Here is a 230,686-nt window from a genome sequence, read left to right as displayed (position 1 = left end):
ACCTCCGTAGCACGCGCCCGACATGGGGCGGCTCACACGCCGCTCGCCCCATGACCCCATGACCCCATGACCCCAGGCTTCTGGCTTCTGGCTTCTGGCTTCTGGCTTCTGGCTTCTGGCTAAATTATACCGCTACGCGGTGCCTTCGTCGGTATCTGGCTTTACGGACCGCTTGCGACATGCTCCCAGCATGGCGCAAGCTTTCGCCGCATCCCTGCGGCTCATCCTAAGCCGACTATCTCCTCAGCATAATTTTTTACGCCGGATAACAGCAAAATCCACGATATCTCTTATTTTATCGCTCGTCACGGCGGCCAGGCACTGCGCTCCAGAAACGACGAACATGCACGGTGATTTCTTCACGGTCATGGTACAAATGCTTAGCATGCACTTCAGCATTAATCCCATTTTCGCTCAGGCGTTCACGCAGCACGGCCAGATTCTGTGACACCTCTTCATAGCGTTTCTTCATCGGCAATTTCAGGTTGAAAATGGCCTCGCGACACCAGCCCTTAACCAGCCAATCACTCATCAGGCTGGTGACTTTCGCTGGCTTTTCCACCATATCGCACACCAACCAGTACACGTTATTACGCGGTGGCTCAAAGCGGAAGCCGTCCGCCTGATGGTGCATCACCTGCCCGGTTTCCATCAGGCTTGGCGCCATGGGTCCATTGTCTACCGCATAAACCATCATGCTGCGTTTAACCAGTTGGTAAGTCCAACCGCCGGGGCACGCGCCTAAATCCACCGCGTACATGCCGCTCCCCAAGCGCTCATCCCACTCATCCGCAGGAATAAAAACGTGAAACGCCTCTTCCAGTTTCAGTGTCGAACGGCTTGGCGCATCAGAAGGGAACTTAAGCCGTGGGATACCCATATAAAACGGTGAATGGTTATTGCTATAGGAGTAACCGACATAGCAGCAGCCTGGCGCAATAAACAGCACATGCAGTACTGGCCGATCGGCTTTTTCATAGCCCAACAGAATTTTATGTTCGCGCAATGCCGCCCGCAGCGGCACGGTGAATTTACGGCAAAACTTCATCAGCTCTTTGCTTTCGTTGGTGTCAGGAACTTCAACGCGCAGTTCTCCTGCCCGTTCAATGGCTCCCGATAACATGCCGACAATTGGCGTGATACGATCTTCCGGCGGCAAATCACGCAGCAGTTCACCACTCACGAACATCTGACGGGCAAAAATCAGCTCATGAAACGGCAGCGTTTTCACCAGACGTTCAGCATCTTCATGCTGATAGCATTCAAATACCACGTAACCGCTGTTTTCTTTTACTCGCGCAAAGCCGAAGGCATTATGCTGGGTGGCTTTTTCCGTTATTTCTGCCGCACACTCTTTCTCGAACCCAGGGCGGCAATACAAAATGACTTTATTCATGGCGTTCAGCCTTTCTCTTCAGACGCAATGCGCCAATCAATATTAATATCCATCCCACCAGAAAACAGATTCCACCAATGGGCGTCACATAAACCCATAGCTTCAGGTGAGAAAGCGCCAGACAGTATAAACTTCCGCTGAAGAGTACCGTTCCCAACGCCAGAAAAACGCTGCTCCAGTAAAACCACAGGTTGGTTCGGTGTTGCATAGCAATAACCAGCACCAAAATCGCCAGCGTGTGAAATGCCTGATATTCAAGGCCGGTGCGCAGCCAGCCAAGTTCCGCAGCGCCCAGCGTTTTGCTGAGGACATGGGAACTAAATGCGCCCAGCGCGACAAAAGTAAAGCCGCTGATAGCAGCAAATACCGGCATGAAACGACTATTCATCGTATTTACCTATACGTTATTACCTATAAACGAGGTTGCTGACAAAGGCCGCCGTTTTCATTCTGCAAATAGATCTGTCATCAGCCTGAAACGTAGTTATCTACGTGAGTTATTCGGTCAACCAATCTTCACCAGCAAGCGACATGGGCTCAGCGCGTGTCGTTGTCATAGCGAAAACGAAACTTTTCCTGCTCGCTGGCTGCCCGCGCCAGAATCCAGTGGCGAAAGGCGGCTATTTTACCCAGTTCTGCCTGACTGTCATGACATACCAGATAAAAAGCATTCCGGCTGACCAGCACATCGTTAAATGGACATACCAATCGCCCAGCTTCTAGCTCCGTTTGCGCCATCACATTATTCGCCAATGCCACACCCTGCCCGTGGATTGCCGCCTGCAACACCATCGCGCTGTGGCTGAAAATCGGCCCTTGCTGTACATTAATCTGCACACCAAGCTGGCGCGTATAGGACAGCCAGTCACGGCGTGATGCATCATGCAGCAACGTGTGTGCCACCAGATCGTCCGGCGTCTTCAACGGGTGATTCCCCGTCAACAATACCGGTGAGCAAACAGGCAAGAGATACTCGGCATAGAGTTTCTCCACCCGCAACCCCGGCCAGTTTCCCCGACCATAGAAAATCGCGACATCCACGTCATCAGCCAGACGACCTTCATCACGATCCACCGCCTGAATACGCACATCAATCCCCGGATAGTCGGAGTTGAAGCTCGACAAACGTGGTACCAACCAATGGATAGCAAAGCTGGGTAGCAGGCTAACCGTTAACGCGCCTTTGGCGCTGCGGGATTGCAGCTTACGGGTTGCGTCATTCAAAGATGAGAAGATCTCTTTGATATCAAGATAGTAACTTTGCCCCTCTTCCGTCAGTAGCAGGGAGCGATTACGACGGCGGAATAATTTAAGCCCCAGAAAATCCTCCAATGATTTAATCTGGTGGCTGACAGCAGCCTGCGTAACAAACAGCTCTTCTGCCGCTTTGGTAAAGCTTAAATGGCGAGCCGCCGCATCAAAAACGCGTAATGCGTTGAGCGGAGGGAGACGTTTTGACATGAATGAAATCTTTTGGTTTACGCTAAATCAGCGGTTTATCGGGCACATTTATACCCATAAAATCTTAAGATGCAGAAAGGCAACAAAGGGAAAGATCGCCTGCCAATTAGCTGACTAAGCGATTAATACCAGTGGCAATAGCCGGATTCTCTACAACGAAAAGATGACGGGTACATCAATACCCTAAATAATTCGAGTTGCAAGAAGGCGGCAACCGCACGAGTCCCCAGGAGCTTACATGAGTAAGTGACTGGGGTGAGTAAGGGAAGCCAACGCACATGCAGCTTGAAGTATGACGGGTATATTAGTTTTTGTAATCCGAGACATTATAATTTGTCCGTTGAGGATGTACCAGCAAATACCTATATTAGCGCAACTTCCTGGGCCGGAACGAAAAGTGCGGAGGGGTAACCTGAGGTGCTTTTGGCTTGTGGTTGTGATGTTGTGTTTGCTATTTGTTTATCTGCCTTTTGCAGATGTGGTAGCGAGTCTACCCTATTCACTTCCTGTACATTTACCCTGTCTGTCCAAAGTGATTTTTTGTGTAGCACCGCAAATTGCGGTGCTTTTTTTTGCTTACGTTTCACACCTGAAATGCCATGGCACACCTATCTCAGTCTGACACGGCTTAACGGGCAACGTGTAATGGTAGGCAAGCAGCACTACTTCCCTTGCACCATTTCTTTCACATTATCACGATTAATTTGCTGTTGCTGACCGTAGGCATCGGTATAGCTGATCATACCCGTCTCATCGTCAACCTTCGGTTTCCCCTCTGCGACGATGGTACGACCGTCATTAGTATGCATGACGTAATTACTGGAACAGGCTGCCAGAGAAAACGCCATCACGATAGCGGCAAAAATAGAAATTTTATTCTTCATAGTTAACCCTCAATGAATTTAAATGTTTTCTAGTTAACCTTATTCATCAGGAAATCCTGAAAATTAACACTTTAAAGCGTAGCAACAGTTGCTTTTTTTTCCATAAAATCGCATTAGGCATAGTCCTAAACTTGTCTCTCTCGACAAAATGGGACAGGATCGGCCCTCCAAAAGAGGATGCTCATGACACCGTTTAACCCCGCCACCTTTCGCCAACAGTTCCCCGCCCTTCAGCATTCGACGGTGTATCTTGATAGCGCCGCGACCGCGCTGAAACCACAGGCTGTCATTGATGCGGTTCAAGCGTTCTATTGCAGTGAGAGTGGTACGGTACACCGTAGCCAGCATCGCGGTGCGCAGGCGTTGACCCAGCGCTTTGAAGGCGCTCGAGAGCAGGTCGCTACGTTACTCCGCGCGGACGATCCACGTTCGATTGTCTGGACCAGAGGCACAACGGAAGCAATCAATCTGGTTGCGCAGAGCTATGCCCGTCCTCGCCTTCAACCGGGCGATGAAATCGTGGTGAGTGAGGCGGAACATCACGCTAACCTCATTCCGTGGCTAATGGTGGCGCAGCAAACCGGCGCAAAGGTGGTGAAGTTACCGATAGGCGCGGACTTCTTACCGGATGTTGAGCAGCTAGCCACACGGCTCACCCCCAAAACCCGGCTGCTGGCATTGGGGCAAATGTCAAACGTGACGGGCGGACAGCCCGACCTAGCGCGCGCGATTGCGCTGGCCCACCGCTATGGTGCGGTAGTGATGGTTGATGGCGCGCAGGGCATTGTTCACTGTCCGCCGGATGTACAGGCGTTGGATATTGATTTCTATGCGTTTTCCGGACACAAGCTGTATGCCCCAACCGGGATTGGTGTGCTGTACGGCAAAACCGCCTTGCTGGAAAGCATGATACCGTGGCAAGGCGGCGGAAAAATGATGACGCAGGTGTCCTTTGACGGCTTCAAGCCTCGGGCGATTCCACAGCGGTTTGAGGCAGGAACGCCACACATTGCCGGCGTGCTTGGCCTGTCTGCGGCGTTAGACTGGCTAAGCGAGCAGGAGTGGCACGCCGCGGAACAGCACAGCCAGCGCCTGGCGCAGCTTGCCGAAACACATCTGGCGCAGTTCCCCGGCTTTCGTAGCTTCCGTAGCCCGCAGTCCAGCGTACTGTCCTTTGATATTGCCGATGTGCACCACAGCGATTTAGTGACGCTGTTAGCCGAAAGCGGCATTGCGCTGCGTGCCGGGCATCACTGCGCAATGCCGTTGATGGACGCGCTCGGTGTCAGCGGCACACTCCGTGCCTCATTCGCCCCATACAATAACCAACAAGATGTTGCTGCGCTGACAGCCGCAGTGGGCAACGCCCTTGAATTACTGATCGACTAAACCATGACCGAAACCACCGACACGATGCATCCTTTTGACCACACGCATCCTTTTGGCCACGCCATCACCGTCGCCGATCTGCTGGCGCGCTTCGATACCTGCCACGCATGGGAAGATCGCTATCGGCAGCTCATTTTATTGGCGAAGGCGTTACCCGCACTGCCTGAAGTGCTGAAGACAGACGAGATTTCATTATCCGGCTGTGAAAATCGCGTCTGGCTGGGTTATCAACGTCAGGAAAATGGCAGGTTGCATTTTTACGGTGACAGCGACGGACGCATCGTGCGGGGATTACTGGCGGTATTGCTCACCGCCGTTGAGGGAAAAGCGCCAGAAACGCTATTACAGCACGATCCGCTGGCGCTGTTCGATATGTTGGGGCTGCGCGCACAGCTCAGCGCTTCGCGTTCAAGCGGACTGGCGGCGCTGGCCGCCAGAATCAGGGACATAGCAGAACAAGAAGTCGCGGGAAAATAGCGAAATTCACGCGACTTCTGCACCACAGGCTTTATTTTGTCACAAACACCTGTTACGTCGCAGACGCCCTTTCCCTTTTCGCCATCATCTTCTTCAGCGCATGGGATACCGCAACAAACCCGAAGGTTGCGGTGACCATCGTCGCAGCCCCAAAGCCTGATGCGCAATCCATACGCATGACGCCGTCTGCCGTGCTGCGCGATGCACAAACGGAACCGTCAGGCTGCGGATAAACCAGCGGCTCGCTGGAGAATACGCAGTCGATCCCCAGCTTCCCTTTACTGTTCTTCACCACGTTAAAATCGTGCTTTAACCGCTCGCGCAGCTTGGCAGCCAGCGGATCCTGAATCGTTTTCGCCAGATCGACCACTTCAATCCGAGTCGGATCGATCTGTCCGCCGGCACCGCCCGTTGTCACCACCGGGATTTTATAGCGGCGACAGTAGGAGAGCAGCGCCGCCTTCGGGCGCACGCTGTCGATGGCGTCAATCACATAGCTGAAGTTTTTATCGAGCAGCTCGGCCACGTTTTCCGCACTGATGAAATCATCCACGCAGGTGACGCGACATTCTGGGTTGATCGCCAGAATACGTTCCGCCATCACTTCCGTCTTCGACTGTCCAGTGTGCTGACGCAGCGCGTGGATCTGCCGGTTGGTGTTACTGACGCACACATCATCCATATCGATCAGCGTGATCGCGCCGATGCCGGTACGCGCCAGCGCCTCAGCCGCCCAGGAACCGACGCCACCAATGCCAATCACACAAACGTGAGCCTGAGAAAACAGCGCCAGCGCCTGTTGACCATATAACCGCGCGGTGCCGCCAAAGCGTTGCAAATAGGCTTCGGATAATTGCGTACTCATTCAACCAACCTTACGAAAACAAAATCACAGAAGAATAAAACCGCGAGAAAAAGCGGCTCAGGATAGCGCTAAACCCGCACGACATCCACCAGACAGCTCATGGCATTCGGCCCCTGCGTGAGCGGCGACGTACCGATATCCAGCGTCAGTACATTCGCATTGCCAGACTGTTCAACCGGATGCCACGTTTTCTGACCAAATCCAGGCTCAAACCAGGCACCGGTGGACATGATCACCACGCCCGGCGTGACGCCGTCAGTAATCTGCACACCTGCCAGAATACGACCACGCGCATTTCTGACTTCCACCTGTGAACGGTCGGCGATATCCCGCGCAGCAGCATCCTGCGGGTGCATGTAAAGCGTCTCTTTTCCTGCGGTTTTATTCGCGGCAACCAGCGGCGTCGCGGCAAGTTGGCTATGCAAACGGTCGGACGGCTGAATGGAAATAAAGTGCAGCGGCCATTCTTCCGTGCTTTTGGCTCCCAACCATTCAACGGGAGGTTGCCACTCCGGGTGTGGTGCAAAATCGGCATAGCCATAGCTGGCAATCGCGGAGCTGAACAGTTCTATTTTTCCGCTGGGCGTACTGAGCGCATGTTGCTGCGGGTCGCGGCGAAAATCCTCAAAGAACACAAACGGCTTTTCATCCATCGGGATTTCTACATGTCCCTGCTGCCAGAAATCCTCAAATGACGGCCAACTGTCGGCAACGCCTCGCTGCCTTGAACGGCACTCGTCATAAAGGTGTTCCAGCCACTGCCGCTCACTGCGATTTTGCGTGAACACATCGCCATAACCCAAACGCTCCGCCAGCTCGCTGAAGATATCCACGTCATTACGCGCCTGATGCTGCGGCGCAATCGCCTGATGCATGGCAAAAATAAAGCGATCGCGGGACGACCCGCCGATGTCATTACGCTCCAGCGTGGTCGTAACAGGCAGCACGATATCCGCCATTTGCGCCGCTGGCGTCCAGACGATATCCTGCACAATCACCGTATCCGGCTTACGCCAGCCGTCTACCAGACGGTTCAACTGCTGATGGTGATGGAACGGATTACCGCCCGCCCAATGAATCAGATGAATATCGGGATAAGTATGGGTTTCTCCCTGAAAGGTATAAGGCGTACCGGGATGCAAGAGCATATCGGCGATGCGCGCCACGGGGATTGCTCGTCCCGCATTCGGGCTGGAAGGTGAAGCTGGCGCAGGCGTTGAAATACGCTCGTTGCCCACGCTATTCATCGAGCCGTGCCCGAAGGAGAAGCCGCCACCCGGTAACCCCACCTGTCCCAGCATTGAGGACAGCGCAATCATCATCCAGTACGGCTGCTCACCGCGGTGCGCGCGTTGCACAGAGTAAGAACAGGTAATAAAGCTGCGCACGCCAATCAGCTGTTGCGCCAGACGCCGGATACGCTCGGCGGGAATGCCCGTGATATCGCTGGCCCATTCGGGCGTTTTCACCACGCCATCGCCGCGGCCATGCAAATAGTCGCTCAGTTGCTCATAGCCAACACAGTAGCGTTGCAGGAAATCCTTATCGTCAGCGCCCAAGCGCTGAATCTCATAGCCCAGCGCCAGCATCAGAGCGACATCGGTATTCGGTCGGATAGGAATCCACTCGGCGTTCACAAACTCGGGGCAGTCATCGCGCATCGGGCTGATGTTAATGACCGGAATGCCTTTCGCCACCAGCGCTTCCAGCGCAGGCTTCAACGTGTGGTGTCCGGCACCGCCGGAGGCCACCTGCGCGTTTTTCAGCGCCAGACCGCCAAACGCAAGGAAAATATCACAGTGCTCAGCGACACTGCGCCATTCCGTCACCTTGCCCGTCAGCGGATGGAAGGTGCCAATCACATACGGCAGGAAGAACTGCGCTGCGCCCCAGCTGTAATTCCCCTGCTGATCGACCGCGCCGCCGCCAGAGAAATAGAAGCGTCGTACCTGAGAACGCGCATGGTGATAGCGCCCGGCAGATGACCAGCCGTAGGAACCGGCAAACAAGCCGTCCGCACCGTAACGATCGCGAATACGACGATTCTCCTGCGCAACCAGATCGAGCGCCACATCCCAATCCACTTCAGCAAAGTCTTCCCGGCCACGCAGCGTTCTGTCGCTATTTTCGCGTTTCTGGAGCCAGGAACGCCGCACCGAAGGCCGACGGATACGCCGGTCGGAATACACCAGCGGCACGATGGAATCGAGCATGTCAGAAGGTGCCGGATCGTCAGCAAACGGCTCGCATCGAATCAACCTGCCGTCTTCAACTACAGCGGTAAACGCGCCCCAATGCGCAAGATGTGGATAACGTTTAATCGCCATGACAACCTCAGAGAAGCATCAGTTTTGTTGATAATTAACCAGCAGTGAAGAACCTGAACCGTTCGCCGTACTGCTTTGTGCGTTCTTCAACACCCAAACCCGTCCATAGTGGTTATAGAAGCCAGCCGAGTGGCCTGCATCCGGCCCAATACCCTGATACATATCGAAGTGCTGGCCTTTAATCGCCCCGCCGACATCCAGCGCAATCATCAGGCGCATTTCATACTTGCCAGTGAATTTACCTACGTTATCCAGCAGCGGCACTTCCATTAACAGAGCGGTACCAGCCGGAATCAGCGAACGGTCAGATGCCACAGAGGCTTTCGCCACCAGCGGCACGGCGCTGGCCCCTTTGACAGGGGCGGACATCATGGGTTTAAAGAACACGAAAGAGGGATTCTGCTCAAACAATTCACGTACTTCATATTCGGTGTGCTGCTCCGCCCACTTGCGGATGGCCTGCATAGACATCTCTTCACGCGGGACTTCACCCCGATCGATCAACACTTTACCAATACTGCGGTAGGCATGGCCGTTTTTACCCGCATAGCCGAAGAACGTCAGCGGACGTCCATCGCCAAAATCAATATAGGCGCTGCCCTGCACTTCCATCATGAAGTTATCGACCAGCGAGTTAGTCCAGGCGAGAACCAGCCTGTCATCCAGCGCTCCAGCATAAATGCCAGCACGATCCGGCAGCCGACTGTTCTTTCTGCCCTTCGACGGCATGGCATATAAAGGATGGCGGAATTCCCCCTGGCGGGTATGGCGCGCCTGCAACACCGGCGTGTAATAACCGGTAAACTGCACGTTACCAAAATTATCAACGCCTTCCATCTGCCAGGCGTTCAGACCAAACTTGCTCAGTTCACGGGTATCAGCCCCGGACATCATCCAGTTTTCAATCGCCTGAAAAGTCGTATTATTGCGCGTATAGAGATTCGGTGACGCCGAGCGGATTTCAGAAACCTGAGTCATGAAATCCCGTGCGTTGACGGGTTTACCCTTGGCATTCGGCTCATTCACCAATTCCAGAGGCTGGTTGAGGTGACCATCTTTATATTGCTGCCCGCGATCGGTTGGCCGGGATTGACACCCAGCCAGAATGGCAATGACCACTGCGGTCAGCACATATTTTCCCCACCGTCCCTTCATCTTTGCACTCGCTTTTTACATCAAAAAATTTACCGTCGAACGATAACAAACGGCTATCGAGAAAGGAATGGGACAGCATATAAATCCACGGATCGCGCGTATGCCATTCGGCACGCGGCACAGTAAAAGGTGGGGTTTCCTCCCATCGCCACATTACGGTCACAAAACAACCTATAAGGCGGTAAATCAATCACCTGACAGCCAAATACCGCGCTTTTTAGAGAAATAGGTTGCATCAATACTCATGGAGAGTATAGTGCGCATCCACGGACGCGGGGTGGAGCAGCCTGGTAGCTCGTCGGGCTCATAACCCGAAGGTCGTCGGTTCAAATCCGGCCCCCGCAACCAATTGATGTGAGTCGTCCATCAAGAAAAGTGAAAGTAGTAAAAGATAGTCAATAGTAAAAAGTTAGTACGGACGCGGGGTGGAGCAGCCTGGTAGCTCGTCGGGCTCATAACCCGAAGGTCGTCGGTTCGAATCCGGCCCCCGCAACCAATTGATGTGAGTCGTCCATCAAGGGAAGTAAAAGTAGTAAAGAAAGTCATACGGACGCGGGGTGGAGCAGCCTGGTAGCTCGTCGGGCTCATAACCCGAAGGTCGTCGGTTCGAATCCGGCCCCCGCAACCAATTAAGACTATTTTCAATTACGTTCTGTTCGATTAAGAACGCAGCGATAAAGCACCTTAACGGGTGCTTTTTTGTTTTCTGCGCGACCTCTTTCCTCTGAACCGCGCCGGTTAGGCGCAGCCATCGTGCGACATCAGCAACATCAACTACTGCTGAGCCTGACTGGCAAAGTAGGCTTTAATGCCTGCAAAAATGGATTCGGCAATCTGCTGTTGAAACTGGCTGGTACGCAGCTTGCGCTCTTCCTCCAGATTACTGATAAATGCCGTCTCAACCAGAACAGACGGAATATCCGGCGCTTTCAGTACCGCAAACCCAGCCTGATCGACGCTGTTTTTATGCAGGCGATTCACTTTACCCAACCGACTCAGGATCTCTTGACCAAACTTCAGGCTGTCGCTGATAGTGACGGTCTGCACCAGATCGAACATGGTGTGATCCAGATAGCGATCGCCGCTCATGCTCACGCCGCCAATCAAATCCGATTCGTTCTGAGTTTCTGCCAGAAATCTGGCGGCGGTACTGGTTGCCCCTTTCTTCGAGAGGGCAAAAACCGACGATCCTCTTGCCGAACGATTGGTAAACGCATCCGCATGAATCGAAATGAACAGATCGGCACGCTGCTTGCGCGCTTTCGCCACCCGCACGCGCAGCGGAATGAACACATCTTCATTGCGCGTCATATGCGCTTTCATGTTGGATTCATTATCGATCAGCTTGCGCAGGCGGCGGGCGATTTGCAGCACGATGTCTTTCTCGCGCGTTTTATTCTTGCCAATCGCACCGGGATCTTCACCGCCATGACCAGGGTCGAGCATAATAATCAGCGGACGATCCCGCCCGGCCTTCCCGGCTTTCGGCGCTTCTGCTGGCAGCGTGCGCTCCAGATCGCCTTTGTTGTAATCCTCCAACAGCGCCAGCAGCGGATCTTCTTCGTTGTCATAGCGCCCTGCCGCAGGGTACAAATCCAGCACCAGCCGATGCTTGAATTCGGCCACCGGCCCCAGCGTAAAGACTTTGGTCGTCACCTGCTGTTTGAGTTCCAGCACCAAACGCACCGTGCTTTTATCAAACTGGCCGATGCGCGCTTCTTTAATCAGCGGATCGTTATCCTGCTGAAACTGGCTGGCTATTTCCTTCAATACGCTGTTCAGGTGAACATTTTCGATATCCACCACAATGCGTTCAGGATTACTGAGACTAAACTGTTTATATTTCAGCGGGTGATTAGATTCCAGCGTGACGCGGGTATAGGCAGAAGACGGCCAGACGCGCACGGCAACAACCTGTGTTGTCGCCGCCATCCCTACACCACTTACGCTTAACAGCCAGGTTGCTGCTGCGCTTTGTAATAGACGCCGTCGAGTCAGATGATGATTCGAATGAGACATGCCGCTCCGATCTGATTGCTGTGCGTTATCCTGAATTTTTGTTTGCTACTGCATGGGATAAGCGATCAAAAAATGAATAAAGGTAAAAATTGTCAAAAACTTTAACGAATCTGCTCTGCCCTGTCATGCAAAAATCATCTGCAGGCCTTATAACAGGCGGATATCATAAATTTGAAGCATTAACCTCGCTTTTATGGTGAATACTTCCTCTTGCCTTTTACGCCATAAAGAATAAAAATACATAAATTACGAATAAAAATGCAAAGAGGGCTCGCAGTGAAGGAACGTAGTACAGAACTGGTTCAGGGCTTCCGCCATTCAGTTCCCTATATCAATGCCCACCGTGGCAAAACGTTTGTCATCATGTTAGGTGGCGAAGCCATTGAGCATGCCAACTTCTCTAGCATCGTAAATGATATCGGGCTGCTGCACAGTCTGGGGATTAAGCTGGTCGTCGTTTATGGCGCTCGCCCCCAGATCGATGCCAACCTGACAACGCATCACTACGAGCCTCACTACCATAAAAACACCCGCATCACCGACAGCGCCACGCTGGAGCTGGTTAAGCAGGCGGCGGGGATGCTGCAGTTGGACATCACGGCCCGACTGTCGATGAGCCTGAACAACACGCCGCTGCAAGGTGCCCATATTAATGTCGTCAGCGGTAATTTTATTATCGCGCAACCGCTTGGCGTTGATGACGGCGTGGACTACTGCCACAGCGGCCGCATTCGCCGCATTGATGAAGAAGCCGTTCATCGCCAGCTGAATAGCGGCGCGATTGTCCTGCTCGGACCGGTTGCGGTTTCTGTCACGGGTGAAAGTTTCAATTTAACCTCGGAAGAGGTCGCGACCCAGCTCGCCATTAAGCTGAAAGCGGAAAAGATGATCGGTTTCTGCTCCTCACAGGGCGTGACCAATGAAGAAGGCAACATCATTTCCGAGCTGTTCCCTGACGATGCACAGAAGCGTATTGATGCACTGGAACAGGCTGGCGATTACCATTCGGGTACGGTTCGATTCCTGCGCGGCGCGGTTAAAGCCTGCCGTAGCGGTGTGCGCCGCAGCCACCTGATCAGCTATCAGGATGACGGTGCGCTGCTGCAGGAGCTGTTCTCACGTGACGGCATCGGTACGCAGATCGTGATGGAAAGCGCCGAGCAGGTTCGCCGTGCAACCATCAATGACATCGGCGGCATTCTGGAACTGATTCGCCCGCTGGAAGAGCAAGGTATTCTGGTCAGACGCTCGCGCGAACAGTTAGAAATGGAGATCGACAAATTCACCGTCGTGGTACGCGATAACCTGACTATCGCCTGCGCGGCACTTTATCCGTTCCCGGAAGAAAGCATCGGCGAAATGGCCTGCGTTGCGGTTCATCCGGATTACCGCAGTTCATCGCGCGGCGATATGCTATTGCTACGTATTGCCGCCCAGGCGCGTCAGCAGGGTCTGCAAAAGCTGTTTGTGCTGACGACGCACAGCATCCACTGGTTCCAGGAGCGCGGCTTTTTACCCGCCGAAGTGGAAATGCTGCCGAAGAAAAAACAGGCGCTGTACAACTACCAGCGTCGCTCGAAGATTCTGGTGTTGGACCTCTGAGCGATTCCACTCAATAACGCCGCTCGTGGCCGACCGTAAAATCGGCCACAAGCGTTTGTCCATTTATGGCTGCTTGCCAAACTCACCGCTCAGCGTCGTCCATTTCCTTGCCTGTTCACTCAGCGTGAACCCGAGTCCCAAACGATCGGATCCCCACATGCGCTCATCGTAGATATTGGTTTTTCACTGATTGAGCGCGAATCGGCCTGACGTTAATATCTAATAAAACAGTTCACTATAAGCAGCATGCTCTCAAGAACGTGCCATTAACGCGCTAATTCGCTCTTCCAAACCGCTATAGCGCTGCGTTGGCGTCTTCACCGCACGACAGAGGATCCTGATGTCGGTATAGAGAGACAAACGCTGGCGTGCACGGGTGATGGCGGTATACACCAACTCCCTCGTCAGCACCGGCAAATAGTGGTTAGGCAACACCAGCGCGGTATGATCAAACTCCGACCCTTGCGATTTATGCACCGTCATCGCATAGGCCGTTTCGTGCGGCGGCAGACGGCTTGGCGTGACATCTTTGGTTTCGCCATTCGGCAGGGGGAAAAACACGCGTAGCTCCCCGCTCTCTCCCATCATGGCAATACCAATATCGCCGTTGAATAGGCCCAAAGCAGCATCGTTACGTTCAATCATGACTGGGCGGCCGGGATACCAGCGGTTAAGCGGATGACGACTACGCTGAATCAACCCAGCCTGATGCAAAGCCTGCTCGATGCGCTGATTCAGCCCTGCGACGCCAAACGGCCCTTCACGCAACGCGCACAGTTGGCGATAACGCTGGAAGGCAAGCAGCACGGCATCCGGCGAGGATCCCGCAGTAATAAGCTGTAGATAATCACCATATCCGTCGACACACTGTGCCAACATGGCCTGATATTCTTCAGCATCGGCTAACGGACTACAGGTAATGTCGGTAAACTCGCCATTCAGCACCTCACGCACGCGAACATCATCGCCGCCGTTCACCGCCTGCGCCAATTGTCCAATACCGGAATACGGATCAAAGCGATAACTCCGGCGTAACAGGCAGATACTGTCACTGACCGTCGTCTGTCCTTCAGGGCCGCTTTCATCCAGACTACAGCCCGTCAGCCGCTGCAATTGCTGCGCCCGCGCGCGGCTATAGCCAGCCTCGGCAAAACGACAAATATCGCCCAATACCGCCCCCGCCTCAACGGACGCTAACTGATCGCGATCGCCCAGAAAGATAATTCTGGCGTGTGGCGGAAGCGCAGCAATCACATTCGCCATCATCGGCAGATCGACCATTGACGCCTCATCCACAATCAGCACATCCAGATGCAGCGGGTTGTCCTGATTATGGCGCAGGCGCTGGCTATCCGTCACCGCACCCAAGAGCCGGTGCAGCGTTGTCGCTTCCTGCGGAAACGCATCCCGCTGCTGAGGTTCCACCGCCAGACGATGCAGAGCCTGACCCAGCGACTCCGTGAGCCGCGCTGCCGCTTTCCCAGTCGGTGCGGCTAATTGAATACGTAACGCTTCCCCCGTATTCAGTTCAATCAATGCGGCCAGCAGTCTGGCGACCGTCGTGGTTTTCCCCGTCCCCGGCCCGCCAGAAATAATCGCAATACGGCGCGTCAATGCGACAGCGGCGGCGACTTTCTGCCAGTCAACCTCTTCGCCCGTGTCAGGAAATAACCGATCCAACGCGGCCCGGATCGCAGGTTCATCAACGGGTAGCGTATCGCGTTCGCTGGCGATAAAGCGCGCCACGCGCCCCTCACTCTGCCAGCTGCGCTGTAAATAAAGCTTTTCTCCCTGCAACACCAGCGGCGTCGATGAACTGCCGTCGCTGACAGCGTCAGATGCCAGCAAACGCTGCTGCCATGCGGCGACCGTGTTGAGCCCTGCCTCCGTAAGCAGCTGTTGTGCCAGATCAGGATCGCGACCATCAAACAGCGTCTGTGCCTGCAAATTCTCCAGCGGTAAGCACACATGCCCCGCGCCCGAGTGCGCGCTCAGGCAGGCGGCGGCCAGCAGCAGAGCGGGCTGCGTCTCATCCGCCAGCATTCTGGCAAACTGCATATCCAGCGGGCGCAGCAGTCGCCGCGCCAGTGCCATTTCAAGCAAGGCAATCATGAGGGAATTCCTGTATCAGCATCGTCAGGCATCTTTCCCTTGAAGAGCGTATCAAGCCCAAAAACAAAGTCAGCAGAGGGGCGGCAAGCAAAGATGCCATTGCCGGGGTGAGATTCCTCAACGCCGCGTAAAAACAGATAAAACACGCCGCCAAAGTGGCGCTCATAGACATAATCCGCAATGCGGTGACGGAGATAGCGATGCAAAGCCAGCGTATAGAGCTGGTATTGCAGGTCATAGCGGTGTTCGGCCATCGACTGCATCATGGCCGTTTGGGTGTACGCACTGGCATCAGGGCCGAGCCAATTGGATTTGTAGTCCAGCAGGTAATAGCGCCCTTCCCAGCGGAACACCAGATCGATAAATCCTTTCAGCATGCCTTTCACCTGCTGAAAAGAGAGCGCCGGACACCGCGCGGATAGCGGATCGTGATGCTTTGCCAACCGGTCGAGCTGCGCCGCATGTATTGGAGCATCAATTGGTATATAGAACTGTAATTCAGCCTGCTTATCTGTGTTATCCAGCGCCGACAGTGTCATCCCTTGATTGTTAAGCGGCGTATGCAAAAGCGTATCCATCCACACCTTCAACACCGGATGCCAGTGCGCTTCAAATCCCTGTAGCTGCAACTGCTCGGCTAGCCAGCCATCATCAACAGGCTGGGTGAAATCCAGCGTTTCAAACAGGCTATGCAAAAACGTCCCCGGACTTGCGCCGCGCGGGAACGTATGCGGTGTCAGTTGGGCTTCATCCGTTTCCTGACGCTCGCCTATCGCTTCGATATCCAGACGCGGCACCAGATCCTGCGCACTTGTGGTGCCATGCTGCTGAAGTCCCGAATAACTGGTGACTCGCCAGCCGTCGCGCAATTGGCGCTCAATATGACGAGCCTGTAGCTCTGCCAACTCTGGTCTATCCGGCTGCCAGCGCTGCGTTTCCGTCGCCTGTAGCGGTGTCAATGCAACACCGTCCCCGACCATGCCCTCCAGCTCGCTGACTAACGTGGCAGCCTCAGCTTCTTTACCGCGCTGGAGTAAATAGCCCAGCGCGCTCTGGTGCATATCACTGCTGCCGTCTTTCTTACGTGACCGCTGAACAGGCGCAACGCCTACGCTACAGTAGTAAATAGAGCGGGTTAGCGCGACATACAGCAAACGTAAATCTTCCGCCAGCCGCTCTTCTTCCGCCAACGTCTGACTTTCCTCATGATTTTGCAGATCCAATACGGCCTGATAGCTCTCGCGATCGTGATAAATGCCCTGATCCTGCACGCGGAAATTACTGATGAAAGGCAGCCACACTAGCGGGTATTCCAATCCTTTCGATTTATGGATCGTGACGATCTGCACCAAATGACGGTCACTTTCCAGACGTAGCTGCTGATTCTCGGCCTGCGGATTCGGCTGGACAATCTGTTGCGATAGCCAGCGCACCAGCGCATGTTCGCTATCGAGCGTTGCCGAGGCATCCTGCAATAACTCACCGATATGCAGGATATCGGTAATGCGGCGCTCCCCGTCCGCGCTCGCCAGCAGGTTTTCCGCCAATTGATGTTGGCTCATTAGCGCACGCAGCATCGGCAGTACGCCTTTCTGACGCCACAGCGTGCGATAACCGGCAAACTCATCCACCAGCGCATCCCATGTTGCTTCGCTTTGCCCTAACGCATCAACCTGTTCGGCATCTAGCCCCATCAGCGCCGTCGCCATTGCACTGCGTAACGTGCGCTCCTGCTCCGGTGCCAGCACCGCCTGCAACAGCCACAACATATCGCTGGCTTCTGGCGTGCTAAACACGCTGTCGCGATTGGACAGATACACCGAGGGAATCGACAAACGGCTCAGTGCATCACGAATCAGCGAGGCTTCACGCCGGCTGCGCACCAGCACACTCATGTCGGAGGCTTTGACCAAACGCCGTGAATCATCGCTGACCAACCAGGCTTCATGACGCTGGCTGGCCGCCAGCCAGTCACGAATCTGCGCCGCACACTGGCGCGCCATCTGCTGCTGATAATCCCCTATGCCGATCGGTTCTGAGCCCGTTAGCCAGAATTGCAACGCAGGCTGAGGCTGCCCGGCAACCTCAAACACCAGGCCGCGTTTAGAGTCGGCAGGCTTGACCGGCAGGAAAGGGATATTGTGGAAAATAAAAGGATGGTCGAGGCGCTCAAACAAACGATTAACGCCACGCACCATCTGATGCGACGAACGCCAGTTCGTGCCCAGCGTATAATGTGCAGCCACTTCTCCGCGCGCGTGCATATAGGTAAAAATATCCGCGCCGCGAAATGCATAAATAGCCTGTTTAGGATCACCGATCAACAGCAGACCACACTGCGGCTGCCTGACGTACAACGTTCGGAAAATACGGTACTGCTGGGGGTCGGTATCCTGAAACTCATCAATCATTGCTACCGGATAGCGCTCGCGAATGGCGCTGGCAAGCTGCTCTCCCCCCGGCTGCTGCAACGCAATATCCAGACGACTCAGCAGATCGTCAAATCCCAGCTCCGCACGCTGTCGTTTCTCCTCACGCACCGACTCCCGGATCGCTGACAGCGCACGCACAATCACCAAATCACGCAGCGATAGCGGCGTTTCAAGCAGCCGCTCAGTCTCCTCAAACAGGGCATGAACAGGTGGTTCACCTTTCTTCGTCTTCTCGATTAGCGTTTGCTGGGCAAATCTCACCAGATCTTTCGGCAGTTGATAATCCAGCGTCGGCTGCTCTGCCCACAGCGTGACTTTCTGTAACCAGTTGGGAAGATGCTTGCTGCTGTAGCTGCGCTTATCGACGCCAGAAGCGCTAATCAACGCTTCCAGCTCCGCTGCTGACGCCAGCCAGCGTTGTTTGTACGCATCGATCGTCGCCACGATTTTCTCATGTCGACTCAGCAACGTTTCGTCTTCTTCTGGCGGCAAGCGAAACGCAGGCGCTTCACCGTGCAGATAAGGAGCCAGATCGGCCAGCAGGTTTTCTGGCCCTTTCCACTCCAGACCGACAATACGGGCGACCTCTACCGGCAGCGGATAGCAATAACGACGCCAAAAATCGGCGCAGGCCTGACGGCGCAACGGCTGCTCATCTTCTATCAGCACTTGTTCAAAAAGCACGCCGGATTCAAACGCATTGGTACTGAGCATACGCTGGCAGAAACCGTGGATCGTGTAGATCGCCGCCTCATCCATTTGCCGTTCAGCCGCCAGCAATACATCAGCCGCATCGCGATGGTCCGAAATCTCCGCCAGCAGTTGCGCGAGCGAAGCATCTTTATGCTTTTCCGCCTCCTTCCCCTGCGCGCTTTTACGCAGGCAGGCGATACGCAAGGCGTGAATTCTGGCACGAATACGCTCCCGCAGCTCTTCGGTCGCGGCCTCCGTAAAGGTCACAACCAGAATTTCCTCGACCAGTAGCGGACGTGGATACGCGGCTTGCTTACCCAGCCCCAGCAACAGGCGCAGATACAGCGTAGCCAGCGTATAGGTTTTCCCTGTTCCGGCCGACGCCTCAATCAGCCGCTCCCCCAGGAGCGGTAACGTCATGACGTCTAATGATTGCGGCGCGGCACTTGTCATTGTGCTGCAACCTTACCGACAGCGTCCGATGCCGCAGTATCCGCTGCGGGCTGTGCGGCTGGCGCAGGGATCATCGCAGGCGCTTTCTCACGCGGTAACGTTTTCTGCAATGAAGAGGCGTCCGCGTAGGTATGCCATCCTTTCGGTGCGGCATAGTCAGCTTTACCATGATGGCTGCCGGAAACCTGCGACAATACGGCCAGCCCCTCAGGCTTCAGCGCCTGCTGGAAGAAATCGGCCAGTTGCGCCACTGTCAGCGGTTTGATTTGTTCGAGCAGTTTCTCCCGCGAGTCAAAAGCAAAGTTTTCCCGATCCACATCCTTACGCAGTCGGCTGGCTTCTTCACCCAATGTCTGCGGACGTTGATTCAGTTCATTCATCACACCTTGTTTATACTGTGCGAACTCTTCTTCACTCATTTCACGCAGTCGTTTTTGCGCTTTCAGGTAAAAATCTTCATAGCGCTGATACAGATAAGCAGGCTGTTTGCTGTTGCTTTGTAGCAGGAAGCCGATGCCCATCTGTCGGCCAAGCGACATCGGGAAAGCAAACACCGCATAGCCCAACTGCTCTTCCGTTCTCAGTTGGCTATAGAACCAAGGCTGAACGATCTGCCCCAGCACCGAGCTATACGCCATGCTTTGCGTTTCCGCGTAACCCGTTGGCACATACACTGCCGCTAGCGCAGAATCCGTGCTGCTGCCTGGGCGCTGTAGATTAGCGAGCTGTGGCTTGCTGACTTTGACATCATCGCTGCGTGACAGATTTTCACCCTTCGCCTTCAGATGCGCTTTCAGCGTCGTCGCTAACTCGGTCACGCTCTCCGGTGTCAGATTACCGACGACCAGCATTTCCGGCGTGGCTTTTTGCAGCAGATCGTTGCGATAATTAATCACATCCTGTAAGTGAATATCTTTCAGCAACTTACGTCGTTCGCCGCGTTCGAAGTAAGGCAGTTGCGATACCGCCTGAATCGGCTGTATGGCTTGTTCAAAGGCTTTTGATTTTTCGACTGCATCCAACTGCTGCAAGTACCAGGACTTTGCCTGCTCCAATTGCGCTTCCGTCGACGTAAAGGAGGCATAGCCATCCGCCAGTGTCAGTAGCAATCGTGGCAAATGCTGGGTATAGCCATCGGCGCTAATTACCAGACCATCATTACTGCGAGTGGAGAAGCTAATGCCACCAACTGAGGCCTGATAGCTGAGTTCATCCAACGCCAGCCCCGCCAGATAGTCATTTAACGCGAACAACACCTGATTCCGTGCGGTACTGCGCGCTTCCTGATTACGCAGGAACAGGGTGATTTCTGCTTTCGGCTCATCGGCGAAATAGTGGCTTGGCATATACAGCACGCGCAGCCCCGGCTGATTCAGCAGAAGCGTCGGCTTGGTTATCGATTTATCCGCTTTGATCAGAGAAAAATCATCCGGGATATAAGGGTTGATCGTTGGCAACGACAGCGACATTTTTTGCCCCAGCGTTTTCCATTTTGCGAATGTTGCTGACGGAATTTTATCCATCTCGTACGGCGCATCGACAAAGTAGGCCACTTTATTATGCGGTTCATTCGGGCTGATAACCCAAACGCGCGCGTTCTGCGGCGTCATCTCGTCTAAACGTGCAGCAATGGCCTTCGGATCGTAGCGATCCGCAACATACTGCGCATCCAGCGTGTGTTCGACTGGCACGCGCAGCATGGTATCCACCAGCCATTCGATGTAGTCCATGTCCCGGCTGATGGACGGATAGCGGAAATCCAGATCCAGGACGCGTGCGATCTCATCAAAATAACGTTGCTGAATCCCCTCGGTGCGGATTTCTTGCAGGTAACGGAAGATGGCCGCAATCACCTCGTCACGCTGTGCCAAACCTTTATCGGTCAGCGAGGCTGAAATAGCGAACATGCCGCCGTTACGGTCGATAATCGGTGAAGAACCCGCACCGATAGACTCAACCAGCCCTTCCTTTTGCAACCAATCAGAAAGCGTATTCTGGCTGCGGTTGCCGATCAGATAGCTAATGTAGGTATCCGTCTTGCTGCGAAATTCCTGGCTACTATCGCTGACGCGAAATTCAATACGCAGCTGTTTTCTCGGTTGCGCAGGGACATAGTGAATCATCACGCCACGCTGCTTCTCCGTCGTGACAGGAACGGTAACCGCAGGAACGCTGGCGTTGTGATTGGCAATGCGCCCGAAGGTATCGGCCGCCAGTTTTGCCAGTTCAGGGAGAGGTTGATTGCTGTAAATCACCCCTTTCATCAGGTTGGCCGAGTAGTATTTCTGGTAGAACTTCACCAGTTCATCATGCAGTTTGCTGCCAGGCTTATCGCTCAGGGTTTCAAGATTCCCCCCCGAAAAACGCGCGCTCGGGTGTGCTGGGTTCAGCGTCTCTGCGCCTACCTGCGCGATGCGATGACCGTCACGCGAACGCGCCATCGTTAATTCCGCATTGACCGCGTTACGCTCACGATCGGCATTCACCGGATCGAGTAGCGGCTCCGCAATCGCATCGGCCATCCGATCTACAGCGGGCCGCAACGCATCATTTTCGACTTCCAGATAAAACGCCGTGCGGTAAGACGCCGTGCTGGCGTTGTGGCTGCCACCATGCTTTTTCAAAAACTCAGACAGCGCTTCTGGCTCAGGGTAACGTTTTGATCCCATCAGCACCATGTGTTCAAGGTAGTGCGCTAACCCCAGTTGGTTATCAGGATCGTCCAGCGAACCAATAGGCAGCGCCAGTGATGCCAACGATTTGGGTGCCTGCGGATCGGAAACCAGCAGAACGGTCATGCCGTTATCCAGTTTGATCGCCTGATATTGCCGCGGATCTTTTTCGCTTTTTCGAATGGTCTGAGCCAGCGGCTGCCAGCCCGTCTCTGCCCAACTCGCCGGAAGCCAGAATGTGAATAAAAGAAACCACCCGGTAATCCAGACCCACTGTTTACGCATGCAATTCTCCAACCTCATATCCATCACTTTTCACGTTGCAGTGCATTATCTTCTCGCACCTCAAAATCGACTCGGGCATTACTCATCACGCCAGATTAAAGCGGAACGGTGGCAGTAGCCAGATTTGCGCCGCCTCAATCACCTCATTCATTCGTTTTTCATCCAACTCACGAATAATACGTTGCAGGTAATAATCCTCGCCTTCCCCCCGCATTCCCATATTGCCCTGCCAGGCTTGCAATAAACGGGCGCGCGCTTTGTTCTGCGCCTCTTCATCTGACCGCAGACTATCGCTTTCACGATCATAACATTCAGCCAGCCAGGCGCTCCCCGATTTATTGAGCAGTAACAGCGGCCTGCTCATTCCCTGACGATATCCATCCAGCATGACAGACAGATGTTCTCTGGCCTGCGCTTCCGACAAGGCAGCAAAGCGCCACGCGGTATCCTCCCGTCCATACAATCGGCTTTCGCCTTGCCCCCCCGTCACACAGTAGGCCAAGTGTTCCAGCCACAGCGTCATGCCATCCTTCATGGAAAGCGTGCCGGGACGCCAGCGTAGCAAACCATCCGGCTGCACCTGATTCAGCCAGCCGCTGATGCGCACACCGTTAAGGAGGATATCCACTTCCCGGCTCACCAACAGCGAGGGCATTAACTCATCACGCACGCGCGCTGCCAACTGCGCCATATCCTGCTGTTGTTCCTGCCAGTAAATTTCACCGAACGCGCCATAGGGAAGCTCACCCGCCGCTCTGGCACGGCGATACAGTTTTTCCGTATCACCATCATTAATCAACGTGTTAAGCAACTCGCTGTTCAATTGATAGCGGTTAAGGCTATCAACGACAAAGGGCTCTTCATCCAGCAGTTCATCGCTGTGCAGCATGAAACTCACACCAAGCCGCAGTTGAAAAAAGGCTCGCACCGGGTGACGATAAAACCGTTTCAGATCGTCCAGGCTGACATCTCTATCCGTTGTTCTTTCGGACAACGCTTCACGATCGAAATCAGGCTGGGCTTCCCCTTTTCGGTTCGCCGCCGCCAGCCACTCTGTCGCAAAGCTCAATGGCTGCGGTGCCGACAGGAAGTTATCCGCATCGAAAGGCATACGGCTATGTTCACGGCAGAGGTGCTTCACCACCCGCTCAGCGCTGCTATCAATATCCAGCGCCTCATCGCCCGGCAGAACGTAACTTTGGGCGATATACTCCGTCAGTTCGCTCACCAATACGGAAGGATAGCGACGCGTATTATCCTGAATCGAGCGCCCGATATGGCTGATATAAAGTTTGTGCTGCGCCGACAGAAGCGCCTCCAGAAACAGATAGCGGTCATCGTCACGTCGGCTACGATCGCCGCGCTTGATCTTCCGCCCCATTAGATCGAACCCGAGCGGCGGCAGCGTTCGGGGATAGACACCATCGTTCATTCCCAGCAAACATACGACCTTAAAGGGAATGGAGCGCATTGGCATCAGCGTGCAAAAGTTGATCGCACCGGCCAGAAAACGCTGGCTGAGCCGTTCCTGATCGAGGCGCCGCGACAGTTCATCACGTAACCGGGAGATCGGCACTTGTTGTGGATAATGCGCCATCGCCCCCATGCCAATCACGTACTGCCACTGTTTTTCAACCAATGCCAACGCCGCTTCAGTCTCACTATCCGCGTCAAAGAAGATTTCAATCAGCTCTCGGCATAGCGGTAACCAGTCAACCAGCACGCGCGGCTGAGACAGGCGCTGACGCCATTGGTGGATCTGCATCAGCAGTTCGGCCAATTGACCGGCCAATTCCGCAATCAATCCGCTGGATTCATCGTAAGGCAGCACGCCCTGCCAGTCGCCAACCTGGCTGTCCATCGCATAGCCCAGCAGCATTCTCGTCAGGCCAAAACGCCACGTATGTTGGCCCGTCGGCGGCAGCATGAGATCGCGCACATTGTCGTCATCCAATCCCCAGCGTACACCAGACTCTACCACCCACAGGCGCAGACGCCGTAATCCTTCTTCCTGAATACCGAAACGGGCAGCCAACGCGGGCACTTCAAGCAATGCCAAAACCTGTTCCGCCGTAAAACGACTTGTCGGTAAATCCAGCAGGCTGATTACCGCCTGCAAGGCGGGGTGCGCATGCCGCGCACGCTGATCGGAGATGGCAAAAGGCAGATAGCGGTTATCCGGCGCATTGCCAAATACCGCCTGAATAAATGGCGTATAGCTGTCAATATCCGCCATCATCACAATGATGTCACGCGGCATCAGCTCAGGATCGTCTGCCATCATGGACAGCAGTCGATCGTGAAGCACTTCCACCTCACGCTGCGGACTATGACAGGCGTGAAAATCGACCGAACGATCGTCGAGTGCCAGCAGGCGTTTTTGCGTGCTCGAGTTCTGTGTTTCGTGGCTGACAGCCACTACAGCGTGGTCTTCCAGCTCAAGAATATCACGCTGTAAGGTTTGCAGCAGATTTTCGCCATCAGACTCAACAAAGGCGTCGATCTCCTGCACGTTATCCAGCTCAGCCAGCAGATAAAGGTTATCGCGCCCCAGCTTTCCCCACGATGCCAGCAACGGATTATTAATCGACTGTTTACCATCATCGTTGAACAGCGTTTCTGCCTGTGAGGGATCGCGAAAGAGCGGGCGAGTTTCATCAGCAGAGTCGCCGTCAAATCGATGTAAGCGACGGCTGCGGGCTTTTAGCTTCGCCAGAAACTTATAGTCCTGAATGTCACTCCAGTAATGGCGACAAGGGTTGGTAAAGAGCAGGTGCACGTCAATATGTCGCGCCAGCGCGTTCAACGCCTGTAAATAGATCGGGGGTAACGCCGAAATGCCGCAGATAAAAACGCGCGGCGGCAGGTCATGCGGGCACGTTTTTGCCTGCTCTAACGCAGTAATAAAACGTTGATACAGAATCGCATGATGCCATTCGGGCTGCGCCAGCCCACGCGTGTAATCCACCAGCGCACGCCACAGCGCCGATTGCCACAACTGGTTACCGCCGAGATCGTCAACCTGTTTTCCCTCTTGCCAGGCTTTGATCCACTCAGGGCGATAAATCAGGTATTGATCGAAAAGATCCGCCACGCGCCCGGCAAGCTGATGCAGTTTTCGCTGGTTATCATCATCTTGCAGATAGTGATTCAGCACCGCAAAATCAGGCTGTGATAATAAATCGGGCAACAAGTGCATGAGTTTCCACGTCATTGCATCCTTGCTGAAGGCGCTTTCTTTTGGAATATCCGGCAGCACGTGGCGACACATATTCCATAAAAAAACACCGGGCAGCGGGAATTGAATATTGGCAGCAATACCGAAGTGCCCAGCCAGTTCAATTTGCAACCACTGCGCCATCCCCGGACTTTGCACCAAAATCACTTCCTGCTGGAAGGGATCGGCAAGCGGCTGACGTTTTATCAACTCAACCATCAGTCTTTTCAGGATATCCAACTGATTGGAGTGATAGATTCTAAACATTCTGGCTCCTGCTACCGCGGCTTACGATTGATAACTCAAAGTTTACTTAAACAGGCCTATTGAACAAGCGATGACCGACAAAACCAACGGTTTAGTGTAGCCTGATAGCGGCGTGGCGTCATGACTCTTGCCGTTACCTGACGGCATTCTGGACTCTGTAACTGCTCCGACACACTAAACTGCCAGTGTTTACTCGACAGGGATGCCGCATTATCAAGAGCAAACGGATGATACGGTACGCCTGCTTCATAGGCTTCCAACTGCTGTATCGCAAACCGCCAGGCCTGACGCTGCTGCCACTGATGCTGAAATGATTGCTGTAATATCTGGTGATATTGCAATAATCCCATCAGCGACACGGCAAACAGCAGCGCCGCCACCAACGTCTCCGGCAGGCTAAAACCCGATTGATGATTCACATATCCCTTGTTCACTACGCTATTCCCTTGCATCACAGCGTGTCACATCCTTATCAGGGCAAAAATCCAGCCAGCCGTTACCCACTGGTTGAATAGCGTTCTGCCCCGATGACAGCGCCAAAAATGACACCCGCTGGTACAGCGTCAACGATCGCACCGAACCGGGGAGCGTGCCTTCACCACGCAGTAACCCCTGCCTCCCATCCGAAGCCGCACGCAGGCACACCACAAGCTGTTCCGCCGACAATTTCTGACACTGCCAGCTTTCCGTTAGCGCATTCCAACGCTGCCCCTTTCCCCAGTTCAACGAGGACAATGCTTGATTGAAAGCGCGCAGATAATGCCGCTCATCGTTTCCCACCTGAATGGCAGTCTCAAGCTGACGTTGCAAACCTGACATCAACAGCAGGCCAACAACGGCGATCAGCAGTACCATAGGCAGTGTTCCACTTCCCGTTTGCCATCCTTTCTTCATGGGTTACGCCCCAGTATCAGGCGGGAAATATGTTGCTTAACGGCAGGGCGTTTGGCCCAGTATCCCGCCAGTTGCAATTCATACAGCGCCACATCATTTTGCGCAGTCAAACGCTGTAACCGGAACAGCGTAAGTACGACCTCCTGCGGATCAAACAGTTTCTCCCATCGGTCACCCTGACAATTGTGCGCCCCACTTTGAATTTCCAACGATCGACCGCGTAGACGATAGCCAAAAGACTCGGCATCCTGTTGCTCTCCGCCATCCCAAATGCCATTCCGGTTCAGATCGTAAGAGACATTCAGGCAGCTATTTTCCGCCTCTCCCGGATAGTTTCCGATACTGATCGCCTTTCCCTGGCAGGTTCCAGCACAAAAGCCCGCCCGTCGGATGTCTTTCTCAATCCCCATCGCGACCTGACTAAACAGTTGCTCCAGCCGGAAAAGCTGTGCACTGTCCTGACTTTGACCACGCAACAAAGGGTATAGTTGCGCCGCCGACAGCATAATCAGGCTGCCTAAACTCAGCGCTAACAGGATCTCCGACAGAGTGAAACCACGCTGTTTACACCTCCGATTCACCTGCATCAATACCGTGTCCCTCAATACGATCTGTTTCAGCATAGGGGAATCGCCAGAACAGCTTGCGATTCGCTGCACAGTCGCATGCGTCCCCTCACCGAGATGATGAGACGCAACTGCCCCGCAGCGTTCGACAGCGAGATGTGTCCAGCCTGAGCGGCGTTACGCAAGCCAAAAAACGTAAATACGTTGCTGGTGGACTTTGCCAACACGATATCCTGCGTACGACGTACGAACTGTCCCGAATGGTTCTCACGGCATATCTCCTCTGCCTGTTTTTCATTCTGGCCCGCCATCATGCACCATAACTCCCCCTGCGATATGAGCCTCACCGTCCGGGTTTCGTTATGCCAGTAGGCATTCGCCTGAGCCCGACTCAAAAAGTCCAGCAGTTGCTGCGCACTCTGCTCCAGACGAATGGCCTGCTGATACTGAATCCAGCCATGCAGGCCGCCGCCCGCCATCAGCGCTACGAGCGTCAGCACCACCAATAATTCAAGCAAGGTAAACCCCCGAGGTTGTCGATTCCCTGTTTTCATGACGTCAGGATAGTGAGTCTTATCAGCAAAAACAGCGTGTTAACGGCGTTATACGCGGCGGCTCTCAATGTTTTACTGCAACGATGTAACAACAGAAAAAACGTGCGGGGAGGTGGGGAAAGTACAATGAAAAAACGGCGCCTGCCTGTATCGAAGACGCCGTCTGGTAGGGTAGGTCGTTAAATCAGTGATCGATACGCATCCAGTTCTTTTACCGTCATTGGTAGCCCCTGACGCAGGAGACAATCCAGATATTCGTCTACATCAAACGGAGGCTTTCTGAAGGCAGTGCGCGAAGTGCGAACCGCTTTAAGCACCAGAGCAGAATTGAGATCAAATAAATCGGCAATGAATTCGTCTGGATGCATGGCTTCCACTCCAAATTCCAAAAGTGCCGTTGCAGGAAAGTCTTTCAGATTCGCAGTGACGATGACTTCTGCATTAGCGCGTATCGCCGCTGCCAATACATGTCGATCATCCGCATCAGGTAAAACCAGAGCAGGGATAAGTTGCTCGAATCCAGTCACATTGGCATCGGGTAATGCCTTATTCATCAAATGCTCAATGTTCCTGAGCTTATCCATCGTTACGTCCGCATTATTTAGCAACAAATTTCGCTGCCACTCTTCCTGAATTAGTGCCGTCCATTTTGGCTGATATAGCCCTGTTAAACCAAGATGCATGAGCAAATCCCGTAGCAGAGATGGATAAATGACACACGCATCAAGTACCACGGGATAGGGGGAGTGATTCATTAGTAAAACCCGAGTTCCTGACTTCGGTCTGTCAACTCCTGCATGGCTTGCATACTTTCATTTTCACGCTGTTCTTTGTATTGCATCAAATCAGCAAAAAGCACGCGGCGATGACGACCTGTTTTATGGAAAGGAAGATGGCCTCCCTCCAAAAGCTTCACCATATGTGGCCGTGAAACATTCAGAATATTTGCCGCTTCTTGTGTCGTTAACTCAGCCTGCACGGGGACAATCTGGACAGCATTACCCGCCGCCAGTTCGCCAAGGATGCTCATCAAAAGCGTAAGTGCCGAGGTAGGCAGCTCGATCTTCTGGGCAATGTCTTGTGCATCCTGAATCGATATTTCCTGTGTTTCCAGCTTCGTAGACAGGTAGGTTGCAAGCTGCCTTTGTCCACGAATAGCGGCCTCCATTTCTTTTGGAGCCGGAAGGCTCAAACTATTTAGAGGAGTATTTTTCATCAAGTATTCCAGCGTTCTTCGTTTCGTAAGTTCGTAAGTTCGTAAATTTCAGAGTAGCGATATCAGATCCAAGAGCTAACATCGTTAAAATCAACATTAATCGAAATAAACGAAAATCGCAATATTCGAAACGATTAATTTTCACACACAGTAGGTTCAGGAAGCGGTAGGTCCGTTGCACGAAGAGAAACAAAAAAGGCCGCATGACGCGGCCCTGAAAAATGTGGGGAAGTTTTAGATCGCAACCGGTGCTTTGATGGCGGGATGCGGGTCGTATCCCTCGATGTCAAAGTCCTCGAAGCGGTAGTCGAACAGCGTATCCGGACGACGCTTGATCACCAGTTTAGGCAGCGCGCGCGGTTCACGGCCCAACTGTAAGTGCGTCTGTTCCAGATGGTTGTTGTACAAATGCGTATCGCCGCCAGTCCAGACAAAATCGCCGACGTCCAAATCACACTGTTGCGCCACCATATGTACCAGCAGCGCGTAGCTGGCGATATTGAACGGCAGACCGAGGAAGATATCGCACGAGCGCTGATAAAGCTGGCAAGAGAGTTTGCCATCCGCCACGTAGAACTGGAAAAACGCGTGGCACGGTGCCAGCGCCATTTTGTCCAGTTCACCCACGTTCCAGGCAGACACGATAATACGGCGGGAATCGGGATCCTGTCTCAACTGGGTCAGGACATTCTTCAACTGGTCGATCTGACGGCCGTCTGCGGCTCCCCACGAACGCCACTGCCTACCGTAAACCGGCCCCAAATCGCCGTTTTCATCTGCCCATTCATCCCAAATACTGACTTTGTTTTCATGCAGATAGGCAACATTGGTATCGCCGTTCAGGAACCAGAGCAGTTCATGAATAATCGAACGCAGGTGGCATTTTTTAGTGGTAACCAGCGGGAAGCCGTCCTGCAAGTTGAAACGCATCTGATGGCCGAAAATAGAACGCGTGCCCGTGCCGGTACGGTCGGCTTTCGGCGTGCCCTCTTCAAGCACTTTTTTCATCAGATCCAGATACTGTTTCATACTACCTCACCACAAAATTAAAAAAGGACGGCGGATTATTGCTGCGCAGGCTGACGGCGATAGGCCCAGACCATCATCAGAATACCGGCGATCACCATTGGCAGCGACAGGATTTGCCCCATGCTGAACAGATCGCCGAACAGCCCCAACTGCGCATCTGGCTGGCGGAAGAATTCGGTAATAATTCGGAACGAACCGTAACCGATCAGGAAAAGCCCTGAGACGCTGCCCATCGGCCGAGATTTACGAATAAAGAGATTCAGGATGATAAATAGCGCCACACCTTCCAGCATCATTTGATAAAGTTGGGAAGGATGACGCGGCAGCATGCCATACTGATTAAAAATCGTCTGCCACTGCGGGTTGCTGACGGCCAGCATCATATCTTCGCTGCGCGAGCCTGGAAACAGCATGGCCCACGGCGTATCCGTCGTCACGCGTCCCCACAGTTCACCGTTAATGAAGTTGCCCAAACGGCCAGCCCCCAGCCCAAAAGGAATCAGGGGAGCAATAAAATCAGCGACCTGGAAGAAATGGCGTTTGGTTCGATGCGCGAACCATAGCATGACGCAAATCACGCCCATTAAGCCACCGTGGAACGACATACCGCCATCCCAGACTTTGAAAAGATAGAGCGGATTTTCAAGAAATGACGGGAAGGCATAAAACAGAACATAGCCCAGACGCCCGCCGACGAAAACCCCAAGGAACCCCATATACAGCAGGTTTTCGACTTCATCCTTGGTCCAACCGCTACCCGGTTTATTCGCCCGACGCACCGCTAACCACATGGCAAATACAAAACCCACCAGATACATCAGCCCATACCAGTGCAGCGCCAACGGGCCAATAGAGAAAATCACTGGGTCAAACTGAGGAAACACCAGATAGCTTGTCGTCATCATTCACCACATATTTTATTGTGTTATCCCTGCTTTCGGGATCGTCATTGATAGGCAAAAGGCAGGAGAATGAATCCGTTCCTGCGAACCGCGGTGGCGAATCATAGCATATGCGCCCACGCTCGTTGCTTGCGTCGGGGAAAAGTTCTGTAAAACATTGAGTCGCTACTAAACATTTACTCGCAATTAACTGTCGATGTACTCGTCAATATCGCACCGCCGCTACAAATTAGCGCCCGCCGCGAATCAAGCCGCCCAGCCCGCGCTCTTCCATGAAAATTGCCGCCCACTGCCGGACTTCCGTCGCGCTTTGCGCGCCCAGCAATTGCTGTACTAACGCCTGCGACTCAGCCAGCGTAATCTGGCGCAGCAGATATTTAATTCGCGCAACGCTGCGCCCGTTCATACTGAGCGAGCGATAACCCAGCCCTGTTAACAGCAGTGCACCGAGCGCTTCTCCCGCCATTTCACCGCACACGGAAAGCGGAATGTTATACCGCTCGCATTCGACAGCGATCATGTTCAACGCCTGCAACATGGAAGGGTGCAAACTGTCATAAAGCGATGCCACGTGGGCGTTATTACGATCGACCGCCAGCAGGTACTGCGTCAGATCGTTGGTGCCAACTGAAACAAAATCGATGCGGGAAGCCAGATGAGGAAGCAGGAACAGCATCGATGGGACTTCGATCATGATGCCGATCCGCGGTTTTGGCTGCGGGAAGCCCAGTAATTCTTCGACCTCGCCCGCCGCCTGATCGATCAGGCGACGCGCTTCACTGATTTCATCCAGACTGCTGATCATCGGCAACAGAATGCTGAGATTGCCACTGTGCGCGTTAGCCCGCAGCATGGCGCGCACCTGAATCAGAAAGATTTCAGGCTGATCGAGCGTAATCCGAATACCGCGCCAGCCAAGGCACGGGTTCTCTTCGCTAATGGGAAGGTAAGGCAGCGGCTTATCGGCGCCGATATCCAGCGTGCGCAGCATCACCGTCCGCGTAGGATAAAGCTGCAACATGCTTTGGTATTGCGTCATCTGTTCATCTTCAGACGGAAAACCGCTTTGCAGCATAAAAGGGATTTCCGTACGGTACAGACCCACGCCATCAACCTGATTGATGAAACGCTTTTCGTGTTCGGCGCTTAACCCGGCATTCAGCATGACCTGAATGCGTTCACCGCTTTTCAGCACGGCAGGCTGTTCCATTTCGCCTTCGGCCAGACGGGTCAGCTCGTTTTCTTCCGTCAACAGGCGCTGGTATTCCTGTACCAGCACGGGTTCAGGATCGACCAACAGCTCACCGCGATAGCCGTCGATAATCAGCAAGCGCTGATGCAGCAGATCGGGCTGAATATCCGCGCCAACTAGCGTCGGAATGCCCATCGCACGAACCAAAATCGCCGCATGCGAATTGGCCGCACCGTCGTACACCACAACGCCCGCCAACCGCTCCGGCGGCAGTTCCGCCAACAGCGTAGCCGTTAATTCGTCCGCCACAAGGATAAAGCGCTCAGGCCATTGCCCCATGATTTGCGCGTTATCGTCGAGGTGAAACAGCAGTCGTTGCCCCAACGCGCGCAGATCGCCAGCGCGTTCGCGTAAATACGTATCCTGCAAATTGGTGAACTGCGCGGCAAAACGTTCGATCACCAGTTTTACGGCCCACTCGGCGGCATTGCCCGCATCCACTTCCTGAAAGAGTTCACGCTTGAGTCGCGCATCATTCAGCAAGTGCGAGTACAAATCGAAAATCGCCGCGCTCTCTTTTTGCGCGCTGGCGCTAAACCGCTTGCTGAAACGACGGAATTCCGCCGTTGCTTCTTCCAACGCCTGCGTTAAACGGGATCGCTCACGCTCGCTGTCCAGACTCGACGCGGGGAACACCTGCTCCAGAGAAGGCTGAGTACAATCCTGCCAGCCAGGGGCGATCGCCACGCCCGGAGCGGCCACCAGCGCCTTAACGCGCGTCTGACGATATTGACCGAAGAGCGTTTTGATCTGCGAAAGAGAGAGAATAGCGGCCATCTGGGTGGCCAGCGTCACCATGAACGATTCTTCGTTTTTATCAAACTGACGATGTTCGCGCTGTTGCACCACCAGTACACCCAGCAGGTGGCGACGGTGGATAATGGGAACGCCAAGAAAAGAGCGAAAATGCTGCTCTTTCACCGCGGGGATATATTTGAAACTGGGATGGGCGCGAGCATCAGCCAGATTAATAGGCTCGGCACGTTGCCCAACCAACCCGACAATACCTTGCCCAAACGCCAGCGTAACCGTGCGCCCGCGCGGCTTTTTCAACCCGCGCGTTGCCATCAGGTAATAGCATTGGCGATCGTGATCGGCCAGATAAATGGAACAGACTTCCGTGTCCATAGCCTGACAGGTCTCATTGACCAGAATGTCCAGCGCATCACTAAGGCGGGCCGTTGCCGCAACGTTTTCGACAATTTCTCGCAAGCGCGTGAGCATAATGTGCCTGAATTACCCTCTTTTTCGCCGAGGACCGGATGGCGTTGTCATCCGAGCCGCAGCACTCTCCTGAAGCAATATCACCGGGTTGATAAATTCCTTCATCACGCGACGATACACATCTCGCTTAAAAGAGACGACCTGACGTACCGGATACCAGTAACTCACCCAGCGCCAGCCATCAAATTCCGGCGTGCCGCTGCTCTGCATATTGATATCCGACTCATTACACATCAACTGTAGCAAAAACCATTTCTGCTTCTGGCCGATACAGACCGGTTTTGTATCCCAACGCACCAAACGCTTTGGTAATTTATAGCGTAACCAGTTACGGGTAGATGCCAACACGCGCACATCCTTTTTTCTTAACCCGACTTCTTCAAACAGTTCGCGGTACATCGCCTGCTCAGCACTTTCACCGGGGTTAATCCCCCCCTGCGGAAACTGCCAGGAGTGCTGACCATAGCGCCGGGCCCACATCACCTGCCCCTGCCGATTACAAATTACAATACCAACGTTTGGGCGGTAGCCATCATCATCGATCACCGGACTACCTCGATAAACATCAATGCAAAGATGACCTGATTGTTTCACACTCCCGTCAGGCGGTAAACCACTGCTTAGAAAGCATGTGGTACTAATAAAATTAAGATAACCCACAGATAAGATCAAAGTTATAAACATGTGAAGACCGGAATTCGCAGTTTATTCACTTTTTCTGTGGACATCTTTGTGCAGAACCCATGAAGAAGTGAGTAAAACTCATTTTTCACGCGGAAAAAATATTACGGGAAATTAAAAAATAGTGCTTTTTATTCATAAAATTACAAACCGTTTTACTGGCAATGGCGAACCCTTTATTCCTGCTCAAATGGCATACAATGCAAGATTGGCGAAAGATCGCACTATGCCGATTTTATCCACAGGGAATACCCCGAAGTCAGGCAATAAATAGGCAAAAACAGCAAAAAGGCCGCGAGTCAAGGCTGTAAATCGAACCAGTAATTCATGTTTATGTGGGTTATCCAAGAAATCTGTGGATAACCTAGTGTAAGATCCTGTTTATTGTCGGTGGCTATACGTGCACAGTTTGCAAAGCGATGCACAGCGATCGCCATCACACTAAAAAAAATCGCTATGAATCATGCTATTATTGTTTTTCTCCACCGTCTTGCAGGCTGTGCATGGGTATTCTCTACCTATTGTATTTTTTTTGAGCGGAAAAATATCGAGCTATACGCTATGAATTCACCCACAGTTCACACGACTGCGCCGCCACATGAGCAAGCCTTGCTGGAACGCGCGCAATCCCTTGCGGGTTATAATCTCGCGGAGTTAGCGGACATCGCTCGCCTGCCCCTTCCGGCCAACCTGAAACGCGATAAAGGCTGGATTGGCATCTTGCTGGAACGTTTTCTGGGGGCAAGCGCAGGCAGCAAACCCGAGCAGGATTTCCCCGACATCGGCGTTGAGCTGAAAACCATTCCGATTGATGAACAGGGTAAACCGCTGGAAACCACCTTCGTCTGCGTCGCACCGTTAACAGGCAACAGTGGCGTTACGTGGGAAAGCAGCCACGTACGACACAAGCTCGCACGGGTACTGTGGATTCCGGTAGAAGGATCGCGACACATTCCACTAGGGGAACGCCGTATTGGTACACCGCTCATCTGGAGTCCCAATAAGGAAGAAGAGGAACAATTGCGCTGTGATTGGGAAGAGTTGATGGATCTGATCGTGCTTGGTCAGGTAGAAAGCATCACCGCCCGACACGGAGAAGTCCTGCAATTACGCCCCAAAGCGGCAAATAGTCGAGCTCTCACAGAGGCCATTGGCGAGTTTGGTCAGCCGATTCTGACCTTACCGCGCGGGTTCTACCTGAAAAAGACCTTTACCGCACCGCTGCTGGCCCGTCACTTCATGCAGCTCAGCAACTGAGTTTCGTTAGCGCCCTGCTTCATCAGGACGCTACTTCGTCGTACACTAACCTTATACGCCGCACTATATACGCCGCCGTCGTGCGACAAGGGAATATGACCTGGGAAAAGCCTGACGCCGACCCAGAGTAAAAAACCAGAGTAAAAGGGATGCCAGCACAGGGGCCGCAATGCGAGGTATGACGAGTATATTTCTACGACCTCACACTTTCGCTTGCCTACGCACCAAGCAGGCAGAGTATAATATCGTTTACGTTTCGTTTAAGGTGTATTGATATAATGTTTGATTGGATTGTTGATCCGAACGCATGGTTGGCATTGGGAACGCTGACTATTCTGGAAATCGTTCTTGGGATCGATAACATTATTTTCCTGTCTCTGGTTGTCGCCAAACTGCCTAAAGCTCAACAAAACAAAGCGCGCCGCATCGGGCTGATGGGGGCAATGTTGATGCGTTTGGGACTGCTCGCTTCTATTGCCTGGGTCATGCGTTTGACTGACCCGCTGTTTACCGTGCTCGACAATGAAATTTCCACGCGCGACCTGATTCTGTTCTTCGGGGGGCTCTTCCTGATCTGGAAGTCGAGCAAGGAAATTCACGAAACCGTCGAAGGCGGTTCAGAAGACCATACTTCCAAGGTGCACTCTTTCTTTGGCGCGATTGTGCAGATCATGCTGCTGGATATTATCTTCAGCCTGGACTCGGTGATCACCGCCGTTGGTCTGTCTGACCATCTGTTCATTATGATGGCAGCGGTCATTATCGCCGTTGGTGTGATGATGTTCTCCGCGCGTCCTATCGGCGAGTTTGTCGAACGCCATCCATCCGTCAAAATGCTGGCCTTGTCGTTCCTGATCCTGGTCGGGTTCACCCTGATTCTGGAAAGCTTCGACGTTCACGTACCGAAAGGCTACATCTACTTCGCCATGTTCTTCTCGATGTCCGTCGAAGCACTGAACCTGCTGCGCAGTAAAAAAGAGAAAACGGCACACTGATCGCCGCATAGCGAGCGCTCAAAACGCCAAACGACCTAATCAGGCGGCAACCAACCGCCTGATTACACAAAATTAACGCCCTCAACACGCATTTTTTCCATTATTCCTACGTTATCCCTCGTAACCCTTTGCTAGACTCACTGAAGTTTTTGCATTTATTAATGGGCTAATACGATGAAAGTACGGATGAAAATGGCAGTCACACTGGCGTTATTATTTACCCTTACGGGCTGTTCCAGTGATTACGTGATGGCGACAAAAGAAGGGCAAATGCTCCTGACCCAGGGAAAACCCGTGCTGGATAAAGATACCGGACTGCTCAGCTATATCGATGAACAAGGTAATCAGAAACAGATCAACAGCGACCAAATCTCCCAGATCGTGCAACGCTAAGATCGTTGCCAGCCTGAAACGTTCCCCGCATCGGGCCGCATTATCCCTATGTGAATAGTATTCAGGTTGAAGTATCCAGAATAATCCGAAAAGGATAACAGAAGAGACTTCCCCACTCGCCACGGCTTCGTTATAGTCGAATTCAGGTGTGTTCTCCCAAACTCATTGGAATCGCAAAAGATCATGCGGAAATGAGGAGAAATACGCCTGCTATTTTCAGACATAAGGAAGCTGGCAATGCAATATCACCGTATTCCCCATAGTTCTTTAGAAGTGAGCGTGCTGGGTCTTGGTACGATGACCTTTGGCGAACAGAACAGCGAAGCAGACGCTCATGCCCAGTTAGATCACGCCATTGCCGCAGGTGTTAACCTGATTGACACAGCAGAAATGTACGCCGTTCCTCCACGCCCGGAAACACAGGGGTTAACCGAGAGCTATATCGGTTCCTGGCTGAAATCCCGTGGCGGCCGTGAAAAACTGATTGTGGCGAGCAAAGTCTCCGGCCCTGTGCGCGGAAACGATCACAGCATTCGACCACAGCAGGCGCTGGACAGAAAAAATATCCGTGCGGCGCTGGATGCCAGCCTGCAACGCCTAAACACCGACTATATCGATCTCTATCAGTTGCATTGGCCACAGCGCCAGACCAACTGCTTTGGCAAGCTGAACTATCAATATACTGATAACAAATCGCAATATACTGACGACAAACCGGTCGTTACGCTGCTGGAAACGCTGGAAGCGTTGAATGAACAGGTGCGTGCCGGTAAGATTCGCTACATCGGCGTCTCCAACGAAACCCCGTGGGGCGTGATGCGCTATCTGCATCTGGCGGAAAAACACGATCTGCCGCGCATCGTGTCGATTCAGAACCCCTACAGTCTGCTAAACCGCAGTTTTGAAGTCGGCTTAGCGGAAATCAGCCAGCATGAAGGCGTAGAACTTTTCGCCTATTCCTCACTGGCGTTTGGTACGCTGACGGGTAAATACCTGAATGGCGCAAAACCCGCTAACGCACGCAACACGTTGTTTAGCCGCTTCACACGCTATACCGGCCCGCAGGCTCAGGCAGCCGTTGCCGAGTACGTGGCGCTGGCGCAAAAGCACGGTCTGAATCCGGCGCAAATGGCATTGGCGTTTGTGCGTCAGCAGCCGTTCGTCGCCAGCACGCTGCTAGGCGCGACCACGCTGGAGCAGTTGCAAATCAACCTCGACAGCCAGAACCTGACGCTGGACGGCGAACTCCTTGATGAACTGGAAGCGATCCACCGTCGGTTCACGTTCCCGGCACCGTAAGCGCCAAATTCGGGGCCACAGGGTTCATCGGCATTTTGCCGTAATCCGGCGTAAAAAATTATGCTGAGGAGATAGCTGGCTTCAGATGAGCCGCAGGACGCGGCGAAAGCTTGCGCCATGCAGGGAGCATGTCGCAAGCGGTCCGTTAAGCCGGATATCGACGAAGGCATCGCGTAGCGACATAATTTAGCCGAAAGCCAGGGGGCACGGGGCGAGCGGCGTGTGAGCCGTCCCGTGTCGGGCGCGTGCTACGGGGTAGCATGAAAATGACGGTATTGTGGCGCACGAAATTGTCTCTCAGTCTGCATAAAAATATGACTAAGAAACGCTTAATTATGGGCGTCGCTATCTTTTGGCTGAAACAGCGGAACGTCTTTGCCGGTTATATAGCGCTTACGCAACCAGGACGATATCCCATCCATCACCATCACTATCGAGACTAAAATCAGGGTGATGAACATCACCACATCCCAGTTCCATAAGCGCATGTTCTCTGCATAGACCAGCCCGATGCCCCCCGCGCCGACAAAGCCTAGCACGGCGGCAGAGCGGGCATTCGATTCAATCTGGTAGAGGCTGAGCGCCAGAATAACGGGGAACGACTGGGTGAAGATGCCAAAGCGGTGTTTTTGCAGCGCATTGGTGCCTAACGCGCTCAGGCCTCGTCCGGGCGAACGTTCGACGGCTTCGTGCCCTTCGGCGTAGAGCTTGCCGAGCAGGCCAATATCCTGCATGGCAATAGCCAACAGTCCTGCCAGCGGCCCCAGCCCAACGGCTCGCACAAATATCAGCCCCCAAATCGCCATATCAATACCGCGCATTGTGTCCAACAAACAGCGCACCAGCAACGCAATCGGCCTTAATCCGCGGCGCTGCATGATGTTGCGCGCCGCAAAGAAGGAAAGTAACAGCGCGATACAGCTCGCCGTTACCGTCCCCGCAAACACAATCGACAGCGTGATAGCAATTTGCGACAGATAGTAACCAAAGGGCCAGTTGGCAAAGTCATGCCAGACAAACATGCGTAAAAAATAGCGCCCCAACTGCGCAGAGCCATTGTTCCACTGCGGCCAACTAATGCCAAAGGTCTGGAAAAAGAACAGGTAATACAGCGTGACCACCAGTGCCAGCAGTGTGATGCGGCGTAGATAGCGTGACTGTATGCGAAACAGTTCGGGATGCTGCTTTTTCAACTTTTCGACATCAAGTGCCGTCACCGTTCTCATATCACTTTCCTTCTACCACGCGACGGCGTAAATAGCCGGAGATGCCATCCAATAGCGAAACCACAGCAAGAATCAGCAGCAAGGTCATGCTCACCTGATCGTAGCGATCGAGCTTAATGTTGGTCATCAGTTCCTGGCCAATGCCGCCCGCACCAACCAAACCAAGAATGGTGGAAGAGCGAAAATTAATCTCCATACGCATAAAGCCGTAGGAGAGAAAAATCGGTTTTACCTGTGGCCAGAAGGCGAAGCGCATAATCTGGAGCTTGCTGGCACCGCAGCTTGCCAGACTGCGTACCGGCCGATCGGACGCACTTTCCAGAGACTCATAAAACAGTTTGGTTAAGCTGCCTACGGTGTGCAGCGCCAGCGCAATAAAGCCGGGCATCGCGCCGATACCAAAAGCCATAACAAACATGACCGCCCACCCCAGCTCCGGCATAGTGCGTAAAAAAGCCACCAGCGCGCGAATAGCCACACGCAGCAGCATCGAAGGTTGCGTATTCGCAGCGGCAAAAAATGCCAGTATCGTGGCCATCGCCACCGCAATGAGCGTAGACGCCAGCGCCATTTGCAACGTTTCCCAGATTAGCGGCAGTTGTATGGGTAGCCGATATCCCCAATAAGCCAGAGAGCCTTCGGTGTGAACGTTCGCCAGCAGCTGCTGCCAGTGCAATACAGGCAGCGTATCGCGCAAATAGCTGAAAAAATTCGGCAGGGCATACCAGATGGTTACGGGACTGAATTCAGCAACCTTGCCTGCTCCCAGAAACAGGCAGGCCAGCAGTAGAGACCACAGCAGTGCCTCGCGCTTTTGCCGCCCTTTAATCTGTTGATAATAGTGCTCAAAGTCATTATTCAAAGCAGAGTCCTGTTTACCGGGCGATACGTCCTACCCTGACGTTGATTAGCGGACTGAAAATGTACCGCCCGTTCGATGTCGCGTCCGAACGGGCGTTGAGGGAATGGCGACGCGCCAGTTCTCGATCAGCGGTTGCCTTTCGTCAGTTCGCGTTTCATGTCGATGATGTGTTTGTAGTCATTCAGGCTTGCCGGACCGATATGCTGAGTACCGCCCATCGCTTTAGCAAAGCATTCATGCTGTTTTTTATCCAACTTCATTACCGCGGTAATGACCTTCTGCTTGAAATCCGCGGGTAGCTTGTTGCTGATCAGAATCGGGCCGTTCGGGATGATTGGGGATTGCCAGATAATACGAATTTGCTGCATCAGATTCGGATGATCCATGCGGATCAGGCGAGTAAAAGCCCCGGCGGTGTAGCCCGTGTTGTAATCGCCTACCATCGATGTCCAGGCGACGGCACCGTCAAATTGGCCATTCAGTACGCCCAGAATATCCTGCTCATGACCGCCAGAAAACGTCACGCTGGAAAAGAAATTGTTGTATTTGCTATCGTTATTCCCGCCAAATTTCTGTTTGAATATCTGGTTGGGCACCAGGAAGCCCGAGGTTGAATCAGGATCGGCAAAGCCAAAGGATTTCCCTTTCAGGTCTTCCAGCTTTTTGTACGGACTGTCGGCTTTGACCACAACCACAGAGTAATAGCCGCGTGACTGGTCTTTATCGTCAACGGCAATCCCGACAATATCGACCGCGTCAGGATCTTTCAGATAGACGGAAGCGAAAGATGATGGCGACATGCTTAGAACCAGATCGACTTTCCCTCCCAGTAAACCCTGAATGACGCCGGAGTAATCAGCAGCATTACGCAACTGGGTCTCAACCCCCAGTTCTTTATCAAGGAACTGTTTGACACACTGATTATCACCGATCTGCTGTGTCGCATTTTGCCCGCCTAAAATACCCAGATTCAGCTCTTTCGGCATCCCCGCCGCCGTGACGCTGAAGACGGTCAGTGAGATAGTTAACATCATCGCCAAACCAAAGATCTTTCTCATTGCTATCACCTGTTCTCGTATCAAAGGCCATCGTGTTAAACGCACGAGAGCTAAATGCCTATCGCGCATTAATGTGCGTTCAGTTCATCGCCATACAGCGTATGAAGCAGCGGCTCATCCAATCGCGTTGGGTGGCCGTCAAAAACAATGCGCCCCTGAGCGATCCCGATGACACGCGTGCAGTAACGCTTCACCAGATCCACCGAGTGCAGGTTAACCATCACGCTAATCCCCTGCTGACTCACTTCTCGCAAGACATCCATAATACGGCAGGTATTTTTGGGATCGAGCGATGCGACCGGTTCATCGGCCAGCAAAATTCCAGGCTGCTGCATGAGAGCCCGACAGATGGCGACGCGCTGCATCTGGCCACCAGAGAGATTTTCCGCACGCTGTAACGCCTGCGGCAGCATGTTTACCCATTGCAGCAGTTCGATGGCGCGAGCGCGGTCCTCGTCGGAAAACACGCGAAATAGTGATTTGAGCGTGGAGGTTTGGCTAAGGCGGCCTAACAAAACGTTGGTGAGTACATCCAGCCGCGGAACCAGACAGAAATCCTGGAAGATCATGCCACAATAGGCACGCCACCGGCGTATCTGGCGCGGGCAGAGCTTGATAATATCCTGTGGCTGCTCACCGCTGTGGCTGATAATTTCACCGCCGGAGGCGGCAATCGTGCCGTTTAACAGATGCAGCAGCGTCGATTTTCCCGCCCCGGAGCAGCCAATGACGGCAACCAATTCTCCCGTGTGCAGATCGAAGTTAATGTTGTCTAGCACCCGATGTTGTGGAGACCACGCTTTCCTAACGCTTCGAACGGACAGCACCTTTTGTGGCCGAACGGGCTGCAACTGCGTGTTGAATTCAAAGCCGGATTTCAATCGTACCTGTGCCATCTTGGTATCCTCATGCGGTGAGGTAGCCCACTCATTAAGAACAGACGGCGTGATGATTTCATGAATAATGAGTGATTAAAAAATGACCAATTGCAACGATTTGCAAACCTCTCTTTATCCCCCACTACTCCCACAACTAAGCACATCAACCGATTAGTACACCTTCTCCCCTTTTGTCCACACATGACGAATATGCACATGGCCGTGAAGCGTATGTGCCAGAACCAGATCGGCACGTTTCCCTTCGGCAATCACACCGCGATCGTGTAACCCAATAGCGCGGGCAGGATTGCGTGTCAGCAAGGTCATGGCGCGCGGTAGGTCATAAGGATTGCTCTCATCCTGTGCCAGACGAAATGCAGCATCAAGCAGGCTGGCGGGGTAGTAATCGGAAGAGAGAATATCCAATAGCCCCTGCTGCGCCAACTGGCTAGCCGACACGTTGCCCGAATGCGAGCCACCGCGTACCACGTTGGGGGCCCCCATCAACACCAGCAATCCGCGTTCGTGTGAGCACCTCGCCGCCGCTTCGGTGGTGGGAAATTCAGCAATCACGCTGCCCACCTGAAGGGATTCATTAACGTGTTCTGGCGTGGCGTCGTCATGGCTGGCTAATGCGATCCCTTTTTTACGGCAGAGTGCCGCAATTGCCAGCCGATTGGGTTGAGACCAGCGAGCGGCCAGCGCCATCTGTTCTTCCTCAAACGCTGCCATCTGCGGGTTGCTGAGATGATATTTTCCCTGAAAATACTCACGGTATTTCTGCAACGATGTGTACTGACGCTGGCCGGGCGAGTGATCCATCAATGACACCAGCAGGAGGCCGGGCGTATTCATCAGTTGTTCAAACAGTGGAACCGTGGCGTCATGCGGCAGCTCACAGCGCAGATGCAATCGGTGTTCGGCACGGTTGAGCCCTTTTTCCTGCCCCTGACAGATCGCCTCGATCATATTATTGAGATTATCGAAGCGGTGGCCACCGTCCCGCACATCCCCCACAGCGATCGCGTCCAGTACGGTGGTGATACCATTCGCCACCATCAACGCATCGTGGCTGCTCATTGCCGAGTAGGCTGGCCAATCCACTTTTGGCCGCGGGGTAAAAAATTTATCGAGATTATCGGTATGCAGTTCTACCAACCCCGGCAGCAGAAACCCACCTTCACCATCAACAGCCTCGGGCTGCTGACAGCATGCGCTGCTGATGTGAACAATGATGCCGTTCTGCACGTCTAGCGACCCGTAAACCACCTCATTTTCCAACACCAAATGGACATTATTGATAATCATGTTGCGGTATCCAGGGATAAGGTTGCATAGCGTGTAAATGCGTGGCGAGCCGATTACGTACCGCACTGTCATGAAAAATACCGACAATCGCAGCCCCGCGCTCACGGGCTTCTTCAATCAGTTGAACCACCACATGACTATTGCCGCTATCCAGCGACGCGGTAGGTTCATCCAGCAGGAGAATCGGATAATCGGCGATAAATCCCCGGGCGATGTTCACCCGCTGCTGTTCACCACCGGAGAAAGTCGATGGCGGCAGCGACCAGAGCCGTTCTGGTACGTTGAGTCGGGCGAGCAGTTGTCTGGCACGCGTTTCACACTCGGTACGCGCAATACCGCGCTCCAGCAGAGGCTGCATAACGACATCCAGTGTAGAGACGCGGGGAATTACCCGTAAAAACTGGCTAACCCAGCCAATGGTGTCGCGACGAATGGCAAGAATGTGCCGCGACGAGGCATTCACCAGATCGACCCAGTTATGGTGATGCTTTACCCAGATGTGACCACGGTTAGGCTGATAATTGGCATACAGCGAACGTAACAGCGTGGATTTACCACTGCCGGAATGACCATCCAGCACCACACATTCCCCTGATTTGACCTCAAGATTGGCATCATGCAGCACGGGCAGCGATGCACCGTGCTGGTTGTGTAACACGAAGACTTTATAAACGTGCTCAACGCGCAGTTGTGTGTTCATGACGTGTTCCGATTGATTACAACCTGATTCACCCGCGATGACGCGGGATTAACGGGATTTTCGTCAGTTCAAGACTGACGAAACCAGCAGTTGGGTATAAGGATGTCTGGGATCGTCCAACACGCGGTCAATCAGGCCGCTTTCGACAACCCGCCCTTGTTTCATCACGATCAGGTGGTGTGCCAACATCCGCACAACGCCCAAATCATGCGTCACGATCACCACCGCCAGATTCAGTTCACGCACCAGGGTACGTAAGAGATCCAGTAGGCGAGCCTGCACGGAAACATCAAGGCCGCCGGTCGGTTCATCCATGAAGACTAATTTGGGTCGCGTCACCAGACTACGGGCAATTTGCAGACGCTGCTGCATACCGCCAGAAAAGGTGGTCGGCAGATCGTCAATACGCGCCACCGGGATCTCAACGTCCTGTAACCACTGGCTTGCCTGCTGGCGAATCTCGCCGTAATGCCGCTGCCCGGCGGCCATCAGCCGTTCACCAATATTACCGCCGGCCGAAACCTGCGGGCGCAGGCCATCAAGCGGATACTGATGCACCACGCCCCATTCGGTGCGCAGTAGACGTCGCCGCTCACTTTCGCTCAGGCGATATAAATCGTGCCCCTGATAGTCAATCGTTCCCTGCTGTGGCGTTAAACGTGCCGAAATAGCCTGTAATAAGGTCGTTTTCCCCGATCCCGACTCCCCGACGATCCCCAGCACGTCCCCCGGAAAAAGTTCAAACGAGACGTCTTCAAAGCCTTTTTCCGGCGCATAAAGGTGCGTCAGGTTATTGACCGCCAACAGCGGCTTTTCACCACGGTTCATGGCTGTTTTTCTCCTGCTGCTGACGGCAGTAGTCGGTATCGGAGCAGACAAACAGACGCGAGCCTTCATCATCTATCACGATTTCATCAAGGTAGCTGTCGTGCGAACCGCACAGCGCACAGGGTTGTTCCCAGCGTTGAACGCGGAACGGGTGATCGTCAAAATCCAGGCTTTTCACGTCACAGTAGGGAGGCAAGGCGTAAATGCGCTTTTCTCTACCTGCGCCAAACAATTGCAGCGCTGGCATCCTGTGCATTTTGGGGTTATCAAATTTTGGAATGGGCGACGGATCCATCACATAGCGTTCATTCACCTTCACCGGATACGCATAGGTTGTCGCAATATGACCATAGCGGGCGATATCTTCGTACAGCTTCACCTGCATGATGCCGTACTCTTCCAGCGCATGCATTTTTCGCGTCTCGACCTCGCGCGGCTCAATAAAACGCAGAGGCTCAGGGATAGGGACCTGGTAGATCAGGATCTGACCTTCTTGCAGCGGCGTTTCAGGAATGCGGTGGCGCGTCTGAATCAACGTGGCCTCGACGGTACGTTCGGTGGTCACCGCCCCGCTCACACGCTGGAAAAAACGCCGGATGGATACGGCATTGGTCGTATCGTCAGCGCCCTGATCAATCACTTTCAGTACATCGTTTTCACCAATCAGACTCGCGGTGAGCTGAATGCCGCCGGTTCCCCAACCATAGGGCATCGGCATTTCCCGTCCGCCAAACGGTACCTGATAGCCGGGGATCGCTACCGCCTTCAATATGGCACGTCGGATAGTCCGTTTGGTTTGCTCATCAAGATAGCCAGGGTTATAGCCGCTTAACTCATACATCGTTGCCCTCCTGATACGCCTGACGCAGACGTTTCAGGAGTTCTAACTCAGCCTGAAAATCGACGTAATGAGGCAGTTTGAGATGAGAGACAAACCCCGCGGCCTCGACGTTATCCGCATGCGACAGCACAAACTCCTCGTCCTGCGCCGGGCTGGTCACCCGTTCGTGATGCTCTGCGGTTTGCAGGGCGCGATCCACCAGAGCCATCGACATGGCTTTACGCTCTGCCCGACCAAACACCAATCCGTAGCCTCGGGTAAAGTGCGGCGCTTCCTCATCCCTGTCGGTAAACCCATTGACCATTTCACACTCGGTCAGCAGAATTTCACCGATTTCCAGCGCAAACTCCAGTTCTTCCGGCACAATCTCTACCGTGACAAAGCCTGTGCGGATCTCTCCGGCAAAGGGATGGGTGCGGCCATAGCCGCGCTGTGTCGAGTAACTCAACGCCAGCAGGAATCCTTCATCCCCCCGCACCAGCTGTTGTAGACGCACCGAACGCGGAGCGGGATAACTCGGGGGATCGCGGGTGATATCACACGGTTCGCTACCGTCATCCTCTTCCCTGACGGCAAACCCTTCACGAGTCATCAGATCAAATATCAGCGGGCACGCGGCTTCCAGCGGCATGTCTGCACCCGACGGCGCAGGTGTGTCACCGTTGGCAAGCAGCGTGAAATCCAGCAAGCGGTGAGTGTAATCGCAGGTTGGGCCAAGTACCTGACCGCCCGGAACATCTTTGTAGACTGCCGAAATACGCCGCTCAATCCGCATGTTCGCCGTCGTTAACGGCTGGCTGTCGGCCAGCCGCGGCAATGTCGTGCAATACGCACGCAGCAGAAAAATAGCTTCCACCACATCGCCACTGGCCTGTTTGATCGCCAGTGCCGCCAATTCACGATCGTAGATACCACCTTCGGTCATCACACGATCGACCGCCAGCCCAAGCTGTTGTTCAACCTGCTGGCAGTCAATTTCCGGGATGTCACGATCCCCACGGCGCAGATCATCCTGTAAGCGATGGGCATTTTCGATCGCTTTCTCTCCCCCTTTCACGGCGACGTACATCAGCAGACCTCCACATGGGTGGTGCGCGGCAATGCCATCATGGCATCGGCACAGGTGAACATCAGATCGATTCCTTGCGGAAAAGGATCGGGACGGTGGCAGAGATAACGCACAATGTCCGGCGGCAACGGTGGGTCAACGATGCGTGAAGTTTCCAGCCCCGGCCCGCTCAGGCGCAGCGGCGTGCCCCCGCTCAGAGAAGTAACGTCGATAATGACCGTGGTACTCTTTTCCGGCGACATGTCATCACCGGCAGAAAACCGTGACAGCGCGATGGTCGATGAGGCGTGAAGCAAGGCAAAGGCCGCCGATTCATCCCTGATCAATATCACACCGGTATGAAAACGCAGGTTGCTGCGGGTAACGTCATCATTCAATGCATCATCCAGCCAGAGCGGTGTGTCGCGATCGACCAGCGTCAGCATCACCGCCGTCGCGGCAGGAGATAACCTCCCCCAGCCTTGCTGTAACGGCAAAGTCACCGTGATGCCCGGTTCGCTTAAGGCTTTGAGGATGCGCCGAAAAGCACACTGCGCGTCAGCCACCGGCTGCGCAAAGCTCGCCTGTATAGACATCAGTTATCTCCGCGAACTAACGTGAAGAAATCGACCTTGCTACTGGCAATTTCACGCGCGCGCTGTTGGCACAGCGCGGCACGCTGCGCCGCCAGAGGTTTGATGAGATGCTCCTGCAACCGCTCGTGGCTTTCCGGCAGTTGCAACAGCGCATCAATAACGGCACAGCGCTCGGCATGGATTTTATCGCGCCCGGCTACATAGCTGTAACCACACGTACCGTCAGCCAGACGCACCACGGCACGCGTCATCGTCATATCCCCCAGCACAAAACGCTTGCCCGTTCCTCCCATTCTCGCCTGTAAACGAGTCAGGCCAATTTCAGCCGCACGCAGCAGGGCATACTGCGGATGTAAATCGAGCGCATGCCAGCGCTTCTCCAGCTCGGCAACCGTGCTGAATGCCAGCACCGAGAGCCAGTGTTGACGGCGTGTTAGCGTATCCATCTAGTGCTCCAGCGTCAGTTCGATCATGTCGCTACGGGTCAGGCTGATGGAGTACTCGGCGACCTCACCGCTTGCGGTTTTATTCAGCGTGCGCAAGCACAGCAGCGGTGCCTGCACATCGATTTCCAACAGCCGACTTTCCTTAGCCTGAGCCAGACGCGTGCTGATACGCGTTTGCGTGCGAACCAGCACCTGATTCAGCCGCTCGGTAATAAAGTTGTGCAGTGAGCCGCGATTGAACTGCTGTAGGTGCGGCCACCAGGAAAGGTTGGGCAGGAAATGGTTAATGACGCAGACGGGTATGCCGTTAACCCGACGCAGCGTGCGCAAATGGATGATGTTATCGCCTTCGTCACAGCCCAGCGTGGTGGCAATCTCCTGACTGGCCGGACTTAACATCGCCAGGAGTCGTTCGCTGGAAGGACTGCTGCCTTGATCCAACAGATTCTGGCTGAAGTGGGCCTGCGCATGCAGCGGGTAGTCATAAGGCCGGATAAGTACCAAAATCCCCACACCGTGACGGCGTTGAACCAGCCCTTTTTTCACCAAATCATCCACGGCCCGGCGTAACGTATGGCGATTAACGGCGTAGTGCGTAGCCAGTTGCTTTTCAGAGGGAAGATAGTCGCCACATTTGTAGCGTTCGCGTAGCGCTTCTTCTAGCCGGGCAGCAATCGCCTGATAGAGAGTGGTCGGATGTCTGGACAACTGCATCATAAAAAATCTCCCACAAACAGGGGGCATTAATACGATTCGGAAGGCGAATGCTGAGGATGTATAAATATCGTACGATTATGAGGAGGGAATATGTCTGTCTCGTTAATCAGACGTGGCACAAAAATGAACTTTTTTTGATAGGCTGCTAACTATGTATAGCTATCGGCAGCGGAAAAAACGGGCCTCAGCCCGTTTCCTTAAGCGACGTCAATTTACTTCAGCGTCTGCAACAGGCTCTTGCGCTGGTTTTCTAACGATGTGACGCGGCTGCATACGTCATTACCAAAACGCTGGAACTCCAGTTCCTGATTATTCCACTCGGCCTGAATCGCCTTCTGCAAACCACCGAGGTTGCCCATCATCGCCTGTAGCGGGTTACCGCCGCTGGACATCTGTTTTACGCCCATCTCGTTCAGGCTATCCTGCAAGACGCCGCCCATGCTTTGCTGCACGATCTGCTTGCCATCCTGCTCCACCTGCTTAATCGCCTGATGGTGGAACGTCAGGCCATCACTGCGGTGTTCGATAATACGGTTCATCTGCTGTTTTAGCTGTTTATCCAGCGTAGTCAGACGATTACGCACATTGCTGTCGCTGCCGAGTTCCTGCACGATCACTTTATCCAGCGCAACGCGCGCTTTTTCCAGATGCTGCTGCGCGCCCTGATCGATCCACGGCAGTTGCTGGCGTATATCCGCCTGATAGGCTTTGGCCTTCTGGCGCTGTTCGGCGTTCAGGGTCAGCGGCGTACCGTTGCGGACGATATCGCCCTGCGGGGAAAGCTGTAAATTGCCGCTGGCACCCACGACCTGTACGTGCTGCGGACTGATAATGATGTCGTCTTGCGGGTTCACGTTGCACTGGTAGGCCGCCTGCGCTTGCCAGGACAGCAACATCAATAAACCCAAGGTCATTTTACGCGACATATTTTCTCCTGAAGAAAACAACGGCAGTGGCGGGAAAGTGGCAATGTGCCCTTTGATGAGGCGGATAATGCCTGAGCTAAATCAGCTCAGGCATTTTTTTGCTTAGATCAACGCGTTGGCGTAAACCAAGGCCTTTCTGTTTTTACTGAAGCAAAAATTACAGCAGGTTTTCTGGCAGATCCCACCAGATATCGAACAGATCGCTGACTTTCACATCTGTCAGTTTCTGCTCTTCCAACCAGCGGCTAACCAGCTGGCGGTGCTCTTCGGTACAGTGACCCAGTTTTTGCAGGCAGATGAGACCTTCCCAGTGCAGATAACCGCTGCCTTCAAATGCCAGACCCTGTGGTTCAATCACCTCATCGACGAACTTATCCATCAGTCGATCGATGTCTTCCACGTTAGTGCCTTCAGGAAAGCGGAAGCTGACCGAAAAGCCTAATTCCTGAAACTCATCAATGTGCAGTTTTTTACGTAAACGACGGCTACGAGCTTGTGCCATTTTATTTTATCCTCTCAAACATCAGATCCCATACGCCATGCCCCAAACGCTGGCCGCGCGCTTCAAATTTCGTCAGCGGACGGGAATCCGGCCGCTCAACGTAGTCATTCTTATCGGAAAGGTTGCGGTACCCGGCGACAGACGTCATCACTTCGAGCATATGTTGCGCATAAGGTTCCCAATCTGTTGCCATATGGAACACGCCGCCAACCTTCAACTTGCTTTGCACCAGTTCAACGAAAGGCACCTGGACGATGCGGCGTTTATTATGGCGAGCTTTGTGCCACGGGTCAGGGAAGAAGAGCTGAACCATGGACAGTGACCCGTCGGGGATCATCTTCATCAGCACTTCGATCGCATCGTGACACATCACGCGCAGATTGTTGATACCCGCCTCCTGTGCAGAAGCGAGGCACGCTCCCACGCCCGGAAGGTGAACTTCAATACCGAGGAAATTCTGTTCAGGATGCTGTGCCGCCATCGTCACCAGCGAGGCCCCCATCCCAAAACCAATTTCCAGCACCACTGGCGCGTCACGACCAAATAGCGCGTTAAAATCTACCTGTTCGGTTTGATATTCCACGCCCATCACCGGCCAGTAGTTATCCAGCGCCAGCTGTTGCCCGTTGGTCAAACGCCCCTGACGGCGGACAAAACTGCGGATACGACGCATCGGGCGCCCATTTTCATCAAATTCCGGTGAAATGACGTTGTTAATCATAAAGAGTGCTTACTTGCTGTCCGATTTCATTAAGGAAACGCGCATTATGCAAGGATACCGTGGTTTATCAAGCCCACTGCCTCGGAAAGTTCCGGTTTACAGCACATTCACTCTGTGCTGGAATCGCTGTCAAACTTTTTACCTGTCGGATAGTGACCCCATTTTATGATGCAAGCGCAACAGTTCGCCCATCAGGTGCTGGACTGGTATCAACGCTATGGCCGCAAAACCCTGCCGTGGCAGCTTGAGAAAACTCCCTATAAAGTATGGCTATCCGAAGTGATGTTGCAACAAACGCAGGTCACCACGGTTATTCCCTATTTCCAACGCTTTATGGAACGTTTTCCAAACGTGAGCGCGCTGGCGGCAGCGCCGCTGGACGAAGTGCTCCACTTATGGACCGGGCTGGGCTACTACGCCCGTGCGCGTAATCTACATAAGGCGGCACAGACCATCGTGTCACGTCACGGCGGCGACTTCCCCACGACCTTTGACGAAGTCGCGGCGCTGCCGGGCGTCGGACGTTCTACCGCCGGTGCCGTGCTATCGCTCTCTCTCGGCCAACATTACCCGATTCTCGACGGCAACGTGAAGCGCGTGCTGTCACGCTGCTACGCGGTTGACGGCTGGCCGGGCAAGAAAGAGGTCGAAAAGAAACTGTGGGCGCGGAGTGAAGACGTCACGCCAGCCGAAGGCGTCAGCCAGTTTAATCAGGCGATGATGGATCTCGGGGCGATGGTCTGTACCCGTAGCCGACCCAAGTGCGAGCTGTGCCCACTGAACACGGGATGCATGGCGTACGCCAACCACAGCTGGGCGCAATACCCCGGTAAGAAACCAAAACAGACGCTGCCGGAGAAAACCGGCTGGTTCCTGTTGATGCAGCAGGGGTCTCAGGTCTGGCTGCAACAGCGCCCCGCCGTGGGCCTGTGGGGCGGGCTATTTTGCTTTCCGCAGTTCAGCGAACGTCGGGAATTGGAACTCTGGCTGCAACAACGCGGTCTGAATCCTGATGGATTGCAACAGCTTGTCGCGTTCCGCCATACATTTAGCCATTTTCATCTGGATATCGTTCCGCTCTGGCTGGACGTATCGCAGACCGATCGCTCACAAAACAGGTCCTGCATGGATGACGATGCGGGTCTCTGGTATAACTTAGCGCAGCCGCCGTCTGTCGGACTGGCCGCCCCGGTAGAACGCCTGTTGAGGGAGCTGGCTCACCCGCAGTCTACACGTTTGAATGCCTGCGCAATTGATGAGGAAGAAGCATGAGCAGAACGATTTTTTGTACTTTTTTACAACGCGACGCCGAAGGGCAGGATTTCCAGCTCTATCCCGGCGATCTGGGCAAGCGCATCTATAACGAAATATCTAAAGACGCCTGGGCGCAGTGGCAAACCAAGCAAACCATGCTGATCAACGAGAAAAAACTCAGCATGATGAACGTTGACGACCGTAAGCTGCTGGAACAGGAAATGATCAAATTCCTGTTTGAAGGGAAGGACGTACACATCGAAGGCTATACGCCTCCGAGTCACTAAAAATGGCGGGCTTTCGGGCCCGTTTACGTCCCTATTCCGACACGGCTTGTTATATGAAGAAAATGTTAGCTTTGCTGGTCATTGCACCACTGCTGGTTTCCTGTTCGGGAAACAAAGGGAATGCCGACAACGAAGAGTTTATCAAGGATACCAACGCCTTCGATATTTTGATGGGTCAGTTTGCCCACAACATCGAAAATATCTGGGGGATGAATGAAGTTCTGATCGCCGGTCCGAAAGACTACGTCAAATACACCGATCAATATCAGACGCGTAGCCACATCAACTTTGATGCCGGTTCAATCACGATTGAAACCATTTCGGCGACCAATTCCGTTGCCAGCCTGCGCCAGGCGATTATCACCACCCTGCTGATGGGCGACGACGCCACTAACACCGATCTGTATTCTGACGCTAACGATATCCAGATCAGCCGCGAACCGCTGCTGTATGGGCAGGTGCTGGATAACACCGGACAGCCGATCCGCTGGGAAGGCCGTGCCGCCAGCTTCGCGGATTATCTGCTCCAGAACCGCCTGCAAAAACGCACCTCTGGGCTGCACGTTATCTGGTCGGTCACGATCCAGCTCGTCCCTAACCATCTGGACAAGCGTGCACACAAATACCTGCCGCTGGTGCGTAAGGCTTCCGAGCGCTACGGCATTGAAGAGTCGCTGATTCTGGCGATTATGCAGACAGAATCCAGCTTCAACCCTTACGCCGTCAGCCGTTCCGATGCGCTGGGTCTGATGCAGGTGGTACAGCACAGCGCGGGGCGCGATGTCTTCAAGATGAAAGGGAAATGGGGACAGCCGAGCCGCAGTTACCTGTTCGATCCAGAACAAAACATCGACGCGGGCACGGCCTATCTGTCGATTCTGAAGAACAGCTATCTGGCCGGAATTGAAAACCCAACGTCGAAACGCTACGCCGTCATCACCGCGTATAACGGTGGCGCAGGCAGCGTGTTGCGCGTCTTCTCCAGCGATCGGGATCGCGCCGTAGGCATTATCAACAGTATGTCACCGAGCGATGTCTACCAAACGCTGACGACGAAGCACCCGTCTGGCGAATCACGTCGCTACCTGTACAAAGTGAACACGGCGCAGAAAAATTATCGCCGCTAATTCACACGTTCCACAAAACGCCGCGCTACCGGAATAACCCCGGTAGCGCGGTTTCATCACACCAGATATCGACAATAACGTTTCTGAAGAACACGATGACCGCAATTCCCTTACCGTTGATTACCGCACTTCTGCTGGTTATTTTGTTTTTTCGCGTCCGATTTCTGGATATTCAGCAGCATCTTTCTAACAAGAACATTCCTAACAAGAACGCCAAAAAACGCAATGCCAAGGCTGAAGCGCTATTCATTGGTGTGAGCTGCCTTGCACTGACGCTGGTCGCGTTACGCTGGAGCGGACATGTTGCCTTACCCACGTTGATCCAACCCGCTATCGCCGCATCGATTCCGCCACTGCTATGGCTTTGCCTTTTTCCCCACGACAAAACTCACAGACATCACAACGCTCTCCGACACCTGTTAGCGCCCTTGCTCGTTTTTGGCGCAAGTGTCATCCAGAGCAGAACGGCCGTTCCGCTCATCGATCTGATGCTGGTGAGTATTTACTTCGGTTATGGGTCAGCGCTGATTTACATCGCTCGCCGTCTGCATTTCCCCCTTGAGTGGTGGAAAAGCACACCGTTTATCGCCGGGCTGTATGTGATTATCTCCGGCGCTATCGATATGATGATTGCACTGGATATCGCTTTCTACAGCGGTAGTCGTGCAACGACCATCATCACCGCATTCCACTTTCTGATGCTGGCGATATTGACCCTACTGATCGTCACACACCGTACAACGCCGCAAGCAGGGCTTGTTCCGGCACCTGACAAAAAACCGGAAGCCCCACCCGCCACCTGTCCCGTTTTTTCTGGCGTGGCGAGCAAGGCCGTAATCACGCGACTGAGGTCACGAGGCCGCTGCCAAAGCGCCTGAGCGTTCTCAACACGCATATCTTTAAAGGTGGTCCCGGGGTGGCTGGGCGCGGCAACAATATAGCCTTGTTTAACCAACACCTGTGCCAGCCAGAGTTGGTTAAACCAACTCCCGCCGTAACCGTGTGAAACCACGATCAAGGGATGTGCACCGGGTTCAGGCACGGCGTTTTTACTCACCGCTATGCCAGGAAAGACGGGATTGTCACCTATGATCGTGGTCTGTGAGGATGACGAAACTGGATAAAATACGGCGACGTCTAACGGCCTGTTATTGGCCTCATCCGCTAATGTTATCTGTTGAAAGCCAATGCCCGCGTTTGCCATAACGGCAAAGCTGAGTAGTAAGTTCGTGACTACTCCCATCGTGATACGTCATGTCATACCTATTTCTCCGACGTTTCTACACTGTGAAAAATAGCTTTTATAACAATAGCTTTCATACCTGTTCGACCTAAATCGCTATTGAGCACCTCTCCGGGGTACACAAATTTGTGGTACATAAATCTGTAGGACACAAACAAACTGCGGCCAGCATAAGCTGGCCGTATATCCCTGATATTGGCGCAAAAATTTACCCGCCTTTGTTCCAGCGTTGGAACATCAACAGATAGAGAGCCAAAAAAGTGTGTTAACGCTTAATTTTTTTGAATTGCTGTGTTGTAGCCGTTAGCGCGGTTTCTGTCGGCAACCGCTCCATCGAGCTGGCACCGTAAAAACCATCGCACTGCGGGCAGTGATCCATAATGAACTGTGCATCCTGCGGTGTTGAAATCGGCCCGCCGTGGCACAAAACAATCACATCCTTACGGATGGATTTCGCCTCATCTGCCCAGTGATTAATCAACGGCACACAGTCTGCAAGATTCAGCGCCGTTTCCGCCCCAATATTGCCGCCGGTGGTTAACCCCATGTGCGGGACAATAATGTCCGCGCCCGCTTTCGTCATCGCAACAGCATCAGCCGCGCTGAACACATAAGGTGTGGTCAGCATGTCTTTTTCATGCGCCAGACGGATCATGTCGACTTCCAGCGCATATCCCATGCCGGTTTCTTCCAGATTGGCGCGGAAATTACCGTCGATCAGACCCACGGTTGGGAAGTTCTGTACACCAGAAAAACCCAGTGCTTTCAGGTCATCCAGAAACTTATCAAACTGACAGAAAGGATCGGTTCCGTTCACGCCCGCCAGCACTGGCGTATGTTTCACAACCGGTAGAACTTCTTTCGCCATATCCACGACGATCTCATTCGCGTTGCCGTAAGCCAGCAGACCAGCCAGAGAGCCTCTCCCCGCCATGCGATAGCGACCAGAGTTGTAGATCACGATCAGATCGATTCCGCCCGCTTCTTCACATTTCGCGGAAAGCCCCGTTCCTGCGCCACCACCGATAATCGGTTCGCGGCGGGCGATCATTTCGCGGAATTTTGTCAACAATGCCTGACGATTCATGCCTGACTTCATACTTTTTCCCTTCTTATTTCACTAACGCCCGAAACGCATCGACTGCCGCATGGGCAAATAAAGGATCGTTAATATGGAAAGGCAGACGAATAATCTGTCGTCTTGCCGTTTGCTGCACTACGCTCTCCAGCGTGCTGATAAACGCGTCACGCGCTTCCGGGTGCCAGAATGCCTGCTCCGGCGCATCCAGCGCGGAGAAGCCACCTTCCGGGATCAGGAAGCGCACCTCGCCTTCACAGCGGTTCAGCTTCTCCCCAATCCAGCGCGCCATCGCGATATTTTCTTCTATCGTCGTACGCATCAGAGTGACCTGCGCGTTGTGGTTGTAGAACAGACGATGCGCGTATTTCTCCGGTATGCTGGCGGGCGCGCCAAAATTCACCATGTCCAGCGCACCGCAGGACGCCACGTAAGGCACCTGCGTCTTGGCTATCGCGTCAAACCGTTCCGGCCCGCAGGCCAGCACGCCATCAAACAGTAAATCGCATACCTCAGTCGTCGTGAGATCGAGCACGCCAGTGAGCAAATGGCTGTCCACCAGCTTTTCCATCGCTTTCCCGCCGCTGCCCGTCGCGTGAAAGACCAGGCAGTCAAACTCCGCATCCAGCAATTTACTGGCTTCCTGAATGCACGGCGTCGTTACGCCAAACATGGTCAGGCCAATCGCGGGCTTATCGTCATGATGTTCCTGAATCTTAAATTTCACGGCACCGGCGATCTGATGCGCGGCGTTGCCAAGAACCTGACGAGAAATACGGTTCAGGCCCGCCACATCGGTAACGGAATACATCATACTGATATCGCTGGCACCGATGTAACCGGAAATATCACCGGAGGCCATCGTCGACACCATCAGCTTCGGCATCCCAATCGGTAACGCCTGCATCGCGGGCGTGATCAACGCTGTACCGCCGGAACCGCCAAGCCCAAGCACCCCGGCAATGTCATCGCGGGATAGCATGAAGTGCTCAAACGCGACAGCCATGGCACCAATCGCCTGCCCTCTGTCATGGCAAAATACCGCTGACGCGCCCTGCGGATGGTACGATGCCACCGTTTCTGCACTGATATCAGTCACCTCTGACACCCGAACATCTGTTGACGGCGATGCCGTTGACAGATCAACCGTGACGGTTTTCAAGCCTGTCGCAGCAATCAGATCGCGGACGTAAACCTGTTCTTTCCCTTTAGTATCTGCTGTACTTGCAATATAAACGCTGCCAACTTTACTTCCCACTTGGTCTCCCTCCCACCATTAGTGAAACAATTAACAGATTGATATAAATGACAATTACAAGAAAACAAAAACAGACAAGATTAATTTATCGCCATATTGAGACTTGAGTATCAGAAAGACAAATCATTAAACGCTCAAATGAGACAAAAGTCTCAAAATGTTATGTACGACATTACATTAACAGTAAGAAAGCTTGACGTGGCACAAGAATCACTCAATTTGCTATAGTTCTGGCGATAACGCCGTGCTGCCCGATAGCTTCCGGCCCGAAAATTCAATGAGGTCTATGTGATTGAACGGGATGAAAAACTGACATCAACACGGGCGAAAACCCGTCGTTTATTAATTGATACCGCCATGAGTATGTTCGACCACGGTATATTCCCCTCCATTACCGATGTTGCCGCCGCAGCTCAGCTTTCACGCGCAACGGCCTATCGTTATTTTCCGACGCAAAGTGCGTTAATCTCCGCCGTGGTGGGTGAAAGTCTTGGCCCGATTCTGGCGTGGCACCCAACACAGCCGGACGCCAGCGAACGCGTGGCTGAACTGCTGCGATTTGCTTACCCCAGAATGCTGGAGCATGAAGGCGCGCTACGTGCCGCCCTGCATCTGTCACTACAACAATGGGCAGACCGCCGTTCTAATCGCCTCCATACGGACCCTTTGACGCGTGGCAATCGTAAACGCCTGCTCAAAATTGCCACCGAACCGCTGGAAGGGAAAATCACGCCGGAAGCACAACAGCGGGTGATTTATGCCTTATCGCTCATTTACGGCTCCGAGGTTTTTCTGGTGCTGAAAGATATCTGGCATCTGGAAGAAGACAGCATTCAGGATGTTACGCAGTGGGTTGCAAAAGCCATTTTACGGCAGGCGGAAGAGGATGCCGCGCAGGCCGATTCACCGAAAACCTGATGAACACATTCATGCCGCATCCCGTCCCGGTCTTGATCACCTAACCGGGGCGGAACGTGTGTTCCCCACCGAACGTACCACGCGCCCCACACCATCACGCTCTGACACACTTTCCCTTTATCCATTTTTTGCCACAGCACACAGGAAAAGGTAGCATCGCTGCCGTTGTTTTCTGCCATGCGGATAACCGCGCTCGGCGCAACGGCCCGAAGGGTGCCGGACAGGGATGTCCGACATAAAAAAACGCCGGGAGCGTTTTTCAACGTTGTGTAGCAACGGCCCGAAGGGTGCCGGACAGGGATGTCCGGCATAAAAAAACGCCACAGATAACAACATAACCATTTGAATTTTATAAAATAGTTTAATTTTAAATAATAATAGCAAGCGCGTCGCCACAGGATGCGTGACAGACAGGAAAACACCGACATCAATGACACAACATTCCTCCCCTCATGGCGAGCATCATGCAGCCGAGCAACGTCTTCACGAAAAGGGCTATCACCAGAGTATCGGCAACCGCCACGTACAGATGATCGCGATTGGCGGCTCCATCGGCACCGGTTTGTTTCTTGGTGCAGGTGCACGTCTGCAAATGGCAGGGCCAGCGCTGGCGCTGGTCTATCTGGTTTGCGGTATCTTCTCTTTTTTCATTCTGCGTGCGCTAGGTGAGCTGATCGTTCATCGCCCCACCAGCGGCAGCTTTGTGTCGTATTCGCGCGAGTTTCTGGGTGAAAAGGCCTCCTACGTGGCAGGCTGGATGTACTTCCTTAACTGGGCAATGACCGGGATTGTCGACATCACCGCCGTCGCGCTCTACATGCACTACTGGGGCACGTTTGCCGATGTACCACAGTGGCTGTTCGCGCTGGGGGCGCTGTCCATCGTCACGCTGATGAACCTGATTGGTGTGAAGTGGTTTGCCGAAATGGAGTTCTGGTTCGCGCTGATTAAGGTCGCGGCCATCGCCATTTTTCTGGTAGTCGGCACGGTCTATCTCGGCACGGGCAGCCCGCTGGACGGGAACACGCCCGGTCTGCACCTGATTACCGACAACGGTGGCCTGTTCCCGCACGGGATTCTGCCCGCGCTGGTGCTGGTTCAGGGGGTAATATTTGCCTTTGCCGGTATCGAGATCATCGGGACAACCGCAGGCGAATGTAAAGACCCGGAGAAAGTGCTGCCGAAAGCGGTCAACAGCGTCATCTGGCGTATCGGCCTGTTCTACGTCGGCTCTGTCGCGCTATTGGTCTGCCTGCTGCCGTGGAACGCTTATCAGGCGGGGCAAAGCCCATTCGTGACCTTCTTCAGCAAGCTCGGCGTTCCTTATATCGGCACGATCATGAATATCGTGGTGCTGTCCGCTGCGCTGTCCAGCCTGAACTCTGGTCTGTACTCGACGGGGCGCATTCTGCGCTCGCTGTCGCTGGGCGGTTCGGCTCCTGCCTTCCTGTCAAAAATGAGTACGCAGTCCGTGCCCTATACCGGTATTTTGGTGACCGTCGGCATTCACATCATCGGCGTGGTGCTGAACTACGTGGTGCCATCGCAGGTATTTGAGATCGTCCTGAATATTGCCTCACTCGGCATTATCTGTTCCTGGGCGTTCATCATTCTGTGCCAGATGCAACTGCGTAAAGCAATTCGTCAGGGGAAAGCCAAACCGGTCGCATTCAGAATGCCCGGCGCGCCCGTGACATCGTGGCTGACGCTGGCTTTTCTGGTGAGTGTGTTGGGGCTGATGGCGTTTGATTACCCGAACGGCACCTGGACGATTGCGACGATTCCGGTACTGACGATCATGCTGATCATCGGCTGGCGCGGGCTGAAAAAGCAGCGCGAAGCGGTGAAACTCGCCAACCAACAGGGCTCCAGCCTGCGTTAAGACAGAAAAAAACTCAGGCTCGTTTCCGAGCCTGAGTTTGAGGTTACTAACAAAGTCCGTAGAGCGAGAGTAATGGATAGATCGTAAAGACGCTGCAAGTACATCCATGTAAGCTCGGATTGCGCAGATATGAATCTCATCCCTGAGATTCACCCTTTCAGTGCCGTCGCAAGCGACGTTCAAAAACGTTCCTGACGTTTTTGTCCCTGGCGCAAACGCTTTACTCTTCTATTCCGTTACTCCCGTTTTCATTCGGTAAATAGGCTTGTCAAAGGTCTGAAGAGAAATGTAATTACTCTTCTACTACGTAACCGTACAGGCGCTTGCTGCCATCGTCTTCCGCAACGCTATAGACGCCCTGCAATTCCGGGGAGAAGCCCGGCAGCAGGTTAATACCCGCTTCCAGCGCCAGAAAATAGCGCTGTACCGCCCCGCCCCAAGTTTCTCCCGGCACAACACACAGCACGCCCGGCGGATACGGCAATGCGCCTTCTGCCGCGATACGCCCTTCTGCTTCGGCGATAGGAACCAGTTCGATATTCCCGCGCACAAACTCTCTGTTAGCATCCTGCGGCAGCATCACCACGGACGGAAACTCGGTTTTGCGGAACATGGCTTTTTGCAGATCTTTCACGTTGTGCTGGGCGTAAAAGTCATGCATTTCCTGACACAGCCGGCGCAGCCGGTAACCACGGTAGCGCTCTTTGTATTTCTGATACAGGCTAGGCAGCACTTCACTCAGCGGCGCATCGCGGGCGATCAGCGTTTCGAAGTGCACCAGCGCATTCACCAGTTCCTGCATTTTGGCAGCATCTTCCGCTGGCGTTAGCAGGAACAGGATCGAGTTCATATCGCATTTTTCAGGAATGATACCGTGCTCGCGCAGGTAGTTGGCCAGGATCGTCGCCGGAATACCAAATTCGGTATAATCGCCGCTAATCGCATCAATACCCGGCGTAGTCAGCAGTAATTTGCAAGGATCGATAAAATACTGATCCTCCGCATAGCCTTCAAACGCGTGCCATTTCTCGCTCGGCTCAAAGTTGAAGAAGCGTACGTCCTGCGCGATGATTTCCGTGTCATGATCCTGCCAAAGCGCGCCCCCCACCGTCACGGGTACGAACGGCTTGATAAGCGAACAACGCGTCAGCAGCTGCTTACGCGCCTCAATGCCCAGCTTCACGCAGTCCATCCACATCCGACGCCCGCTTGCCCCTTCGTGCATTTTGGCATTGATATCCAATGCCGCGAACAGCGGGTAAAACGGACTGGTTGAGGCGTGCAGCATAAAGGCGTTATTCAGCTGTTTATGGTTGCAGAAACGGCGCTGACCTTTGATATGCGTATCTTTCTTGTGGATCTGCGAGGTCTGGGAGAAGCCCGCCTGCTGCTTATGCACCGACTGCGTCACGAAAATCCCCGGATCGTTTTCATTCAGATCCAGCAACAGCGGCGAGCACTGCTCCATCATAGGGATAAACTGCTCATAGCCGACCCAGGCGGAGTCAAACAGAATGTAGTCGCACAGGTGCCCGATGCTATCGACAACCTGACGCGCATTATAAATGGTGCCGTCATAGGTGCCGAGCTGGATGACGGCCAGACGGAACGGACGCGGCTCGTTGGCGCGTTCCGGCGCAACTTCCGCAATCAGCTTGCGCAGATAGGCTTCATCAAAACAGTGCGCATCCACGCCGCCGATAAAGCCAAACGGATTGCGCACGGTTTCCAGATAGACTGGCGTCGCACCCGCCTGAATCAGCGCACCATGATGGTTGGATTTATGGTTGTTGCGGTCAAACAGCACCAGATCGCCACGCGCCAAGAGCGCATTCGTCACCACTTTGTTCGCAGAGGACGTGCCGTTCAACACGAAATAGGTTTTATCCGCGTTAAACACGCGCGCGGCGTGTTTCTGCGCCTTCTTCGCCGCCCCTTCGTGAATCAGCAAATCGCCCAGTTTGACGTCAGCGTTACAGATGTCCGAACGAAACACGTTCTCGCCGTAAAACTCAAAAAACTGACGCCCCGCCGGGTGCTTGCGGAAGAACTGGCCGCCCTGATGCCCCGGGCAGGCAAATGTCGTGTTTTTCATGTTGACGTATTTGGTCAGCGTATCGAAAAACGGTGGCAGCAGTGCATCCTGATAGGCTTTCGCCGCACGTTCCAGCACGTTGGCGTGCTCGCCGTCGTCATCAAGAATCAGCCATTCGCTGCCCGCAGGCAAAACATCTGACTCTTTATCCTCATCAGGCTCTTCGACAAACGCCGGGATACTAAAGCCCGTGTGCTGCAATATCGACAGAATGCCGCTGCGGGCTTCCTCAATCGAAACCACGACCGCCGCCACATCGGTGAAGTCGGTCTGACTCAACGCGACAATCTCGCGCGTTGTGATTAAACGGGTGGCAACCGCTGCATTCGCCGCAATTTTTAACTGTTTCATGTAACCAAACCCAAACGGTTAAGGGTAAGTGTACGTGCCTGGAAGACACCGTTCAGGGATAACAATCCCGACCAATCACAATGCCAATCAATAACGACAAGCGTATGACCCCTACAGGTCAACTGTAGGCCAAGAATGGAAAAACTGGAGCCAGCACCATCCGATAGACATCAGTAAAAGCAGAGGCGTACTCTATTTTTACTCATGCCTAACAGTGAGCGAACGAACGCCTCACCGCATGGTGAAAGGGGATAATCGACGAGGAGAAAAGTCAATCGCGCAGGGGGGATAAGAAGAAGTGCGCAGTGACGTCATCAGCAAACTGGCGCGAGCGTTTTGCACCATGAGCAATGAATCTGACATATCGGCGATCCTCTTTAGCTAACGCTAACTACGCTTAAAGGGGCGTTCAGGTGAACGAGACGTTAAAAAACCGCGCAATAGTGGCATTATTCTTCATCAAATTCAACAATCCAGCCTGTACTCAACACGGTAAAAAGTGCAACGAAACATGCCGCGCGAATCAGGAAGAAACGTTATCACACTATACCCTAAATAATTCGAGTTTCAGGCAGGCGGCAAGGAAAGGAGTCCCGATGAGCTTACTCAGGTAAGTGATTCGGGTGACTAAACGCAGCCAACGCACATGTAACTTGAAGTATGACGGGTATAAGTGTGCTGAAAGGATCGCCAGAAATCGGCTAGCAAATAATACAATTGCCTGAAAATAGCGCAGGCGCTCCGCTTTGTGACAGAAACCCGTTGACGCCACGCGGCCAATACGGTTTAATGCGCCCCGTTGCCCGGATAGCTCAGTCGGTAGAGCAGAGGATTGAAAATCCTCGTGTCCTTGGTTCGATTCCGAGTCCGGGCACCACCTTTCCTTTTTTATGCCTCCTTATCAATTCCTATGTGTCTGTAATTCAATAAGTTGGCGTAAAAATCTTTTCCGATGCGTTTTGATTTATCCCTTCGTATCGGGGAATTTGTGGGTCAGATTGCGGGTCATTCAGTTCGATGAACGGGAGTGACCCTCACATGTTAACTGACAGCAAAGTCCGATCCGCGAAACCTCTCGCAAAATCTTATAAGCTCACCGACTCGCAAGGCCTGTACCTCACGGTATCCACCAGCGGCGCTAAGCTATGGTATTTCCGCTATCGCCTCGGCGGTAAAGAAAACCGTCTGGCCTTTGGCCCCTACCCGCAAACTACACTGGCGGAAGCCCGTGAAAAACGCGATGCGGCGCGTAAGCTGCTGGCGTCCGGCATTAGCCCTTCTCAGCTTCGCAAGGCGAACAACCCCGCCGTTGATGAATCCCGCACCTTTCAGTATATCGCTCAGGCGTGGCACACCAGTAGCCTGAAACTCTGGTCAGACGCCCACGCCGATAAAATTCTTACCTGCCTGAAACGCTACGTTTTCCCCGCTATTGGCGCGATGGATATCGCGCAGGTTGAAACCCGCCATCTGGCGCAGTTGGTTAAGACAATTGACGATAAAGGCGTGCATGACGTCGCCGGACGGGTACGCCAGCATCTGACCAAAATCATGCGTCACGCCGTCCAGCAGGGCGTCATCAAATACAATCCGGCTTACGATTTAGATGGCGTCGTGACCCCGGTGGCGACCCAACATCACCCCGCCCTGCCGCTGAAACGCCTGCCTGAACTGCTGGCGAAGATAGATAGCTACAAAGGCCGGATGCTCACCCGTCTGGCGCTGGAGCTGAATCTGCACGTGTTTCTGCGCTCCAGCGAACTCCGTTTTGCCCGCTGGGATGAATTCAACCTGAAAGCGCATATCTGGAGCGTGCCCGCCCAGCGCGAAGCGGTAGACGGCGTGCGGTTCTCAGAGCGTGGCGCAAAAATGAAGGATGAACATCTGGTGCCGCTGTCACGGCAGGCGGTCGCCCTGCTGAAACAGATTCAGGCGCTTTCCGGCGAATCGGTCTTCGTTTTTCCCGGCGCACATACGCTAAACAAGCCGATGAGTGAGAACACCATCAACAAGGCGTTGCACGTGATTGGCTACGACACCAAAACCGAAATCTGTGGGCATGGTTTCAGAACGATGGCCTGTAGCGCCCTGAATGAGTCCGGACGCTGGTCAAAGGATGCCATTGAGCGGCAGATGAGCCACAAAGAGCGCAACGGCGTACGGCGGCTTACGTGCATAAAGCGGAACATCTGGAAGCCAGAATCGAAATGATGCAGTGGTGGTCGGATTATCTGGACGTCAACCGCGAAGGATATGTCGCGCCGTATATTTATGCGCGGAGTCATTCGGCTGGCTAACGCGCTGCGCTTGTTGGCTCCTGACGGGCTTTCTATGTGATAGAAAACCCGTCAGGAGCGTTGTCGTAAAACCATTCGGGCATTCTGCCAAATGTTTCTTACCCGTTAGTATTTGCTACATCGACTGACTCAAACCACCGTTCAGCCTTTTGGTTCAATACCGCGCGTCTGGAGTTCCTTACGCAGAACACGCTTTATCCACGTAGCCAATGTCTTGTCGCCATCCTTATAGGCTTGCTCTTCTAATTGCGCACGAAACTCGTGGGACAGTCGAATTTGATACTGGTCTGTTTTTGTTTTTTCACTTGACATTGTAATTACAAATTCCATAGCATGGTATAGTTGTAATTACACCGCAATTACATGGTGTTTTGCAACAGTAAAGAGCGAAGCCCGGCAGTGCGCCAACACTAACCGGGCTTCTGACCACAACATTATGAGGACTAATGCTATGGCTGACACCGATAGTAACACGGGCGCGTCTTATCAATCACTGCCGGATTATGAGAACCGTTACTCCGCCATGAGTGCCGCGCTGGCTCGTCTGGACTTTTCACGCATGGACAATGACGAACTCTCGCAGGTCACAGAATATTGCGCCGAAACGCAGGCAGGACTTTGCCATTGCCTGAATTTCATTGGCGATGTGCTGATTACCTTTGCCGATAATGACGTGTGCGAATCGACGCCAGAAAGTTTGTGCCAGTTGGGTCATGGGTTAACTGCAATTAGTTTACTCATCCCAGCCCTTACCACGATGCACAAACGCGCACATTCACTCACCGCCAGATAGCCATCTGAACATCACCAGCCTGATTAAAGCTCTGCCGTTAGGTCAGAGCTTTTTTGCTTTTATGGCTCAATAACAATAACTCTTCCCATCCGATATTGAGTTGTTTGCAGGCAACACAGCCCTTTCCCGATAGCCTTCCCTACTGGCTAATTCCAGTGGGGAGAAGACATGCCAACACGTTTTATTTTCGCAATGCTGACCGCGCTCAACAGGCCATTCAGCCACGACGCAGGACGCGACGGATTTGGGCGGTTGAAGGCCTGCGCCTCGCGGGCATTCAACCGTGGCGTGAGGCGAGTAAATTCAATTTCACAGAAATTGCTAATTTGCGTCGCACGAACCCACCGGCGAACGTTTCTCCCATGCAATGAGGCGATAAAACCGAAAGAGCGAACACCCCAGTAAAATGCGAAGGAGGAACCATGCTGATTTCTGATTACCGTGAACGCCGGGCGCGTAGTCACGAAAAAATGCGACTTCTGCTCACCTTTCTGAAAGAAGAAACCTACAGCGACTTTAAAACGCTGATGCTGCTTTTTGATTATAAAAATCACAAGCCGCTTTATCTGTTGCTGGCAAAAGCCATCGACATGGGATTGATCCAAAAGCATGAAATAAACACCAGAATGGTGAAAACCTCTCTGTGGGGGATCACCAATGACGGATTATCCGTTGTTGCCACACCCCATGAGGATAGTTTTCCTGCACGGTTTGAGCCCTCGAAAGTCACTGGCTGGACGTTGATACAGCGCCTTGATCGTCAGCTAGCACGGCTCCTTCTTGAGAAGAAAGGCGCTTATGGGTCGCTCAGCGGCGCTGATTCAACCTTCCGCAGCCGCTATGAGGTATATCATCGCCCGGCCGGGGTGATAACGTTACCAGACGGAACCGTCATCGCCGTTGAGACTGAGCGCCATCTGAAAACCAAGGCCCGTTATCAGGCAATTATCACCCAACATTTGATAACTCGTACTCAAAAGCACTGGATGTACGTTTTCTACATCGTGCCCGATCCACAGATAAAGCGAGCTATTGAAAGGATGTTTAATAGCGTGAAATACGCCATCGTGGATCATCAGCGTATCCCGCTGGAAGCGAAGCACCGCAATGTTTTTCGGGTTTATACGATTGAGGAGTTGAAGGGGTTAGATTTGAATCTTGGCTAATTGCTGAACAATTATGTGAAGTATATACTCACAGTATGTACAAGAGAGGAGCACCATCATGAAACACCGCGTAAGCGTTACCGTAGACAAAGATAATTATCAGGTTCTGAGTGCTGCCGGAGTCAATATTTCTGGGCTGGTGAATGATGCCATTGGCAAAGAAGCCCGCCGCATCAGGGCTGAAGAGTGGAAAAAGGAAAACCGCGAAGGGATGGAAGAAGTCGCCCAATTTATCGCACAGAATGGCTCGTTTGCGGATGAAAACAGGAACTGGTGATTATGCAATTCATTGTTTATCAACACAAAATAACCAGTCACTACAAAATGTTTGTCGATGTGCAAAGCGATATTGTTGAAACACCAAAACGGCGCATGGTCATCCCGCTTATCGAATCACATCACCTGTCTGAGAAAGTGAATAAGACTTTGTTCCCTCTGATCCGCATCGACGGCGAAGATTATCGGCTGATGACCACTGAGCTATCGAGCGTTCCTGTTGAGGTTATTGGTGAAGTGATTGCGGATCTTGGCGACTACGCGGATGAGATCAAGGATGCTATTAATCTTATGTTTTGGGGGATTTGAGAGGGGTTCATTGTGCTTGCATCAAGTCTTATGCATAGCGTCTCTTAAGCTGAGTACAATCAGTATGTCGGAAGAGCTCTAAAAGTGAATGCCTCAGCTTATTGGTATACTTACAGGCCATAGCCTTATAACCCAGGGTGTTTCGCAACAATTTTCCCAGTCGTATTATCCAGTCGGTATTGCGAAATAGTTCCGTCCACAATGTGCTGGATAACGGCCTGAACTGTAGCCAATGGGACATTAAACCACTCTCTTGGAGTATAGATCTGACCGTTATGGCTCTTGAGCGTAATGTTGAGCCGACGGGCAGCGAGGAAACCATGTACCAATGCCTCTAATTTTTGGGCATTGAGGTTAAAACACTGGCTGGTAGCCACAATCCTGACAGGTGCTTCAAGGAAAGTACGGTCTTTCTCGGCATGCTCAATGCGCTGCTCCACAGTTGTTTCAGTAAAACCAATTTTGTAAAGACTTTGTTTATAAGGAATAAGCGCTGGGTCTGTACTTGTGGTCGCGAGCACATAAACCAAGCCGGTCGGCACCGCAGTATCTGATGGTTGCAACGTCTTGCCATTGAGTTGCACCTTGCGCCCTTCTTTATCCCTCACCAAACCGTGAGTTAAGGATTGATAGAGCATGTTCATTTCGGTGCCATTCTCAAATATCAGTCGCAATCGGGCGTTGTAAGTACGGTACTGACCCAGACGTTCACCAGCACTATGGACATATCCCAGTAACCCATTAAGAATAAAAAAATCGCCTTCAACAATTTTCAATTTATGGGTAAAACGCTCAAGACTAAAAACCCCATTTTTTAAGCCTTGATGCAGGCTGTAAAACAAGGGTTCGAAACGCTGGAAGTCTTGACACGGCTGGCGCTGAGCAATGTCATCTGGCTGCTCTTTTTTATCAGCAGAAACATACTGTAAGCTGAAGATATCAGGTTCTGCAAAATTTAATAAACCGTCCTCATCATCGGCAAAAATATCCTCTAAAGAAGTCACCAGTTCTGATTTGTTGGCATAGGATAATGGTGTTGGTTCAGCGGCTAGTGGGGTTCTACCATTTTCAATATGATTTGAAGCCAGAAGCCCCCGGCAATCCAGCGTTTGCAACGAAGCACATATGTTGGGATTTTCTTTAATGATGCGCAATCGTCTTGCCAGGCGTTTTTCATCAAGAGAAGCGGCGCTGTTTTCAGTTGGCAGACGGCCATGCCGATCGTAAAACGCGGCAATTTCAGCAAACTGATTGCCAGCCAAATCGACGGGACTCGCCTTGCGCTTCAGAGGGTGAACATCCAATAAACAGAGATCATCTTCTTCACTTAGGATCTCATCTAATGTTGATTTGGCCGCTAATCGCGTTGTCGATAACCGGATCATTTTACTGCTCCTGATTAGCCAACTTCTGTTGCTTCATTTTGCGGATAAACGCCAGCGCTTCGGCATAACGCTTCTCAATCGGATCACTGGCATTCAGCGATGGCTCTCTCTGTTGTTCTCGGGTGAACTGCTTGATCTTAGGCCAAAGGATAATTGCCTCTTCTTCGGAGACCTGCGATCGGCTGGCACTTACTGCTTCCTGAATGGTTTTCAGCATAGGCGCAGTTACCGATTTAGAGAGAATTTCATAAGCACCATGGAACGGATTCACCGCATCTATCAGGTCTATATCCAGATTATCAATACAGATGAACTTTTCACCCATCTTCAGGAACTGCTTACCTGCGACACTGTTTACTGACTCTTCTTCAGCGCCATTCGCCATATCCACATTGGCATCCTGCGGCAGGTCTTCCCAATCAACCACGCCCCCTTTCTGAGTGATCAACATACTTTGTAATACTCCTATGCGTACCTGTTCCTGCTCTTCGTCGGTCAAATCTGGGTAAAGCGTCTGAATCACAGCAGGCAAAGCCACTTGAGTGAAAGTTTCGGGGGGGATGGTTTCACTAATTGTCTCTTTGACCAACTGTTCGTTAGCCATCAGAGTCGCCATAATTTCGTTCTTGTCGCTGTTCAGAATATCCAATACTTTCGGGGATACCGGTAAGGTTGCGGAATCATCTACAAGCAGAGTATTAGGTGGTAGTGGCTGACCGTCCCATTGAGAACGAGGCTTAAACTGGATGTTGGGAGCCAGGATCTGCTCCATCAATAACGACGTGGTGATCGCCTTAAGCATATTATTGACCGATGCCTTCACATCATCATCCTGTGCATCAGGTTGAGCAATGAGATTGGTAAACTGAGCATGCGTTTTTCCCGTACAATCTCGGGTCGCCCGGCCGATAATCTGCACAATTTCTGTCAGAGAGCTGCGATAGCCAATCGTCAACACATGCTCACAGTAAGGCCAATCAAACCCTTCTTTCGCCATGCCTAAGGCGATGATGATGTCCATATCATCAACCGCTTTGATATTACGTAAATACGCCTGGATTTTGGGTCGTTCGTTAGGATTATCATCAACCAGATTGGCTAATTTGAGCTCACAGCCATTTTTTCCCGCAATATAATAAACCCCAGTCAGAGGATCGCGTTTTATCACGCTGCCAATCACATCAAGGATAGAATCAACTTCTCCATATTTATCTTTGGTCGATTCACCGGAATTAACATTCGGGATATGAATAATCGTTTTTTTGCTGGTATCGAGTACCGTGGGCAATGCATCAATATAACGCCCCTGATAAAAATGATAACCAATACCCAGAGATTTAAGATATTGATAGCCATTCAACTGCTCGTAATAGGTGTATGTCACCTTAGTGAACAGCGCTTCATCCTCAGGCAACAGGATCGGCACGGTATCGCCTCGGAAATATGATCCGGTCATGGCAACGATATGCGCACTCGATTTTTTTATGAGCTCATCAATAAGATTACCAAGCCGATTATCACCATCGGCAGAAACATGGTGAAACTCATCAATAGCCACCAGGCAATTATCGAAATCTGTTACCACTAATTTATCAAAGGCAAAACGCAAGGTCGCATGAGTACATATCAGAATACGTTCGTTGCCATGCATAAAGCGTTGGAAAGCCTGAACCTTACCCGCTTCCCCACCATCCACACACAGATTGTTCTCGGATGTAACACGCCAGTCAGCAAAAAAACCTTGTTCGGTTAAATTGGTCTCCTGAAAAGAGCCACCGATAGACTTTTCCGGAACGGCGACAATCACTTTTCGCACGTTCTGATTTTCCAGTTTATCCAGCCCCAGAAACATTAACGCACGCGATTTCCCCGAAGCCGGAGGGGCCTTGATCAATAGATACTGACTATTTCGTTCAGCAAAAGCTCGGGCCTGCATTTCACGCATTCCCATCGAATTAAGGCCGGTACTTTGCCCCGTCTGACCATACTCAACGTGCAATAAATTATTCATTATGGTTTCCTGCGTTGGCCGGTGTTCTGCTCTTTCTTGGTTTAGCCTGAGTTACTGTCAGTTTCTGCGTCAGTGCTTCATAACGTGCCAGCAGGCAGCTTAAGCGGTCGGCTGCATCTTTGAATGGGCGCTCACGGTAAAGTCGATCCACCGCGGTATCGAGAGCCTGATGGGCGGTTAACAGCTTTTGCGGCATCTTATCGGGATCATAGAGTTCAGCGAGTGTACGTCCTGGGAATTCTTCACGGATTAAAATCACGTCTTCGGCAAGAACCTCGATTTCTTTGCGTTGTATTTCGGTCACTTCAGGCCAGGGAAAAGGGTTGTAAACTACCGATGCAGAATAGCGATAGTCACTTTTCAACCTACCAGCTACCAGCCTCATCCAGTCGTTATGCATTGACGAAGAAAGTATTGCGAATTCGTATAACGTGCCGTCAGGGATAAACATATTGGCATCGGAACATATAACTTCATGCCCTAAAAATCCCATAGGAATATATCTTCTCCTTTCAGACGAGACTCTTGGCACTAATATATAGTTGCCAGATGCAGGCTGACTCACCTGTATAAACACATGTGGCTTATCTGCCATCTTCATTGCTGCTGGATGACCGGCTTTTAACCTTAAAGCTCTTACAGAATCAGTTCTTCTTTGTACCTCTGGCATTGCTTGCAAATCATCCCTTGTCGCATTAACCAGCCATAAACACCAGCGTTCCTTTCCATTTAAAAACTCATCAGCCCCCAATACTTTTCTGATCCAGCGTTCTGCCCGCGGTTCTTTTTTTAATAATGAATCTCGTTCTGGCTTGCTCAGCAATAAGTGACCACCATCAGTAGGTTTATTTCCAAACAATAAAGCTGGCACAGTATTAATCAATGGTTTATTGGTTGCGTAAATAGCAAGATTACTACCCTCAACCAAATAAGGACTGATATTACTAACTAACTTACAATGCCATTCACCATCCACTTTCTGATATAATTTCCGTGTTTTCCCTTGAGCGGATAGACCAATAATAATGACATGAACCGCAGCTTTATCTCTGGCATTATTTGCCCATGTAAAAGTTGGGTAAGCAAAATGGATATTCAACCCAAGGGCAAAAATTGGCGGCCACAGCGTCGCTACTTGTTCCCCCTGACAGATAGAATTAGTTGCCACCAGTGCCAGCTCAGCACGGGAATTCTGAATATATTGAGATCCTTTCCAGAACCAACAAGCGACATAATCAAGATAGCCTAACGCCTTAAAACCGCTAAAAATGGCATGCATATCTGATTTCTGCTCTTCTGTACGACCAAGAGTACCCAAAAACGGCGGATTACCGATTACATAAACTTCGTCATCAGCTTGCTTAGGACAGATCTGGTGCCAGTCAAGACGCAAACTATTGTCACTATGAATATTGCCGCTTTCACGTAGCGGCAATGCAGGTGGCGAAAAACCAAACGCTTTTTCCCACTGACTATTCACCTGGTGCTCCGCCAGCCAAAGGGATAACCGAGCAATCTGGCAGGCGAAGTCATCAATCTCAATGCCGTAAAACTGTGACAGGTGAAGACCGCTCATTGAAAATGTTTGAGGTTCCAGCTCACGCAGAGCCTCAATCACTTCAATTTCCAGATTGCGTAACGCTTTGTAGGCCACAATCAGGAAATTACCGGATCCACATGCAGGATCGAATACTTTGATCTTGCCGAGTCGCACCAGTAACGCTTTAAGCCCCTTGGCATTGTTACGTTGTTTATCCAGTTCAACGCGTAACGGATCCAGAAACAGGGGCTGAATCACCTTCATGATATTGCGATATGAGGTGTAGTGCTGTCCTAAGCGGCTGCGCTGTTCCACATCAATCACGGCCTGGAACATGCTGCCGAAAATGTCTGGGTTAATCTCACTCCAGTTCATAGTGCCGCATTCGAGTAAGATCTTGCGCCCCTTTTTGCGCAGTTCGGGAACCGGTTCATCGCTGGCAAACAATCCACCATTTACATACGGAAATGCTGCCAGATGGGTGGGTAGCCTTTGCCGCTGCGGGCTGTCAGGCTTCTCATCTAACACACCAAATAACTGATAAAGAAATGAATCCAGATCGCTGCCATCTTCTTCGGTAAAACTTTTGACAGCAGACGTGAACTGGGCGAGGGCAAAAATACCGGTGTCTTCGGCAAAAAGGCAAAATAACAAGCGAGTCAGGAAGACGTTAAGGGCGTGGATATCTTCCGACTTATTGAGGTCATTGTGGACTCGGATGAGGTCAAACAATCTCCCCATCTTCTCGGCAGCCTTCACATCAGCAGGGTTTTCACTGCTGATAATGGCTTTCTCAAGGCCCACTAACGGCAAAAAGAAACCGTAGTTGCTATGTAACTCGTCCATTTCAATGTCGAGCCGCTCTTTACTTGCGGTATCCCAAGCCAGAAAGCGAGTAAAATCAGTGATCAGCACGAAGCGGATCTTGTTTTTAGCTATCGCTGGGTTATCAACGCATTGATTTAGCAGAGTCTCAAGATCTTCGCCTTCCGCAGCAGACTGAAACCAGAGTTTATTCTTGATACCGACCTGACCAGGCTCTTTAGCGATGTTACGGCTACTGCCCTGACGCACCTGTGTAATCGTTGATTTACCTACAAGCGGTATATAGTTATGGCAAAAAACAAGTTATGCATTCTGAAGGATCATGTATGGCAGTGAATCAGGCGAGGATTTTCGAGCAGCTTGAACAGATAACCCACGAGCTGAATCGTGATGAATTTATTTATGGTTTTATGGCCGCTTTTGATTTTCCTAAATCAACAATTATGCAGATGAGCGTTATCTGGCGATCTGGCATTCTCCGTACTTTTAGCAGGAGGAAATGGCGTGTTAATAGGCTATGTCAGGGTATCAACAAATGACCAAAACACCGATTTACAACGCGAAGCGTTGGAACGGCTAGGATGTGAACAGATATTTGAAGAGAAAATCGGTGGGACTACAGAGAAAAAACCGAAACTCAATAGTGCTCTGAAGGCATTACAGGAAGGGGATACGCTCGCGGTGTGGAAACTGGATCGATTGGGACGAAGCATGAGACAGCTTGTCAAATTAATGGACACGTTGCAACAACGCGGGATTCATTTTCGTAGCGTAACCGACTCCATAGATACCGCCACGCCAATGGGAAGGTTTGTTTTTCACATTATGGGGGCGATGGCTGAAATGGAACGAGAACTTATTGTCGAACGAACCCGAGCAGGTTTAGCTGCCGCCAGAGCTAAAGGGCGCATCGGTGGCCGCCGACCTAAGCTAACGCCTGAGCAATGGGCGCAAGCCGGACATCTTCTGGCTAATGGCGTCCCGCGCCAGCAGGTGGCACTGATTTATGACGTAGCAGTAGATACCTTATATCGAAAATTCCCCGTCGGCAGAAAACTGAGGGCCAAGACATAACGTTGAAAAGATCAAGTAATCTACTGAATAGAGCCCGTACATAGATTTGTGTAATTGCCTGATTTTGATATGTTCTATTCAACATCAAAACAGGTTGGTTTATGGAAGAAAACAGTCACGGAATGGGCTAACGAACTGGCCCAAAATCCCAAAACCCTTGAGGTTCTAAGCCAGTTCGATAGCTTGCTGAGGAAAATTAGCGTAAAAGCGGCTATACGCAGATCCGCCGCAGTTGGCAGGCAAACTGAACGAATATGTCCACCTTCTTTGCTTATCTAAAGGGTATCCGCAAGGTGATCTGTGAGCGTCCAGTGGACTCGTATTGGTAACAAAACTCTGCTGCCCTCATTCAATAAAACGAACCTGAGGTAAAATAGCGTCGTTTAAACTACCCGGTGATATCTGCTCTCAAAGGCTCGCTGATTTGCCGCACTTCTTCATCGCCCCCCTCCCCTCTCAGACATTGAAGGAAGTGGGGTAACCACTCGAAAGCGATCCTCACAGGCTGGTGGATCATTGGTGATCATCTGAAGAAAATGATACAACCGAAGCAATATTAACAATGCGATCCGGGATCGCCAAATGATTACCCACATACCCACCAACAAAGTCGGCTCGACACTCGCAGACCGTTCCGTTCGCCTGCTCTTTTGGTGAACACTGACTTATTTTCCCATGGATATGTGGATAACAGTACAGAAGTTATAGCTGTGAGCTGTAAGGTAGTGAATTAATCAACGTCTCCATATATGTCCAATCAGGTGTACCCATTACTGTAACCGGCAATTTAATCGTCGATTCTCGCATTCGGTCCATATGCCATTTTCTGCCATAGCTAAATCGGTATTTTTCCATGCGGATGATAGTGCAAATAAAAATCGCAATTGCTGGTGTTAAATTAAAATCTTTAGGATAAAGAACATTAACATCATCCGTAGCCCAATAAGGCTCTGGCTGATAAAATGCTTCGGCCACTGAGCCATTATAGCTAACGCTAATCGTCCCTCCATCATGAATAGGATCCTGCCCTATTTTGGCTGTCACTCCATTATTTGCATCAGACGCACCAACATAAGGTATGCGTCCCATTATCATATTCGCTTTGGTCAGGCGCTTTCCTTTTCTAATATCAAATAGTTCACCGAGAACAAACACCCCAAAATGTTCAGCATCTATATCCTCCGTTAATATTCTATTAGCGGGAGAGCAGACATCATTTTTATTAGCTAACATCACATTACCAACCCAATCAGGAATAATATCGGGAAGTATTATCTGCTTTAACCGGTCCCCTTTTGGTTTACGTCCATAAGAGAATTTATAGCGATTCATTGTAATACACCTGGAATAATAAATTTTCTCATTCAAGGTCATGTTTTTTTTAGGAAGTAAAACAGCGACATCACTGTTGCAAGAAAATTTAAAACCAGACACATAAGAATAACTGTGGCTACCTTCCCCATTGGTTGAAACAAATAACGTTTCTTCCGGGTAAATGTTTTTTTCTCCAACAAGGGATTCACTCACCCACCCAGAAATAGTCCGTTGCTGAGTACTTGATGGTCTTAGATAAGGTATGGTTCCTGGTGCAGGATAGGTGTAGATTTTCAATCCAGAACTGACAATACCGTTGCGAATTTCAAACAGTTCCTCAATCTTCATCATCCACTCCATCTTCCTGAGTCACCGCATGCGCTTCCAGCATCAGATTATATAAAACATATTTTTTAACTTCTTTCTCAAACAGTTCTTTTGTTAACACCGAGTAATCTGTCTCAATATATGCTTCAGCGCACCATTCATCCGAATAAGTGACAGACTGCATCACACTTTCACCGGGGTGTATTTCACGATTACGATACATCGCAACCCAGCGGTCACGAATTTCAGACCAGCGATGATTAATATCTATGCGCCCTTTATGTTTGGTTTTGACAAAACCATCGTCTCGCCAATAGCCAAACCAGGTTTTCCGGTTTGAAGATTCATGAGGCTGACCTGCAATCCATACCATAATACAAGTAACAACACCCACTGAATTAAACAACTCTGGCGGCATCGACATCACAGCATCAAGTGTATGATGTTTAAGTAACTCCTCCCTCACCGGATTAAGAGAAATCGCACAGGACATCGGAACAATAGCAATACCGATAGAACCAGGTTGAAGGCAATTCAGCATCTGCTTCACAAAATACAGTTCATGCAGTTCCGCATCACTTTTTGATTGTGCATAAGGAGGGTTTAGCATTCCGACATTAGGCTTCATGCATTTTACAGAGCGAATAATGACATCATCAAAACAACTGGCTTGATGCAGGTTGGCTTTGCCATCACCACGGAGGATCATATTGGAAGCAGCCAGCGCAAACATTTTTGGGCTATTTTCTATTCCTATCAGCCTATTACGACGAATATCCTGGCGTTGAGCTTCTGTCACCGCCTTTTTCAGCATGTGTTGCATGGCAGAAATTAAAAAACCGCCCGTGCCAGCGCATATATCCAGGACCCGTGACTCGGGCCCGACATTCGCGAGCAAAGAGAATAACTCTGCGATATGCCCAGGTGTAAGTACAATACCCAGCGCTTTTTTATCACCGGCAGTGTACTTTAAGAACTCGCCATAAAACTGGCCAACAACATCGAAATCATGATAGATGTTGATATACGGCCATACATTTTCACAAATCCGCCGAATAATCTCTTTAAACACTCCACCTGGATACTCTTTTGCCGTTCTGCTATCAGGGCGTCCCAGATTGGGATGTACGGCGATAGAAGTGTACGGCTGCAACATTGTGTCTTTTTTTGCCTGAGGTATCTCCGCCTTATCCAATTCCTTTTTAATCGCCCCTAGCCAGGCATCTTGTAACTCCCCTGCTGGCAGGCTATCAAATGTCCTCATGAACGTAGCATTCATCAGTGCGATAAGTGTGCCACTTACCAACAGGGGTTTCTCTTCTTCCGATACTTTTGCTTTCGCCCAGATGAGTTCGTGAAGCTCCCGAGAGAACGCGAGCAAATCGGAATGTCGTTTTTTCGCTACATCAGGATCAAAAGAAGCCAGTCGGTAATAATCATCAAACGGGAGGAGCTCCGTCACTGAGGTGCCTGACTCATTGGCAAGAATTTTCGTTTCTGTTGTTCCTGCTGGAACCAAGAAACTGGATATTTTCATTGAACTACGTGTTTCGCCACTGACTGCAACAGCAACAACGGTATAGTCCTTTGCCAGATGTTTGGCGTAGTGCAAAACACCATCAACAGCAAATTCAACAGGTTTATTTCTGGCCTGGCTTTCGTGCTTTCTCACATCATGTTTACACTCAAAAACAATCAGAAATGCAGTATCTTTCAAGTTAGAAATAATAAATTCAGGATACCCAGTATTCCCTTTAGCATTCTTACTTGCCTTAGATAGCAACGTTTTAACTCTGGATATTTCAGATTTTTGCTCTTCAATGCTGATCCCGTTGTCTGCTTTATAGTAACCAAGCTCCCTTAACGTATCTCGAACCAATCCTTCAGTTACTCGCTCATTTGCCATACTGATAATCCGGTGCGGCATCAGGCAGAATCAGCAGGCACCTTCTTTCTGAAGTGATAAATTAAGTTTTGCAATCGAATCAATGATCCGTAACATCCATATATAACGTACAACAATCACTAAAACACACCGGATTATCAGTGTGATATGTAAAACACGTCGTCTGGATAGACAGTCTGATTAGTCGAGATCACGACATAAAAAATGACGATATTTAGCTCAACATCGTCATATAAAGTTATCTACATCACTACAGTGGGCTGATAAGAACCCGATCAATCGAATTGACTGGGATAGCGCCGGGTGGCGGAAGTCTCTTACCGTTTTTCGCTGCTATAGCCTGAAATCGAAGTAATTCCACAGAGGCAATTTTCAGGGCATCATCATGCGTTGAAGCCGTCACAGACAGGTTATCAAGATCAGAGAATTTCAGCGTAACCGTTGTATCATCGACATCAATATCCGCTGGGTAAGGAACAAAGATGGATGCTAGTTTTTTAGCCTGTTTCTTATGTGCATCCAGTTTGCTCACGAGGTGTGTTGCACGAAGGTGGGTATAGCGTTTCAACATATTCATTGATTTATGACCTGATATCGCAGCCACTTCCATAACATTTAACGTTCCCAGTTCAAAGAATCGGCTGATTGCCTCATGTCTGAGATCGTGAAAATGTAGATCGTCGATAGCCAGAACCTTCAAAGCCACACGCCATGCGCTTTTAAACCCACTCGACGTGTAGCTAAAAATATAGCCATTCTCATGATGTGGCCGTTCACCCAAGCCACACAGAATTTGCCGTGCTTTTGATGATAATGGAACGTCTCGCGATGTCCCATTTTTCGTCAAAGGCAAATGGGCAACACCAAGGCGAAGATCGGTATATTCCCATCTCAACGACAAAATTTCGCCTTGCCGCATTCCCGTTTCCAATGCGATGTGAAAAATAGCCAATAATTCAGGATTTTTATCTTTGAAGTATCTGGTTAGCTGTCGTTCTTCCTGAGTCGTTAACCTTCGAGTACGGCCTGACGATACGGTAGGCTTGCGAACATTTTCAACAGGGTTTATAGAGCATGTGCCCCACTCAACTTTTGCCAGATTATAAAGCGCCGATAACAATGCTAATTCCAGTCGCACAGTATTCGCACTTATCGGCTTTTGCGTTCTGGCGTTAAATTCCGATAATCTATTATCTCTATATTCTGCAATGTCTATGGATGAAATTTCATCCATATTTCTATTAGCCAAACGCGAACGCTTGATAACATTGATTCGATAGAACTCCTGCAACTGTCCTCGTTTATGTCGCGAAACCGTGGAAAAATACTTATCCAACGCTTTACTTAACAGTATCTTTTTTATACGTTTCTTCACTACTATTGTCTTCCCTATTGGTCAAAGGGAAAGACAATACAACAAATTAGAGAGCGCATTTAGGTCTCTGCTCGCATGAGCCTTCCAATGCGGCGTAGGGTGGCTCAGGGGCTGAGCTCATTTTTTCTGTTCCCACGGTGCAAGTGTTTGCATAGTGTTGCAAAGCGAGGCATTTGGTGCAGGAGGCTGAGCCAATCGTGTAAGAAACTCTTGGTAAGCATCGGGATCTGTCATGATGATGCGCTGATCGATCAACGCTTCCTCAGTAACGGCTTTTTCATCGGGCTCGGTACGTAAATTTAACGTCACACGTTTATCAGAAACGTCTTTTTCTGTCGGCATAATGTTATCCTCCGCGGTTCCCTCTGGAGAGTAATTATACAGTTTGCATCAGGCTTATATCATGACGATTTACATAGCATAGGGAATCGAACTGAAGGAACGAACCGGACATTTATTTATCGCATGTGACCCATCATTCTGATTTATCTATGAAAATACGGGTAAAACCACGGGTCTTGACAACAACCACGGTTAAAATTTATGCTACATTTCAACTGAATAGAAAGCTGAATGATCCCGAGTCCGGCACCACCTTTCCTTTTTTATGCTTCCTTATCAATCCCTATGTTGTTGTGATTCAATAAGTTGGCGTGAAAATCTTTTCCGATGCATTTTGATTTATCCCTTCGTATCGGGGAATTTGTGGGTCAGGTTGCGGGTCATTCAGTTCGATGAACGGGAGTGACCCTCATATGTTAACTGACAGCAAAGTCCGATCCGCGAAACCTGATCTGTCCCCGAAATTATTCCCACCTAATTACGCCGCCATTTCATAATGCACCGGCGTTTGATAACCCAGCGTTGAGTGCTTGCGACGGCGATTGTAAAATACCTCAATATAATCAAACAGGGCGTTCATTGCCTGCTCTCTGCTGCTAAACGCTTTACCTTGCATCAGTTCCGTTTTCAGCGTGTGGTAGAAGCTTTCCATTACCGCATTATCATAACAGCAGCCTTTCCCGCTCATTGAGCAGACTAACTCATTGTTTTTCAATATCTCACGATACCGATGGCTGGCGTACTGACTCCCTCTGTCCGAATGCACGATGACCTTCCCCGTCGGTCTGCGCTGTTTTATTGCCATCTCTAACGCGTCAATCACCAACTGCTTTTTCAAGCGATTACTCAGACTCAAGCCGATAATGCGTCTGGAATACAGCTCAATCACCGTCGCCAGATACAGCCAGCCTTCTCCCGTGCGGATAGCCATCAGCCGTCGGCAGGTCTCGTTCTGTTTCGCCAGCGCCATCAGTTGTTGCTCAATGCCGTTAATCTGAGCATCCAACTCACTCAACCGACGGTGCTGCTCTTCGCTCTTTACGGCTATCCCCCGTCCCGGTTGCTGGACCGCCATCCATATGGCGCGGGAGTCCATGACGTCGTTCTTGTTGCCCATAAGGAACGCTTTGACGAATTTCGCCTGAAGCAGGCGAACCTGATGACCGAGTTTTTTCAACTCCCGGGCCCAGTGCTGAGAGCCACCACAGGCTTCCATACCAATCAGGCAGGGCTCACGGTTGCTGAAGAAGGTCAGAACATCCTGACGTCTCAGCTGTTTATCCACCACTTCGCCGCTATGTTTGTCGATGAAGTGAACCTGAATCAGGTGTTTTGCGATATCAACGCCAACAGGGGTATAGTTATTCATGTGTGGAGTCTCCAGTCAGGGGAACGATGAGTATCCCGTTATAGGCACGATGATGCCGGAAATCTGCGAGGCTCCACACCCCGCCTTTCAGCCTCTGTGCTACTCGTCAAATAGTTGGGATGCGTTCATCTCATTCTCAGCGGCTTTCCCGCGCAAAGAACGCCGCCGCTTTTTTCAGGATAAGTTTATCCTCTTCCAGTTCGGCAATTTTAGCTTTAAGGCGGCGAATTTCCAGTTCCTGTTCGGATAGCCGGGGCGCATTGGAAAAAGCGGTATCCGCCTTATCCTGATAACGTTTTTTCCAGTTGTAGAGCGTGTTCTCTTTGATATCAAGCTCCTGCGCCATACGGGCAACGGATTTACCGCTTTCGAGCAGCAATGCAACGGCTCTGCGCTTGAACTCCGGGGTATATTGTTGTCTTGACATAGTGACCTCGCTTTCGTTGATTGATTTGAAAACAAGGTGGGCGCTAAATCAAGGACAGATCAGAAAATTTAGAACATCAAAAAAGGCAATACTGGCTAGTTATTAATTGGGGTTCTACGCCGCTACAGAGGTTCTCGACCAGCTAGCTTTAGTCAGATTACAGAAATATCAACGTTCAAGCACATATCATCTGTATTAGTGCAATGTACTTTCGTCGCTGATATATGCTTGAACAAAGTCATTTCTGATAAAATCTTTACCACTCCAAAATGATGAGGGTACATTTATTTTATTTACTGTATCTTATGGCGTATTTCGATGATTAAGTTACTTAGTGACAAGGTATTAAGTCGTTCATCAATTTCGTTTGTGTTGACAACATCTAGATTTGCATCCCACTCATCTAAAAGGATAATACGATTCCGTACCCCTGATAATGATTCAAGTTGATGCAATTGTTTTTGTCCTGTGGAGCCAGGTATTGTGTCCTCGTCTATATCAATGCCAGGCCCAAAAAATAACGCATCAGAATATTTGCTCTTCAAATATTTTATGAGCGATGATTTACCTGCGCCATTTGTCCCCATGATCAATACCCTTCCATTAGGATTACGATCAATGAAACTGCCACCTAAGATATCCTGTAATTTTATCTCGTTGCCATTATAAAGATCGGTAATTGACAATTTTGCAGGATCAATATTATCAAGATAATCATAACCTTTGAGTGTTGTAGAAAAGGAATACAACCTTGTAATTTTTCGCATCAACAATAAAATCTGGCTTGTACTCATACTTGCAGCATGAATGTTCTGGAACAACTGTAAACTTCTTGGCAATACAGCAACCAACGCACCGATAGCGACCTCATTAGCAGAAACCTGATAATATGAAAATCCTACCAGTAATGGAATAGAAATAAGAATAGGTGTACAGGAGATTATCTGCTCCAGTAATTTGTACGATTCTTTCCGTTTGAAATAAATAGATGCCTTATCTCGGGCTAACGCCTGTGCTGAAACCAGACGTTCTCGATCACCATAGAACATGCTATCCCATAGCTTACTCACAAAATGCAATGTCGTGATTTTATCATTTTGCATGTTTCCAGCCAGCCCGTCGATCTTTCCTTTCGCCAGAAACAAGAGTATGACTGAAAATAGCATGCAGAATACAATCACTCCAGCCAACTCTATGCCCAAAACGATAAATAGCGCAATAGTAGTGAAAATGACGTTAAAATATATGGCGAGGATCTCAACAAACTCAAAGCCGACCTCATCAAAAGTACTGAGCGCTTCACCACTGAACCAAAGTTGTGTCATTCTTTTATTTTCATCTGTAGAAACAGAATGATTAAGAGAAATAACCTCTAAAGTTGATAGATAATAATTTTGCCATAATGAATTCGATAATTTAACACGATAAAATAAAGATAGCGAACCAAAAATATAAGCAATAAAAATAGAAAAGAAGAACAAAGCAGTATAAAAAAGGGCCCCTGAGGGCTGAGGGATCCCCACAAAATCATCGCTAATAAACCAGCACCATATTTCGGTAGGTGCTGGTGAGTTGGGCTAAAATACTCTCCAGCTTCACTCGCCTGATTATTCGCGGTGAATGCCGCAGTACATTTTCCGCCAGTGTCAAAAACGATATCACTCTTCGACTTTTAAGGCTGTTCGCCTGATAATGAAGATGAAGACCTTTATTTTCAAAATGATATCCTAATAACCAGAGAACAATTGATGCCAGTGTTGCCAGCAAACTCAGCACCCAAAGCCGCTCACCCGTTTTGCTTCCACAGGCGCGTAAGCCAAAGCCAAATCTCTCACTCTTTTCATCGCGAAAGTTTTGTTCAATCTGCATTCTCCTGCTGTAGAGTTTCATAATTTCATGGGGCTTGAATTCATCAGTACTGGTAAATAGCAGCCACGGCTCTTTAGCTGACGCACGCTGTTCTTTTTCTGTTGTGGGATGGCTCGGTTTCCCTTTGCGACGTTGGCTTTTTCGGCCTTTCGGCGCTTTTTTATAAAGATAAAAATGTCCGTTGCATTGCGCCTTTTTTGAACGCGCCAGCGTTCCGGCTCCCAGATATTCCGCGCGCGCCGTGCCAGTACAGTCTTTCACGTTCAGCCAGCGTTCCGGGCCATGATGAAGGCAAAATTTTACGTTTCCCCGGATGCGACCAATAAAGTCCCATCCCAGTGCTTTGATATGCCGAAACCATTCATTGTGGAAGCCCGCGTCGGTGATGAGGGTGACTTTCATTTGCGGGGCAATAGCACAGGCAAGCGCGTCAAGAAAGGCTTTCTGTATCAAAATATTGTTTTGCTTTTCTGACGGAACCACCTGACTCATCAAGGGGATAGCGCGGCCATCACAGACAAGGCTGGCACGCAGGACATGAAAATCCTGAGAGGGATAGCCACTCCAGTCGACGGCAATAACACACCACGGCATGTTTTTGGTCATCATGGATGTAATCTGATTAAATATTTTCGGGATATCGTGATGAAGCGCAGTGTTTCCCAAAAGGCGGTCAACCCGTTTTATTTTATCTTTCACGCGAGCAGGGCCGGGTAAATAACGCCCGATGCAGGTGAGTGAAAGCGTGGCACCGCTTATCAACGCAGCGGTGGAATCAATAAGCGCATGTTGTCGATATTGATGTGTTGAAGCTAAAGCGTGACGGAAAAAAGTCTGGCATACTTTACGGACAGGCATAGGGTGATCTCATTGAATTTTTTGGCGAAAATCAGTAGATCATAAAACTCTATGCCTGTCTTGTTTTCTGGGGATTCCTCAGCCCTGAGGGGCTTAAACCAATACTTCCTCCAGCTTGCCCAATAAAATACGTCGACAATCCAACAAGTATTTGCTGAAGGCAAACAAGCCCAACACTTATTATAAAAAATTTATTAAAAAAAACGTTATTCATATTTTTTAACAATCATCCCTGTTAGCTTCAGCGCATGTAACATACGGGGTTTGAGATGCGATGGCAAATTATCTATTATACTATAAATTACGTCTTCTGAGTTTTCAACACCCAATTGATGAAACATTTTAATTCTATCCTCTTGATTGTAAGAAGCAGCAAGGCAGGACAATATAAGTCGTTGCTCATTGTTATCAAATAGAGGTTTTATTTCATCAATAAAAAACTGAGACGTTTTACGCAATGTTACTGCGGAGACTACTTTTACTTTTCGTTTCTTTTCATCTTCCGTATTTGCCAAGTTAACGTATTCGTTGAGTAACTCTATATTTTCCGAATGATAAATCATCTTTGACAATTTTAGAATGAACCAAAATTGTTCAGTTAATGAAAGCTGTTTTAATTCATGCAACATTTGCTTTCTACACTGGACAGAATCGATCATATTTAAAAGTCTAAAATATTTTATTTTCTTATTAAACATAATATCAGTCGCAGAGTGATTAACTCTCAGCCCAGGAGGAAAGTAGTTAAGCTGCGGAGACAACTCCATGACTGGATGAGTCCTTACTATCAAGCTGACTGTCGGTTTTTCTAAGTGAAGAACAGCATGTTTTTCCTTTCTGCCATAGGGAATGACCCGACAGTCTCCTTTTTTACTGATATAGGCCTCAGTGAGTTTGATGTCACCTAAACTAAGATTGTGGCTAACTTCGTCGATTTCATCAAATGCATATATCGCATTCAAAGAACTTCCTTCAAGCTGGAGTAGAACCCCAGAAAATCCATGATCATGAATTGAGGTATCATTATCCCACCAATTAAGTACCTCAATGTAAAAACGAGAATTGTCGAAAAGTTTCAGGTGTAACTCAGAGAATTCAGAGACTATTTGGATTTTAGACATTTCACTATTGTCCAAAACATCGATTAGCCCAGTAAAAGAAAAGAGAGAGGTTAAATCAACCTTATCTAACTCTGATTTAGCAATATCGGCGAAAGTGTAACAACTATAGTCATCCTCACGCCACCGAGCATCAATATTTCTTGCCAAAGACTTAATTAAATTTAACATATCATACCTCGTGGCTAAGATTGTTCTGAGCTTTTAATAAAAAACCTCTGGTTCTTTGGGTTATTAGATCATCCAAATTTTTCATTGCTAATGTTTCTGTAATAGAATTCATTGTATTATTTTTTAATATATCAGTAGCAGGATGAATTGTAACCATATCTGATTCAAGATAATTCCTGCGCGCATTGAGAATTTCATGAGAGACAAGAATACTATGCACAACTTTATCCAATGGCCTTCTTTTCCCAAGCAGAGCAGACATTGAATAATTTTCAGGCTTAACGATTTCCTGATAATTAAATTGCTCGTGGCACCGCTCATCAATAAATAACAAATGGTGCGTCAATTCATGCAACAAAAATTCTGCGACATCATGATATGTCAAGTCACCATGACCACTAATCCAGATACTGCCTATTGCGGTTGAAGAAGAACCACCAAATGATGCAGTATTAAATTCATTAGTAGATTTCCTGAAAAAAATTGTGTGAATAACCAGATCAAAGATTAACTTAACATCAGCATTGCTACTGGATAGTTGATTGTACCCATTTATAATGAGTTCAGAAAGTTCTCTGTATCTCTCAACACTATGCTTATCGCCTATCATTTTTAATTGATTTAGATCATCAAGCTTGCTTGGTTGATAGGCATTTTTTAGCGCATTTATTTTTTCATCATCGACAACAATGATGTTCTCGCTCACGTTAACAGGTTGATAAGGCTGATGCTTCTGAATAAATTTCAAATAGAATGGTTTAAGCTCATGAGTATTTTTAACTGATTTATCCCCAAGGAATGGCTGGGATAAAAGATAGACATTTTTAACTAACTCTTGCTTACCAAGGATACTTAACATATAGGCTCCAATAAATAAAAGCACCCAAACATTGGACTGCACCCCAAAAGTTGGACACCCAACTGAGTAAGGTGCAGTTTTTTATGGCAAAGCCAAAATATTCCCTCGAAACCAGATTAGCTGTAGTTAATCACTACCTCGCCGGAAAAGATGGAACACATCGTACAGCTGAACGCTTTGGTGTTGAGAGAACATCAGTGCGACGCTGGGTAAGAGCCTGGCAACTCCATGGTATTGATGGCATTACCTGGAAAAATGACCGCCATTCTCCGGCGTTCCGGATGACTGTTGTCCAGACTGTTCTCAATGAAGAACTTTCGATGCGTGAAGCTGCCGCACGGTTTAATATCTCAACTGAAACCGTTGTCCGGCACTGGGTGAATGTATACAAAGACGCAGGTGAGAAAGGACTTCTGAGCATAAAACCAGGCCGGAGCAAGGACATGACAAAACCCAAAAAAACACCTCCACTTACCGATGCTGCACTGGAAAAGTTATCTCCCGAAGAACTGCGGGCTGAACTTCGTTACCTGCGCGCAGAGAATGCCTATCTAAAAAAGCTGAAGGCCTTAGTTCAAAGCGAGAAAAGCGGCAGAAAGCCGGAATAATCAGTGAGCTAAGGCTGGAGTATGCGCTCGGTGATCTTCTGCGTGCAGCGGGTATGTCCCGTAGTACGTGGTATCACAATATGAATGCGCTGAAGCGAGTGGACAGGCATGCCGGGCTGAAAGATAAAATCAGAGAGATTTACCACTATCACAAAGGGCGTTATGGCTACCGCAGGATCACACTCTCACTGAGAAAACAGGGGTTGTTGGTAAACCATAAAACTGTGCAGAGACTGATGGCGGAGCTGTCACTCCGCTCTCTGATAAGGGTGAAGAAATATCGTGCCTGGAAAGGGGAAATGGGCAAGGCTGCGCCCAATATCCTGAGCCGGAACTTCAGTGCATCGAAAGCCAACGAAAAATGGGTCACGGATGTTACAGAGTTCTCGGTGCAGGGTAAAAAGCTGTACCTGTCGCCGGTTCTCGATCTGTTTAACCGGGAGATTATCTCCTACAGCCTGTCGGAAAGGCCGGTGATGGAGATGGTTAATACGATGCTGCACGATGCGTTCTCAGCGCTCGGACCGGAGGATACACCGCTGCTGCACACGGATCAGGGCTGGCAATACCGAATGGCAGGCTATCAGGCAAAGTTAAAGGCACAGGGTATGACGCAAAGCATGTCACGCAAGGGAAACTGCCTGGATAACGCGGTGATGGAGAACTTCTTCGGCACACTGAAATCGGAGTGTTTTTACCTGAACAGGTTCAGCGATCTGAATGAACTGAGGAAGGCGATAGAGGACTATATCCATTACTATAACAACGAGCGGATCAGCCTGAAATTAAAAGGCCTGAGTCCGGTAGAATACCGAACCCGGGCCCTGATAGCCGCTTAACATGAACTGTCCAACTTTATGGGGTCAGTCCACATCGGGTGCTTATTGTTTACGCATCAAAAGCAAGCATGTTCATTGGCCCAAGAATGGATACTTCTTCACTTTCCATCTTGTTAACTTGATTTTCCGTTGCTTCAATTTCCATTTCCTTCACTGAATTAATCAGATCTTGAATATCCATAGTGTATTACCTCATATATGAAATTTAATACCCATGCAAAATCACTGGGAATTTCGAAACTACAAAAAAAGACCACAAAAGTAAACAAAAAAAATACAATTAACGTCAAATTACATAACAAATAAATATAATAATTATGGTTGAAAAAATACCATTAAAATAATATCAAACGATATTATTTTAATGGGACCGTGACATAAACCGTCGCCTGTAAGTATTCCCACAACGCAAGTGCCAGCCAGCTCCCAACCCACTTAAACATCTGCGCTGCCCCATCCTTCGGCTTCATCTGTTTTGCCTGATGCAGCCAACTGATAAACCCGCTGTCTAGAAAGAGCCATTGATAGGTTTGGTGAACCATGCCGCTTATGAGAGTAACCGGTTCAGACATCAATAAGCTATGGGTAAACCCTTCAGCCAGATAACCACTCTCCGTCAACATCACCTGGCGGCTGTGTTCTGCGCCTTCATTGGTCCAAAAAAACAGCATGCCGATATATTCAATAAGCAGACTGACCAGCAAAGAAACCAGCAGGATGCCAATCACTTTCAGTGGCCAAACCCATAATAGCGTTTGAAACAAACCCGGCTTTTTAGGGGGTTCCTGACGCTGTGGTGATGACTGGGGCTGCTCTGCCATTACGCCACCTCATCTTTTGGCTCAAAGGCAGATCCAGTGAGGCTGTCAGAAGGCAATGTACTCCCCGTCCACCAGGTTTCACCGGTACGGTAATTCTGCTGCATGTACTCAGCAATGCGGCTGATACTCTCCGGCATAAACGGGTCATTTGCGCTATCAGGTAATGGCATGCGGATTTTCCACAACCGTCCCCCCTCAAGCAATGCAAACGCCGGCCCTTTCGGCAGGTTGATAATGTCAGCGGGGGTAATCATTGGCATCCTGACATTACTGACGCGATCCTGAACGTTACTGGTAAAATCAGAACCCTGGTCAGGATTAGTAATATCTGTTACACCAGAAACCAGCGTCTTGGTATAGACATCTACTTCAGGAAGCTGGCTGGTCAGCAGCTCTGCTGTACTGTTTTCTCTGACCCGTAGCATGATTAACGAGTTGAAGTTACCAATCACCTGATTGGCCTTAGCACTGCTGCCAATCCTGGCTTCAATATCCGACAAGGTCTGAGTGTAGGCCGTAACCTGAATCCCCGCGCCGCCGCCTTTGTTAATGAGCGGGATAAACTCCTCACCCATCAGTTCGTTAAACTCATCGCAGTGGAGGTTAATGGGGATTCTTTTCTGTGGCGCTTCACCGCCGATACCAAACTTGTAGATGTACCCGCCACAGACACAAGATCGGCAAACATACTATTGCCTACCGCTGAGGCGACCTCCGCATCCGACAGCGCATCGAGTCCGACATACACAATCCCTCTTTTTCGAATGACTTCCTGCCAGTCAAAGATGGGACGAGGATCATCCATATCGGTATAATCAGGTGCCAACAACGCCGCTGTTTTTCCCGTCGTCAGTTTTTCCAGCAAGGGCAATAACGAGGCCACAATTTTATCAAAATAGCTCCGGTCATAACGTACAGCTGACCGCAACCCATCCAGAACCGGATCCCATATTTTTTTACCTTCATCACTGCCAAGAACGGTCTCGATGGCCCACACTTTCATCGCGTTCGCTTGCCCCTGCATATTTCGGGGAAGATCCCGCTCATTAAGCATGCCTGAGCTAAGTAAATTCTCTACCGTGACCCACAGTTGTGGAGCTTGAGTGCTTAACAGGTTTTCGACATAGGTTTCGTAAAGGTCACCAATATTGGTGACGTAACGGAGTATCAGGCTGTAATCAGGCCGTTGGCCCAGGGCAACCAGCGCCCGTGTAATGATATTGACGAACCGCCAGGCAAACTCCTTAAAAGCGGCCGAATTACCTTCACTTGAAAGCTGCCCCGCAACACGCGAAGCCACTTCAGAGATACGGCTAAAACGCCCGATCGCGTTATAACGTGCGCTGATATCTGGCCAACCACGATGGAAAACATGAAACTCACTTTCCCTTCCAGCTCTCCGCGCTTCCGCCCACATCCGTTTCAGCAGGTCAGCATCTCCTTTGGGGTCAAATACGATGGTGACATCGCCACGCCGGATATCCTGCGTGATCAATAATTCTGCTATGGTGAGCGATGTCGATAATATGCGCGCCGTGAATACGCATCTGCTTTATCATGAGAAGGTCCCCTCTGCTTAACATGCGGCTTCTCCGTCTGGTGTAGGAACCTTAAGAGAAGCCCATGTTGGGTGGAGTGGACAAAATTTATGGTGATTTGCGGTCTTATATCAGTGTTGCTGACACCATCTGTCGCCAAATGGATTTTGGTGCCAAAGCCGCCGCGAGAGCGACCCAACCCATGATCGTCGAGTTCATCGGGATGTTTTTTTTCGCGCCTGCTGCCGCTTTCAGGGCTCGAATGTTACTGCCATCAAGCGCGATGACATCCCAGTCAACCAGCGATTTTTCATCCAGAATTTGAAGTAATTTATTGAAAAGTTTGTTCATTATTCCGGCTTTTGACCACCGGTTAAAACGATTGTAAATCGTTTTCCAGTTACCATAGCGTTCGGGTAAATCTCGCCATGGAGCACCAGAACAAAGAACCCAAAATATGCCATTCATGATATGTCTGTGTGCAAGGTAAGGTCGCCCACCTTTGGAAGAACCTCTTTCAGGTGGCAGCATGGGGGAGAGCAGAAACCATGCATCATCAGGGAAATCGTAACGAGCCAAATTGAAGGACTTTTTGTAGTTAAACCATGCGGCATATTGTACAAAAAAGAGTTACGGGACACACCCTGGTCGATTATCACCCATCATTTACTGGCTCGAACTCAACAACGCTGGATGTACGTCTTCTACATCGTGCCCGATCCACAGAAAAAACGGGCTATCGAACTGCTATTCAATAGCATCAAACACGTCATCGTGAATCATCAACGTATCCCGCTGGAAGCGAAGCACCACCATGTTTTTCGGGTTTATACGGTTGAGGAGCTTAAACGGTTCGATTTGAATTTTGGCTAATTGCTGAACAATCATGTGAAGTATATACTCACAATATGCACAAGAGAGGAGCACCATAATGAAACACCGCATCAGCGTTACCGTGGACAAAGACAATTATCAGGTTCTGAGTACTGCCGGAGTCAATATTTCCGGGCTGGTGAATGATGCCATTGGCAAAGAAGCTCGCCGCATCAAGGTAGAGGAGTGGAAGAAGGAAAGCCGCGAAGGGATGGAAGAAGTCGCCCGATTTATCGCGCAGCATGGCTCCTTTGCAGATGAAAACAGGAACTGGTGATCATGCAATTCATTGTTTATCAATACAAACGAGCCAGTCACTACAAAATGTTTGTTGATGTACAAAGTGATATTGTCGAGACACCGAAGCGGCGCATGGTCATCCCGTTTATTGAATCACATCACCTGTCTGAGAAAGTGAATAAAACGCTGTTCCCGCTGATTCGCATCAATGACGAAGATTATCGGCTGATGACGACTGAACTATCGAGCGTTCCCGTTGAAGTTATGGGTGAAGTGATTGCGGATCTCAGCGACTGCGCGAATGAGATCAAGGATGCTATCAATCTTATGTTTTGGGGCATTTAAGAGGGATTTACTGTATTCACATTGAGCGATCCATAGCAGCATATGCTGCATGGGTATGCTGAAAATTTCTAAGCGTGAATGGCCCAGCTTAACGGGATATTTACACCGCAGTGACGAACCTTCACAACAATACAGCCAAGATAAACAATGAGATAAAGTGAGTCTAACGGGCGATTCTGCTACCTGTCCTTTAACGGCATCGGTGACTGTAGATATCAGCGTGGGCGAAACATCGGCATCGTACATTTCTTTAAACGTGGTGACAATCTCCCGCGTGGTCATAACGTTGGCGTAGAGAGACAAAATCTGGCTGTCCATCTGGGTGATGCGTGTCTGATTTTTCTTTATCAGTTGCGGCTCGAAGGTGTTTTCTCGGTCACGAGGCGTGCTCAGTTCAATCTCACCGTCGTCACATAGCACGGTTTTAGACGAGTAACCGTTTCGGGTATTCTAGCCTGACTTAGGGCATTTTTCTCATGACCGAGATAGTCAGTGAGTTCGGCATTGAGCGCCGTTTCGGCGGTAAGCGTTGTCAGCATACGAGAAAACTGGTGGAGGTCAGCTTCAGTTTTGAGACCTTTAGTATGACACCAGCTACTTTAGGGTGGGGTGTCCATCACATCACTACAGTCTTGTTCAGCAGATTATCAGGCCATGGCTAGAGAGCCCATAATCTCCGTGGCAGTATGAGTGCAAAGGGATGCTGTTACGATAATGCCTGCGCGGAGAGTTTTTTCCACTCGCGAAAGTGGAATGTATCCACGGAGAGCACTTTGCCAGCAGGGAAATACTGCGAACAGCGGTGTGTAATGATATCGAGTACGATGACAATCGCTGGCACCGACACAGTGTGTGGCGGGCTCAGCCCAGAACAATCTGAAAACCAGAACCTCGCTTAGGGCTGTGCCCACATTATATGGGAAGGACCAAAACATGGGGTTTATCAATGATCTGATGGTGGGTTTCCCCACCATTTTTTATTTCAAAACTTCGATAACTTACCGCGAATTATTCACGAAACAGCTCTTCAATGCTTAACCCCTGAACCTGCAAAATTTCCCGCAGGCGGCGTAAACCTTCAACCTGAATCTGACGAACACGTTCACGCGTTAAGCCAATTTCACGACCAACATCTTCCAGCGTAGCCGCTTCATACCCTAGCAGGCCGAAACGACGCGCTAACACCTCACGCTGTTTGGCGTTAAGCTCAAACAGCCATTTAACGATATTCTGTTTCATATCGTTATCCTGAGTGGTGTCCTCAGGTCCGTTGTCTTTTTCGTCTGCCAAAATATCCAGCAGCGCTTTTTCCGAATCGCCGCCCAGCGGGGTATCGACAGAAGTAATACGTTCATTCAGACGCAGCATGCGGTTGACGTCATCAACGGGCTTATCAAGCTGTTCGGCAATTTCTTCCGCACTCGGCTCGTGATCCAGTTTATGAGACAGTTCGCGCGCGGTACGCAGGTAAACGTTAAGTTCTTTGACGATGTGAATCGGCAAGCGGATGGTACGGGTTTGATTCATGATCGCCCGTTCTATCGTCTGTCGAATCCACCAGGTTGCGTAGGTTGAAAAACGGAATCCTCTTTCTGGATCGAATTTTTCAACCGCACGGATCAGACCAAGGTTACCCTCTTCAATCAGATCCAGCAGTGCCAGGCCACGATTGTTGTAACGGCGGGCAATTTTCACCACCAACCGCAGGTTACTCTCAATCATCCGTCGGCGCGATGGCACATCGCCACGCAGCGCACGCCGGGCAAAATAAACTTCTTCTTCTGCGGTCAAAAGCGGCGAATAGCCGATTTCCCCTAGATAGAGCTGTGTTGCGTCCAGGACACGCTGTGAGACCCCTTGCGATAACAGCTCGTCTTCCGCTGAGTCATTATCATTGGTATCTTCCTCTGCCAGCGCCTTATCGTCAAAAACGTCAAGTCCATTCTCGTCGAAATCGGTATCTTCATGTAACTCGTTAACTTTCAGCGTACTTTGGCTCATAAGTGGCTCCTACCCGTGATCCCTTGGCAGAATACCGAAATACTCTGCCCGATTTATCGCTGCGGTAAAAAACGCAGCGGGTTTACGGATTTCCCCTTGTAACGAATTTCAAAGTGCAAGCGAACTGAGCTGGTGCCCGTACTGCCCATCGTAGCGATTTTTTGTCCTGCCGTGACCTCTTGTTGCTCACGGACTAGCATCGTATCGTTATGGGCATAGGCACTGAGGTAGTCATCATTATGCTTGATGATTATCAGATTTCCGTAACCACGTAGCGCATTGCCCGCGTACACCACACGCCCATTGGCGGTTGCGGTGATCGGTTGCCCACGTGAGCCGGCGATATCAATCCCTTTATTTCCCCCTTCAGAATCGGAGAAACTATCTATGACTTTCCCATCGGTAGGCCAACGCCAACTGCCGACAGCAGCCGTATTGCTGCTGGCAACAGCCGCTGGTGCGGAAACAGGAGCGGTTGTCGTTGCCCCTGCCGTAGGTAACATCTTACCTACATTCTGTTTACCCTGGTTACCAGAATACGCATTAGTTGACTGAGAATCAACCGATGTAGTTTGTATTTGAGCACTTGATGGCGGTGTTGGCACACCACCTCGGGTGGCATCGGTTGTTGCCAGCATGCCACCACCGCTCGTCAAGCCACCGCCCGAAGCGTTGTTGCCAGCTCCGTTGCCTAAATTCAGTGATTGCCCCACATTCAGGCTGTATGGTTCAGGAATATTGTTGCGCTGCGCCAGATCCCGATAATCATTGCCGGTAATCCAGGCAATATAAAACAGGGTATCACCACGTTTAACGGTGTAGGAATTGCCGCCGTTGTAGCTGCCTTTCGGAATATTACCGTAGCTGCGGTTATAAACGATCCGGCCATCGGACGTCGTTGCCACACTTTCACTCGTCGTTGAAATACGCGATGGTGGCGCAGATAACATTCCCCCTCGGCTGCCCGTATTTCCGTCAACGCTGCTGATCGGTGCGGATTTGGAATTATTGTTGGTACATCCAGCCAATCCTAAGACAATCACCGTACAAGCAGCAATGTGACGCAAATTCATCATTCGGCTTCCCATGCGCCTTACTCCCCTATAACTATAACGTTCAAAAAAATAGCGTTCAAAAAAGTGTCGATAACATTCAAGAAATAGTAATACTCAGAACCCAATTTGGACATGTTTGCCTCGCATCTGCTGCCGTTTTACTGGCTGTAGCCCAACTGCCCATTGCGTAGTTACTGCCGGTGCATAGTTACTGCCGTTGCGTCATTGCTGCCGTTGCGTCATTGATTGTAGCGTAAACGATATCCGCTCATGTATTCGTTAATTGGAACGAGAAAGATCGCTACTTCACCATCGCTGGCGCATAAGCAAAACGGGAAAGGCACCACGATGATTAGAGGCTAACAATATCAACAAGTTCGCACTATAAAACAGTTGTGTTGAAATTTTAAAGACTTAACAACAAATGCACACCAACGCCACGGTATCAGGCTAATTCCCCTTTGACCAGAGGAACAAACCGAACAGCTTGAACCGTTTGAATAATAAACTCACCGGCATGGCGCTGTACAACTTGCAGTATTTGCGACTGTTCCCCGACGGGCAACACCATCACACCGCCTTCATCAAGCTGTTCCAGCAGCGCACGGGGAATTTCCGGCGGCGCCGCGGTAACGATAATGGCATCAAACGGCCCGCGCGACGCCCAGCCCTGCCATCCATCGCCATGGCGGGTAGAGACATTATGCAAATCAAGCTGTTTTAAACGACGCTTAGCCTGCCATTGTAGCCCTTTGATGCGCTCCACCGAGCAAACGTGCCGCACCAAATGCGCGAGAATCGCCGTTTGATACCCCGACCCCGTGCCAATTTCCAGCACGCGGGATACTGGCGTCAGGCTGAGCAATTCCGTCATCTTCGCAACCATATAGGGCTGCGAGATAGTCTGACCGGAACCAATAGGCAGAGCGGTGTTTTCATACGCTTTATGTTCAAAAGCCTCATCAACAAAACGCTCTCTGGGTACGGTTTCTATCGCCTTCAGCAGACGTTCGTCCTGAATGCCCTGCTGGCGCAGTTGCGCCAGCAACGTTTCTATACGCTTGTTTACCATTCCCCGCCGACCTCAGTTCTGGTTAACCTCGTCACCAATACAGCAATTTTCCCGCACAAGGGCCAGCCAGCCGCCGCGACCGCACTGTTGCTGGCATTTATTCTCTCAACGATTTTCTGCAAAAAAGCCGCAGCGCATCAGACACCGATATCAGTATCCTGATCTGAATACAGCAATTCACGCACCACGCTGGTAGCAAAACTGCCCGCCGGTAGCCAGAATTTGACTTCCACGGTCGCATCATCCTGCCATTCCCGGTGCATTTGTTGCGGATACAGCAGTATCGCGCGCCGGGACGATTCAACCCGTTCACGCTTGACCAACGACCACAGCGTTTCTTGTCCCGCCAAAGCCTGCTCTTCAAATGCCCGCGCATCATCCTGCGTACCCAGCTCACCATCACCAGGCAGCGGCGCGGTAATCTGGAGTTCGCCAGCATCAAGGCGCGTCTGTAAGGCTTCCAGTTCGTCAGGCTTAGCAACAAACCAACTGCCGCGCCCCGTTAACTGCAATGCATCACCACACAAAACGGTTTTCGCCTGCGCTCCCGCCAGTCTTGCGCTGGCAACCTGATTAAACATCGCACTGCGGCTGGCGGAAAGATAAAAACTACGTTTATTACGCTCTTTTACTCGAATCTCGTTATTCGCCCAAAGACGCGCCTGCTCAAGATTATTTCCGTTGCGTCCGAAACGCTGGCTGCCGAAATAATTAGGAACGCCATTCGCGGCAATCAGCGTCAAGCGCGCATCCACCTCGCCTCGATCGCTGACCTGACGCAGCATCAGAGTAAAATAGTTACCCCGCAGCGTACCGATGCGCAGTTTGCGACGGTGGCGAGCAGATTCCAGTACGTCACAGCCTTCAAGCGCCAATGAGGAGAAATCTGGCGTGTCCTTGCCCGGCATATGCAGACAGAACCACTGTTCGGTGACAGCATGACGATCTTTCAGGCCCGCATAGCTCACGGCACGTAGCGGCAAGTGAGCAAATTTCGCCAGCATTTCGGCCACAAATTGCGTATTGCAGCCGCGCTTGCGCACGCGCAACAGCACATGCTCACCGTCACCGTCTGGCTGAAACCCCAGATCTTCGACAACGACAAAATCCTCCGCAGCGGACTTCAATGAGCCGGTAGCCTGTGGTTCGCCGTGCAACCAAACGAGTTGTTCGCTATTTTCCATCATTATCCTACAAGGTCATGACCGGATGACGCGCAGCCATGGCCTTGTTTCTTATACTGTTAATTGTCTATGATTGATAAGATCTTATTGGTAAGACATTGATTACAAAAAAACGGCTTACCATGCGACGATTTCGCCCGTTCCTTTTTTCACCAGCAAGGCAACGGCTTCGCAGGCAATGCCTTCACCACGCCCAGTAAACCCAAGCTGCTCTGTCGTGGTGGCTTTCACATTGACGTCATCCATATGGCATAGCAAATCTTCTGCCAGATTCACGCGCATTTGCGGAATATGCGGTGCCATTTTCGGTGCCTGCGCAATAATCGTAACGTCCAGATTTCCTAACTGATAGCCTTTTTCGTTGATACGACGCCAGGCTTCACGCAGCAAGCCACGGCTGTCCGCGCCTTTAAACGCCGGATCGGTATCAGGAAACAGCTTGCCAATATCGCCCAGTGCGGCAGCGCCTAGCAGGGCATCCGTCACCGCATGCAGCACCACATCCCCATCGGAATGCGCCAGCAGACCTTGGGTATAAGAAATTCGCACGCCACCGATCACCAGCGGACCTTCTCCACCGAACTTATGGACATCAAAACCGTGACCGATACGCATCGCGCATTCTCCTTATCTATATTTAACGAATAAATTTAGCGAATAAAATGAGGTTACTGCAAACGGGTTAAATAGAATTCGGCTAATGCCAAATCCTCTGGACGAGTGACTTTGATATTATCCGAACGTCCGCTGATAATTTGCGGGCGATAGCCACAATATTCCAACGCGGAGGCTTCATCTGTGACCGCAACGCCATCCTGAAGCGCCCGTTGCAAACACTGTTTCAACAGCGCCGCAGGAAAAAGCTGCGGCGTCAGTGCATGCCATAAATCGTTACGTTCTACCGTGCGATCGATAAATCCATCCGTGCTGCGCTTCATGGTATCACGAACCGGAGCGGCCAAAATTCCACCAACGTCACTCTGTTCGACAATCGCCAGCAAGCGCGTCAGATCCTCCTGATGCAGACACGGACGCGCCGCGTCATGCACCAGCGCCCATGCGTTATCGGCAACGGCGGACAGGCCAGCCAGCACAGAATCGGCACGCTGCAACCCGCCCGTTACGGTGCAAATACGGGGATCGTTGGCAATCGTCAGGGTATGAAAAAATGCGTCATCGGGACTGATGACGACAACGACACGCTGCACGCGTGAATGGCGTAAAAGCGCGTCGATAGTGTGTTCAAGAATAGTTTTATGGCCGGTTGCATCATTACCAATCGTCAGATACTGCTTAGGACGATCGTTTTGCATCCTGCTGCCGTTACCCGCGGCGGGCAAAACGGCAACAATATCAGGCGGGGAAAGGCTCGGTGTCTGCATGCGTCAACGTTGTGTATTGTTGGATGGAGAATTAGTAGGTGAAGTCGTATTCGCGTTACGGTGGTTCGATTCTGGTACCAGACGATAGAAGCTTTCACCGGGTTTGATCATACCCAGTTCATTGCGTGCGCGCTCTTCAATCGCTTCCTGTCCGCCATTGAGATCGTCAATTTCGGCAAACAGTTGTTCGTTACGGTCTTTTAATTTGGCGTTGTTCCCCTGCTGGACAACAACATCATCCTTCACCCGAACATAATCATGAATGCCATTCTTGCCCAGCCACAGTGAGTACTGAAGCCAGCCAAGCAATATCAATAATAACAGCGTAAGCTTTCCCATCCCGCCCCCTGAAAAACCGCCTAATCATCCCATAACTTTTGTTTCGACTCCACTGTGTCCGGCAGTGGAAGGCAAGATTCGCTCTGCCGCGTCCCTAAATGGGGAGATTTCGGGCAAGAAGTCCCACCCAAAGCTCCCTGAAACCTTCTTGTCCTCTATTCATCTTCCACGCACGTTCTGCACTCTCCGCCACTTGTCAGAAAACGCAGACGTCCAGAAATAACGTAGATAACACCGTCCCCCGGAAAACGTCAGTTGAACCATTCATGCTATCTGTGTATTTTTATGCATTCAAAGTGCATAAAAAAAGAAAATGTTACATTTAAACCAGGAGAAAACCATGTTCAAGAAACTGTTATTTGTTGGTGCGCTCTTCGCCACCGCACTCTCTACCAGCGCCTTCGCCGCTGAGCCTACTTACGTTGTCGGATCTGGCGGCACCTATCGCCCCTTCGAGTTTGAAAACGCGCAGAAAGAGCTGGAAGGCTTTGATATTATTAAAGCTATCGCCAAGGCAGAGAATTTTAATATCAAGCTGATCAATACGCCGTGGGAAGGCATCTTCGCGACCCTTAATTCCGGTGACCGTGACATTATCATTTCGGGTATCACGATTACCGACAAACGTAAGCAAATGGTCGATTTCTCCGCGCCTTATTTCCCTGCCGAGCAGTCTATTGTGGTACCTAAAGGCTCAACGATCGACTCGATTGCCGCATTGAAAGATCACAAAGTCGGTGTCGTGAACTCCAGTACCGCCGATATCGTGGTCTCCGACGTATTAGGGAAAAACAGTACATCGATTAAGCGCTTCGATAACACGCCGTTAATGTTACAAGAGCTGTATGAAGATGGCGTGGGTGCAGCGGTTGGGTAACAACGCCATCGCGATTGTGAAAGATTCCTCGCTGGCGTCGGCGATCGGATTGGCCGATCTTGCCTATGCCGCCCGCACGGTATCAGGGGCTTACGCCACGTACTGGGAACCCTACCTGGCGATCTCTATCGTCTACTGGGTTATTACTTTCCTGCTTTCGCTGCTGGTGCGGCACATGGAAACGAGGTTTGGCAAAAGTGATTCACGTTAAAAACCTGCAAAAACAGTTTGGGGATACACACGTCCTGCGCGGTATTTCCTGTGACATCGCGCCTCAGGAAGTGCTCTGCCTGATTGGTCCATCAGGTTCAGGAAAAAGTACCTTTCTGCGCTGTATTAACGCGCTGGAGACACTATCGGCGGGTGAGATTACGGTCAACGGTTTTGCCATTCACGATAAGAAAACCGACATCAATCGCATGCGCGAAAGCGTGGGTATGGTGTTTCAGCGCTTTAATCTGTTCCCACACATGACGGTGTTAGAAAATGTGATTATGGCACCGATGGATGTGAAAAAATTGCCCCGCGCAGAGGCCGTTGAGCGAGCTAAGGCGTTGCTCAGTAAAGTCGGTTTGCTGGATAAAATTGATGCCTGGCCGAACAGCCTGTCTGGAGGTCAACAGCAGCGCGTCGCGATTGCCCGCGCGTTAGCGATGGAACCGGCCATCATGCTGTTTGATGAACCGACCTCCGCGCTGGATCCTGAACTGGTTGGCGAAGTGTTAGCCGTCATGAAAACGCTAGCGAATGAAGGCATGACCATGGTCATCGTGACCCATGAAATGGCCTTTGCCAGAGAAGTAGCGGATAGAGTGATCTTTATCGATCAGGGGATTATTCAGGAACAGGGAACGCCAGAGGCGATATTTACGCATCCCAGTAACCCGCGCACGCAGGCTTTCCTAAGCAAGGTACTGTGAATACGCTATAAACGGTAAAACCGAGGCTGTCAGCCTCTTCTACGCTGACAGCCTTTCTTACCACCCCGTCAGAAAAGAAAATACCAGCCAGAACAGGCAGATCACCGTCAGTCCCGTCGCAAAAAGCGTATAAAAAATATAGCCTCTCAGCAGAAAGCTAAACCCGACGCCAACCAGCACCGAAAACGGCATCAGCGCCAGAAAGAACGGCCAGGTGTAGAGCATGAAGAAAAACGTGGTATTGGAGCCGTATACCAGAAAGGGGATGCTAAAGGCCAACCAATAGAAGGAGAACCCCGTCACCGCTCCCATAAACAGGTAGGAAACGCCGTCATCCTCGTCTTGCGCTGGCCGCGTCTTGCTAATCGTTAACTGCGTGGCATTTTGCATAATCTTTCCCATTCTTCCCCAGCATCACCCAACAGCGCGGTGAAAAAAAGCGGGGGTGTCAGAGCTTGATAATAGCTCTCTTGCCAAGCAGATCTAACAATTGGCCTGTCAAATTTGTTACTAATTGTTCGCCATCCAGATGACTATCGGGCGCGTCCGGCGCTTCATACGCCGAGTCGATCCCGGTGAAATTACGCAGTTCTCCCGCCCGGGCTTTTTTATACAACCCCTTAGGATCGCGCGCTTCACAGGTCGCTAACGGCGTATCGACGAAGACTTCAATGAACTGCCCTTCGCCCAGTAAATCCTGCACCATTTTTCGCTCAGCGCGGTGCGGCGAGATAAACGCGGTCAGGACCACCAGACCGGCATCCACCATCAGTTTGGCGACTTCACCCACGCGGCGAATGTTCTCGCGCCTATCGTCATCGGTGAAGCCCAAATCCCGGCACAGGCCGTGCCGGACGTTGTCGCCATCCAGCAGGTAAGTGCTGACGCCACGAGCGTGTAGCGCCTGCTCCAGCGCTCCCGCCAGCGTGGATTTACCGGAACCTGACAGCCCGGTAAACCAGATAACCACGCCCTGATGACCATGCAACTTCTCGCGCGACTCACGGGTGACATCGTGCGCATGCCAGACGACGTTCTCGTCAGTCGGTTCATCGCGTAAAGACACGTTATTTGCCTCCCAGCAGGTCGCGCGCACCCCAATGCGGGAAGTGACGACGTACCAGCGCATTCAGTTCCAGCTCAAACGCGCTGTACGCGCCCGGCTCCTGATACACCTGCTCGATAGGTTCCCGCACCAGACCCGCGCCTACCGTGACGTTGCTCAGACGATCGATAAAGATCATGCCGCCCGTCACCGCGTTGTGCTGATAGTTGTCCAGCACCAGCGGCTCATCAAAGATCAGCTCAACCGAACCGATGCCATTCAGCGGCAGGTTCTCCGCGACGCGCTGCGTTAGCGTATTAATCTCAACCTGATACTGAATATTCTCGACCCGGGCACGCGTTTTCTTACCACCAATCTTGATGTCATAGCTCTGTCCCGGCACCAGCGGCTGTTCCGCCATCCAGACAACATCCACCAACGCATGCTGCACTGCTTTCAGTGATTCGCTACTATCGACCAGCAGATCGCCACGGCTGATATCCACCTCATCCGCTAACACCAACGTAATCGCTTCACCCGCCTGCGCCTGCGGTAAATCACCGTCAAAGGTCACAATGCGGCTAACGGTAGATTCTACGCCGGACGGCAGCACTTTAACCCGCTGTCCGACGCGGATAATACCGGATGCCAGCGTTCCCGCGTAGCCGCGGAAATCCAGATTCGGGCGGTTGACATATTGCACCGGGAAGCGCATCGGCTGCTCCAGCGTGCGCTGTGCCACATTGACCGTTTCCAGCACATCCAGCAGCGTCGGCCCGGTATACCAGTCCATCGTTATACTCGGCGTCGCGACATTGTCGCCATCCAGTGCGGAAATCGGCACAAAGGTAATGTTCAGATCGGCAGGCAGTTGCTGGGCAAAATCCAGATAATCCTGTTTAAACTGCTCAAATACCGTTTGCTGATAATCCACTAAATCCATTTTGTTCACCGCCACCACCAGATCGCGAATCCCCAGCAGGGTCGCAATAAAGCTGTGACGACGAGTTTGATCCAATACGCCTTTACGTGCGTCAATCAGCAGAATCGCCAGCTCACAGGTTGACGCCCCCGTTGCCATGTTGCGCGTGTACTGCTCGTGTCCCGGCGTATCGGCGATGATAAATTTACGTTTTTCCGTTGAGAAGTAGCGATAAGCCACATCGATCGTGATGCCCTGCTCGCGCTCAGCCTGAAGCCCATCGACCAACAGTGCCAGATCCAGCTTTTCGCCCTGCGTACCAATACGCTTGCTGTCATTGTGCAACGTGCTGAGCTGATCTTCATAAATTTGGCGCGTATCGTGTAGCAAACGGCCTATCAGCGTACTTTTTCCATCGTCGACGCTGCCGCAGGTCAGGAAACGCAGCAGCGTTTTATCCTGCTGTGCGTGCAAATAGGCTTCCACACCACCCTGCTCGGCGATCTGCTGTGCAATCGCATTGTTGATGGCAACAGCATCTTTCTCAGCCGCATTGTCTGCCGCTGTGTCTTTTAACGAAATTTGGCTCATTCGACGATTCCTCAGAAATACCCTTGACGCTTTTTCAGTTCCATTGAACCGGCCTGATCGCGGTCAATTACCCGTCCCTGACGCTCGCTGGTGGTGGAAACCAGCATCTCTTCGATGATTTCCGGCAACGTCTGCGCCTCGGATGCCACCGCGCCCGTCAGCGGCCAGCAGCCCAGCGTACGGAAGCGCACCATACGCTGTTCGATGACTTCCCCCGGTTGCAGGTCGATGCGGTCGTCATCCACCATCAGCAGCATGCCATCGCGCTCCACCACCGGACGCGGGGCGGCCAGGTATAGCGGGACAATATCGATGTTTTCCAGATAGATATATTGCCAAATATCCAGTTCAGTCCAATTGGAGAGCGGGAACACGCGGATGCTCTCACCCTTGTTAATCTGGCCGTTGTAGTTATGCCACAGTTCCGGACGCTGGTTCTTCGGATCCCAGCGGTGGAAGCGATCGCGGAAGGAGTATATACGCTCTTTGGCACGCGACTTCTCTTCATCGCGACGCGCACCGCCAAATGCGGCATCAAAACCGTATTTATCCAACGCCTGCTTCAGCCCTTCGGTTTTCATGATGTCGGTGTGCTTGGCGCTGCCGTGTACGAAAGGGTTAATCCCCAATGCTTCGCCCTGCGGGTTGCGGTGCACCAGCAGTTCACAGCCGTAGGCCTTCGCCGTCCGGTCACGAAATTCGTACATTTCACGAAATTTCCAGCCGGTATCAACGTGCAGCAGCGGGAAAGGCAGCGAACCCGGATAGAACGCCTTGCGCGCCAGATGCAGCATCACCGAAGAGTCTTTGCCGATGGAATACATCATCACCGGGTTACTGAACTCGGCCGCCACTTCGCGGATGATGTGAATGCTTTCGGCCTCAAGCTGCCGTAAATGCGTGAGTCGTTTCTCGTCCATACCCTTTCCTTAAGCCAAGTTTACTACCGCTGGGCGGCTGTCTTGCGGCACCGTCGGCGTTGTCTGACCAAACCAGGCAATCTGATGATGTAAATCCACCACCTCACCAATCACCAGCAGCGCCGGTGTCGGCGCTTGCCGTGCCAAATGTTCTAACTCTTGCAGCGTGCCGATTTGCACCTGCTGATCGTGTCGGGTGCCGCGACTGATGACCGCGACAGGGGTCTGTGATGAGCGGCCATGCGCGATAAGCTGCTGCGCAATTTCTGCCGCCTTCATCGTTCCCATATAAATTGCCAGCGTCTGACGTCCACGCGCCAGCGTTGACCAGTCCAGTTCGTCACCATCCGGGCGACAGTGACCAGTAATAAAAAGCACGCTCTGCGCGTAGTCACGGTGCGTCAACGGGATCCCCGCATACGCCGTCACGCCTGCTGCGGCTGTCACGCCGGGCACCACCTGAAACGTAAGCCCTGCTTGTGCCACCGCTTGCAGTTCTTCGCCACCACGGCCAAAGATGAAGGGATCGCCACCTTTCAGGCGCACGACGCGTTTACCTTCCTGCGCCAGCGTCACCAATAGCTGATTAATCTCATCTTGCGGCAGCGAATGCGCGCTGGCACGTTTCCCAACGCAGATGCGTTCGGCATCGCGGCGCACCAGATCCAGCACCTCGGCACTAACCAGATGGTCATACAGCACTACATCCGCCTGCTGCATCACCTGTAATCCTCGTAGCGTCAGCAAGCCAGCATCACCGGGACCGGCACCAACCAGCGCCACTTCACCGCGTGCCGCCGCTGGCTGCTGTTGTTCCTCTTGCTGAAGCGTAAGCTGCTGTTGCAATTCGTCTTCAGCCTGCGCCAGCTGTCCGGCAGAAACCAGTGCAGCAAAACGCCCGACAAACAGCCGTTCCCAAAAACGACGACGCGCCGACATCGAATGCAACCGGGTTTTAATCCTGTCACGCCAGCTTCCGGCGATATCCGCCATCGTGCCCAGACTGGTCGGCAGTAAGGATTCCAGCTTTTCACGCAGCAGACGCGCCAGCACCGGTGCCTGACCGCCCGAGGAAATGGCGACGACCAGCGGAGAGCGATCGACAATCGAGGGGAAAATAAACGAGCACTTCGGCTGATCGTCCACCACGTTCACCAGCAAATGACGCTGATTGGCCGCCTCAAACACCGCCGCGTTCAGCTCGGCATCATCCGTAGCGGCAATCACCAGAAACACGCCGGATAGCAAATCAGGCGTAAAAGATTGCGCCAGCCATTCAACCTGCCCGGCCTGATGCTGCACAGCCAACGGTTCAGCCAGCGCCTGCGCGACGATTTTTACCTCCGCACCCGCGCGTTGCAGTAGATCGATTTTGCGCGTCGCAACCTCGCCGCCGCCGACAACCAGTACCGGACGCTGACGAAGATCGGCAAATAAAGGGAGATAGTTCACAATCGCCTTAACTAAGCAAAAAAGTAGATAATGCGACTATACGGTGAGGACAGAACACTTATGAAATGCCGAATTGGAATGACAAGTTCCGTAATGGAATAACAATACGTTCACAAGCGTTATTCAGGCGATAAAAAACCGGGCGGTGCCCGGTTTCTGTTTACCCTTCGTGCAGCCCGCACTCGCGTTTCAGGCCGAAGAAGCGGGTTTCTTCTTCGCTCATGCCCGGTTCCCATTTGCGGGTGGTGTGCGTATCACCAACAGACAGATAGCCCTGATCCCACAGCGGGTGGTAGCTCAGGCCATTTTCTTTCAGATATTGATACACCGTGCGGTTATCCCAATCGATAATCGGCAGGAATTTGAAGACGCCACGCTGAATCGCCAGCACCGGTAATTCACCCCGACTGCCGGACTGCTCACGGCGCAGGCCAGCAAACCACGTTTTCGCCTTTAACTCGCTCAGCGCCCGATTCATCGGCTCGACTTTATTCAGGAGGTTGTAGCGCTCAATGCCTCCCACGCCCTGTTCCCACAGCTTACCGTAGCGCGCCTCTTGCCAGGCCGGAGATTCAGCAGCGCGATAGACTTGCAGATTCAGCTTCAGCTGTTCCGTCAGCGCATCAATAAACTGATAGGTTTCAGGAAATAGGTAGCCCGTGTCAGTGAGAATGACCGGAATATCCGGCCGCTGCTGCGTCACCAGATGCAGCGATACCGCAGCCTGAGTGCCGAAGCTGGACGACAACACATAGTCACCCGGCAGATTCTCCAGCGCCCAGCTCACTCTTTCCTGCGCCGATAGCTGTTCAAGCTGACCATTCACGACAGCCAGCGCTGCCGCCTGCTCCGCTTTCGGTAACGCGTTGAGCGCCTCAAGGTTAAATTCGGCCATCAGGCTCTCCTGTCAGTCATAAAAATCGCGGGCGGGATCCAGCACCGGTTTAATGATATTGGTGCGAATGGTGAAATCACCGAAGCCTTCATTCGGCTGGCGATCCTGCGCCCACAGCCCGATAAGCCGATCGATTTCTGCCAGGATCTCGGTTTCATTAATGTTCTCGCGATACATGCGGGGAATGCGTGTTCCCTCGCGATTCCCACCGAGGTGCAGGTTATAACGTCCTACCGCTTTACCCACCAGACCGATTTCCGCCAGCATTGCGCGGCCACAGCCGTTCGGGCAACCCGTGACACGCAGCACAATGTGTTCATCTCCCACGCCGTGCTGCTGCATGATGTCTTCCACTTTTGTGACAAACTCCGGCAGGAAACGCTCGGCTTCCGCCATCGCCAGCGGACAGGTTGGGAACGACACACAGGCCATTGAGTTCTTGCGCTGCTCGCTGACGCCGTCATCAATCAAACCGTGTTCACGCGCCAGTGCATCGATCTTCGCTTTGCTCCGTGCAGGAACGCCCGCGATGATCAAATTCTGGTTTGCCGTTAAGCGGAAATCCCCTTTGTGGATCTTAGCGATTTCCGCCAGACCCGTTTTCAGCGGACGACCCGGATAATCCAGAATACGGCCATTTTCGATAAACAGCGTCAGATGCCATTTATTGTCGATGCCTTTTACCCAACCGATACGATCGCCACGTCCGGTGAATTCATACGGACGCACCGCTTCAAATTTCACACCGGCACGCGCTTCCACTTCCTGCTTGAAGTTGTCTACACCCACACGCTCCAGCGTGTATTTGGTTTTCGCATTTTTACGGTTAGTACGGTTGCCCCAATCGCGCTGCGTCGTCACCACCGCTTCCGCGATGGTCAGCGTATGTTCGATGGAAATGTAGCCCAGCTCGCTGGCGGTACGCGGGTAAGTTTCTTTATCACCGTGCGCGATAGACAGCCCACCGCCCACCAGCACGTTGAAGCCCACCAGACGGCCATTATCGGCAATCGCGACAAAATTGAGATCGTTCGCATGCAGGTCCACATCGTTCTGCGGCGGAACCACGACCGTGGTTTTGAACTTACGTGGCAGATACGTCGACCCCAGAATCGGTTCTTCATCCGTCGTTGCGACCTTTTCCTGATCCATCCAGATCTCGGCATAGGCACGCGTCCGCGGCAGCAGATGTTCAGAGATCTTTTTCGCCCACTCATACGCCTGCTGATGCAGTTCGGACTCGATCGGGTTAGACGTACACAGCACGTTACGGTTCATGTCGTTTGCCGTCGCCAGCGCATCCAGACCAATGCTATTCAGCATCTGGTGTACCGGCTTCACGTTCGATTTGAGAATACCGTGATACTGGAACGTCTGGCGGTTGGTGATACGAATGCTGCCATATATCGTGCTTTCGCCAGCAAATTTATCGATCCGCAACCACTGCTCCGGCGTCATCACGCCACCGGGCAGACGGCAGCGCAGCAGCATGGCATGGCGCGGTTCCAGTTTCTGCTCGGCACGCTCGGCGCGAATATCACGGTCATCCTGCTGATACATACCGTGGAAACGGATCAGCAGAAAATTGTCGCCTTTGAAACCGCCGGTCAGACCATCGTTCAGGTCTTCAGCAATTGTGCCGCGCAGGAAGTTACTTTCAGTCTTCATGCGCTCAGCATCAGTGAGTTTCCCTTCTACCACCAAGGGACCAGGGTGTTTTTCACTGAAAACGTATTTTTCGCTCATTAGTACACATCTCGCTGATAACGGCGCTCAAGGCGCAGATCGCTTAAAAACTCATCGGCTTGTTCACTGTCCATGCCGCCATGCTCAACTATCACATCCAACAGCGCCTGCTCGACGTCTTTCGCCATACGGTTGGCATCACCACACACATACAGGTGTGCACCGTCCTGAATCCAGCGCCAGACTTCTGCGCCTTTTTCGCGCAGTTTGTCCTGTACATAGACCTTATGCGCCTGATCGCGCGACCAGGCCAGATCGATGTTCGTCAGCAACCCATCTTTAACGTAGCGCTGCCATTCAACCTGATACAGGAAGTCTTCCGTGAAGTGTGGATTACCAAAGAATAGCCAGTTTTTCCCTTCGGCCCCTTCGGCATCGCGCTGCTGCATAAACGCGCGGAACGGCGCAATTCCGGTGCCCGGCCCAATCATGATGACCGGCGTGTCAGAATTGGCAGGCAGACGGAAGTTATCGTTATGTTCGATGAACACGCGGATTTCATCGTCTTCGCTCAGCCTGTCGGCCAGATAGCTGGATGCGCCACCCGCGCGCGCGCGCCCTTCGTAGTCGTAGCGCACCACTCCAACGGTGATGTGTACTTCGCTTTCGACTTCCGCCTGCGACGAGGCAATGGAATAAAGACGCGGCGTCAGCGGACGCAGCAGACCCAGCAGTTGATCCGCCGTCAGCTCAGTCGGTGCCTGTCGCACCATATCCACCAGCGGCGTACGCTGTGCAAACTGTTGCAGCGCAGGTTTATCGGCTATCAGCGACAGCAGTGTTTCATTGCGCGACAGTGCCGCATATTTCTCGACGATCGGCGCCGTGTTCTGCGTCAGCTCGAAGTGGCTTTTCAGCGCCTGCGATAATGGCAGCGTCTTGCCGTCAACGCTGACAGACTCATCACCTTTCAGCCACAGCAACTCCAGTAGTTCCTGCACCAACGCGGGATCGTTATCAAACCACACGCCCAGCGCGTCACCTGGCTGATAACGCAAACCGGAATCCCCGAGATCGATCTCAATATGGCGCACATCTTTTTCGGAGTTACGTCCGGTGACTTTCTGATTCACCGCAAACGTGGAATGCAGCGGGGACGCTTTGCTGTATGGGCTGCTGGTAATTTCATCCAGTGCCCCTTGGGAAGCGAGCTGTGCTACCGCCGTTCCCTGCACCGGCACACGCGCCTGCAAAATATCAACTAACTGACGGCGCCATTGCTCGGCCAGCGCCTGATAATCGACATCGGCATCAACGCGATCAAGCAGACGTTCAGCGCCTAACTCAGCCAGACGGCTATCGAAATCCTTACCCGCCTTGCTGAAGAATTCATAAGAAGTATCACCCAGACCAAACACGGCAAATGCCGTGTCTTTCAGCGCCGGCGCTTTTTTGGACAGCAGGAACTTATGCAGTGCGACCGCCTCTTCCGGTGGCTCTCCTTCCCCCTGCGTCGAGGCGACGATCAGCAGCAGTTTTTCCTGCCCGATTTGCTTGAACTTGTAATCACCGGCATTGACCAGATTGACGGACAGCTTGGCTGCCAGCAGATCGTCACGCAGCTGCTCCGCAACCCGACGCGCATTGCCGGTCTGTGAAGCGGAGATCAGTGTGATCGTTTGTACTGGCACCGTGACTGCGGTGGCGGTCGTTGCCGTGGCAGTTATCGCCCCCGGCTGCACATTCCCAGGCTGCTGAACCAGCCCCCAGAAATAGCCGGATAGCCAGGCCAGCTGCGTCGATGAGAAATCACCGGTTGCCGCCTGTAAACGCGTTAATTGCTCCGCACTCAGCGGAAGCAATGAAGTGGGGGAAACCGGAGTAGTCATTGTGATGTCTGTTTCCTTGTGCCTGTGCTGTTAGCCAACGACGCTAATACAAAAACATGCAATAAAAAGATGGATGGAGGATAAGGGTAACGATCTGCATCTTAACAATTAAAGAAATGATGGAAATATTAAATAACCAAAATGACTAAATGGTTTTTCTGATAATCCTTATTGCTTAAAGTGTTATGCCTGACGACGCGCGCGTTACATGGCGATATCAGTAAGAATGCATTCGAGAAAGAGGGGCTTATGCGCAGCCCATATAAACCAGTCCTTCATACGTAAATACAAAGAGCATCGCGGATTTTGCCGTTATCCGGCGTAAAAAATTATGCTGAGGAGATAGCAGGCTTAGGATGAGCCGCATGGACGCGGCGAGAGCTTGCGCCACGTCGGACAAAAACGTCAGAGACGTTTTTGAACAGCACTCGTGCTGGCCCGAAGGGCGAGCCCCATTTATGGGGCGAGTAAACGTGTCGCAAGCGATCCGTTAAGCCTGATACCGACGAAGGAACCGCGTCAGCGGCATAATTCCCCGCCGAAAGCCAGGGGTCACGGGGCGAGCGGCGTTTGAGCCGCCCCGTGTCGGGCGCGTGCTACGAGGTAGCATGACAATAACGGTATTATCGCGCACGAAACTGCCCCCACAGTGGCATAAAAATGTTGCTAAGAGACAGCTACAAACAAGGTGCTCACTAAATTTTCAGGACCTTCATGCCGAAATCGTCAGGATGAACGATGTTTTCGAGCTTACCGACCTGCTGCAAGTCGCCATTAGAAACGACACTGCTGATATTGGTATCAGGAAATCGCAGGTTCTTGGTGAGATGCACCACGATAGGCTTACCCTTTTTATCAATATCCATCACCCATCCCAGAAAGCCTCCCGAATATTTCGCCAGACTGCCGATGGGATAGAGGCCATAAATCTGCACGTATTTGACCAGCACAGCCTTATCATAGGCGCCGTTAGCCTCATAGATTTTACGATAGGCGGCCAATGGCGTGCGGGGAGAAATACCATTACGCGCATGCCTGAGCTTATTAATTGCCTTAATTACAGAGACCAGCCGGACTAACGGCGACAATGGTTCGGCGAGTTTGCCTTGCGGATAGCCGCTGCCGTCCAAACGCTCATTGGCATTCTCGATCACATCGCGGCAGGTGGGGGTTATAGACCAGCCTAGCTCACGTAACTTCGCGCACAGCACTTCTACATGACCGCTAAGGATCGCTTTCTGCGCCGGATTCATATTGACCTTGAGCGACGGAAGACGGGCGTTGACCAGCAGCGGCTTGCCCATCGTGTGGAGTAATGCGCCTAACACCGCCTCACGCACATGGGGATCGTGTGGATCGGCAATTAACAGCATGTCGGCCAATCTGCCTGCAACCTGCACCGCATGCCTGACCCAGTCCGCCTCATCGCGCAGGAACGACAGCGCATACAGGAAAGCCTTTCGATCTTTTTTGACCATATACAGCAAGGTATCAACACAGTCATAAAAGATCTCAACAGGCAACTGATTACGCGTTTTTATGTACATCAGCCCAATCTGAAGCCGATGGGCAATCTCCATGACGCCGCGTTCCATGGGAGTCTGGCGAGTACGTTTCTCACGTTCCTGGCTTTCTCGCAGCAACAGATTTTTCTCCTTGATGCCCGGAATAAACAACGGGGATGAATACACCATGCTGCCAGTGACGCCGGTTCGGTATGCCGCCTCTCTTTCCGACTCATTCGTGTACTGAAGCAGGGCTTCAGACTGGGATGACGACAAATTGATAAACTGGATACCGACAGCCGCATACCCATTATTCCCAAACGGGCGTATGTGGCGAATTCTTCCCTCGGCATGAAAGCTTTCCCCGTTAGGAAACTCAAGCGTAATGCCAGGAATGTCCTGACCCACGTCAATCGCAATACTTTCAACCAGATCGATTTCGACCAGGCAGCCACCAATCGATAAATTACGCAGCGTTCCAGGCACGTTAAGCGTGTGCATATAAATGTCGATACGGACACGAGCCTGCATGCCAAGAATAAAAGGGATACGAATCGCCCCTCGGTTTTCAGTGACGAAAACAGATTCTGGCAAAAGGCACTCCAGACGATAAAGCATGCTATCCGTCTTGAATAATTGGGTCGGAATATTGCAAAGACTGTAGGTTTCCCGTTCTATTTTTTCCGTGCCTTTGAGCGCCTCCAAATCAAAATTCAAACCACCATCGGAAAGGTATCTGTCAATATCCGATCCAGAATATTCTACTGCCAACACAATACGATTTTTATCCAGATTCAATTCCGAAACGTCTGCCTTTAATGCATATAGCATATCCTTGGCATAGATAGACATCACACAGTGATGTTGCAACAATGTGCTAATGACTTTAGCGGGAGGAGGAGAAAAGTGTTCCACTATAATATCTACCTATTAACACGATGGTGATATACCAAAAAATCCAAAAAAGGACTTTCCTTTTAATAAAAACAAACTTTCATGCGGGGTTCACGGCTTTATAAAAATGCCTATTTTCACTAAGTAAAATGTAATTCAGATGCAATTTCTGATTTTTCATCCTTCAATATCATTACGAAACGTCGATCTTAACGCTGTTTATCATCCTAACAAGGATGACATAAAGTCACAATGCTCGTACACAACCGCCAAATTGATTTAAATTCACACAAAAAAAACTTAAAAACCAACCAAGCAAAACAAAACAACTTAAAAAAATCAAATAAATAAAAAAACAAGAATAAAACACCACAACACACATAGATTTAAACGATCATTAAATTTCATTTAATAGACGAAAACTATTAAACATGAATTATTGATCATTTTAAACAATTTCCAACTATTCCAAATTGCTGTGTAGAATCCAGACGAGTAAGGCTGTGGAATTCCTATTTCTATGGAGAGGGTGAGTCATCAGTAAAATGAATACAACAACATTGAATATTGATGGAAAAATTCTTAGGCTGACAGCAGAGTTCCAGCCTATCATCCATCTCCCTCACAATAAAATATTCCGCTATGAAGCCCTCGCCAGGTTTTATAATTCGGAAGGTGTACTCATATCGACGCAACAAACAATAGATAAAATAGAGAAATATCAGGCCATCGATAAAGTGACTGACTTTATTTTTGATGTAGTCTGCCAGGTAATAAAAAACAAAAGTAGTATGACAATATCATTCAATCTTTCACATTTGCTTTTTAATAATTCCGTCTATCTGGAAAAATTACATCAAAAATGCGTCATGCATCAGGTTAACCCACAGAATATAGAAATAGAGATCAGTGAAAAAACGACCCGACAACAGCTAATAGACGGGATACCTTTTTTAAATCAGGCCAAGAAATATGGCTTTATGATTTCATTAGATGACTTCGGCGCAGGAAATCTACAAATAGACAGCCTGAGCTTGTTTGACTTCGATACCATAAAAATCGATCGCTCTATTATCGACGGCATCGGTAAAGAAGAGACAAAATCACAAAAACTAAAGGTCTTACTGAACAAACTCATTCCTCTTGGAGTCAATATCATCTGTGAAGGCGTTGAGAAGTCGGCCGATTTGAACCGGTTAAATAAATACCACCCCATTGGGATTCAAGGATATATCTTCTATCGCCCGTTAACATTCAGCCAATTAAGGCTGCTGGAAGGTTTTTAGCAAACAAGTTAACATTTCTGATGTTCGCCTCAGGAATTTATCCTTGTACGATCGTGTATCAATGCGATACTCCCATCAGTGTCAACGGGCGCACGCAGGAACGCAATATGCAGGATATTTAGTGTTGGCGACAAGCCATCTCTACCATCGATTATGCCCGGGAAAAGTAGCTGACGCTGTATCGGCAACACAAAGAGCGGTATTTTCCCACGAATTGACGGCTTCTCTCCCTGAATTACTGGATAACAAACATGGTCTCCGCAGATCTCATCTGCGTCAAACACAGCCAAAAGTCAGCAATCGCGCTGCAATCTGTTCATTTTTTGCCTGCAACTGGAGGAGGGGTGAATTCATCGTCAGTAGTGGCTATGAACAGTTTACGCAAGCTACCGAGACCGTACAGTTGGAAGAATAAGTGCTTCACGCAACACTTTCCGGTAGTATGCGACGGTTTTTTGCATACTATGTTCTGAAATCCCCTTTATTCAGAACGAAACCGGGAACTTCGCTATGGTCACTACGCTATTTAAAGATTTTCAGTTTGAAGCCGCACATCATTTGCCTCACGTGCCGGAAGGCCACAAATGTGGGCGGCTGCATGGGCACTCTTTCATGGTGAGACTGGAAATTACCGGTGAAGTGGATCCACATACCGGCTGGGTGATGGATTTCTCTGAGCTGAAAGCCGCGTTTAAACCGACGTGGGAACGGTTGGATCACCATTATCTGAATGAGATCCCTGGGTTGGAAAACCCAACCAGCGAAGTACTGGCGCACTGGATCTGGTATCAGTTGAAGCCGACATTACCACTGCTCAGCGCCGTGATGGTGAAAGAAACCTGTACCGCTGGCTGCATCTATAAGGGCGAGTAATAAGGCATCGCGGCGCGATGAACATCCTGCTCTCACGCCGCTACTATCAACCAATAACCATCAGTCGATAACTATCAGGCAATATTCAGGTATTTATGTGTCTGCATAGACAGCCGCCAGTTGCGGGCGATGCAGGTCGCAATACACAGCTTGGTCGCATCGTCTTTCTGGCTGATCGGCTGTAGCGCTACGATGCGCGGCTTATCATCATCAAGCCGCGCCAGTAGCGCATCCAGTGCTTCAATATCACGCTCACGCGCCACCGGGTGTTTGATCTCATCCGCTCGTTGCAGCGCCCGATCGAGCACTTTCATACCACCGCGCATATTCACCTTCGGCGATACCGTCACCCAGGTTTTTGGCGAACAGCGCACCTCATGAGTGCCGCTGGTTTCGATCTGGCAGTTGAAGCCCTGCTTTTCCAGCTGTAGCGTCAGCGGTGTCAAATCGTGGATGCACGGCTCACCGCCAGTGATCACAATGTGGCGCGCCGTGTAGCCCTGTTGCGTCATCAGCGCCAGAATGTCATCCGCCGTCGCTGCGCCCCAGGCATCGCTTTCTTCCGTTTTTACCAGCACCTGATCCAATGAGGTTTCCCGCTCTGCCAGTTTGTCCCAGGTATGTTTGGTATCGCACCAGCTACAGCCGACCGGGCAGCCTTGCAGGCGCACAAACACCGCAGGAACACCGGTAAAATAGCCTTCGCCCTGTAACGTCTGGAATATTTCATTAATCGGGTACTGCATGGTTTTCACTGTCTCGTTCACTTAAAAATGCATTATACCCTAAATCATTCGCGTTGCAGGACGTCAGCAATGCGGTGGCAAATCCGGCGGGAACACGTCAGCTCGGGGACAGTTGAGTAATTCGCTCCGTGCGTCAATAATCAATCTGTTGTTAAGACTTCGCCTGCTTTTATTACGTTTCATTACTAACAAGGACAAGAATCAATGAAGTTATTGAAACCGTTAGCCCTATTACTCGTCTCGTGTGCCTTTGTGCCTGCATTTTCTCAGGCGCAGGACATCGCGCAGATTAAAACTCAACCGGGCTATTACCGCATGATGCTGGGCCAGTTCGAAATTACCGCGCTGGCTGATGGCACGAATACCATGCCGATGGACAAGCTGTTACAGCGCGCCCCACCAGAAAAAATCACCGAACTGCTGGCAGAAAAGGCGCTGACGCCTCAGGTGGAAACCTCCATTAACGCCTATTTGGTCAATACCGGCACACACCTGATTCTGATAGACACGGGTAACGGTAAACAAAACAATCCTACGGTCGGAAAAGTGCTGCCAAATCTGATTGCGGCGGGTTATAAACCTGAGCAGGTCGACACCATATTGATGACCCACCTACACGGCGACCATTTTGGCGGTTTAGTGCAGGACAATAAGCTGAACTACCCGAATGCCACCGTGTATGTCAGCCAGCCAGAAACCGATTTTTGGCTCAGCCCGGATAATCTGAAGAGTGCGCCAGAGAACAGAAAGGCCGCGTTCCAACGCGTGCAAGGTACCTTTGATGCCATTCGCAAAGAGAACAAGCAGAAAACGTTCCCGGCTCAGCAGGCAACGTTGTTGCCCGGCATCACCGTCATTCCGAGTCCGGGACATACACCGGGGCATACATCTTTTATGATTGAGAGCGAAGGCAAAAAGCTGCTGGCCTGGGGAGACATCATTCATGCGGAAGCGGTGCAGATGAGCTTACCGGCTACCACCATCAGCTTTGATTCAAATATGGATCAGGCGACAGAATCCCGTAATAAAGCGCTGGCCGACGCCGCCAGTCAGGGTTACTGGGTTGCAGGTGCTCATCTGCCCTTCCCCGGCATCGGCCACGTGGGTACACGTCTGGAACGCAACGGCACCACCAACGGCTACCGCTGGCTTCCGGCGAACTACAGCCTGTCAGGACTAAAAAATTAGGTGTCAGAATGGAACGTATTACGTTGATTACTGGCGGTTCACGCGGCATTGGACGCGCCACCGCGTGCTATCTGGCAGGAAAAGGCCACAAGATTTGCATCGGCTACCGTACACAACGGGATAGCGCAGATAGCGTCCTCGAAGAGATTCGCGCTAAAGGCGGAACGGCCATCGCCGTTCAGGTCGATATCGCCGATGAAGAGCAGGTTATTGCGCTTTTTAAGCAGACGGATAAAGAACTTGGCTGCCTCACAGGTCTGGTGAATAACGCTGCGATGCTTAAACCTCAAGCCACGATTGAACAGCTTGATGCCGTGCGGCTTAACAACATTTTTGCGACTAATACGGTAGGCAGTTTTCTCTGTGCCCGGGAAGCGGTCAAGCGTATGGCGTTCCGCCAGGTGGAAAAGGTGGCGCTATCGTCAACGTGTCCTCCGCTGCCGCCCGGCCAGGGTCACCGCATGAATATATTGATTATGCAGCATCAAAGGGCGCGCTCGATACGCTGACCATTGGTTTATCGCTGGAAGTTGCCGATCAAGGCATTCGCGTTAACGCCGTGCGGCCTGGTTTTATTTATACCGATATGCACGCTGACGGCGGCGAACCGGCACGAGTCGATCGCATCAAACATTCGCTGCCTATGAAACGAGGTGGTCACCCGATGGAGGTCGCGCAAGCAATAGGCTGGCTGCTATCAGATGACGCGTCTTACGTTACTGGGAATTTTATCGATCTGGCGGGCGGGAAATAGACACAACCTATGCAGGTTCCTCCCGCTTAGCATATCTCTTAATCACATTTATATGCAGATTAAGAGAAGCTTTCGTGCGCCACGCCACCACCATTCGTATGCGATACTGTATACGCGCCCGACGTAGGGCGGCTCAGTCGCCGCCGCCCTACGAACCCAGGCTTCCGACTAAATTATGCCGCTACGCGGTTCCATCGGTGCCCATGCCCGCTTTTCGAGCCGCCAGCGACATGCTCCCGGCATGGCGCTGGCTTTCGCGACGTCCTGTCGCTCACTCGGCGGTCAAGCGCACCGCTGCATAATTTTCACGCCGGATAACGGCCAAACCATAGAAATTCACAGCATTTGCATATAAGAGTTGCGATGACCTGTTACAAATAGACCCGCAAGTATTCCGCCAGGCAGAGGATCGCCATTGCCTGGCCGTACGGCATGGAGGTCAGCGCGATGTTGCGGTAGAAATCCAGATCGTTGCCCATCGCGGTGCCGAATGACACCTGCGTCAGTTCACCATCCTTATTGACGTGATTGACCACGCCGCGAATCGCTTTCTCCGCGACCTCCGCGTAACTCGGATCGACGTAACGCTTGCGCACCGCTTTCAAAATACCGTAGGCAAAACCGGCGGTTGCTGAGCTTTCAAGATACGAATTCGGATCGTCGATCAATGTGTGCCACAGACCGCTGTCATCCTGATATTTCGCCAGCGCTTCAATCTGGCTTTCCAGCACCTGCAACAGGAAGCGTCGCGTCGCGTTGTGTTCCGGCAGATCCAGCAGTTCGATAAACTCAGGAATCACGATCGTCAGCCAGCTATTGCCACGCGCCCAGCGTGCTTTGGCGTAGTTGTGCTGCCCTTCGAACGTCCAACCGTGGAACCACAGGCCGCTTTCGCGATCCATCAGATATTGCACATGCAGCAGGAACTGATACGTGGCTTCTTCCACAAACTCCGGTCGGTTTAACAGCTTGCCGATTTTCGCCAGCGGCAGCACGCTCATCATCAGCGTGTCGTCCCACAATTGCTGGTGGTTTTCATTGTTATAAACAATGTGCTGCAAGCCCTGCTTGTCCGTGCGCGGCATTTCATACATTACCCACTCCGCCCAGCGCTCCAGATACGGTAGCCAGCGCGCATCGCCCGTTTCTTCATAGCGATAAGCCAGCGTCAGGAACGGACACACCGTGTTCACATTCTTCGTCGGCGTGCCTTCCGCCAGACGAGCAGTAAACCAATCGTCGATGATGGCGCGCATCTGCTCGTCGCCCGTTTGCTGGTAATACTGGTAAATCCCGTACAGCCCGATGCCGTGCGTCCATTCCCAGCCTGCCCAACCTTTGGTATCAATCACCCGACCATCGTCCAGCCGTAACAAGAACTCACCGGTTTTATCCTCAATATTCACCAGATTGTCGGTGATGCGGCAAATCAGCGCCTTCAGATCCTCACGGGAGATGAAGCGTTCCGGCTGACGTAAAAGCGGGCTATGTTTTACACTGAATACGGTCATAGTCATTCATCCAATTGAGTTATCAATTCAATACAGTTACGACTGCGTGGCTGGCTTATCGCCTTTATGGCGGTTCAGGTAGCCGATGTTGTTGTTGCCCCACAGCGATGTATACGACATGCCAGCCAGCATTTCGACCGTTGCCCGCGGCCTGCGGTGTAATCCTCTCCGGCACAGGTCGCCAAGCTTCGAACATTTTTAGTTATGAAGGAGACATGCTGCTACCGTAACGCCCGGCGATCGTGAAAACCTTTGCGCTTTTGCCATCACACCTCCCACGCTGGCAGCACGGGAAAGATTGGTGCGATCCGCTTCAAAGATTTTATAAAAAACCATTTTATCTGAATGGAACCTACCATTCGTTTATGACGATCCTTCATCAAGCCTATCATTCAGCGACTGCTGCTGACGTTGGCGTCACACCGTTCTCCTCACGCGCCTCACCGACACCTCGGCAATGTTCTGCAACACCATAGGCTGAGTGAGCGAGTTGCCCGCTAATTGAGCACTGCCGATAGACTTCCACAAATGTGCGTAGACGGATAAGTGACATACGATACCAATAGGGATTTTATACCCGTCATACTTCAAGCTGCTTGTGCGTTGGCAATACTCGGCTCATCTCTGAGCCTCGCTCTAAAGAGCCGCCGCAAGCGGCGTTCAAATCGGCTAAGCCGATTTGTCCTTACTCACCCCAGCCACTTACCTGAGTAAGCTCCTGGGGATGAAATGAGAGACATCCTGTCTCTCACCGAAGGCCAGCCGTTGGCTGGTCAAATTCGTTCCCGACGAATTTGTCGCTCGGTTGCCGCCTTCACGCAACTCGAATTATTTAGGGTATATACCCTAAATAATTCGAGTTTCAGGGCAAACGTCAACGTTTTGAACAACGCAAAGCGTTGCGTCCGCAGGGTGGCAGACAAGGATGTCTGCCATAAAAAATCCAGAAACGTTTTCACGCTTCTGGATTTTTAGGGTTAATCACGTTGGCGTATATCAGGCCGTTTTCTCAGCGACCTGATACACCAAAGACGCAATTACTGGCCTTTAACTTCTTTCAGACCGTTGAAGGGTGCAGCATCACCCAGCGCTTCTTCGATACGAATCAGCTGGTTGTACTTAGCAACACGGTCAGAACGGCTCATAGAACCGGTCTTGATCTGGCCAGCCGCTGTACCTACTGCCAGGTCAGCGATGGTTGCATCTTCAGTCTCGCCTGAACGGTGAGAGATCACAGCCGTGTAGCCTGCATCTTTCGCCATTTTAATTGCAGCCAGCGTTTCGGTCAGAGAACCGATCTGGTTGAATTTGATCAGGATGGAGTTAGCGATGCCTTTCTCGATACCTTCTTTCAGGATCTTGGTGTTGGTTACGAACAGATCGTCACCAACAAGCTGGATTTTGTCGCCCAGAACTTTAGTTTGGTACGCGAAGCCAGCCCAATCAGATTCGTCCAGACCGTCTTCGATAGACACGATTGGGTACTGTTTGGTCAGATCTTCCAGGAAGTGAGTGAATTCTTCAGAGGTGAACGCTTTGTTGCCTTCGCCAGCCAGAACGTATTTACCATCTTTGTAGAATTCAGATGCTGCACAGTCCATCGCCAGCGTGATGTCTTTGCCCAGCTCGTAGCCTGCCGCTTTTACCGCTTCAGCGATAACAGCCAGCGCTTCGGCGTTGGAACCCAGGTTTGGCGCATAGCCACCTTCGTCACCAACAGCCGTACCCATACCTTTGGATTTCAGAACTTTAGCCAGGGTGTGGAACACTTCAGAACCCATACGGATGGCTTCTTTCAGCGTTTTCGCGCCAACAGGCTGAATCATGAATTCCTGGATATCAACGTTGTTATCTGCGTGCTCGCCACCGTTGATGATGTTCATCATTGGCAGTGGCATAGAGTATTTGCCTGGGGTGCCGTTCAGTTCAGCGATGTGAGCATACAATGGCAGGCCTTTTGACGCTGCTGCGGCTTTAGCGGCAGCCAGAGAAACAGCCAGAATGGCGTTAGCACCAAACTTAGATTTGTTTTCAGTACCGTCCAGATCGATCATGATCTTGTCGATGTTCGCCTGATCTTTCGCGTCTTTACCCACAACAGCCTGAGCAATCGGGCCGTTAACAGCGGCAACGGCTTTCGTTACGCCTTTGCCCAGAAAACGGGATTTGTCACCGTCACGCAGTTCCAGCGCTTCGCGAGAGCCAGTAGAAGCTCCTGATGGCGCAGCAGCCAGACCTACAAAACCACCTTCCAGATGAACTTCCGCTTCAACAGTTGGGTTTCCGCGTGAGTCGATGATTTCACGGCCGATGACTTTAACAATTTTGGACATTAGATTTTCCTCAGTACAAGTTAAACTAAAACTTTAGATAGAACTAAAACCCTAGACGAACAACGCGCGATAGCGATCGCGCGTTGCTGATATAACTCTTACTTCACCTGACGCTTCTGGTACGCGCCAGCGGCTTTCACAAAGCCGGCAAACAGGGGATGTCCATCTCGCGGCGTTGATGTGAATTCCGGGTGGAATTGACAGGCAACGAACCAGGGATGATCGGGTAACTCAACAATCTCCACCAGTTTGCGGTCGGCGGAAAGACCAGCAACCCGTAATCCCGCCGCTTCAATCTGTTTCAACAGCATGTTGTTCACTTCGTAACGATGACGATGACGTTCGATAATCGTCTGCTCACCGTACATCTGACGCACCAGACTGCCTTCGGTCAGATGGCATTGCTGCCCGCCAACGCGCATGGTGCCGCCCAGATCGCTGGCCTCATCACGAACTTCAACATTGCCGTTCTCATCACGCCATTCCGTGATCAGCGCAACCACCGGGTACTTACAGTCTGGCATAAACTCCGTTGAGTTTGCGCCTTCCATTCCGGCAACGTTACGGGCAAATTCCATTAATGCGACCTGCATCCCCAGGCAAATGCCCAGATAAGGGATATTGTTCTCACGGGCGTAACGCGCCGCCATGATTTTCCCTTCGACGCCACGATAGCCAAAACCGCCTGGAATCAGGATAGCGTCCAAATCTTTCAATACGTCGACACCACGGGTTTCGACATCCTGCGAGTCGATCAGCTTGATATTTACCGTCAGACGGTTCTTCAAGCCGCCGTGTTTCAGCGCTTCAATCACGGATTTGTAAGCATCCGGCAGCGCAACATATTTGCCGACCATACCAATAGTGACTTCACCGCCCGGATTCGCCTCTTCATACACAACCTGTTCCCATTCTGACAGGTTTGCTTCAGGGCAGTTCAAGCTGAATCGTTTACAAATATAATCGTCCAGCCCCTGTGATTTCAATAGCGCCGGGATTTTATAAATCGAATCAATGTCTTTAAGGGATATTACTGCTTTTTCCGGCACATTACAGAATAAAGCAATTTTTGCACGCTCATTGGCGGGCACCGTGCGGTCGGAACGGCAAATCAGCACGTCAGGCTGGATACCGATGGAAAGCAGTTCTTTAACAGAGTGCTGCGTCGGCTTGGTTTTCACTTCGCCCGCCGCCGCCAGATACGGCACCAGCGTCAGGTGCATAAACAGCGTGTGCTCGCGGCCGACTTGTACCGCCATCTGCCGAATCGCTTCAAGGAACGGCAATGATTCGATATCACCGACGGTACCACCGATTTCAACCAGAACGACATCGTGGCCTTCGCCACCTTCAATGATGCGCTCTTTAATCGCGTTAGTGATATGTGGAATCACCTGAATGGTCGCGCCCAGATAGTCGCCACGGCGCTCTTTGCGCAGGACATCAGAATAGATACGGCCAGTGGTGAAGTTGTTGCGGCGCGACATTTTAGTGCGGATGAAACGCTCGTAGTGACCCAAGTCCAGATCGGTTTCGGCGCCGTCTTCGGTGACGAATACTTCACCGTGCTGCGTCGGGCTCATCGTGCCCGGATCCACGTTGATGTACGGGTCCAGTTTCATGATGGTAACGTTGAGGCCACGGGCTTCGAGAATAGCCGCCAGAGAGGCTGCGGCAATGCCTTTACCCAGAGAGGAAACGACCCCGCCGGTCACAAAAATATAATTAGTTGTCATGCTGAACCTGAGAGTTTAGGTTTAAAGACGATGGAAGTACCAAGACGGGAAAGTAGTATACCTGAACCTGATGAGCGCCACAAATGTTCGTTTTACACAATGTGACGATTCCAACACACGCGCAGACGAGGTGAAACCACCCTCACCCCGACTCACAATCACCTTAAAAAACAATAAAATAAAAACCTTAAAATCAATAAAAAATGATCTTATCGATAAAAATGGATTAATGACTGATTTCCTGTTTTTTCACCTGCTGCCATGCGGCTTCCATTTCGTCCAGCGTTGCCTGTTCCAGCGTTTTTCCCGATGCCGTAACGAGTTGTTCTACCTCACGAAAACGTCGAGTGAACTTACGATTTGCTGCCTGCAACGCCGTCTCGGCCTTGTGTCCCAGATGGCGAGAGAGATTGACTATGGCGAACAATAAATCACCAATCTCTTCACCTAATTTTTCTTCATCGACAACGGCTTGCCGCGCCTCAAACATCACCTCATCGATTTCTTCATACACTTTGTCGAGCACCGGCCCCAGGCTGTCCCAATCGAAGCCAACAGACGCACAACGCTGCTGAATTTTTTGCGCTTTCATCAAAGCAGGCAGCGCATCAGGAATATCATCCAACGGCGAATGACGATCTTTCTCCGCCCGCTCCTGCGCTTTTGTCTGTTCCCAGTTTGCCAGCACGGCATCACTATCCGTCAGCGTCAGCTCCCCGAAGATATGCGGGTGGCGGCGTTCCAGCTTATCGCTGATGGCGTTACACACGTCGGAGAAATCGAACAGGCCCTTTTCCTGCGCCATCTGTGCGTAAAACACCACCTGAAACAGCAAATCCCCTAATTCACCGCGCAAATCATCAAAATCCTGACGGCTGATGGCATCCAGCACTTCGTACGTTTCTTCCAGCGTATAGGGCGCGATAGAGTCAAAGGTCTGTTTCTTGTCCCACGGGCAACCATTTTCGGGATCGCGGAGGGTTTTCATGATGGTGAGCAAGCGCTCGACGGGAGGGACATTCGTCAAAGATACAGTCATAATATTCCTGAAAATCAAAAAATTATTTCTTACGAAGATTGCAGACAAGCCAGAGAGGTTTCGTGCGCGATACATTCCAACGATCATTTCCGCAACTGCGCCGCGCCCGACACGGGGCGTCCAATCGACGCCGCCCCGTGACCCCTGTCTTTTTCGCGGGAATTACGCCGCTTCGCGGTGCCTTCGGAAACACAGTCTTCTGGCGGACCGTCGCTGACGCGTTCCCTACGCGGCAGCGACTTTCGTGGCATCCATGCCACTCATCCTGGATGACTGTGTTTCCTCAGCGTAATTTTTACGCTTGAGGCAAAACACAGCATCAATACTTATGCCCCTTGCTGGCGCCGCGCATCAATCACATCCGGCAGTTGGTTGAGCTTCGCCAGAATGCGGCTCAGCACTTGCAGGTTGTAGATCTCGATATCCATGTCAATCGTTGCCAGTTGCTGTTTGGTGTCGCTCCGGCTGGCGACACCCAGTACATTGACCTTCTCATTCGCCAGAATCGTGGTGATATCCCGCAGCAGGCCGCTGCGATCGTTGGCAATCACCCTCACCACCAACGAATAACCGCTGGAGTAGCTTTCGCCCCATACCGCGTCCACAATCCGTTCCGGCGAACTGGCGCGCAGTTCGTCCAGCTGTTCACAGTCGGCGCGGTGAATCGAAATTCCGCGTCCCCGCGTGATAAACCCGGTGATCTCATCACCCGGAATCGGCTGGCAGCAACGGGCAATGTGGTGCATCAGGTTACCGACACCTTCCACCACCACGCGGCCGTTGTCCTTCGTGTTACGTGCCGCTGGCTGATGCGATTTTTGCGTCAGTTGGCGCAGCGCTTCACGATCCAGTTCTTCCGCAGTAGGCTGTTTTAACTGCGATTGCAGGAAATTCACCATCTGGTTCAGACGAACATCGCCGCCGCCGATAGCCGCCAATAATTCATCCAGCGAATTCACGTTGTAGCGCGGCAGCAGCAATTTCTCCGCCGCTTTCAGGCTGATCCCCAAATGCGCCAGTTCGTCATCCAGAATCTGCCGCCCCGCCAGAATATTCTTGTCGCGATCCTGCTTGCGGAACCAGTTCTGGATCTTGGAACGTCCACGGCTGGTGGTGATATATCCCAGATTCGGGTTCAGCCAGTCGCGGCTCGGGTTCGGCTGCTTCTGGGTGATGATTTCAATCTGATCGCCCATTTGCAGTTGGTAGGTAAACGGCACAATGCGTCCGCTGATTTTTGCCCCGATGCAGCGGTGCCCGATATCACTGTGGATGTGGTAAGCGAAATCCAGCGGCGTGGAGCCGGCAGGGAGATCCACCACATCGCCTTTCGGCGTAAAGACATAGACGCGATCGTCAAACACCTGACTGCGAACTTCGTCCAGCACGTCGTTCGAATCGGCCATCTCTTCCTGCCAGGCAAGCAGTTTACGCAGCCAGGCAATGCGGCCTTCGTAGCCGGAACGCCCGCCCACGGAGGTGCCTTCTTTGTATTTCCAGTGCGCCGCGACGCCCAGTTCGGCATCTTCATGCATCTGTCGTGTACGAATCTGAATTTCGAGCGTCTTCCCGCCTGGCCCTAACACCACGGTATGGATAGACTGATAGCCGTTTGGTTTGGGATTAGCGACGTAGTCGTCAAACTCGTCCGGCAGATGGCGATAGTGGGTATGCACGATACCGAGCGCCCCGTAGCAATCCTGCAAGCGCTCAACGACAATGCGTACCGCACGGACATCGAACAGCTCATCGAACGACAGCGCTTTCTTCTGCATCTTGCGCCAGATGCTGTAGATATGCTTAGGACGACCGTAGATCTCCGCCTGCACGCCCTCTTCTTTCATCGCGTTGCGCAGCGTTTTGACAAAATCGTCAATGTACTGCGCACGGTCGATACGACGCTCGTGCAGCAGCTTGGCGATTTTTTTATATTCATCAGGATGCAGGTAGCGGAAGCAGAAATCCTCCAGCTCCCACTTCAACTGACCGATCCCTAAGCGGTTCGCCAACGGCGCGTAGATATTGGTACACTCTTTGGCCGCCAATACCCGTTCTTCTTCCGGGGCATCTTTCACTTCACGCAGGTGGGCGATCCGCTCGGCTAGCTTGATGACCACGCAGCGGAAATCTTCCACCATCGCCAGCAACATGCGGCGGATGTTATCGACCTGCTCAGATGCGCCCGAGTCATTCTGCGTCGCTTTGAGCTGGCGAATTGCATCCATATCGCGCACGCCATGCACCAAATCAACGATGTTTTTACCAAACGCGGCTTCCAGCGTCGCCTCATCGACCACGCCCGCATCCGCCAGTGGAAAGAGCAGCGCCGCGCGCATGCTGTCATTGTCCATACTGAGCGTGGACAGAATTTCCACCATTTCAATGCCGCGCCACAGTAGCATCGATGCATCGGCGTGATCGTGCGTTTGCTGCTCACAGTAACGCCAGGTTTCGGCTAAACGTTCACATGATTGCTGACTGGAAATACCCAGCGAAGCAATCCACGCGTCAGGGGCAAATTCACCTGCCGTATTCAAATGCGCACTTCGTACCGCAACCATAATTTCTCCCTACGTTACCCTTCACCTTACAAACGACGCTGTTTTGCTGCCTATTACGCCTTTCGCGTGCCGGTGTCATGCAAAAACAGTGCCATCGATTCAAGGTGCCCGGTATGTGGAAACATATCCAGCATCGCGACATTCGCCAGTCTAAAACCGGCTGCCAGTAATACTTTGCTGTCGCGCGCTAGCGTCGTGGCATTACAGGACACATACACCACCCGCTCAGGTGCCAGTCGGGTTATCTGCTCCATCACGCCTGCCGCGCCCGCACGTGCCGGATCAAGTAATATCTTATCAAAACCCTGAGCCGCCCACGGCTGCTGTGTGACGTCATCTTCAAGATTTTGGTGAAAAAATGTGACATTGGACAGCGCATTGCGCCGGGCATTCTCGCGCCCTTTCTCTACCAGTGCAGTCACCCCTTCAACGCCAACGACGCTGGCAGCGCGCTGTGCCAGCGGCAACGTGAAGTTACCCATGCCGCAAAACAGATCTAATATTCTATCCTGCGGTTGCACATCCAGCCACGCCAGCGCCTGTGCAACCATCTGCTGGTTGACCGCGTCATTGACCTGAATAAAATCGCGCGGGCTAAAGGCCAGCGTCAGCCCAGCGACCTGATAAACCGGCTCTTCGCCGTGCAGACACGTCAGCGAATCGGCATCCGGCGCCAGGTAAACCGAGACGCCCTGCTGTCGGGCAAAATCTCGCAGCGCCTGTTCATCCGATGCATGTAGCGGATCAAGGTGCCTCAGCACCAACAGCGGGCCGTTTTCCGCCTGCACCAATTCCACATGCCCAAGACGCTTCACCGCCTTTAATCGGCTCAGGCACTCGCGCAGCGGTTGCAGCAGTGCTTCAAGCTCGGGGCGCAACACCGGACAGGCTTTGATATCCACCAGATCGTGAGAATTGGACTGCCGATAGCCCATCAACAGACGTTGCTCTTTTGTCTGAAAGTATAACGCAAGCCGCGCGCGCCTCCGATAGGCATAAGGTGTGCCGGCAATCAGCGAGGCGTCAGGCAGTTCAACGCCTGTTTCCCTCGTCATCAAGCGCATTAATGCAGCCGTTTTGCTGATCTGTTGCAGCGTGATGTCCGCGTGCTGCTGTTGGCAGCCGCCGCAGCGGGTAAAATGCGGGCACTGCGGCTCTACGCGCTGCGGGCTGTGCGTCAGAAGACGTTTCAGTTTTGCATGCGAAAACTGGCGTTTTTCTTCCGTCAGTTGAACCTCAGCCTGCTCTCCCGGCAGTACCCCCGTGACAAACACCGTCTTGCCTTCGTGACGCGCTACTCCCTGCCCAAACGGATCAAGTGACGTGACCGTAACAGTGAGGTTCTTAGCAGGAATCGCTTTCCGGGTCGTCACACGCCGGTTTGGAGAGTAGAATTGCGCCATAATGTACTATCGATTTATCTCTTGAGTTGAACGGCAGTGGCAGTACCCAGTAACTAAATTAAATAATAGGGTGCCTAGCATCCTCTAATTCTCCCACATTGGAACCCCATGACCAAATACAGTCTTCGCGCACGGATGTTGATACTGATTTTGGCACCGACGCTGATGATCGGAGTGCTGCTCAGTTCGTTCTTCGTCATTCATCGTTACAATCAGTTGCAGTCGCAGTTGGCCGATTCAGGCACCAGCATCATTGAGCCGCTGGCAACCATCAGCGCTTACGCTCTTACCCATCGTCAGATGGACACGATTCCAGCATTAATCAATACACTTCACCGTCGGCACTCCGCGATTATTCGCACCATTAGCGTATTCGATGCACGTAATCAGCTCCTGGCCACCACCAACGTACGCAACAACGTGACATTACAGCCGATCAGCGGCGATGCGCTTTCCTATAATAAGCTGCATCTGCACCACACAAATGACGCACTGATTCTGCACATGCCGATAGTCACCGACAGCGAATTCCTGCCGGGTGGAGCAGTGCCCGTGCCATCAGGAACCGCCACGCCTCTCGGCTATCTGATGATCGAGCTGGACATCAGCGCAATTCGGCTTCAGCAGTATCAGGAGATCTTCATCGCCACACTGCTGTTGCTGTTATCTTTGGGCGCTGCCGCTCTCTTCGCTTATCGTCTGATGCGCGATGTCACCACCCCGATTCGTAATATGGTTGATACGGTCGATCGCATCCGCCGCGGGCAATTGGATAGTCGGGTAGAAGGGTACATGCTGGGTGAGTTGGACATGCTGAAAAACGGCATCAACTCAATGGCCATGTCGCTGACCGCCTACCACGAGGAAATGCAGCAAAATATCGATCAGGCGACCTACGATCTGCGGGAAACGCTGGAGCAGATGGAGATTCAGAACGTCGAACTGGATCTGGCCAAAAAGCGGGCGCAGGAAGCGGCTCGCATTAAATCAGAGTTTCTGGCCAATATGTCACATGAACTGAGAACGCCGCTGAATGGCGTAATCGGTTTCACTCGCCAGACGTTGAAGACCCCGCTGAATACCACACAGACTGATTATCTGCTTACCATCGAACGTTCCGCCAATAATCTGCTGAATATCATTAACGATGTGCTGGATTTCTCGAAGCTGGAGGCCGGCAAGCTGGTGCTGGAGGATATTCCGTTCTCGCTGCACAACACGCTGGACGATGTCGTGATGCTGCTGGCGCACACGGCACATGAAAAAGGCTTGGAGCTAACACTCAGCATTCAGAATGACGTACCCGAACAATTTATCGGCGATCCACTGCGGATACAGCAAATCATCACCAACCTACTGGGTAATGCGATTAAATTTACTGAGCAGGGCAACATTGATATTCGGGTAGAGAAGCGTCGTCAGGAACATCATCAAGTTCAGCTAGAGGTGCAAATACGCGATACCGGCATCGGCATTGCCGAGTTGCAGCAATCGCAGTTGTTCCAGGCATTCCGTCAGGCTGACACCAGTATTTCACGCCGTCATGGCGGCACGGGGCTCGGGCTGGTCATCACCCAACGTCTGGTCAAAGAGATGGGCGGCGATATCAGTTTCCAGAGCCAGATCAACAAGGGCTCGACGTTCTGGTTCCACATCACGCTGCCACTCAACCCTCACGCTATACCGACAGAACCAGCTTACACGATGCTGCAAGGAAAACATCTGGCCTACGTCGAGTATCATCCTATCGCCGCGCAGGCCACACTGGATATTCTGAGCCAGACGCCACTCATCGTGAGCTACAGCCCGACGTTTGAGCAACTGCCGGAAGGGGAATTCGATATCCTGCTGCTCGGCATTCCCGTGCAATATCGCAACACACTGCTCGACTACACGCCCAGGCTGCGTGATATCTGCCGCCGGTCACCTTGTGTGATTCTGGCGCTGCCCAGCCTGGCGCAAATGGATGCCGAACAGTTGAAAACCTTCGGCGTACATGCCTGCTTGAGCAAACCGCTCGCCTCATCACGCCTGCTGCCGCTGTTACAAGATAATACGCTGTTCCAGCCCTCTTTTCTGCCAGACGACACCGCATCTCACCCGAGTGCCGCACGCCATGCAGCCCGTCTGCCGCTCAGCGTGATGGCCGTGGATGACAACCTGGCGAATCTGAAACTGATCGGCACGCTGCTGGAAGAGCAGGTCGAGACGATTATTCTGTGCGAAAGCGGGCAAGATGCGATTGCACAGGCGAAACGGCATCAGCTCGACATTATCCTCATGGACATTCAGATGCCAGGTATGGATGGCATTTGCGCCAGCGAGCTGATCCGCCAGATCCCCCACCATACCACCACCCCCATCATCGCGGTGACGGCACAAACCATGACGGGTGAGCGTGAGCATCTGCTGCGTTCAGGTATGGATGACTATCTGGCTAAACCAATAGACGAACAGATGTTGAAAAGCGTGCTAACGCGCCATACGCGGAAGGATCCGCTGAAGCACGATCGGGCCGATATGACAGGTTTACTGAGCGAACACGACGATAGCCAACTGTCTCTCGACTGGGCGCTGGCGCAGCAACAGGCGGCCAACAAGCCGGAATTGGCGCGTGACCTGCTGCAAATGCTGCTGGATTTCTTACCAGAAGTTCAGCAGAAAATAGAAAAGGTGCTGGAAGGTCAAACAGATGACAACATTATCGAGCTGGTGCATAAACTGCACGGCAGTTGCAGCTACAGCGGCGTACCGCGTCTGAAACGCATCTGCCGCTATCTGGAGCAGCAGTTGCGTAAAGGCGTTCACGTCAGCAATTTGGAACCCGAATGGCTGGAACTGCTGGACGAAATCGACAACGTCAGCAAAGCCGCCCAGCCGCATATCAACCCTATGCATTCGTAATCAATATCCATACATATTATGCGTCTATAGAGATAGTTTCGTGCGCTTACAATATGGCTATTCCATGCTTCTCCGCAGCACGCGCCCGACACGGGACGGCTCAAACGCCGCTCGCCCCGTGACCCCAGGCTTTTTGGCGGAAATTATGCCGCTAACGCGGGGCCTTCGTCGGTATCTGGCTTTACGGACCGCTTGCGACACGTTCCCTACGTGGCGCAAGCTTTCGCCGCGTCCTGCGGCTCATCCTAAGCCAGCTACCTCCTCAGCATAATTTTTTACGCCAGATAACGGCAAAACCCACAATGTCGCTGCATTCGTATAAGAAACAGCAGCCTGACAGAGGGAGAACCTAACGCTGAGTGTTTAAGGGACGAGCGCACGAAACCGTCTCTCAGTCTGCATAGAAATGTGTATAAATACCAAACACCATCCCATCACGATGACGATTAACGCGATATCGACTGCGCCAGCCGGATCGTAGCAGCGATATTACGCGCCGCCATCCTCACATTTTCTGCCGCATTATCCAGCGCTTCTTCTAGTGAGCAGATGTTGTAAAGCACGCTGAATACCGCGTCCAGGCCATGTTCATGTACCACGCCGACATCTGCCGTCAGGCTGCCTGCAATACCAATCACCGGTTTATTATACTGTTTGGCGACCCGCGCCACGCCAATCGGCACTTTACCGTGGATAGTCTGGCTGTCGATGCGTCCTTCCCCGGTAATCACCAGCGTGGCATCGCGTACCAGTTCATCCAGCCCCAATGCTTCCGTGACAATCTCGATTCCCTGACGCAGTTCAGCGCCGCAAAATGCCTGTAGCGCCGCGCCCATACCGCCCGCCGCACCCGCGCCGGGAACGTGTTCCACGTCCATATCAAGATCGTGGCGAATCACCGCCGCATAATGCTTCAACGCATTATCCAGTTGCTCAATCATCCTTGGCGTCGCCCCTTTCTGAGGGCCAAATATCGCCGACGCGCCCTGTTTCCCCGTCAGCGGGTTGGTCACATCACAGGCCACTTCAAAACGACAGCCTTTAATACGTTCATCCAACTCGCTGATATCAATGCGAGAAAGTTTATCGAGTTCACCGCCGCCAAAACCAATTTGCTCACCTTGCTTATCCAGCAGTTTCGCGCCCAGCGCCTGCACCATACCCGAGCCGCCGTCATTGGTTGCACTGCCGCCAATCCCGATGATGCAATGCCGGATGCCGTGATCTAATGCGCAGCGAATCAGTTCACCCGTGCCATAGCTGGTGGTTTTTAACGGGTTACGCCGTTGCGAAGGCACCCGTTCCAGACCGCTTGCCGCTGCCATCTCAATAAACGCCGTTTTTTCATCGCCAGACAGGCCAAAGAACGCGTCGATGCTATCGCCTAACGGCCCTGTCACGTTAACATTCACAATCTTGCCATTGGTCGCCGCGACCATCGCTTCAACGGTACCTTCCCCACCATCTGCAACAGGTAATTTGACATAGCAGGCATCGGGAAATATTTCACGAAATCCCTTTTCAATCTGCGTAGCAACATCTTGTGCAGACAGGCTTTCTTTATAAGAATCCGGTGCGATCACTATTTTCATAAACGATCCGATTTCATCAACGTTCCGATTGCATCAATAATCCGCGCGCTCATGAAACGGCGCTTATACCCGCCAGCTTTCAGGGCAGCAGGTCCTGAAATCTATTGGATAGATCAGAATGATTATCTGCCAGTCGGCTGGCATCCTGTGCCAGCCTCGTGACTATCGCTTCACGGCTTATCGCGTAACTTCCACTTTAGCCAGCTTCTCGTAGTAACACGCCAGCGCACTGTGGTCAGCCGATCCCAGATCGTCCGCTTTCAGCGCCTGCATCATTTCCATCACCGCCGCCGTTAACGGCAACTGTGCGCCAACGCCGTGTGAAGTATCCAGCGCGTTCGCCAGATCTTTAATATGCAGATCGATGCGGAAACCCGGCTTAAAGTTACGCTCCATCACCATCGGCGCTTTCGCATCCAGCACGGTGCTGCCCGCCAACCCGCCGCGGATTGCCTGATACACCAGATCTGGGTTAACCCCTGCTTTCGTTGCCAGCACCAGCGCTTCCGACATGGCGGCAATGTTCAGCGCCACAATCACCTGGTTCGCCAGTTTGGTCACGTTACCCGCACCGATATCACCGGTATGAACCACGGAGCCCGCCATCGATTTCAGTACCTCAAAACAGCGGTCAAACTGCGCCTTGTCGCCGCCCACCATCACAGACAGCGTACCATCGATGGCTTTAGGCTCACCGCCGCTGACCGGCGCATCCAGCATGGCGATCTCTTTCGTCGCCAGCGCAGTCGCAATTTCACGGCTGGCAAGCGGCGCAATTGAACTCATATCTACCACAATGCTTCCGGCGCGCGCGCCGTCGATGACGCCGTTTTCACCCAGCACCACTTCTTTCACGTGCGGTGAATTAGGCAGCATGGTGATGATAACGTCGCACTGCTCCGCAACCTGTTTCGGCGTCGCAGCCGCCGTAGCGCCTGCCGCAACGACTTCCGCGACGGCATCCAGATTTCGATCCATCACGACTAATGAGTAACCTGCTTTCAGCAGATTTTTACTCATCGGTTTTCCCATGATGCCCAGTCCAATAAAACCAATTTTCATCGCCCTAACCTCATTGCCTGATGTAGATATCACGTTAATTCACGGTGAACCCGCCTCATGGCGGATTCAATTCGCCGCGGAATCACTGAGTTTACTGACAAAGTTCGCCGAGCAATGGTAATGGGTAGATCGTAAAGACGCTGCAAGTACGTCCCTGTAAGCTCGAGCCGCGCAGATATGAATCTCGTCCCTGATATTCACCCTTTCAGGGCCGTCGCAAGCGACGTTCAAAAGCGTTCCTGACGCTTTTGTCCCTGGCGCGGACGCTTTACTCTTCTATCCCATTACCATCGTTCTTGTTCCGTAAATAGGCTTGTCAACAGTCTGAATTACTTCTTGTATTTGTCGCTCAGCGCCTGTGTCGCACTGCGGAACACGCCCAGATCGCTACCGACCGCGACAAAGCTTGCGCCCCATTCCAGATAGCGGCGAGCATCAGCTTCAACCGGTGCCAAAATGCCACAGGGTTTGTTATGCGCGGCCGCACGATCGAAGATATGGCGGATCGCTTTCTGCACGTCAGGATGGTTAGGCTGACCGAGATAGCCCAGCGCCGCGGACAGGTCGCTCGGGCCGACAAACACGCCGTCTACGCCGTCTACCGCGATAATCGCATCCAAATTGTCGAGGCCTTCCTGACTTTCGATTTGCACCACAACGGTAATGCTGTCGTTAATCTTGGCGAAATAGTCCGGCTCAGTACCGTAGCAATTGCTACGGTGTGCCACGGAAACCCCGCGAATACCCGCTGGCGGATAGCGGGTTGACGCCACCGCACGCGCAGCTTCTTCCGCCGTTTCCACAAAGGGAATCAGGAAGTTATTGAAACCAATATCCAACAGCCGCTTGATGATGATTGGCTCATTGCACGGCGGACGAACGACAGGCGCGCTATGGCTGCCTTTCAGCGCCATCAACTGAGGAATAAACGTCACGATATCGTTAGGCGCATGCTCGCCATCCAGCACCAGCCAGTCGAATCCCGCCAGTCCCAGCACTTCAGTGGAAATCGGGTTGCCCAACGCACACCAGCAGCCAATCAACGTTTTGCCCTGCTGCAAATCTTGGCGAAAACGGTTAGGTAACAGCGGAGTCTTCATTTTTTATCCTCGGTCATTCCAGCGCCGCTTGCCTGAAGCGGCGCGCTCAAAAAACGGAAAATCAGAACGTTAGCGAACCAGACACGGACGTTTATTATCAAACGTCCACTCAGGAATAAGGTACTGCATTCCCATGGCGTCGTTACGTGCGCCTAATCCCATGTTTTTATACAGTTCGTGTGCTTTCATCACCTGATCCATATCCAGTTCGATACCCAGACCCGGTTTCTTCGGCACTTCCACCATACCGCCAACAATCTGCAACGGTTCTTTCGTCAGGCGCTGATTGCCTTCCTGCCAGATCCAGTGCGTATCAATCGCTGTAATCTTGCCCGGAGCCGCTGCCGCGACATGGGTAAACATGGCCAGTGAAATATCAAAGTGGTTATTAGAGTGAGAACCCCAGGTTAAGCCCCATTCGTGGCACATTTGCGCGACACGTACCGATCCTTGCATTGTCCAGAAGTGCGGATCGGCCAGCGGGATATCGACCGATTGCAGTGAAATGGTGTGCCCCATCTGTCGCCAGTCGGTGGCGATCATGTTGGTCGCGGTAGGCAACCCCGTCGCACGACGGAATTCCGCCATCACTTCACGACCAGAGAAACCTTGCTCCGCGCCGCACGGATCCTCTGCATAGGCCAATACGCCGCGTAACTGTTTGCCCAGACCGATGGCTTCATCCAGCGACCATGCACCGTTAGGATCCAGCGTGATGCGCGCCTGCGGGAAGCGTTTCGCCAGCGCGGTCACCGCTTCTGCTTCTTCGCTACCCGCCAATACGCCGCCTTTCAGTTTGAAATCATTGAAACCGTATTTTTCATACGCCGCCTCAGCCAGACGCACGATGGTTTCTGGCGTCAGCGCCTCTTCGTGACGCAGGCGATACCAGTCGCATTTCTCGTTAGCCTGGCTCTGGTAAGGCAAGTCGGTTTTATTGCGATCGCCGATGTAGAACAGATAACCCAGCATCTCGACGGCATCACGCTGTTGGCCGTCGCCCAGCAGTGAGGCCACGCTGACATTAAGGAACTGCCCCAGCAGATCGAGCATCGCGGCTTCTATCCCCGTGACGACATGGATAGTGGTGCGCAGATCGAACGTCTGTAAACCGCGCCCAGAGGAATCACGGTCGGCAAACTGCTCACGCACCGCCGTCATCACGTTTTTATATTCACCCAGCGTTTTACCCACCACTAGCGCGGCAGCATCTTCCAGCGTTTGACGGATTTTCTCACCGCCGGGAATTTCACCGACACCGGTATGCCCGGCGTTATCTTTCAGAATCACAATGTTGCGAGTGAAATAAGGTGCATGTGCGCCGCTCAGGTTGAGCAGCATACTGTCGTGACCTGCAACCGGAATAACCTGCATGTGGGTAATAACCGGCGTTGAATTTTGCAATGTCATTTTCTTATCCTTTCTCTCTCATTTTTATGTCGGGTTAGCGGCCAAAAACTGGGCGTTTGCGATCAAATTTCCAACCGGGAATCAGGTACTGCATGGCGACGGCATCGTTGCGAGCCCCACTCGGTAATTTTTTGTACAGTTCGTGAGCTTTCATCACCTGTGCCATATCCAGCTCAATCCCCAGACCGGGCCGTTCCGGTACCTTAATTTTACCGTTAACGATTTGCAGCGGCTCTTTGGTCAGGTGTTGCCCTTCCTGCCAGATCCAGTGCGTATCAATGGCTGTCGGGTTACCCGGTGCCGCCGCCCCCACGTGCGTGAACATCGCCAGAGAAATATCGAAGTGATTATTGGAATGGCAGCCCCACGTCAGCCCCCACTCATCACACAGTTGGGCGACGCGCACCGCACCGTGCATCGTCCAGAAATGGGGATCGGCCAGCGGGATATCGACTGCCTGCAACATCACGGCATGGTTCATTTCGCGCCAGTTGGTGGCAATCATGTTGGTCGCAACGGGCAGACCAGTCGCGCGGCGGAATTCCGCCATCACTTCGCGGCCGGAGAACCCTTGCTCGGCACCGCAAGGGTCTTCCGCATAGGTCAGAATCCCCTTCATGTCTTTGCACAACGCGATCGCTTCATCCAGTAACCAGGCCCCGTTTGGATCGACGGTAATACGGGCATCCGGGAAACGTTTCTTCAGCGCCTTCACGGCATCGATTTCCTGCTCGCCGGGTAATACGCCGCCTTTGAGTTTGAAATCTTTAAATCCATAGCGGTCAGTGGTGGCTTCGGCCAAACGCACAATCGCCTCACTGTCCATCGCCTGCTGGTGACGCAGGTGATACCACTCGTGCTTGCCTTTCTCACCGGATACTTTCTCACCGGATAAGTAAGGTAAATCCGTCTTCGTGCGATCGCCGATATAGAACAGATAACCGAGCACGGTGACTTCATCACGCTGTTTCCCCGGTCCCAGCAGCTCGGCAACGGGGACACCCATAAATTGTCCCAACAGATCGAGCAGCGCAGCTTCGAGCGCCGCGACCGCATTCACGCGCAGTTCAAACGTCCAGGCACCTTTGCCGAAGGAATCAAAATCAGAAGACTGGTTGCCGGCATGAATGTCATGAACCAGACGGTTCATGCGGGCGATTTGTTCGCCTTTCACACGAGGAATGGCCTCAACCAGCGTGTTGTAAATGACTTCACCGCCGGGGGCTTCGCCGACACCGGTATGCCCGGCGCTGTCGGTTAAAATAACAAGGTTACGCGTAAAGTAAGCACCATGTGCGCCGCCGATGTTCAACAACATGCTGTCATAGCCCGCGACGGGGATAACTTTCATGTCGGTAATGACAGGGGGCGCTGAAAAGTTTGTCATTACAGGCTCCCGTCACGAATGGTGCGCACAGGGTTTACGCTTAGGTTTCCGATATTTGCCGAAACGCTGGGGCTCGTTGCGGCGGATGGAAATAATTCAGTCATACAGAAATAAAAAACAGATGGTGCACCAGTAGATAATTTCATGTTGTTTTCCTACTTTTTAGCGCAACCTGGTTTTTACTCTGAGTTGAAATAAACAATGCTTGTAGGGCTTGTAAGATTGTCAGAATAAAAACAGGTTATTACCGTCCCGATACCGGAATAAACCAGTTAGGAAGGCAGTGTGATAATCCGCACCGCCTTACCAACCTCAGGAAAAAGTATACGTTTTCTGATTTCACAACTCATTGGGCAATAGCACAGCATTCCCTGCCGAAATGCAGATTAAATATGTCATTATCACAGGGCAATGGGAGGTATTTCACGAAAACCGGAGAAAGCGGATTTCCGCCTTACAGCCCACAGAATACATGGTACAGCAGTCAGACTTCAGGAATGAAAAACGCCCTATTTTTCATGAGAAAAATGGGAAAAGTATAATAACAAAACACCGCGCTACCATCCTGATAGCGCGGTGTTTTATGTTACTTCCCGAATTCAGATGCGTTATTTAACAAACGGCTTCAATTCGATACGTTCAATATTTTGCACAATAAACAGATAGCTGATGATAGCAAAGGCAGCATGAATACCGACATAAATTAAGCCACCATTAAAAGAGCCAGTCATCCCTACGATATACCCGATAGCAATCGGGGTTACGATGCCAGAGATATTGCCAAACATGTTAAACAAGCCACCGCTCAGGCCACTGATCTCTTTTGGCGCGGTATCCGCCATGACCGCCCAGCCCAGCGCACCAATACCTTTACCGAAGAACGCCAACGCCATTACGGCAATCACCACCCATTCTGTCGAGACATAGTTACAAATAACCATCGACATAGAGAGCAACATACCAAGAACAATCGGCGTCTTACGCGCAAAGGTTAGTGAGTGAGTTCGGCGCATTAAATAATCGGAAATCACGCCCCCCAAGACACCACCCACAAAACCGCAGATTGCAGGGACAGAAGCGACAAAGCCCGCTTTCAGAATTGACATACCTCGGGCCTGAACCAGATACACAGGAAACCAGGTAATAAAGAAGTAAGTCAGCGCGTTAATACAATATTGGCCCAGATAAATACCGATCATCATACGAGAAGTCAGCAGTTGCTTAATTTGGAACCATTTCTCTGCTGATGGAACCTTCGCTTTATTCGATGCCACGTCCATATTAATCAACGCGCCACCCGCTTCGATATAGTCCAATTCAGCCTGATTAACCCCAGGATGATCTTTGGGATCGTGGATGACTTTCAACCAGATGAAGCTGAGGATGATCCCCAATCCGCCCATGAACCAGAATACGTGCGACCAACCAACAGCGTGCACCAGCCACCCCATGATAGGAGCAAAAATTACCGTCGCAAAATATTGTGCGGAGTTAAAGATCGCTACGGCAGTACCACGCTCTTGGGCCGGGAACCAGGCTGCAACGATACGGCTGTTGCCAGGAAAAGAAGGCGATTCACAAATCCCCACCATAAAACGCAACAAGAACAGCGCAATGACAATAGATGCCGTGGTAGGAAAGAGATCGACGAACCCTTGTAACAACGTGAAGAGTGACCAGGTAAAAATACTCCAGAAGTAGACACGTTTTGAACCAAAGCGATCAAGTAGCCAACCACCAGGGATTTGGCCGATAACATAAGCCCAGGAGAACGCGGAGAAGATATACCCCATACCGACGGCATCCAGGCCAATATCTTTTGACATGGCAGAGCCCGCTATCGAGATAGTGGCACGGTCGCCATAGTTAAATGACGTGACAATAAACAACATCACGACAATCCAGTAGCGGGCGTTTGTTCTTTTTTGTATCGCGCCAACTGCTGAGCTTACTGTATTCATGATGAACTCCTGCTTCAATCGCGGTTCACTCATTCATTCCGAATAACAGATAACGTGTAGGGTTATCAGAATGAAAATCAGTGGATAGTTAAATTCCCATTTTTATTTTTTTGCGAATAGCCAGGCTATATAGCTTCAGAGTAATTAGCTGACATCTTCAACTCGCCGGATCATTATAATTTTTACCGACTGGCCGCTCACTAGATAAAAGCACAACATTAAAAATATCCTTTTGAATATGTTGGTGCACTTGCCCTATATAGTGCGAGGTATTTCACGAAAAAAACCGTCATTCTATTTTTACACTCATAGACATTATTTTTATTTCTCTCTAAAACTACACGCCGGCAGAATGTGATCAAACTCACCAAAAATTAGGTCTTCACCTGATAAATCAGAAACAAAAAGCCCGAATCTAGGTCAATTGCATAATGTACGAGAAGAGAACACCACGTATACTCGTTAGCGAGTTAGCGAGCAATGAAGTAATAGCGTGGTAATCGTTACCACGGCGCTTCTGCTAAACCAATAATAAAGGCTTGCATCATGTCAGATAAATTAGAAAGTAATGCTGCACAAGAGCAGCCACTTTATATTAAGGTCCACGATTCTGATAATGTTGCCATTGTTGTTAATAATAATGGCTTACGTGCCGGAACCCGTTTTAATGATAATCTGGAATTAATTGAACATGTTCCTCAAGGTCACAAAGTTGCCCTTGTCGATATCGCCAAATCAGTCGCCATTATCCGCTATGGTGAAATTATCGGGTATGCGCTACGTGATATTGCTAAAGGAAGCTGGATTGATGAATCCCTAGTCGAGTTGCCTCAGGCTCCCGCGCTGGACACCCTGCCGCTGGCGACTAAAGTCCCACCCTCTCTGCCTCCGCTGGAAGGCTACACCTTTGAAGGCTACCGCAACGCCGATGGCAGCGTAGGCACGAAAAATCTGCTGGGCATTAGCACCAGCGTGCACTGCGTCGCGGGCGTAGTGGACTACGTCGTCAAAATTATCGAGCGGGATTTACTGCCTAACTATCCCAATGTGGACGGCATTGTCGCACTCAACCACCTCTACGGCTGCGGCGTGGCAATCAATGCGCCTGCTGCGGTCGTTCCTATTCGCACCATTCACAACCTGGCGCTGAATCCGAATTTTGGCGGCGAGATACTGGTGGTGGGGTTAGGCTGTGAAAAATTACAGCCGGAACGCCTGTTGGAAGGGACGTCAGACGTACAAGCCATCTCCCTTGATGATAGCAGTATTGTCCGCTTGCAGGATGAACACCACGTTGGTTTCCGCTCGATGGTGGATGACATTCTGACGATGGCAGACAAACACCTGCAACGGCTAAACAAACGTCATCGTGAAACCTGTCCAGCCTCAGAACTGGTTGTCGGCATGCAGTGTGGCGGCAGCGATGCTTTCTCTGGCGTCACCGCTAACCCAGCCGTCGGTTTTGCATCCGATTTGCTGGTATGCTGCGGCGCAACCGTGATGTTCTCCGAAGTAACCGAAGTGCGCGACGCCATTCATCTGTTAACACCGCGCGCCATCAATGAAGAAGTCGGTAAACGTCTGCTGGAAGAAATGGCCTGGTACGATAATTACCTCAACAGCGGCCAGACCGATCGTAGCGCCAACCCCTCGCCGGGCAACAAAAAGGGAGGGCTGGCGAACGTGGTAGAAAAAGCGCTCGGCTCCATCGCCAAATCCGGCACCAGCGCCATTGTCGAAGTCCTGTCACCCGGTCAACGCCCAACCAAACGTGGGCTGATTTACGCCGCAACGCCCGCCAGTGACTTCGTGTGCGGCACCCAGCAGCTTGCTTCCGGTATCACCGTGCAGGTCTTCACCACCGGCCGTGGTACACCTTATGGCCTGCTCGCGGTGCCCGTCATCAAAATGGCAACCCGTACCGCACTGGCAAACCGTTGGCACGATCTGATGGATATTGATGCTGGTACGATTGCTACCGGAGAAGCCACGATCGAAGACGTGGGCTGGCTGCTTTTTCACTTCATTTTGGAGATCGCCAGCGGCAAGAAAAAAACCTGGTCCGATCAATGGGGACTTCATAACGCACTGGCCGTTTTCAATCCAGCACCGGTAACCTGATTATCGTTCTCCGTAGGCCAGATCCATTAGCTGGCCTACGGATGGCGTTATTTGATCTACAATAAATTCAGCATCAATAAAAACGAAAGAAAAGCGGTAATTAAAAGAATAAATCTCCGCGCGGCAACATTTAATTTCATTCGCGCAAAGAAAAAATAAAAAAAACTTAACAAATATTTTTTCTTAGCATCAATTTCATTGATTACCCCCCCTTTAAGAATAATCCCTATTTACTCCCCCCACCTATTTTTAATCATTTTTTTACCGATTATTTATTGCCAATAAAATGAATCAATTGACAGGTAATCGTCCTCATCATAAATTTACGTGTGCTGAAAAAGCGTGCTAACACTGATGAAATATTTGTTACAAAAATATATATCCTAAATAATTCGAGTTTCAGGACAAACGTTAACGTTTGAACAACGCAAAGCGTTGGCCCGCTAGGGCAAGGCTTATTTATAAGCCTTGTAACGCGGCAAGCGAAGGAGTCCGATGAGCTTACTTGAGTAAGTGATTCGGGTGACTGAGCGCAGCCAACGCACATGCAACTTGAAGTATGACGGATACAGTTACAAAATCTCCATCACGCACAATATAGGGTCAATAGCCCGCTCATAAATAATGCCTGGCATTTTTTATATAAATGAGTGAGTTGCCCAAAAAATTTCAGTATACCCATTTGAATAACTTTAATATTTACACAGCAATATGCCTGACAGATTTCACGGGATGTACCACGCGGCAGCGATACAGCGTCTTAGTCTCTGTAATAATCAGAATGACTGAGACGAGAAAAGCGGTCAGTATGGCTGAACCTGGGAACTGAGCGGGATATGTACGCCGGGGTTTCTCATGAGAGTGAATACACCTGTTACACAGCAGGAGTATCTGTTAGACATGGACACCATATTGATGTCCACGACAAATATTCACAGCCACATTACTTATGCCAACTCTGCCTTCATTAAGGTTAGCGGTTTTTCTGAAGAGCAGCTCATCAACCAGCCACACAATATTGTGCGTCACCCTGACATGCCCGTTGAAGCCTATGCCGACATGTGGTTTACGCTGAAACAGGGCGATAGCTGGACCGGACTCGTCAAAAATCGCCGTAACAACGGCGATCACTACTGGGTTCGCGCCAACGTTACGCCGGTCTACCAACAGGAACATCTCGCGGGCTATATCTCGGTACGTAACACGCCCAGTGCCGAAGAGATCAAATCTGCCGAAACGTTGTATAGCGACGTGCAGAAAAAACAGGCGGGCAACCGTAAGTTCTACAAAGGGCTGGTGGTTCGCACCGGACTCTTTGCGCCGCTGTCGCTGTTGCAAAAATTGTCAGTCCGCTGGCGCTTACGCATCGCGGTATTCATGGCGGGACTCATTCCCACTCTGCTTGCTTTCAGCGGCATGGCCCCTCTGTGGCGGCTGGCACTCGCGCTGTTACTCATTGTCATCATCGATCAGTTTCTGCAAAAGCAAATTGCACGACCAATCAGGACGATACTGAAGCAAGCTCAGCATGTGGTCTCAGGCCGTAAAGGAAAGCATATCCATCTGAATCGGGTAGACGAAATCGGGTTGCTGCTGCGTTCTGTGAATCAGTTTGGCCTGAATTTGCACTCGCTTGTTGATGACGTCAGCACGCAGGTAAACGGTATTACCAACGTCAGCCATAAGCTGGCGGAAAACAATATCGACCTGAATACGCGTACGGAAGAAACCTCGGCCAACCTGCAACAAACCGCTGCCGCCATTGAAGAAATTACCGTTGCCGTGCAGCAGAGTGCAGAAACCGCGGCACAGGCCACCACAATGGCGGAAGCCGCCAGCAGTACCGCGCTTAAAGGTGGCAACATCATGAGGGAAACCATCGGCATGATGGATTCCATTTCCAGCGCCAGCGATAAAATCGTGGATATCATTGGCGTGATAGACAGTATAGCCTTCCAGACTAACATCCTCGCGCTGAATGCGGCGGTTGAAGCGGCGCGTGCCGGCGTACAGGGACGAGGATTTGCCGTGGTAGCCGCCGAGGTTCGCAATTTAGCACAGCATTCCGCCTCTGCAGCCAAAGAGATTAAAGCGCTCATCGACGCCAACGTTGAGAGCGTGAAACAGGGCAGCACAATGGTAGAAAATGCGGGCAAACATATCAGCGACATTGTTGATGAAGTCTTGCAGGTCTCCACCATGATTAAAGAGATCAGCAACGCAACGCATGAGCAAACCTCGGCATTGGGCCTGATCAATACCTCTATTGCACAGATAGAACAAATGACACAGCGCAATACCGATATGGTTATGCATTCTACAGAAGCCGCTGAAGGACTAAACCTTCAAGCCAGACGGCTGAATAGTGCAATTAACGTGTACGGCAGTTAACAGCCCCTATCTCTTCAACTTCGGCAAGGGGGCAGGACAGCCCCCTTGCCAACAGCCTTCTTTTTCCTTCCAGCAAACGCACAGTAGCAGATGATCCAAACGTTCTATGCCGACATTGCCCGTATCCAAAAAGAAGAAACAGAAAAGAAAGCGACCGAGATTGCGTCAAAAACGATATCACAATAAACTGAAAATAAAGAAAAAAAATCGATATTAGTCTCTACATCTGGCAGCAATATTTGACATATTCCCCCCTTTACTTATCTCCCACCCCTTACTGATACATTATGTTACATAAGCTGTCAGAAAAGTGAGCATTTCATGTTTCGTTACCAACAATATCCCCCTCGAGAAAGTGTTTAAATTACCGATATAACAGTTTGTACCCCGAATAATTCGGGTATATCGGCATCTTTTCAGGAGGGAAAATGTCAAACACCATCAGCAGTATCAGTGTATCGACAACAGCAAGCAGCAGTAAAAGCAGCAGCACCTCAGAGCAGCAAATTGCGCAGCTAACCAAGCAGGTTCAAGCACTTACCAAACAGGTAAGTAAGCTGACCGACTCCGCTTCCAGCGCAAAAAGCGATGAGGAACGTAAGCAGATCGAGCAGCAGCAACAAGCCATTCAAACACAGATCAAAGCGTTACAGGCACAAATTGCCCGCTTGCAGAGTGAAAAATCAGAACAACAGTCTGATTCTTCTTCTTCAGCGCAAAGTGCTAAACAAGAAGGTGTTAACCGTCCAACAGCAGACAACAAGATTAATATTTACGTCTAGTCTGTGTCAGGGCTACGTTAGCCAGTAAAGGTAAAAGGTCACTTCATTGCATGCTAATACCAATCGTTAAGAACCGAGATACACGGAGCGACCACGAGGTGAGGTATCCCTACGGGAACCCCATCCCGTGTTTCTCCTAAAATGAGGCTTAAGCGACCGGCTTTGCTTGATTGAAGCGACCTTTTTTAGTCAGAAGTTACCGCAGAAAAGGGATAGTCAGGAACGGGGCCGCTTTAGCGGTGTTACCAACCCTTGCAGACCTTCTATCTTGATTGCCAGCGTAATTTGCATCAATTCCCCTAAGCGACCGTTAGGAAATTCGCGCTTTCGGGAGAACCACAGCAGGTACTCTTCCGGCAAATCAATCAGCACTCTCCCTTTGTATTTACCAAACGGCATCTGCATCCTGGCAATGTCTATCAGGTCTTCTTTTTCCACAGGCTTACTCTCCCAATAGCCGGAGCATTTCCGCCTCATCGATCACCGGGATCCCCAGCTCCTGCGCTTTCGCCAGCTTAGAACCAGCAGCTTCACCCGCGATCACCATATCGGTTTTTTTCGAGACGCTGCCGCTCACTTTTGCCCCTAACGCCGTTAGCCGATCTTTGGCTTCGTCACGAGACAAAATGCTTAGCGATCCGGTCAATACCACCGTTTTCCCCGCAAATGGGCTGTCGATCTCTTCCGCCTTGACGACCAGAACCTCAGGCCAGTGAATGTTGATGCCTGCGGGATCGGTCAGTTCGCGAATAACGGTTTGGTTATGCTCTTCTTCCAGAAAATGACGCACGTGTGCGGCAACGACTTTACCGACATCCGGCACCGCCAGTAGCGTCTCTTCATCGGCGGCAAACAGCGCCTCCAGCGAACCAAAATGGGCGGCCAGATTGGCAGCCGTCGATTCGCCAACGTCGCGGATCCCCAACGCATACAGAAAACGCGCCAGCGTGGTGCTTTTCGCTTTTTCCAGCGCATTCACCAGATTCGTCGCTGATTTAGGCCCCATGCGATCCAGCCCTGTAATGATCCCGGCACTCAGGCGAAACAGATCGGCTGGCGTCTTGACGTACTCTTTTTCCACCAACTGATCGATGATCTTATCGCCCATGCCTTCCACATCCAATGCGCGACGAGAAACAAAATGCTTCAGCGCCTCTTTGCGCTGGGCACCACAGATCAAACCCCCGGTACAACGCGTGACGGCTTCCCCTTCCACACGTTCAACATCCGAACCGCACACGGGGCAGGCCGAAGGGAACACAATCGGTTGCACCGTTTCTGGCCGTTCAGATTCCACAATGCCGACGATCTGCGGGATCACATCCCCCGCTCGACGCACAATCACACGATCGCCAATCTGCAACCCCAGCCGCTCAATTTCATCGGCATTATGCAGTGTGGCATTGCTGACGATAACCCCAGCCACGGCGACGGGTTCCAGACGCGCGACGGGCGTAATCGCGCCTGTCCGCCCAACCTGAAACTCGACATCACGTACCCAGGTCAGCTGTTCCTGCGCCGGAAATTTAAAGGCTACTGCCCAGCGAGGCGCGCGGGCAACAAACCCTAACCGCTCCTGCAGCTCCAGCGAGTCAACTTTGACAACCACGCCGTCGATATCAAAACCTAACGAGCTGCGGGTTTGTTCGACCTGACGATAAAAATCGAGTACCTCGGCCGGACCGTTACAGAGTTTGATTTTGTCACTAACCGGCAGTCCCCACGCTTTGAACTGCATCAGCCGTTCCCAGTGGCTGGCTGGCAGTTCACCGCCTTCCAGCAGGCCGACGCCATAGCAGAAGAAGGTCAGCGGACGTTTAGCCGTAATACGTGGGTCGAGCTGGCGCAGCGATCCGGCAGCAGCATTACGCGGGTTGGCAAAGACTTTACTCCCCGTACGGCGTGCTTCTTCGTTCAGCTTTTCAAAACCGCTGTGTTTCATAAACACTTCACCGCGCACTTCGACACGGCGCGGAATATTGTCACCTTCAAGGCGCAACGGAATTGCCGCCACGGTACGAATGTTGCTGGTGATATTTTCCCCGGTTGTTCCATCCCCGCGCGTGGCCGCCTGCACCAGAACGCCGTCTTCATACAGCAGGCTGACCGCTAAACCATCCAGCTTTAGCTCACAGCAAAATGTCAGATCGCCACCGTTTTTCAGCCTGTCGCCAATTCGCTTGCTGAAGGCCAGATAGCTCTCTTCATCAAATACGTTATCCAGCGATAACATCGGCACTTCATGTCGTACCTGTTCAAATGCCGCCAGCGGTGCCGCCCCCACGCGCTGCGTGGGAGAATCGCTGGTTACCAGCTCGGGGTGATCCGCCTCTAACGCTTTCAGTTCCTGCATAAGTTTGTCATATTCGACATCAGGAATTTCGGGCGCATCTTCAACGTGATATTTGTATTCGTGATGGCGTAAGACCCGGCGCAACTCCGCTACCCGCAGTGCAACCGCATTCACTTCGGCTGGTTCTTTCTTCACTGGTTTCATACCTGTTTTATCTGACGTGTCGCCCTATCGGCGTTATGATTGTTATGATTCTCGCCCGTGATGTGCCAGAGCGAGAATCATTAGCTTGCGGTCTGAACGGCGTCATGATGATTCAAGCGCCGTCAGTTTTATTTTTTAAGGTTTAGACGCGTTGGCTTTAATCGTGTTGATGATGTTCGTTGTGGAGCAGCCGTCCTCAAAGTTCAGGACTTTCACTTCACCACCGTTAGCCCAGACCTCTTCACTACCGGCGATTTCATGTGGCTGGTAATCTCCGCCTTTCACCAGAATGTCCGGCAGAATGCTGGCAATCAGGCGCTGCGGCGTATCTTCTTCAAACGGCACAACCCAGTCGACGGCTTCCAGCGCACCCAGCACGATCATCCGCTGCGGTAGCGGGTTGACGGGGCGAGTCTGCCCCTTCAGGCGCTTGGTTGAGGCATCGCTGTTTACTGCAACAATTAACCGGTCGCCCAATTTGCGAGCATTTGCCAGATAAGAAACATGCCCAGCATGTAGAATATCGAAGCAACCGTTGGTCATCACAATCTTTTCGCCACGCTGGCGCGCCAGTTCAACCGCATTTTTCAGTTGTTCTTCCGTCATCACGCCAAACCCGGTATCGGCACGGCCACGGATCGCATTTTCCAACTCAATCGGGGTAACCGTTGACGTCCCCAGCTTGCCAACGACAACGCCTGCGGCGGCATTCGCCAGAAAACAGGCTTCTTCCAGTGGGTTACCCGCCGCCAGCGCAGCAGCCAGCACGCCAATAACAGTATCGCCCGCACCGGTCACGTCATACACTTCCTGCGCCTGCGTCGGCAAATGCAATGGCGCTTTGCCCGGCTGTAGCAGCGTCATCCCTTGCTCGGAACGGGTAATCAGCAACGCGGACAGATCGTAATCAGCCACCAGTTGCATACCGCGTTCGACCAGCTCTTCTTCCGTTTTGCAACGCCCTGCGACCGCTTCAAACTCAGACAGGTTCGGCGTCAGCAATGTCGCGCCACGGTAGCGGGAAAAATCCGTGCCTTTCGGGTCGATCAGCACCGGAACGCCAGCCGCTTTTGCCGTCTGAATCATGATTTGCACATGCGCTAATGCGCCTTTTGCATAGTCAGACAGCACCAGTGCGCCAATTTTTGGCAGTGCCAGTTGAATACGCTCGATGATCGGCTGGGGATCAATGCCCTCAAAACCTTCCTCAAAATCCAGTCGGATCAACTGCTGATTACGCGATAGCACACGCAATTTGGTAATCGTCGGGTGTGTAGGAACCGAGACAAAGTCGCACTTCACGTTGACTTCGCCAAGTTTGGCATTCAGCGCACGTGCAGCATCATCAATACCCGTTAACCCCACCAGCCGCGAACCCGCGCCCAACGCAGCGATGTTCATGGCAACGTTCGCCGCGCCGCCCGGGCGTTCTTCGATCGTATCCACTTTGACCACAGGCACCGGTGCCTCTGGTGAAATTCGGCTGGTCGGCCCATACCAGTAGCGATCCAGCATGACATCACCCACCACTAACACACCCGCTTGACGGAAATCAGGCAGCGTCACTTTCATCCTCTACTCCAGGCTTATTTCGCATAATGCGCGTAATAATATCATAGGCACGTATCATTACACGCCCACCAGCCACTTACTCCAACTCACCAGTACCTGCTCCCGCTCCGCCACAAACCGATCCTTACTGACCCGCCCGGACAGTTCCTGCAAAGCCAGATGATGTAATTCATTGCGCATAGTGACGTAGGCTAGCTTGAGCGCATTGGCTTCGCTCTCTTCCATCACACCATATTGCGCCATCAGCTCCAGAATACGCACGTTGTCTGACCAGCGGGTCAAACGCGGTTCCTGAGCGGCGTAACGCAGCACCAGATACTGGGCAATGAATTCGATATCCGTAATACCGCCCGCATCCGTTTTGATGTCAAAGAGCGCTTTATCTTTGTTCGCCAGGTGCTGACGCATTTTTTCCCGCATTTCGCGTACTTCGGTTCGCAACGTCTCCGCGTCACGCTCGGCGCACAGAATGCCGCGGCGAATAGACTCAAAGGTCTGCTGCACGCCGCTTTCGCCGTACACCATGCGCGCGCGTACCAGTGCCTGATGCTCCCACGTCCACGCTTCATTGCGCTGATACTCATCAAATGCTTCTACCGTACTTACCAGCATGCCCGCCGCGCCCGATGGCCGCAGACGGGCGTCCACCTCATACAAAATGCCTGATGACGTCCGGGTGCTAAACAGGTGCATTACACGCTGTGCGAGACGCAGGTAAAACTGGCGGCCATCAATACTGCGTTCGCCATCCGTCATCACGTCTGATGGGCAATCCAGCAAGAACACCAGATCGAGATCGGAGCTATATCCCAGCTCCCAGCCGCCGAGCTTGCCATAGGCAATCACAGCAAACCCACGACCTTCACGGTGCTGCAAATGGGACGGCTGGCCGTAGCGCGCCACCATCTGTCCCCACGCCTGCTGAACCACTGCCGCAATAATTGCTTCTGCCAGATACGTTAAGTGATCGCTCACTTTCATCACCGGTAGGACGCCGCCGATATCCCCTGCGGCGATGCGCAGTTGTTGCGACTGTTTAAACTGGCGAACCGCTTCCAGCTGTTGTTCTTCATCATCCTCTGGGACGCGCATCAAATACTGGCGTAGCTCATCGGCATACGCGCCCGGAGCCGTCGGCTGATACAGTGTGGACGCATCGAGTAATTCATCCAGCAGAAGGGGATAGCGCGCCAGTTGGCTGGCCACCATCGGCGAAGCCGCACACAGGCGAATCAACTGACCGAGCGCAGCACGGGACTCCAGCAGCAGTTCGAGATAGGTGGTACGTGTGACGATGCCCAGCAGTAATGGCGTCAAACGAGACAGCACCGTATCCGCTTCCTGACGGGCGCAGGCCTCCGCCAGCAAACACGGCATGAGCTGATCCAGCACATCTCGCCCGCGTGGCCCTATTGTGCGTTTCGCCACATCGTGGCGGAATTCCACAATCGTCCGCATCAGCTTTTCACGCACGGTTTCCGTAAGATGCGGCGTCAGCGGAGCCAGTTCGCCGTCATCCAGCGTATCCTGCCATAGGCTGCTATAGCTGCTATGTTCGGGGATATCATTATTGTCCGGCGCATCATCGCCAATCAGATCGTCAAATACGTGGCGCACGGCCTGCATATGCTCTGAAAGCATGGATTGCAGCGTATCCCAACTGTCGAATCCCATTCCCCATGCCAGACGCTGCTGGTTCAGTTCATCACCCGGCAGCGTTTGGGTCTGCTCATCGGCAATGGCCTGCAACAGGTTCTCCAGACGGCGCAGAAACAGGTAAGCGCTACTGAGATCGAGCACCTGCTGCGGCGTTAATAGTCCCAGCGCTCCCACATGCTGGAGCGTAGGCAGCAGCGAACGCCCCTGTAATCCCGGCTCACGTCCGCCGCGAATCAGTTGGAAAACTTGCGTAATAAATTCGATTTCACGAATCCCGCCGGCACCCAGTTTGATGTTGTTGCGCAGATCCCGACGACGAACCTCGCGGGCAATCATGCTCTTCATATTTCGCAGCGACTGGATCACGCTGAAATCAATATAGCGACGGAAGACGAAGGGCTTCAGCGTACTGCGCAGTTCCTGACTGTAAGCATCGTCCATTCCGCCCATCAGGCGCGCTTTGACCATCGCATAGCGTTCCCAGTCGCGGCCCTGCTCCTGATAATAATCCTCCATGGCCGCAAAGCTGAGCACCAGCGGGCCACTATCGCCAAAAGGGCGTAAGCGCATATCCACGCGATAAACAAAACCATCGACGGTCGGCTGATCCAGCACCTTAATGAGCCGCTGCCCCAGACGCGTGAAGAACTGTGCGTTATCCAGCTCGCGCCGTCCGCCTTGTGTATGGCCATTTTCAGGATAAACGAAGATCAGATCGATATCCGAAGAGAAATTAAGCTCTCCCCCGCCCAGTTTTCCCATGCCAAGAATCAGCAGAGGCTGCGCCACGCCCTGCGCATTGCAAGGTGTCCCCCACTCGCGACAACAGGCCTGATATAGCCAGCTTCTCGCTGCCACAATCACCACCTCGGCCAATTCACTAAGCTGACGCAGCGTGTGTTCCGTCGTACTGGTTTGCAACGCCTGCGACCACGCAATACGCGTCAACATATGTCGGCGAAACCGACGCAATGCCGCCATCAATGCATTTTCATCCTTAACATCGGCCAGGGCGTTACTTAACCAGTCGGCGTAGTGTTGCCACTCTTCGGGCTGCGGCGGTTGCTGATGAATTCCTTGCCACCAGGCAGGATGCAACGCAAGCGCATCGCTGACAAAATCGCTCAATGCCAAAACAGCGGCATCGCTGTCCGTTATCGGTTCATCAGGTGCGGCTTCCCGCAAACGCGAGAGCGCACGCTGAGAGTGTTCCGTCAGAAGCACAGGTAAAGCAGGCAAAGGAAGTATCGGCATGGGGGTTCCCTTGATGCGCCGCCTATCCTCACTGACAAGCGGCAGTTAACGGTTACTGTGACTGTCCGCCGCTATGTAGCCAGAACGGAGACAAGGCCAGCGCCTCTTTACGGTAGGCTTCCAGATACACGGAAGGTGCCTTCCCGGCAGCAAGTCGCTCAATTTCCTGGAGCAAGGTCCGCCAGTGTTCAATGTAGGCTTCCACCTGTTCCGCCGGATAGGCACCGGACAAGAGAAGAAAAGCACAGATACTACGTTGCAGACGAGGGATTTGCTGTTCGTACTGCGTTTCCGTCAATTTAGAAGAAAAGGCGCTTTTCAAATCTGCCGTGCTGCGGCTTAGCATAATGTCGGCAAAACGTTTGAACGAACCCTGTAGCTTAATGCGATCCTTATTACCCATATGATCACGCCAGCCAGACTCGATCAGCCAGGAAGTCAGTACCAACTTACTTTGCAGGTAGTCAATGCTGTAGCACACTTCCGCACCATCGGGGCTTTGTAGCCGGGCCTCCAAAGTGGCGAGTGCAGAGCGAAAAAGCGTAGTGACCTTGCGCAACACGACGCCCCCTACGAGCACCAGCATTTCGCGCATTAACGCGCTGGCTTCTGTCAGGGCTTCACGGGCAGAGGCATTTCCTCTTACCCACAGTTCTTCGTGGTATTGCCAGTGACTCAATCCCAGTTCTAGCGCCGCATGGATGGCCTGATCGATAGTGGTTTTTGGATCGACAACGAGCCTATTGAGAGGAAGACACTCGCGAACCGGGTTACCTTTTGCCAGATGGTATCCGCGCGCCGCCTTACTGAGGCTACCCTGCCGCATACCGCCAAACTCTGCGATTTCCTTTGCCAGTTCCAGCAGGTGGGCAGTCTGACCAATCTTAAGTTCCATCTCCAATTCACACAGCGGTTCACTCAGATCCCCGGCACGAATTTCACCACGATCTAACGCCACTTCAATCACGCTCTGGTAGTAAGTAAACACCCACTTTTCACGCGTAAAATCCGTGCTAAACAGCGGGTTGAGCGATGACTGCAACGCCTCAACATCGCACTCTTCCGGCCAGACTTCCGCTGGAAACAGGCTGAGATCCAGCTCAGCTTTCTCCAGTTCAACGTTATATTCTGGGTGTTGATGTAGCCCGCCAATCACCTTACCGGCTGTCTTCGCCGTCATTTCATAGCGTTCATTCTCGCCACGAATACGCAGACCGATACCGTTGCGGCGCAGATAGTTATCCGCCGTCTCATAGTAAGTATTGCTCAGACGCTGAGCACGCATGTGCTCATACTGGCTATAATCACTCTCCCATTCAGCCAGTTGCGTCAACAGCGATTCAACGCTGTCTGGATGAACAATAAACTTCAGTTCAATTTCTTCACTCATAACATTCACAACACCAAGACTGCGTTCATTATCCTGTCAGTAAATAACATTTTACTTCACCTTACTACCCTTACCGCACACACTCTTTTTCACCTGCGAACAAGCGCGCATTTCTTATGCAAACCTGTCACCAGGTACGCCATTTTCCGCACTTAAACACCGTCTAAGAACCTGTTCCAGCGGGTGTGATTGGTGTGAAATAGCCCTAATGGCTAGGTTCTAAGACTGTTCTCATTTCGGTTTATACGTTGCCTCGTCAGACTTAAGCCTCTACTATCAGACCACCATTAACGCAACATGATGATCTTATGCAGAAATTAGGCTTACTCTGTTTTACTTTATTTTCTCTCACGCTGAGTTGGACCGCACAGGCGGAAGAAAAACGCTATATTTCCGATGAGTTATTGACGTATGTCCACAGCGGCCCGGGCAATCAATACCGTATCGTCGGCACACTGAATGCAGGTGCAGAGGTCACGTTACTCAGCGTTAATGAAAACGCGGGCTATGCACAAATCCGTGATGACAAAAACCGCACCACCTGGATCCCGCTCGACCAGTTGAGCAATACGCCAAGCCTGCGCACGCGGGTGCCTGAGCTGGAAAATCAGGTCAAAGACCTGACGGACAAACTGAATAATATCGATCAGACCTGGAACCAGCGTACCGCTGATATGCAGCAGAAAGTCGCGGGCAGCGATAGTGTTATCAACGGATTACGTCAGGAAAATCAGGATCTGAAAAATCAGCTTATCGTTGCGCAGAAGAAAGTCAGCGCGGCGAATGTCCAGCTTGATGATAAGCAACGCACCATCATTTTACAGTGGTTTATGTACGGCGGCGGCGTGGCGGGTATCGGCCTGCTGCTGGGTCTGCTGTTGCCACATATCATCCCCCGCAAAAAGAAAAACGACCGTTGGATGAGCTAATCGAAACACGTGCCTGCTTCTTGCAGGCATTTTTCTTTGCAGCCAACGCAGAGGCGCAAAGATGGTAGTATGTGGTGAAGTATTGGTTATTGATTCAGGAGCCCGACGTTGAAGATTTACCTTGTCGGCGGCGCTGTTCGGGACAGCCTGCTGGGTTTACCCGTCACCGAGAAAGATTGGGTGGTGGTCGGCGCGACGCTGGAGAATCTGCTAGAGCAGGGTTACCAGCAGGTTGGAAAGGATTTCCCCGTTTTCTTACACCCCGTTAGCCGCGATGAGTACGCACTCGCACGTACCGAGCGCAAATCTGGCAAAGGCTATACCGGTTTTGTCTGCCACGCCGCGCCCGATGTCACGTTAGAGCAGGATTTGCTTCGCCGCGATTTGACCATCAATGCCATTGCCCGCACCGAGCATGGCGATCTCATCGACCCTTATCATGGTCGTCGCGATCTTGAGAATCGCGTATTGCGCCACGTATCCGACGCGTTCAGCGAAGATCCGTTGCGGGTGCTGCGCGTTGCCCGTTTTGCCGCGCGTTTTGCTCATCTCGGCTTCCAGATTGCAGAAGAAACCATGGAGCTGATGCAAAAAATGGCGCATGAGGGCGAACTGGCTTACCTGACGCCAGAGCGGGTCTGGAAAGAGACGGAAAAAGCGCTTGGCACGTCATCGCCCGATGTCTATTTTCAGGTGCTGCGCGACTGCGGCGCGCTGGCCGTACTGTTTCCAGAGATCGATAATCTGTACGGTGTGCCCGCCCCTGCCAAGTGGCACCCGGAAATCGATACCGGCATTCATACCATGATGACGGTGGCGATGGCCGCACGCCTCAGCCCTGAGATTGACGTACGCTTTGCCACGCTGTGCCATGATTTAGGGAAAGGGCTGACGCCTCCCGAACTGTGGCCACGACATCATGGGCATGGCCCGGCCGGGGTTAAACTGGTTAAAGCGCTGTGTCAGCGCCTGCGCGTGCCTAACCCGATTCGCGATTTGGCGAAACTGGTTGCCGAATATCATGACCTGGTTCATACCGTGCAGGTGCTGCAACCTAAAACCCTGCTGAAGTTATTTGATGCGATTGACGTCTGGCGCAAACCACAGCGTCTGGAGCAGTTAGCGCTCACTAGCGAAGCCGACGCCAGAGGCCGTGCCGGTTTCGAAGATACGACTTATCCGCAAGGCGACTATCTGCGTGAAGCCTTCCACGTCGCCAGCCAGGTCAGCAGTGCGGCCATCGTCGCCGATGGTTTTAAAGGCATTGACGTGCGCAATGAGCTGACACGTCGCCGCACTCAGGCGTTGGCAGACTGGAAAGCCCAGCAGCCGAATGCCTCAGCCCCATCCTGAAACAAAGAGGCCACGCTAATGCGTGGCCTCTTCTCTATCTCACGATCACCGACACTCTCAGTCTTACATAAACACCATGTAAACGACGCCCGCGACGACAAAACGGTAAATCGCAAACGGGACAAACGAGATGCGTTTGATGACTTTCAAGAAGGTTTTAATCGCAATCAGCGCCACGATAAACGCCGTCACAAAACCAACGGCAAACATCGGTACATCGGACAGCGACAGGAAATGCCAGCTTTTATATAGATCAAGAACGGTCGCGCCCATCATCATCGGAACCGCCAAAATAAAAGAGAACTCGGAAGCCGCATAGCGGCTGACACCCACCAGCATCCCGCCGGAAATGGTCGCTCCCGAACGTGAAAAACCGGGCCACAGCGCCAGACATTGAAAACAGCCAATCATAAATGCCTGACGATGCGTGATGTCATCCAGCCCGACGGCGCGCGGCTTTTTAGGCTTGAGCCATTCCGCCGCTAACAGCAGGAAACCACCGACAACCAGCGCATACATCACGTTCTGTGGGTAAAACAGCGATTTGATCACGTCATGGAAAACCAGCCCAAGCACCACAGCGGGAATCATCGCCAGCAAAATGTGCGTCAATTTCAGACGGCCCGCCGTATGCCCCTCATGTGGGATTTCACCAAAGTGAATCCCAATCAGACCAAAGAGGCGGCGCCAGAACATCACGACAACGGCCAGAATTGAGCCAAGCTGAATAATCACTTCAAACGTCTTGGCTTTCTCATCAACAAACCCTAACCAATGACCAACAATAATCATATGCCCCGTAGACGATACGGGCAAAAACTCGGTCAGTCCTTCGACCACGCCAAGAATAAATGCGATTAGCAATGAATGCAGGTCAGTCATCTAAAAATCCTTGCCTTTAATAAAAACGAAAATTCAGCCCATAAAAAAGCGGCCGCGTACTTTCGCGAGCCGCTATAACTGGGGTATAGACTATTTGGGTTACGATTTAGTTGCACGTAAATCAGTATTTTTCTGTTAAATAAGATTTATCGTGCGCCGCGTTCAATAATGACCCCAACCTGACGCGCCTGCGCCACCGCGCCCGGCTTACTCAGCTTGATCCGTAACCAGGGGATCGAGAAGCGCTGCATCAGCATGTGTGCGACTTCTTCAGCAACACGCTCTACCAGCGCAAAGCGCTGGTTTGCCACATGGGCAATCACCGCATCGCTGACATCAGCGTAACTCAGGCAGTCATTCACATCGTCACTGGCGGCGGCCTGACGGTTGTCCCAGCCCATTTCGATATCGAACATCAGTTTCTGCTGGATAGTCTGTTCCCAATCGTAAACACCGATCGTAGTGATTACAGTAAGTTCTTCAATAAATACGATATCCATCACGCCATTCTCTGTTTTTGTCGCTGTCGGATACCACTTCCGACGGAATGTGCGTATTATCCACAGATGAGAAGAGTAAAACGACCCTTATTAAACGTCTCTCTATACAAACTAAACGGAATAGCGTTATGAGTGTTACCGCGCTTGGTATGATGTTAATCGCGTATCTGTGTGGCTCTATTTCCAGTGCGATTTTGTTTTGCAGAATTGCTGGGCTACCTGACCCGCGTCAGCATGGTTCCGGGAACCCCGGGGCCACTAACGTATTGCGTATTGGCGGCAAGGCTGCCGCTGCAACCGTATTGGTGTTTGATGTCCTGAAAGGCATGCTGCCAGTCTGGGCCGCTTACGCGTTAGGCGTTCCCCCGCTGTATCTCGGGTTAACCGCCATCGCTGCCTGCCTCGGCCATATCTATCCGGTCTTTTTCCACTTTCGCGGCGGTAAAGGTGTGGCAACGGCTTTTGGCGCCATCGCACCAATCGGCTGGGATCTGACGGGGCTAATGACCGGCACCTGGCTACTGACCGTCCTGTTGAGCGGTTATTCCTCACTCGGCGCCATCGTCAGTGCGCTCATCGCACCGTTTTATGTCTGGTGGTTCAAGCCACAGTTTACCTTCCCCGTCGCGATGCTCTCTTGTCTGATCCTGATGCGTCATCATGACAATATCCAACGCCTATGGCGCGGACAGGAAAGTAAAATCTGGAACAAGTTGCGTAAGAAGAAACAGCCAGAAGACGAGCAAAGCGCGCCCGAAGAGTAAGGCAAAAAAATTCCCGTTTTCACGGGAATTTTTTTATGAAGTATGACGGGGAATTTAGAATCGGCCGATGGCGGCAAACGCCTGCGACTGCACTTTAAACTGCGCCATGCTTTCTGCCAGCAGGCGCGCCTGATCTTCTAACGAGCGCGTGGCTGCGGCGGCCTCTTCGACCAGAGACGCATTTTGCTGGGCGACCTCATCCATCTGCGATACCGCCAGATTCACCTGCCCAATGCCGTTACTCTGCTCACGCGTTGCCGTTGAAATCTCACGCATCAGCGACGTCACACGCGCTACCGCCTCAGAAACATCGTTCATCGTTTCGCCCGCCATTTTTGCCATAACGGTACCTTCACTGACGCGGCTCTGGGATTCTTCCATCAGCGTTTTGATTTCTTTAGCCGATTGCGCACTGCGCTGCGCCAGATTGCGGACTTCACCTGCCACCACGGCAAATCCTCGCCCTTGCTCACCCGCACGCGCGGCTTCAACCGCCGCGTTCAGCGCCAGAATATTGGTCTGGAACGCGATACCGTCAATCACGGCCAGAATATCGGCAATACGTTCTGAGCTGCTGGAGATCATCTGCATTTTCTCAATCATGCTGCCTACGGTCTCGCTGCCCTTATTAGCGATATCCGACACATTTTGCGCCAGCGTATGCGCTTGTTCTGCACTCTCCGCGTTCAGCGCTACCGTGGCAGTCAACTGCTCCATACTGGCGGCGGTTTCTTCCAGCGATGAGGCTGACTCTTCCGTACGCGCAGCCAGATGGGTATTGCCAGAAGACAGTTCACGCGTGCCAACATCAATCTGCATACCGGCATCGCGAACGCGCCCCACGGCGGTCGCCAGTGAAGACTGCATTGCCTGCATCGCCTGAATCAGGCGGCCAATTTCATTATTGCCGCCCTCGGCAATACTTTGGGTCAAATCACCACGGGCAATAAATTCCAATTGGGCAACCGTCTCTTCAAGCGGAGACAGGATAGAACGCTTCAGCGCAATCCAGGCAGCCAATACCAGCAGCAGAACGACAACACAGGCAATACCAATGATTGTCAGGCGCTCGAACGCAAAGCTCTCGGCGTCTGTGAGCATGTTTTCCCCCACTTCCAGGCCGAAGTCGCGGAATTCGTTCGCCACCTTATCCATCTTAACGCTGAGCGGCGGCAGCACGTCTTGCAGCAGCACATAATAGGCGGCAACATCGCCGCGTTTCAGCGCATCGACCATCGGCTGAACGCCAAGGTTCATGTATTGCTCGTAGTTGCTTTTAACCTCTGCCGCCATTTTGGCACCGCGCTCCGTTACAGTGCCGTAGGAAAGAAAGCGTGCCATTTCTTTTTGAGAGAGCGCGGTGTAGGCCTCCGCTCGCGCAACCGAGGCATTCGCGAGATCAGTCAGCCCACTTTCCATCTGCCGAGCGGCCAACGCCGCGCCCGTTCTTGCACGCAACGAAGCGGTATAGCTCCCTGCCAGCGCCGTGACTTCTTTCCCCTGAATCTTGTCGATTGTCGTCAGCGACGTGATTCCCTGATTGATTGAGGTGATGCCAATTCCGCAGACCAGCAATAACAGCAGGACCATCATGCCTAACAAAGCAATCAAGCTCGTCTTGATTGTGACATTTCTTAACATTTTCGTTTCCCTGGAATTACAAATGATAAATAAACGTGGAGAAAAGCTCCACATAACGTGATTTTTATCATGTTTCTATCGGTATAAAGCCTGCTTTCTTTAAAGAAACTTTAGTAACGAAAGTATTTTTACTTAAACGACTCACACGAGCGCATCGCGCTTCTGTACGCTAAAAATCGGGGACATTAAACGCTTTTTGGCTATAATGACGGCCACGCTATTTCAGGTTTTAAGAGAAGGAAACTGACATGAGTCTGAACGATGTTCCGGCAGGTAAAGATCTGCCAGAAGATATCTATGTAGTGATTGAAATCCCCGCGAATGCCGATCCAATCAAATATGAAATTGATAAAGATACCGGTGCGCTGTTTGTAGACCGTTTCATGTCTACAGCGATGTTCTACCCATGCAACTACGGCTACATCAACCACACACTGTCTCTGGATGGCGATCCGGTTGACGTTCTGGTGCCAACCCCGTATCCATTACAGCCGGGTTCAGTGATCCGTTGCCGTCCTGTTGGCGTGCTGAAAATGACCGACGAAGCAGGCGAAGATGCCAAGCTGGTTGCTGTTCCGCACAGCAAACTGACGAAAGAATACGATCACATTAAAGACGTTAACGACCTGCCTGAACTGCTGCGTGCACAGATCGGCCACTTCTTTGAGCACTACAAAGATCTGGAAAAAGGCAAGTGGGTGAAAGTTGAAGGTTGGGATAACGCTGAAGCAGCAAAAGCTGAAATCGTTGCTTCCTTCGAGCGCGCGAAAAACAAATAAGCGCCACGCATTAGTCATTCAAGATATAGCACGAGCAAAAACACCGCCTTACGCGGTGTTTTTATTTATGACCCTGACTTGATTGGCTACTCGACCTCAAACCTCTTCGTCATCTTCTTCATTACGCTTTAGCCAGTCACCGCTGGCTATACGCGTCAATCCTGCAACAGAGTGTTTGTACAAATAGATCCAGGCACTGCCCAGAGGAGTAGAAATCAGCTCACGCTGGTATTCGTGACCGTCCCGCTTTAAGGCATCCAGCTCCGTCAAAATCGACGAACTAATGCGATAGACCTCACAATGGATTTCTCCATCACCGGGCACGACTGCCGGATAATGGCCGAGATCGTACAGCTCGAAACCTGCGAGCTGACAATCCCCTAGCCATTGCGCATTGGTCATCCAATGACTATTTCCCTGTTTGCGTCGTAAACTGCCGTAAACAATAATTCGCATCGCTAAAACTCAAACTGATAGAGCACATCTAATGCCTGGCTAATTCCAGACACCGCTTCCAAGTATAGCTTTGGCATCAGGCGGTAACGCAGCGTTAACGTTGCCAAAGAATCGAATATGCCAACACCATATTTCACTTGCAGACCCGGAAGGACGTAGCCGCTGACGACAACCTGAGAATTATCGCCAACACCCTGTGTATCCAGAGCTAAATTACTTACGCCAAAGGCCTCGCCGATTTTACCCACAACTTGACCACTTTGTGCAACCCCTAAACCGACTAACATTGAGGTCATTGCCGAGCTATCGGCTCCACCGCTGTCCAAACCTTGTCCACGCAGCAGATAAGAGAGCGCTTCCTGCTGCGACATGGCCGGATCGGAGAAGACTTCCAGCTTCGGCGTGGCAGCCATGCCGGTGACGCGCACACCCGCAGTGACATCATTGGCAGTATTATCTGGGTTACGAATGGCTTCGATATTCAGGATCGGCTGATCAGGCGGGCCGGAGAACAGAATCAGCCCCTTGCGGACGATCAAATCCTGTCCGTAGGCTTTAAAGCGGCCAGACGGAATATCGATTTGCCCGTTCAGCCCTAATCCGCGCTCGTCCTGAACCATTTTCAGGTCGCCCTGTAAGCGAGCTGCCAGCCCGAACGCATCCAGCCGCACATCATTCCCGACACGGATGGTAAGGTTACTGTTAATCGGAATTGCCGCACTCGCTTTTTTCAGCGGCTGTCCCTGCGCATCCAGCATCACTTCATCCGATGACACCGCCACCGCGCTTTCCGGCATATCTTTAACCACAATACGCGCCCACGGAATACTGACAGAGCCGTTTAACGCAAACAGTTGCGGCGTAGCCTCGAAGACAATATCCGGCGAGACATCCAGCCGTGCCATAGGCGGAATCGTCACACGCAGCTTCTGGCCTTTCGCCGCGATCCGCGCACGCCAGGCGTCAGGTCGCGACCAGTCGGCATTCCCGCCGAGGTTCAACTGCCCGTTATCCGTTTTCAGGAAGCCTTGTAGCGTTGATGACATCCCGCTGAAATTCACCGCCAGTCGCCCGTTGGTCAGATCGATCGGCATCCAGTTGCCATCAATATCCAGCCGTTCCAGCACCATCTGGCCGAAGATCTGAGGACGCGCCGCATCCCCCGCCAGACGCAGGTTCGCATTCAGTATCCCGGCCGCTTTTTCTCCTTTACTCAGAGCAGGGTTAAGCAACGCCAGCGAAATATTATTGATCGTGACGCTGCCGCCGAGATTGCGCCGGCCCTGTGGATCGGTCACCTGAATATCACCGCTGAAGCGTCCGTTCTCTCGGATCGCCATCAGCCAGCCAAGCTGCGCCCGCCCGCGATCGAGCCCGGCATTCAGCGTAAAGGTGTCGAAATCAATCGGCAGCGTATTGCCCTGCATCTGCTGGCGAACGCTGACGCCGTTACCTACGAGCGACACTTTCGCCTGCGGTAAACCTTGCCCTGCCTGCCAGCTGATATCCGCACCGCCGGTGAACGTCCCGGCTAGCACCGTATCCGCCGTCAGGAACGGTTTCAGCATGGCGAGATCGAAGCGGTTCAGTCGGATACTCGCCTGTCCGCTCGGTCCAGCCTCAATCGCTTTTGGTACGCAAAGTTCTGCATTCGGATTCCGCCAGCAGTGCGTGCCGATGGTGATCTTCTGCTGCGCGTTCAGGTAATCCAACGCCATATCCTGCGTCAGACGCCACTCCCCCACCGGCGTGTCGAAGCGGGTATTGTTCAACGTACCGCGCCAGCGCTGTTCCTGACGATCGAAGCTGCCTGAAAGCGCCAACTGACCCGCGACCGGCTCACCCTGCATAGTCAGCCGAAGCTGATGCTGCTTTTCATTACCGCTGGCATCCAACGTCAACAACGCAATATTCAGGTCGTCCTGCTTCAGTGCTTCGAGACGTACAGCCAGCTTGCCCTGAATTTGCTGTTCGGAGCGGACATCGCCTTCTACTCTCACCTGACGAATCGTCATCGCCTGCCAGCGCAGGCCGGAAGCGGTGATATCCGCCAGCATCTGCGGTTCACGCAGATTGCCGCGTAATTTGAGTGTACCGAGGGCGCGCCCTGCCAGACCGGGCAACATGCCGTCCAGCGATGGTGCATTGATATCTGCATCCAACTGCCACTTGTCGCTCAGTTCGCCTTTGACGTTCAACTGGTTACGGCCTAATGCCAGATTCAGCGCGGGTATTGTCCACTGACCCGCCGCATTGCCGCGCAGTTCACCTCTGGCCGTGAGCTTATTCGCTTTTACGTTGCCATCCAGCCGTAGCTCCGGCACCTGTAATTGCCAGCTACCGCCATAGACGCTGCCGCGCGTCGTTATCTTGCCATCTATTTTCGCAGGCCATTCCGGCCACTGCTTCGCGGTATTAATCCCGTTCAGCAGCAGCTCACTGCGCCAGCTTATCGCTTTGCTCCAGTCGATAAGCGCGCTTAGATCGGCATTCCCCTGCAACGCCGCCAGCCGCAGGCGGCTCAGCGTAAACTGCTGTTCGTTGCCTTTGCCATCCAGCAGCAGCGTCGCGGGGGGAATATCCGCACCGCTCAGATCGCCGCGCAGCGACAGCGCATAGTCGGTCGCTTTGCCGTTAAACCGCAGTCTGACGTTGCTGGCCTGATACTGCGTGGCGCCCGTCAGCGGCCAACGCACGTGCTCGGTTTGCAGCGTCAATGCCAGCGGCAGCCCGGCTTCTGCCAGTTTGGTTTGCACATCCAACTGAGCGCGCTGCGGCCCCGAGAGGTTCAGCGCCACATTCAGCTGTTCGCGCAGGCCACCATCAACCGCCAGTTTCAGCGTTTCACCTTTGAGCGGTTCGACATTCAACACACCGTTCGCCGTCAGCGAGACAGGCCAGCTCTCGCTGAGCGTCGCCTCACCGCGTACATTCAATCCGCCCTGCGGCGATTGCACGATGAGCTTATCCAGCCGCAAATGCTGTTGCTGGGTCGATGCCTGCACGAACAGGTTATTAATCACAATGTCCTGATCGCCCGTCAGCCGAAGTTGCTCGCCGTGAATCTCGACAATGTTCAGATCCAGCGGCAACGTGAACTGCGGTAAATCAGGTAATAAGGGTTTGGAGAACAGCTCGCTCAGGCGTTCCCCCAACGGCTGTTCAGGGGCGGTTGGCTTGTCAGCGGTGCTATCCGTTTTTGGCGACGACGCGGTCGGTATCGGTGTCGTCGTCGTGGCAGCCGCTACCGTATTATTTGCCTCTAGCACTTTATCGATTTGAAGCGTTTGCGAAGAGCCTTGCTCAGCCGCCTCACGTACGTTCGTCGCCGTTTCCTTGATAACAGACGCCATTTCCGCCGCCGTCACTTTGCCATCCTCCAGCACGTCAACAGGCGTTTTCGGCAAGGCCACCAGCAGCGCGCTGATTTTGGTCGGCAGCAGCGTCAATGCGCGCCCTTCCCACTGCATGCCTGTGCGGAATTCGCTCAGAGAAATCGCCGTGTCATCCACGGTAACCTGAACGCTATTGAGCACGAGTTGGCGTAGAGAGATAGGGAAAGGTGCTGAAATTTCCGTGACTGGGGTCGAAGGCGGCGGTGGCTCTTCCGCCACCGGTAAGGCTTTGGTATCGACGACCACATCGACGCGGTTCGCCGAAAGATCGTTAATACACAGCTGGCTTTTTCGCAGGCAACCCAATGCGAGCGACAGGTGAAATTCCTCGCTCTTTACCGTCACGCCCGGCATCTCGTAGCTGACATTTTTCAACGTTAAATCACGCCAGCCGCCGCTCACGCTGGCAATATTCAACCCTGGCACCACGCGTGCTGCAGTATTCAGCAACAGGTGCAAGCCCGGTGTGGTGCCCACCAGCAGCCCCACACCAACCACGAGCAGCAGTAAAAATGCCACGAGGCCAATACCGACCTTTTTCCACCAGCGCCCTTTTCGTGCTGGCGTCGGCGGTGCGTTATCCTGCGCGACGTTTTCTTGTGTCACCGGATCCTGTGCTTTTTTTTCGTTTTTCTCATCCATCATAATTCAGGCCCCAGCGCGATATAGAACTGAACATCATTCTTCTTCTCTGCATCGCCGATCGGCATGGCGACATCAAGTTTCACCGGACCAATCGGCGAGGCCCAGCGTACGCCGACGCCCGTGCCCGTCTTGAAGTTACTCCGTTTGATGTCATTCACTGCTTCACCTGAATCAACAAAAACCGCGCCCCACCATTTTCCCGTTACGTTGTATTGGTATTCGAGCGAGCCAGTCGCCAGCTTGGATGCACCGGTCAGTTTGCCGTCGCTGTCGCGCGGCGAAATCGATTTGTACTTATACCCACGAATGCTGCGATCGCCACCGGCAAAGAAACGCAGTGAAGGCGGCACGCGGGAGAAATTGTTGGTCTCAATCCAACCCAGATTGCCGCGCGCGACAAAGCGGTGCTTATCCGCCAGCGTGCGAATCCAGACGTTTTGCGCCTGAACCACGGCAAAATCGATATCCGATCCCCAGGTGGTGTCAGAAATGTCGATGGAATAGCGTTGCGTATCGCCCCACACTGGCATCAGCCCGCCGCGTTGGCGGGTTCGGTTAATGCTGACACCCGGATAGATCAGCATCGTGGTATCCGTCACGCTCGCCTGCGTAAAGTGGTCGAGACTCCAGCGCAGGTTAATCGCCCGTTGCCAACCGCTGGAAAGATCCCAGTAGCGTGCCACATTCAACGTCGTGCCATCCGATTTGGTATCGTTGAGATCTTCACGTTTGAAACCGCCTTGCAGCAGGTAATACTGCTCAAGTGGGTTCTTCAACAAGGGGATTTTGTAGCTAAAATCAAGCGATTGCTCCGGCGCGGACACACTCAGGCTGCTTTCAAGACTATGGCCCCGAGAGTTTACCCAAGGTTTATTCCAGGTCGTTTTAAAGCGTGGGCCAACATCCGTGGCATAGCCGACCCCGGTTTCAATACGGTTACGGGGTCGCGGCGTCACCACGGCTTCCAGCGGCAGCACCTTAGAACTTTTCGACTGGTCAAAATCAGGAGAAACCACGACAGAATTAAACCACCCCGTCGCAGAAAGACGGCGGTTTAACTCACCAAGATCTTCACTGGTGTAGGCATCGCCTTCATGAAACGGCACAAGATTTTGCAGATAATCATCGCGGATTTGTGCGCCCTGAAAATGTACGGCACCAAAGCGATAGCGTTCACCGCTATCGAAATCGATATCCCAAAACGCTTCTCTCTCTTCCCGCATCACGCCGAGCTGGCTTTTCTGGAAGCCCGCATCGAAATAGCCTTTGCGTAATGACAAACCGTTTAGCCCGCTTTTAAAGCGATCGAAATCACCGTGGTTCAACACCGAACCGATTTCGGGGCGATCGTCTTTAACCAGCTGTTGGTAGTCTTTATCGTCGTGCGCACCACCGCGCAGACTAATATTCACTCCGGCAATTTTTACCGGTTCACCGGGCGTGACGGTAGCAATCAGTACCGGTCGCCCGCCATTAACGGCAGGCCGGAATTCGAAACCGATCTGTGGATCGTAATAGCCAAGCGCGCGCAATCCCTGACGGATCGCTTCATCGACGCGTGAGCGGAAACGCCCGTCGGCATTAACCTCATCGACCGCAATGGTGGATAAACGTGCCCGCGCATTTTTTTGTAATTGCCCTTCCAGCCCCATGACTTGCAGGCGCACATTCGCCGCCTGGCTCTCCAGAGCCAACATGAGCAGCGCACACATCAAGCCAAGAAAGCGGTGCCGTGACGCACCACAGCCAGCAAAACTGTTTTTTTGTCCTGCTATGCCTTTTTGCCCGGTAACACTTTTTTTTCCAATGAAACGGTTCTTTGAAGTGAAACGTCTTTTTGCAATGAAACGTTTGTCTGCAATGAAAATAGTCACTGAGCTCCCTGATAAATCGGTCTGTCGTCTAAAACCTATAGCATGGCTTTTATCACTTCGCCCGCCGCGTTGACGGCCGACGCTGTACGCTTACCTGACAATCCGTCACGTAGTGCCGAAATGCCCTACCAAATTTGTATTATCTTAGTGGTAAATACTAATTTTTCATCTTAAGAATGGATTTTCAACTATAAACATCAATATGCGGCATTACAGATAAACATTACCTTAACATTAAACTCCATTAAGATATAAAGACAGGCCAAGGCTTCTTGGTTATGCTTTCCATGGAAGCAGGTTACTTACCCAGTCTAGCTGGAGTTAACAACGTGATGAGTTCGATTGATAAAACACAGCGGATTACACAATCCGATGCTTTACCGGGACGTTCCACCCCAATGCCGGTGGCCAGACTTCATGTCGTTCATGAACATTCCATGACGCATGTGCCGGATCACATGTCCGTGGCAATTTTTGCGATGGGCTGTTTCTGGGGGGTAGAGCGCTTATTCTGGCAACGACCAGGCATCTACAGCACCGCAGCGGGTTACACTGGCGGTTACACGCCCAACCCGACCTACCGTGAAGTGTGTAGCGGGCAGACCGATCATGCCGAAGCAGTGCGTGTCGTTTTCGATCCTACGGTTATCAGCTACGACCAACTGCTGCAACTGTTCTGGGAAAATCACGACCCTGCGCAGGGTATGCGTCAGGGAGGTGATATCGGTAGCCAATATCGCTCCGCTATCTATACGCTCTCCCCCGAGCAGGAACGGGCCGCACAGGACAGCCTTCAGCGTTTTCAGCAGGCGATGAGAGAGAACGGTGACAGCCGCGCTATCAGCACAGAAATCGAACCGGCGGGGCCGTTCTATTATGCGGAAGACGACCACCAGCAATACCTGCACAAGAACCCGAACGGCTACTGCGGGCTAGGCGGCATCAGCATCTGTCTTCCGCCTCCGCGTTGACCACTGGCGGTAAATTCACCACTCCTGCTATAATGCCCCCGAACCGGGCAGCGCGTTGCCCGGTTATATACCTTCAATTATTGCGATTAATTTACTCACCTTTCTGAGGATCGCTGCGTCAACCTCGACTCATGCGAAAACGTTAAAAATGATGTTAAACAGTCTATTGCTGATTCTTTGTCTCATTGCCATCAGTGCGTTTTTCTCGCTGTCCGAGATCTCGCTGGCGGCGTCCCGTAAAATTAAACTCAAGCTGATGGCCGATGAGGGAAACCTCAACGCCGATCTGGTACTCAAGTTTCAGGAAACGCCGGGCATCTTCTTTACCGTGATTCAAATTGGCGTCAATGCCGTCGCCATTCTGGCCGGTATCATCGGCGATGCGGCATTTTCCCCGACGTTTTCCATTCTGTTTGAGCGCTTCATGTCACCCGAAGCCGCAGATAAAGTCAGCTTCATTTGTTCATTCGTCCTCGTCACCAGCCTGTTTATCCTGTTTGGCGACCTCACCCCGAAACGCATTGGTATGATTGCGCCGGAAGCCGTCGCGGTCCGCATAATCAACCCTATGCGCTTCTGCCTGTTCCTCTTCCGCCCGCTGGTGTGGATCTTTAACGGCTTGGCTAACGTGATTTTCCGCCTGCTCAAGCTGCCGATGGTGCGTAAAGATGACATCACGTCCGATGATATTTATGCCGTGGTGGAAGCTGGCGCATTGGCTGGCGTGCTGCGTAAGCAGGAACACGAACTGATCGAGAACGTGTTTGAGCTGGAATCCCGTACCGTGCCGTCCTCGATGACCTCACGCGAAAGCGTGGTCTACTTCGATCTGCGCGAGCAGGAAGACAGCATTAAGGAAAAGATCGCCCAGCAGCCGCATTCCAAGTTTCTGGTTTGCGATGGCACGATTGATCAGATCGTCGGCTACGTGGATTCCAAAGACCTGCTGATTCGCGTGCTGGGAAACCAAAGCCTGACGCTCAGTAGCGGTGTGCAAATTCGTCCTGCACTGATCGTCCCGGATACGCTAACGCTGTCTGAAGCGTTGGAAAGTTTCAAAACAGCGGGCGAAGATTTCGCGGTCATTCTGAATGAATATGCGCTGGTCGTCGGCATCATCACGCTCAACGACGTGATGACCACGCTGATGGGCGATCTCGTCGGTCAGGGAATGGAAGAGCAGATTGTCGCGCGCGATGAGAACTCCTGGCTGGTTGAAGGCGGTACGCCGATAGAAGACGTGATGCGCGCGCTGAATATTGATGATTTCCCGCACTCCGGCAACTACGAAACCATCGGCGGCTTCATGATGTATACGCTGCGGAAAATCCCGAAACGTACCGATGCGGTGCGCTTCTCTGGCTATAAATTTGAAGTGGTCGATATCGACAGCTACAAGATCGATCAGCTGTTGGTGACGCGTCTGGAAGATCGCCCGATCGTTTCATCCAGCGTGAAGATTGATAGCGACGATTAACCGTTACATCTGCTGGCAAAAAACCAAAACGGCCCGCTACGGGCCGTTTCTTTATCATTCATCCCATCTCGGCCTGAAGCCGGATGACCTGGCGATTCACTTCAGACATCACCAGAAGATGCCGCTTATCCTGTTTCTTTGGCAATAGAATTTTGCCGTAGTCGAACTCAAAAGCACCAACCCCTTTTATGTACAGCCGCCCGCGAAACAGGGTTTTCACATATTTAGCGACTTTCAAAGGATTGTAACGTTCGAAGATCCTCATCGTTTTACTCTCCCGTTTTATTTTTCTACGCTCTCCCTTTCGCCAACATGACTGAGGTTCTGGAGCGCTAATGAGATAACGGATACTGCTAATTAGTACTGTAAAACGGTATTTAGTTCCCCACCATTCAGTATTCTTAACTGCTTTTACAGATTTTTACAGAACAGTGTTTAAGTAAACCTTTAGTCACCAGTATAAACCTTCAAAAATAAGGATTTTGTGCTCTCGGGCACAAACCGTTTTATCGCAAAACAGGACAGACCAGTTTCCTGAATCTACGCTTATTCCATAGCCTGAGATATTCCATCTAATGACATCGCATCGGGCTCCCCACACAGAAGGAAATACCATGATAAAACTACGCCACCTGCTCCTCGCGCTCTCTATCACGCCGTTGTTGGGGCTTGTCTCGCTCCCGGCCTCAGCCCATACGTTGGCACTCAACCAATTGGTTCCCCCCGTCGGCGTCGCAGACAGGGGAGAACTTCAGTACCTTAATAATCAGTTTAGTTATAAAAACTGGAACAGCGCGCAATTGCCCGGAAAAGTACGGGTGATACAACATATAGCTGGCCGCACCTCCGCCAAAGAGATGAACGATCCGCTCATCTCCGCACTGAAGGCCGCTAACCTACCGCACGATTATTACCAAACGACGACAATCGTGAATACCGACGATGCCATTATCGGCACCAGCATGTTTGTCCGCAGTAGCCTTGAGGACAACAAAAAAGCCTTCCCGTGGTCGCAATTTATTGTCGATAGCAACGGCAACGTGCGAAAAACCTGGCAGCTACAGCCGCAAAGCTCGGCTATCGCCGTGCTGGATAAACAAGGGAAAGTCCGTTTCGTGAAGGATGGCGCGCTGAATGGGCAGGAAGTGCAGCAGGTGATGTCCCTGCTGCGTCAGCTGCTGGAAGAGAAATAGGGGCGAGTAAAAATAGGCTTAAGCGCTCAGCAGTATGAGCATCGCACTAAAGCGGTTAAAACAGGGAAACGCGGAAACCGGGGTTGAGGAAGGATTCACGCGGCGTATAGGACAACGGTTGCCCTTGCCAATCGTGAATATGCGCCCCGGCCGCCACCGCCACCGCGTGGCCTGCTGCCGTATCCCAAATATTCGTCGGCCCGAAGCGCGGGTAAAGCTGCGCTTCACCTTCCGCCACCAGACAAAATTTTAGCGATGACCCAATCGCCACCGTCTGGTGCTCGCCCAGTTGGCTGAGGTAGTCCTTTAACTCCCGATCGGCATGAGAACGGCTGACCACCACCAGCGGCGGATAAGCCTGCTTCACCGTAATGTGCCGACGCTGGCCGTTCTCTTCTTTCCAGGCTTTGCCTGCCGCCGCAGAATACATCACGCCCGTGACTGGCACATAAACCACACCCAGCACGGCCTGACCATGCTCGATCAGCGCAATATTCACCGTGAACTCACCGTTGCGGCTAAGGAATTCTTTGGTGCCATCCAGCGGATCAACCAGCCAATAGCGCTGCCAGTGCTGACGGATTTCCCATGCAGGAGGATCTTCTTCTGACAGCACAGGAATATCAGGGAACGCCGCGGTCAGCCCATCCTTAATGACCCGGTGCGCCGCCAGATCGGCGGCGGTCACTGGCGAATCATCTTTCTTGTGCGCGACATCCACAGGATGTTGCCCTTCGTAAACCTGCATAATGGCAGTACCGGCATCGCGAGCCAGTTGGCAAACAGTTTCTAACATGATCAACCTCGTCGTTATCGGTTACGCGTAACGCAGACTTCATCTCTGTCATTCATTATACATCTGTGAGGCAATCTACGATTATTGCCATTATTGATGTCATCCTCAGTATTTAGAGACGATAATCACTTTAACTTCATCATGATATGAAAGACACCCCCGAACGCCTCACACGTCGATAATTACCGCACAAGGAGTTACGCAATGAAGCATTCATTGGCACTCAGCCTGCTTGCTACGCTGGTCGCCACGACCGTTCATGCCGCTACCGTTGATCTACGGGTATTGGAAACCACCGATTTGCACAGCAATATGATGGATTTCGATTACTACAAGGATACGCCAACCGATAAGTTTGGTCTGGTGCGTACCGCCAGCCTGATTCACGCCGCACGCGAACAGGCCACGAACAGCGTGCTGGTGGATAACGGCGATTTGATCCAGGGTAGCCCGTTGGGCGATTACATGGCCGCAAAGGGGCTGAAAGCGGGCGATGTGCACCCGGTTTATCAGGCGATGAACACGCTGGATTATTCCGTCGGCAACATCGGTAACCACGAATTCAACTATGGCCTGGACTACCTGCACAAGGCGCTGTCAGGCGCGAAATTCCCTTATGTGAACGCCAACGTGCTAGATGCCAAAACAGGTAAACCGCTGTTTACGCCTTATCACATTGAAAACAAAACGGTTACGGACCGTGAAGGCAAACCGCATACGCTGCGCATCGGCTATATTGGCTTCGTCCCACCACAGGTCATGGTATGGGATAAAGCCAATTTGACAGGAAAAGTCACCGTGGAGGACATCACGGTGAGCGCCAAAAAATGGGTGCCGGAAATGCGTAAGCAAGGGGCCGATCTGGTCATTGTTATCCCCCACTCCGGTCTTTCTGCCGAGCCGTACAAAGCGATGGCGGAAAACTCCGTTTACTACCTTAGCCAAATTCCTGGCGTCGACGCGATCATGTTCGGCCATGCTCACGCAGTTTTCCCCAGCAATGACTTTGCCAACATCAAGGGGGCTGACATCAAACAGGGCACACTCAACGGCGTGCCTGCGGTGATGCCGGGGCAATGGGGTGACCACCTCGGCGTCGTCGATTTCACGTTGAATAACGACAGTGGCACATGGAAGGTAGAACAGGCGAAAGCAGAAGCCAGACCGATCTATGACAAAGCGCAGAAGAAATCACTGGCAGCGGAAGACGACAAACTGGTGAAAGTGCTTTCCGATGCACACCAGAATACGCGCGAATTTGTCAGCAAGCCGATCGGCAAGTCCGCAGACAACATGTACAGCTATCTGTCGCTGATTCAGGACGATCCGACCGTGCAGATCGTCAACAATGCGCAGCGCGCCTATGTAGAACACTTTATTCAGGGCGATCCCGACCTGGCCGATATTCCGGTGCTCTCCGCCGCCGCACCGTTTAAAGCCGGTGGACGTAAAAACGATCCGGCCAGCTATGTCGAGGTAGAAAAAGGCCAGCTCACCTTCCGTAACGCCGCCGATTTGTATCTCTACCCGAACACGCTGGTCGTCGTGAAAGTCAACGGACAGCAGGTGCAGGAGTGGCTGGAGTGCTCTGCGGGTCAGTTCAAACAAATCGATACAAGCAAGCGTGAGCCGCAATCGCTACTCAACTGGGACGGCTTCCGCACGTATAACTTCGACGTGATTGACGGCGTCAATTATCAGATTGATGTGACGCAGCCTGCCCGCTATGACAGCGAGTGCGCGTTAATCAACGATAAAGCACACCGTATCAAAGGACTAACGTTTAACGGTAAACCGATTGATCCTAAAGCAACCTTCCTGATCGCCACCAACAACTACCGCGCTTATGGCGAGAAATTTGCCGGTACGGGTGAGAAGTATGTGGCTTTCGCCTCACCGGATGAAAACCGCTCTGTGCTGGCAGCCTACATCAGCGCGGAAACGCAAAAATCGGGAGAAGTGAAGCCGCAGGCGGATAACAACTGGCACCTAGCGCCTATCGTCAGCGATACGTCGCTGGATATCCGTTTTGAAACGTCACCGTCTGAAAAAGCCACGGCGTTTATCAAAGAGAAAGCCCAGTACCCAATGACGTCCGTCGGCAATGACGAAACGGGCTTTGCGGTTTATCGCCTTGACCTACAACACGCTAAATAAGGGCTGACAGCGTTGTTACCCACAGGTTCCTGCTACGGCGGGGCCTGAGCGCTGGCCTTACAGCGGTTCAGCCGCACTATTCGCTGACGCATCAAACTTCTGCTGGGATAACAGCACATTATCCATATTCTGTTCCGCCCAGTACGTCAGCTCGGCAATCGGTTTGGCCAACGTTTTTCCCATCACGGTCGAGGCGTATTCCACCGTCACCGGAATGGTTGGGAAGACCGTACGTTCGACGAAGCCGTCACGCACCAAATTCTTCAGCGTTTGCGACAATACCTTTTGTGAAATCCCTTCTACATCGCGTTTTAACTGGTTAAAACGCATCGGCCGTTCAACCAGAATATTCAGGATCAGCAACGTCCATTTATCCGCCACGCGATCCAAAATCATGCGGGTCGGGCAATGCTGCGCATAAACATCATAGCGTTTGTTCATCGTTGAGTTTCCCTCTGTGCCCTGAATCAGTCGAGTTGCGCGAAGACGGACAACACACAACCGCTTGAAATATGACAGGTATGGTTACCTTGAAGATACCAGCTCACTTAAAAGTGCTTTCTTAACAGAACCATGAGGCTCCGATATAGTCCTCACATTATAAAGTTAGTATCTATTAGAAAGCACGTATCACTCGCAGGGCTACATGATGGCCACAGCGTATTGTTGATAAACACAGAGAAATGAGGATAGGTTATGTCAAAAGCAGTTGTTATTTATCATTCAGGCTATGGTCACACACAACGTTTGGCGACTGTCGTCGCCGAGGGCGCTAACGCCGAACTGATTGCCATCGATGCGGAAGGAAACATCAGCGATGCCGAGTGGGAGAAACTCGCCGCCGCCGATGCGATTATCTTTGGTACACCGACCTACATGGGCGGCCCGACCTGGCAGTTCAAGAAATTTGCGGATGCCAGCTCTAAAGCCTGGTTTTCCCGTACCTGGAGCAACAAAGTGTTTGGCGGTTTTACCAACAGCGCCAGCCTGAACGGGGACAAGCAAGTCACGCTGATTTATCTGCAGACGTTGGCTTCACAGCACGGCGGTATTTGGGTCAGCCTGAATCAGCTGCCTTCCAATGCCAAAGCGGCAAAACGCGACGATTTGAATAACCTCGGGGGCTCCGTGGGTCTGCTGGCGCAGACGCCGTCTGACGCCAGCGTAGATGAAGTGGTCGCAGGCGATCTGGCAACCGGTAAGCTGTATGGCCAGCGTATCGCTGACATCGCTGCAAAACTGGCTAACTAGTTCAGCAACACGACCTAAGCGCCATTATCCGACACACAAGCGCCGCCCTTTCGCGGCGCTTTTTTTTATCCGGCTAGTCGCGGAACGATCCCCGTCCATTGCGATAGTAACCATTCCCCCGCTCATGCTCACGCCTGTCCCAATCACCGCGACGCGGACCGCGATCGTCAACATAGCGTGGAGGATCAAAACGGCGCTTGTCGTAATCGCGTCTATCCCGCTGACTCTCACGCCACCAGCGAGCATCGCGCCAGCGCCAGCCATCCCAATAATAACCGTGTCGATTACGTTCACCACGATAGTAACCCCGGTGCTCCTGCCACCAGCGCTCGCTGCGCCAGTCATAGCCATCCCAGTAATTACCACGTCTGTCACGTTCACCAATATTCAACGTGACGCCGGGCATCAGATCGATGCTGGCACCCTTGGCCTCTGGCGCTGGCATAACCGCAAACATTCCCATAAACAGGGCACTGATGACGAATGGCTTAAACATAGGGTAACTCCTTGCTCACCGCGACTGCGGCCTGGCAAAGATATACGGGGAATTCCTCTGCGCCACTATCAGATAAATACGCATTTTCCTGACTTTACTGTTCTTAACATTTCGCTAATGCCACTACACGCTATTCATCAGCGCCCTACTAATTCATTAATAAAATTAACCTAAAAAACCGTTAACTCTACGAGAAAACACAGACTCATGGATTAACCATAGGGAATAAATATTAGAAATATTCATCTTATCGCTAATACTTACTCTCAGAATATCCATCATTCATATAGGGAACAGCAATGAGCGAAAACTATACGGTGGGCGATTATTTATTGGACCGTCTGGCACAGATCGGTATTCAGCACCTCTTCGGCGTACCGGGCGACTACAACCTACATTTTCTCGATCATGTTATCAGCCATCCAGAAGTGACCTGGGTGGGCTGCGCAAATGAGTTAAACGCCGCTTATGCCGCCGATGGCTATGCGCGATGCCGTCCGGCAGCGGCACTGCTCACCACCTTCGGGGTGGGTGAACTTAGCGCGATTAACGGCATTGCAGGCAGCTACGCTGAATACCTCCCTGTTATTCACATCGCTGTTGCACCCAGCCTCGCGTCACAACGCAACGGCGAATTACTTCACCACACTCTAGGCGACGGCGATTTTAGCCGCTTTTCCCGCATGGCAGCGGAAGTCACCGCTGCACAGGCCAGCCTCACCGTCGAAAACGCCACCACAGAGATCGACAGAGTGATTGGAGAAGCGCTTTCTCAGCACGAACCGGTCTATCTGTTTCTGCCATTGGACGTGGCTGCGGCACCGGTCGGCGCACAGCCATACCCGCTTGCACTTCCTGAACCACTCCGTTCTGATGATTCGCTACAGGCCTTTATCACCGCAGCCACCGCGATGCTGAGCAAAGCCAACACGGTCTCATTGCTGGCTGACTTTCTGGCTCAGCGCATGGGTGTCGCAGAACAAATCCAACGCTGGATCGATAACACGCCGTTCCCCCACGCCACCTTACTGATGGGAAAAGGCACGCTAAACGAACAGCATCGCAACTTCACCGGTACCTACTCAGGTGGCGGCAGTGACGAAGCGATTCGGGCACACATCGAAGATGCGGATGTCATCATCAGCGTTGGCGTGCGCTATACTGATACGATTACGACGGGATTCAGTCATCAGATTGCCTGCGAAAAAAACATCGATATCCAGCCAACATTGGCTCGCGTCGGCAGCCAGGTTTTCCCCTCAATTCCAATGTCAGACGCTATCGCCGCGCTGGAAACCATCACCGCAACACTGGCGTCCCGTTGGGATCACCGCACGATTACAGCCCCGGCCTTACCGCAGTCAGAGCAAAAAGACACGCTCAATCAGCGCGAGTTTTGGCAACAGATGCAGCGTTTCCTCCGCCCTGGCGATATTCTCGTGACCGATCAGGGCACATCGTGTTTTGGCGCCGCCACGCTCCGGTTACCGAGGGGCTGCCATTTCATCGTTCAACCACTATGGGGCTCGATAGGTTACTCTCTGCCGGCTGCATTCGGCGCACAAATTGCCGAACCGAACCGGCGCGTAGTGCTGTTGATCGGCGATGGCTCACTTCAGCTTACCGTACAAGAGCTTGGTTCTATCATTCGGGATCGCTTGAATATGGTCATTGTAGTGCTGAATAACGAGGGCTACACCGTCGAACGGGCGATTCACGGTCCTGAACAGCGCTACAACGATATCGCCGCCTGGAACTGGACACAGCTTCCCGCCGCGTTAGGCGCAGATGAAAACGAAATACTCTGCGAACAGGTTTGCTCACCGACGGCTCTCGCACAGACGCTCAAACAGGTGAACGCGGAATCTCGCTTGTCGCTTATAGAAGTTGTGTTGCCGAGAATGGATATTCCCGCGCTTTTACACACCATCACGCAGTCGCTTGAGACCCGCAATACCGTGCAGTAGCACGATATACTTTATACCGCCTACCTCGTAAGCGGTATATTCAATGCCAAAAGATGCATTTAAAATACAATTTATAAATTGCATTCGTTGAGAGGCATCATCATGGCATACCGCGATCAATCCCTGGGTGAGTTGGCTATCGCTATTCCACGCGCGACCAAACTCTTTCGTGAACTCAATCTGGACTTCTGCTGCGGCGGAAAGCAAATGCTCAGCCGCGCTGCGGGCAAAAAGGATCTCAATATCGACGAGCTGGAAGCACAGCTAGAAAAACTGGCCGCGCAGCCTTCTGACGCACGGGACTGGCGTGAAGCCCCGCTGGCCGACATTATTGCGTACATCATCCCTCGCTTTCACGATCGCCATCGCGAACAACTGCCGGAACTGATTTTGATGGCAGAAAAAGTCGAGCGCGTGCATCACGATAAAGCCGAGTGTCCACACGGCCTCGCCAACCAGCTGAACGCCATTTATAACGAGCTGTCTCAGCACATGATGAAAGAAGAACGTATCCTCTTCCCGATGATCAGTCAGGGCATGGGGGCGAATGCTGCTGCACCGATTTCAGTGATGGAGCATGAGCACGATGACGCCGGGCGTGATGTGGAAGTGGTCAAAGAGCTGACCAACGGTGTCGTACCGCCAGAAGGTGCCTGCAACACCTGGCGTGCGCTGTACTCCGGTATCAACGAGTTCATTACCGACCTGATGGAACACATCCATCTGGAAAACAATTTGCTGTTCCCACGTGCGCTGCGCGGTGAGTAATGTCGTTTCAATAAAAAAAGAAAGTCAGTAGAAAGTAGAAACAAGAAAGGCGCTCAGTGAGCGCCTTTCTTTGTCTGGAGATTACAGAATTTCCAGCAGTTCCACTTCAAAAATCAGCGCGCTGAACGGCGGAATGGAAGCTCCTGCGCCACGTTCGCCATACGCCAGATTGTGCGGAATATAGAGTTCCCACTTGGAACCGACTGGCATCAGCGTCAACGCTTCAATCCAGCCTGGAATCACGCCGCTTACTGGGAATTCAGCAGGTTGACCACGTTGGACGGAGCTGTCGAACACGCTGCCGTCGATCAGACGACCGGTGTAATGCACACGTACGCGATCCTGACGAGCAGGAATCGAACCTTCCCCCTGCATCAACACGCGGAATTGCAGACCAGATTCCGTGCTGTTCACGCCTTCTTTCTGCGCGTTTTCGGCCAGGAACTGCTGACCCTCTACCGCCAGCACCTGTTGGCGATCGCGACGTACCGCATCAGCACGCTCATGAATTTCACGCAGCGCACGATGAACCACATCCACAGGCACCGCAGGCGCATTACCTTCCAGCGCATCGCGTAGACCAGCAAGCAGAGCTTCTGGGATCAGACCTTCAAGACCTGATTCCTGTAACTGTTGACCAACCTGTAAGCCGATGCCGTAACTTGCCTGCGCTTCGACGCTATCAAAAGAAGGAGTTGTCATGGATGTTCCTTTTAATCTGTAAAAAACTGAAAGCGCAGCATAACAGCGACGGGGATTGGGGTAAAATCCTGTGTGTAGGTAATCACGTTAACCGCACGCCAGCCAAGCCATTCCGGGAAGCTGTCCTATACTGGTAGTTCCGATGTTTCGGGCTTAGCGGTTACCTTAATCATCAACGCGTTAACTGGTCAGCTCATACAGATTATCGGTATACTGTATTGCGTTATCATCCTGATACTGTTTTTGTGCCGACGCCGCCTGGCGAGTGATATAGCGTAGTGGCTGGCACAGATAGTTGAGCTGCCGATATAGCGTTGCTAATGACATCATTTTTATATGATGCTGTTTTTATACTGAATTGTAGTAAGAGAGGTCACCATGGGCAGAATTGCGCCCAGGAAGCGGAAAACCACCTGGGATTATCAAACGCTAGTACGCTTCTGCCAGCGAATTATCCAGCGGCAGCCCTCACATGCTGTAGCCGTAGAAAACGACGGGGAACGCGAAGATCAGGAACGCCTGGCTCCTGCTTCCCCGCGTGAACGCCTTGGTGCCCTGCTGCAAAAAATCTGGCATCTGCCCGATGGCTACCACTGGATGGAACCCTTGCCGCTCCTCCACCGCCGTTGGATTTTAATCGCTATCGCCCTGCTTCTGGTTGTCTTGCTCTGGCCTTACAGCGCACAACACCCGCAACCGATCCGAACCATGCCTATTCCTCTGACCCAGGCGGATAATCAGGCTGCAATGCAGGCGGTGATTATTGAAAATCAGCCTTCAACGTCACATCAGCAACCTGCCACAACGCCGCCAACGCCGTCATCAGCACCGTGGCGGCAGTATGAGATTGCTTCAGGACAAACGCTGGCTCAGCTCTTTCGCGATAACAATCTACCCGTCAGCGACGTGTTCGCGATGGCACAGGTGGAAGGCAGGGATAAGCCGCTCAGCAATTTACGGGCGGGTCAGGAAGTTAAATTACAGTTAAATGCGCAAGGCATGGTCGCAGAGCTGGAAATCGAAACCACGGCAAACCAGACGATTCGGTTCACCCGCGGTGCAGACGGCGCCTTTACACGTACTCGCTAACGAGCTAGCCGTTCCAATAGAAAATCGCGCAGAACAATAGCATGGTTGTGCTGCGCGTTTTTACTGCCATAAAGCAGCGTGATGGCTTGCTTCTGTTCAAGCGACCTCAACAGCCTGTCGCACGCCGTCCCTTGCGCTAACTCATTACGATAATAATTCACAAATTCCATCCAGCGTTCCGGCTCGGCGTGAAACCATTTCCGCAGCTCGCTGCTCGGTGCGATGTCTTTAAACCACTCCACGCCCTCCAGACGCGCTTTACTGATGCCACGCGGCCACAGACGATCAATAAGAAAAGTATGGGAAGAGAAAGGAGCCTGCGCGTCATACACGCGGGTGAGGTGAATCAAGTCAGACATGTGGCCTCCGGCCTCACTTTTTAGGTATCGGTAATGATAGGTTATTTCCCGATCCCTAAAATGCAAAACGCTGGCACAAGGCCAGCGTTTCACATGTTAACTAAAGTGTTAATTCGACGATAAACGTGAATTACGCTTCAGCAACAACAACGACATTCAGCTCAGCAAATACATCGCTGTGTACCTGGAAGCTTACTTCATGCTCACCCAGAGTACGCAGAACGCCGTTCGGCAGGCGAACTTCGCTCTTAGCGATGTCAACACCGGCAGCCGTTACCGCATCAGCGATATCGCGAGTACCGATGGAACCGAACAGTTTACCTTCGTCGCCTGCTTTAGACGCGATAGTAACGCTACCCAGTTCTTTGATCTTAGCGGCGCGAGCTTCAGCAGCGGCCAGAACGTCAGCCAGTTTGGCTTCCAGTTCAGCACGGCGTGCTTCGAAGAACTCAACGTTTTTCTTGGTTGCCGGGACAGCTTTGCCCTGTGGAACCAGGAAGTTACGAGCATAGCCCGCTTTAACGTTTACCTGATCACCCAGGCTGCCCAGGTTTGCTACTTTATCAAGCAGAATAACTTGCATTACTTTATCCTCTCAAAGTCTCGTTAATGGACAGTGGCCGATTACTGATGACGGTCAGTGTACGGCAACAAAGACAAGTAACGCGCACGCTTGATAGCGCGGGCCAGCTGACGCTGGTATTTTGCACGAGTACCGGTGATACGGCTCGGAACAATCTTGCCGCTTTCAGTGATATAGTTTTTCAGCGTAGCGATATCTTTATAATCAATCTCTACAACGCCTTCCGCGGTGAAACGGCAGAATTTGCGACGACGGAAATAACGTGCCATTTGGCTAGTCTCCAGAATCTATCAATTCAATCTGCTCGGCATGTAACACTATCTTGCTCAAGCCATTGCGCCCTTGATGGCAGCTAATGAACCCGTGCACGGTAAGTTGCGTGCCGACCGTTATACTGTGGGTAACTGCTTGTGACGAGAGTCCGCTGACAATCACGGGCATACGACACCATGCTTGCCGACTCAATCCGGCTTCCTCCTGCGTCGAGCGGTGCTCAAGCACAAACTGGCAGTGAGGAATACCTGACGGGCTGACTTTACGAATGGGCGTCTTGCACACTGTGCCGGACAACACCAGACGATTCACCGCCACCACAACAATTACTCTTCAGAATCCCCTGCATCCACATCATCGCCAGCTTCAGCGAAATCTTCACGACGCTCACGGCGTTCGTCTTTCGCTTTCACCATTGGAGATGCTTCAGTTACCGCGTGCTTAACGCGCATAACCATGCTGCGGATAACGGCATCGTTAAAGCGGAAGTTTGTTTCCAGCTCATCGATCGCTTCCTGCGGCGCTTCAACGTTCAGCAGAACGTAGTGAGCTTTGTGCAGTTTGTTGATCGGGTAAGCCAGCTGACGGCGGCCCCAGTCTTCCAGACGGTGGATCGTGCCCTGCGCACCAGTGATGGTAGCAGTGTAGCGCTCGATCATGCCCGGAACCTGTTCGCTCTGGTCAGGATGAACCATAAATACGATTTCGTAATGACGCATCGAATTGCTCCTTACGGATTATTCAGCCTCCTGTCTGGGTCAACCGCGGCCCGTGGAGGCAAGGAACGTGTATGTGTGCGGCTGAAAAAATGACGCGTAAGTATAGTGCCCGACATTAAAGAACACAAGGAAGAAGCACAGACATTTTCTGTCTGACGATATTTCAGCGATCGGGGCGGGATGACAGCGTCCGCCGGAAGAAATCAGCGCCCGCCTGCAACGCCGTTGGCGTAATGCGGTGCCCTACACCCGGCTCGGTCAGATACGTCAGATTAGCCAGTTTATCACGCGCCTGTAATGCCTGATAAAGACGAACACTTTCTGCCGCCGGCACGACGTCATCCGCGTCACCGTGCCACACCAGCAGCGGTCGATTGGACAGCGCGTCCAGACGCGTGGTGACATCATAATCCGCCAGTTTGGTCGCCAGTGCCTGCAACACCGCCTGATTTTCCTCACGATCGGCCGGAACTGGCGGAAACAGCGCCGACGACAGCGTAGAGAAATAACCGGATCCCATAAACGCCGCCACCGCAGTAATCCAGGGATAGCGGGCCATACACCCCAGCGCGCTCATTCCACCGAGCGACGCGCCGCAAACGCCAATCTGCTCCCCGTCGATCAAGCCACGCTGCCGATATTCCGCCACATAGCCAGGGAGTTCTTCAATATTCGATTGCAGAATATCCCAGAAGTGACGCAACCGCTGCGCGTCATCCCCGTCATAGCGGGCACCGTGCATGGCGGCATCCGGTAGAATCACTCGGAATCCAGCCTGCGCCAGCGCATAACCAAAATACGAATACACCTCTTTTGACGAATAGTACCCGTGGAAGAAAAAAATCGTCGGTAACGGCTGATCTTTTTTTCCCGCCGGCACCGCGTGAATCACTTCAATACCGCTAACGAGCTTATCCAATGACATTTCGACCATATTTCCCTCGTATTCCGTTCTGTCAGCCTATTGTTATGTAGCGAAATCGTATTTAGCAAAAAGCAGGCATCCTTTTACGATAAACCCACTCACCGCCATCTTCTTATCCCGTGTCGTCATGAATTCCGTGCTGATTTAATCGGCGTATTTATGTAAATGAAAAAATCACATTGACCCAGATCAAAAACTGAAATGAATACTTACACTCCGTGATTAATTTTTTTTCATTTACTGCCGTTAACGCATGTGAAGTAAGACTAAAAAATAACCTTTTTTATTATAAGAGACACACATATGTTGGGACTTTCTTTTAAACACTGGGGCCTGGGTATCAAGTTATCGGTCATCGCTTCACTGAGCGTGGCGATACTTTTCATTGCGTTCACCCTATCCCTCACTCGCTCAGCAGGCAATCAGCTCAAAGCCCTGACCCTCAACGACATGCAAAGCCAGGTGAATGGCGTCACCGACATGATCAACATGTACGATACCAGCCTGCAAGCCGAGGTCAGCAACTATACGCGTCTGCTGGCAAGCTTTCTGCCGACGCAGTTTTCGCTGGATACCATTAACCGCACGCCTTTCGGCACCACATCGCAGCCAACACTCAAGGCTGGCGATACGGTATTGAACCTCAATACCGAAGTGCCGGACGACTTTCTGAGCCGTACCCATGCGATCTCAACGATTTTTGTCCGTGATGGAGACGATTTTACGCGCGTCACCACGTCACTGAAAAAAGAAGATGGATCGCGCGCAATGGGCACCAAGCTCGATCGTGAAAGCCCAGCCTATGCGCTCGTGATGAAAGGTGAAACCTACAGTGGGCTAGCAACGCTGTTCGGCAAACAGTACATCACCCAGTACCAGCCGATACGCGACAGTGCACATAAGGTTATCGGTATTCTGTTCGTCGGTGTCGACATCACGAAGCAGTTTACCGAGATGCAACAAACCATCCTGAATAAGAAAATGGGTGAGACAGGCCATTTCTTTGTTCTTAGTACGAAAAAAGGAAAGGATGCAGGGAACTATCTTTATCACCAAAGCAATGCCAACCAGCGCCCTGACTGGTCGGAAGGGGCGTTAGAGAAAGTGCTGGCAACCGGTAATGGGACGATCGAATACGACAACAACACGATGACGGGTGAAGAAAGAACCCGAATCATGGTGTATCGCAGCATTCCACAGTGGAACTGGATTGTTGCAGGCACGGTGAGTAAAGAAAGCCTAATGGCTGAGATTAATCACACCCGTAACCTGTTTTTGAGCGGCGGCATTATTCTGGTTCTGCTCTTCGCCGCATTCTTTGTCGTACTGACGCGCAAATGGCTGAGCCATCCGCTGGTTGAAATCGTCAAAGTGGCGGAACAGTTTTCTGCCGGTAACCTGACCGCGACGCTCTCCACCGATCGTACCGACGAAGTAGGCCGCCTGATTGATGCCATTAACGGTATCGGTCAAGGACTGACTACTATTGTGTCGCAGGTGAGAAACTCGGCCGAAGAAATCAGCGCCTCGACCGATGCCCTGGCTGCCGATAGTGAAAACATCAGCGAGCAGATTGCCCGCCAGGCCAGTAGCGTCGAAGAAACCTCTGCCAGCATGGAGCAACTCTCCGCCAGCGTGAAGCAGAACGCCGACAACGTCTCCGCCGCCAAAGGGCTGGCAGAAGAGAGCGCCGCAGCGGCACGTAACGGCAGCCAGACCGTCACCGACTCCGTCTCCACGATGAGCGACATCAAGAACTCCTCACAGCGCATTGCCGATATCACGACGGTGATCGAATCTATCGCGTTCCAGACCAATATTCTGGCGCTGAATGCGGCAGTTGAAGCCGCTCGTGCGGGCGAGCACGGCCGAGGCTTCGCCGTGGTTGCTGCGGAAGTACGCGCGCTGGCACAGCGCAGTTCTACCGCCGTGAAAGAAATCGAAACCCTGATTGATGAGTCGCTGGAGAAAATCGAAGCGGGTTACCATTTCTCAGAAAAAACGCAGGCGGTAATGGACGACTTGCGCAACCGCATCTTGCAGGTCAGTACCATCGTGAACGATATTGATATCGCCTCACGTGAGCAGTCCGCCGGGATTGGCCAAGTGAATATCGCGATTGTACAGATTGGTCAGGCAACGCAGGAAAACACCATTCTGGTCAACAACTCGGAAGACACCGCACAGGGTCTGCGCCAGAAAGGCCACCACCTCAGCGAACTGGTCAGCGTCTTCCGTATTTAAAACTAGTGAGATATTCGCTTTTGTATCGCCATGTTTATCCTAGGGACACGTGGTAAAACAATACCGGGAAAATTCCCGGTATTGTCATGTAACGGCACATTAATACGACATACACGCCGCATTCAGAATCCCACCGCTGAGCGAGGCGGCACAGAGAAAGGCACCAGAGGCAATATCGTTATTCTGGATATGCTGGCTGAGACGCGGCATATACAGGCGCACAGCGAAATAAATCAGCAATTGCACCACCAGCGCAACCACGCCCCAGGTAATGTAATCTACCAAACTCACGGAATTAATCGCCGCACTGGAAAGCGGGATCACATAGCCAATCAACGCCCCACCAAACCCAATGGCTGCCGTACCGTTGTTCTCTTTAATCAGCGCCCATTCATCATGCGGCGTCACGCGGGTGTAAAGAAACAGAAAGGCCAACACCATGGCAAACCCGATAAAGAAATAAGAGGCGAAAGCGAGTAGCGACGTAACAATAGGCATAGCAATATTCCTTTTAAATGAGCCCCGTTGGCGCATCAGCAACAGATAAGGCGAAGAAGGGAGAATTATATACCCTAAATAATTCGAGTTGCGTGAAGGCGGCAACTGAACGACAAATTCGTCGGGAACGAATTTGACCAGCCAACGGCTGGCCTTCGGTGAGAGACAGGATGTCTCTCATTTCATCCCCAGGAGCTTACTCAGGTAAGTGACTGGGGTGAGTAAGGACAAATTGGCTAAGCCAATTTGAACGCCGTTTACGGCGACCCTTCAGGGCGAGGCTCAGAGATGAGCCGAGTATTGCCAACGCACAAGCAGCTTGAAGTATGACGGGTATAGATGATTCTTGCATGGCAAAGCGTTTATACATGACTTTACGTGATAAGCCATGCAGGCCCCCTAACGACAGCGGGGTGCCATGAGGCACCCCGCTGTTCTTAACAACACTCCTGATTACGTGCGCTGGCGAACCGCTTCAAACAGACACACACCAGTGGCAACTGACACATTCAGGGAAGACACGCTACCCGCCATCGGAATGCTGATCAATTCATCGCAGTGCTCGCGGGTCAGGCGACGCATGCCTTCTCCTTCCGCGCCCATCACCAGCGCCAGCGGCCCGGTCAGCTTGCTTTGGTACAGCGTATGATCCGCTTCACCCGCCGTGCCGACAATCCAGATATTACGCTCCTGCAACAGGCGCATGGTACGAGCCAGATTGGTCACGCTGATAACCGGTACGGTTTCCGCCGCGCCACAGGCCACCTTCTTCACTGTCGCATTCAGTTGCGCAGAACGATCGCGCGGCACGATCACCGCATGCACGCCAGCTCCGTCCGCATTACGCAGGCACGCGCCTAGGTTGTGGGGGTCGGTCACGCCGTCCAATATCAGCAGGAAAGGCATTTCCAGATTGTCTAACAGCGCCGGCAGGTCGTTTTCCTGATATTTCCGCCCTTCTTTGACTTTCGCTACGATCCCCTGATGCACCGCGTCGTCAGCCTGCTTATCCAGCCATTGGCGATTCGCCACTTGAATGACGATGCCCTGCGCTTCCAGCTCCGCAATCACAGGCTGAAGGCGACGATCGTCGCGCCCTTTCAGAACAAAAACTTCCAGAAAACGCTGTGGATCACGCTCAAGCAGTGCTTTAACCGCATGGATACCGTAAATAATTTCGCTCATTGATACTCTTCAAATTAACCATAACAGGCAGTGCCCGTTAATTTAGAGATAGAGGCTTGCCCCACGCCATCCTCCCCTTCACAGGGGAGGGAGTAGATTCGCTAACCTTACTCAGCAGACTTTTTCTTCGCACGTTTTGCTTTAGTCGCAGCGGCGATTTTACGCGTTTTTTCCGCGTTCTTTTTCGCTTTATCGCGGTTCTTTTTCGGTTTGGCTTTTGGCTGATCCGATTTCGCATTGCGGTCGCCTTCTTTACGGAACGCGGCATCCGGCTCAAAGTTTGCCGGCGCTTTGCTGCCGCTGCGACGACGTCGGGCTGGCTTAGCCTCACGCGACTCCGGTTTCTTCGCGCGGTCGCGTGCGGTTTTCCCTTCGCCACGGACCTTGCGCGTGCTGGAAATCAGCGCAAAATCAATGTTGCGCTCATCCATATGCACCGCCTCAACGCGAATTTCGACTTCATCGCCCAGACGATAAACCTGCCCGCGCGATTCACCGATCAGACGCTGACCGATATTATCGTAACGGTAGTAGTCATTATCCAGCGTAGAAACGTGCACCAGCCCATCGATAAACAGGTCTTTCAGGCGCACGAAGAAGCCAAAACCGGTCACGCTGGAGATGATTCCCGTAAAGACTTCACCCACGTGATCCTGCATAAAGTCGCACTTCAGCCAGTCCGCAACGTCGCGTGTCGCTTCATCCGCACGGCGCTCCGTCATCGAACAATGCATGCCCAGCTGTAGCATCTCATTAATATCGCTATGCCAGCCGCCCGTTGACGTCCAGCGCTCATGGCGATTGCTCAGCAGATACTTAATCGCACGGTGCAGCGACAGATCGGGATAACGACGAATCGGCGACGTAAAGTGACCGTAAGACGTCAATGCCAGACCGAAGTGACCCCGATTTTCCGGGTCATAAATCGCCTGTTTCATGGAACGCAGCAGCATAGTTTGCAGCATTTCCCGATCAGGGCGCTCCGCTACCTCATTCATCAATTCCGCGTAGTCTTTCGGCTGTGGCTTCATTCCGCCTTTCAGCGTCAGGCCCAGCTCGCCCAGCACGCTGCGCAGGGCTAATACATGATCTTCGCTCGGCTGGTCGTGTACGCGGAACAGCGCAGGTTCTTCATTTTTCTCCACAAATCTCGCGGCGGAGATATTCGCCAGAATCATGCACTCTTCGATCAGCTTGTGGGCATCGTTACGCACCACGGCTTCCACACGGTCAATACGGCGCTCGGCGTTGAAAATGAACTTCGCTTCTTCCGTTTCAAACGCGATACCGCCGCGCACTTCACGCGCGTGCTCAAGCACCTTATACATGTGGTGCAGCTCTTCCAGCCCGCCCACCAGCGGTTTGTAGTGCTCACGCAGCTCGGCGTCACCTTGCAGAATGTTCCACACCTTGGTGTAGGTCAGACGCGCGTGTGAACTCATCACCGCTTCATAGAACTTGTAAGACGACAGCTTGCCCTGCGCCGAGATGGTCATTTCACACACCATACACAGACGATCGACCTGCGGGTTAAGCGAACATAACCCGTTCGACAGCACTTCCGGCAGCATCGGGACTACCTGCGACGGGAAGTATACCGAGGTGCCACGCGCCCGCGCTTCATGGTCAAGCGGCGTATTCGGCCGCACGTAATAGCTCACGTCCGCGATGGCAACCCACAGCCGCCAACCGCCACCGCGTTTCTTCTCACAGTACACCGCATCATCAAAATCGCGGGCATCTTCGCCGTCAATCGTCACCAGCGGCAGCTTACGCAGATCCACACGGCCCTTTTTCGCCGCTTCCGGCACGTCTTCAGCAAGATCTTTCACCTGCTCTTCTACTTTAGGCGGCCAGGTGTGCGGAATATCGTGGGTGCGCAGGGCGATATCTACCGCCAGCCCGGTGCCCATATTGTCACCGAGGATCTCGACGATCTTACCGACTGCTTTCGTGCGGCGTGTGGCGCGCTGCGTCAGCTCAACCACCACCACGAACCCCATGCGGGCGCCGTTAATTTCTTCTTTCGGGATCAGAATATCGAAGCTCAGACGACTGTCATCCGGTACCACGAACCCGACACCCGCATCGACAAAATAGCGGCCGACAATTTGCCCGGTACGCGGTTCCAGCACGCGCACAATGCGCCCTTCGCGCCGCCCTTTACGATCAGCGCCCAGCGGCTGCGCCAGCACCACATCGCCGTGAATCGCCCGTTTCATCTCTTCAGCCGACAGATACAGATCGTCTTTACGGCCTTCCACACGCAGGAAGCCGAAGCCATCGCGGTGACCGATAACCGTCCCACGTAGCAGATCGAGTTTTTCCGGCAACGCATAGCACTGGCGGCGGGTAAAAATAAGCTGACCATCGCGCTCCATCGCACGCAGGCGGCGGCGCAGTGCTTCGAGAGGTTCTTCTCCGGTTAATTGCAGGTCGGCGGCTAATTCTTCCCGGCTAATCGGGGTATCGCGCTTGGCGATGTGCGCCAAAATATATTCACGACTGGGGATGGGGGATTCGTATTTTTCTGCTTCTCGTTCCAGGAATGGATCTTGTGACATTGCGGTTCCTCCGTTGTCATCAGCAGGAGGCTGAACAAAATTCATTCAACCAACAATAATTTATAAAGCGGTGGGTTTTCTTTGACCATATCAGCCAGCGTGTATTGATCCAGCTCTTGCAGGAAATTTTGTACCGCCTGTTGAAGCACCTGCTTCAAGCGGCAGGCTGGCGTGATATGGCAAAACTCGTGGCTACAGTTAACCAGCGTAAGCGGCTCTAGTTCGCGCACGACATCGCCAATTCGAATGGTTTCTGCCGGTTTCCCAAGACGGATACCGCCATTCTTGCCGCGTACGGCCATCACCAACCCAGCGCGACTAAGTTGATTGATAATTTTGACCATATGATTACGAGACACACCATACACTTCCGTTACCTCAGAAATGCTGGTCATTTTCCCGCCCGGCAGCGACGCCATATAAATCAGCGCCCGCAAGCCATAATCCGTAAAACTTGTTAACTGCACATAAACCTCGGATACCTCTGGGTATCATTGACTGGCGTATTGAGTACGCCCCTGAAAAACCAACGCTATTAACAGATAATAAACCAGGCGTAAACGCTACGGCTAATTATTTATACCCTTATGTGTTAAGAGAAACCTGCGTTGAGAGAAACCGCCTGGCTACGCCCTTTCCACACATCCTTTACGTCTGCCATATCTTTTTAATTTTATCTCACCGCAACACAGATAACGTATTCTCTTTAGTTACACACACCACACCCAATGATGACTGATTTATCACCGACGAAGGCGGCGTAAGGAAAAGGACACCATGAGGTTGAAAAATATTTCTATTCGTACCGGCTTATTAACGTTATTGCTGTTAACCACCCTGTTGCTGCTTATCGTCAGCAGCATGGGCGTAGTCGCGATTAAGAAGGACAGAGAAACGCTGACCGCGCAAAACCAGATTCAGGGCATTGAACTGGGCAATCTGATGAGCGGCTATAACCAAACGCTCAGCGCACGCGCCTCGGCAACGCTCGCCGTCAGGAAAATCGAAATCGGCCTGCTAGACGACGGGGCGAAGGAAACTGGGGTCGTAGAGAAACACCTCAGCCAGTCGCAGGAAGACATTGACCGCGTGATCAAATCAGCCAATGCCGATCCGAAGCAGCAGGCGCTCGCGCAGGAGGTATTAAAAACCTATCAGGCTTATTTTCAACAGGGCATGACCCCAATGCTAAGCGCATTGCAAAAACAGTATACCGATGAATATTATGATGTTCTGGAAAAACATCTCGGTCCACTGAGTGAAGCTTTTGATTTATCGATCCAAAACTTTCGTCAGTATGCCCAACAACTATCCGAACAGGGTCTGGCACAGTCCGAACGTAACGAGAACATGATGCTATTGCTGATTGCCGTTGCCTGCCTGTTGTCTATCACGCTGGTTGCCTTAGCCTGGATCGCACTGCGACACATGCTGCTCAAACCGCTGGATTATGCCATTGAGCAACTGGAGCAGGTTGCCGCTGGTAACCTGACCCGTCGCCTGATTCAAGGTGGAGACAACGAACTGGGTAGACTCAACGATGCCATCGGCCGCATGCAGGGCGCGCTGCTGGAGTCGGTGAGCCAGGTGCGCGATGCCAGTACGCAAATCGATCTCGGCAGCCGCGAACTCTTTGAGGAGAACACCCAGCTTGCCCAACGCACCGAAGAATCCGTTGCTGCACTGGAACAGACGGCAGCGAGCATGGAGCAACTCAGCGCCACGGTGAAGCTCAATGCCGACCATGCCGAACTCGCGCACCAACTCGCCAACAACGTCTCGAACACCAGCAGCCGCAGCAACGAGTCCGTCTGTTATGTGATTGAGAAAATGCAGGAGATCGCCGTCAGCGCCAAGCGCATCAATGACATCCTCAGCGTCATTGACGGTATCGCGTTCCAGACCAATATTCTGGCGCTGAATGCCTCTGTCGAATCCGCCCGCGCCGGCGAGCAAGGCAGAGGTTTTGCCGTTGTCGCCGGAGAGGTACGTAATCTGGCGCAGCATAGTTCACAGGCGGCAAAAGAGATCCGTTCGCTGATTCTGGATTCCCAGACGCGCGTGTCAGAAGGGCTGGAATTAGCCTCTAAGGCGGGAGAAACTATGGATGAAGTCACCGACGAAATCATCCGTATTACGCAACTGATGCGAGATATTTCCACTGCTACGCAAGAGCAGCATCGCGGTATCGAGCAGGTTAACGTTGCCTTCACACAAATCGACAAAGTCGCTCAGCACAATGCACAGCTCGTCAAAGCCTCATCCGCGACTACGCAATCGCTGGAGCAGCAGTCTCAGCGGCTCATGAGATCGATGGCGCTGTTTCAGGTAGAGCCTCGCCTTTCCTAATCTGCTGGTGTATTACACCGCCTGTGGTCGGCCTCAGCGCTGACTGCAGGCCCCTCCCGTCAATCCACTACTTACGCCATCCTCTTTACAAGACGAATAAATAATCGAACAAGGCAGGAACCCTCTTCACGCTTAACGCACTTATTTTATAGGTATACTTTCAGATAATTTGAGTATTATTTTTTTACCGCTATTCTCTGTTTTTGTACATAAGCGTATAAATAGAGTGACAGCATAAAAGCGGCAAGAACAGCCGCATAAATATATTGAATAAAAAGACAATAAAAAAGCATCTTATTGGTGATTGTAATCATGCACCTCAGGTCATTAATTACACATTATCACAATATTTATTAACCTAATTAATAGCAGGCTATTTTATTAATTCGTTCCATTGATTTCCACGTAAAAAGGGGGGACTGCCGATCGCACAATAACACCACTGACGGCATCACGATAAAATGACACCTCTGACAACAGCGAATCAAGGATAAAGACAGAAAGAACATAGGCAGAGATAAACATGAATAATCAGTCAGTTGATTTGATTGCCAGGTTTGACAGTGAAGCCAAACTACACGCGCTTGATTCCATTTATGCCATTGCCGAATTCGATTTGGCGGGAAAACTGGTTGAGGCCAACCCTCTTTTTTGCAAAATGCTGGGCTATAAAAAAGAAGATATTATTCAGAAAAATCACACATTTTTCCTGCCAGAAGCACAGCGCCAAAAACACGATCATTTCTGGCATGATGTGGTGAAAGGAAATATCAACGCTGGCGAATTCCAACGCAAAACGCAAAAAGGAGAAATTATTTGGCTCCATGCTGCTTATACGCCAATTATCGATGACAAAGGCCGACGCATCGGCATCATAAAACTGGCAACAGATATTACGCAGGAAAAACTTCTCGTGTCAGAGCACCGCGCACGACTGGATGCGATTGAGAACTCGCAAGGCGTCATCGAGTTTGATAAAGACGGTTATATTACCCATATCAATAAACATTATCTGGTGCTGACAGGCTATGAGGAAAAGGAATTACTCGGTCAGCATCACAGGCTACTCTGCGATCCCGTTGATACCGAACAAGCAGACTACCAAACGTTTTGGGAAACCTTACATCGCGGCCACCCGATCAGTGGGCGCTTCCATCGGCTGGGCAAAGACAGCCATTCATATTGGATACAAGCGACCTACAGCCCCATCATGGATAGTGACGGTAATGTGAGGAAAATCATTAAATACGCTCACAACATTACGCAGAACGTCGAAACCGAAAAAAAAGCCCACCAACAAGGCATCATTCTCGATATCCTGCTATCCGTTCACGACAGCTTTCTGCTCGACCATAATCTGCCTTCCGCCTGTGATAAAGTCTTTGAACGACTGCTTGAAGTCACCAACAGCACCTTCGGCTTCATTGCCACGTTGCAGGAAGACGAAGACGGTCAGTCGCTCTACCTTCCCGCAATATCCAATCTTACCTGGGATGAAGATACGCTGGTCTGGTACAGAAACCAGCGTAGAACCCACGGCGGCCTGACGCTCCGTAAACTGGATAATCTGTTTGGTCACGTGGTGACCCACAATACGGTGGTATGCACCAATAACCTGCTGAGGCAAAAGGCTGGCCGGGCTCTTCCGCCCATCCATCCCGCGCTCTATTCCCTGCTGGGAATTCCTATCACCCACAACGGCAAAGCGATCGGAATGATCGCACTGGCTAACCGTCGAGAAGGCTATGATCAAACGATGATCGAGCTACTGGCTCCGCTGGTGAAAACGCTCGGCATCATCATTCACGCCCGTTCGCTGGAAGATGAGCGCGCACAGATAGAGGCATCCCTGCGCTTTAACGCGGGGCATGATTTTCTTACCGGCCTGCCCAATCGCAGCAGCTTCTTTGAGCAAGCCAACGCCTTTTTTCTGCACAAGCAGCAAAACCAGCAGACAGATAAAAGCTGTCTGGCGATTATTGATATCGATTTATTCAAAAGTATCAACGATCAATACGGCCATCTGGCTGGTGATGCCGTCCTCAAAGAGCTAGCGATGCTCATGCGTATGTCGCTGCGTCAGGAAGATCTGGTCGCCCGCCTTGGGGGAGAAGAGTTCATTATCCTGCTAAAAGATGTCCCTTATGAAACGGCAGTGATAACAATCGAGCGTATTCGTAAAGCAATTGAGCTACATACGCTGGAATACGATCGCCAAACTCTGCATTTCACGATCAGCGCAGGCATTACCGCTTACCACTCCGATCTTGCCTCCGTTGAGGACTGGATTCAGTTATCCGATGCAAACCTCTATGCGGCTAAACGACAGGGTCGTAACTGTGTGAAATAAGCCTATCCCTACAGCGCTGCTGGTAGCTTTGTTCGAACGTTTGCATTCCCGCAGCCGTTCCCGTTTGAATCAGGCCGGGAAGCTGGTGTGTTTTCCCCTCCCGAATCAGGTTGCTCACTGCCGCTGTCACCGTCAGTACTTCATAAAGCGCGATGCGGCCACCTTGTGTGGCTGGCAATAACTTTTGCGTCACCACAGCTTGCAAACAGGTGGCGAGCTGGCTGCGAACATAGGCTTTCTCTTCGCCGGGAAAGACGTCAATCAAACGATCGACCGCCTGAGAGGCACTGCGCGTATGCAGCGTGGATAACACCAGATGGCCGGTTTCCGCCGCCGTCAGCGCCAGGCGGATCGTCTCCGTATCACGCAATTCCCCCAACAGAATCACATCAGGATCTTCCCGCAATGTCGCCCGTAACGCCTGCGCAAAAGATGCGCTGTGCGTACCGATCTCCCGCTGTTGAATCAGGCAACGTCGGCTGGCATGGATAAATTCGATCGGATCCTCCAGCGTAATCACATGGCGATCGCTGCTGTCGTTTAACGCCCCGAGCATGGCTGCCAGCGTCGTGGACTTTCCACTCCCCGTCGCACCGGTAATCAGAATCAGCCCATTCGGTTTTTCCAGTAACGTCGATAGAATGGGTGGTGCCTGTAGCCCGTCCAATGAAGGCTGAGCAGACGGAATAATACGCAGCGCCGCAGACAGCCCTTGCCGCTGGCGAAACACATTCACCCGCAGACGTTGCCCATCAGCCAGCATTAACGCACCGTCCACTTGACCAAACTGCCGCAGTTGCTCTCGCTGCGCGGGTTCGAGCCAGGCATCGCACCATTGTGCCACCTGCTCCGGTGTTAAACGTGGTAAGGTATTTTCAGGCTGTAGCCGCCCATCCACACGCAATACTGGCGGATGCCCGCTACAAAGATGCAGATCCGAGGCATTATGTTTTACACTACGCGCTATCCACTCATCCAATTCCATAGATAACCTCCTGAACAACCATGACGACAATCCAGCAGAATCTACAGGACATCCGGCAGCAAATCGCCACCGCCGCTGCGCATTGCGCGCGAGCGCCAGAAGAAATTACGCTACTTGCAGTCAGTAAAACCAAACCTGTGAGCGCGATCGAAGAAGCCATCGCGGCAGGACAAAAGGCGTTTGGCGAGAACTACGTTCAGGAAGGCGTGGAGAAGATTCATTATTTCCAGGAAAACCATCCGACTACGCCGCTGGAATGGCACTTTATCGGCCCGTTACAGTCAAACAAAAGTCGGCTGGTGGCCGAGAATTTTGACTGGTTTCATACCGTAGATCGGCTGCGCATCGCGCAGCGTCTGAGTGAACAACGTCCGGCCACGTTGCCGCCGTTAAACGTGCTATTGCAGATTAATATCAGCAGTGAACCGAGCAAATCCGGCATTATGGTGGATGAACTCGCGGAGCTTGCCGCCAGCGTCGCCGCGTTACCTAATCTGCAACTGCGTGGCCTGATGGCGATTCCGGCACCGGAAACCGATTACGAACAGCAGTTGGCGGTTTTTAAACAAATGGCAACGCTGTTCCAAACGTTGTCCGCAACTTATCCGCATGTTGATACACTTTCTATGGGGATGACGGACGACATGCGCGCGGCGATTACCGCGGGCAGCACGCTGGTGCGCATTGGCACAGCAATCTTTGGCGCGCGCGACTATGCCGTAAAAGACTATGCCGCAAAAAGTGTATAACCACCCCATCAGCCAAAAGCGCATAAACCGCAGAGGCACGCCCTGAACGGCACGTCATCTTTGACAAACAGGTGAGCAACGAGGATGCAAATGCAGCAACGTAAAATAGCGTTTATTGGTGCCGGAAACATGGCGCAGGCCATTATCGCCGGATTAGTCAACGGCGGTTACCCCGCTCAACACATCAGCGTCTGCGCACCTTCGGGTAAGAACCGCGATGCGCTGGCTGCACAATACGGCGTGATCAGCAGTGCAGACAATGTCCGTTGCGCGCAGGAAGCGGACGTCATTGTGCTGGCCGTCAAACCGCAAATGATGGCGACAGTTTGCGAACCGCTGCATGAACACATCAATTTCACGGGTAAACTGGTACTCTCGATTGCAGCAGGCATCAGCATTGCCCGTTTTCAGGCGCTGCTGGGAGCGCCGCTTAATATCGTGCGGATTATGCCAAATACGCCGTCTCTGGTCGGAAAAGGCATGAGCGGAATGTATGCTCCCGCGTCCGTCAGTCAGGCAGATAAAGACTTCACCGCACAGTTGATGCAAAGCGTCGGTAAGATTTGCTGGGTGGATAGCGAACCGGGCATTAACGGCGTGATCGCCGCGGCAGGCAGTGCCCCCGCCTATTTCTTTCTGTTTATGGAAGCGATGCAGCAGGAAGCCATCCGTCAGGGATTCAGCCCGGAAACCGCTCGCCTGCTGGTGCAGCAGGCCGCGTCAGGTGCTGCCGCGCTGGTTGAAGCCAATCCCGATACGCCGCTGTCAACGCTACGGGAAAATGTCACCTCCAAGGGCGGCACGACGGCAGAAGCGCTGCGGGTATTTAACGAACAACAGTTGACGCAAACCGTGGCTGAGGCCATGCAGGCGGCAATTGCTCGCGCACAGGAAATGGAAACGCTTTTTTAACCAAAGCGAGTTCCCCGATTCTTTATCTTATAAGGAAAAGACGTACTTATGCTCACCCTGACTTTTCTGGTCAAAACGCTGGTTGACCTCTATGTAATGGTCCTGTTGCTGCGCATCTGGATGCAGTGGTCACGTAGCGATTTCTATAACCCGCTGTCGCAGTTTGTCGTCAAAATCACCCAGCCGATTGTCGGGCCGCTGCGCCGCATTCTGCCATCGTTAGGGCCGATTGACAGCGCCTCGCTGTTGCTGGCCTTTATTCTGACGACGATCAAATACCCGCTACTGCTTTTGATTCAGGTTGGCGCGATTTCCCTCAGCCCAATGAACCTGCTGGTCGGGCTGATTTCGCTGATTAAATCCGCAGGCTATCTGGTCTTCTGGGTCATCATCATCCGTTCCATCATGAGCTGGGTTAGTCAGGGCCGTAGCCCTATTGAGTATCTGCTGCATCAGTTGACTGAACCGCTCATGGCGCCGCTCCGTCGCATTATTCCGGTCATGGGCGGCATTGATTTCTCTGCGATGGCCGTGATTCTGATTCTGTATATGCTCAACTATCTGGGCATGGACCTGTTCCCGGGGCTGTGGTTCCTGCTGTGAGTGCCATTACCCGCCACGGCGATGCGCTGGTGATTCGGCTGTATATTCAGCCGAAAGCCAGTCGGGATCAGATCGTGGGTTTGCATGGCGACGAGCTAAAAGTCGCCATTACCGCACCACCGGTGGATGGGCAGGCCAATGCCCATCTGACCAAATTTCTCGCCAAACAGTTTCGGGTCGCCAAGAGTCTGGTCGTGATTGAAAAAGGCGAACTCGGGCGGCATAAACAGATTAGAATTACCCATCCGCAACACATCCCGACTGACGTCGCGGACTTCATTGAATAAACACGATTGAATAAACACGCAGGACAAGACGATGCAAAAAGTGGTTTTGGCTACCGGAAACCCCGGTAAAGTGCGCGAGCTCGCCAGCTTGCTGGCCGATTTCGGTCTGAATATTGTGGCTCAGACTGAGCTAGGTGTGGATTCCGCCGAAGAAACCGGTCTGACTTTCATCGAAAATGCCATCCTGAAAGCACGTCATGCGGCGCAAATCACGGGGCTACCGGCGATTGCCGATGATTCCGGTCTGGCTGTTGATGCACTGGGCGGCGCGCCGGGCATTTACTCGGCCCGCTACGCGGGTGTGGATGCCAGCGACCAGCAAAATCTGGATAAGCTGCTGCTGGCGCTAAAAGATGTGCCGGACGAACAGCGTCGCGCCAGCTTCCACTGCGTGCTGGTTTACCTGCGCCACGCGGAAGACCCGACGCCGATTGTCTGCCACGGTAGCTGGCAAGGTGTACTGACGCATGAAGCCGCAGGCAGCGGCGGTTTTGGCTATGACCCCATCTTCTTCGTGCCTGAGCTGGGTAAAACAGCCGCAGAGCTGACGCGTGAAGAGAAGAACGCACAGTCTCACCGTGGTCAGGCGCTGCGCTTGCTGCTGGATGCGTTACGCAATGCTTAAGCTCCCCCCGCTCAGCCTGTACATCCATATTCCGTGGTGCGTACAAAAATGTCCGTACTGCGATTTCAACTCTCACGCGCTGAAAGGCGACGTGCCGCATCAGGAATATGTCGATCACCTGCTGGCGGATCTGGACGCCGATTTGCCGTTAGCGAGCGGTCGTGCGCTACATTCGATCTTCATCGGCGGCGGTACGCCCAGCCTGTTGAGTGCGGAAGCGATGCAGGCGCTGCTCGACGGCGTTCGGGCAAGAATTCCGCTGACGCCGGATGCCGAAATTACGATGGAAGCCAATCCCGGAACGGTTGAAGCTGACCGCTTCAGTGGCTATCAGCGTGCAGGCATAAACCGAATATCTATTGGCGTGCAGAGTTTCGATCCGCAAAAGCTGACGCGCTTAGGGCGTATTCACGGCCCGGACGAAGCCAAGCGTGCCGCGCATCTGGCGACCGGTCTGGGCTTACGCAGCTTTAATCTGGACCTGATGCACGGCTTGCCGGATCAATCGTTGGACGAAGCGCTGGACGATCTGCGTCAGGCCATCGCGCTCAATCCGCCGCATTTATCGTGGTATCAGCTCACCATCGAACCCAATACGCTGTTCAGCTCGCGTCCGCCGACGCTGCCGGACGACGACGCGCTGTGGGACATCTACGAGCAGGGTCACGCGTTACTGAGCGCCGCGGGTTACCAGCAGTATGAAACCTCCGCCTATGCCAAACCGGGCTACCAGTGTCAGCACAACCTGAACTACTGGCGCTTCGGTGATTATTTGGGAGTTGGCTGTGGCGCGCACGGCAAGCTGACGTTCAGCGACGGCCGCATTCTGCGCACGGTCAAAGTCCGCCATCCGCGTGGCTATATGCAGGGCACCTATCTGGATAAACAACACGACGTCGCTAACGACGATCGGCCATTTGAGTTCTTCATGAACCGCTTTCGCCTGCTGGAAGCCGCGCCACGCGAGGATTTCACCGCGTATACCGGTCTGGAAGAACATAGCATCCGCCCACAGTTGGATCTGGCGCTGGCGCAAGGCTATCTGACAGAAACCGCCACGCACTGGCAAATCACCGAACACGGCAAACTGTTCCTGAATTCCCTGCTGGAACTGTTTCTGGCAGAAGAAGAGTAATCATTCCGTGGGCAGGTTTTTGATAAACCTGCCCATTGCTTCCCACCCTATCTCCCCCTTTTGCAATGCTTACAAACCTTATTTCGAGCAGCCTCCCTTTTTCATCACGCGCCGTTTGCCCACAGCGTGAAAATCCTTTTTCCTTGTGCTGGACGACGATGTCATCGTTAAGTACGCTACAGGCTTCTGATAAGAACAAATCTTACATCTGAGTACCGGAGGCATGATGGCCAGAACCATGACAATTGACCTTGGAGATGAACTTCGCCATTACGTGGAATCGCTGGTGGAATCGGGCGATTACCGCACACAAAGTGAAGTCATTCGGGAAGCGCTGAGAATGCTACGGGAAAAACAGGCGGAGTCAGACCTGCAAACGCTGCGTCAGTTAATCGCTGAAGGGATAAACAGCGGAGCGCCACAGGAGTGGAATAAAGATGAATTCTTGCAAAAAATCAGAAACAGGACGCGAACGGCCACCCGATAAAATCAAGCTAACGCCGCTGGCGCAACGCGATCTGGAAGCGATTTACCTCTACGGTTTGCTGCATTTTAATCAGGAAAGGGCTGAAGCCTATCTGGAAACTATCGAGCACGCATTTATCGCTATCAGGCACAACAAGATAGGGATCGAACGTAAAGAGCTTGCGACAGGCTGGTGTTTTTTGTTGGTGTTTACGGGAGTGAGAGAGGGCGGCAGCGCTTGTTTTGTGACCCTAGTGTGACTACAATTTAAAGCAACGCTATAAAATAGGAGGTTTCAAAATGGCGACAGAAACTTATGTAAGGGCGAAGATTGACCCTAAAACAAAGGCGCTTGCAACGGTTGCGCTTGAATCTATGGGGTTAACGGTGAGTGATGCTATTCGATTATTAATGGTGCAAGTTGCAGAGAAAAATGAGCTACCTTTTAAAGTTAAGGGGGCTAATTATATAAATGCACGACGCACGAAGGCTGCAATTAATCAGCTTGAACATGGAAGGGGGAAGCAGTTTGATAATGTTGCGGCTCTGATGGATGATCTGAATAATGACGAGGAAGATTGAGCGTTCAACAGAGTTTAAAAAAGACTACAAGCGCGAAAAGAAAGGGCGGCACTGTAGAACCGTTGAGGCTGATTTGTTGGTACTATTAAATATACTGGCAAATGATTTACCCATATCGGCTAACTACGTTGACCATCCATTGAGAGGAAATTGGCGTAGCTTCCGAGATTGTCATTTATATCCAGATTTAATTTTAATTTATAAAAAGATCAATAATGAAGAAGACGACTCTGGTATTTTAAAGTTGGCTCGCCTTGGTTCACATAGTGAATTATTTTGATGGAATGAAGTGTGGGTTCTGATGATGAAACGTATAACAACGATCGTAGTGGCGTTGCTGGTCACAGCAACATTGAGCGGCTGTAACACCACGCGCGGCTTTGGCCAGGATGTGCAAAAGCTCGGTAGCACCATTTCTCACGCAGCCAGCTAACTCACCGCCAGACAAAAAAACCGGCCATACGTTAGCCGGTTTTTTTGTTTAAGCCACAATCCCAATAACTTCCGATGCACACTCAATACTCTTCAGAACGCCGACAGCATATCAATATGCGGGATGCCGTCTTCATCGTATACCTCGCCTGTCGCCACAAAGCCAAACGCATGTACCGCGCCGATTTTTTTTGCACAGAATTGCAAATAATTCCGCACAGCCTATAGTCTAGGATTACCGAAGGTTTTGCATTGTGCAATATGAATCATGAGGCATGGTATGGGTGACTATAAAATTAGTACAGGTCGTTACGCCCGACTAACACCACTCCCGAACAATGTGTACACGTTGAAAATACATGGGGAGAATGTGCGATCAACTCTAGCAACTCCAATTGGAGGGAATCGCACTGAACTTCTTAACATAACTACAAAATATAGCCCGCTAACGCCAGATGAACGCAGCGGACTATCCGAATACTTAATGCAGCAAGGTGTTCCAGGCTAATTATTCAGGCTGAACAGGCCATTCGATATCAGCAGCACTCACATCAATACGACTCAGCAGCACCGCGTATGTCTGCCACGCCGTCAGCGCTGTTTTCTCTGCATCTGTAGCAATGTCCAGATTTACCGCATAGGTCAGTTCATTGATGCGCGATGTTGCAGCGGTTTTGCGTGTTGCCAGTTCCTGCTGTGCCGTTTTGATGGCGGCGGCGGCTTGCGCGTCTTTGTCAATCACCCACTTTTTCCCGTTCCAGACATCAAACTCTGACGCAGGTTTCAGCAGCGTGACGTTATCCGGCAGTTCACCGAACAGCGTAACGAGCTGCGCCTGTCTCGTGTCGGTGTGGTAAACCGTCTGGCCGCGATAGTCTGGCACCTGTTCCCATGATTGACCGTCTGCACTACGGCGCAAGGCTCGGCCGACAGGCGGCAATTGCGGTTCGTCTGCGTAGCTGTCAGCAGGCAAGCCAACGCCTTGCATGACGTACTCGTAGCTCGCTGACTGGTATTCGCGTGTTTCAGGGTTAACGTGATAAACCGTAATCCAGCCCGCGTTGATTGCTAATCCGCGTTCGTTCAGTTCTGCGTTTTTAATTTGTGTTGAATAGTTGCTCATTATGCGGCTCTCACGATGTAGTTAAAGGCGATGTTGCGGGGGCGGGTTTCATCTCCACCCGTTTCGGCGGTCGGCCACGTAAATATTGTTGGTTCGATAATGTTTCCCCCATTCGCGATATGGTCATTTAACGCACCACTTTCTGCATACATTTGCCAGTTCGTCGCGTGCGAGTGCGATTTGAACATATCCGATTGCGCTGACAGTAACGCACGCCCCGCATCAACGCCGCGCCCATCATCCCAGCCGCGAACGAATTCGCCGCGTAAATCAGGCAGGAAACCGCTCGGATAACGGGATGCAAGAACAGGGTATTGCACTGTGTCGAACTGTTGACCGTTGCATTTTAGCCAGCCCGCTGGCGCTACTGCGCCAGGGAACAACTGCGGCATTCCAACCAACTCAGATGTAGGCATTGCGCCGATTGTTGACGGGGTGAGGTTTCCTGAATGATATAACTTGACTGCACCTAACCATCCATTACTCGTCTTTTTACGTAACGTAAAATAGTCATACGAACCGCCCGTCATATCTTCATCAGCAAGAATCCACCCCCAATCATGCCCATCATGCCCACCCCCAGAGCGGTGGCGTACTGATAAAAACGATGCCCAGCCAGACCCTTCAAATTCAACTGAACCACATAAATTATTTCCAGAGCGGTCACATACATAGAGCCAGTCAGCAATAGTCGCAAACTTGGTCGTTATTGCGTTTCCGACAGCACCCGTTTCCATGCCGCTGCCGCCGTACTCCTTGCGCAGCGGTAACGTAAAGTCACCTTCAGTCCAGACCCTTGCAGAATTCACAAGAAGTTTACTAGCGGTGATATTCAGCAGTGATAAGGATTCGCCAGGTGCAGGCGGCGGGGCAGCAATACGGACGTTATAGTCAGTGCTTTGTTTTCCATCTGTATGAAAATCAACATAACAATATGATGGGGTGCCGTTCGTTCCGCCGTACTCAATGACATAATCACCATTTACATTAGGTTCATTGATTTCAATGATTCGAGTCGGGATGCGAGTCGTGCTGGCATGAGATACAACAGGCGTTACCCAGCCTTGCCAATTGCCATTACTCAATACAACACATGCTGTTCGGGACGGATTTGTCACATCGACAATGCTCAGTACGCCGAACCCGTCAGCCGATGATTTCCATTCAATAATGCTGGGACCAAAACCAGCAGGTAACCCCGTCACGTTAGCGGAATCACATTGATATAAGTCTGACGGGCGATTTACCTTAAAATAGTCCTGAATATTGGCGCCGCTTAATTGCACGGCTTTTCCGCCCCATGCCGATTCAATTATTCCGATGTTTTTACGGAACAATGCAGAATTTGTGATATCTGCGCCGTTCTGGTCTTTCGCTAATGCGCCAACATCACCAGCATTTAGAGTGATATCAGCAGACAACGCCTTGCCGTTAACTGTGCGGGTCGATGGCACACGGTCATTCATGTTCGAGTTTGTTGCAAACGTCGCTTTTAATGCCGTTAATAGCTGATCGGTTTTATTCGAATCAACAGTAATACCGGCATCGGCTAATACAGAAATAATCTCAGCCTGTGAATTCCTGATTGCGGCTTGCACGTTATTCATAAATAACGCGGTGACAATCGTTCCCAATTCACCTGTTAACGGATTGCCATCATGAAATACATTATCCGGTGTGTTCACCGGAGGCATTGGGTTTTGCATAATCAGATTTCCTGATACGAGAAATAACAAAATGTGTGGGCTGGTTTCAGGTCATTGAATACCGACTCAATAACCGTGTCGCCAAATGACAGCAGGCGCTCTCCGACTGCCGATAACCCCGTCCTAAAATGGTATTTTTTGACCTGTGTTCCGGTGACATTGACCCGCCACGCCCACATCACGTCGTGATGCATGATTTGCTCACCGCAGCGGCTTACTCCCGTGCGGAACGGTCGCAGCTCATCAATCGTTATCGTGTAGCCGAGTCGTGATGCCAGGCGAATAAAGTACGGAATACTCAACCCGCCCGTTTCTGCGAGCTTTATCAGTACATTACCGAGCCGCTGCTGATAGCTGCTCTCAGCAAGCGGGGTGATAGCCAGAACACGTTCCCAGTCTGTCAGCAGGCTTTGTGCTGCGACGGGCGTGATACCGCCGAGCACACGTTCAGCCAGTAGCTTTGCGGCATCCAGCGCGTTCCCTTCGGCTTCCAGCTCTGCGGCAATAGCCGGCTGCGTCGCATCATATGAGACTGGCGGCAATAACAGGCCGAGTAATGTTTTTGAATCACTCATAGCAGCGACACCGTAATATTGGCAATTCGCAGCCACTCGACTTTATTTTCATCCGCTGCCGGATAGATATTTGCCGCAGGGGAAATAATATTTCGGTCAGTCACGCCTGATAATTGCGAAATAATCATTTCGGCCTGGCTACGAATAAATGGCTCACCCGGTGCCAGCGTATTGATATAGTCCGTCAGCGCGGTATTAATCGCTGTCGTTGCCTCAATCAGTGACACGCCAGACAGCGAGACTTTCACGTCAATATCGAAATTTTTGATTGTCGGGCCGATTACCATCGTGTTTTTTGCCGTGACCGGGCGCACATCATCAATGTACGTCTGCACCGCATTAATGATTTCGTCACTCGGCAGGCCGTTCGCGGACGTGATAACCACATCAACCGTTCCCAGGCCACGCCGCAGCGGGTAGACATATGCAGAGGTAACGCCGGTAATGCTCAGCGCCCAGCGCTTGTAATCGTACTTATTCCCGCCCGCCGGGGGGCGACGGATCAACTCAAGCAGACGCGCCAGCATTTCAGCGTCAGTCTCTTTGTCCGTTCCGCCGCCCAGCAGACCGATGCTCACCGTGCTGTCATAGCCGACTGGCGCACTGGAGAACGTCCCGGATGCAATCGCGGTAGTGTTACCCGCCGCACCGGATGCGGATGAAATAACAGGAATGATCGCCTTGCCGTCGGCCCCCACCGTGCCAATCGCAGTAGTCGTGAATGACAGGCTGCCGCGATTGATTATCTGCCCGACGGGACAGACCGCGCCGACTTCGCCGGTCGCCGTAATTTCACCTGTGGCCGTAGTGGCCGCTTTACGTGAAATATCACGTAACCGGCAGTGCATTTCTAGAAACTCAGTGTCGGCCGTGTCGGGGAAAATCTGCCGGACAATCCAACCCTGATGCTGATAAATGCCGGTTACAGCACTAGCTACCGACGATGCACGGACATAAAAATCACTGTCAGCGCTAATGTCAGCATCCGGGCGCAGGTTTTGCAGGTCACGCAATAAACGACTACGGGTTTCATCGAACGATGGGGTGATATGCGGCATTAGCTTACTCTCACCGGATGTCTAAACGTTTGTGTTTGCTGCGCGGCCGTTGTGACTTCGATTTGCAACACGACCCAACCTGGATTACCCGCCGATGCAGAAACGGAAACAGCCGATGCACGGCCATCGTCAACAATCGGCTGCAATGCTTCGGCGGCGTACTGCTGCGCCAGCTTATGCACCCGCGCAACGTCTTTTTCACGCGCTAATAGATGCAGCTTTGAACCTAATGACGGGTCAGCCCAGTACGCGCCTAATGGCGTCATCAGGCGCAGATAAACGGCATTGGCTAATGTCGTTGTCATCGTGCCGGTGTAATCGCCGGTTGTCGGGTTCAGTAAATTATCCATGCAGCCAGAATGGCAGCATGGGAGGCAATGAATAAGAGGAAGGGGTTCAGTGGGTTTATGGAATTGCGGGGCCAGTCGTACCGCCGGAATCGCCAGGATGCCTGTGGCCGTTGAGCGCTATATTGCCTGCCGTGACATTCCCGCTGGTCTGATAGTCGCCTTTTGTTTGCGTAACGTTACCTTCAAACGATGCGCCAGTGCCACCCTTGATCGCCATACCACCGTTGCCGGTGATTTGACTTTGCGCCGTTACCTGTTCGCTGGCCGTAACCATCGGGGTATTAAAATCCGCTTTTTCGGCCGCATTGACAACAAATTGTTTGCAGTTGACGCGGAACTCGTCGCAGTCCGTTTCTATCACGCGCCCGCGCTTGAGGACAATTTTTGCGCCTTCATCGGTATAGAGTGCGACCTCACCAGGCTTCAGCGACTGAAGGCGATAGGTTGCGTGCTCGGTGGCTATCACAATGCTGTGTGACGTTCTCCCGCCTAGCGGTAGCACGATAGCAGCCGCACCAGGTAACGGATTTGACGTAAATCCGTAGTGCTGGAACAGTTCGCTGTCCTGCAATGATTCACCGAAAAGCCCTTTAGCCTGGAACGTTTGCAACGGGCCAGCACTATTAACCCGCGTTAAACGGGTTCTGAACGCCAGACGAATGCGATTTAACGCCCCGTTAATGCGTCTTTCAATATCAGGCCACATCGACAATTGCTGTTTCTCCTTTACCTTTGCGTTTACGCTGCTTTTTCCTCCTCGGATACGCATCCGGTATCCAGACGCCATCCTCTTTCAGGCGGAGCGTGGTGGTTGTGCCGCCCGGACGACCACCGCTAAATTCACGCCCCATCAGGAAATACACTGCATCAATACCGTGGTACTCGCTGATTACGTGAATGCGTTGCCCTGGCTCCCACAGCACACCGTCCGATGTTCTGTGGCCGTAGACTGTCGCCGTCAGGCTGTAGCCGTTCAGCTTCGCATCGGCCAGCGCTTTGCGGGCGCGGTAGTTGATTTGCTCCTGATTGTCTGCATCACCGACAACAAGCACCTGCGGTCGGTAGTAATTGACCGTCGGGTCTTTGACCACTGCTCTCATGCCGTGCTGTCCGGTTTCTGCCGTGCCTGTACTCAGCTCAATATCGCTGTCGCTGCTACTGTCATCATCGACGTCGATAATCGCCAAATCCTTTTTACTTGATGAGTGCGCATGACTTTGCGCTAGTACCGTCAGCTCGGAAAACGATTTATCTATTGAACTGGCATCAGACAGCGACAGCACGTTATTGCCTTTGCCGTCCATGCGCATGATAAGCGACGCGACAGGCTGCTTTGTGTAATCCGGACCGCCGATGACTAACGTTCCATCCGGCGCGAACCACGGCCACAGACCGCGACCGGCGCACGCCCGTAACAGCATGTCCCACGCCCGTTCGCCAGGCTCTGCACTGATTTTGTCGCTGCGGATGGCGCTCTCAGCCTCAATGCGGATGTTTGTGATGCCGAGCGGGCGGACGATCTGCGCGACAACATCCTCCAGCCCGACCTGCCGTGCGGTCAGTATTGGCGCGGCACAGTCAACGAGGATAGCGGCACCGTCCCGGCCAGACAGCGACAGCGTAACGCCACTGCGGGCAACCGAGCGCTGCACGCTGTCAATACGACCAGTCATCACCGTATCGCTACCAACTTTCACCATCACCGGCGCACCACGCACCACATCAGCAGGGAACGTACCGTCGGGCAATCCCAGGCTGACACTCCACGCGTCAGCCGGTATCAGAAAATCACTGTCAATCTGGTAGCGTGACCAGTCCGTGTGCGCTTTTCCATTGATAATGACGGACACGGCGGCATTATCGGTCGCGGGGTTATTTTGCGTAGGCATTCAGCACATCCCCCACATTAATGTTGTTCACATCGCGCAACTGCGGATTCAATCGTTGCAACTCAGCGGCGCGGGAATAGTCGCTATACCAGCGATGCGCAACCAGATGCAGATTACCTGGCGCAGTAACAGTACGCGTCATTAGCTGCGGCTTTTCGTTGATGACGGCTTCTGCCAGCACCTGAACCGTCAGCGCGATAGCGGCCAATTTGTCGATAACGGGCTGATACGAAAGACCGGTCGGCTGTGCGCTGCTACTGATTTCATTCATCGCCGGTGCATAGGTATCACGATTGATATCAATCGCGTCCTGTATCATCGTCCGGGTTTCATTGGTGATTTTCTCAATGTCGAGCGGGGTTAACACGGCGGTTAATGCAGGGTCACTGAGCACCGCACCGGCTTCTTCCGCTGCCTCCATCGCCACGGCCACCGCGACAATCGCGGTTAACTCAACAATATCGCGCTCAACCAGTTGCGCAGGCATATCAACCGGCGCATCGATACTGCCTGAGACTAATCCTGCCGGCATTGACTGAACGGACAGCAGCGCGGCCTGCGTACTTGTCCAGTCAGCCATAATGACTGTGGGTGATGCGGCATAGTTCGAGGTGGCGATAGCCTGTTGCTCTGTGCCTGATACCGATGCAACAGCAGTAGACGTCCCGCCGCCCACGTAAGCAGAATGCAATGAACTCTTTGACGCGCCCGTCTTGAGTGACAGCGCAGAGCGCAGGTCGCCGAAAAACGCGCCAGGGAAATTAATAAAGTCCGTTGTGCTGCTGATAAATCCGCTGATATCGCTGCGGAATATAGTCACCATGTTTAATGCGCCGGTCGCCAGACCACGAACTTTATTCATCATGGTTTTAGCCGTTCTGAGCGGCTTAGTGACATCGTCAAGCAGCGTGCTTGCACTGTCGATCAGCGACTGCGTCTGATTAAAAATCTCATCGGCTTTTGATAACGGATAGTCTTTAACAAAGAACGGATTGCCCGTTTTTGACTGCACAAACTGCATATCGATGGTGCAGTAATTGACATTATCCGCATCGTGATTGACCTGGAATACTACGGCTAACATGTTCGGCATCGCACCAAAGACGGGGTGTATCAGTTCCGCCGCCCCTGGCTTGCGCAGTGCATCCAGCAAAGACTGTAGGCGGGTTTCGTAATCATCACCCCACACCACGGCTTGAATCTGCGAGCTGTGCGGCTTTAGCCCTAAATCCTGAATGTCTGCGCCGTCCAGATTCGGGTATTCATGCTGTGCCATGTCGCGCTGCGCACTGTCCCGCGCGTTGAACACATCGAATTTCACGCCACGAAATGACGCATCCTGTAATGAATCTGCCCAGGCCATTATTGATATGCTCCGTTCGAGCCACGCGTGGCTTGCTGGCTGTTGGCTTCGTTAACGGCCTCGGCAATGACACGACTATCCAGCTCGACCTTTGTATTTATCTGAATCGGTTGGTTGCTTTGCGGTTGCTGCGGCAGCAAGTAAGACGGCACGCCCATTGTGGCTGGGTTCACGTCTGCGCCGATGGTTGTGGGTCTTGCCCACCAGGTTTTAACCTCATCGACAACATCCAGAAAGCCAGGAACAGCGCGGCGGCTATCTTGAATACGCTCAAGGTCACTGGCGTATTCATTCGCTTTGAGGCGGGTTCGTGCTGCTGTGTCACCGCGCTCGACCTGGACGAGCGGCGCATCTTCGGCTGCTTGATAGAGCGCTAACGGTGCAGCGACGCGCCCAGCGACACGCGCAACACCTCCCAGCCGACTTAACCATGACGGTAGACGCGTGCCTGGAACATTCGGTGTGGTTGTTGGGCCTCCGGGAACTGGAGGGGGATTAACGCCACCGCTACCCGATATGAGTTTCCACGCGGCCAGAACACCCCCAGCCGTAACTGCTCCCGCGCCCAGTGCTTTAATGCCTGTCGTTGCGCCAGAGAGTGCTGTTGTTAATCCGGGATACTCTTTCGAATAATCAGTTAGATTTGAAACTAAATCACCGTACCAGTCTGCCAGAGGCTTAACTGAGTCCTGTTCCGCGAACAGTTTTTCAGATTCAAATTGCTGTGATTTATATCCTGCTGTTGATGACACAACAGCAAATGAATCAGCACCAGCGCCCGTAGCGTTTTTTGTTCCCGCGATCTGTTCTGTAATAAAGTCCTTTTTCAGGATGCTAGTTTTTAAGGCCATTCCCGCCTGCTGATCAGCAACAATCTTCGATGTGATCGACGAAACCACTAAATCCAACGATGCGAGAATATCCGCCTCTTTATCCGTGCCTTTATATTTCTCCGCTGCCGCACGTAACTTCTGCACACGCTTGTCTGATGAAACGATACCATCCACTGCGCCGGTAAACGCATCAGAAGCACTAACACCTTGCAGCCGCTTTTCTGCCATGTAATCGGTATACCCCACGGTACGGCCGTCTTTCATGCGAAATTTATAGCCCTTCATGGCATTTTGCGTATCAGCACTGGTGTATTTATCAAGCAGGTTGTTAACGTTTGTTGATGCAGCACTATTATCCCCAGCGGTTTCAGCGTTGGCCTGGAGCATTGCTAGTAGTTTATCCAGATCGTTCAATCCAGACATACCGACCGAATTTGCTTTAGTCATTGTCAACGATAACGAGCCAGCCATATCTGCCAGCTCATATTTCCCGTTCTCACCAGAACGGATCGCCTTATCGTAAACGGCAGGCAGATCCTCAGCTTTAATGCCGAAGTTTTTAATAGCTCCGATCCCGATCTGCGCTAGATGCTCTGGGCTAGCGCCCGATGCAGTTGCATATTTCGTAATGTCGGGCAGCATCTTTATTGCTGCCTCTTCATCTAGTCCGCCAGCAAAAAGAGCACCTAACGTTGCTTGTGCAGCCTCCGGCGTCCCACCTCCATAGCGAACGGCTTCCCTTATCGTGTCGTTAATTACTGGGATTTTCTTAATACGTTCGGCAGGAGAAAGCGCGTTGTACGCCGTATTTGCAATTTCTGCATTTTTGCTCTCAAACGCCATCTGCCTCTGAACAGGGTCTTTGATTACCATTGTTGCAGCAGCAACCCCGCCCGCCACGGCCATAGCGCCAGACCCAACCGCTCGTAACTTGTCCATGCGGCTAACAGACTGAGCTGTAGCGTTTAACTCACCACGCAAACGACTGACACGGTCAGTCATTGCACTGAATGCGCGTGACTGCTCACTCGCTGACATCACACCCATGCGAGTTAGGCGGCTGTATGCCGCAATGGTCTGCTGGATTTCACGCTGAATTTCACGCTCTGAACGAATGCCGAGCGTAGAGCGAGCGCTATTAGCCCGCTTAAATTCCTCGCTCAATGCACGCGACGCCCGGATGCCTTGCGAGCTGCTCTGCTGCTGCGACTTAGCCAGGTCGTCACCGGCTTTTTCTGCGGCTTTCGTTTTTGCGACAGCGTCTTCCAGTGCCTTACGCAGCACTTTTGAACCGTTGTCTCTGGCTAATATCGTTAATGCAAGTTGCAAACTGCGAGCCATTGCTTACGTTCTCCGTTTCTTTATAGGACGCTTTTGGCGTAGTGATTTCACTTTGCGGGAGGTTTTGGCATCCCCGGCTGACGGCGCTTTTCTGCCGTTCAACCGGGCCATTGCATTGATGTAGCCGTCCAGCTCTGCACGGCTCATCGCTTCTATTTGCTGTTTTGTGATGCCGTAGCGGCCGAGGGCGAGGATAACGGTGCGGTATCCGCCGAGAGCGCTCTCGACTGCATCAGCTTTTTTTTAACGGCTGACACTTGCGCATCGATGAGATCAAAGTCCTCATCAGACAGCTGCTCTAACAGCAATTCTGTAGTGACTTTGTCACGTTCAACACCATCAAGCGTGAGCACCCGTGCCAGAATACCGACGCGATAGTGCATACCCGCCGCAGCTCCATCTGTCGTGCCTTTCTCTTCCTGTGTTTCTTCCAGCGCAGCGATGGTGTCGCCAACAACAGGAAGACGGACAGAGAAAGTAAAGTGCCTCTGGTCATCCAACTCCACGCCATGCATCAACATACCGTTTTCCATTTTCATTACTCCTCAACACGACGCAGGGCAGCAAACGTAATGTCACGTTTCGCTTCGCTATCAACCGTGTACTGCGCCCCGACCTGTGTACTAAAACAATCCAAAAACGACACACGCTTACCGCCGCTACCGCTAACGGGGTATTGGGTGATTTTGACGCCTTCCATACCCTCCCAGTCCAGATCGCCACTTAACGGGATAACGACAGACACTGCTGCCTGGTACTCGGCAATACCACGCGAGAATCCTTTTGCGCGGCCAGTGCGGTTCATGGTCTTGACCAGCTTACGCCCGGTTTGCACATCCTCTTTTAGGTCAGTACATTCAAGTTCAACGCCATTCACTTCCAGAATGATCGCCCCAACATATTCTTCTAATGCCATGATTCAGATCCTTATTACAGCAGTAGGTCGATGCGACCAGCAAAGACATGCAGACCATTCACGATATCGGCCGGGATGCGTGCATTGAGTCGGTTAACATCCTGAGAATCACGTTCAACGATTAACTGGTCTTTATACGCGTCAACATTCTCAATGATTCCCAGCTCTTCGAGCTTGTAGAGCACGTCCAGCAGCTCGCTGCGTACCCGGTCTGGCGTGCGTGAACTCAGCTTGTCACGCGGGAATCGCAACGTGACGCGCTCACGACAGGCTTTGCGCACGTAATCCAGCGTGCGGATGGTGGTGATATCCAGCAGCGAAACATCGTCAACGCCATCTGCATTTTTGGTGTACGTGCTGATAGCCCGGACAATCTGAACTTTGTCACCGGGGCCAATCTCAAACGGCGTTAGCCCGTTATACAGTGCGTTTTCTTGCTCGTTACGACCTGGGCGTGCAGACAGCGCAGTGACATCCAGCGTGTTCATCGCCAGAGTATTGAGCGGTCGGGCAGGGTCTTCTTCGCTTGCGATAACCGCCGCATACGCCGCCGCAATCTGTGCCGGCGTTTTCACTGATCCGTTATGCCATCCAGCCGTAATACGGCCATTGTTGATACTGGACGCAAGTGTTGAGCCGGTTGACAGTGATTTAGGCCAGCCCGCAACACCAATCGCACCGCGCTGCTCCAATGGGTCGCTGACGTTGTCCAGATGTGTGCGTAGAGCTGTTAATGCGGTCTGCGTCGCATACGGACTTACGATGATGTTGTGACCTGCGGCGAACACAGCAGCGAGAGCTGGGGCGATATCAGGATCAATATCACCACCCGTCATTGACGTTGCCGCCGCCGTTAACCCCGTCGTGGTTGACGCGATGCGCAGCGTAATGTCATTGCCTGCCAAGCCTTTATTTTTGGCAGTCAGCGTGACGACGCCAGCGGTGACAGTAGCCGTGACCGGTAGTACAGTTTTCTGCGCGATAGCGGTATTCAGCGCAGCAGCAACGGTCGCAGCGGTATCATCAGCAGACACAGCAACATCAACACGCGTTACACCAACAAACGCGCTCAACGTGCCGGATGCGGTCGCCGTTCCTGTTAACGTCAGCGCCCCTGTTGCAGCTGTTGCTGCCCCCGCATCGCTGACGCCAATCACCTGCAACTGCAAATAGCTGTTACAGCCAATCGCTTCCGCTGCCATCAGGTGCGCCATTGAGCCGCGCCCGAACAACGTAGCCGCTTCTTCATCAGAGAACACGTTAACCGCATTGAGTGGGGTTGCCGTACCGCTGCTGAGCATCTGCGCGACCAGCAACACCTTTTGCTGATTGCTCGGCAACGTGCGCACGGCCAGACGGGTATTAAATTCAAAATACTTACCTGGCTTGCGGATGCTGCTGCCGATTTCGTAAAACTCGACGTTAGGACTCGCCACGGCTCACCTCCTCTTTACCTTTTTTTGCCACAGCGGCACTGTCAGTAACGACAACCAGATCACCGACGTTTAACTGCCGCAGGTAGTACGCTGTGCGTTCTACCTCGACCACGGTGTCGCTGGTGATGTAGCGACGGCCGTTATCTTCGCGCGGCACCTGAACACCCTGCGCCGCCTTAACTTTGATTTTCATGATGAATAATGTCCTCTGCATCTGGCGACGCCGCCGTCTGCGGAATGTCGTAGCTCAACTGGGTGCGCAGCCAGTCCGGGTCGTCGGGACTGGTGGCACCGTGATAGCCGGTAAACACGCTGTCTGGATGGAATGGGGCAGCGCCATCGAGCGGGTATTTGCCGTTTTCGAGTGCAGACTCCATCCACGCGGTGTCGAACTCACACGCAAAAACAGACAGCGCCTGGCTCTCCAATTTGGTGTTAAACAAGGGGCGCACCCGGCCTGGCATCAATGCGGCTATTTTTAAGCCCGATTCCGTTAAATCCTGCCCAGAGAGCAACCGGCGCACCGCTTCGACCAGGCGATACGTACCGACCTCGTCCAGTCGTGCGCCGCCGTGGCGTGTGGCTTCTTCACTGCGCACACTGCGCTCACCAACAATCACCACAAAACGCCCGGTGGTTTTGTACTTTCGTTTGCCAACGTTGGCGTTCTGCGTGTTCTGGATACCCCCGAATGTCACCCATACGGCAGGCATTGCACGCGCAACCTCTGCGGGTTCACCGTCCAGCTCACCACCGTAAGAACACACATTTGCCGACATACGACCTAGCCCCTTGCTGAGCCGGTCAATCATTGCCCGCTCAATATCCCGGATAATCAAAATGCACCTCCCCCGGTAGAACCCCTGTCAAATGCGCGACCGGCCGACTGAAAACGTGCGCCAGAGCTGGTCTGTTGAACGACCTGGCCGTCTGGCATTTTGCCCAACGTGATACGCCCATCGGCGACGCGCTCCAGATAGCGGATCGCGTCCTCATAGCGCACGCGGATCTCCTCGGTCATCTGTGTACCTCCACCACAGAGCAGATAGCGGGCGATATCACAGCAACGACCAACCAGAATCCGGGGGGTATCTGACCAGGGAACGGGGTAGCGGCCAGCCAGATAGCTATCGATTTCCGCACTGGCGCGGTTTAACGCCCCCGTAAGCACCTCATCATCAATATCGCCAGTGAAATCACGGTCGGTGAGCGAGACACACTCTTTCTCACCGAACGCCAGCACCATGTCGGCACGGGTCGCGTACATTATTTTTTCGCCTTCACTGCGTCAGCAAGCTGCGCCTGGAGCGCATCACGCTCGGTGGTCAGCGCCGTGTTGCTTTCCTGAAGGGCGTCGCGTTCTGCCGATACCGTTTCAATCGTGGTATTGGCGGACGCAACATCACGCTCCAGAGCAGCTACACGGGTTTTGAGCGAGTCACGCTCACCAGCCAGCACCGCCGAGGCTTTTCCTGCGGCGTCCAGTTTTTCTAGCGCCGCAGACAGTTGTCTGGCCGCGCCATCGCTTTTTTCTGCATCACCACTGACGCGCACGACGATCAACTGCGGCTCGTTTTCCAGCACCGCTAACGCCGTAGCGGTGAAATGGTCATCAGGATAGGTCTGGGTTTTGGCACTGTGTGCCATGCCGCAGCGACGGAAACCATCAACACGCGCAGTAATTTGAATCGGCATTATGCAACCTCCCCGGTTGAGCCGTAGGCCATCTGCCAGAATGCGTAACCGCCATTCGCACGGGCTTCTGCACCGAACAGGAACTGCTTCCGCATAAAGACGTTGTCGTTGTTGTAGTCCGTCTGTTCGACGAACTCCGGTTTTTTACGCTCCTGATAAATCAGCGGCTTAACCGGCTTCGTGGTGTCGAACAGGAACCACTCGGTATCCGTTTTCAACTCTGGCGCGACCAGCACCTCCGCCGTGCCTTTGTAGGGATTCGGCGTGTTGTCCGGGAAGCGGTCGGCTGTCATCAGATAGTTAGCGTCATCTTCCAGCGCAGGGGGTACAACCAGCAGATTAGGCATGATTTTGAGGGATGCACCTTCCTCGTCCTTCAGGCTACGCAAGGTTTTACGTGCCTCGCCGTAACTGCCTTTTGCCGCCGCCAGACTGGCAACCGAGAGCTTTTTCGTGCCTTTATTCGATACTGAACGCCCTTTTACGGGGTGATCGGTATCAAAGAACGGCTGGCCGTCGTAGCAGAGGTTTTTAAATCCGTCGCTGACCAGGGCAAAGACGATATCAGCGGGCAACTCCGCCGCAGACTGGCCTGCGGACTGCGCCTGAATGGCCAGCCCCATCACCTGATCGTCTTCCAGATCGTTGCGATTTACTTCGATAGTTGCTTCCCAGTCCTTGTTACGGATGGTGTAGTTAAACGCGGCCAGCGCCCTTACTACTTTGTCGCCCACCCATTCGCGCATTTTGGGAAAGCGCGACAGCCAGGAATAGTCGTTTTCTTTGCCGGTAGATGGCACGACCATTGCGATTTTTGTCCAGTCAGAAGGCGTTTGGGTAAACGCCTTCTGGAAGGTGGTTTTCAGATTAACGAAAACCGCTCTGACGTTTTTTACATTCACTAACACGGTGTTTCTCCTTAAATCAGAACCCAGACGCCGTCGCCGCCGACCGCCTGAACTTTCCCCGCCACCGGGCGGGCATTGGTATCGCTGGTTTTGGCAACGGTCTGACTGTCAACGACATAACAGTCTTTGCCAACGTCAGCTTGCGTTACTGCATCGGCAGCGTGGTTGACGAACTGCCACGCCCGGCCACGTCGCACGAGTGCATCAGCACCGCCATTTGCACCCGCACTGTTATCAACCCAGCCGTCACTGACGCCGAGGGTGATCTGCGCGGCCGTCGCCGTCGCAGGGACGGCATAACCAGCCGCATTAACGGCAATCATGTGACCGCCAAAAATTTCCGTGGATGCCGCAACCCGAACGGGGAACAGCAGCCCGTCACGGTGCGGCGTATTGCGATCACTCATTGCCTTCTCCTTTTACAAACTTGGCGACTTCAGCCGGATCAACGCCCATCATGTTGCAGATAGCGACGTCTACGACATCGTCGTCATTGCCGATTGCGGTTTCGTTTCTGGGTTTTACGCCTGCGGGCGGTTGACCCCCGGTTTGCGTGGTGGTTAGCGCCGCGATTTTTGGCGCGTTGCCCAGGAACGTTTTCAGGCTGTCCGGGGAGGATTTCGCCAGGGATTCAGCCCACGTTTTTTGTGCCGGTAACAGGCGGCCATCAGACAGCGCGACGGTGATCAACTCCGCGCATTGCTGCTGCGCCAGTGCGGCCGTGTTGTTATTCGCGGTTGCCAGCGCTTCAGTGACGGATTGCTGCATCACATCGACGGAAACCCACTTAGCCGGGTCGGGAGTAGCGACCTGCGCGGTCAGTGCCGCAACACTTGCGGCATCTGCTGTCAGTTTTTCAATCAGATTGAATGGATTAGCTGACAGCGTATTAAATGATGCTGCCGCCGTTCCTGCGGTCGCAGCCGTCAGTTGATCAATGAGCTTGTTTAGCTCGGCGGTGATGTCTTCTGCGGTGGCTGCAATCGGTAGATTCAGCATCCAGCGCAGACGTTCTAGTAGTTCGTCCATAGTGTCCTCTTGGGTTGATGATGTGACGGCGAGAAGCGAAGCCGCAGCGAGCATGACCTCGTCCATACCGTCAACAGCGGGGGTGTTCGTGAGCGCCGCGTGCAGGAGCTGCAAGACGCGACCTGATTTGTCGTAAGAAAAAACCGGGGAAATAAATCGATAGGAGCCGTCGGCAATCATCGCGGCGGCGCTGTCTGTCCACATCACATCGACAGCAAACAGGCCGTCACCGTCGCGCCATTCCAGCGTTTTGAACCAGCCGGAAGCCGGTGCAGGCTTGCCGTTCTTGGCGGCACGCAAGGTCTGGTGTTCGTAGTCGATGACGTAAGGGGTTTGTTGCGCATCAGCGGCGGCAATCAATGCCTGCGCGACCTCGGCCGTCATAATCCAGGCAGGACATTCGGTGGGACGGCCATCACGCGCCCGGAACTCACCAGCAGGAAACAACTGGATGACGCCGAGGGAGGCTTTATTGATTTCTGCGGCCAGCGCAGCGACGAGCAATTTCTTTTTCATGCCGCCAGAATGGCAGCACGCAAATCAACGAATAAGAGGAAGGGGTTCAGTGGGTAGGTGTGGGGTAAAAAGGACTTTTTTATCTTGCCACTTAAAACACGGCAACGGCAACCGATATGACCGCATTTAAACCCCGTTTAAATCGCGTTGTAAGCCCCTCAACTGAGTGAGGGGCGGTAATGGTATGGAATACATCAGAAAGTCACGCCTGCGCGATTTTACGCAGGTCAATGTTAACCGACATAAAACTTGGTGTGCGCGGCGTCTGAAACAGACAGGAATAGGCGCTCACGTTTACCAGGCGCAATCGAATCAATAATGCTGATAATCACGTTTTTGAACGCCTCTTTCTCTTTGGTGATTGCTTTGGTCAGAGTTGTTTCACGAGCATCGAATGTGATTTTCTTTTGCCCTGCGTAGAAGTTATACGGCAGCGCATCTTCTTCGATATTTGTGTCTCTGGTATAGCCTTCAGCTTCGATAGCTTTCTCGATTTTCTTATAAACGCTTTTGTCGTCATAAGTGTTGGTCAAATCGAATGTTACATAGTAAATCAGCGTTGCTTCTTTTTGATGAAAATTATCCCCAACAACAGATCTTAATCGACTCATAATAGTTCCCATAGGTAATGTAGTTATGAACCCAGTACACGCTGTAAATAGTCCCGTGCTGTACTCTCCATTCCCTCCACATCCGATTCCGTAAGATGCAGGAACGGGCGGGCGGGCATGGTGATTTTATACTCGCCCATCGTGTTCCATCGAGAAGAATCTGACTCGGATTTTTTCACGAACCGATTACCAATGCGGCCATCCGCATTCTTTTTGTAGTAAGCCCGCTGGCTACGTGCGGGGATGTTGATCGTCCCGCCTTCCTGGTGGATACGCGCATAGACAACGTTAGTCCCGACAGTCGCGCTATCGTTGTCGCTGTACTCGCTGATACTCGCCGCCAGTCGCCCGGATTTTTGCAGTATTTTTCCGCCCGCGCGCTTTTTGGCATAGCGCGGACTCCAGCCTGCCCATGCGGGGCGACCCTGCTGTGCGAAATTTTCTTCGACAGCATCATGCATCGCTGCGGCCATCTCGCGCATCAACGGCTGACGGTGTTCTATGCGGCTAATCAGCTCACCCAGTCCGCGCTCAAAATCGGTAATGTCATATTTTATTTCGTACATAAATTACTCTATAATTAAGGTGCGGTGGATGAGAGTTGTTTCCAATAGGAACGGTTGCTACTACGCCACGAGTGTTTGAGCATGATCCGGTTCGAGTCCGGCGCTTTCATCGCCGCTTAATCAAGACTCCCCCACAATACTTCGTTAATCCCTTTGTTTCTCAGCGACTCATCATTCGCCAGGATTTTACCCGTCCGTATCAGATTGGTTTTTATCTTCTCTTTCTTTCCACCCTCTGGTGGCCGGGCTTTTAGCTCCCGATCGATAAACACGACCAGCTTGCCGGAGGTGTCCGGTAAATCTAAAACGTAGGTCAATGCCGCGTCGGCTTTCTGCGTGTTATAGAGAATGGCTTTAGGATTGAGTATGAACTCTGGTAGGCGCTGCCACAGCGACTCTGGAAGCTGCGCGTCCTTGCTGTCCCGGATGGCGTGCAACAGGTTCTCATCGGTCAGCGTGATAACGGATGATTCCACCGCGACGCCTTTCTCGGCCAGGCGATCAACCACTTGCGGCGGTAATGCCCCGACGTGGCGGAGCTGGCCGCGTGCCCGCTTGTTCAGCAGTGTGTTATTAACGAACGCGTTAACGTCCGTTGAAACGGCCTTTAACAGCGTTTCATTACCCATTGTTTGACGAACGGCCAGTGCCGCAAGCTGTGGGTCAGCAACAGCGGAACGCTCCAGCAGTCGCTGACCGAGCGCGGCAAGATATCCCTGACCGGGATTGTGGCCGAAACCGGCGTCAGGCGTATACAGCGCACCATCCCATTTAATCGCCTTGACCAGGCGCGAATCATTCGGCCCCCAGGCTTGCTCAACGTCGACAATCTCGCTGTGCTGGACAGTCACACTACGTTTATCCACGTCGGCCTGAGATAATGCGCGAACGCGGCAGCGGCAGTGATAACCGTCCGGCGGATACATAAATTGCCACACCGGATCATCAATCCGTGCCGTGTAGCCATGTAATGCGGCATGGCTTGGGCGGATGTGGGTGTCCATTATCCCCACTCGCTGTAAGTAGGGGCGAAACTCCGCGTTAGCGAGCTGCTCTTCGTAGCGACCCGCGTTATACGCTGCCTGCATATTGGTTTCAAAAATGGTTTTCAGGCGGCGCGGGGTGAGCTTTTTCCCTTCAAGTACACCATCTTCGTCGGCTTTCAGACCCGTACCCAGCCAGCCTTTTTGCTCAAGAACGGGCGTTAATCGACGCCGGAACTGTTCCAGCGTTTCGCCGTTCTTCAGCGCCGCATCCAATCCGCCCCGGATATCGGCTAGCACGTCTTGCTTGAGAACACCGGCAACGGTGAACGCTGTGGCATGTGCGCGGGCTTCAACGTCATGCCAATTAAAGCCAATCGCATAGCCTTTTGACTCAAAATAGCGGATAGCTTCTTCGGGTTTCAGACCAATGGCATATGCCAAATTGACGTCGCCGGGGTTAGGTGTCGGCATTCAGTCGCCCCCACACATCCGCGACAAACAGCGCCTGTTTCAGCAGTTGCTGGAGCTGTGAGTCATCAAGCAAGGGATAGCTGCCCGCGATGATATCGAGCGCATCGTCCGGCGTCTGGCCTTGCTGTAACGCCGTGACCAGTGGCGCAATCAGCGCCTGCATCGCGTCGTTAATCGCTTCCGGCGTTGAGCGGGCGCTATCGAGTGCCGATTGCGCCGGGTCGCTGATTTCGCCAGGCACCGTGCTTAACGCCGCAAATCCGCGATAGGGTGAAGTCGATAGTCCCGTAAGCGACGGGCGCGGGGCAGCTTCAAGCACCGGCTCGTTATTCTGCGGGACGGGAATACCGACTTTTTTGTGTACCCACGAAACTGGGATAGTTTTCATCCCCGCCTGAACCAACGTAGACACGCCGGTAGAAAACGTGCCGATATCTTCCAACTCGCTGGTATCAAAAACGAACTTCGGCAACCGGCGGCGGCTTACCTGATAGCCGTTAATCGACAGCAGCATCTGGATCATGTGCGAGAAAAAACCGTGTAGCTGCTTCGCATCAGCGACCAGGATATCGTTACGCACGTCGTTATGAACATTACCGAGCGCGTTCGTTGCGGTTTTGCCGTCCGCTTGACTCGTCAGCGTTCCGCCAAGCACGGCTTTTGATACCGTCCTTTCGCACCAGTCGATCATCGCCATAAACGGATCGGATTGTCCTTCGGCAGCGGCTTCAAATTTGATTTCACTGCCCATCGGGATAATGCCGGCGGCGTTATGGCCGAGCGTCACCAGAGCGTGCAGCAATGCATCTTTTTGCTCGTCAGACGACCCTTCCATATATGTCCCGACTCGCGCCGGTAAACCGTAAATCTCCAGGAATTCAGCAAAATCACGCACACTGTAATTTTTAAACAGATACGGCCAGACCAGCACGCGGTACAACCCGGACTGGGCAACATAGCCCGATTTTGCGTTATGAGTGTGAACCAGCCAGCCGAACGGCCATAGCTCCGAGCCATTCATGCTGCCGTCAGACAGGCGCACGATGTCGTCAATCTCCGGGTTCGTGCAGAACCAGCGATGCGGGCGCAGTGTGGCTTTAGCGGGTAACCAGATGTTCTCTTCAAATTCCCATTCAATTTCTTGCGCTGAAAATCCGTGTCCGATGGCTTCCGCAGCATTGAGAACAATGTCTTCAAAATCGGGAATATCATCCATCCATTCGGCAACCATCGCCGCGAGGCTTTTCTCTTCGGCTGTCGCATTGCGCGGCGGTTCAATACTCCAGTCCAGCCCCAGCAGGGCATTCTTGCGCTTTGCCATTTCCGAAAAGATGTGACCGTCTTTCTCGACCATGTCTTCAAACAGGTCAGCCTGTGCGGCTAAATCGCCACGCTCGGCGGCTTCGAGGATACGCGGCAGGCGGCGAATGGTTAGACCGCGCGAAGGATGCTCTGGGAAATGCCGCGCTATCTGCGCAACCCGCGCCGTCTGCGGGGATTTCAGTACATCGCGGTTCAACGGACGACCGAATTGATCAACAATCTGAGCCATAAACTACCAGCCTCCTGAAGAGCCAAATCTACTGCCCCGGTCATCAGAATTACGACGGGGAGCGGGAGTAAAAGAAAACGAGCCAAATCCAGACACAGCCAGCGCCCACAGCATGTGTAAGGTATCCGGGCCGTCGTCATGGTCGGCCATCGGGAAGTGTCGCAACTGGTCAATAAGCGTTGTCTGGCTGGGATGCAACCGTATCAGGCCGTTTGCCATGTGTGGCTGCAGTGACTCAATGCGCAGCAGCTTGTCACTGTGCGGAGTGACCGCGCGTGCAGGCACAGGGATACCCGCTGCCGCACTGCGTTTTACAAGTTCAGTGCGTAAGAATTCCTGGAACTGGACGGACTCAATCGCCCAGACCAGGCAGCCGTAAATGCGCTGTAACTCAATCACATCAGAAATGATTTTATCGGGCAGGCGCTTACGGATAGCCGCTTCGACCACATCAAGAATGCCGGTATGACGGTTAAACCCACCAACAAGCAATGCAGAGGGGTCTCGACTGGCACCGGCTTTACCGAGGGAGGGGTCGCAGGCACCGAAGAAGATCCACTCATTCAGACGGTTTACCCAGAACATGATGCAGTGAGCGAATGGCGCATCTTCACCGCTCACAGGGTCATTCTGGTACTCAGAATCAAAGGTACTGTGGCCGTCACGGGCGCGGATCAACATCAACGCCAGAATCGGACGAGCTGACCATGAGACAATCGCGCCCTCGTCCATTTCGAGTTTATGGTTCTGGTAGAACGCGTTCGCCATCCATTCGCCGTTATTGTCGTTGTTGCGGAGGATTTCCTCCCATTCCTCCCACAGCGACATATTGACCGGCCATTGGATAATGGCTTTAAAGCGTGCCGCCCTCCACAGCGGGTTTTTCAGGGTGCGGGACAATACGGAATCGTAATGCAGGATGGTGCCGATATAGATAACGTCGAACTTCGCACCCGCGCCACCAAGCGGAAGAATGGTCTTTTTCAGCCAGTTATCCAGCTTGTCGCGTTGCTCCGGGCTGCGCACCTGCTCGTCGTTCTCGATATCGTCCAGCACGACCAAGTCAGGGCGGTACGGGCCATGACGCAGGCCACGCAGCTTTTTACCGCTGCCCGCGACCTGCACTTTGATGTCGTTGCGCGTGACAATCGTGCCAGCCTGCCAGACACGGCCACCACCTGCGACGTCGGGAAAGTCCATCTCCAGCCGGGGATTAAACGCCAGTTCGGCTTTGATGGCTTCCAGCATTGGGTATGCCTGGTCGATGGAGTCCATCACGATAACCAGGTAGTGCTTGAAGCCGCACACAATGTTCCAGAGTGAAAACAACTGGGTAACGAGCGTGGATTTAGCTTCGCCGCGTGGCGCGGCTATCGCGTCATTCTCGCTTTTTGGGCTGGCGACAATCTCAGGCAGGCGCGTAAACAAGTATTTATGCAGCTCACTTTTGTCAGCGTGCCGCACATAGTGCGGGAAATAGTGCTCAACAAAATAGTCGTAGCCACTCACGGGGTCGAATACGCGAGCGCGACGCTCGGCGATTGCTGCCGCAGACGGATCAAAGCCGACGCATTCGGCCTCAATCGTCCGTCGCAGCGTTGCCGCCAGTTCTTCCAGCTCTTTGGCAAAGTCTTTGGCTGTGAGCTTTTTAGCCACCCTGAACCCCTGTAAAAAATGAATCCCCTCTGATACGGTTTAAACGCGAATTTTCACCATGCCAAAAAGGGCTTATATGTCAGTTAAAACAACACTCACTATTGACCAGAAGATCCAAATAGCCGAAATCGCGAAAGAATTGACGACTAGCATCCTGAGTAATAGTCGGATCGCGCCTCGACATATCCTTCCCGACCTGCGCTCAGACGACCTTCAGTCCATTTATAACGCGGTCTATAACATCGTTGTTGATAGCGTCATTGAAGATTAATCTGCGTTCGTCGAATGGCCTTTGCGGCTTCATCCGGGCCGCAAAGGCTATTTACGGCACTCAGTAACGCGTCGTGAAAATCAGGGTGGTGCATTTCGTCTTCTGAAAACTCCGCACAAATTACATCCATAATGCGTGTTCTTAATTGCTCACGGATTTTCACTGGTTCGTATTTTTCCATCATTTAAGCCCCGCTTAATGCCGCGTTAATGCGCTGTTTCGCCGTATGCAATGAAACTCCCGTATCCAGTGACTGACGAATCAGTGCTCGACATTGATTCAGCGTTTGAACATTTATCAGGCAAGCTGCATTGAATGCCTGTTTATGGGCGCTGGATAACAGCGCCTGATAATCGTTATTAGCCATAACGTTTCCCTATTTCTTCGCCAAATCCATCAAGAATGCTGACGAACGCGTCCAGGTGTTTTGAGTGCCGCTCCCGGATGAAGGTCGAAAGCAGTTGGATCACCTCCAACGCCACCGATAGCTCACTGGTTTCCGGCAGGATTTTCTTGCTGGCAGATGTCGCCTTGTTAAACGCATCCGCCAGGCTTGCAAGCAGCTCGACACGCTCACGCGGCGGGATGTCCGCTGCGCCGTTCAACATTTCAAGCGTGGTTTGGTACTGTGTCACCAAACCTGTGAGCACAGCGCGTCCGATATCTTCAAGACCGCCACCCGCAATCACATGCGCGGCGCGTAGCTTGTCCCAGTCGTCGCCCGCGTCCTGCGCGTCTTTCTTCCAGCGCCGTGCGGTCGCAAACGCAACACCAGATTGCGCAGACGCAATCTCAAGCGACATCTGCCCGAAAATGTAGGCGCGGCGCAGCTTGTCGCGTACCTCCTGCGGATGCGCCATTAGTACCCCAATCGTGCTTTGATGAGCATAATTGCCGTTGTGACCAGACCACCGGTGACCGCACCGGCGACACCGCCCGCGATGGCACCCTGGCGAACGGCTGCGGCTTCGATACTGTCCATACGCCGCTCAATGCGATTTAACTGCCCGGAAATCTCATCCAGCCCACCCAGTTGCACTGTTGGAGCCTGTAACGCATCCAGCCGTTGCTTAATACCAGCCAGCGCCACCGAGTCCGCACTGGATACCGCCGCAACGCGACGAACGCGTCGTTTTTGCCTTGCCTTCATTTATCAGCCTTCCTATCCAGTTTGTTATCGATACGTTCAATCGTTTTTTTCAAGTCGCGCAGGGCGTCCATGACGGAATCCTGATCGCGTCGAGCGTCCTCACGACGCTGGTAATCGTTTTTGATACGCTCCACCGCACTCTCCAGGTCTGTAATGTCCTTTTGCAGGGAACGCATAAACAGACTGCCCAGCGTTGATATCAGCGTCATCGCCACCCCCAGCACCCACTCCATGCTCATCGGTTACCCTCCGTGTAAAACTGATTCAGCTTGGTCATGTTCTCACGCAGGATCAGGCACCATTCGCCGTAATCGGCGCTGTGGTCAAGGAGTCCAGCCGGGGAAAGTCCGCCACGGGTGCCGGTGGCATCGGCGGGATATACAGCAGCTCCGCCGGAGGTTTGGGGCAAATCATCGGCGGGGTAGCCAAGACTGGCGCGGTAGAGCCGCAGGCTGTCAGGGCCAATGCCGGTAAAAGTAGCGCCATCTGCTTTAACAACATCGTGAATTTTCCTTTTTAGCTGGGTTTTAGCCTGGTTAAGCTCGGCTTTGGTTTTCAATAGCTCTGCGGCGAGTTGGTCAGCCCGTTTGCGCTGCGCATCGGCATCGGCTATCGCTTTTTTCAAAGCCGCGACATGCTGTTCGGCAGCGAGGCGTTTATCATTTTCGTAAGCCGTGATTTGCCCGGTTTTCAGCTTGTTCTCTGCTGATAAGTACGTGATGGCCTCTTGCAGCTCGGTTTGCGTGGCGTTCTTGCCCTTGATATGGCCGATGTTGTAGCCGAACGCGGCAACCGCCGCGAGGATCAGGATGTGCGGCCAATAGGCTCTAACGAGTTTCAGCACAGCTACGGCCTCCCCATGTCAGATAGTGCGGGGCAAGTTGATGCAAAATGCGGGTAGGATAGTGTCGGTTCTCGCGCCAGTTGGCGGCACTGCGACCCGCATTGACGGTTTCGACGTGCTCAAACCAGCGCAGGTGATCTAACCCGCGCTGCGTTGCCAGACGCTGATCGCGCTGTACCCAGCCCAATCCGCCGTTGTATGACGACAGGGTCATTGCCATGCGTTCACAGTCGTTGCGGGCGCTAACGCGCTCCCATAGCCAGCGGTCATAGCCCGTCAGCGCACGAATAGCCCAGGCGGGATTAAACGGTTGATTAGCCTGTAACTCAGGCATGATGCGGCTAAACCACTCGGCGGTGGCTGGCATGAACTGCGCCAGCCCCTGCGCACCAACTGGCGACACGGCGCGAGGGTTCCAGCCGCTTTCCTGGTGCAACTGCGCGGCAAAGTCTGCAATGGGGGCATTGATACCCCAATCTAGCCTGGCGTTGCGGATCACATCGCTACGGTACTGTTGAGCGGCAGCGGGAGGCTGTGCGGCGTAAGCGTGGCCGAAAAAACCGCCAGACCAAAGCAGCCATGCAGCGAACAACGTGGCGAACAACTGCACCCAGGCATTACGCGTGCCTGTACGCGACTGTCCATGCTTCGATAGCTCAACGCCCAGTCCCAGCGAGGCAATCACAATCCAGGTAATTTGCGGCCAGTCCATAGTTACAGCCCCATCGCCACGGCCAGGCAGACAGCAGCCACGATAATTGCGCGGCGTATCAGTGCGGCGGCAAAGACCCGCTCACAACCTGATTTAACGGGATAGATACCGGTTTTCATCAGGTCAGGCTTGTGTTCAAGATATTGCGCCAGTCCCGCTTTGGGGAACAACGAACGATCAAGCCAGTAACCGAGTACGGCAGCTAACGTGATGAGTGAGATTTTATAGATGACAACGGGAAGTTGCTGCGGTGATACCAGGCCGATGAGCACCAGTAACAGAACGGCGGTCAACTGCCAGCCCAGCAAGCGTTTAACGCGTACGATACGAAAGTTTTTGTTGTTGAAAATGTTCATGAAACCACCTCGTTATGTGAGGTGGTCAGTATTCAATTATGCGGGGAGGCTAATAAGAGGAAGGGGTTCAGTGGGTTTATTGAACATCAATGATTTGTAATTCGACCGGCTCGTCATTCTCTTTTACAACCATGTACTCACCTTTTGATTTTGCATTGTTAATCAACGGTAAATACTTGTGTACTACACGCCACACATCCTCATCCTGCTTAAAGCTAAGCTTACCGCAATCATGGCGCTCATTCATTGGGTCAGAGTTATCTATCTTCTCTGGGTTTGAAACAAGTAAGATTTTCCGCCAAGCGCAAGCCTTAACGCTATCTTTAGGTATGTAATCAGCACCGCCTTGATTACCTCTCCCCGTACTGTAGTTAAAAGCAAGATTCCGCTGCACCTGATAACCATCTTTAACAGCTTCTGCGATTGCGGCGCTTTCATTACCTTCCGGCTTGTAGTTAGCCAAAGCAGAAGAACTAAAAGCAATCCCACAAAAAATGATTGCACTTAGGGTCTTAAGTTTCATTCTACCTTCCTTAGAAAAGACTTTGCTGTGAATGCGTTACTGCGTTTTTGCTCTCGCGAACCAGCTCCCACGCGAACCGGTCAGAGAACCCGTATACAGGGCAAAGCTGCATCATTGCCATGTTACCCGATGTACCGGAAGAGCGCAGCGCTGCGAATTCTGAGAGAAAGCGCTGGTTACGCAACTCACGTAATGCGCGGTCGCAGCGCGGAAGATACAGAACTTCGCCACCGAACTTCTTAACCAGCAGCGCGGCATTATCAACACCGACCGTTTCGCGCAGTAGCTCGGCGCGATGCGCCCCCAGCGCTCTCAGCCCCTTACCAATCGGGAACGTCGTACCGCCGAATTTATCCAGCAGGCGAGCGGTCGCAGGAAAACCGATAAGTTCAGCGATTTGCAAAACGACTTCGGGCAGCAGCCCTGCGACACGCTCCAGTTCCATATTATTCCTCGGCTTTTTTGCGACGTTTAGCGTCGATGATCAACGCTTGCATGAGTTTGGTTAATTGCTGTATATCCAGCCAGTCAACATATCGTACACCAAACATGTTCTGCGCCATAGTCTCCGCATACTGCCACGGGCGTGAAGCATCCGCTAACAGCGCTTCAACCTTGCTCAGTACCGTTTTCTTGCTGGCAGGTACGCTGGGTTTGCGGCCGTGGTTTTTCGCTTTGCGCGGCCAGCCTTGCTGATGCATGTACTCCTTTACTTTCTCCAGTTCTGTGATGGTGCAAAGGGTCGATGAGGACTTTCCTGTTAGCCGAGCCAGTACGCTGCGGTATGTCACATCGTCCCAGCCGAGCGCGGATTGACCGGCTTTTATCGCGCCAATCATGCGGCGCTGCTGAGTGTTCATGACTCATCACCTCTCTTTATTGCGTTACCCACATCAGCCAATTGCCCCCTGAGCATTTCAATTTGCTGCACAACATCATCAAATCGACCTTCCAACCAATAATCGACATCTTCCCATTCCGCAGCCATGCGGTTAAGATTACGAGTCATTCCCAAAAGGCGACGTCGGTGATATGCAATTTGCTGCCGCTTCGTCCTACCCCTCATTAGCTGAACCCTCATCTAATTGAGCGTGACCGGTCACATCAGTTAAATTTAACTGGCGGGAATCTCGCATAAACCAACACACAGACTCACCGCGAAACAAACCGCCGCAGCCCGCTGGCAATGTTTCATTGCAACGTTCACAGGTTCCCAGCGCTGCTTCTTGTCGTGCCAGACGTTCGTTATCACACAGTATCAGCAGAGAAACATAATCAGCCTTGCTGTACGGTTCCCGCCCAGGATTGCGGCGCTGGCAGTTCTCTTCCAGTATCTGCAATTCGCTATCGGATAACACAAGCTCAAGCCGATTTTTCCCGAACTCGTTAGCCTGCCTGGCACGCTGGCGACGCTTACGCGCCGCTGCCTGCTGTTTCTGGTTAAGATTGGTCACTGCCTGCCTCCGATTTACGTAGCCAGACAAGCCCATCGGCTTTTTTGAACTGGCGGATCAAACTGGTGGAGGTAGCAAAGTACGGTAACCAAAAGCTAATTGAATCATATAGCTTAGGGAAAAACTCTTTAGCTCTGCGCTTTCCGAATTCCTTTTCGATTTTCGCTGCTCGCTGCGCTGAGTAAAGGCGCTTTTTCTTCTCGCACCAAAACAAACGGGTGATAGGGTTGTAAATCTCGCTGGTCTCCATTCCCCACCCACTGTAAATTCTCCCATCGAAATAGACAGATAAAACGGTCTTACTTTCGCCATCACGCTGACGAGCGATAGTAATTACTGTGTTTTGATACTGGAGCTGAACACGGCAAAAATAGCCCTTCAATTCTTCGGCTATCTGCGCCCATTGCTCTTTAGTGATGGTATTACCGTTATTGCTAGTGGTTGGTTGGCGGCGCTGACGCGCCGCTGTTTGCTGTTGGGTTACGTTTTTCATGCGTCACCAGCCTTAGCTTCTGCCCGATCAAGGCGTTCGATTTCTGCAAGAATCAGAGCACCAGCTTTCACTAAGTCGCGGCGCGGGTTAGTGGGCTTCCAACACTCTTCACCCCACAGCCAGAATTTTAACGACGGCCATTCGTGATAACCGAGTCCAGCACCAGGAAACAAACACCCAGCAGCGTAGGCATAGCAAGACCCTGCCAGGGCTAATTCACCCATAGAATGCTCATCATCATGTTCTGGAGTCCAACCCTCTGCATTTATCTGGCGCTCACGCTCCGCTATAACGTCCTTCATCGCACTAGCCACATCTTTATTCAGCACAGTTGGCAGAACGGGGCGACGAAACAGCTCAACAACGGAATAAAGCGGCTCGCCACCTTCCAGATCGTCATTTAGTCTTGCCACTTCATCGCTCATCAAACCCGCATCACCGACACAGCATTCGTCAAAATACGCATCACCATCTGGGTTTGCGATTCCGTGCATAAATGGTTCTTGCCTTGCAAGCTTTGCCACTTGTGCGCGGAGTGATATAAGCTCACGGGCCATCAGTGTTTCGTGAGTTGTTGGGTAAACACCCTCAACAGAACCGGATAGTATTCCATCTAACTCAGCATTGCTGAGTTGAGTATTATCATAGGATTTCATTCTGTCAGCGCCTCCAGTCGTTGTTCTGTAACAGCATCAACCCGCGCAGCCAGACCTACGCGCAGAAAATATTCAGAGAGTTTAAGCAGTGCGCCTGCCGCAGTTTCTGTATCTGAGAATTCATCAAGGGTGATTGCGACCTGCCAGCGGCCGCAATGTGAAGCCAGCGTGACATCCTGCTCAAGAGCTTGATCATCTAAAGAGTGGTGCAGGGTTAACGCGAGGGTTTCGGTATCACCATCACATTCATATCGATTGATGAAGCAGCCCACAGACTGATTACCAACATGACCGAGCGCCTGCTGGTCAGGGTTAGGGCTTTGCTGGCGTAGCTCAAGCAGCTCATCGCGGCAATTAACCAGCAAATCCAGCCACCGATCACCCAAATCAGGGTTATGAGCAATAAAGCTATCCAACAGATGTAAATTAGCGCGAACATTACTCATGAAACTCTCCAGATTTTTTTATGACGTTCAATGGCCTGTTTCATTTCCCGCAACACAGCAGGCTTGTAAATACGATTGCCGCGTGCGTCGTAAAACTCAAAACGGGACTTCCCAGGCAGTGCTGGACGCTCTTTTACGAGCGTGCCATCGTTCAGGTGGTAAAGGCGCTTTGCGCCGTTCTCCAGGTACTCACAACTGTTAACGGTCGCCATTAGCTAGCCCTCTCGCCCAAAACAATCGTAATGCCATCACGCTTCGCGGTTTTATTGGGTTCGCACCACTTCAGAAATGCTTCTAAGGCCTCAATAGCCGCGTTCCCATCGGGAGCCTCTGGCACGCCGGGAACCAGTAATTTTCCGTCACTGGCTCCTTTCCCATGACGGGCAACAACATCAAGAAAGCCCTTTAATGCATACTTAGGCCCACGGGCAATCAGAATGGCTCCTGACTCATCAGCCGGTGAAACATCGCCAATTTCAATCAAGCCGCTCGCCCAACACCACGCAAACTGCGGCGTCATATCGTAAAAACTTTTTCCACCACAGCGCGGACATGTGGATTCATGACCGCAGAACGCTTTATTCCATTTATCTACACGCTGAGATTTCATATGCGTATTTCTGCAACGTGTGCATTTCACCTGCATATCTTGTTTATCTGACATAATTCAATTCTCCTGATTTTGGCGTAAGCGCGCCCCTGGCGGGTTTACGCCATTTTTAAAGATGTTTTAATTTCGGTTTAAATCAGCTTGCTGGTTTTAACGTATTAATCTTGACGAAATAAGACTCCAGATTAATTTCAACAATCGCCCCGCAATTAAAGTCACGCGCAATATCGACAGTTTTAACCATACGCCCTGCGCGTAAAGGAGGTGCGCGATGAAAAAACGCCGCCCCAACTTTATGCTTTTTATTAAACTCGCCTGCGTTCACGTCACACCCCCGCAATATCGAGCGAAATAGACTGGTACTGGTCAGAATCGCCGACACGCCTGTAGACACGAATATAAGAACGGCTACCAACAACCTGAACCGCCTCGCTAATCGCATCCATCGCCTTTTGCCAGCGCGGGTCTTCAATGTTATGGCGACGTAATGCCAACACCGCACCCGTATTGACTTCACCTTCTTTTTCCGTCTGAAACGCACGGCTAATAATCGCGTGAATCTCTGGTCGCGCCCCTTCAACCCAATCCGCCAGACACTCATCAATCAACGCTTTAGCGGCTTGCAGGCGTTCATCAAACGCGATGCGGTCTTGCATAGCCCGCTGGATTTTGTAACGGCCGTCGTAACTAGGTAGTGTTACGTTGCCTTTTTTCCCGCCCAGGTTAACGCCGTATTCGTCCCCAGATAGCGCCACGAACGCAGCAATATCTGTGAAGCCAGTCGCTTTAAAATCAGCGATAGCTTTATTGACGGCCAATGCGCGAGTAACGATTTCCTCGACCAGCCCGTCACGCGCAATATCAATCGGCTTAATCAGATGTTCCGGTGTTAATACACCTTTTGCATCAACCCAGTACCCCTCCGGGGCTTTCTCTTCGGTAAACTGCTTGTTTTTAATGGACATTGACTTTCCCCTTACGTGATTTGGATTTTTTTACTACCGCTTCAACTTTTGCCAGCACATGCCCAGCCAGACCCGCACCAACTTTTTCAGCAGCACGCTGTGCCAGTTCGCTATCGCCAGGCTCAGGTACGACTTTGCAATCAACCGCCAACCCGTTCGGACGGTCATGAAAATACACAATGACTTTCGCCATCAACTACCTCCAGATAATGTGAGCGCCACGCCAGCGCGTCATTTTTACAATCTGCTGCACGCCGTTACGGGTTTCAGTAATGTCCACCGCTCCGGCCTCCCACGCTTTAAACGGGCGGTCAACTTCAATAACAGGACGTTTAAAATTTAAATTCACATTGACGACGTTAATACCTGAACGAATTAATCGATTAATAGGTTTCATTAATTCGGGATTATTAATTGGCAACTTGCACACCATAAATACCTCGCTAATTAACTAATCAGCATTTCTGCAAATTTGCGTACCGCGCCAGCGCTAATGGCATTGCCGCTAATAGCGCTGTGGCGACTAACGCCTCGCACCAGTTTGAACAAACGGCGGGCATTACCACGGCACGCCTTGAAGAGC

At 52.1% G+C, this 230,686-nt stretch carries 217 protein-coding genes, 4 tRNA genes and 13 pseudogenes (1 of these 234 cut by a window edge); 67 read left to right on the top strand and 167 right to left on the bottom strand.

Features of this window, described 5'->3' with window-relative positions; genetic code table 11:
• Window positions 1–295 precede the first annotated feature (295 nt).
• From rlmM to O1Q74_RS04660, 4 genes are all read right to left on the bottom strand, one after another.
• Window positions 296–1,396, bottom strand: a complete 1,101-nt coding sequence (gene rlmM / locus O1Q74_RS04675) for a 23S rRNA (cytidine(2498)-2'-O)-methyltransferase RlmM (RefSeq protein WP_271876473.1) — start codon at window positions 1,394–1,396, stop codon at window positions 296–298.
• Window positions 1,389–1,784, bottom strand: a complete 396-nt coding sequence (locus O1Q74_RS04670) for a DUF423 domain-containing protein (protein WP_271876471.1) — start codon at window positions 1,782–1,784, stop codon at window positions 1,389–1,391. Before O1Q74_RS04670 ends, rlmM begins: the two co-directional genes overlap by 8 nt.
• Before the next feature lie 149 nt (window positions 1,785–1,933).
• Entirely contained in the window at window positions 1,934–2,857 is a 924-nt protein-coding gene (locus O1Q74_RS04665) for a transcriptional regulator GcvA (protein WP_271876468.1), read from the bottom strand.
• A gap of 662 nt (window positions 2,858–3,519) precedes the next feature.
• Entirely contained in the window at window positions 3,520–3,741 is a 222-nt protein-coding gene (locus O1Q74_RS04660) for a YgdI/YgdR family lipoprotein (protein ID WP_271876466.1), read from the bottom strand.
• 183 nt (window positions 3,742–3,924) lie between these two features.
• Here O1Q74_RS04660 and csdA point away from each other — a divergent pair, with 183 nt between their 5' ends.
• Both csdA and csdE read left to right on the top strand, forming a co-directional pair.
• Window positions 3,925–5,130, top strand: a complete 1,206-nt coding sequence (csdA, locus tag O1Q74_RS04655) for a cysteine desulfurase CsdA (RefSeq protein WP_271876463.1) — start codon at window positions 3,925–3,927, stop codon at window positions 5,128–5,130.
• A gap of 3 nt (window positions 5,131–5,133) precedes the next feature.
• Window positions 5,134–5,607: a cysteine desulfurase sulfur acceptor subunit CsdE gene (csdE, locus tag O1Q74_RS04650; protein ID WP_271876461.1), complete on the top strand. Its 474-nt coding sequence runs from the start codon at window positions 5,134–5,136 to the stop codon at window positions 5,605–5,607.
• Between the two features lie 52 nt (window positions 5,608–5,659).
• On the opposite strand, the gene tcdA is transcribed toward csdE, so the two are convergent.
• From tcdA to mltA, 3 genes are all read right to left on the bottom strand, one after another.
• Window positions 5,660–6,472 (bottom strand): tRNA cyclic N6-threonylcarbamoyladenosine(37) synthase TcdA, encoded by an 813-nt coding sequence (gene tcdA, locus O1Q74_RS04645; protein ID WP_180742162.1) that lies wholly within the window; start codon window positions 6,470–6,472, stop codon window positions 5,660–5,662.
• Between the two features lie 68 nt (window positions 6,473–6,540).
• On the bottom strand, window positions 6,541–8,799 hold the full coding sequence (locus O1Q74_RS04640) for a molybdopterin-dependent oxidoreductase (RefSeq protein ID WP_271876458.1): 2,259 nt from the start codon (window positions 8,797–8,799) through the stop codon (window positions 6,541–6,543).
• An 18-nt stretch (window positions 8,800–8,817) separates the two neighbouring features.
• Window positions 8,818–9,954: a murein transglycosylase A gene (gene mltA, locus O1Q74_RS04635; protein ID WP_271876455.1), complete on the bottom strand. Its 1,137-nt coding sequence runs from the start codon at window positions 9,952–9,954 to the stop codon at window positions 8,818–8,820.
• Window positions 9,955–10,225: 271 nt separating this feature from the next.
• Here mltA and O1Q74_RS04630 point away from each other — a divergent pair.
• From O1Q74_RS04630 to O1Q74_RS04620, 3 genes are all read left to right on the top strand, one after another.
• Window positions 10,226–10,302: transfer RNA gene (locus O1Q74_RS04630), tRNA-Met, on the top strand.
• A gap of 71 nt (window positions 10,303–10,373) precedes the next feature.
• Window positions 10,374–10,450, top strand: a tRNA-Met gene (locus tag O1Q74_RS04625).
• A gap of 55 nt (window positions 10,451–10,505) precedes the next feature.
• Window positions 10,506–10,582 (top strand) — tRNA-Met (locus tag O1Q74_RS04620).
• A 146-nt stretch (window positions 10,583–10,728) separates the two neighbouring features.
• Here O1Q74_RS04620 and amiC read toward each other — a convergent pair.
• The gene (amiC, locus tag O1Q74_RS04615; protein ID WP_271876452.1) at window positions 10,729–11,973 is read right to left on the bottom strand and encodes an N-acetylmuramoyl-L-alanine amidase AmiC; all 1,245 of its coding nucleotides are present in this window, start codon (window positions 11,971–11,973) and stop codon (window positions 10,729–10,731) included.
• Window positions 11,974–12,231: 258 nt separating this feature from the next.
• Between amiC and argA the strand changes: the two genes are divergently transcribed.
• Window positions 12,232–13,575, top strand: coding sequence for an amino-acid N-acetyltransferase (gene argA / locus O1Q74_RS04610; protein WP_271876450.1), 1,344 nt, complete (start codon window positions 12,232–12,234; stop codon window positions 13,573–13,575).
• 63 nt (window positions 13,576–13,638) lie between these two features.
• On the opposite strand, the pseudogene O1Q74_RS04605 reads toward argA, so the two are convergent.
• The 15 genes and pseudogenes from O1Q74_RS04605 to rppH all read right to left on the bottom strand — a co-directional run.
• Window positions 13,639–13,743: pseudogene (locus tag O1Q74_RS04605) on the bottom strand (hypothetical protein); the annotation flags it as partial.
• Between the two features lie 84 nt (window positions 13,744–13,827).
• Complete coding sequence (recD, locus tag O1Q74_RS04600) at window positions 13,828–15,687, bottom strand: exodeoxyribonuclease V subunit alpha (protein ID WP_271876446.1); 1,860 nt, start codon at window positions 15,685–15,687, stop codon at window positions 13,828–13,830.
• Window positions 15,684–19,265 carry an exodeoxyribonuclease V subunit beta gene (gene recB / locus O1Q74_RS04595; RefSeq protein ID WP_271876443.1) on the bottom strand — a complete coding sequence of 1,194 codons (3,582 nt, stop codon included), beginning with the start codon at window positions 19,263–19,265 and terminating at the stop codon, window positions 15,684–15,686. Before recB ends, recD begins: the two co-directional genes overlap by 4 nt.
• Window positions 19,262–22,222, bottom strand: coding sequence for a pitrilysin (gene ptrA, locus O1Q74_RS04590; protein ID WP_271876441.1), 2,961 nt, complete (start codon window positions 22,220–22,222; stop codon window positions 19,262–19,264). The genes recB and ptrA overlap by 4 nt, the downstream gene beginning before the upstream one ends.
• Before the next feature lie 85 nt (window positions 22,223–22,307).
• Window positions 22,308–25,706 (bottom strand): exodeoxyribonuclease V subunit gamma, encoded by a 3,399-nt coding sequence (gene recC, locus O1Q74_RS04585; protein WP_271876440.1) that lies wholly within the window; start codon window positions 25,704–25,706, stop codon window positions 22,308–22,310.
• A gap of 56 nt (window positions 25,707–25,762) precedes the next feature.
• Window positions 25,763–26,158 carry a prepilin-type N-terminal cleavage/methylation domain-containing protein gene (locus O1Q74_RS04580; RefSeq protein ID WP_271878739.1) on the bottom strand — a complete coding sequence of 132 codons (396 nt, stop codon included), beginning with the start codon at window positions 26,156–26,158 and terminating at the stop codon, window positions 25,763–25,765.
• Window positions 26,145–26,600: a YgdB family protein gene (locus O1Q74_RS04575; RefSeq protein ID WP_271876439.1), complete on the bottom strand. Its 456-nt coding sequence runs from the start codon at window positions 26,598–26,600 to the stop codon at window positions 26,145–26,147. Before O1Q74_RS04575 ends, O1Q74_RS04580 begins: the two co-directional genes overlap by 14 nt.
• A complete protein-coding gene (locus O1Q74_RS04570; RefSeq protein WP_271876437.1) occupies window positions 26,597–27,223 on the bottom strand; it encodes a prepilin peptidase-dependent protein in 627 nt (208 codons plus the stop codon). Before O1Q74_RS04570 ends, O1Q74_RS04575 begins: the two co-directional genes overlap by 4 nt.
• Window positions 27,217–27,720, bottom strand: coding sequence for a prepilin peptidase-dependent protein (locus tag O1Q74_RS04565; RefSeq protein WP_271876435.1), 504 nt, complete (start codon window positions 27,718–27,720; stop codon window positions 27,217–27,219). The genes O1Q74_RS04570 and O1Q74_RS04565 overlap by 7 nt, the downstream gene beginning before the upstream one ends.
• Before the next feature lie 179 nt (window positions 27,721–27,899).
• Window positions 27,900–28,403 (bottom strand): PIN domain-containing protein, encoded by a 504-nt coding sequence (locus O1Q74_RS04560; protein ID WP_271876432.1) that lies wholly within the window; start codon window positions 28,401–28,403, stop codon window positions 27,900–27,902.
• A gap of 71 nt (window positions 28,404–28,474) precedes the next feature.
• Window positions 28,475–28,936 carry a helix-turn-helix domain-containing protein gene (locus tag O1Q74_RS04555; RefSeq protein ID WP_271876430.1) on the bottom strand — a complete coding sequence of 154 codons (462 nt, stop codon included), beginning with the start codon at window positions 28,934–28,936 and terminating at the stop codon, window positions 28,475–28,477.
• A 234-nt stretch (window positions 28,937–29,170) separates the two neighbouring features.
• Window positions 29,171–29,965 carry a thymidylate synthase gene (gene thyA, locus O1Q74_RS04550; protein ID WP_271876429.1) on the bottom strand — a complete coding sequence of 265 codons (795 nt, stop codon included), beginning with the start codon at window positions 29,963–29,965 and terminating at the stop codon, window positions 29,171–29,173.
• A gap of 35 nt (window positions 29,966–30,000) precedes the next feature.
• Complete coding sequence (gene lgt, locus O1Q74_RS04545; RefSeq protein WP_271876428.1) at window positions 30,001–30,867, bottom strand: prolipoprotein diacylglyceryl transferase; 867 nt, start codon at window positions 30,865–30,867, stop codon at window positions 30,001–30,003.
• A 229-nt stretch (window positions 30,868–31,096) separates the two neighbouring features.
• Window positions 31,097–33,343: a phosphoenolpyruvate--protein phosphotransferase gene (gene ptsP, locus O1Q74_RS04540; RefSeq protein ID WP_271876427.1), complete on the bottom strand. Its 2,247-nt coding sequence runs from the start codon at window positions 33,341–33,343 to the stop codon at window positions 31,097–31,099.
• Between the two features lie 12 nt (window positions 33,344–33,355).
• Window positions 33,356–33,889 (bottom strand): RNA pyrophosphohydrolase, encoded by a 534-nt coding sequence (gene rppH / locus O1Q74_RS04535; RefSeq protein WP_225087113.1) that lies wholly within the window; start codon window positions 33,887–33,889, stop codon window positions 33,356–33,358.
• Between the two features lie 696 nt (window positions 33,890–34,585).
• On the opposite strand from rppH, the gene mutH reads away from it, so the two are divergent.
• The 4 genes from mutH to O1Q74_RS04515 all read left to right on the top strand — a co-directional run bounded on the left by mutH (window position 34,586) and on the right by O1Q74_RS04515 (window position 37,968).
• Complete coding sequence (mutH, locus tag O1Q74_RS04530; RefSeq protein ID WP_271876426.1) at window positions 34,586–35,281, top strand: DNA mismatch repair endonuclease MutH; 696 nt, start codon at window positions 34,586–34,588, stop codon at window positions 35,279–35,281.
• Between the two features lie 278 nt (window positions 35,282–35,559).
• The gene (locus O1Q74_RS04525; RefSeq protein ID WP_271876424.1) at window positions 35,560–36,276 is read left to right on the top strand and encodes a TerC family protein; all 717 of its coding nucleotides are present in this window, start codon (window positions 35,560–35,562) and stop codon (window positions 36,274–36,276) included.
• 186 nt (window positions 36,277–36,462) lie between these two features.
• Complete coding sequence (locus tag O1Q74_RS04520; protein ID WP_271876422.1) at window positions 36,463–36,669, top strand: YgdI/YgdR family lipoprotein; 207 nt, start codon at window positions 36,463–36,465, stop codon at window positions 36,667–36,669.
• 237 nt (window positions 36,670–36,906) lie between these two features.
• Window positions 36,907–37,968, top strand: a complete 1,062-nt coding sequence (locus O1Q74_RS04515) for an NADP(H)-dependent aldo-keto reductase (protein WP_271876420.1) — start codon at window positions 36,907–36,909, stop codon at window positions 37,966–37,968.
• Between the two features lie 329 nt (window positions 37,969–38,297).
• On the opposite strand, the gene phnE (O1Q74_RS04510) is transcribed toward O1Q74_RS04515, so the two are convergent.
• From phnE (O1Q74_RS04510) to trmB, 15 genes are all read right to left on the bottom strand, one after another.
• On the bottom strand, window positions 38,298–39,194 hold the full coding sequence (gene phnE, locus O1Q74_RS04510) for a phosphonate ABC transporter, permease protein PhnE (RefSeq protein ID WP_271876417.1): 897 nt from the start codon (window positions 39,192–39,194) through the stop codon (window positions 38,298–38,300).
• A gap of 1 nt (window position 39,195) precedes the next feature.
• Window positions 39,196–40,056 carry a phosphonate ABC transporter, permease protein PhnE gene (phnE, locus tag O1Q74_RS04505; RefSeq protein WP_271876415.1) on the bottom strand — a complete coding sequence of 287 codons (861 nt, stop codon included), beginning with the start codon at window positions 40,054–40,056 and terminating at the stop codon, window positions 39,196–39,198.
• Window positions 40,057–40,181: 125 nt separating this feature from the next.
• Complete coding sequence (phnD, locus tag O1Q74_RS04500; protein ID WP_442953137.1) at window positions 40,182–41,090, bottom strand: phosphonate ABC transporter substrate-binding protein; 909 nt, start codon at window positions 41,088–41,090, stop codon at window positions 40,182–40,184.
• 92 nt (window positions 41,091–41,182) lie between these two features.
• A complete protein-coding gene (phnC, locus tag O1Q74_RS04495; RefSeq protein WP_271876410.1) occupies window positions 41,183–42,010 on the bottom strand; it encodes a phosphonate ABC transporter ATP-binding protein in 828 nt (275 codons plus the stop codon).
• A gap of 153 nt (window positions 42,011–42,163) precedes the next feature.
• On the bottom strand, window positions 42,164–43,300 hold the full coding sequence (gene phnM / locus O1Q74_RS04490; RefSeq protein ID WP_271876407.1) for an alpha-D-ribose 1-methylphosphonate 5-triphosphate diphosphatase: 1,137 nt from the start codon (window positions 43,298–43,300) through the stop codon (window positions 42,164–42,166).
• Window positions 43,287–44,000: a phosphonate C-P lyase system protein PhnL gene (gene phnL, locus O1Q74_RS04485; RefSeq protein ID WP_271876405.1), complete on the bottom strand. Its 714-nt coding sequence runs from the start codon at window positions 43,998–44,000 to the stop codon at window positions 43,287–43,289. Before phnL ends, phnM begins: the two co-directional genes overlap by 14 nt.
• Window positions 44,001–44,063: 63 nt before the next feature.
• On the bottom strand, window positions 44,064–44,828 hold the full coding sequence (phnK, locus tag O1Q74_RS04480; protein WP_271876403.1) for a phosphonate C-P lyase system protein PhnK: 765 nt from the start codon (window positions 44,826–44,828) through the stop codon (window positions 44,064–44,066).
• Window positions 44,815–45,669 (bottom strand): alpha-D-ribose 1-methylphosphonate 5-phosphate C-P-lyase PhnJ, encoded by an 855-nt coding sequence (locus O1Q74_RS04475; protein WP_271876401.1) that lies wholly within the window; start codon window positions 45,667–45,669, stop codon window positions 44,815–44,817. The genes phnK and O1Q74_RS04475 overlap by 14 nt, the downstream gene beginning before the upstream one ends.
• Window positions 45,662–46,738 carry a carbon-phosphorus lyase complex subunit PhnI gene (locus tag O1Q74_RS04470; protein WP_271876399.1) on the bottom strand — a complete coding sequence of 359 codons (1,077 nt, stop codon included), beginning with the start codon at window positions 46,736–46,738 and terminating at the stop codon, window positions 45,662–45,664. The genes O1Q74_RS04475 and O1Q74_RS04470 overlap by 8 nt, the downstream gene beginning before the upstream one ends.
• The gene (gene phnH, locus O1Q74_RS04465; RefSeq protein ID WP_271876397.1) at window positions 46,738–47,313 is read right to left on the bottom strand and encodes a phosphonate C-P lyase system protein PhnH; all 576 of its coding nucleotides are present in this window, start codon (window positions 47,311–47,313) and stop codon (window positions 46,738–46,740) included. Before phnH ends, O1Q74_RS04470 begins: the two co-directional genes overlap by 1 nt.
• On the bottom strand, window positions 47,313–47,759 hold the full coding sequence (gene phnG / locus O1Q74_RS04460; protein ID WP_271876395.1) for a phosphonate C-P lyase system protein PhnG: 447 nt from the start codon (window positions 47,757–47,759) through the stop codon (window positions 47,313–47,315). Before phnG ends, phnH begins: the two co-directional genes overlap by 1 nt.
• Window positions 47,760–48,473, bottom strand: a complete 714-nt coding sequence (gene phnF, locus O1Q74_RS04455; protein WP_271878737.1) for a phosphonate metabolism transcriptional regulator PhnF — start codon at window positions 48,471–48,473, stop codon at window positions 47,760–47,762.
• A gap of 215 nt (window positions 48,474–48,688) precedes the next feature.
• Window positions 48,689–49,402 carry a DUF2884 domain-containing protein gene (locus O1Q74_RS04450; RefSeq protein WP_180778181.1) on the bottom strand — a complete coding sequence of 238 codons (714 nt, stop codon included), beginning with the start codon at window positions 49,400–49,402 and terminating at the stop codon, window positions 48,689–48,691.
• A gap of 157 nt (window positions 49,403–49,559) precedes the next feature.
• Window positions 49,560–49,904, bottom strand: a complete 345-nt coding sequence (locus O1Q74_RS04445; protein ID WP_271876392.1) for a YggL family protein — start codon at window positions 49,902–49,904, stop codon at window positions 49,560–49,562.
• 1 nt (window position 49,905) lies between these two features.
• Window positions 49,906–50,625, bottom strand: a complete 720-nt coding sequence (gene trmB, locus O1Q74_RS04440; protein ID WP_271876389.1) for a tRNA (guanosine(46)-N7)-methyltransferase TrmB — start codon at window positions 50,623–50,625, stop codon at window positions 49,906–49,908.
• Between the two features lie 165 nt (window positions 50,626–50,790).
• Here trmB and mutY point away from each other — a divergent pair, with 165 nt between their 5' ends.
• From mutY to O1Q74_RS04420, 4 genes are all read left to right on the top strand, one after another.
• On the top strand, window positions 50,791–51,897 hold the full coding sequence (gene mutY / locus O1Q74_RS04435; protein ID WP_271876387.1) for an A/G-specific adenine glycosylase: 1,107 nt from the start codon (window positions 50,791–50,793) through the stop codon (window positions 51,895–51,897).
• Window positions 51,894–52,166 (top strand): oxidative damage protection protein, encoded by a 273-nt coding sequence (locus O1Q74_RS04430; protein WP_225087105.1) that lies wholly within the window; start codon window positions 51,894–51,896, stop codon window positions 52,164–52,166. Before mutY ends, O1Q74_RS04430 begins: the two co-directional genes overlap by 4 nt.
• Window positions 52,167–52,219: 53 nt before the next feature.
• Window positions 52,220–53,293 carry a membrane-bound lytic murein transglycosylase MltC gene (gene mltC, locus O1Q74_RS04425; protein ID WP_271876384.1) on the top strand — a complete coding sequence of 358 codons (1,074 nt, stop codon included), beginning with the start codon at window positions 52,220–52,222 and terminating at the stop codon, window positions 53,291–53,293.
• A gap of 95 nt (window positions 53,294–53,388) precedes the next feature.
• Window positions 53,389–54,171, top strand: coding sequence for a hypothetical protein (locus O1Q74_RS04420; protein ID WP_271876382.1), 783 nt, complete (start codon window positions 53,389–53,391; stop codon window positions 54,169–54,171).
• 630 nt (window positions 54,172–54,801) lie between these two features.
• Here O1Q74_RS04420 and O1Q74_RS04415 read toward each other — a convergent pair.
• A complete protein-coding gene (locus O1Q74_RS04415) occupies window positions 54,802–55,635 on the bottom strand; it encodes a phosphoenolpyruvate hydrolase family protein (protein ID WP_271876380.1) in 834 nt (277 codons plus the stop codon).
• A 13-nt stretch (window positions 55,636–55,648) separates the two neighbouring features.
• Window positions 55,649–56,872, bottom strand: coding sequence for a Tm-1-like ATP-binding domain-containing protein (locus tag O1Q74_RS04410; protein WP_271876377.1), 1,224 nt, complete (start codon window positions 56,870–56,872; stop codon window positions 55,649–55,651).
• A 288-nt stretch (window positions 56,873–57,160) separates the two neighbouring features.
• Between O1Q74_RS04410 and O1Q74_RS04405 the strand changes: the two genes are divergently transcribed.
• Both O1Q74_RS04405 and ansP read left to right on the top strand, forming a co-directional pair.
• Window positions 57,161–57,790: a TetR/AcrR family transcriptional regulator gene (locus O1Q74_RS04405; RefSeq protein ID WP_271876375.1), complete on the top strand. Its 630-nt coding sequence runs from the start codon at window positions 57,161–57,163 to the stop codon at window positions 57,788–57,790.
• A gap of 430 nt (window positions 57,791–58,220) precedes the next feature.
• The gene (gene ansP, locus O1Q74_RS04400; protein WP_271876372.1) at window positions 58,221–59,672 is read left to right on the top strand and encodes an L-asparagine permease; all 1,452 of its coding nucleotides are present in this window, start codon (window positions 58,221–58,223) and stop codon (window positions 59,670–59,672) included.
• A gap of 292 nt (window positions 59,673–59,964) precedes the next feature.
• Here ansP and O1Q74_RS04395 read toward each other — a convergent pair whose 3' ends face one another.
• Window positions 59,965–62,118 (bottom strand): ornithine decarboxylase, encoded by a 2,154-nt coding sequence (locus O1Q74_RS04395; RefSeq protein WP_271876370.1) that lies wholly within the window; start codon window positions 62,116–62,118, stop codon window positions 59,965–59,967.
• Window positions 62,119–62,919: 801 nt separating this feature from the next.
• On the opposite strand from O1Q74_RS04395, the gene O1Q74_RS04390 reads away from it, so the two are divergent.
• Together O1Q74_RS04390 and O1Q74_RS04385 are read left to right on the top strand one after the other, a co-directional pair.
• Window positions 62,920–62,995: transfer RNA gene (locus O1Q74_RS04390), tRNA-Phe, on the top strand.
• A gap of 161 nt (window positions 62,996–63,156) precedes the next feature.
• Window positions 63,157–64,415: pseudogene (locus O1Q74_RS04385) on the top strand (tyrosine-type recombinase/integrase).
• A gap of 141 nt (window positions 64,416–64,556) precedes the next feature.
• Here the strand turns inward: O1Q74_RS04385 and O1Q74_RS04380 are convergent.
• Window positions 64,557–64,727: a hypothetical protein gene (locus O1Q74_RS04380; RefSeq protein WP_271876369.1), complete on the bottom strand. Its 171-nt coding sequence runs from the start codon at window positions 64,725–64,727 to the stop codon at window positions 64,557–64,559.
• Between the two features lie 139 nt (window positions 64,728–64,866).
• On the opposite strand from O1Q74_RS04380, the gene O1Q74_RS04375 reads away from it, so the two are divergent.
• The 4 genes from O1Q74_RS04375 (at window position 64,867) to ccdB (O1Q74_RS04360) (ending at window position 66,959) form a co-directional block, all read left to right on the top strand.
• Window positions 64,867–65,208, top strand: coding sequence for a hypothetical protein (locus O1Q74_RS04375; RefSeq protein ID WP_271876367.1), 342 nt, complete (start codon window positions 64,867–64,869; stop codon window positions 65,206–65,208).
• Window positions 65,209–65,630: 422 nt separating this feature from the next.
• On the top strand, window positions 65,631–66,374 hold the full coding sequence (mobC, locus tag O1Q74_RS04370) for a MobC family replication-relaxation protein (RefSeq protein WP_271876364.1): 744 nt from the start codon (window positions 65,631–65,633) through the stop codon (window positions 66,372–66,374).
• Between the two features lie 58 nt (window positions 66,375–66,432).
• Entirely contained in the window at window positions 66,433–66,651 is a 219-nt protein-coding gene (ccdA, locus tag O1Q74_RS04365) for a type II toxin-antitoxin system antitoxin CcdA (protein WP_271876362.1), read from the top strand.
• A gap of 2 nt (window positions 66,652–66,653) precedes the next feature.
• A complete protein-coding gene (ccdB, locus tag O1Q74_RS04360) occupies window positions 66,654–66,959 on the top strand; it encodes a type II toxin-antitoxin system toxin CcdB (RefSeq protein WP_271876359.1) in 306 nt (101 codons plus the stop codon).
• Window positions 66,960–67,084: 125 nt separating this feature from the next.
• Here ccdB (O1Q74_RS04360) and O1Q74_RS04355 read toward each other — a convergent pair whose 3' ends face one another.
• The 3 genes from O1Q74_RS04355 to O1Q74_RS04345 are packed head-to-tail and all read right to left on the bottom strand — an operon-like array spanning window position 67,085 to window position 72,969.
• On the bottom strand, window positions 67,085–68,344 hold the full coding sequence (locus tag O1Q74_RS04355) for a GIY-YIG nuclease family protein (RefSeq protein ID WP_271876357.1): 1,260 nt from the start codon (window positions 68,342–68,344) through the stop codon (window positions 67,085–67,087).
• A 1-nt stretch (window position 68,345) separates the two neighbouring features.
• A complete protein-coding gene (locus O1Q74_RS04350; RefSeq protein ID WP_271876356.1) occupies window positions 68,346–70,355 on the bottom strand; it encodes a DEAD/DEAH box helicase in 2,010 nt (669 codons plus the stop codon).
• Window positions 70,348–72,969, bottom strand: a complete 2,622-nt coding sequence (locus tag O1Q74_RS04345; protein WP_271876354.1) for a class I SAM-dependent DNA methyltransferase — start codon at window positions 72,967–72,969, stop codon at window positions 70,348–70,350. Before O1Q74_RS04345 ends, O1Q74_RS04350 begins: the two co-directional genes overlap by 8 nt.
• 77 nt (window positions 72,970–73,046) lie before the next feature.
• On the opposite strand from O1Q74_RS04345, the gene O1Q74_RS04340 reads away from it, so the two are divergent.
• Window positions 73,047–73,259: a hypothetical protein gene (locus O1Q74_RS04340; RefSeq protein WP_271876351.1), complete on the top strand. Its 213-nt coding sequence runs from the start codon at window positions 73,047–73,049 to the stop codon at window positions 73,257–73,259.
• Window positions 73,225–73,794 carry a recombinase family protein gene (locus O1Q74_RS04335; protein WP_271876349.1) on the top strand — a complete coding sequence of 190 codons (570 nt, stop codon included), beginning with the start codon at window positions 73,225–73,227 and terminating at the stop codon, window positions 73,792–73,794. Before O1Q74_RS04340 ends, O1Q74_RS04335 begins: the two co-directional genes overlap by 35 nt.
• A 702-nt stretch (window positions 73,795–74,496) precedes the next feature.
• Here O1Q74_RS04335 and O1Q74_RS04330 read toward each other — a convergent pair.
• The 11 genes and pseudogenes from O1Q74_RS04330 to O1Q74_RS04280 all read right to left on the bottom strand — a co-directional run bounded on the left by O1Q74_RS04330 (window position 74,497) and on the right by O1Q74_RS04280 (window position 85,729).
• Window positions 74,497–75,459, bottom strand: coding sequence for a restriction endonuclease subunit S (locus O1Q74_RS04330; protein ID WP_271876347.1), 963 nt, complete (start codon window positions 75,457–75,459; stop codon window positions 74,497–74,499).
• Complete coding sequence (locus O1Q74_RS04325; protein WP_271876344.1) at window positions 75,446–77,341, bottom strand: HsdM family class I SAM-dependent methyltransferase; 1,896 nt, start codon at window positions 77,339–77,341, stop codon at window positions 75,446–75,448. The genes O1Q74_RS04330 and O1Q74_RS04325 overlap by 14 nt, the downstream gene beginning before the upstream one ends.
• A 250-nt stretch (window positions 77,342–77,591) precedes the next feature.
• Entirely contained in the window at window positions 77,592–78,716 is a 1,125-nt protein-coding gene (locus tag O1Q74_RS04320; RefSeq protein ID WP_271876341.1) for a site-specific integrase, read from the bottom strand.
• A 117-nt stretch (window positions 78,717–78,833) separates the two neighbouring features.
• Entirely contained in the window at window positions 78,834–79,058 is a 225-nt protein-coding gene (locus O1Q74_RS04315) for a type II toxin-antitoxin system TacA family antitoxin (RefSeq protein WP_271876339.1), read from the bottom strand.
• A 478-nt stretch (window positions 79,059–79,536) separates the two neighbouring features.
• On the bottom strand, window positions 79,537–79,989 hold the full coding sequence (locus O1Q74_RS04310; RefSeq protein WP_271878735.1) for an IS3 family transposase: 453 nt from the start codon (window positions 79,987–79,989) through the stop codon (window positions 79,537–79,539).
• A pseudogene (locus O1Q74_RS04305) lies at window positions 79,981–80,427 on the bottom strand (IS110 family transposase); the annotation flags it as partial. The pseudogene O1Q74_RS04305 and the gene O1Q74_RS04310, both read right to left, overlap by 9 nt.
• 136 nt (window positions 80,428–80,563) lie before the next feature.
• Entirely contained in the window at window positions 80,564–80,854 is a 291-nt protein-coding gene (locus O1Q74_RS04300) for a transposase (RefSeq protein ID WP_271876337.1), read from the bottom strand.
• Between the two features lie 293 nt (window positions 80,855–81,147).
• Window positions 81,148–82,377 (bottom strand): ATP-binding cassette domain-containing protein, encoded by a 1,230-nt coding sequence (locus O1Q74_RS04295; protein WP_271876334.1) that lies wholly within the window; start codon window positions 82,375–82,377, stop codon window positions 81,148–81,150.
• A 10-nt stretch (window positions 82,378–82,387) separates the two neighbouring features.
• Window positions 82,388–83,581, bottom strand: a complete 1,194-nt coding sequence (locus O1Q74_RS04290) for an IS4 family transposase (RefSeq protein WP_271874016.1) — start codon at window positions 83,579–83,581, stop codon at window positions 82,388–82,390.
• Between the two features lie 206 nt (window positions 83,582–83,787).
• Window positions 83,788–84,870, bottom strand: a complete 1,083-nt coding sequence (locus O1Q74_RS04285; protein WP_271876333.1) for a hypothetical protein — start codon at window positions 84,868–84,870, stop codon at window positions 83,788–83,790.
• Window position 84,871: 1 nt separating this feature from the next.
• On the bottom strand, window positions 84,872–85,729 hold the full coding sequence (locus tag O1Q74_RS04280; protein WP_271876330.1) for an aKG-HExxH-type peptide beta-hydroxylase: 858 nt from the start codon (window positions 85,727–85,729) through the stop codon (window positions 84,872–84,874).
• Window positions 85,730–85,812: 83 nt separating this feature from the next.
• On the opposite strand from O1Q74_RS04280, the gene O1Q74_RS04275 reads away from it, so the two are divergent.
• Window positions 85,813–87,176, top strand: a protein-coding gene (locus O1Q74_RS04275) for an IS3 family transposase (protein ID WP_271873361.1) whose coding sequence is annotated in 2 segments (ribosomal slippage) — window positions 85,813–86,290 and window positions 86,290–87,176 — 1,365 coding nt in all. Because the reading frame shifts where the segments join, the coding sequence is not laid out codon by codon here.
• Window positions 87,177–87,225: 49 nt separating this feature from the next.
• On the opposite strand, the gene O1Q74_RS04270 is transcribed toward O1Q74_RS04275, so the two are convergent.
• From O1Q74_RS04270 to O1Q74_RS04255, 4 genes and pseudogenes are all read right to left on the bottom strand, one after another.
• The gene (locus tag O1Q74_RS04270) at window positions 87,226–87,357 is read right to left on the bottom strand and encodes a hypothetical protein (RefSeq protein WP_258305550.1); all 132 of its coding nucleotides are present in this window, start codon (window positions 87,355–87,357) and stop codon (window positions 87,226–87,228) included.
• A 187-nt stretch (window positions 87,358–87,544) separates the two neighbouring features.
• Window positions 87,545–87,997 (bottom strand): annotated as a pseudogene (locus O1Q74_RS04265) (DUF4400 domain-containing protein); the annotation flags it as partial.
• Window positions 87,997–89,501 (bottom strand): annotated as a pseudogene (gene traD, locus O1Q74_RS04260) (type IV conjugative transfer system coupling protein TraD); the annotation flags it as partial. The pseudogenes O1Q74_RS04265 and traD, both read right to left, overlap by 1 nt.
• A gap of 179 nt (window positions 89,502–89,680) precedes the next feature.
• A pseudogene (locus O1Q74_RS04255) lies at window positions 89,681–90,114 on the bottom strand (IS5 family transposase); the annotation flags it as partial.
• Window positions 90,115–90,183: 69 nt separating this feature from the next.
• Between O1Q74_RS04255 and O1Q74_RS04250 the strand changes: the two are divergent.
• The 3 genes and pseudogenes from O1Q74_RS04250 to ccdB (O1Q74_RS04240) form a co-directional block, all read left to right on the top strand.
• A pseudogene (locus O1Q74_RS04250) lies at window positions 90,184–90,408 on the top strand (MobC family replication-relaxation protein); the annotation flags it as partial.
• A 58-nt stretch (window positions 90,409–90,466) separates the two neighbouring features.
• On the top strand, window positions 90,467–90,685 hold the full coding sequence (gene ccdA, locus O1Q74_RS04245) for a type II toxin-antitoxin system antitoxin CcdA (protein WP_271876323.1): 219 nt from the start codon (window positions 90,467–90,469) through the stop codon (window positions 90,683–90,685).
• 2 nt (window positions 90,686–90,687) lie between these two features.
• Window positions 90,688–90,993, top strand: a complete 306-nt coding sequence (ccdB, locus tag O1Q74_RS04240) for a type II toxin-antitoxin system toxin CcdB (protein ID WP_271876320.1) — start codon at window positions 90,688–90,690, stop codon at window positions 90,991–90,993.
• Between the two features lie 104 nt (window positions 90,994–91,097).
• Here ccdB (O1Q74_RS04240) and O1Q74_RS04235 read toward each other — a convergent pair.
• Window positions 91,098–91,574 (bottom strand): annotated as a pseudogene (locus tag O1Q74_RS04235) (transposase); the annotation flags it as partial.
• Window positions 91,575–91,620: 46 nt separating this feature from the next.
• Between O1Q74_RS04235 and O1Q74_RS04230 the strand changes: the two are divergent.
• Window positions 91,621–91,892, top strand: a pseudogene (locus O1Q74_RS04230) (IS3 family transposase); the annotation flags it as partial.
• 109 nt (window positions 91,893–92,001) lie between these two features.
• Here O1Q74_RS04230 and rpoS read toward each other — a convergent pair.
• The 7 genes from rpoS to ftsB all read right to left on the bottom strand — a co-directional run bounded on the left by rpoS (window position 92,002) and on the right by ftsB (window position 98,026).
• The gene (gene rpoS / locus O1Q74_RS04225; protein ID WP_271876317.1) at window positions 92,002–92,994 is read right to left on the bottom strand and encodes an RNA polymerase sigma factor RpoS; all 993 of its coding nucleotides are present in this window, start codon (window positions 92,992–92,994) and stop codon (window positions 92,002–92,004) included.
• 53 nt (window positions 92,995–93,047) lie between these two features.
• Entirely contained in the window at window positions 93,048–94,070 is a 1,023-nt protein-coding gene (gene nlpD / locus O1Q74_RS04220; RefSeq protein ID WP_271876315.1) for a murein hydrolase activator NlpD, read from the bottom strand.
• Window positions 94,071–94,494: 424 nt separating this feature from the next.
• Window positions 94,495–95,121: a protein-L-isoaspartate(D-aspartate) O-methyltransferase gene (locus tag O1Q74_RS04215; RefSeq protein WP_271876313.1), complete on the bottom strand. Its 627-nt coding sequence runs from the start codon at window positions 95,119–95,121 to the stop codon at window positions 94,495–94,497.
• Between the two features lie 137 nt (window positions 95,122–95,258).
• A complete protein-coding gene (gene truD / locus O1Q74_RS04210; protein WP_271876310.1) occupies window positions 95,259–96,305 on the bottom strand; it encodes a tRNA pseudouridine(13) synthase TruD in 1,047 nt (348 codons plus the stop codon).
• A gap of 117 nt (window positions 96,306–96,422) precedes the next feature.
• On the bottom strand, window positions 96,423–96,920 hold the full coding sequence (gene ispF, locus O1Q74_RS04205) for a 2-C-methyl-D-erythritol 2,4-cyclodiphosphate synthase (protein WP_271876308.1): 498 nt from the start codon (window positions 96,918–96,920) through the stop codon (window positions 96,423–96,425).
• Between the two features lie 53 nt (window positions 96,921–96,973).
• Window positions 96,974–97,687, bottom strand: a complete 714-nt coding sequence (ispD, locus tag O1Q74_RS04200) for a 2-C-methyl-D-erythritol 4-phosphate cytidylyltransferase (RefSeq protein WP_271876305.1) — start codon at window positions 97,685–97,687, stop codon at window positions 96,974–96,976.
• A gap of 3 nt (window positions 97,688–97,690) precedes the next feature.
• A complete protein-coding gene (gene ftsB, locus O1Q74_RS04195) occupies window positions 97,691–98,026 on the bottom strand; it encodes a cell division protein FtsB (protein ID WP_271876302.1) in 336 nt (111 codons plus the stop codon).
• Window positions 98,027–98,366: 340 nt separating this feature from the next.
• Between ftsB and O1Q74_RS04190 the strand changes: the two are divergent.
• The 3 genes and pseudogenes from O1Q74_RS04190 to O1Q74_RS04180 all read left to right on the top strand — a co-directional run.
• Window positions 98,367–98,900: pseudogene (locus O1Q74_RS04190) on the top strand (transporter substrate-binding domain-containing protein); the annotation flags it as partial.
• Window positions 98,896–99,114 (top strand): annotated as a pseudogene (locus tag O1Q74_RS04185) (amino acid ABC transporter permease); the annotation flags it as partial. The pseudogenes O1Q74_RS04190 and O1Q74_RS04185, both read left to right, overlap by 5 nt.
• A complete protein-coding gene (locus O1Q74_RS04180; RefSeq protein WP_271878733.1) occupies window positions 99,101–99,823 on the top strand; it encodes an amino acid ABC transporter ATP-binding protein in 723 nt (240 codons plus the stop codon). The pseudogene O1Q74_RS04185 and the gene O1Q74_RS04180, both read left to right, overlap by 14 nt.
• Window positions 99,824–99,880: 57 nt before the next feature.
• On the opposite strand, the gene O1Q74_RS04175 is transcribed toward O1Q74_RS04180, so the two are convergent.
• From O1Q74_RS04175 to O1Q74_RS04135, 9 genes are all read right to left on the bottom strand, one after another.
• Window positions 99,881–100,213, bottom strand: a complete 333-nt coding sequence (locus O1Q74_RS04175) for a DUF3561 family protein (protein ID WP_442953118.1) — start codon at window positions 100,211–100,213, stop codon at window positions 99,881–99,883.
• 58 nt (window positions 100,214–100,271) lie between these two features.
• Entirely contained in the window at window positions 100,272–100,952 is a 681-nt protein-coding gene (cysC, locus tag O1Q74_RS04170) for an adenylyl-sulfate kinase (protein ID WP_271876297.1), read from the bottom strand.
• Window positions 100,891–102,318: a sulfate adenylyltransferase subunit CysN gene (gene cysN / locus O1Q74_RS04165; protein ID WP_442953136.1), complete on the bottom strand. Its 1,428-nt coding sequence runs from the start codon at window positions 102,316–102,318 to the stop codon at window positions 100,891–100,893. Before cysN ends, cysC begins: the two co-directional genes overlap by 62 nt.
• 74 nt (window positions 102,319–102,392) lie before the next feature.
• Window positions 102,393–103,301 (bottom strand): sulfate adenylyltransferase subunit CysD, encoded by a 909-nt coding sequence (gene cysD / locus O1Q74_RS04160; RefSeq protein WP_010299862.1) that lies wholly within the window; start codon window positions 103,299–103,301, stop codon window positions 102,393–102,395.
• Window positions 103,302–103,310: 9 nt separating this feature from the next.
• Entirely contained in the window at window positions 103,311–104,753 is a 1,443-nt protein-coding gene (gene cysG / locus O1Q74_RS04155; protein ID WP_271876291.1) for a siroheme synthase CysG, read from the bottom strand.
• 160 nt (window positions 104,754–104,913) lie between these two features.
• Window positions 104,914–105,648, bottom strand: a complete 735-nt coding sequence (locus O1Q74_RS04150) for a phosphoadenylyl-sulfate reductase (RefSeq protein WP_271876288.1) — start codon at window positions 105,646–105,648, stop codon at window positions 104,914–104,916.
• Between the two features lie 12 nt (window positions 105,649–105,660).
• Window positions 105,661–107,394: an assimilatory sulfite reductase (NADPH) hemoprotein subunit gene (gene cysI / locus O1Q74_RS04145; RefSeq protein ID WP_271876285.1), complete on the bottom strand. Its 1,734-nt coding sequence runs from the start codon at window positions 107,392–107,394 to the stop codon at window positions 105,661–105,663.
• Window positions 107,394–109,223 (bottom strand): NADPH-dependent assimilatory sulfite reductase flavoprotein subunit, encoded by a 1,830-nt coding sequence (gene cysJ / locus O1Q74_RS04140; protein ID WP_271876282.1) that lies wholly within the window; start codon window positions 109,221–109,223, stop codon window positions 107,394–107,396. Before cysJ ends, cysI begins: the two co-directional genes overlap by 1 nt.
• A 695-nt stretch (window positions 109,224–109,918) precedes the next feature.
• The gene (locus tag O1Q74_RS04135; protein WP_271876279.1) at window positions 109,919–111,643 is read right to left on the bottom strand and encodes a PilZ domain-containing protein; all 1,725 of its coding nucleotides are present in this window, start codon (window positions 111,641–111,643) and stop codon (window positions 109,919–109,921) included.
• Window positions 111,644–112,167: 524 nt separating this feature from the next.
• Between O1Q74_RS04135 and O1Q74_RS04130 the strand changes: the two genes are divergently transcribed.
• A complete protein-coding gene (locus tag O1Q74_RS04130; RefSeq protein ID WP_271876277.1) occupies window positions 112,168–112,908 on the top strand; it encodes an EAL domain-containing protein in 741 nt (246 codons plus the stop codon).
• 510 nt (window positions 112,909–113,418) lie between these two features.
• The gene (gene queD, locus O1Q74_RS04125) at window positions 113,419–113,781 is read left to right on the top strand and encodes a 6-carboxytetrahydropterin synthase QueD (RefSeq protein ID WP_271876274.1); all 363 of its coding nucleotides are present in this window, start codon (window positions 113,419–113,421) and stop codon (window positions 113,779–113,781) included.
• A gap of 74 nt (window positions 113,782–113,855) precedes the next feature.
• Here queD and queE read toward each other — a convergent pair whose 3' ends face one another.
• Window positions 113,856–114,527, bottom strand: a complete 672-nt coding sequence (queE, locus tag O1Q74_RS04120; protein WP_271876270.1) for a 7-carboxy-7-deazaguanine synthase QueE — start codon at window positions 114,525–114,527, stop codon at window positions 113,856–113,858.
• Between the two features lie 204 nt (window positions 114,528–114,731).
• Here queE and O1Q74_RS04115 point away from each other — a divergent pair, with 204 nt between their 5' ends.
• Window positions 114,732–115,715, top strand: coding sequence for an MBL fold metallo-hydrolase (locus tag O1Q74_RS04115; RefSeq protein ID WP_271876269.1), 984 nt, complete (start codon window positions 114,732–114,734; stop codon window positions 115,713–115,715).
• A gap of 8 nt (window positions 115,716–115,723) precedes the next feature.
• Window positions 115,724–116,469: pseudogene (locus O1Q74_RS04110) on the top strand (SDR family oxidoreductase).
• 371 nt (window positions 116,470–116,840) lie between these two features.
• Here O1Q74_RS04110 and bglB read toward each other — a convergent pair.
• The 8 genes and pseudogenes from bglB to rlmD form a co-directional block, all read right to left on the bottom strand.
• Window positions 116,841–117,980: a beta-galactosidase BglB gene (bglB, locus tag O1Q74_RS04105; protein WP_271876268.1), complete on the bottom strand. Its 1,140-nt coding sequence runs from the start codon at window positions 117,978–117,980 to the stop codon at window positions 116,841–116,843.
• A 36-nt stretch (window positions 117,981–118,016) separates the two neighbouring features.
• Window positions 118,017–118,179, bottom strand: a pseudogene (locus O1Q74_RS04100) (MFS transporter); the annotation flags it as partial.
• A 189-nt stretch (window positions 118,180–118,368) separates the two neighbouring features.
• Window positions 118,369–118,533, bottom strand: a complete 165-nt coding sequence (locus O1Q74_RS04095) for a hypothetical protein (protein ID WP_271876266.1) — start codon at window positions 118,531–118,533, stop codon at window positions 118,369–118,371.
• 484 nt (window positions 118,534–119,017) lie between these two features.
• A complete protein-coding gene (eno, locus tag O1Q74_RS04090; protein WP_271876265.1) occupies window positions 119,018–120,313 on the bottom strand; it encodes a phosphopyruvate hydratase in 1,296 nt (431 codons plus the stop codon).
• A 98-nt stretch (window positions 120,314–120,411) separates the two neighbouring features.
• Window positions 120,412–122,049 carry a glutamine hydrolyzing CTP synthase gene (gene pyrG, locus O1Q74_RS04085; protein ID WP_271876263.1) on the bottom strand — a complete coding sequence of 546 codons (1,638 nt, stop codon included), beginning with the start codon at window positions 122,047–122,049 and terminating at the stop codon, window positions 120,412–120,414.
• Window positions 122,050–122,275: 226 nt separating this feature from the next.
• Window positions 122,276–123,088 (bottom strand): nucleoside triphosphate pyrophosphohydrolase, encoded by an 813-nt coding sequence (gene mazG, locus O1Q74_RS04080; RefSeq protein ID WP_271876262.1) that lies wholly within the window; start codon window positions 123,086–123,088, stop codon window positions 122,276–122,278.
• Window positions 123,089–123,414: 326 nt separating this feature from the next.
• Entirely contained in the window at window positions 123,415–125,649 is a 2,235-nt protein-coding gene (relA, locus tag O1Q74_RS04075; protein WP_271876260.1) for a GTP diphosphokinase, read from the bottom strand.
• 53 nt (window positions 125,650–125,702) lie between these two features.
• Entirely contained in the window at window positions 125,703–127,052 is a 1,350-nt protein-coding gene (rlmD, locus tag O1Q74_RS04070; RefSeq protein WP_271876259.1) for a 23S rRNA (uracil(1939)-C(5))-methyltransferase RlmD, read from the bottom strand.
• 108 nt (window positions 127,053–127,160) lie between these two features.
• On the opposite strand from rlmD, the gene barA reads away from it, so the two are divergent.
• Window positions 127,161–129,956 carry a two-component sensor histidine kinase BarA gene (barA, locus tag O1Q74_RS04065; protein ID WP_271876258.1) on the top strand — a complete coding sequence of 932 codons (2,796 nt, stop codon included), beginning with the start codon at window positions 127,161–127,163 and terminating at the stop codon, window positions 129,954–129,956.
• A 446-nt stretch (window positions 129,957–130,402) separates the two neighbouring features.
• Here the strand turns inward: barA and O1Q74_RS04060 are convergent, their stop codons facing one another.
• The 6 genes from O1Q74_RS04060 to O1Q74_RS04035 all read right to left on the bottom strand — a co-directional run bounded on the left by O1Q74_RS04060 (window position 130,403) and on the right by O1Q74_RS04035 (window position 138,468).
• On the bottom strand, window positions 130,403–131,548 hold the full coding sequence (locus O1Q74_RS04060) for a glycerate kinase (RefSeq protein ID WP_271876257.1): 1,146 nt from the start codon (window positions 131,546–131,548) through the stop codon (window positions 130,403–130,405).
• Between the two features lie 177 nt (window positions 131,549–131,725).
• On the bottom strand, window positions 131,726–132,610 hold the full coding sequence (garR, locus tag O1Q74_RS04055; protein WP_271876255.1) for a 2-hydroxy-3-oxopropionate reductase: 885 nt from the start codon (window positions 132,608–132,610) through the stop codon (window positions 131,726–131,728).
• Window positions 132,611–132,939: 329 nt separating this feature from the next.
• The gene (gene garL / locus O1Q74_RS04050) at window positions 132,940–133,710 is read right to left on the bottom strand and encodes a 2-dehydro-3-deoxyglucarate aldolase (protein WP_271876253.1); all 771 of its coding nucleotides are present in this window, start codon (window positions 133,708–133,710) and stop codon (window positions 132,940–132,942) included.
• A gap of 69 nt (window positions 133,711–133,779) precedes the next feature.
• A complete protein-coding gene (gene gudD / locus O1Q74_RS04045; protein ID WP_271876252.1) occupies window positions 133,780–135,120 on the bottom strand; it encodes a glucarate dehydratase in 1,341 nt (446 codons plus the stop codon).
• Between the two features lie 34 nt (window positions 135,121–135,154).
• A complete protein-coding gene (locus O1Q74_RS04040) occupies window positions 135,155–136,507 on the bottom strand; it encodes an enolase C-terminal domain-like protein (RefSeq protein ID WP_271876251.1) in 1,353 nt (450 codons plus the stop codon).
• Between the two features lie 608 nt (window positions 136,508–137,115).
• The gene (locus O1Q74_RS04035; protein ID WP_271876250.1) at window positions 137,116–138,468 is read right to left on the bottom strand and encodes an MFS transporter; all 1,353 of its coding nucleotides are present in this window, start codon (window positions 138,466–138,468) and stop codon (window positions 137,116–137,118) included.
• Between the two features lie 546 nt (window positions 138,469–139,014).
• Between O1Q74_RS04035 and garD the strand changes: the two genes are divergently transcribed.
• The 3 genes from garD to O1Q74_RS04020 all read left to right on the top strand — a co-directional run bounded on the left by garD (window position 139,015) and on the right by O1Q74_RS04020 (window position 143,762).
• On the top strand, window positions 139,015–140,589 hold the full coding sequence (gene garD, locus O1Q74_RS04030) for a galactarate dehydratase (RefSeq protein WP_271876248.1): 1,575 nt from the start codon (window positions 139,015–139,017) through the stop codon (window positions 140,587–140,589).
• Window positions 140,590–141,444: 855 nt separating this feature from the next.
• Entirely contained in the window at window positions 141,445–142,980 is a 1,536-nt protein-coding gene (locus O1Q74_RS04025) for a methyl-accepting chemotaxis protein (RefSeq protein WP_271876246.1), read from the top strand.
• 428 nt (window positions 142,981–143,408) lie between these two features.
• Window positions 143,409–143,762: a FlxA-like family protein gene (locus O1Q74_RS04020; protein ID WP_271876244.1), complete on the top strand. Its 354-nt coding sequence runs from the start codon at window positions 143,409–143,411 to the stop codon at window positions 143,760–143,762.
• A gap of 216 nt (window positions 143,763–143,978) precedes the next feature.
• Here the strand turns inward: O1Q74_RS04020 and O1Q74_RS04015 are convergent, their stop codons facing one another.
• The 5 genes from O1Q74_RS04015 to O1Q74_RS03995 form a co-directional block, all read right to left on the bottom strand.
• The gene (locus tag O1Q74_RS04015) at window positions 143,979–144,200 is read right to left on the bottom strand and encodes a DUF3820 family protein (protein ID WP_271876243.1); all 222 of its coding nucleotides are present in this window, start codon (window positions 144,198–144,200) and stop codon (window positions 143,979–143,981) included.
• Window positions 144,201–144,204: 4 nt separating this feature from the next.
• Window positions 144,205–146,259 (bottom strand): NAD-dependent DNA ligase LigA, encoded by a 2,055-nt coding sequence (gene ligA, locus O1Q74_RS04010; protein ID WP_271876242.1) that lies wholly within the window; start codon window positions 146,257–146,259, stop codon window positions 144,205–144,207.
• Between the two features lie 135 nt (window positions 146,260–146,394).
• Window positions 146,395–147,831, bottom strand: a complete 1,437-nt coding sequence (gene hldE / locus O1Q74_RS04005) for a bifunctional D-glycero-beta-D-manno-heptose-7-phosphate kinase/D-glycero-beta-D-manno-heptose 1-phosphate adenylyltransferase HldE (protein ID WP_271876240.1) — start codon at window positions 147,829–147,831, stop codon at window positions 146,395–146,397.
• A gap of 57 nt (window positions 147,832–147,888) precedes the next feature.
• A complete protein-coding gene (gene glnE / locus O1Q74_RS04000; RefSeq protein WP_271876239.1) occupies window positions 147,889–150,744 on the bottom strand; it encodes a bifunctional [glutamate--ammonia ligase]-adenylyl-L-tyrosine phosphorylase/[glutamate--ammonia-ligase] adenylyltransferase in 2,856 nt (951 codons plus the stop codon).
• Window positions 150,745–150,796: 52 nt separating this feature from the next.
• Window positions 150,797–152,134, bottom strand: coding sequence for a CYTH domain-containing protein (locus O1Q74_RS03995; protein WP_271876238.1), 1,338 nt, complete (start codon window positions 152,132–152,134; stop codon window positions 150,797–150,799).
• Window positions 152,135–152,442: 308 nt separating this feature from the next.
• On the opposite strand from O1Q74_RS03995, the gene O1Q74_RS03990 reads away from it, so the two are divergent.
• On the top strand, window positions 152,443–153,063 hold the full coding sequence (locus O1Q74_RS03990; RefSeq protein ID WP_271876237.1) for a TIGR04211 family SH3 domain-containing protein: 621 nt from the start codon (window positions 152,443–152,445) through the stop codon (window positions 153,061–153,063).
• A gap of 108 nt (window positions 153,064–153,171) precedes the next feature.
• Window positions 153,172–154,416: a multifunctional CCA addition/repair protein gene (locus O1Q74_RS03985; RefSeq protein ID WP_271876235.1), complete on the top strand. Its 1,245-nt coding sequence runs from the start codon at window positions 153,172–153,174 to the stop codon at window positions 154,414–154,416.
• Window positions 154,417–154,479: 63 nt separating this feature from the next.
• Here the strand turns inward: O1Q74_RS03985 and bacA are convergent, their stop codons facing one another.
• Together bacA and folB are read right to left on the bottom strand one after the other, a co-directional pair.
• On the bottom strand, window positions 154,480–155,298 hold the full coding sequence (gene bacA / locus O1Q74_RS03980; RefSeq protein WP_271876233.1) for an undecaprenyl-diphosphate phosphatase: 819 nt from the start codon (window positions 155,296–155,298) through the stop codon (window positions 154,480–154,482).
• 146 nt (window positions 155,299–155,444) lie between these two features.
• On the bottom strand, window positions 155,445–155,798 hold the full coding sequence (gene folB / locus O1Q74_RS03975) for a bifunctional dihydroneopterin aldolase/7,8-dihydroneopterin epimerase (RefSeq protein ID WP_271878731.1): 354 nt from the start codon (window positions 155,796–155,798) through the stop codon (window positions 155,445–155,447).
• 128 nt (window positions 155,799–155,926) lie between these two features.
• On the opposite strand from folB, the gene plsY reads away from it, so the two are divergent.
• The gene (gene plsY, locus O1Q74_RS03970; RefSeq protein ID WP_271876231.1) at window positions 155,927–156,562 is read left to right on the top strand and encodes a glycerol-3-phosphate 1-O-acyltransferase PlsY; all 636 of its coding nucleotides are present in this window, start codon (window positions 155,927–155,929) and stop codon (window positions 156,560–156,562) included.
• 54 nt (window positions 156,563–156,616) lie between these two features.
• On the opposite strand, the gene O1Q74_RS03965 is transcribed toward plsY, so the two are convergent.
• Window positions 156,617–158,203 carry a methyl-accepting chemotaxis protein gene (locus O1Q74_RS03965; RefSeq protein ID WP_271876229.1) on the bottom strand — a complete coding sequence of 529 codons (1,587 nt, stop codon included), beginning with the start codon at window positions 158,201–158,203 and terminating at the stop codon, window positions 156,617–156,619.
• Between the two features lie 248 nt (window positions 158,204–158,451).
• Between O1Q74_RS03965 and ppa the strand changes: the two genes are divergently transcribed.
• Window positions 158,452–158,982: an inorganic diphosphatase gene (gene ppa / locus O1Q74_RS03960; RefSeq protein ID WP_110162483.1), complete on the top strand. Its 531-nt coding sequence runs from the start codon at window positions 158,452–158,454 to the stop codon at window positions 158,980–158,982.
• Between the two features lie 96 nt (window positions 158,983–159,078).
• Here ppa and O1Q74_RS03955 read toward each other — a convergent pair whose 3' ends face one another.
• The 3 genes from O1Q74_RS03955 to tamA are packed head-to-tail and all read right to left on the bottom strand — an operon-like array spanning window position 159,079 to window position 165,190.
• On the bottom strand, window positions 159,079–159,438 hold the full coding sequence (locus tag O1Q74_RS03955; protein WP_271876227.1) for a gamma-glutamylcyclotransferase family protein: 360 nt from the start codon (window positions 159,436–159,438) through the stop codon (window positions 159,079–159,081).
• Between the two features lie 2 nt (window positions 159,439–159,440).
• On the bottom strand, window positions 159,441–163,478 hold the full coding sequence (gene tamB / locus O1Q74_RS03950; protein WP_271876226.1) for an autotransporter assembly complex protein TamB: 4,038 nt from the start codon (window positions 163,476–163,478) through the stop codon (window positions 159,441–159,443).
• Entirely contained in the window at window positions 163,475–165,190 is a 1,716-nt protein-coding gene (tamA, locus tag O1Q74_RS03945) for an autotransporter assembly complex protein TamA (RefSeq protein WP_271878729.1), read from the bottom strand. Before tamA ends, tamB begins: the two co-directional genes overlap by 4 nt.
• A gap of 494 nt (window positions 165,191–165,684) precedes the next feature.
• Between tamA and msrA the strand changes: the two genes are divergently transcribed.
• Together msrA and O1Q74_RS03935 are read left to right on the top strand one after the other, a co-directional pair.
• The gene (msrA, locus tag O1Q74_RS03940) at window positions 165,685–166,323 is read left to right on the top strand and encodes a peptide-methionine (S)-S-oxide reductase MsrA (RefSeq protein WP_271878727.1); all 639 of its coding nucleotides are present in this window, start codon (window positions 165,685–165,687) and stop codon (window positions 166,321–166,323) included.
• 151 nt (window positions 166,324–166,474) lie between these two features.
• Window positions 166,475–167,800, top strand: coding sequence for a hemolysin family protein (locus O1Q74_RS03935; RefSeq protein WP_225088215.1), 1,326 nt, complete (start codon window positions 166,475–166,477; stop codon window positions 167,798–167,800).
• A 58-nt stretch (window positions 167,801–167,858) separates the two neighbouring features.
• Here the strand turns inward: O1Q74_RS03935 and O1Q74_RS03930 are convergent, their stop codons facing one another.
• Window positions 167,859–168,065: a DUF1107 domain-containing protein gene (locus O1Q74_RS03930; RefSeq protein ID WP_271876225.1), complete on the bottom strand. Its 207-nt coding sequence runs from the start codon at window positions 168,063–168,065 to the stop codon at window positions 167,859–167,861.
• Window positions 168,066–168,414: 349 nt separating this feature from the next.
• Here O1Q74_RS03930 and O1Q74_RS03925 point away from each other — a divergent pair, with 349 nt between their 5' ends.
• Window positions 168,415–168,993 (top strand): YtfJ family protein, encoded by a 579-nt coding sequence (locus O1Q74_RS03925; protein WP_271876223.1) that lies wholly within the window; start codon window positions 168,415–168,417, stop codon window positions 168,991–168,993.
• A gap of 55 nt (window positions 168,994–169,048) precedes the next feature.
• On the opposite strand, the gene cysQ is transcribed toward O1Q74_RS03925, so the two are convergent.
• The gene (gene cysQ / locus O1Q74_RS03920) at window positions 169,049–169,789 is read right to left on the bottom strand and encodes a 3'(2'),5'-bisphosphate nucleotidase CysQ (protein ID WP_271876222.1); all 741 of its coding nucleotides are present in this window, start codon (window positions 169,787–169,789) and stop codon (window positions 169,049–169,051) included.
• A 204-nt stretch (window positions 169,790–169,993) separates the two neighbouring features.
• Between cysQ and O1Q74_RS03915 the strand changes: the two genes are divergently transcribed.
• Window positions 169,994–171,946: a bifunctional 2',3'-cyclic-nucleotide 2'-phosphodiesterase/3'-nucleotidase gene (locus tag O1Q74_RS03915; protein ID WP_271876221.1), complete on the top strand. Its 1,953-nt coding sequence runs from the start codon at window positions 169,994–169,996 to the stop codon at window positions 171,944–171,946.
• 57 nt (window positions 171,947–172,003) lie between these two features.
• On the opposite strand, the gene O1Q74_RS03910 is transcribed toward O1Q74_RS03915, so the two are convergent.
• A complete protein-coding gene (locus tag O1Q74_RS03910) occupies window positions 172,004–172,387 on the bottom strand; it encodes a winged helix-turn-helix transcriptional regulator (RefSeq protein WP_015841568.1) in 384 nt (127 codons plus the stop codon).
• Between the two features lie 255 nt (window positions 172,388–172,642).
• On the opposite strand from O1Q74_RS03910, the gene O1Q74_RS03905 reads away from it, so the two are divergent.
• A complete protein-coding gene (locus O1Q74_RS03905; RefSeq protein WP_271876219.1) occupies window positions 172,643–173,197 on the top strand; it encodes a flavodoxin family protein in 555 nt (184 codons plus the stop codon).
• Window positions 173,198–173,270: 73 nt separating this feature from the next.
• On the opposite strand, the gene O1Q74_RS03900 is transcribed toward O1Q74_RS03905, so the two are convergent.
• The gene (locus O1Q74_RS03900) at window positions 173,271–173,693 is read right to left on the bottom strand and encodes a DUF2502 domain-containing protein (protein ID WP_271876217.1); all 423 of its coding nucleotides are present in this window, start codon (window positions 173,691–173,693) and stop codon (window positions 173,271–173,273) included.
• Between the two features lie 299 nt (window positions 173,694–173,992).
• Here O1Q74_RS03900 and ipdC point away from each other — a divergent pair, with 299 nt between their 5' ends.
• Window positions 173,993–175,660, top strand: a complete 1,668-nt coding sequence (gene ipdC, locus O1Q74_RS03895) for an indolepyruvate decarboxylase (protein WP_271876216.1) — start codon at window positions 173,993–173,995, stop codon at window positions 175,658–175,660.
• Between the two features lie 102 nt (window positions 175,661–175,762).
• Window positions 175,763–176,428 (top strand): iron-sulfur cluster repair protein YtfE, encoded by a 666-nt coding sequence (ytfE, locus tag O1Q74_RS03890; RefSeq protein WP_271876215.1) that lies wholly within the window; start codon window positions 175,763–175,765, stop codon window positions 176,426–176,428.
• Window positions 176,429–176,509: 81 nt separating this feature from the next.
• Here the strand turns inward: ytfE and fklB are convergent, their stop codons facing one another.
• Both fklB and O1Q74_RS03880 read right to left on the bottom strand, forming a co-directional pair.
• Entirely contained in the window at window positions 176,510–177,130 is a 621-nt protein-coding gene (gene fklB / locus O1Q74_RS03885) for an FKBP-type peptidyl-prolyl cis-trans isomerase (RefSeq protein WP_271876214.1), read from the bottom strand.
• A gap of 180 nt (window positions 177,131–177,310) precedes the next feature.
• A complete protein-coding gene (locus O1Q74_RS03880; RefSeq protein ID WP_271876213.1) occupies window positions 177,311–177,460 on the bottom strand; it encodes a hypothetical protein in 150 nt (49 codons plus the stop codon).
• Window positions 177,461–177,508: 48 nt separating this feature from the next.
• Between O1Q74_RS03880 and O1Q74_RS03875 the strand changes: the two genes are divergently transcribed.
• Window positions 177,509–178,219 carry a LysM-like peptidoglycan-binding domain-containing protein gene (locus tag O1Q74_RS03875; RefSeq protein ID WP_271876212.1) on the top strand — a complete coding sequence of 237 codons (711 nt, stop codon included), beginning with the start codon at window positions 177,509–177,511 and terminating at the stop codon, window positions 178,217–178,219.
• Here O1Q74_RS03875 and O1Q74_RS03870 read toward each other — a convergent pair.
• The 6 genes from O1Q74_RS03870 to yjfP all read right to left on the bottom strand — a co-directional run bounded on the left by O1Q74_RS03870 (window position 178,216) and on the right by yjfP (window position 181,087).
• Entirely contained in the window at window positions 178,216–178,578 is a 363-nt protein-coding gene (locus tag O1Q74_RS03870; RefSeq protein ID WP_271876210.1) for a DUF488 domain-containing protein, read from the bottom strand. The two genes, O1Q74_RS03875 and O1Q74_RS03870, sit on opposite strands and share 4 nt — an antisense overlap.
• Before the next feature lie 130 nt (window positions 178,579–178,708).
• Window positions 178,709–179,161, bottom strand: a complete 453-nt coding sequence (gene rplI / locus O1Q74_RS03865; protein WP_010279043.1) for a 50S ribosomal protein L9 — start codon at window positions 179,159–179,161, stop codon at window positions 178,709–178,711.
• Window positions 179,162–179,202: 41 nt separating this feature from the next.
• The gene (gene rpsR, locus O1Q74_RS03860; protein ID WP_005974788.1) at window positions 179,203–179,430 is read right to left on the bottom strand and encodes a 30S ribosomal protein S18; all 228 of its coding nucleotides are present in this window, start codon (window positions 179,428–179,430) and stop codon (window positions 179,203–179,205) included.
• A 4-nt stretch (window positions 179,431–179,434) separates the two neighbouring features.
• Complete coding sequence (gene priB, locus O1Q74_RS03855; RefSeq protein ID WP_225085662.1) at window positions 179,435–179,755, bottom strand: primosomal replication protein N; 321 nt, start codon at window positions 179,753–179,755, stop codon at window positions 179,435–179,437.
• A 5-nt stretch (window positions 179,756–179,760) separates the two neighbouring features.
• Entirely contained in the window at window positions 179,761–180,153 is a 393-nt protein-coding gene (gene rpsF, locus O1Q74_RS03850) for a 30S ribosomal protein S6 (RefSeq protein ID WP_005974793.1), read from the bottom strand.
• Window positions 180,154–180,316: 163 nt separating this feature from the next.
• On the bottom strand, window positions 180,317–181,087 hold the full coding sequence (gene yjfP, locus O1Q74_RS03845; RefSeq protein ID WP_271876206.1) for an esterase: 771 nt from the start codon (window positions 181,085–181,087) through the stop codon (window positions 180,317–180,319).
• Between the two features lie 294 nt (window positions 181,088–181,381).
• Between yjfP and O1Q74_RS03840 the strand changes: the two genes are divergently transcribed.
• The gene (locus O1Q74_RS03840; RefSeq protein ID WP_271876205.1) at window positions 181,382–183,322 is read left to right on the top strand and encodes a methyl-accepting chemotaxis protein; all 1,941 of its coding nucleotides are present in this window, start codon (window positions 181,382–181,384) and stop codon (window positions 183,320–183,322) included.
• 99 nt (window positions 183,323–183,421) lie between these two features.
• On the opposite strand, the gene O1Q74_RS03835 is transcribed toward O1Q74_RS03840, so the two are convergent.
• The 4 genes from O1Q74_RS03835 to nsrR form a co-directional block, all read right to left on the bottom strand.
• Window positions 183,422–183,820 carry a DUF350 domain-containing protein gene (locus O1Q74_RS03835; protein ID WP_271876204.1) on the bottom strand — a complete coding sequence of 133 codons (399 nt, stop codon included), beginning with the start codon at window positions 183,818–183,820 and terminating at the stop codon, window positions 183,422–183,424.
• 453 nt (window positions 183,821–184,273) lie between these two features.
• Window positions 184,274–185,005 carry a 23S rRNA (guanosine(2251)-2'-O)-methyltransferase RlmB gene (gene rlmB, locus O1Q74_RS03830; protein WP_271876203.1) on the bottom strand — a complete coding sequence of 244 codons (732 nt, stop codon included), beginning with the start codon at window positions 185,003–185,005 and terminating at the stop codon, window positions 184,274–184,276.
• Window positions 185,006–185,112: 107 nt separating this feature from the next.
• Window positions 185,113–187,569, bottom strand: coding sequence for a ribonuclease R (gene rnr, locus O1Q74_RS03825; RefSeq protein ID WP_271876202.1), 2,457 nt, complete (start codon window positions 187,567–187,569; stop codon window positions 185,113–185,115).
• A 41-nt stretch (window positions 187,570–187,610) separates the two neighbouring features.
• A complete protein-coding gene (gene nsrR / locus O1Q74_RS03820; protein ID WP_015841587.1) occupies window positions 187,611–188,036 on the bottom strand; it encodes a nitric oxide-sensing transcriptional repressor NsrR in 426 nt (141 codons plus the stop codon).
• A gap of 310 nt (window positions 188,037–188,346) precedes the next feature.
• Between nsrR and O1Q74_RS03815 the strand changes: the two genes are divergently transcribed.
• Together O1Q74_RS03815 and O1Q74_RS03810 are read left to right on the top strand one after the other, a co-directional pair.
• The gene (locus O1Q74_RS03815) at window positions 188,347–189,918 is read left to right on the top strand and encodes a methyl-accepting chemotaxis protein (RefSeq protein ID WP_271876201.1); all 1,572 of its coding nucleotides are present in this window, start codon (window positions 188,347–188,349) and stop codon (window positions 189,916–189,918) included.
• 523 nt (window positions 189,919–190,441) lie between these two features.
• Window positions 190,442–192,268: a sensor domain-containing diguanylate cyclase gene (locus tag O1Q74_RS03810; protein ID WP_271876200.1), complete on the top strand. Its 1,827-nt coding sequence runs from the start codon at window positions 190,442–190,444 to the stop codon at window positions 192,266–192,268.
• Here O1Q74_RS03810 and O1Q74_RS03805 read toward each other — a convergent pair.
• Entirely contained in the window at window positions 192,237–193,253 is a 1,017-nt protein-coding gene (locus O1Q74_RS03805) for a type IV pilus twitching motility protein PilT (RefSeq protein WP_271876199.1), read from the bottom strand. The genes O1Q74_RS03810 and O1Q74_RS03805 overlap by 32 nt on opposite strands.
• A 20-nt stretch (window positions 193,254–193,273) precedes the next feature.
• On the opposite strand from O1Q74_RS03805, the gene O1Q74_RS03800 reads away from it, so the two are divergent.
• From O1Q74_RS03800 to O1Q74_RS03750, 11 genes are all read left to right on the top strand, one after another.
• Window positions 193,274–194,002: a YggS family pyridoxal phosphate-dependent enzyme gene (locus tag O1Q74_RS03800; RefSeq protein ID WP_271876198.1), complete on the top strand. Its 729-nt coding sequence runs from the start codon at window positions 193,274–193,276 to the stop codon at window positions 194,000–194,002.
• 90 nt (window positions 194,003–194,092) lie between these two features.
• Window positions 194,093–194,914: a pyrroline-5-carboxylate reductase gene (gene proC / locus O1Q74_RS03795; protein WP_271876197.1), complete on the top strand. Its 822-nt coding sequence runs from the start codon at window positions 194,093–194,095 to the stop codon at window positions 194,912–194,914.
• 48 nt (window positions 194,915–194,962) lie between these two features.
• Window positions 194,963–195,517, top strand: a complete 555-nt coding sequence (locus O1Q74_RS03790; protein WP_010295003.1) for a YggT family protein — start codon at window positions 194,963–194,965, stop codon at window positions 195,515–195,517.
• Window positions 195,514–195,804 (top strand): DUF167 family protein YggU, encoded by a 291-nt coding sequence (yggU, locus tag O1Q74_RS03785; RefSeq protein WP_271876196.1) that lies wholly within the window; start codon window positions 195,514–195,516, stop codon window positions 195,802–195,804. Before O1Q74_RS03790 ends, yggU begins: the two co-directional genes overlap by 4 nt.
• A 31-nt stretch (window positions 195,805–195,835) precedes the next feature.
• Window positions 195,836–196,429, top strand: coding sequence for an XTP/dITP diphosphatase (locus O1Q74_RS03780; RefSeq protein WP_271876195.1), 594 nt, complete (start codon window positions 195,836–195,838; stop codon window positions 196,427–196,429).
• Window positions 196,422–197,564, top strand: coding sequence for a radical SAM family heme chaperone HemW (gene hemW, locus O1Q74_RS03775; protein WP_271876194.1), 1,143 nt, complete (start codon window positions 196,422–196,424; stop codon window positions 197,562–197,564). The genes O1Q74_RS03780 and hemW overlap by 8 nt, the downstream gene beginning before the upstream one ends.
• Before the next feature lie 226 nt (window positions 197,565–197,790).
• Window positions 197,791–198,051, top strand: coding sequence for a type II toxin-antitoxin system ParD family antitoxin (locus O1Q74_RS03770; RefSeq protein WP_271876193.1), 261 nt, complete (start codon window positions 197,791–197,793; stop codon window positions 198,049–198,051).
• Complete coding sequence (locus tag O1Q74_RS03765) at window positions 198,002–198,289, top strand: type II toxin-antitoxin system RelE/ParE family toxin (protein ID WP_271876192.1); 288 nt, start codon at window positions 198,002–198,004, stop codon at window positions 198,287–198,289. Before O1Q74_RS03770 ends, O1Q74_RS03765 begins: the two co-directional genes overlap by 50 nt.
• Window positions 198,290–198,329: 40 nt before the next feature.
• On the top strand, window positions 198,330–198,611 hold the full coding sequence (locus tag O1Q74_RS03760) for a type II toxin-antitoxin system RelB/DinJ family antitoxin (protein WP_271876191.1): 282 nt from the start codon (window positions 198,330–198,332) through the stop codon (window positions 198,609–198,611).
• Complete coding sequence (locus tag O1Q74_RS03755) at window positions 198,595–198,891, top strand: type II toxin-antitoxin system YafQ family toxin (RefSeq protein WP_271876190.1); 297 nt, start codon at window positions 198,595–198,597, stop codon at window positions 198,889–198,891. Before O1Q74_RS03760 ends, O1Q74_RS03755 begins: the two co-directional genes overlap by 17 nt.
• Window positions 198,892–198,915: 24 nt before the next feature.
• Entirely contained in the window at window positions 198,916–199,044 is a 129-nt protein-coding gene (locus O1Q74_RS03750) for an entericidin A/B family lipoprotein (RefSeq protein WP_225088216.1), read from the top strand.
• 507 nt (window positions 199,045–199,551) lie between these two features.
• On the opposite strand, the gene O1Q74_RS03745 is transcribed toward O1Q74_RS03750, so the two are convergent.
• The 25 genes from O1Q74_RS03745 to terL all read right to left on the bottom strand — a co-directional run bounded on the left by O1Q74_RS03745 (window position 199,552) and on the right by terL (window position 221,623).
• Window positions 199,552–200,166, bottom strand: a complete 615-nt coding sequence (locus O1Q74_RS03745; protein WP_271876189.1) for a tail fiber assembly protein — start codon at window positions 200,164–200,166, stop codon at window positions 199,552–199,554.
• A complete protein-coding gene (locus O1Q74_RS03740) occupies window positions 200,166–201,872 on the bottom strand; it encodes a phage tail protein (protein WP_271876188.1) in 1,707 nt (568 codons plus the stop codon). Before O1Q74_RS03740 ends, O1Q74_RS03745 begins: the two co-directional genes overlap by 1 nt.
• Window positions 201,873–201,874: 2 nt before the next feature.
• Window positions 201,875–202,447, bottom strand: a complete 573-nt coding sequence (locus tag O1Q74_RS03735) for a YmfQ family protein (RefSeq protein WP_271876187.1) — start codon at window positions 202,445–202,447, stop codon at window positions 201,875–201,877.
• Window positions 202,444–203,505 (bottom strand): baseplate J/gp47 family protein, encoded by a 1,062-nt coding sequence (locus tag O1Q74_RS03730; RefSeq protein ID WP_271876185.1) that lies wholly within the window; start codon window positions 203,503–203,505, stop codon window positions 202,444–202,446. The genes O1Q74_RS03735 and O1Q74_RS03730 overlap by 4 nt, the downstream gene beginning before the upstream one ends.
• Entirely contained in the window at window positions 203,505–203,855 is a 351-nt protein-coding gene (locus O1Q74_RS03725) for a phage GP46 family protein (RefSeq protein ID WP_271876183.1), read from the bottom strand. The genes O1Q74_RS03730 and O1Q74_RS03725 overlap by 1 nt, the downstream gene beginning before the upstream one ends.
• Before the next feature lie 55 nt (window positions 203,856–203,910).
• Complete coding sequence (locus O1Q74_RS03720) at window positions 203,911–204,561, bottom strand: phage baseplate assembly protein V (protein WP_271878723.1); 651 nt, start codon at window positions 204,559–204,561, stop codon at window positions 203,911–203,913.
• A complete protein-coding gene (locus O1Q74_RS03715) occupies window positions 204,551–205,744 on the bottom strand; it encodes a phage baseplate assembly protein (protein WP_271876182.1) in 1,194 nt (397 codons plus the stop codon). The genes O1Q74_RS03720 and O1Q74_RS03715 overlap by 11 nt, the downstream gene beginning before the upstream one ends.
• A complete protein-coding gene (locus O1Q74_RS03710; RefSeq protein WP_271876180.1) occupies window positions 205,728–207,107 on the bottom strand; it encodes a DNA circularization protein in 1,380 nt (459 codons plus the stop codon). Before O1Q74_RS03710 ends, O1Q74_RS03715 begins: the two co-directional genes overlap by 17 nt.
• Window positions 207,107–209,281, bottom strand: coding sequence for a phage tail tape measure protein (locus tag O1Q74_RS03705; RefSeq protein WP_271876179.1), 2,175 nt, complete (start codon window positions 209,279–209,281; stop codon window positions 207,107–207,109). Before O1Q74_RS03705 ends, O1Q74_RS03710 begins: the two co-directional genes overlap by 1 nt.
• A gap of 3 nt (window positions 209,282–209,284) precedes the next feature.
• Window positions 209,285–209,428 carry a hypothetical protein gene (locus O1Q74_RS03700; RefSeq protein WP_271876177.1) on the bottom strand — a complete coding sequence of 48 codons (144 nt, stop codon included), beginning with the start codon at window positions 209,426–209,428 and terminating at the stop codon, window positions 209,285–209,287.
• A 5-nt stretch (window positions 209,429–209,433) separates the two neighbouring features.
• Complete coding sequence (locus tag O1Q74_RS03695) at window positions 209,434–209,814, bottom strand: hypothetical protein (protein WP_271876161.1); 381 nt, start codon at window positions 209,812–209,814, stop codon at window positions 209,434–209,436.
• A gap of 5 nt (window positions 209,815–209,819) precedes the next feature.
• Window positions 209,820–210,197, bottom strand: coding sequence for a phage tail protein (locus tag O1Q74_RS03690; RefSeq protein ID WP_271876159.1), 378 nt, complete (start codon window positions 210,195–210,197; stop codon window positions 209,820–209,822).
• Between the two features lie 14 nt (window positions 210,198–210,211).
• Window positions 210,212–211,633, bottom strand: coding sequence for a phage tail sheath C-terminal domain-containing protein (locus O1Q74_RS03685; protein ID WP_271876158.1), 1,422 nt, complete (start codon window positions 211,631–211,633; stop codon window positions 210,212–210,214).
• The gene (locus O1Q74_RS03680) at window positions 211,620–211,826 is read right to left on the bottom strand and encodes a DUF2635 domain-containing protein (protein ID WP_271876157.1); all 207 of its coding nucleotides are present in this window, start codon (window positions 211,824–211,826) and stop codon (window positions 211,620–211,622) included. Before O1Q74_RS03680 ends, O1Q74_RS03685 begins: the two co-directional genes overlap by 14 nt.
• Window positions 211,810–212,472 (bottom strand): DUF1834 family protein, encoded by a 663-nt coding sequence (locus tag O1Q74_RS03675; protein WP_271876155.1) that lies wholly within the window; start codon window positions 212,470–212,472, stop codon window positions 211,810–211,812. The genes O1Q74_RS03680 and O1Q74_RS03675 overlap by 17 nt, the downstream gene beginning before the upstream one ends.
• Window positions 212,469–212,900, bottom strand: coding sequence for a gp436 family protein (locus O1Q74_RS03670; protein WP_271876154.1), 432 nt, complete (start codon window positions 212,898–212,900; stop codon window positions 212,469–212,471). The genes O1Q74_RS03675 and O1Q74_RS03670 overlap by 4 nt, the downstream gene beginning before the upstream one ends.
• Window positions 212,900–213,328, bottom strand: coding sequence for an HI1506-related protein (locus tag O1Q74_RS03665; protein ID WP_271876152.1), 429 nt, complete (start codon window positions 213,326–213,328; stop codon window positions 212,900–212,902). Before O1Q74_RS03665 ends, O1Q74_RS03670 begins: the two co-directional genes overlap by 1 nt.
• Window positions 213,328–214,236 (bottom strand): Mu-like prophage major head subunit gpT family protein, encoded by a 909-nt coding sequence (locus O1Q74_RS03660; RefSeq protein ID WP_271876151.1) that lies wholly within the window; start codon window positions 214,234–214,236, stop codon window positions 213,328–213,330. Before O1Q74_RS03660 ends, O1Q74_RS03665 begins: the two co-directional genes overlap by 1 nt.
• Window positions 214,237–214,247: 11 nt before the next feature.
• Window positions 214,248–214,643, bottom strand: coding sequence for a hypothetical protein (locus O1Q74_RS03655; protein ID WP_271876150.1), 396 nt, complete (start codon window positions 214,641–214,643; stop codon window positions 214,248–214,250).
• Complete coding sequence (locus O1Q74_RS03650) at window positions 214,636–215,781, bottom strand: phage protease (protein WP_271876149.1); 1,146 nt, start codon at window positions 215,779–215,781, stop codon at window positions 214,636–214,638. The genes O1Q74_RS03655 and O1Q74_RS03650 overlap by 8 nt, the downstream gene beginning before the upstream one ends.
• Window positions 215,782–216,014: 233 nt before the next feature.
• The gene (locus tag O1Q74_RS03645; protein WP_271876148.1) at window positions 216,015–216,392 is read right to left on the bottom strand and encodes a hypothetical protein; all 378 of its coding nucleotides are present in this window, start codon (window positions 216,390–216,392) and stop codon (window positions 216,015–216,017) included.
• 23 nt (window positions 216,393–216,415) lie between these two features.
• On the bottom strand, window positions 216,416–216,958 hold the full coding sequence (locus O1Q74_RS03640) for a phage virion morphogenesis protein (protein ID WP_271876147.1): 543 nt from the start codon (window positions 216,956–216,958) through the stop codon (window positions 216,416–216,418).
• A gap of 116 nt (window positions 216,959–217,074) precedes the next feature.
• Window positions 217,075–218,415 (bottom strand): phage head morphogenesis protein, encoded by a 1,341-nt coding sequence (locus O1Q74_RS03635; RefSeq protein ID WP_271876145.1) that lies wholly within the window; start codon window positions 218,413–218,415, stop codon window positions 217,075–217,077.
• Window positions 218,402–219,967: a DUF935 domain-containing protein gene (locus O1Q74_RS03630; protein ID WP_271876144.1), complete on the bottom strand. Its 1,566-nt coding sequence runs from the start codon at window positions 219,965–219,967 to the stop codon at window positions 218,402–218,404. The genes O1Q74_RS03635 and O1Q74_RS03630 overlap by 14 nt, the downstream gene beginning before the upstream one ends.
• 3 nt (window positions 219,968–219,970) lie before the next feature.
• Window positions 219,971–221,623, bottom strand: coding sequence for a phage terminase large subunit (gene terL, locus O1Q74_RS03625; protein WP_271876142.1), 1,653 nt, complete (start codon window positions 221,621–221,623; stop codon window positions 219,971–219,973).
• A 76-nt stretch (window positions 221,624–221,699) separates the two neighbouring features.
• Here terL and O1Q74_RS03620 point away from each other — a divergent pair, with 76 nt between their 5' ends.
• Window positions 221,700–221,894: a hypothetical protein gene (locus tag O1Q74_RS03620; RefSeq protein ID WP_161530211.1), complete on the top strand. Its 195-nt coding sequence runs from the start codon at window positions 221,700–221,702 to the stop codon at window positions 221,892–221,894.
• Here O1Q74_RS03620 and O1Q74_RS03615 read toward each other — a convergent pair.
• From O1Q74_RS03615 to O1Q74_RS03510, 22 genes are all read right to left on the bottom strand, one after another.
• Window positions 221,881–222,078 carry a hypothetical protein gene (locus O1Q74_RS03615; protein WP_271876141.1) on the bottom strand — a complete coding sequence of 66 codons (198 nt, stop codon included), beginning with the start codon at window positions 222,076–222,078 and terminating at the stop codon, window positions 221,881–221,883. The genes O1Q74_RS03620 and O1Q74_RS03615 overlap by 14 nt on opposite strands.
• Entirely contained in the window at window positions 222,079–222,261 is a 183-nt protein-coding gene (locus O1Q74_RS03610) for a hypothetical protein (RefSeq protein WP_271876139.1), read from the bottom strand.
• On the bottom strand, window positions 222,254–222,754 hold the full coding sequence (locus tag O1Q74_RS03605; protein ID WP_271876138.1) for a DUF1804 family protein: 501 nt from the start codon (window positions 222,752–222,754) through the stop codon (window positions 222,254–222,256). The genes O1Q74_RS03610 and O1Q74_RS03605 overlap by 8 nt, the downstream gene beginning before the upstream one ends.
• Complete coding sequence (locus tag O1Q74_RS03600; RefSeq protein WP_271876136.1) at window positions 222,754–223,044, bottom strand: hypothetical protein; 291 nt, start codon at window positions 223,042–223,044, stop codon at window positions 222,754–222,756. Before O1Q74_RS03600 ends, O1Q74_RS03605 begins: the two co-directional genes overlap by 1 nt.
• Window positions 223,041–223,283, bottom strand: a complete 243-nt coding sequence (locus tag O1Q74_RS03595; RefSeq protein ID WP_271876134.1) for a hypothetical protein — start codon at window positions 223,281–223,283, stop codon at window positions 223,041–223,043. The genes O1Q74_RS03600 and O1Q74_RS03595 overlap by 4 nt, the downstream gene beginning before the upstream one ends.
• Entirely contained in the window at window positions 223,280–223,888 is a 609-nt protein-coding gene (locus O1Q74_RS03590; RefSeq protein ID WP_271876133.1) for a hypothetical protein, read from the bottom strand. Before O1Q74_RS03590 ends, O1Q74_RS03595 begins: the two co-directional genes overlap by 4 nt.
• Window positions 223,872–224,600, bottom strand: coding sequence for a transglycosylase SLT domain-containing protein (locus O1Q74_RS03585; protein WP_271876131.1), 729 nt, complete (start codon window positions 224,598–224,600; stop codon window positions 223,872–223,874). The genes O1Q74_RS03590 and O1Q74_RS03585 overlap by 17 nt, the downstream gene beginning before the upstream one ends.
• Window positions 224,601–224,602: 2 nt before the next feature.
• Window positions 224,603–224,956, bottom strand: coding sequence for a putative holin (locus tag O1Q74_RS03580; protein WP_271876129.1), 354 nt, complete (start codon window positions 224,954–224,956; stop codon window positions 224,603–224,605).
• 76 nt (window positions 224,957–225,032) lie between these two features.
• Window positions 225,033–225,479 (bottom strand): hypothetical protein, encoded by a 447-nt coding sequence (locus O1Q74_RS03575; protein WP_102118938.1) that lies wholly within the window; start codon window positions 225,477–225,479, stop codon window positions 225,033–225,035.
• Between the two features lie 10 nt (window positions 225,480–225,489).
• The gene (locus O1Q74_RS03570) at window positions 225,490–225,924 is read right to left on the bottom strand and encodes a Mor transcription activator family protein (protein ID WP_271876127.1); all 435 of its coding nucleotides are present in this window, start codon (window positions 225,922–225,924) and stop codon (window positions 225,490–225,492) included.
• Between the two features lies 1 nt (window position 225,925).
• On the bottom strand, window positions 225,926–226,339 hold the full coding sequence (locus O1Q74_RS03565; protein ID WP_271876126.1) for a gp16 family protein: 414 nt from the start codon (window positions 226,337–226,339) through the stop codon (window positions 225,926–225,928).
• 195 nt (window positions 226,340–226,534) lie between these two features.
• Window positions 226,535–226,933 (bottom strand): hypothetical protein, encoded by a 399-nt coding sequence (locus O1Q74_RS03560; RefSeq protein WP_271876125.1) that lies wholly within the window; start codon window positions 226,931–226,933, stop codon window positions 226,535–226,537.
• Window positions 226,920–227,426, bottom strand: a complete 507-nt coding sequence (locus O1Q74_RS03555) for a hypothetical protein (protein ID WP_271876123.1) — start codon at window positions 227,424–227,426, stop codon at window positions 226,920–226,922. Before O1Q74_RS03555 ends, O1Q74_RS03560 begins: the two co-directional genes overlap by 14 nt.
• Window positions 227,423–228,082, bottom strand: a complete 660-nt coding sequence (locus tag O1Q74_RS03550; protein WP_271876121.1) for a hypothetical protein — start codon at window positions 228,080–228,082, stop codon at window positions 227,423–227,425. Before O1Q74_RS03550 ends, O1Q74_RS03555 begins: the two co-directional genes overlap by 4 nt.
• The gene (locus O1Q74_RS03545) at window positions 228,079–228,528 is read right to left on the bottom strand and encodes a hypothetical protein (protein ID WP_271876120.1); all 450 of its coding nucleotides are present in this window, start codon (window positions 228,526–228,528) and stop codon (window positions 228,079–228,081) included. Before O1Q74_RS03545 ends, O1Q74_RS03550 begins: the two co-directional genes overlap by 4 nt.
• Complete coding sequence (locus O1Q74_RS03540; protein ID WP_161530197.1) at window positions 228,525–228,740, bottom strand: hypothetical protein; 216 nt, start codon at window positions 228,738–228,740, stop codon at window positions 228,525–228,527. Before O1Q74_RS03540 ends, O1Q74_RS03545 begins: the two co-directional genes overlap by 4 nt.
• The gene (locus tag O1Q74_RS03535; protein ID WP_271876118.1) at window positions 228,740–229,192 is read right to left on the bottom strand and encodes a hypothetical protein; all 453 of its coding nucleotides are present in this window, start codon (window positions 229,190–229,192) and stop codon (window positions 228,740–228,742) included. The genes O1Q74_RS03540 and O1Q74_RS03535 overlap by 1 nt, the downstream gene beginning before the upstream one ends.
• Window positions 229,193–229,274: 82 nt before the next feature.
• Window positions 229,275–229,463: a hypothetical protein gene (locus O1Q74_RS03530; RefSeq protein ID WP_271876117.1), complete on the bottom strand. Its 189-nt coding sequence runs from the start codon at window positions 229,461–229,463 to the stop codon at window positions 229,275–229,277.
• Window position 229,464: 1 nt separating this feature from the next.
• The gene (locus O1Q74_RS03525; RefSeq protein ID WP_271876116.1) at window positions 229,465–230,103 is read right to left on the bottom strand and encodes a DUF3164 family protein; all 639 of its coding nucleotides are present in this window, start codon (window positions 230,101–230,103) and stop codon (window positions 229,465–229,467) included.
• The gene (locus O1Q74_RS03520) at window positions 230,093–230,296 is read right to left on the bottom strand and encodes a hypothetical protein (RefSeq protein WP_271876115.1); all 204 of its coding nucleotides are present in this window, start codon (window positions 230,294–230,296) and stop codon (window positions 230,093–230,095) included. Before O1Q74_RS03520 ends, O1Q74_RS03525 begins: the two co-directional genes overlap by 11 nt.
• Before the next feature lie 3 nt (window positions 230,297–230,299).
• Window positions 230,300–230,533 carry a hypothetical protein gene (locus tag O1Q74_RS03515; RefSeq protein ID WP_039493686.1) on the bottom strand — a complete coding sequence of 78 codons (234 nt, stop codon included), beginning with the start codon at window positions 230,531–230,533 and terminating at the stop codon, window positions 230,300–230,302.
• A 17-nt stretch (window positions 230,534–230,550) separates the two neighbouring features.
• Window positions 230,551–230,686, bottom strand: the 3' end of a protein-coding gene (locus O1Q74_RS03510; RefSeq protein ID WP_271876114.1) for an AAA family ATPase. Its footprint extends 758 nt past the window's final position; only the last 136 of its 894 coding nucleotides appear in the window; the start codon falls outside the window, past its right edge — the gene reads right to left on this strand; its stop codon occupies window positions 230,551–230,553.

Source organism: Pectobacterium sp. A5351 (assembly GCF_028335745.1).
Classification (GTDB): Bacteria; Pseudomonadota; Gammaproteobacteria; order Enterobacterales; family Enterobacteriaceae; genus Pectobacterium.
Note: the sequence above shows the minus strand (reverse complement) of the source record. Positions and strands in the feature narration are given on the sequence as shown.

What these genes read in the sequence shown, in the direction of transcription:
- rlmM (WP_271876473.1), bottom strand. Translation starts at nt 1,396, where the DNA reads ATGAATAAAGTCATTTTGTATTGCCGCCCTGGGTTCGAGAAAGAGTGT.
- O1Q74_RS04670 (WP_271876471.1), bottom strand. Translation starts at nt 1,784, where the DNA reads ATGAATAGTCGTTTCATGCCGGTATTTGCTGCTATCAGCGGCTTTACT.
- O1Q74_RS04665 (WP_271876468.1), bottom strand. Translation starts at nt 2,857, where the DNA reads ATGTCAAAACGTCTCCCTCCGCTCAACGCATTACGCGTTTTTGATGCG.
- O1Q74_RS04660 (WP_271876466.1), bottom strand. Translation starts at nt 3,741, where the DNA reads ATGAAGAATAAAATTTCTATTTTTGCCGCTATCGTGATGGCGTTTTCT.
- csdA (WP_271876463.1), top strand. Translation starts at nt 3,925, where the DNA reads ATGACACCGTTTAACCCCGCCACCTTTCGCCAACAGTTCCCCGCCCTT.
- csdE (WP_271876461.1), top strand. Translation starts at nt 5,134, where the DNA reads ATGACCGAAACCACCGACACGATGCATCCTTTTGACCACACGCATCCT.
- tcdA (WP_180742162.1), bottom strand. Translation starts at nt 6,472, where the DNA reads ATGAGTACGCAATTATCCGAAGCCTATTTGCAACGCTTTGGCGGCACC.
- O1Q74_RS04640 (WP_271876458.1), bottom strand. Translation starts at nt 8,799, where the DNA reads ATGGCGATTAAACGTTATCCACATCTTGCGCATTGGGGCGCGTTTACC.
- mltA (WP_271876455.1), bottom strand. Translation starts at nt 9,954, where the DNA reads ATGAAGGGACGGTGGGGAAAATATGTGCTGACCGCAGTGGTCATTGCC.
- amiC (WP_271876452.1), bottom strand. Translation starts at nt 11,973, where the DNA reads ATGTCTCATTCGAATCATCATCTGACTCGACGGCGTCTATTACAAAGC.
- argA (WP_271876450.1), top strand. Translation starts at nt 12,232, where the DNA reads ATGCAAAGAGGGCTCGCAGTGAAGGAACGTAGTACAGAACTGGTTCAG.
- recD (WP_271876446.1), bottom strand. Translation starts at nt 15,687, where the DNA reads ATGATTGCCTTGCTTGAAATGGCACTGGCGCGGCGACTGCTGCGCCCG.
- recB (WP_271876443.1), bottom strand. Translation starts at nt 19,265, where the DNA reads ATGACAAGTGCCGCGCCGCAATCATTAGACGTCATGACGTTACCGCTC.
- ptrA (WP_271876441.1), bottom strand. Translation starts at nt 22,222, where the DNA reads ATGCGTAAACAGTGGGTCTGGATTACCGGGTGGTTTCTTTTATTCACA.
- recC (WP_271876440.1), bottom strand. Translation starts at nt 25,706, where the DNA reads ATGTTTAGAATCTATCACTCCAATCAGTTGGATATCCTGAAAAGACTG.
- O1Q74_RS04580 (WP_271878739.1), bottom strand. Translation starts at nt 26,158, where the DNA reads ATGCAAGGGAATAGCGTAGTGAACAAGGGATATGTGAATCATCAATCG.
- O1Q74_RS04575 (WP_271876439.1), bottom strand. Translation starts at nt 26,600, where the DNA reads ATGAAGAAAGGATGGCAAACGGGAAGTGGAACACTGCCTATGGTACTG.
- O1Q74_RS04570 (WP_271876437.1), bottom strand. Translation starts at nt 27,223, where the DNA reads ATGCTGAAACAGATCGTATTGAGGGACACGGTATTGATGCAGGTGAAT.
- O1Q74_RS04565 (WP_271876435.1), bottom strand. Translation starts at nt 27,720, where the DNA reads ATGAAAACAGGGAATCGACAACCTCGGGGGTTTACCTTGCTTGAATTA.
- O1Q74_RS04560 (WP_271876432.1), bottom strand. Translation starts at nt 28,403, where the DNA reads ATGCATCTTGGTTTAACAGGGCTATATCAGCCAAAATGGACGGCACTA.
- O1Q74_RS04555 (WP_271876430.1), bottom strand. Translation starts at nt 28,936, where the DNA reads ATGAAAAATACTCCTCTAAATAGTTTGAGCCTTCCGGCTCCAAAAGAA.
- thyA (WP_271876429.1), bottom strand. Translation starts at nt 29,965, where the DNA reads ATGAAACAGTATCTGGATCTGATGAAAAAAGTGCTTGAAGAGGGCACG.
- lgt (WP_271876428.1), bottom strand. Translation starts at nt 30,867, where the DNA reads ATGACGACAAGCTATCTGGTGTTTCCTCAGTTTGACCCAGTGATTTTC.
- ptsP (WP_271876427.1), bottom strand. Translation starts at nt 33,343, where the DNA reads ATGCTCACGCGCTTGCGAGAAATTGTCGAAAACGTTGCGGCAACGGCC.
- mutH (WP_271876426.1), top strand. Translation starts at nt 34,586, where the DNA reads ATGAATTCACCCACAGTTCACACGACTGCGCCGCCACATGAGCAAGCC.
- O1Q74_RS04525 (WP_271876424.1), top strand. Translation starts at nt 35,560, where the DNA reads ATGTTTGATTGGATTGTTGATCCGAACGCATGGTTGGCATTGGGAACG.
- O1Q74_RS04520 (WP_271876422.1), top strand. Translation starts at nt 36,463, where the DNA reads ATGAAAATGGCAGTCACACTGGCGTTATTATTTACCCTTACGGGCTGT.
- O1Q74_RS04515 (WP_271876420.1), top strand. Translation starts at nt 36,907, where the DNA reads ATGCAATATCACCGTATTCCCCATAGTTCTTTAGAAGTGAGCGTGCTG.
- phnE (WP_271876417.1), bottom strand. Translation starts at nt 39,194, where the DNA reads ATGAGAACGGTGACGGCACTTGATGTCGAAAAGTTGAAAAAGCAGCAT.
- phnD (WP_442953137.1), bottom strand. Translation starts at nt 41,090, where the DNA reads ATGATGTTAACTATCTCACTGACCGTCTTCAGCGTCACGGCGGCGGGG.
- phnC (WP_271876410.1), bottom strand. Translation starts at nt 42,010, where the DNA reads ATGGCACAGGTACGATTGAAATCCGGCTTTGAATTCAACACGCAGTTG.
- phnM (WP_271876407.1), bottom strand. Translation starts at nt 43,300, where the DNA reads ATGATTATCAATAATGTCCATTTGGTGTTGGAAAATGAGGTGGTTTAC.
- phnL (WP_271876405.1), bottom strand. Translation starts at nt 44,000, where the DNA reads ATGAACACACAACTGCGCGTTGAGCACGTTTATAAAGTCTTCGTGTTA.
- phnK (WP_271876403.1), bottom strand. Translation starts at nt 44,828, where the DNA reads ATGAACCGTGGTGAAAAGCCGCTGTTGGCGGTCAATAACCTGACGCAC.
- O1Q74_RS04475 (WP_271876401.1), bottom strand. Translation starts at nt 45,669, where the DNA reads ATGTATGAGTTAAGCGGCTATAACCCTGGCTATCTTGATGAGCAAACC.
- O1Q74_RS04470 (WP_271876399.1), bottom strand. Translation starts at nt 46,738, where the DNA reads ATGTACGTCGCCGTGAAAGGGGGAGAGAAAGCGATCGAAAATGCCCAT.
- phnH (WP_271876397.1), bottom strand. Translation starts at nt 47,313, where the DNA reads ATGTCTATACAGGCGAGCTTTGCGCAGCCGGTGGCTGACGCGCAGTGT.
- phnG (WP_271876395.1), bottom strand. Translation starts at nt 47,759, where the DNA reads ATGGATACGCTAACACGCCGTCAACACTGGCTCTCGGTGCTGGCATTC.
- phnF (WP_271878737.1), bottom strand. Translation starts at nt 48,473, where the DNA reads ATGCAGTTGTCCAGACATCCGACCACTCTCTATCAGGCGATTGCTGCC.
- O1Q74_RS04450 (WP_180778181.1), bottom strand. Translation starts at nt 49,402, where the DNA reads ATGTCGCGTAAAATGACCTTGGGTTTATTGATGTTGCTGTCCTGGCAA.
- O1Q74_RS04445 (WP_271876392.1), bottom strand. Translation starts at nt 49,904, where the DNA reads ATGGCACAAGCTCGTAGCCGTCGTTTACGTAAAAAACTGCACATTGAT.
- trmB (WP_271876389.1), bottom strand. Translation starts at nt 50,625, where the DNA reads ATGATTAACAACGTCATTTCACCGGAATTTGATGAAAATGGGCGCCCG.
- mutY (WP_271876387.1), top strand. Translation starts at nt 50,791, where the DNA reads ATGATGCAAGCGCAACAGTTCGCCCATCAGGTGCTGGACTGGTATCAA.
- O1Q74_RS04430 (WP_225087105.1), top strand. Translation starts at nt 51,894, where the DNA reads ATGAGCAGAACGATTTTTTGTACTTTTTTACAACGCGACGCCGAAGGG.
- mltC (WP_271876384.1), top strand. Translation starts at nt 52,220, where the DNA reads ATGAAGAAAATGTTAGCTTTGCTGGTCATTGCACCACTGCTGGTTTCC.
- O1Q74_RS04420 (WP_271876382.1), top strand. Translation starts at nt 53,389, where the DNA reads ATGACCGCAATTCCCTTACCGTTGATTACCGCACTTCTGCTGGTTATT.
- O1Q74_RS04415 (WP_271876380.1), bottom strand. Translation starts at nt 55,635, where the DNA reads ATGAAGTCAGGCATGAATCGTCAGGCATTGTTGACAAAATTCCGCGAA.
- ansP (WP_271876372.1), top strand. Translation starts at nt 58,221, where the DNA reads ATGACACAACATTCCTCCCCTCATGGCGAGCATCATGCAGCCGAGCAA.
- O1Q74_RS04395 (WP_271876370.1), bottom strand. Translation starts at nt 62,118, where the DNA reads ATGAAACAGTTAAAAATTGCGGCGAATGCAGCGGTTGCCACCCGTTTA.
- O1Q74_RS04380 (WP_271876369.1), bottom strand. Translation starts at nt 64,727, where the DNA reads ATGTCAAGTGAAAAAACAAAAACAGACCAGTATCAAATTCGACTGTCC.
- O1Q74_RS04375 (WP_271876367.1), top strand. Translation starts at nt 64,867, where the DNA reads ATGGCTGACACCGATAGTAACACGGGCGCGTCTTATCAATCACTGCCG.
- mobC (WP_271876364.1), top strand. Translation starts at nt 65,631, where the DNA reads ATGCTGATTTCTGATTACCGTGAACGCCGGGCGCGTAGTCACGAAAAA.
- ccdA (WP_271876362.1), top strand. Translation starts at nt 66,433, where the DNA reads ATGAAACACCGCGTAAGCGTTACCGTAGACAAAGATAATTATCAGGTT.
- ccdB (WP_271876359.1), top strand. Translation starts at nt 66,654, where the DNA reads ATGCAATTCATTGTTTATCAACACAAAATAACCAGTCACTACAAAATG.
- O1Q74_RS04355 (WP_271876357.1), bottom strand. Translation starts at nt 68,344, where the DNA reads ATGATCCGGTTATCGACAACGCGATTAGCGGCCAAATCAACATTAGAT.
- O1Q74_RS04350 (WP_271876356.1), bottom strand. Translation starts at nt 70,355, where the DNA reads ATGAATAATTTATTGCACGTTGAGTATGGTCAGACGGGGCAAAGTACC.
- O1Q74_RS04340 (WP_271876351.1), top strand. Translation starts at nt 73,047, where the DNA reads ATGGCAGTGAATCAGGCGAGGATTTTCGAGCAGCTTGAACAGATAACC.
- O1Q74_RS04330 (WP_271876347.1), bottom strand. Translation starts at nt 75,459, where the DNA reads ATGATGAAGATTGAGGAACTGTTTGAAATTCGCAACGGTATTGTCAGT.
- O1Q74_RS04325 (WP_271876344.1), bottom strand. Translation starts at nt 77,341, where the DNA reads ATGGCAAATGAGCGAGTAACTGAAGGATTGGTTCGAGATACGTTAAGG.
- O1Q74_RS04315 (WP_271876339.1), bottom strand. Translation starts at nt 79,058, where the DNA reads ATGCCGACAGAAAAAGACGTTTCTGATAAACGTGTGACGTTAAATTTA.
- O1Q74_RS04310 (WP_271878735.1), bottom strand. Translation starts at nt 79,989, where the DNA reads ATGGCTATCCGCACGGGAGAAGGCTGGCTGTATCTGGCGACGGTGATT.
- O1Q74_RS04300 (WP_271876337.1), bottom strand. Translation starts at nt 80,854, where the DNA reads ATGTCAAGACAACAATATACCCCGGAGTTCAAGCGCAGAGCCGTTGCA.
- O1Q74_RS04290 (WP_271874016.1), bottom strand. Translation starts at nt 83,581, where the DNA reads ATGCCTGTCCGTAAAGTATGCCAGACTTTTTTCCGTCACGCTTTAGCT.
- O1Q74_RS04285 (WP_271876333.1), bottom strand. Translation starts at nt 84,870, where the DNA reads ATGTTAAATTTAATTAAGTCTTTGGCAAGAAATATTGATGCTCGGTGG.
- O1Q74_RS04280 (WP_271876330.1), bottom strand. Translation starts at nt 85,729, where the DNA reads ATGTTAAGTATCCTTGGTAAGCAAGAGTTAGTTAAAAATGTCTATCTT.
- O1Q74_RS04270 (WP_258305550.1), bottom strand. Translation starts at nt 87,357, where the DNA reads ATGGATATTCAAGATCTGATTAATTCAGTGAAGGAAATGGAAATTGAA.
- ccdA (WP_271876323.1), top strand. Translation starts at nt 90,467, where the DNA reads ATGAAACACCGCATCAGCGTTACCGTGGACAAAGACAATTATCAGGTT.
- ccdB (WP_271876320.1), top strand. Translation starts at nt 90,688, where the DNA reads ATGCAATTCATTGTTTATCAATACAAACGAGCCAGTCACTACAAAATG.
- rpoS (WP_271876317.1), bottom strand. Translation starts at nt 92,994, where the DNA reads ATGAGCCAAAGTACGCTGAAAGTTAACGAGTTACATGAAGATACCGAT.
- nlpD (WP_271876315.1), bottom strand. Translation starts at nt 94,070, where the DNA reads ATGATGAATTTGCGTCACATTGCTGCTTGTACGGTGATTGTCTTAGGA.
- O1Q74_RS04215 (WP_271876313.1), bottom strand. Translation starts at nt 95,121, where the DNA reads ATGGTAAACAAGCGTATAGAAACGTTGCTGGCGCAACTGCGCCAGCAG.
- truD (WP_271876310.1), bottom strand. Translation starts at nt 96,305, where the DNA reads ATGGAAAATAGCGAACAACTCGTTTGGTTGCACGGCGAACCACAGGCT.
- ispF (WP_271876308.1), bottom strand. Translation starts at nt 96,920, where the DNA reads ATGCGTATCGGTCACGGTTTTGATGTCCATAAGTTCGGTGGAGAAGGT.
- ispD (WP_271876305.1), bottom strand. Translation starts at nt 97,687, where the DNA reads ATGCAGACACCGAGCCTTTCCCCGCCTGATATTGTTGCCGTTTTGCCC.
- ftsB (WP_271876302.1), bottom strand. Translation starts at nt 98,026, where the DNA reads ATGGGAAAGCTTACGCTGTTATTATTGATATTGCTTGGCTGGCTTCAG.
- O1Q74_RS04175 (WP_442953118.1), bottom strand. Translation starts at nt 100,213, where the DNA reads ATGCAAAATGCCACGCAGTTAACGATTAGCAAGACGCGGCCAGCGCAA.
- cysC (WP_271876297.1), bottom strand. Translation starts at nt 100,952, where the DNA reads ATGCGCTGGTACGTCGTCACTTCCCGCATTGGGGTGCGCGCGACCTGC.
- cysD (WP_010299862.1), bottom strand. Translation starts at nt 103,301, where the DNA reads ATGGACGAGAAACGACTCACGCATTTACGGCAGCTTGAGGCCGAAAGC.
- O1Q74_RS04150 (WP_271876288.1), bottom strand. Translation starts at nt 105,648, where the DNA reads ATGGCCGAATTTAACCTTGAGGCGCTCAACGCGTTACCGAAAGCGGAG.
- cysI (WP_271876285.1), bottom strand. Translation starts at nt 107,394, where the DNA reads ATGAGCGAAAAATACGTTTTCAGTGAAAAACACCCTGGTCCCTTGGTG.
- cysJ (WP_271876282.1), bottom strand. Translation starts at nt 109,223, where the DNA reads ATGACTACTCCGGTTTCCCCCACTTCATTGCTTCCGCTGAGTGCGGAG.
- O1Q74_RS04130 (WP_271876277.1), top strand. Translation starts at nt 112,168, where the DNA reads ATGAATACAACAACATTGAATATTGATGGAAAAATTCTTAGGCTGACA.
- queD (WP_271876274.1), top strand. Translation starts at nt 113,419, where the DNA reads ATGGTCACTACGCTATTTAAAGATTTTCAGTTTGAAGCCGCACATCAT.
- queE (WP_271876270.1), bottom strand. Translation starts at nt 114,527, where the DNA reads ATGCAGTACCCGATTAATGAAATATTCCAGACGTTACAGGGCGAAGGC.
- O1Q74_RS04115 (WP_271876269.1), top strand. Translation starts at nt 114,732, where the DNA reads ATGAAGTTATTGAAACCGTTAGCCCTATTACTCGTCTCGTGTGCCTTT.
- bglB (WP_271876268.1), bottom strand. Translation starts at nt 117,980, where the DNA reads ATGACCGTATTCAGTGTAAAACATAGCCCGCTTTTACGTCAGCCGGAA.
- O1Q74_RS04095 (WP_271876266.1), bottom strand. Translation starts at nt 118,533, where the DNA reads ATGTCACTTATCCGTCTACGCACATTTGTGGAAGTCTATCGGCAGTGC.
- eno (WP_271876265.1), bottom strand. Translation starts at nt 120,313, where the DNA reads ATGTCCAAAATTGTTAAAGTCATCGGCCGTGAAATCATCGACTCACGC.
- pyrG (WP_271876263.1), bottom strand. Translation starts at nt 122,049, where the DNA reads ATGACAACTAATTATATTTTTGTGACCGGCGGGGTCGTTTCCTCTCTG.
- mazG (WP_271876262.1), bottom strand. Translation starts at nt 123,088, where the DNA reads ATGACTGTATCTTTGACGAATGTCCCTCCCGTCGAGCGCTTGCTCACC.
- relA (WP_271876260.1), bottom strand. Translation starts at nt 125,649, where the DNA reads ATGGTTGCGGTACGAAGTGCGCATTTGAATACGGCAGGTGAATTTGCC.
- rlmD (WP_271876259.1), bottom strand. Translation starts at nt 127,052, where the DNA reads ATGGCGCAATTCTACTCTCCAAACCGGCGTGTGACGACCCGGAAAGCG.
- barA (WP_271876258.1), top strand. Translation starts at nt 127,161, where the DNA reads ATGACCAAATACAGTCTTCGCGCACGGATGTTGATACTGATTTTGGCA.
- O1Q74_RS04060 (WP_271876257.1), bottom strand. Translation starts at nt 131,548, where the DNA reads ATGAAAATAGTGATCGCACCGGATTCTTATAAAGAAAGCCTGTCTGCA.
- garR (WP_271876255.1), bottom strand. Translation starts at nt 132,610, where the DNA reads ATGAAAATTGGTTTTATTGGACTGGGCATCATGGGAAAACCGATGAGT.
- garL (WP_271876253.1), bottom strand. Translation starts at nt 133,710, where the DNA reads ATGAAGACTCCGCTGTTACCTAACCGTTTTCGCCAAGATTTGCAGCAG.
- gudD (WP_271876252.1), bottom strand. Translation starts at nt 135,120, where the DNA reads ATGACATTGCAAAATTCAACGCCGGTTATTACCCACATGCAGGTTATT.
- O1Q74_RS04040 (WP_271876251.1), bottom strand. Translation starts at nt 136,507, where the DNA reads ATGACAAACTTTTCAGCGCCCCCTGTCATTACCGACATGAAAGTTATC.
- O1Q74_RS04035 (WP_271876250.1), bottom strand. Translation starts at nt 138,468, where the DNA reads ATGAATACAGTAAGCTCAGCAGTTGGCGCGATACAAAAAAGAACAAAC.
- garD (WP_271876248.1), top strand. Translation starts at nt 139,015, where the DNA reads ATGTCAGATAAATTAGAAAGTAATGCTGCACAAGAGCAGCCACTTTAT.
- O1Q74_RS04025 (WP_271876246.1), top strand. Translation starts at nt 141,445, where the DNA reads ATGAGAGTGAATACACCTGTTACACAGCAGGAGTATCTGTTAGACATG.
- O1Q74_RS04020 (WP_271876244.1), top strand. Translation starts at nt 143,409, where the DNA reads ATGTCAAACACCATCAGCAGTATCAGTGTATCGACAACAGCAAGCAGC.
- ligA (WP_271876242.1), bottom strand. Translation starts at nt 146,259, where the DNA reads ATGAAACCAGTGAAGAAAGAACCAGCCGAAGTGAATGCGGTTGCACTG.
- hldE (WP_271876240.1), bottom strand. Translation starts at nt 147,831, where the DNA reads ATGAAAGTGACGCTGCCTGATTTCCGTCAAGCGGGTGTGTTAGTGGTG.
- glnE (WP_271876239.1), bottom strand. Translation starts at nt 150,744, where the DNA reads ATGCCGATACTTCCTTTGCCTGCTTTACCTGTGCTTCTGACGGAACAC.
- O1Q74_RS03995 (WP_271876238.1), bottom strand. Translation starts at nt 152,134, where the DNA reads ATGAGTGAAGAAATTGAACTGAAGTTTATTGTTCATCCAGACAGCGTT.
- O1Q74_RS03990 (WP_271876237.1), top strand. Translation starts at nt 152,443, where the DNA reads ATGCAGAAATTAGGCTTACTCTGTTTTACTTTATTTTCTCTCACGCTG.
- bacA (WP_271876233.1), bottom strand. Translation starts at nt 155,298, where the DNA reads ATGACTGACCTGCATTCATTGCTAATCGCATTTATTCTTGGCGTGGTC.
- folB (WP_271878731.1), bottom strand. Translation starts at nt 155,798, where the DNA reads ATGGATATCGTATTTATTGAAGAACTTACTGTAATCACTACGATCGGT.
- plsY (WP_271876231.1), top strand. Translation starts at nt 155,927, where the DNA reads ATGAGTGTTACCGCGCTTGGTATGATGTTAATCGCGTATCTGTGTGGC.
- O1Q74_RS03965 (WP_271876229.1), bottom strand. Translation starts at nt 158,203, where the DNA reads ATGTTAAGAAATGTCACAATCAAGACGAGCTTGATTGCTTTGTTAGGC.
- ppa (WP_110162483.1), top strand. Translation starts at nt 158,452, where the DNA reads ATGAGTCTGAACGATGTTCCGGCAGGTAAAGATCTGCCAGAAGATATC.
- O1Q74_RS03955 (WP_271876227.1), bottom strand. Translation starts at nt 159,438, where the DNA reads ATGCGAATTATTGTTTACGGCAGTTTACGACGCAAACAGGGAAATAGT.
- tamB (WP_271876226.1), bottom strand. Translation starts at nt 163,478, where the DNA reads ATGATGGATGAGAAAAACGAAAAAAAAGCACAGGATCCGGTGACACAA.
- tamA (WP_271878729.1), bottom strand. Translation starts at nt 165,190, where the DNA reads ATGTGTGCGCTGCTCATGTTGGCTCTGGAGAGCCAGGCGGCGAATGTG.
- msrA (WP_271878727.1), top strand. Translation starts at nt 165,685, where the DNA reads ATGAGTTCGATTGATAAAACACAGCGGATTACACAATCCGATGCTTTA.
- O1Q74_RS03935 (WP_225088215.1), top strand. Translation starts at nt 166,475, where the DNA reads ATGTTAAACAGTCTATTGCTGATTCTTTGTCTCATTGCCATCAGTGCG.
- O1Q74_RS03930 (WP_271876225.1), bottom strand. Translation starts at nt 168,065, where the DNA reads ATGAGGATCTTCGAACGTTACAATCCTTTGAAAGTCGCTAAATATGTG.
- O1Q74_RS03925 (WP_271876223.1), top strand. Translation starts at nt 168,415, where the DNA reads ATGATAAAACTACGCCACCTGCTCCTCGCGCTCTCTATCACGCCGTTG.
- cysQ (WP_271876222.1), bottom strand. Translation starts at nt 169,789, where the DNA reads ATGTTAGAAACTGTTTGCCAACTGGCTCGCGATGCCGGTACTGCCATT.
- O1Q74_RS03915 (WP_271876221.1), top strand. Translation starts at nt 169,994, where the DNA reads ATGAAGCATTCATTGGCACTCAGCCTGCTTGCTACGCTGGTCGCCACG.
- O1Q74_RS03910 (WP_015841568.1), bottom strand. Translation starts at nt 172,387, where the DNA reads ATGAACAAACGCTATGATGTTTATGCGCAGCATTGCCCGACCCGCATG.
- O1Q74_RS03905 (WP_271876219.1), top strand. Translation starts at nt 172,643, where the DNA reads ATGTCAAAAGCAGTTGTTATTTATCATTCAGGCTATGGTCACACACAA.
- O1Q74_RS03900 (WP_271876217.1), bottom strand. Translation starts at nt 173,693, where the DNA reads ATGTTTAAGCCATTCGTCATCAGTGCCCTGTTTATGGGAATGTTTGCG.
- ipdC (WP_271876216.1), top strand. Translation starts at nt 173,993, where the DNA reads ATGAGCGAAAACTATACGGTGGGCGATTATTTATTGGACCGTCTGGCA.
- ytfE (WP_271876215.1), top strand. Translation starts at nt 175,763, where the DNA reads ATGGCATACCGCGATCAATCCCTGGGTGAGTTGGCTATCGCTATTCCA.
- fklB (WP_271876214.1), bottom strand. Translation starts at nt 177,130, where the DNA reads ATGACAACTCCTTCTTTTGATAGCGTCGAAGCGCAGGCAAGTTACGGC.
- O1Q74_RS03880 (WP_271876213.1), bottom strand. Translation starts at nt 177,460, where the DNA reads ATGATGTCATTAGCAACGCTATATCGGCAGCTCAACTATCTGTGCCAG.
- O1Q74_RS03875 (WP_271876212.1), top strand. Translation starts at nt 177,509, where the DNA reads ATGGGCAGAATTGCGCCCAGGAAGCGGAAAACCACCTGGGATTATCAA.
- O1Q74_RS03870 (WP_271876210.1), bottom strand. Translation starts at nt 178,578, where the DNA reads ATGTCTGACTTGATTCACCTCACCCGCGTGTATGACGCGCAGGCTCCT.
- rplI (WP_010279043.1), bottom strand. Translation starts at nt 179,161, where the DNA reads ATGCAAGTTATTCTGCTTGATAAAGTAGCAAACCTGGGCAGCCTGGGT.
- rpsR (WP_005974788.1), bottom strand. Translation starts at nt 179,430, where the DNA reads ATGGCACGTTATTTCCGTCGTCGCAAATTCTGCCGTTTCACCGCGGAA.
- rpsF (WP_005974793.1), bottom strand. Translation starts at nt 180,153, where the DNA reads ATGCGTCATTACGAAATCGTATTTATGGTTCATCCTGACCAGAGCGAA.
- yjfP (WP_271876206.1), bottom strand. Translation starts at nt 181,087, where the DNA reads ATGGTCGAAATGTCATTGGATAAGCTCGTTAGCGGTATTGAAGTGATT.
- O1Q74_RS03840 (WP_271876205.1), top strand. Translation starts at nt 181,382, where the DNA reads ATGTTGGGACTTTCTTTTAAACACTGGGGCCTGGGTATCAAGTTATCG.
- O1Q74_RS03835 (WP_271876204.1), bottom strand. Translation starts at nt 183,820, where the DNA reads ATGCCTATTGTTACGTCGCTACTCGCTTTCGCCTCTTATTTCTTTATC.
- rlmB (WP_271876203.1), bottom strand. Translation starts at nt 185,005, where the DNA reads ATGAGCGAAATTATTTACGGTATCCATGCGGTTAAAGCACTGCTTGAG.
- rnr (WP_271876202.1), bottom strand. Translation starts at nt 187,569, where the DNA reads ATGTCACAAGATCCATTCCTGGAACGAGAAGCAGAAAAATACGAATCC.
- O1Q74_RS03815 (WP_271876201.1), top strand. Translation starts at nt 188,347, where the DNA reads ATGAGGTTGAAAAATATTTCTATTCGTACCGGCTTATTAACGTTATTG.
- O1Q74_RS03810 (WP_271876200.1), top strand. Translation starts at nt 190,442, where the DNA reads ATGAATAATCAGTCAGTTGATTTGATTGCCAGGTTTGACAGTGAAGCC.
- O1Q74_RS03805 (WP_271876199.1), bottom strand. Translation starts at nt 193,253, where the DNA reads ATGGAATTGGATGAGTGGATAGCGCGTAGTGTAAAACATAATGCCTCG.
- O1Q74_RS03800 (WP_271876198.1), top strand. Translation starts at nt 193,274, where the DNA reads ATGACGACAATCCAGCAGAATCTACAGGACATCCGGCAGCAAATCGCC.
- proC (WP_271876197.1), top strand. Translation starts at nt 194,093, where the DNA reads ATGCAGCAACGTAAAATAGCGTTTATTGGTGCCGGAAACATGGCGCAG.
- O1Q74_RS03790 (WP_010295003.1), top strand. Translation starts at nt 194,963, where the DNA reads ATGCTCACCCTGACTTTTCTGGTCAAAACGCTGGTTGACCTCTATGTA.
- O1Q74_RS03780 (WP_271876195.1), top strand. Translation starts at nt 195,836, where the DNA reads ATGCAAAAAGTGGTTTTGGCTACCGGAAACCCCGGTAAAGTGCGCGAG.
- hemW (WP_271876194.1), top strand. Translation starts at nt 196,422, where the DNA reads ATGCTTAAGCTCCCCCCGCTCAGCCTGTACATCCATATTCCGTGGTGC.
- O1Q74_RS03770 (WP_271876193.1), top strand. Translation starts at nt 197,791, where the DNA reads ATGGCCAGAACCATGACAATTGACCTTGGAGATGAACTTCGCCATTAC.
- O1Q74_RS03765 (WP_271876192.1), top strand. Translation starts at nt 198,002, where the DNA reads ATGAATTCTTGCAAAAAATCAGAAACAGGACGCGAACGGCCACCCGAT.
- O1Q74_RS03760 (WP_271876191.1), top strand. Translation starts at nt 198,330, where the DNA reads ATGGCGACAGAAACTTATGTAAGGGCGAAGATTGACCCTAAAACAAAG.
- O1Q74_RS03755 (WP_271876190.1), top strand. Translation starts at nt 198,595, where the DNA reads ATGACGAGGAAGATTGAGCGTTCAACAGAGTTTAAAAAAGACTACAAG.
- O1Q74_RS03750 (WP_225088216.1), top strand. Translation starts at nt 198,916, where the DNA reads ATGAAACGTATAACAACGATCGTAGTGGCGTTGCTGGTCACAGCAACA.
- O1Q74_RS03745 (WP_271876189.1), bottom strand. Translation starts at nt 200,166, where the DNA reads ATGAGCAACTATTCAACACAAATTAAAAACGCAGAACTGAACGAACGC.
- O1Q74_RS03740 (WP_271876188.1), bottom strand. Translation starts at nt 201,872, where the DNA reads ATGCAAAACCCAATGCCTCCGGTGAACACACCGGATAATGTATTTCAT.
- O1Q74_RS03735 (WP_271876187.1), bottom strand. Translation starts at nt 202,447, where the DNA reads ATGAGTGATTCAAAAACATTACTCGGCCTGTTATTGCCGCCAGTCTCA.
- O1Q74_RS03730 (WP_271876185.1), bottom strand. Translation starts at nt 203,505, where the DNA reads ATGCCGCATATCACCCCATCGTTCGATGAAACCCGTAGTCGTTTATTG.
- O1Q74_RS03725 (WP_271876183.1), bottom strand. Translation starts at nt 203,855, where the DNA reads ATGGATAATTTACTGAACCCGACAACCGGCGATTACACCGGCACGATG.
- O1Q74_RS03720 (WP_271878723.1), bottom strand. Translation starts at nt 204,561, where the DNA reads ATGTGGCCTGATATTGAAAGACGCATTAACGGGGCGTTAAATCGCATT.
- O1Q74_RS03715 (WP_271876182.1), bottom strand. Translation starts at nt 205,744, where the DNA reads ATGCCTACGCAAAATAACCCCGCGACCGATAATGCCGCCGTGTCCGTC.
- O1Q74_RS03710 (WP_271876180.1), bottom strand. Translation starts at nt 207,107, where the DNA reads ATGGCCTGGGCAGATTCATTACAGGATGCGTCATTTCGTGGCGTGAAA.
- O1Q74_RS03705 (WP_271876179.1), bottom strand. Translation starts at nt 209,281, where the DNA reads ATGGCTCGCAGTTTGCAACTTGCATTAACGATATTAGCCAGAGACAAC.
- O1Q74_RS03700 (WP_271876177.1), bottom strand. Translation starts at nt 209,428, where the DNA reads ATGAGCCGTGCAGAGCTGGACGGCTACATCAATGCAATGGCCCGGTTG.
- O1Q74_RS03695 (WP_271876161.1), bottom strand. Translation starts at nt 209,814, where the DNA reads ATGGAAAACGGTATGTTGATGCATGGCGTGGAGTTGGATGACCAGAGG.
- O1Q74_RS03690 (WP_271876159.1), bottom strand. Translation starts at nt 210,197, where the DNA reads ATGGCATTAGAAGAATATGTTGGGGCGATCATTCTGGAAGTGAATGGC.
- O1Q74_RS03680 (WP_271876157.1), bottom strand. Translation starts at nt 211,826, where the DNA reads ATGAAAATCAAAGTTAAGGCGGCGCAGGGTGTTCAGGTGCCGCGCGAA.
- O1Q74_RS03670 (WP_271876154.1), bottom strand. Translation starts at nt 212,900, where the DNA reads ATGTACGCGACCCGTGCCGACATGGTGCTGGCGTTCGGTGAGAAAGAG.
- O1Q74_RS03665 (WP_271876152.1), bottom strand. Translation starts at nt 213,328, where the DNA reads ATGCCGATTCAAATTACTGCGCGTGTTGATGGTTTCCGTCGCTGCGGC.
- O1Q74_RS03655 (WP_271876150.1), bottom strand. Translation starts at nt 214,643, where the DNA reads ATGAGTGATCGCAATACGCCGCACCGTGACGGGCTGCTGTTCCCCGTT.
- O1Q74_RS03650 (WP_271876149.1), bottom strand. Translation starts at nt 215,781, where the DNA reads ATGAAAAAGAAATTGCTCGTCGCTGCGCTGGCCGCAGAAATCAATAAA.
- O1Q74_RS03645 (WP_271876148.1), bottom strand. Translation starts at nt 216,392, where the DNA reads ATGAGTCGATTAAGATCTGTTGTTGGGGATAATTTTCATCAAAAAGAA.
- O1Q74_RS03640 (WP_271876147.1), bottom strand. Translation starts at nt 216,958, where the DNA reads ATGTACGAAATAAAATATGACATTACCGATTTTGAGCGCGGACTGGGT.
- O1Q74_RS03635 (WP_271876145.1), bottom strand. Translation starts at nt 218,415, where the DNA reads ATGCCGACACCTAACCCCGGCGACGTCAATTTGGCATATGCCATTGGT.
- O1Q74_RS03630 (WP_271876144.1), bottom strand. Translation starts at nt 219,967, where the DNA reads ATGGCTCAGATTGTTGATCAATTCGGTCGTCCGTTGAACCGCGATGTA.
- O1Q74_RS03620 (WP_161530211.1), top strand. Translation starts at nt 221,700, where the DNA reads ATGTCAGTTAAAACAACACTCACTATTGACCAGAAGATCCAAATAGCC.
- O1Q74_RS03615 (WP_271876141.1), bottom strand. Translation starts at nt 222,078, where the DNA reads ATGATGGAAAAATACGAACCAGTGAAAATCCGTGAGCAATTAAGAACA.
- O1Q74_RS03610 (WP_271876139.1), bottom strand. Translation starts at nt 222,261, where the DNA reads ATGGCTAATAACGATTATCAGGCGCTGTTATCCAGCGCCCATAAACAG.
- O1Q74_RS03605 (WP_271876138.1), bottom strand. Translation starts at nt 222,754, where the DNA reads ATGGCGCATCCGCAGGAGGTACGCGACAAGCTGCGCCGCGCCTACATT.
- O1Q74_RS03600 (WP_271876136.1), bottom strand. Translation starts at nt 223,044, where the DNA reads ATGAAGGCAAGGCAAAAACGACGCGTTCGTCGCGTTGCGGCGGTATCC.
- O1Q74_RS03595 (WP_271876134.1), bottom strand. Translation starts at nt 223,283, where the DNA reads ATGAGCATGGAGTGGGTGCTGGGGGTGGCGATGACGCTGATATCAACG.
- O1Q74_RS03585 (WP_271876131.1), bottom strand. Translation starts at nt 224,600, where the DNA reads ATGGACTGGCCGCAAATTACCTGGATTGTGATTGCCTCGCTGGGACTG.
- O1Q74_RS03580 (WP_271876129.1), bottom strand. Translation starts at nt 224,956, where the DNA reads ATGAACATTTTCAACAACAAAAACTTTCGTATCGTACGCGTTAAACGC.
- O1Q74_RS03575 (WP_102118938.1), bottom strand. Translation starts at nt 225,479, where the DNA reads ATGAAACTTAAGACCCTAAGTGCAATCATTTTTTGTGGGATTGCTTTT.
- O1Q74_RS03570 (WP_271876127.1), bottom strand. Translation starts at nt 225,924, where the DNA reads ATGGAACTGGAGCGTGTCGCAGGGCTGCTGCCCGAAGTCGTTTTGCAA.
- O1Q74_RS03565 (WP_271876126.1), bottom strand. Translation starts at nt 226,339, where the DNA reads ATGAACACTCAGCAGCGCCGCATGATTGGCGCGATAAAAGCCGGTCAA.
- O1Q74_RS03555 (WP_271876123.1), bottom strand. Translation starts at nt 227,426, where the DNA reads ATGAAAAACGTAACCCAACAGCAAACAGCGGCGCGTCAGCGCCGCCAA.
- O1Q74_RS03550 (WP_271876121.1), bottom strand. Translation starts at nt 228,082, where the DNA reads ATGAAATCCTATGATAATACTCAACTCAGCAATGCTGAGTTAGATGGA.
- O1Q74_RS03545 (WP_271876120.1), bottom strand. Translation starts at nt 228,528, where the DNA reads ATGAGTAATGTTCGCGCTAATTTACATCTGTTGGATAGCTTTATTGCT.
- O1Q74_RS03540 (WP_161530197.1), bottom strand. Translation starts at nt 228,740, where the DNA reads ATGGCGACCGTTAACAGTTGTGAGTACCTGGAGAACGGCGCAAAGCGC.
- O1Q74_RS03535 (WP_271876118.1), bottom strand. Translation starts at nt 229,192, where the DNA reads ATGTCAGATAAACAAGATATGCAGGTGAAATGCACACGTTGCAGAAAT.
- O1Q74_RS03525 (WP_271876116.1), bottom strand. Translation starts at nt 230,103, where the DNA reads ATGTCCATTAAAAACAAGCAGTTTACCGAAGAGAAAGCCCCGGAGGGG.
- O1Q74_RS03520 (WP_271876115.1), bottom strand. Translation starts at nt 230,296, where the DNA reads ATGGCGAAAGTCATTGTGTATTTTCATGACCGTCCGAACGGGTTGGCG.